Source organism: Streptomyces sp. AC627_RSS907 (genome assembly GCF_019049165.1).
On the sequence record NZ_JAGMUE010000008.1, the window covers coordinates 1 to 209,347 of the forward strand.

The 209,347-nt window shown below is 71.8% G+C and carries 174 protein-coding genes and 10 pseudogenes; 92 read left to right on the plus strand and 92 right to left on the minus strand.

Annotated features, from left to right (window positions below):
• On the minus strand, positions 1-653 hold a 653-nt coding region (locus KUM32_RS01910), incomplete at its 3' end, for a TetR/AcrR family transcriptional regulator (RefSeq protein ID WP_217139985.1).
• 110 nt (positions 654-763) lie between these two features.
• Here KUM32_RS01910 and KUM32_RS01915 point away from each other — a divergent pair.
• The 3 genes from KUM32_RS01915 to KUM32_RS01925 all read left to right on the plus strand — a co-directional run bounded on the left by KUM32_RS01915 (position 764) and on the right by KUM32_RS01925 (position 3,459).
• Entirely contained in the window at positions 764-1,393 is a 630-nt protein-coding gene (locus KUM32_RS01915) for an alpha-ketoglutarate-dependent dioxygenase AlkB (RefSeq protein WP_217139986.1), read from the plus strand.
• A gap of 77 nt (positions 1,394-1,470) precedes the next feature.
• Positions 1,471-2,217 carry an MBL fold metallo-hydrolase gene (locus KUM32_RS01920; protein WP_217139987.1) on the plus strand — a complete coding sequence of 249 codons (747 nt, stop codon included), beginning with the start codon at positions 1,471-1,473 and terminating at the stop codon, positions 2,215-2,217.
• A gap of 9 nt (positions 2,218-2,226) precedes the next feature.
• Positions 2,227-3,459 (plus strand): DUF4032 domain-containing protein, encoded by a 1,233-nt coding sequence (locus tag KUM32_RS01925; protein ID WP_217139988.1) that lies wholly within the window; start codon positions 2,227-2,229, stop codon positions 3,457-3,459.
• Between the two features lie 21 nt (positions 3,460-3,480).
• Here KUM32_RS01925 and KUM32_RS01930 read toward each other — a convergent pair whose 3' ends face one another.
• Positions 3,481-4,356, minus strand: coding sequence for a universal stress protein (locus tag KUM32_RS01930; protein WP_217139989.1), 876 nt, complete (start codon positions 4,354-4,356; stop codon positions 3,481-3,483).
• A 198-nt stretch (positions 4,357-4,554) separates the two neighbouring features.
• On the opposite strand from KUM32_RS01930, the gene KUM32_RS01935 reads away from it, so the two are divergent.
• The 3 genes from KUM32_RS01935 (at position 4,555) to KUM32_RS01945 (ending at position 7,095) form a co-directional block, all read left to right on the plus strand.
• Positions 4,555-5,514, plus strand: coding sequence for a threonine/serine dehydratase (locus KUM32_RS01935; protein ID WP_217139990.1), 960 nt, complete (start codon positions 4,555-4,557; stop codon positions 5,512-5,514).
• An 83-nt stretch (positions 5,515-5,597) separates the two neighbouring features.
• The gene (locus KUM32_RS01940) at positions 5,598-6,575 is read left to right on the plus strand and encodes an LLM class F420-dependent oxidoreductase (protein ID WP_217139991.1); all 978 of its coding nucleotides are present in this window, start codon (positions 5,598-5,600) and stop codon (positions 6,573-6,575) included.
• A 94-nt stretch (positions 6,576-6,669) separates the two neighbouring features.
• Complete coding sequence (locus tag KUM32_RS01945) at positions 6,670-7,095, plus strand: SsgA family sporulation/cell division regulator (protein ID WP_217139992.1); 426 nt, start codon at positions 6,670-6,672, stop codon at positions 7,093-7,095.
• 45 nt (positions 7,096-7,140) lie between these two features.
• Here the strand turns inward: KUM32_RS01945 and KUM32_RS01950 are convergent, their stop codons facing one another.
• The gene (locus KUM32_RS01950) at positions 7,141-7,638 is read right to left on the minus strand and encodes a DUF6328 family protein (protein ID WP_217139993.1); all 498 of its coding nucleotides are present in this window, start codon (positions 7,636-7,638) and stop codon (positions 7,141-7,143) included.
• A gap of 151 nt (positions 7,639-7,789) precedes the next feature.
• Here KUM32_RS01950 and KUM32_RS01955 point away from each other — a divergent pair, with 151 nt between their 5' ends.
• Positions 7,790-8,137 carry a hypothetical protein gene (locus tag KUM32_RS01955; protein WP_217139994.1) on the plus strand — a complete coding sequence of 116 codons (348 nt, stop codon included), beginning with the start codon at positions 7,790-7,792 and terminating at the stop codon, positions 8,135-8,137.
• Between the two features lie 16 nt (positions 8,138-8,153).
• On the opposite strand, the gene KUM32_RS01960 is transcribed toward KUM32_RS01955, so the two are convergent.
• The 4 genes from KUM32_RS01960 to KUM32_RS01975 form a co-directional block, all read right to left on the minus strand.
• Complete coding sequence (locus tag KUM32_RS01960; protein WP_217139995.1) at positions 8,154-9,137, minus strand: aldo/keto reductase; 984 nt, start codon at positions 9,135-9,137, stop codon at positions 8,154-8,156.
• A gap of 99 nt (positions 9,138-9,236) precedes the next feature.
• The gene (locus KUM32_RS01965; protein WP_217139996.1) at positions 9,237-9,938 is read right to left on the minus strand and encodes a ribonuclease H; all 702 of its coding nucleotides are present in this window, start codon (positions 9,936-9,938) and stop codon (positions 9,237-9,239) included.
• Positions 9,939-10,052: 114 nt separating this feature from the next.
• The gene (locus tag KUM32_RS01970; RefSeq protein ID WP_374227474.1) at positions 10,053-10,508 is read right to left on the minus strand and encodes a VOC family protein; all 456 of its coding nucleotides are present in this window, start codon (positions 10,506-10,508) and stop codon (positions 10,053-10,055) included.
• A 38-nt stretch (positions 10,509-10,546) separates the two neighbouring features.
• Positions 10,547-11,029 (minus strand): VOC family protein, encoded by a 483-nt coding sequence (locus tag KUM32_RS01975; RefSeq protein WP_217139997.1) that lies wholly within the window; start codon positions 11,027-11,029, stop codon positions 10,547-10,549.
• Between the two features lie 418 nt (positions 11,030-11,447).
• On the opposite strand from KUM32_RS01975, the gene KUM32_RS01980 reads away from it, so the two are divergent.
• Together KUM32_RS01980 and KUM32_RS01985 are read left to right on the plus strand one after the other, a co-directional pair.
• Positions 11,448-12,101 carry an ATP-dependent Clp protease proteolytic subunit gene (locus tag KUM32_RS01980; RefSeq protein WP_217139998.1) on the plus strand — a complete coding sequence of 218 codons (654 nt, stop codon included), beginning with the start codon at positions 11,448-11,450 and terminating at the stop codon, positions 12,099-12,101.
• A 1-nt stretch (position 12,102) separates the two neighbouring features.
• Entirely contained in the window at positions 12,103-12,705 is a 603-nt protein-coding gene (locus KUM32_RS01985) for a ClpP family protease (RefSeq protein WP_217139999.1), read from the plus strand.
• 45 nt (positions 12,706-12,750) lie between these two features.
• Here KUM32_RS01985 and KUM32_RS01990 read toward each other — a convergent pair whose 3' ends face one another.
• Positions 12,751-13,146, minus strand: coding sequence for a helix-turn-helix domain-containing protein (locus tag KUM32_RS01990; protein WP_217140000.1), 396 nt, complete (start codon positions 13,144-13,146; stop codon positions 12,751-12,753).
• Between the two features lie 265 nt (positions 13,147-13,411).
• Between KUM32_RS01990 and KUM32_RS01995 the strand changes: the two genes are divergently transcribed.
• Complete coding sequence (locus tag KUM32_RS01995) at positions 13,412-14,299, plus strand: RNA polymerase sigma factor SigF (protein ID WP_217140140.1); 888 nt, start codon at positions 13,412-13,414, stop codon at positions 14,297-14,299.
• A 57-nt stretch (positions 14,300-14,356) separates the two neighbouring features.
• Here the strand turns inward: KUM32_RS01995 and KUM32_RS02000 are convergent, their stop codons facing one another.
• Positions 14,357-14,812, minus strand: a complete 456-nt coding sequence (locus KUM32_RS02000; RefSeq protein ID WP_217140001.1) for an ATP-binding protein — start codon at positions 14,810-14,812, stop codon at positions 14,357-14,359.
• A 150-nt stretch (positions 14,813-14,962) separates the two neighbouring features.
• On the opposite strand from KUM32_RS02000, the gene KUM32_RS02005 reads away from it, so the two are divergent.
• From KUM32_RS02005 to KUM32_RS02015, 3 genes are all read left to right on the plus strand, one after another.
• A complete protein-coding gene (locus KUM32_RS02005) occupies positions 14,963-15,547 on the plus strand; it encodes a PRC-barrel domain-containing protein (RefSeq protein ID WP_217140002.1) in 585 nt (194 codons plus the stop codon).
• Complete coding sequence (locus tag KUM32_RS02010; RefSeq protein ID WP_217140003.1) at positions 15,544-15,960, plus strand: PRC-barrel domain-containing protein; 417 nt, start codon at positions 15,544-15,546, stop codon at positions 15,958-15,960. Before KUM32_RS02005 ends, KUM32_RS02010 begins: the two co-directional genes overlap by 4 nt.
• Before the next feature lie 102 nt (positions 15,961-16,062).
• Positions 16,063-17,370: a streptophobe family protein gene (locus tag KUM32_RS02015; RefSeq protein ID WP_217140004.1), complete on the plus strand. Its 1,308-nt coding sequence runs from the start codon at positions 16,063-16,065 to the stop codon at positions 17,368-17,370.
• 113 nt (positions 17,371-17,483) lie between these two features.
• On the opposite strand, the gene KUM32_RS02020 is transcribed toward KUM32_RS02015, so the two are convergent.
• Positions 17,484-17,894 (minus strand): hypothetical protein, encoded by a 411-nt coding sequence (locus tag KUM32_RS02020; protein ID WP_217140005.1) that lies wholly within the window; start codon positions 17,892-17,894, stop codon positions 17,484-17,486.
• 373 nt (positions 17,895-18,267) lie between these two features.
• Here KUM32_RS02020 and KUM32_RS02025 point away from each other — a divergent pair, with 373 nt between their 5' ends.
• On the plus strand, positions 18,268-18,648 hold the full coding sequence (locus KUM32_RS02025; protein ID WP_217140006.1) for a nuclear transport factor 2 family protein: 381 nt from the start codon (positions 18,268-18,270) through the stop codon (positions 18,646-18,648).
• Between the two features lie 67 nt (positions 18,649-18,715).
• Here the strand turns inward: KUM32_RS02025 and mgrA are convergent, their stop codons facing one another.
• Positions 18,716-19,708, minus strand: coding sequence for an L-glyceraldehyde 3-phosphate reductase (gene mgrA / locus KUM32_RS02030; RefSeq protein WP_217140007.1), 993 nt, complete (start codon positions 19,706-19,708; stop codon positions 18,716-18,718).
• Between the two features lie 107 nt (positions 19,709-19,815).
• Here mgrA and KUM32_RS02035 point away from each other — a divergent pair, with 107 nt between their 5' ends.
• The gene (locus KUM32_RS02035; protein WP_217140008.1) at positions 19,816-20,700 is read left to right on the plus strand and encodes a LysR substrate-binding domain-containing protein; all 885 of its coding nucleotides are present in this window, start codon (positions 19,816-19,818) and stop codon (positions 20,698-20,700) included.
• Between the two features lie 42 nt (positions 20,701-20,742).
• Positions 20,743-21,258 (plus strand): DUF664 domain-containing protein, encoded by a 516-nt coding sequence (locus KUM32_RS02040; protein WP_217140009.1) that lies wholly within the window; start codon positions 20,743-20,745, stop codon positions 21,256-21,258.
• Here the strand turns inward: KUM32_RS02040 and KUM32_RS02045 are convergent.
• The 6 genes from KUM32_RS02045 to KUM32_RS02070 all read right to left on the minus strand — a co-directional run bounded on the left by KUM32_RS02045 (position 21,240) and on the right by KUM32_RS02070 (position 26,199).
• Positions 21,240-22,319 carry an adenosine deaminase gene (locus KUM32_RS02045; RefSeq protein WP_217140010.1) on the minus strand — a complete coding sequence of 360 codons (1,080 nt, stop codon included), beginning with the start codon at positions 22,317-22,319 and terminating at the stop codon, positions 21,240-21,242. The two genes, KUM32_RS02040 and KUM32_RS02045, sit on opposite strands and share 19 nt — an antisense overlap.
• A 44-nt stretch (positions 22,320-22,363) precedes the next feature.
• Complete coding sequence (locus tag KUM32_RS02050) at positions 22,364-22,759, minus strand: VOC family protein (RefSeq protein ID WP_217140011.1); 396 nt, start codon at positions 22,757-22,759, stop codon at positions 22,364-22,366.
• A 94-nt stretch (positions 22,760-22,853) separates the two neighbouring features.
• Positions 22,854-23,753 carry an oxidoreductase gene (locus KUM32_RS02055; protein WP_217140012.1) on the minus strand — a complete coding sequence of 300 codons (900 nt, stop codon included), beginning with the start codon at positions 23,751-23,753 and terminating at the stop codon, positions 22,854-22,856.
• 31 nt (positions 23,754-23,784) lie between these two features.
• The gene (locus KUM32_RS02060) at positions 23,785-24,675 is read right to left on the minus strand and encodes a glycoside hydrolase family 19 protein (RefSeq protein WP_217140013.1); all 891 of its coding nucleotides are present in this window, start codon (positions 24,673-24,675) and stop codon (positions 23,785-23,787) included.
• A gap of 339 nt (positions 24,676-25,014) precedes the next feature.
• Entirely contained in the window at positions 25,015-25,581 is a 567-nt protein-coding gene (locus KUM32_RS02065) for an NAD(P)H-dependent oxidoreductase (RefSeq protein WP_217140014.1), read from the minus strand.
• A gap of 450 nt (positions 25,582-26,031) precedes the next feature.
• Complete coding sequence (locus KUM32_RS02070; protein WP_217140015.1) at positions 26,032-26,199, minus strand: hypothetical protein; 168 nt, start codon at positions 26,197-26,199, stop codon at positions 26,032-26,034.
• Positions 26,200-26,391: 192 nt separating this feature from the next.
• On the opposite strand from KUM32_RS02070, the gene KUM32_RS02075 reads away from it, so the two are divergent.
• Positions 26,392-26,832: an SPW repeat protein gene (locus tag KUM32_RS02075; protein WP_217140016.1), complete on the plus strand. Its 441-nt coding sequence runs from the start codon at positions 26,392-26,394 to the stop codon at positions 26,830-26,832.
• Between the two features lie 182 nt (positions 26,833-27,014).
• Positions 27,015-27,500, plus strand: a complete 486-nt coding sequence (locus KUM32_RS02080) for a nucleoside deaminase (RefSeq protein ID WP_217140017.1) — start codon at positions 27,015-27,017, stop codon at positions 27,498-27,500.
• Between the two features lie 156 nt (positions 27,501-27,656).
• Here the strand turns inward: KUM32_RS02080 and KUM32_RS02085 are convergent, their stop codons facing one another.
• Positions 27,657-28,352: a chaplin gene (locus tag KUM32_RS02085; protein WP_217140018.1), complete on the minus strand. Its 696-nt coding sequence runs from the start codon at positions 28,350-28,352 to the stop codon at positions 27,657-27,659.
• A gap of 259 nt (positions 28,353-28,611) precedes the next feature.
• Here KUM32_RS02085 and KUM32_RS02090 point away from each other — a divergent pair, with 259 nt between their 5' ends.
• The 4 genes from KUM32_RS02090 (at position 28,612) to KUM32_RS02105 (ending at position 34,127) form a co-directional block, all read left to right on the plus strand.
• Positions 28,612-30,225, plus strand: coding sequence for an alpha/beta hydrolase (locus tag KUM32_RS02090; protein WP_217140019.1), 1,614 nt, complete (start codon positions 28,612-28,614; stop codon positions 30,223-30,225).
• 52 nt (positions 30,226-30,277) lie between these two features.
• Positions 30,278-31,372 carry a chemotaxis protein gene (locus tag KUM32_RS02095; RefSeq protein ID WP_217140020.1) on the plus strand — a complete coding sequence of 365 codons (1,095 nt, stop codon included), beginning with the start codon at positions 30,278-30,280 and terminating at the stop codon, positions 31,370-31,372.
• A gap of 114 nt (positions 31,373-31,486) precedes the next feature.
• Complete coding sequence (locus KUM32_RS02100; RefSeq protein ID WP_217140021.1) at positions 31,487-32,506, plus strand: Gfo/Idh/MocA family protein; 1,020 nt, start codon at positions 31,487-31,489, stop codon at positions 32,504-32,506.
• Between the two features lie 271 nt (positions 32,507-32,777).
• Entirely contained in the window at positions 32,778-34,127 is a 1,350-nt protein-coding gene (locus tag KUM32_RS02105) for a PP2C family protein-serine/threonine phosphatase (RefSeq protein ID WP_217140022.1), read from the plus strand.
• 106 nt (positions 34,128-34,233) lie between these two features.
• Here KUM32_RS02105 and KUM32_RS02110 read toward each other — a convergent pair whose 3' ends face one another.
• Positions 34,234-35,736 carry a hypothetical protein gene (locus KUM32_RS02110; protein WP_217140023.1) on the minus strand — a complete coding sequence of 501 codons (1,503 nt, stop codon included), beginning with the start codon at positions 35,734-35,736 and terminating at the stop codon, positions 34,234-34,236.
• Positions 35,737-36,015: 279 nt separating this feature from the next.
• Between KUM32_RS02110 and KUM32_RS02115 the strand changes: the two genes are divergently transcribed.
• Both KUM32_RS02115 and KUM32_RS02120 read left to right on the plus strand, forming a co-directional pair.
• A complete protein-coding gene (locus KUM32_RS02115) occupies positions 36,016-37,158 on the plus strand; it encodes an aminoglycoside phosphotransferase family protein (RefSeq protein ID WP_217140024.1) in 1,143 nt (380 codons plus the stop codon).
• A 291-nt stretch (positions 37,159-37,449) separates the two neighbouring features.
• A complete protein-coding gene (locus KUM32_RS02120; RefSeq protein ID WP_308408567.1) occupies positions 37,450-39,369 on the plus strand; it encodes an N-acetylmuramoyl-L-alanine amidase in 1,920 nt (639 codons plus the stop codon).
• 4 nt (positions 39,370-39,373) lie between these two features.
• On the opposite strand, the gene KUM32_RS02125 is transcribed toward KUM32_RS02120, so the two are convergent.
• From KUM32_RS02125 to KUM32_RS02145, 5 genes are all read right to left on the minus strand, one after another.
• Entirely contained in the window at positions 39,374-39,871 is a 498-nt protein-coding gene (locus KUM32_RS02125; protein ID WP_217140026.1) for a hypothetical protein, read from the minus strand.
• A 58-nt stretch (positions 39,872-39,929) separates the two neighbouring features.
• Positions 39,930-40,532 (minus strand): ABATE domain-containing protein, encoded by a 603-nt coding sequence (locus KUM32_RS02130; RefSeq protein WP_217140027.1) that lies wholly within the window; start codon positions 40,530-40,532, stop codon positions 39,930-39,932.
• A gap of 504 nt (positions 40,533-41,036) precedes the next feature.
• Entirely contained in the window at positions 41,037-41,942 is a 906-nt protein-coding gene (locus KUM32_RS02135) for a universal stress protein (RefSeq protein WP_217140028.1), read from the minus strand.
• Between the two features lie 174 nt (positions 41,943-42,116).
• Positions 42,117-42,359: a DUF397 domain-containing protein gene (locus KUM32_RS02140; protein WP_217140029.1), complete on the minus strand. Its 243-nt coding sequence runs from the start codon at positions 42,357-42,359 to the stop codon at positions 42,117-42,119.
• Between the two features lie 135 nt (positions 42,360-42,494).
• Positions 42,495-43,994 carry an acyl-CoA synthetase gene (locus KUM32_RS02145; protein WP_217140030.1) on the minus strand — a complete coding sequence of 500 codons (1,500 nt, stop codon included), beginning with the start codon at positions 43,992-43,994 and terminating at the stop codon, positions 42,495-42,497.
• Positions 43,995-44,270: 276 nt separating this feature from the next.
• Between KUM32_RS02145 and KUM32_RS02150 the strand changes: the two genes are divergently transcribed.
• Positions 44,271-46,046 carry a serine hydrolase domain-containing protein gene (locus tag KUM32_RS02150; protein WP_217140031.1) on the plus strand — a complete coding sequence of 592 codons (1,776 nt, stop codon included), beginning with the start codon at positions 44,271-44,273 and terminating at the stop codon, positions 46,044-46,046.
• A gap of 23 nt (positions 46,047-46,069) precedes the next feature.
• On the opposite strand, the gene KUM32_RS02155 is transcribed toward KUM32_RS02150, so the two are convergent.
• The 4 genes from KUM32_RS02155 to KUM32_RS02170 form a co-directional block, all read right to left on the minus strand.
• Positions 46,070-46,261 (minus strand): DUF2795 domain-containing protein, encoded by a 192-nt coding sequence (locus KUM32_RS02155; protein WP_217140032.1) that lies wholly within the window; start codon positions 46,259-46,261, stop codon positions 46,070-46,072.
• A gap of 82 nt (positions 46,262-46,343) precedes the next feature.
• A complete protein-coding gene (locus tag KUM32_RS02160; RefSeq protein WP_217140033.1) occupies positions 46,344-47,918 on the minus strand; it encodes an NAD(P)/FAD-dependent oxidoreductase in 1,575 nt (524 codons plus the stop codon).
• Positions 47,919-48,044: 126 nt separating this feature from the next.
• Complete coding sequence (locus tag KUM32_RS02165; RefSeq protein ID WP_217140034.1) at positions 48,045-50,252, minus strand: serine/threonine-protein kinase; 2,208 nt, start codon at positions 50,250-50,252, stop codon at positions 48,045-48,047.
• A 415-nt stretch (positions 50,253-50,667) separates the two neighbouring features.
• On the minus strand, positions 50,668-51,042 hold the full coding sequence (locus KUM32_RS02170; RefSeq protein WP_217140035.1) for a four-helix bundle copper-binding protein: 375 nt from the start codon (positions 51,040-51,042) through the stop codon (positions 50,668-50,670).
• Positions 51,043-51,213: 171 nt separating this feature from the next.
• Between KUM32_RS02170 and KUM32_RS02175 the strand changes: the two genes are divergently transcribed.
• The 4 genes from KUM32_RS02175 to KUM32_RS02190 are packed head-to-tail and all read left to right on the plus strand — an operon-like array spanning position 51,214 to position 54,060.
• On the plus strand, positions 51,214-51,618 hold the full coding sequence (locus tag KUM32_RS02175) for a ChaB family protein (protein WP_217140036.1): 405 nt from the start codon (positions 51,214-51,216) through the stop codon (positions 51,616-51,618).
• 37 nt (positions 51,619-51,655) lie between these two features.
• On the plus strand, positions 51,656-52,012 hold the full coding sequence (locus KUM32_RS02180) for a DUF6479 family protein (protein ID WP_217140037.1): 357 nt from the start codon (positions 51,656-51,658) through the stop codon (positions 52,010-52,012).
• Positions 52,013-52,045: 33 nt separating this feature from the next.
• Positions 52,046-52,396 (plus strand): hypothetical protein, encoded by a 351-nt coding sequence (locus tag KUM32_RS02185; RefSeq protein WP_217140038.1) that lies wholly within the window; start codon positions 52,046-52,048, stop codon positions 52,394-52,396.
• A gap of 44 nt (positions 52,397-52,440) precedes the next feature.
• Complete coding sequence (locus KUM32_RS02190) at positions 52,441-54,060, plus strand: ubiquinol-cytochrome c reductase cytochrome b subunit (RefSeq protein WP_217140039.1); 1,620 nt, start codon at positions 52,441-52,443, stop codon at positions 54,058-54,060.
• Here KUM32_RS02190 and KUM32_RS02195 read toward each other — a convergent pair.
• The 6 genes from KUM32_RS02195 to KUM32_RS02220 form a co-directional block, all read right to left on the minus strand.
• A complete protein-coding gene (locus tag KUM32_RS02195; protein ID WP_217140040.1) occupies positions 53,982-54,446 on the minus strand; it encodes a cytochrome c oxidase subunit 4 in 465 nt (154 codons plus the stop codon). The two genes, KUM32_RS02190 and KUM32_RS02195, sit on opposite strands and share 79 nt — an antisense overlap.
• Positions 54,443-56,119 (minus strand): cytochrome c oxidase subunit I, encoded by a 1,677-nt coding sequence (gene ctaD, locus KUM32_RS02200; RefSeq protein WP_217140041.1) that lies wholly within the window; start codon positions 56,117-56,119, stop codon positions 54,443-54,445. The genes KUM32_RS02195 and ctaD overlap by 4 nt, the downstream gene beginning before the upstream one ends.
• 280 nt (positions 56,120-56,399) lie before the next feature.
• On the minus strand, positions 56,400-59,198 hold the full coding sequence (locus KUM32_RS02205; RefSeq protein WP_217140042.1) for a hypothetical protein: 2,799 nt from the start codon (positions 59,196-59,198) through the stop codon (positions 56,400-56,402).
• A gap of 99 nt (positions 59,199-59,297) precedes the next feature.
• Positions 59,298-59,966 (minus strand): hypothetical protein, encoded by a 669-nt coding sequence (locus KUM32_RS02210; RefSeq protein WP_254404903.1) that lies wholly within the window; start codon positions 59,964-59,966, stop codon positions 59,298-59,300.
• Positions 59,963-61,459 carry a HAMP domain-containing sensor histidine kinase gene (locus KUM32_RS02215; protein WP_217140043.1) on the minus strand — a complete coding sequence of 499 codons (1,497 nt, stop codon included), beginning with the start codon at positions 61,457-61,459 and terminating at the stop codon, positions 59,963-59,965. Before KUM32_RS02215 ends, KUM32_RS02210 begins: the two co-directional genes overlap by 4 nt.
• A gap of 11 nt (positions 61,460-61,470) precedes the next feature.
• On the minus strand, positions 61,471-62,160 hold the full coding sequence (locus tag KUM32_RS02220) for a response regulator transcription factor (protein ID WP_217140044.1): 690 nt from the start codon (positions 62,158-62,160) through the stop codon (positions 61,471-61,473).
• Positions 62,161-62,273: 113 nt separating this feature from the next.
• On the opposite strand from KUM32_RS02220, the gene KUM32_RS02225 reads away from it, so the two are divergent.
• Positions 62,274-63,215 (plus strand): DUF3152 domain-containing protein, encoded by a 942-nt coding sequence (locus KUM32_RS02225; protein ID WP_217140045.1) that lies wholly within the window; start codon positions 62,274-62,276, stop codon positions 63,213-63,215.
• Positions 63,216-63,219: 4 nt separating this feature from the next.
• Here KUM32_RS02225 and KUM32_RS02230 read toward each other — a convergent pair whose 3' ends face one another.
• Together KUM32_RS02230 and KUM32_RS02235 are read right to left on the minus strand one after the other, a co-directional pair.
• A complete protein-coding gene (locus KUM32_RS02230; RefSeq protein ID WP_217140046.1) occupies positions 63,220-64,086 on the minus strand; it encodes an AraC family transcriptional regulator in 867 nt (288 codons plus the stop codon).
• A gap of 107 nt (positions 64,087-64,193) precedes the next feature.
• Positions 64,194-65,354, minus strand: a complete 1,161-nt coding sequence (locus KUM32_RS02235) for an FAD-dependent monooxygenase (RefSeq protein WP_217140047.1) — start codon at positions 65,352-65,354, stop codon at positions 64,194-64,196.
• A 100-nt stretch (positions 65,355-65,454) separates the two neighbouring features.
• On the opposite strand from KUM32_RS02235, the gene KUM32_RS02240 reads away from it, so the two are divergent.
• On the plus strand, positions 65,455-66,012 hold the full coding sequence (locus KUM32_RS02240; RefSeq protein WP_217140048.1) for a TetR/AcrR family transcriptional regulator: 558 nt from the start codon (positions 65,455-65,457) through the stop codon (positions 66,010-66,012).
• A gap of 63 nt (positions 66,013-66,075) precedes the next feature.
• Here the strand turns inward: KUM32_RS02240 and KUM32_RS02245 are convergent, their stop codons facing one another.
• Together KUM32_RS02245 and KUM32_RS02250 are read right to left on the minus strand one after the other, a co-directional pair.
• Positions 66,076-67,122 carry an SPFH domain-containing protein gene (locus KUM32_RS02245; RefSeq protein ID WP_217140049.1) on the minus strand — a complete coding sequence of 349 codons (1,047 nt, stop codon included), beginning with the start codon at positions 67,120-67,122 and terminating at the stop codon, positions 66,076-66,078.
• Positions 67,123-67,124: 2 nt separating this feature from the next.
• Positions 67,125-67,556: an NfeD family protein gene (locus tag KUM32_RS02250; protein ID WP_217140050.1), complete on the minus strand. Its 432-nt coding sequence runs from the start codon at positions 67,554-67,556 to the stop codon at positions 67,125-67,127.
• A gap of 235 nt (positions 67,557-67,791) precedes the next feature.
• On the opposite strand from KUM32_RS02250, the gene KUM32_RS02255 reads away from it, so the two are divergent.
• The 5 genes and pseudogenes from KUM32_RS02255 (at position 67,792) to KUM32_RS02270 (ending at position 76,445) form a co-directional block, all read left to right on the plus strand.
• The gene (locus KUM32_RS02255; RefSeq protein WP_217140051.1) at positions 67,792-69,414 is read left to right on the plus strand and encodes an amidase; all 1,623 of its coding nucleotides are present in this window, start codon (positions 67,792-67,794) and stop codon (positions 69,412-69,414) included.
• A 490-nt stretch (positions 69,415-69,904) separates the two neighbouring features.
• Positions 69,905-70,957, plus strand: coding sequence for a hypothetical protein (locus KUM32_RS02260; protein WP_217140052.1), 1,053 nt, complete (start codon positions 69,905-69,907; stop codon positions 70,955-70,957).
• A 269-nt stretch (positions 70,958-71,226) separates the two neighbouring features.
• A pseudogene (locus tag KUM32_RS43155) lies at positions 71,227-71,472 on the plus strand (hypothetical protein); the annotation flags it as partial.
• A gap of 82 nt (positions 71,473-71,554) precedes the next feature.
• Positions 71,555-73,963: a protein kinase gene (locus tag KUM32_RS02265; RefSeq protein ID WP_308408568.1), complete on the plus strand. Its 2,409-nt coding sequence runs from the start codon at positions 71,555-71,557 to the stop codon at positions 73,961-73,963.
• A 97-nt stretch (positions 73,964-74,060) separates the two neighbouring features.
• The gene (locus KUM32_RS02270; protein WP_217140054.1) at positions 74,061-76,445 is read left to right on the plus strand and encodes a protein kinase; all 2,385 of its coding nucleotides are present in this window, start codon (positions 74,061-74,063) and stop codon (positions 76,443-76,445) included.
• Between the two features lie 181 nt (positions 76,446-76,626).
• On the opposite strand, the gene KUM32_RS44650 is transcribed toward KUM32_RS02270, so the two are convergent.
• Positions 76,627-76,752: an RICIN domain-containing protein gene (locus KUM32_RS44650; protein WP_217140055.1), complete on the minus strand. Its 126-nt coding sequence runs from the start codon at positions 76,750-76,752 to the stop codon at positions 76,627-76,629.
• A 145-nt stretch (positions 76,753-76,897) separates the two neighbouring features.
• Here KUM32_RS44650 and KUM32_RS02280 point away from each other — a divergent pair, with 145 nt between their 5' ends.
• Entirely contained in the window at positions 76,898-77,557 is a 660-nt protein-coding gene (locus KUM32_RS02280; protein ID WP_217140056.1) for an SMI1/KNR4 family protein, read from the plus strand.
• 72 nt (positions 77,558-77,629) lie between these two features.
• Here KUM32_RS02280 and KUM32_RS02285 read toward each other — a convergent pair whose 3' ends face one another.
• Positions 77,630-81,436, minus strand: a complete 3,807-nt coding sequence (locus KUM32_RS02285; RefSeq protein WP_374227475.1) for a DNRLRE domain-containing protein — start codon at positions 81,434-81,436, stop codon at positions 77,630-77,632.
• Positions 81,437-81,929: 493 nt separating this feature from the next.
• Between KUM32_RS02285 and KUM32_RS02290 the strand changes: the two genes are divergently transcribed.
• From KUM32_RS02290 to KUM32_RS43170, 5 genes and pseudogenes are all read left to right on the plus strand, one after another.
• On the plus strand, positions 81,930-82,202 hold the full coding sequence (locus tag KUM32_RS02290; protein WP_254404904.1) for a hypothetical protein: 273 nt from the start codon (positions 81,930-81,932) through the stop codon (positions 82,200-82,202).
• 58 nt (positions 82,203-82,260) lie between these two features.
• A pseudogene (locus tag KUM32_RS43160) lies at positions 82,261-82,439 on the plus strand (transposase); the annotation flags it as partial.
• 247 nt (positions 82,440-82,686) lie between these two features.
• Entirely contained in the window at positions 82,687-84,060 is a 1,374-nt protein-coding gene (locus KUM32_RS02295) for an IS1380 family transposase (protein ID WP_217140058.1), read from the plus strand.
• 1,130 nt (positions 84,061-85,190) lie between these two features.
• Positions 85,191-85,835, plus strand: coding sequence for a transposase (locus KUM32_RS43165; protein WP_308408569.1), 645 nt, complete (start codon positions 85,191-85,193; stop codon positions 85,833-85,835).
• A 387-nt stretch (positions 85,836-86,222) separates the two neighbouring features.
• On the plus strand, positions 86,223-86,699 hold the full coding sequence (locus KUM32_RS43170) for a transposase (RefSeq protein WP_308408570.1): 477 nt from the start codon (positions 86,223-86,225) through the stop codon (positions 86,697-86,699).
• Between the two features lie 368 nt (positions 86,700-87,067).
• Here KUM32_RS43170 and KUM32_RS02305 read toward each other — a convergent pair.
• A pseudogene (locus KUM32_RS02305) lies at positions 87,068-87,567 on the minus strand (IS5 family transposase); the annotation flags it as partial.
• Positions 87,568-88,253: 686 nt separating this feature from the next.
• Between KUM32_RS02305 and KUM32_RS43175 the strand changes: the two are divergent.
• Positions 88,254-89,047, plus strand: a pseudogene (locus KUM32_RS43175) (CoA transferase).
• A gap of 155 nt (positions 89,048-89,202) precedes the next feature.
• Here the strand turns inward: KUM32_RS43175 and KUM32_RS02315 are convergent.
• Positions 89,203-90,441 (minus strand): CdaR family transcriptional regulator, encoded by a 1,239-nt coding sequence (locus KUM32_RS02315; protein WP_217140059.1) that lies wholly within the window; start codon positions 90,439-90,441, stop codon positions 89,203-89,205.
• A 339-nt stretch (positions 90,442-90,780) separates the two neighbouring features.
• Here KUM32_RS02315 and KUM32_RS02320 point away from each other — a divergent pair, with 339 nt between their 5' ends.
• From KUM32_RS02320 to KUM32_RS02335, 4 genes are all read left to right on the plus strand, one after another.
• The gene (locus KUM32_RS02320; RefSeq protein ID WP_217140060.1) at positions 90,781-91,674 is read left to right on the plus strand and encodes an NAD(P)-binding domain-containing protein; all 894 of its coding nucleotides are present in this window, start codon (positions 90,781-90,783) and stop codon (positions 91,672-91,674) included.
• 220 nt (positions 91,675-91,894) lie between these two features.
• Complete coding sequence (locus KUM32_RS02325) at positions 91,895-93,346, plus strand: MFS transporter (RefSeq protein WP_217140061.1); 1,452 nt, start codon at positions 91,895-91,897, stop codon at positions 93,344-93,346.
• Positions 93,347-93,461: 115 nt separating this feature from the next.
• Complete coding sequence (gene surE / locus KUM32_RS02330; protein ID WP_217140062.1) at positions 93,462-94,397, plus strand: 5'/3'-nucleotidase SurE; 936 nt, start codon at positions 93,462-93,464, stop codon at positions 94,395-94,397.
• 324 nt (positions 94,398-94,721) lie between these two features.
• The gene (locus KUM32_RS02335; protein ID WP_308408571.1) at positions 94,722-95,798 is read left to right on the plus strand and encodes an alpha/beta hydrolase; all 1,077 of its coding nucleotides are present in this window, start codon (positions 94,722-94,724) and stop codon (positions 95,796-95,798) included.
• Positions 95,799-95,958: 160 nt separating this feature from the next.
• Here KUM32_RS02335 and KUM32_RS02340 read toward each other — a convergent pair whose 3' ends face one another.
• The 3 genes from KUM32_RS02340 to KUM32_RS02350 are packed head-to-tail and all read right to left on the minus strand — an operon-like array spanning position 95,959 to position 98,314.
• Positions 95,959-96,729 (minus strand): SDR family NAD(P)-dependent oxidoreductase, encoded by a 771-nt coding sequence (locus tag KUM32_RS02340; RefSeq protein WP_217140063.1) that lies wholly within the window; start codon positions 96,727-96,729, stop codon positions 95,959-95,961.
• Positions 96,726-97,124, minus strand: coding sequence for a hypothetical protein (locus KUM32_RS02345; RefSeq protein ID WP_217140064.1), 399 nt, complete (start codon positions 97,122-97,124; stop codon positions 96,726-96,728). The genes KUM32_RS02340 and KUM32_RS02345 overlap by 4 nt, the downstream gene beginning before the upstream one ends.
• Positions 97,121-98,314 carry an acyl-CoA dehydrogenase family protein gene (locus tag KUM32_RS02350; RefSeq protein ID WP_217140065.1) on the minus strand — a complete coding sequence of 398 codons (1,194 nt, stop codon included), beginning with the start codon at positions 98,312-98,314 and terminating at the stop codon, positions 97,121-97,123. The genes KUM32_RS02345 and KUM32_RS02350 overlap by 4 nt, the downstream gene beginning before the upstream one ends.
• Before the next feature lie 133 nt (positions 98,315-98,447).
• Between KUM32_RS02350 and KUM32_RS02355 the strand changes: the two genes are divergently transcribed.
• Complete coding sequence (locus KUM32_RS02355; protein WP_217140066.1) at positions 98,448-99,017, plus strand: TetR/AcrR family transcriptional regulator; 570 nt, start codon at positions 98,448-98,450, stop codon at positions 99,015-99,017.
• 86 nt (positions 99,018-99,103) lie between these two features.
• Here the strand turns inward: KUM32_RS02355 and KUM32_RS02360 are convergent, their stop codons facing one another.
• The 9 genes from KUM32_RS02360 to KUM32_RS02400 form a co-directional block, all read right to left on the minus strand.
• Entirely contained in the window at positions 99,104-100,378 is a 1,275-nt protein-coding gene (locus KUM32_RS02360; RefSeq protein ID WP_217140067.1) for an aspartate aminotransferase family protein, read from the minus strand.
• Positions 100,379-100,484: 106 nt separating this feature from the next.
• Entirely contained in the window at positions 100,485-101,513 is a 1,029-nt protein-coding gene (locus KUM32_RS02365) for a dihydrodipicolinate reductase (protein WP_217140068.1), read from the minus strand.
• A gap of 215 nt (positions 101,514-101,728) precedes the next feature.
• The gene (locus KUM32_RS02370; RefSeq protein WP_217140069.1) at positions 101,729-102,595 is read right to left on the minus strand and encodes a phytanoyl-CoA dioxygenase family protein; all 867 of its coding nucleotides are present in this window, start codon (positions 102,593-102,595) and stop codon (positions 101,729-101,731) included.
• 111 nt (positions 102,596-102,706) lie between these two features.
• On the minus strand, positions 102,707-104,134 hold the full coding sequence (locus KUM32_RS02375) for an aldehyde dehydrogenase family protein (RefSeq protein WP_217140143.1): 1,428 nt from the start codon (positions 104,132-104,134) through the stop codon (positions 102,707-102,709).
• Positions 104,135-104,211: 77 nt separating this feature from the next.
• A complete protein-coding gene (locus tag KUM32_RS02380) occupies positions 104,212-104,988 on the minus strand; it encodes a gamma-glutamyl-gamma-aminobutyrate hydrolase family protein (protein WP_217140070.1) in 777 nt (258 codons plus the stop codon).
• 2 nt (positions 104,989-104,990) lie between these two features.
• A complete protein-coding gene (locus tag KUM32_RS02385) occupies positions 104,991-106,097 on the minus strand; it encodes a Zn-dependent alcohol dehydrogenase (RefSeq protein WP_217140071.1) in 1,107 nt (368 codons plus the stop codon).
• A complete protein-coding gene (locus tag KUM32_RS02390; protein ID WP_308408573.1) occupies positions 106,094-107,461 on the minus strand; it encodes a glutamine synthetase in 1,368 nt (455 codons plus the stop codon). Before KUM32_RS02390 ends, KUM32_RS02385 begins: the two co-directional genes overlap by 4 nt.
• The gene (locus KUM32_RS02395) at positions 107,454-108,059 is read right to left on the minus strand and encodes a hypothetical protein (RefSeq protein ID WP_217140072.1); all 606 of its coding nucleotides are present in this window, start codon (positions 108,057-108,059) and stop codon (positions 107,454-107,456) included. The genes KUM32_RS02390 and KUM32_RS02395 overlap by 8 nt, the downstream gene beginning before the upstream one ends.
• Before the next feature lie 166 nt (positions 108,060-108,225).
• A complete protein-coding gene (locus KUM32_RS02400; RefSeq protein WP_217140073.1) occupies positions 108,226-109,680 on the minus strand; it encodes an NAD(P)/FAD-dependent oxidoreductase in 1,455 nt (484 codons plus the stop codon).
• Between the two features lie 287 nt (positions 109,681-109,967).
• On the opposite strand from KUM32_RS02400, the gene KUM32_RS02405 reads away from it, so the two are divergent.
• Positions 109,968-111,605, plus strand: a complete 1,638-nt coding sequence (locus KUM32_RS02405; protein WP_217140074.1) for a long-chain fatty acid--CoA ligase — start codon at positions 109,968-109,970, stop codon at positions 111,603-111,605.
• Positions 111,606-111,682: 77 nt separating this feature from the next.
• On the opposite strand, the gene KUM32_RS02410 is transcribed toward KUM32_RS02405, so the two are convergent.
• The gene (locus KUM32_RS02410) at positions 111,683-112,279 is read right to left on the minus strand and encodes a TetR/AcrR family transcriptional regulator (RefSeq protein ID WP_217140075.1); all 597 of its coding nucleotides are present in this window, start codon (positions 112,277-112,279) and stop codon (positions 111,683-111,685) included.
• Positions 112,280-112,568: 289 nt separating this feature from the next.
• Complete coding sequence (locus tag KUM32_RS02415) at positions 112,569-113,918, minus strand: diacylglycerol kinase family protein (RefSeq protein WP_217140076.1); 1,350 nt, start codon at positions 113,916-113,918, stop codon at positions 112,569-112,571.
• Between the two features lie 571 nt (positions 113,919-114,489).
• Between KUM32_RS02415 and KUM32_RS02420 the strand changes: the two genes are divergently transcribed.
• Positions 114,490-115,878, plus strand: coding sequence for an FAD-binding oxidoreductase (locus KUM32_RS02420; protein WP_217140077.1), 1,389 nt, complete (start codon positions 114,490-114,492; stop codon positions 115,876-115,878).
• 209 nt (positions 115,879-116,087) lie between these two features.
• Here the strand turns inward: KUM32_RS02420 and KUM32_RS45175 are convergent.
• Positions 116,088-116,297 (minus strand): annotated as a pseudogene (locus KUM32_RS45175) (hypothetical protein); the annotation flags it as partial.
• A 43-nt stretch (positions 116,298-116,340) separates the two neighbouring features.
• Here KUM32_RS45175 and KUM32_RS02430 point away from each other — a divergent pair.
• From KUM32_RS02430 to KUM32_RS02450, 6 genes are all read left to right on the plus strand, one after another.
• Positions 116,341-116,433: a hypothetical protein gene (locus tag KUM32_RS02430; RefSeq protein ID WP_374227476.1), complete on the plus strand. Its 93-nt coding sequence runs from the start codon at positions 116,341-116,343 to the stop codon at positions 116,431-116,433.
• Between the two features lie 29 nt (positions 116,434-116,462).
• Positions 116,463-116,888, plus strand: a complete 426-nt coding sequence (locus KUM32_RS02435; protein ID WP_254404906.1) for an acyl-CoA dehydrogenase family protein — start codon at positions 116,463-116,465, stop codon at positions 116,886-116,888.
• A gap of 48 nt (positions 116,889-116,936) precedes the next feature.
• Positions 116,937-117,950, plus strand: coding sequence for a hypothetical protein (locus KUM32_RS44870; protein WP_308408574.1), 1,014 nt, complete (start codon positions 116,937-116,939; stop codon positions 117,948-117,950).
• Entirely contained in the window at positions 117,947-118,480 is a 534-nt protein-coding gene (locus KUM32_RS44875) for a PP2C family protein-serine/threonine phosphatase (protein WP_308408575.1), read from the plus strand. Before KUM32_RS44870 ends, KUM32_RS44875 begins: the two co-directional genes overlap by 4 nt.
• Positions 118,369-118,791 (plus strand): SpoIIE family protein phosphatase, encoded by a 423-nt coding sequence (locus KUM32_RS44880; protein WP_308408576.1) that lies wholly within the window; start codon positions 118,369-118,371, stop codon positions 118,789-118,791. The genes KUM32_RS44875 and KUM32_RS44880 overlap by 112 nt, the downstream gene beginning before the upstream one ends.
• A gap of 312 nt (positions 118,792-119,103) precedes the next feature.
• Positions 119,104-119,730: a TetR/AcrR family transcriptional regulator gene (locus KUM32_RS02450; protein WP_217140078.1), complete on the plus strand. Its 627-nt coding sequence runs from the start codon at positions 119,104-119,106 to the stop codon at positions 119,728-119,730.
• Between the two features lie 70 nt (positions 119,731-119,800).
• Here KUM32_RS02450 and KUM32_RS02455 read toward each other — a convergent pair whose 3' ends face one another.
• Positions 119,801-123,022 carry a bifunctional cytochrome P450/NADPH--P450 reductase gene (locus KUM32_RS02455; RefSeq protein WP_217140079.1) on the minus strand — a complete coding sequence of 1,074 codons (3,222 nt, stop codon included), beginning with the start codon at positions 123,020-123,022 and terminating at the stop codon, positions 119,801-119,803.
• A gap of 250 nt (positions 123,023-123,272) precedes the next feature.
• On the opposite strand from KUM32_RS02455, the gene KUM32_RS02460 reads away from it, so the two are divergent.
• Positions 123,273-124,334 (plus strand): zinc-binding dehydrogenase, encoded by a 1,062-nt coding sequence (locus KUM32_RS02460; RefSeq protein ID WP_217140080.1) that lies wholly within the window; start codon positions 123,273-123,275, stop codon positions 124,332-124,334.
• 164 nt (positions 124,335-124,498) lie between these two features.
• Here KUM32_RS02460 and KUM32_RS02465 read toward each other — a convergent pair.
• A pseudogene (locus KUM32_RS02465) lies at positions 124,499-125,801 on the minus strand (IS256 family transposase).
• A 367-nt stretch (positions 125,802-126,168) separates the two neighbouring features.
• Here KUM32_RS02465 and KUM32_RS02470 point away from each other — a divergent pair.
• From KUM32_RS02470 to KUM32_RS02500, 8 genes and pseudogenes are all read left to right on the plus strand, one after another.
• Positions 126,169-127,017: an IS5 family transposase gene (locus KUM32_RS02470; protein ID WP_217140081.1), complete on the plus strand. Its 849-nt coding sequence runs from the start codon at positions 126,169-126,171 to the stop codon at positions 127,015-127,017.
• Positions 127,014-127,412, plus strand: a complete 399-nt coding sequence (locus KUM32_RS02475; RefSeq protein WP_217140082.1) for a hypothetical protein — start codon at positions 127,014-127,016, stop codon at positions 127,410-127,412. Before KUM32_RS02470 ends, KUM32_RS02475 begins: the two co-directional genes overlap by 4 nt.
• A gap of 926 nt (positions 127,413-128,338) precedes the next feature.
• Positions 128,339-128,620: pseudogene (locus KUM32_RS45180) on the plus strand (hypothetical protein); the annotation flags it as partial.
• 13 nt (positions 128,621-128,633) lie between these two features.
• Positions 128,634-129,335: pseudogene (locus tag KUM32_RS02480) on the plus strand (C-terminal helicase domain-containing protein); the annotation flags it as partial.
• Between the two features lie 55 nt (positions 129,336-129,390).
• Positions 129,391-130,854, plus strand: coding sequence for a hypothetical protein (locus KUM32_RS02485; RefSeq protein WP_308408578.1), 1,464 nt, complete (start codon positions 129,391-129,393; stop codon positions 130,852-130,854).
• A gap of 939 nt (positions 130,855-131,793) precedes the next feature.
• Positions 131,794-132,786, plus strand: a complete 993-nt coding sequence (dhaK, locus tag KUM32_RS02490) for a dihydroxyacetone kinase subunit DhaK (RefSeq protein WP_217140083.1) — start codon at positions 131,794-131,796, stop codon at positions 132,784-132,786.
• A 49-nt stretch (positions 132,787-132,835) separates the two neighbouring features.
• Positions 132,836-133,435 (plus strand): dihydroxyacetone kinase subunit DhaL, encoded by a 600-nt coding sequence (gene dhaL, locus KUM32_RS02495; RefSeq protein WP_217140084.1) that lies wholly within the window; start codon positions 132,836-132,838, stop codon positions 133,433-133,435.
• Positions 133,428-133,838 carry a PTS-dependent dihydroxyacetone kinase phosphotransferase subunit DhaM gene (locus tag KUM32_RS02500; protein ID WP_217140085.1) on the plus strand — a complete coding sequence of 137 codons (411 nt, stop codon included), beginning with the start codon at positions 133,428-133,430 and terminating at the stop codon, positions 133,836-133,838. Before dhaL ends, KUM32_RS02500 begins: the two co-directional genes overlap by 8 nt.
• A gap of 332 nt (positions 133,839-134,170) precedes the next feature.
• Here KUM32_RS02500 and KUM32_RS02505 read toward each other — a convergent pair whose 3' ends face one another.
• The gene (locus KUM32_RS02505; protein ID WP_217140086.1) at positions 134,171-135,013 is read right to left on the minus strand and encodes a glycoside hydrolase family 75 protein; all 843 of its coding nucleotides are present in this window, start codon (positions 135,011-135,013) and stop codon (positions 134,171-134,173) included.
• A gap of 404 nt (positions 135,014-135,417) precedes the next feature.
• On the opposite strand from KUM32_RS02505, the gene KUM32_RS02510 reads away from it, so the two are divergent.
• On the plus strand, positions 135,418-136,434 hold the full coding sequence (locus KUM32_RS02510; protein WP_217140087.1) for a fibronectin type III domain-containing protein: 1,017 nt from the start codon (positions 135,418-135,420) through the stop codon (positions 136,432-136,434).
• 300 nt (positions 136,435-136,734) lie between these two features.
• On the opposite strand, the gene KUM32_RS02515 is transcribed toward KUM32_RS02510, so the two are convergent.
• The 4 genes from KUM32_RS02515 to KUM32_RS02530 form a co-directional block, all read right to left on the minus strand.
• Positions 136,735-137,286, minus strand: coding sequence for a PadR family transcriptional regulator (locus KUM32_RS02515; protein WP_217140088.1), 552 nt, complete (start codon positions 137,284-137,286; stop codon positions 136,735-136,737).
• A 31-nt stretch (positions 137,287-137,317) separates the two neighbouring features.
• Positions 137,318-139,333: an NADPH-dependent 2,4-dienoyl-CoA reductase gene (locus KUM32_RS02520; RefSeq protein ID WP_217140089.1), complete on the minus strand. Its 2,016-nt coding sequence runs from the start codon at positions 139,331-139,333 to the stop codon at positions 137,318-137,320.
• Positions 139,334-139,443: 110 nt separating this feature from the next.
• Positions 139,444-139,812: a hypothetical protein gene (locus tag KUM32_RS02525; protein ID WP_217140090.1), complete on the minus strand. Its 369-nt coding sequence runs from the start codon at positions 139,810-139,812 to the stop codon at positions 139,444-139,446.
• Between the two features lie 134 nt (positions 139,813-139,946).
• Entirely contained in the window at positions 139,947-140,828 is an 882-nt protein-coding gene (locus tag KUM32_RS02530; protein ID WP_217140091.1) for a hypothetical protein, read from the minus strand.
• A 252-nt stretch (positions 140,829-141,080) separates the two neighbouring features.
• Here KUM32_RS02530 and KUM32_RS02535 point away from each other — a divergent pair, with 252 nt between their 5' ends.
• On the plus strand, positions 141,081-143,162 hold the full coding sequence (locus KUM32_RS02535; protein WP_217140092.1) for a SpoIIE family protein phosphatase: 2,082 nt from the start codon (positions 141,081-141,083) through the stop codon (positions 143,160-143,162).
• A 16-nt stretch (positions 143,163-143,178) separates the two neighbouring features.
• On the opposite strand, the gene KUM32_RS02540 is transcribed toward KUM32_RS02535, so the two are convergent.
• Together KUM32_RS02540 and KUM32_RS02545 are read right to left on the minus strand one after the other, a co-directional pair.
• On the minus strand, positions 143,179-143,997 hold the full coding sequence (locus tag KUM32_RS02540; RefSeq protein ID WP_217140093.1) for a putative protein N(5)-glutamine methyltransferase: 819 nt from the start codon (positions 143,995-143,997) through the stop codon (positions 143,179-143,181).
• A 171-nt stretch (positions 143,998-144,168) separates the two neighbouring features.
• The gene (locus tag KUM32_RS02545) at positions 144,169-145,230 is read right to left on the minus strand and encodes a hypothetical protein (protein ID WP_217140094.1); all 1,062 of its coding nucleotides are present in this window, start codon (positions 145,228-145,230) and stop codon (positions 144,169-144,171) included.
• Positions 145,231-145,353: 123 nt separating this feature from the next.
• Here KUM32_RS02545 and KUM32_RS02550 point away from each other — a divergent pair, with 123 nt between their 5' ends.
• From KUM32_RS02550 to KUM32_RS02570, 5 genes are all read left to right on the plus strand, one after another.
• On the plus strand, positions 145,354-145,761 hold the full coding sequence (locus KUM32_RS02550) for a MarR family winged helix-turn-helix transcriptional regulator (RefSeq protein ID WP_217140146.1): 408 nt from the start codon (positions 145,354-145,356) through the stop codon (positions 145,759-145,761).
• A gap of 94 nt (positions 145,762-145,855) precedes the next feature.
• Complete coding sequence (locus KUM32_RS02555; protein ID WP_217140095.1) at positions 145,856-146,461, plus strand: sulfite oxidase-like oxidoreductase; 606 nt, start codon at positions 145,856-145,858, stop codon at positions 146,459-146,461.
• Positions 146,462-146,468: 7 nt separating this feature from the next.
• Positions 146,469-147,230 carry a ferredoxin reductase gene (locus KUM32_RS02560; RefSeq protein WP_217140147.1) on the plus strand — a complete coding sequence of 254 codons (762 nt, stop codon included), beginning with the start codon at positions 146,469-146,471 and terminating at the stop codon, positions 147,228-147,230.
• Positions 147,231-147,823: 593 nt separating this feature from the next.
• Complete coding sequence (locus KUM32_RS02565; RefSeq protein ID WP_217140096.1) at positions 147,824-148,408, plus strand: DUF3592 domain-containing protein; 585 nt, start codon at positions 147,824-147,826, stop codon at positions 148,406-148,408.
• A gap of 216 nt (positions 148,409-148,624) precedes the next feature.
• Complete coding sequence (locus KUM32_RS02570; RefSeq protein ID WP_217140097.1) at positions 148,625-149,593, plus strand: acetylxylan esterase; 969 nt, start codon at positions 148,625-148,627, stop codon at positions 149,591-149,593.
• A 379-nt stretch (positions 149,594-149,972) separates the two neighbouring features.
• Here KUM32_RS02570 and KUM32_RS02575 read toward each other — a convergent pair whose 3' ends face one another.
• Together KUM32_RS02575 and KUM32_RS02580 are read right to left on the minus strand one after the other, a co-directional pair.
• On the minus strand, positions 149,973-150,698 hold the full coding sequence (locus KUM32_RS02575; protein ID WP_217140098.1) for a class I SAM-dependent methyltransferase: 726 nt from the start codon (positions 150,696-150,698) through the stop codon (positions 149,973-149,975).
• A gap of 4 nt (positions 150,699-150,702) precedes the next feature.
• A pseudogene (locus KUM32_RS02580) lies at positions 150,703-151,289 on the minus strand (PadR family transcriptional regulator).
• 77 nt (positions 151,290-151,366) lie between these two features.
• Between KUM32_RS02580 and KUM32_RS02585 the strand changes: the two are divergent.
• The 4 genes from KUM32_RS02585 to KUM32_RS02600 all read left to right on the plus strand — a co-directional run bounded on the left by KUM32_RS02585 (position 151,367) and on the right by KUM32_RS02600 (position 155,882).
• Complete coding sequence (locus tag KUM32_RS02585; RefSeq protein WP_217140099.1) at positions 151,367-151,768, plus strand: nuclear transport factor 2 family protein; 402 nt, start codon at positions 151,367-151,369, stop codon at positions 151,766-151,768.
• Positions 151,769-152,130: 362 nt separating this feature from the next.
• Positions 152,131-153,270, plus strand: coding sequence for a transcription termination factor Rho (gene rho / locus KUM32_RS02590; RefSeq protein WP_217140100.1), 1,140 nt, complete (start codon positions 152,131-152,133; stop codon positions 153,268-153,270).
• Positions 153,271-153,444: 174 nt separating this feature from the next.
• Positions 153,445-154,623 carry a D-alanyl-D-alanine carboxypeptidase family protein gene (locus KUM32_RS02595; RefSeq protein WP_217140101.1) on the plus strand — a complete coding sequence of 393 codons (1,179 nt, stop codon included), beginning with the start codon at positions 153,445-153,447 and terminating at the stop codon, positions 154,621-154,623.
• A gap of 200 nt (positions 154,624-154,823) precedes the next feature.
• The gene (locus tag KUM32_RS02600) at positions 154,824-155,882 is read left to right on the plus strand and encodes an acyl-CoA desaturase (RefSeq protein WP_217140102.1); all 1,059 of its coding nucleotides are present in this window, start codon (positions 154,824-154,826) and stop codon (positions 155,880-155,882) included.
• Positions 155,883-155,921: 39 nt separating this feature from the next.
• On the opposite strand, the pseudogene KUM32_RS02605 reads toward KUM32_RS02600, so the two are convergent.
• The 6 genes and pseudogenes from KUM32_RS02605 to KUM32_RS02630 form a co-directional block, all read right to left on the minus strand.
• Positions 155,922-156,404, minus strand: a pseudogene (locus tag KUM32_RS02605) (undecaprenyl-diphosphate phosphatase); the annotation flags it as partial.
• A 102-nt stretch (positions 156,405-156,506) separates the two neighbouring features.
• On the minus strand, positions 156,507-156,881 hold the full coding sequence (crcB, locus tag KUM32_RS02610) for a fluoride efflux transporter CrcB (protein WP_217140103.1): 375 nt from the start codon (positions 156,879-156,881) through the stop codon (positions 156,507-156,509).
• Entirely contained in the window at positions 156,878-157,267 is a 390-nt protein-coding gene (locus KUM32_RS02615) for a DUF190 domain-containing protein (RefSeq protein ID WP_217140104.1), read from the minus strand. Before KUM32_RS02615 ends, crcB (KUM32_RS02610) begins: the two co-directional genes overlap by 4 nt.
• Positions 157,264-157,728 (minus strand): fluoride efflux transporter CrcB, encoded by a 465-nt coding sequence (crcB, locus tag KUM32_RS02620; RefSeq protein WP_217140105.1) that lies wholly within the window; start codon positions 157,726-157,728, stop codon positions 157,264-157,266. The genes KUM32_RS02615 and crcB (KUM32_RS02620) overlap by 4 nt, the downstream gene beginning before the upstream one ends.
• Before the next feature lie 260 nt (positions 157,729-157,988).
• Positions 157,989-159,551 (minus strand): arabinogalactan endo-1,4-beta-galactosidase, encoded by a 1,563-nt coding sequence (locus KUM32_RS02625; protein ID WP_217140106.1) that lies wholly within the window; start codon positions 159,549-159,551, stop codon positions 157,989-157,991.
• Between the two features lie 56 nt (positions 159,552-159,607).
• On the minus strand, positions 159,608-161,629 hold the full coding sequence (locus KUM32_RS02630) for a beta-galactosidase (protein WP_217140107.1): 2,022 nt from the start codon (positions 161,627-161,629) through the stop codon (positions 159,608-159,610).
• Between the two features lie 184 nt (positions 161,630-161,813).
• Between KUM32_RS02630 and KUM32_RS02635 the strand changes: the two genes are divergently transcribed.
• From KUM32_RS02635 to KUM32_RS02655, 5 genes are all read left to right on the plus strand, one after another.
• Entirely contained in the window at positions 161,814-163,133 is a 1,320-nt protein-coding gene (locus KUM32_RS02635; protein WP_217140108.1) for an ABC transporter substrate-binding protein, read from the plus strand.
• Positions 163,130-164,059, plus strand: coding sequence for a carbohydrate ABC transporter permease (locus KUM32_RS02640; protein WP_217140109.1), 930 nt, complete (start codon positions 163,130-163,132; stop codon positions 164,057-164,059). The genes KUM32_RS02635 and KUM32_RS02640 overlap by 4 nt, the downstream gene beginning before the upstream one ends.
• A complete protein-coding gene (locus KUM32_RS02645; protein WP_217140110.1) occupies positions 164,056-164,961 on the plus strand; it encodes a carbohydrate ABC transporter permease in 906 nt (301 codons plus the stop codon). Before KUM32_RS02640 ends, KUM32_RS02645 begins: the two co-directional genes overlap by 4 nt.
• On the plus strand, positions 164,958-165,989 hold the full coding sequence (locus KUM32_RS02650; protein WP_217140111.1) for a LacI family DNA-binding transcriptional regulator: 1,032 nt from the start codon (positions 164,958-164,960) through the stop codon (positions 165,987-165,989). The genes KUM32_RS02645 and KUM32_RS02650 overlap by 4 nt, the downstream gene beginning before the upstream one ends.
• 101 nt (positions 165,990-166,090) lie before the next feature.
• Entirely contained in the window at positions 166,091-166,570 is a 480-nt protein-coding gene (locus tag KUM32_RS02655) for a MarR family winged helix-turn-helix transcriptional regulator (protein WP_217140112.1), read from the plus strand.
• Here KUM32_RS02655 and KUM32_RS02660 read toward each other — a convergent pair.
• Entirely contained in the window at positions 166,490-166,891 is a 402-nt protein-coding gene (locus KUM32_RS02660; RefSeq protein ID WP_217140113.1) for an SseB family protein, read from the minus strand. The genes KUM32_RS02655 and KUM32_RS02660 overlap by 81 nt on opposite strands.
• Positions 166,892-167,074: 183 nt before the next feature.
• Here KUM32_RS02660 and KUM32_RS02665 point away from each other — a divergent pair, with 183 nt between their 5' ends.
• The 4 genes from KUM32_RS02665 (at position 167,075) to KUM32_RS02680 (ending at position 172,440) form a co-directional block, all read left to right on the plus strand.
• A complete protein-coding gene (locus KUM32_RS02665) occupies positions 167,075-167,401 on the plus strand; it encodes a DUF2795 domain-containing protein (RefSeq protein WP_217140114.1) in 327 nt (108 codons plus the stop codon).
• Positions 167,402-167,572: 171 nt separating this feature from the next.
• The gene (locus KUM32_RS02670; protein ID WP_217140115.1) at positions 167,573-168,181 is read left to right on the plus strand and encodes a hypothetical protein; all 609 of its coding nucleotides are present in this window, start codon (positions 167,573-167,575) and stop codon (positions 168,179-168,181) included.
• Between the two features lie 347 nt (positions 168,182-168,528).
• Complete coding sequence (locus KUM32_RS02675) at positions 168,529-169,974, plus strand: glyceraldehyde-3-phosphate dehydrogenase (protein WP_217140116.1); 1,446 nt, start codon at positions 168,529-168,531, stop codon at positions 169,972-169,974.
• A 213-nt stretch (positions 169,975-170,187) separates the two neighbouring features.
• The gene (locus KUM32_RS02680; protein WP_254404907.1) at positions 170,188-172,440 is read left to right on the plus strand and encodes a PI-PLC domain-containing protein; all 2,253 of its coding nucleotides are present in this window, start codon (positions 170,188-170,190) and stop codon (positions 172,438-172,440) included.
• Positions 172,441-172,545: 105 nt separating this feature from the next.
• Here KUM32_RS02680 and KUM32_RS02685 read toward each other — a convergent pair whose 3' ends face one another.
• From KUM32_RS02685 to KUM32_RS02710, 6 genes are all read right to left on the minus strand, one after another.
• Positions 172,546-175,926 carry a CARDB domain-containing protein gene (locus KUM32_RS02685; protein ID WP_217140117.1) on the minus strand — a complete coding sequence of 1,127 codons (3,381 nt, stop codon included), beginning with the start codon at positions 175,924-175,926 and terminating at the stop codon, positions 172,546-172,548.
• A gap of 367 nt (positions 175,927-176,293) precedes the next feature.
• The gene (gene argG, locus KUM32_RS02690) at positions 176,294-177,739 is read right to left on the minus strand and encodes an argininosuccinate synthase (protein WP_217140118.1); all 1,446 of its coding nucleotides are present in this window, start codon (positions 177,737-177,739) and stop codon (positions 176,294-176,296) included.
• A 114-nt stretch (positions 177,740-177,853) separates the two neighbouring features.
• Entirely contained in the window at positions 177,854-180,253 is a 2,400-nt protein-coding gene (locus tag KUM32_RS02695; RefSeq protein WP_217140119.1) for a beta-glucosidase, read from the minus strand.
• A complete protein-coding gene (locus KUM32_RS02700) occupies positions 180,250-181,068 on the minus strand; it encodes a carbohydrate ABC transporter permease (protein WP_217140120.1) in 819 nt (272 codons plus the stop codon). Before KUM32_RS02700 ends, KUM32_RS02695 begins: the two co-directional genes overlap by 4 nt.
• Complete coding sequence (locus KUM32_RS02705) at positions 181,065-182,021, minus strand: carbohydrate ABC transporter permease (RefSeq protein ID WP_217140121.1); 957 nt, start codon at positions 182,019-182,021, stop codon at positions 181,065-181,067. Before KUM32_RS02705 ends, KUM32_RS02700 begins: the two co-directional genes overlap by 4 nt.
• A gap of 10 nt (positions 182,022-182,031) precedes the next feature.
• Positions 182,032-183,336, minus strand: a complete 1,305-nt coding sequence (locus KUM32_RS02710; protein WP_217140122.1) for an ABC transporter substrate-binding protein — start codon at positions 183,334-183,336, stop codon at positions 182,032-182,034.
• Positions 183,337-184,293: 957 nt separating this feature from the next.
• On the opposite strand from KUM32_RS02710, the gene KUM32_RS02715 reads away from it, so the two are divergent.
• Positions 184,294-187,209, plus strand: a complete 2,916-nt coding sequence (locus KUM32_RS02715; RefSeq protein ID WP_217140123.1) for a glycoside hydrolase family 2 TIM barrel-domain containing protein — start codon at positions 184,294-184,296, stop codon at positions 187,207-187,209.
• A 124-nt stretch (positions 187,210-187,333) separates the two neighbouring features.
• Here KUM32_RS02715 and KUM32_RS02720 read toward each other — a convergent pair whose 3' ends face one another.
• From KUM32_RS02720 to KUM32_RS02740, 5 genes are all read right to left on the minus strand, one after another.
• Positions 187,334-188,257, minus strand: coding sequence for a carbohydrate ABC transporter permease (locus KUM32_RS02720; protein WP_217140124.1), 924 nt, complete (start codon positions 188,255-188,257; stop codon positions 187,334-187,336).
• Complete coding sequence (locus tag KUM32_RS02725) at positions 188,257-189,141, minus strand: carbohydrate ABC transporter permease (RefSeq protein WP_217140125.1); 885 nt, start codon at positions 189,139-189,141, stop codon at positions 188,257-188,259. Before KUM32_RS02725 ends, KUM32_RS02720 begins: the two co-directional genes overlap by 1 nt.
• Positions 189,142-189,160: 19 nt before the next feature.
• Positions 189,161-190,501 (minus strand): ABC transporter substrate-binding protein, encoded by a 1,341-nt coding sequence (locus tag KUM32_RS02730; protein WP_217140126.1) that lies wholly within the window; start codon positions 190,499-190,501, stop codon positions 189,161-189,163.
• A gap of 454 nt (positions 190,502-190,955) precedes the next feature.
• The gene (locus tag KUM32_RS02735) at positions 190,956-192,044 is read right to left on the minus strand and encodes a LacI family DNA-binding transcriptional regulator (RefSeq protein ID WP_217140127.1); all 1,089 of its coding nucleotides are present in this window, start codon (positions 192,042-192,044) and stop codon (positions 190,956-190,958) included.
• Between the two features lie 119 nt (positions 192,045-192,163).
• Complete coding sequence (locus tag KUM32_RS02740) at positions 192,164-193,177, minus strand: hydroxyacid dehydrogenase (protein ID WP_217140128.1); 1,014 nt, start codon at positions 193,175-193,177, stop codon at positions 192,164-192,166.
• A 432-nt stretch (positions 193,178-193,609) separates the two neighbouring features.
• On the opposite strand from KUM32_RS02740, the gene KUM32_RS02745 reads away from it, so the two are divergent.
• From KUM32_RS02745 to KUM32_RS02770, 6 genes are read left to right on the plus strand one after another with little or no spacing between them, the layout of a single operon-like run.
• Entirely contained in the window at positions 193,610-194,956 is a 1,347-nt protein-coding gene (locus tag KUM32_RS02745) for an extracellular solute-binding protein (protein WP_217140129.1), read from the plus strand.
• Positions 194,953-195,957, plus strand: coding sequence for a carbohydrate ABC transporter permease (locus KUM32_RS02750; RefSeq protein ID WP_217140130.1), 1,005 nt, complete (start codon positions 194,953-194,955; stop codon positions 195,955-195,957). The genes KUM32_RS02745 and KUM32_RS02750 overlap by 4 nt, the downstream gene beginning before the upstream one ends.
• 29 nt (positions 195,958-195,986) lie before the next feature.
• Positions 195,987-196,853 carry a carbohydrate ABC transporter permease gene (locus KUM32_RS02755; RefSeq protein ID WP_217140148.1) on the plus strand — a complete coding sequence of 289 codons (867 nt, stop codon included), beginning with the start codon at positions 195,987-195,989 and terminating at the stop codon, positions 196,851-196,853.
• Between the two features lie 52 nt (positions 196,854-196,905).
• A complete protein-coding gene (locus KUM32_RS02760; RefSeq protein ID WP_217140131.1) occupies positions 196,906-198,435 on the plus strand; it encodes a glycosyl hydrolase family 28 protein in 1,530 nt (509 codons plus the stop codon).
• A complete protein-coding gene (locus KUM32_RS02765) occupies positions 198,432-201,773 on the plus strand; it encodes an alginate lyase family protein (protein ID WP_217140132.1) in 3,342 nt (1,113 codons plus the stop codon). Before KUM32_RS02760 ends, KUM32_RS02765 begins: the two co-directional genes overlap by 4 nt.
• A 21-nt stretch (positions 201,774-201,794) precedes the next feature.
• On the plus strand, positions 201,795-203,036 hold the full coding sequence (locus KUM32_RS02770; RefSeq protein WP_217140133.1) for an alginate lyase family protein: 1,242 nt from the start codon (positions 201,795-201,797) through the stop codon (positions 203,034-203,036).
• Between the two features lie 22 nt (positions 203,037-203,058).
• Here KUM32_RS02770 and KUM32_RS02775 read toward each other — a convergent pair whose 3' ends face one another.
• From KUM32_RS02775 to KUM32_RS02800, 6 genes are all read right to left on the minus strand, one after another.
• Positions 203,059-204,048: an aldo/keto reductase gene (locus KUM32_RS02775; RefSeq protein WP_217140134.1), complete on the minus strand. Its 990-nt coding sequence runs from the start codon at positions 204,046-204,048 to the stop codon at positions 203,059-203,061.
• 7 nt (positions 204,049-204,055) lie between these two features.
• Entirely contained in the window at positions 204,056-204,817 is a 762-nt protein-coding gene (locus KUM32_RS02780) for an SDR family NAD(P)-dependent oxidoreductase (RefSeq protein ID WP_217140135.1), read from the minus strand.
• Positions 204,814-206,130, minus strand: coding sequence for an enolase C-terminal domain-like protein (locus KUM32_RS02785; protein ID WP_217140136.1), 1,317 nt, complete (start codon positions 206,128-206,130; stop codon positions 204,814-204,816). The genes KUM32_RS02780 and KUM32_RS02785 overlap by 4 nt, the downstream gene beginning before the upstream one ends.
• 606 nt (positions 206,131-206,736) lie before the next feature.
• Positions 206,737-207,849 (minus strand): alpha-hydroxy acid oxidase, encoded by a 1,113-nt coding sequence (locus tag KUM32_RS02790; protein ID WP_217140137.1) that lies wholly within the window; start codon positions 207,847-207,849, stop codon positions 206,737-206,739.
• Positions 207,846-208,967 (minus strand): 4-hydroxyphenylpyruvate dioxygenase, encoded by a 1,122-nt coding sequence (gene hppD, locus KUM32_RS02795; protein ID WP_217140138.1) that lies wholly within the window; start codon positions 208,965-208,967, stop codon positions 207,846-207,848. Before hppD ends, KUM32_RS02790 begins: the two co-directional genes overlap by 4 nt.
• A 65-nt stretch (positions 208,968-209,032) precedes the next feature.
• A complete protein-coding gene (locus tag KUM32_RS02800; RefSeq protein WP_217140139.1) occupies positions 209,033-209,245 on the minus strand; it encodes an MbtH family protein in 213 nt (70 codons plus the stop codon).
• Positions 209,246-209,347 lie beyond the last annotated feature (102 nt).

Here is a 209,347-nt window from a genome sequence, read left to right on the forward strand (position 1 = left end):
GTCGTGGGGGTCTCGGGGGTCGTGGGATGCGAGGGGGTGCCGCTGCCCTCGGTGAGCAGCGCGGTGAGCAGCCGGCCCAGCCAGGCACGGGCGTGTTCCACGTCCCGGTCGAGCAGCAGTTGGGTGGTGACCCCGTCGTACGCGGCGACCACGGCGTGCGCGGCGCCGTCGGCGTCGCCCAGGACGGCGGGCAGGGTGGTGTGGCCCCTGGCCCGGGTGAGGCGGTCGGCGACGGCCCGCCGCAGTCGCGCCCGGTGCTCCAGCAGGGTCCGCGCCACGACCGGGTCCCGGGCGGCATGCACCAGGAAGTCCGTCTTCACCAGGAGCCAGTCCCGGTCCAGCAGCAGCACCTCGGTGACGCGGTCCACGGCGGCGGGCACGTCCAGGTCCGGTCCGTCCTGGGCGAGGGCGCCGGACACCTGCTCCGCGATCAGCGCGGCCCGTTCGCGGTAGAGGGCGAAGAACAACTCGTCGAGGCTGTCGAAGTTCGAGTAGAAGGCTCCCCGGCTGTAACCGGCCGCCTCGCAGACCTCCTCGATCGACACCCGGCCGAACCCCTTGGCGGCGAACACCGTGAACGCCGCGTCGAGCAGGTTCGCACGGGTCCGCACGCGCCGCCTGGTCACCCGCCCGGTCGTCGTCCTCACCGCCATCGCCGCACCCGCCCTCCGTCGGATACGGGAATGTATCGGATGCGTTCGTGTATCCGAAGACCCCGCGTCACACTTAGAACGCATTTTCGAATAAGGAGTACGCTGGTCCCATGACCACGCACCTCCAGGGCTCGCTCTTCGACCAGACCGACCAGGTCCGGCTCGGCCCGCTCGACGGGCTGCGCCGCACCCACCTCGGCTCCGGGGCCTGGATCGACCTGCTCCCCGGGTGGCTGAGCGGAGCCGACACGCTGTTCGAGCGGCTGGCCGCCGAGGTCCCCTGGCGCGCGGAGCGACGGGCCATGTACGACCAGGTGGTCGACGTCCCCCGGCTGCTCGCGTTCTACGGCGCGGGCGACCGGCTGCCTCACCCCCTGCTGGACGAGGCGCGCGACGCGCTGTCCGCGCACTACGCCGGGGAACTGGGCGAGCCGTTCACCACGGCCGGGCTGTGCCACTACCGCGACGGGCGGGACAGCGTCGCCTGGCACGGCGACCGGATCGGACGGGGCGCACGCCAGGACACGATGGTCGCCATCCTCTCGGTCGGCGCACCCCGCGACCTCCTGCTGCGCCCCGCGGGCGGTGGCGGCGCCACGGTGCGCCGCCCACTGGGCCACGGCGACCTGATCGTGATGGGCGGTTCCTGCCAGCGCACCTGGGAGCACTGCGTCCCCAAGAGCACCCGTGCCGCCGGCCCCCGCATCAGCATCCAGTTCCGCCCGCACGGCGTGCGCTGAAGGTCGTCGCGCCACCGCACGCCGGTTCTGGTTGGCTGTCCCCCACCGGACAGCGACCTGACATGCGGGGAGACCCAATGAGCGCGGACGTGCGGCAAGTCGCCGACGGCACCTACCTGGTCCACGGGAGCAACACCAACTGGGTCATCCTCACCGACGGCGACGCGGTGACCCTGGTGGACACCGGCTACCCCGGCGACCGGCGGCAGCTGCTGGAATCCCTGGCCGCCGTCGGAAGTCCGCCCGAGGCGGTGGCGGCCGTACTGATCACCCACGCGCACAACGACCACCTGGGCTCCGCCCAGTACCTGCGGGCCGCCCACGGCACCCCCGTCCTCCTCCACGAGGCCGAAGTGCCCCACGCCCGACGGGAGTTCCTCCAGCAGGTGTCCGTCGGCACCGTCCTGCGCAACGCCTGGCGGCCGGGCGTGCTGCCGTGGGCGGTGCACGTGCTCCGCTCCGGCGGCACCGAGCAGCACCCCGTGACCTCGCCGGCGCCCTTCCCTGCGGACGGCGCCCTCGACCTGCCCGGCCGGCCCGTGCCGGTGCACACCCCCGGCCACACCGACGGGCACTGCGCCTACCACCTGCCGCACGCGGGGGTGGTGATCTCCGGCGACGCACTGGTGAGCGGGCACGCCATCTCACGGACCGAGGGACCGCAGCTGCTGCCCGGCATGTTCCACCACGACCGGGCGCGCACCGTGGCCTCCCTCGACGTCCTCGCCGGGCTGGACGGCGACGTCCTGCTCCCGGGGCACGGTCCCGTCCACCGCGGCCCGGTGAGGGAAGCCGCGCGGCTGGCCCGGGAACGGGCGTTCTAGAGTCGGGGCATGGCCTTGCAGATCAGTGCCACCAATCCGGAGCACCCCGCCCTCCTCCTCGAACTGCCCTGGCAGCTGCCGTTGGAGCAGTGGCCCGAGAAGTACCTCGTGCCACTGCCGCGCGGCATCTCCCGGCACGTCGTCCGCTACGCCCGCGCCGGGGACGAGGTGGTCGCCGTCAAGGAGCTGGCCGAACGGCCCGCGCTGCGCGAGTACCAGCTGCTGCGCGACCTGGACCGGCTCGCCATCCCCGCGGTGGACGCGCTGGGCGTGGTCACCGGCCGCACCGACGCCGCCGGCGAGGCGCTGGAACCGGTACTGATCACCCGGCACCTCGGTGGCTCGATGCCGTACCGGTCGATGTTCGAGACGACGCTGCGCCCGGCGACCATGCACCGCCTGATGGACGCCCTGGCGGTGCTGCTGGTCCGGCTGCACCTGGCCGGGTTCGCCTGGGGCGACTGCTCGCTGTCCAACACGCTCTTCCGGCGCGACGCGGGCGCGTACGCCGCGTACCTGGTGGACGCCGAGACCGGGGAGCTGCACGCGCGGCTGAGCGACGGACAGCGCGACTACGACCTCGACCTCGCCCGCGTCAACATCAGCGGCGAGCTGCTCGACCTGGAGGCGTCCGGGGCACTGCACCCCTCCGTCGACCCCGTCGACTTCGGGGCCGAGATCTGCGCCCGCTACCGGAGCCTGTGGCAGGAGCTGACCCGCACCTCCGTCTACCCGGCGGGCAAGTACCACTACATCGAGCGCCGGATCCGGCGGCTCAACGACCTCGGCTTCGACGTGGCCGAGATGCAGATCGAGCACGCCTCCAACGGCGACACGGTCACCTTCGTGCCCAAGGTCGTCGACGCGGGCCACCACCAGCGCCAACTGCTGCGCCTGACAGGGCTGGACGCCGAGGAGAACCAGGCCAGGCGGCTGCTGAACGACCTGGAGAGCTGGATGGCCACCCAGGACGACTACGCCCCGGGCGACCCCCTCGGCGCCCGCCCGGAGGTCCTCGCCCACCGCTGGGTGCGCGAGGTGTTCCGCCCCACCGTGCGCGCGGTGCCGCTCGAACTGCGTGGCGCGATGGACCCGGCCGAGATCTACCACGAGCTGCTGGAGCACCGCTGGTACCTGTCCGAGCGGGCCCAGCACGACATCGGCCTGGACACGGCCGTCGCGGACTACATCGCCCACATCCTGCCCAGGGCCCGGGAGAGCCTGCAGCCCACCGCGGACTGAGTCACCCCACGCGCGTGGGCGTCAGGTGTGCGGAACCACCGCGACCGGGCAGCCGGCGTGGTGCAGCACACCGTGCGCCACCGAGCCGATCCGGGCACCGACGGCCGTACGGCGGGCACGGCGGCCGACGACCATCAGCTGGGCGCCACCGGCCACCGACAGCAGCACCTGGCCCGCACTGCCCATCTCCACGTGCTCGATCACCGGAACGTCGGGGAACCGCTCGCGCCACGGCGCGAGCGCCTCGCCGAGTGCCTTCCTCTCGTACGGCTCCAGGCCCCCGGCCTCGTCGGCGAGCCGCATCGAGCCCGGGCTGTAGGCGAACACCGGCGGCAGGGTCCAGGCGCGCACGGCCCGCACGGTGGCGCCCCGCGCGGCGGCCGCCCGGAAGGCGAAGCCGATCGCGTCGGCGCTGTCCTCCGGCTCTCCCTGCTGGCCCACGACGACCTCGCGGCCGGCGGCCTCGGCGGCGGCCTCGTCGCCGGCCCGCACGAGGACGACGGGCCGGGTCGCCTCGGCGATCACCTGCTGGCCGACAGAGCCGAGCAGGAAGCCGACGACCGCCCCGTGGCCGCGGGAGCCGAGCACCAGCGTCTCGGCGTCGGCCGCGGCGGCGAGCAGCTCGGCGACGGTGTCGTCGGCCTCACGGACCTCCGTGGACACCTCGAGGTCCGGGTGCCGCTCGGTGACGTCCCGGACCGACTCGGCGACCGAGTCCCGTACCCACCGCTCCTGCGCGTCCCGGCCCTCCGTGCCGGCCGCGTCCTGCGGCTGGAACCGCCAGGCGTGCACGACGTGCAGTGGCGCTCCCCGGCGGACCGCCTCCCTGGCGGCCCAGGCCAGTGCGGCCAGGCTCTCCTCCGAACCGTCCACCCCTGCCGTGATCGGGCGCGTCATACGGGCCCCTCCCTGTGTCACGTTCGCATCGTCCATGGGGCCCAGTCTTCCCTACGTGTCCGCGTGCCCCCGGACGTCCCCTGCGGCGCGGCCTCCGGGCTCCGGCCGGGCACCCCGGGAACCTGTTGACCTCGGGCGCCTCACGCGAAAGGGTGCGGACAGGCGCGGATCACCGCCCGCGCCGGAAGGACGACTGACTTGATCGGGATCACGGAGATCGAAGCCGCGGCCGAGCGGATCGCCGGACACGTCGTACGCACCCCGACCGTGCCGAGCCCCGGGCTGTCCGCACTGCTCGGTGTCCCGGTCACCGCGAAGCTGGAACTGCTCCAGCGCACCGGCTCGTTCAAGGCGCGCGGCGCGACGGCGAAACTGCTGTCGCTGACCGAGGCCGAGCGGGCCGCCGGCGTCGTCGCGGTCAGCGGCGGCAACCACGGGATCGCCGTGGCGGTCATGGCCGCCGCCCTCGACGTGAAGGCCACGGTGGTCATGCCGCGCACGGCTCCGGCCCGTTCCGTGGAGGTCGCCGAGGAGGCGGGCGCCCTGGTGCGGCTGACCGACGGCATGGACAGCGCCTTCGCCCTGGTGACGCGGCTCCGGCAGGAGGGGCTGACCCTGGTCCACCCCTTCGACGACCCCGTGGTCGTCGCGGGGCAGGGCACCGTCGGGCTGGAGTTCGCCGAGGACGCCGGGGAGCTCACCGACGTCCTCGTGAGCATCGGGGGCGGCGGGCTGGTCGCGGGCGTGGCGGCGGCGCTGCGGGCGCTGCGGCCGGGCGTGCGGATCTGGGGTGTGGAGACCGAGGGTGCCGAGGCCATGTCCCGGGCACTGGCGGCGGGCGGCCCGCTGCCGGTCACGCTGTCGTCGATCGTCACCACGCTCAGCGCCCCGTCCGTCTCGCAGTTGACGTACGACCATGTGTCGTCGCTGGTCACCGAGGTGTTCGTGGTGCCGGACCGGGAGGCGGTCGAGGGTTCGCTCGCGCTCGCCGAGCATGCGAAGGTGTGGACCGAGCCGGCCGCCGGCTGTCTGCTGCCCGCGGCCCGGCGCGTGGTGGAGCGGGTGGGTGACGCCGCCCGGATCGGGCTGGTGGTGTGTGGCGGCAACGCCACGACCGCCGACATGGCGGCCTGGGTGGAGGGCTTCGGGGCGCGCTGACGACGGTTGCGCACCGTCCCCACGGCGTCCGCGGACGTCCGCTCGCGGTGTTTTCGCTCCGCCGGGACGGGGACCCGCTCCATATGGTGCAAATCGGATACACGATGATGACCGAGCAGGCGGGCCCCCGTGAGCTCGTCGACCATGTGGTGCGGGCCGAGGAGGTGGGCTTCGACTTCTCGGTGACGTCGGACCACTACTTCCCGTGGCTGCGCTCGCAGGGCCACGCGCCGTACGCGTGGAGTGTGCTGGGCGCCGCGGCGCAGGCGACCTCCCGCATCCCGCTGATGACATACGTGACGTGTCCGACGTTCCGTTACCACCCGGCGGTGGTGGCGCAGAAGGCCGCGACGCTCCAGTTGCTGTCCGAGGGCCGGTTCCGGCTCGGGCTCGGTTCGGGAGAGAACCTCAACGAGCACGTGGTGGGCAGTGGCTGGCCGTCCGTCGACGTGCGGCACGAGATGTTCCAGGAGGCGGTGCAGATCATCCGGGCGCTCTTCGAGGGCGGCCACGTGAATCACCGCGGCACGCACTTCGACGTGGAGTCGGCGCGCCTGTGGGACCTGCCGGACAGCCCGCCGCCCATCGGCATCGCGGTCTCCGGGGAGCGTTCCTGCGCGCTGGCGGGCGAACACGCCGACCTGATGATCGCCACCGAGCCCAAGCCCGGTCTGGTGGAGTCCTTCGACCGGCACGGCGGCGAGGGCAAGCCGCGCGTCGGTCAGCTGCCGGTGTCCTACGACCCCGACCGGGACACGGCGATCAAACGCGCCCACGCGCAGTTCCGCTGGTTCGGCAGCGGCTGGAAGGTCAACTCCGAACTGCCGCACCCGGACTCCTTCGAGGCGGCCACCCAGTTCGTCACCCCCGACGACGTCGCCGAGTCGATCCCGTGCGGTGACGACCCGGACGCCTTCGTGGAGGCCGTACGCCCCTACGCCGAGGCCGGGTTCACCGAGATCGCCCTGGTGCAGATCGGCGGCGAGACGCAGCCCGCGTTCCTGGACTGGTCGGAGAAGACCCTGCTGCCCGCACTGCGCGAGGCGCTGGGCCGTTCCTAGCACCGGGCGGGCGGGCCGGTCGCCATTGCGTGAGCATCTCCGGGACGGGCGGGGTACTAGGGGGCTCTACGTCCGTTCTCCCCGGAGGCCTGTCGTGAACTTCCTCGTGCACAAGACCCTCGTCGTGCAGCTCCAGGCGGGCGGCGCCGACCGCTTTCCCGTCCTCGCCCACCTGAGCTACGACGCCGCGGACCCTTTCGCGGTGACCGTGGTGTTCAGCCATGACGGCCGCGTGCTCGCCCGCTGGACGCTGGACCGCGAGATGGTGGGCGAGGGGCTCGTCCGTCCGGTCGGCATGGGTGACGTGCGGCTGAGCCCCGAGTCGCGGGGCCGGTGGGGCGAATTGCGCATCGAGTTGCTCAGCGACGCCCGGCCCGACGGGAGCCGTCACCGGGCCGTGGTGCTGGTGTGGGCCGCGGCCGTCGAGGCCTTCCTGCGCGAGACCCACGCCGTGGTCCGGCCGGGGAACGAGAAGGTGCGCGTCGACGACTTCCTCGCGGAGATCATGGCCGGGGGCTGACGGTGGCCGGGCTGCGCCGGGGCTCTCGCGCGGGGAGCCCCGGCCTCAGCGCGACGTTCGGTGGTACCGGGTCCACAGCGGGATCCCGAACCAGCACAGCAGGTACCAGAACACCACGCCGGTGACGAGGTAGGGCACGAAGCCGTCATGGGTCGCGACGCGCATGATCAGCAGGAGCGAGGCGGCCATCGTGGCGAGCAGCAGCACGAGGCCGAGCAGCGTCAGCCGGGAGGCCCACCGCACCGCCTGCGGCTTCACGCGCCGCCCGGAGACGAGGCGGTGCAGGGACACCGGCCCGATCAGGGCGCCGGTCGTCACGGCGCCGAGGACCACCGTCACCAGATAGATCATCTGATCGGTGTCCGAGAGTTCCTCGTACTTCGGTGTGAACACGACGGTGAGCAGGAAGCCGAACAGGATCTGCACGCCCATCTGCGCGACGCGGACCTCCTGGATCAGCTCCGTCCACATCCGGTCCGCCCGCTCCTCCTCGGTCTCGTTGCGCCCTCTGCGCCGGCCCGAGCCTTCAGCCGTGTCCGCCACTGTTCCTCCCGGTCGTCGTGGCCTTCGTCGTCTTCCCTCTTCCCGGGTTCCCCGCGCTCAGGCGCCGGTCGGGGCCGTGTCGGCCCGTTTGAGCGCGCAGGGGACGGTTACACGGGGCGGGACCGACACCCGCCCAGGAGGAGAACGAGGAATGTCCGACACTCAGCTCACCGTGACGCTCAGCGGTGGCGGCATCGACGACGCGCGGACGATCGTCCGAGCGCTGGAAGGGGTCTTCGGGGCTCCCGACGCCCTCCCCACCGACGAGCGGGCGACGGTGCGCACGGCGACCTTCACCTCTCCGGTCGCTCCGGAAGCCGGCGCGGCCCCCGAGGAGGCGGGCGGCCGGCTGTCCGCTCCGGTGGAGGTCACCGTGCAGGGCACCCCGCAGGCCGTGGAGGCGGCGAGCGAGACGCTGTCCCACGCCTTCACCCTGCGGAACGAAGGGGCGGCCTCCGGCGACCAGGAACGGGAACGCCAGCTGCTCCTGGTGCCGTGAGGTCAGCGGCAGGCTCCTACCAGCGGCCCTCGACCTGGTCCTTGACCCGACGGTCGTAGAGGTCGCGGACGGCCGCGAGCGTGTCCTCGGACAGCTCGGGCAGCCGCGCGGCGTCCGTGTTGGCGCGTGCCTGTTCGGGCGAACGCGCACCGGGGATGACGGTGGTCACACCGGGCTGCTGGATGATCCAGCGCAGTGCCAGCTGGGCCGGGGTGTATCCCTCGGGGGCGAGCGCGGCGAACTCGGCGGCGGCCTCCACGCCGGTGGCGAAGTCGACACCGGAGAAGGTCTCTCCCTGGTCGAAGGCCTCCCCGTGCCGGTTGAAGGAGCGGTGGTCGTTCGCGGCGAAGACCGTGTCCCTGGTGTACTTGCCGGACAGCAGGCCCGAGGCCAGCGGCACCCTGGCGATGATGCCGACGCCGGCCTCCCTGGCCGCCGGGAGGACCTCCCGCAGGGGCTTCATCCGGAACGGGTTGAGGATGATCTGCACGCTCGCCACGTTCGGCCGGGCGATCGCGGTCAGCGCCTCCTCGCAGGTCTCCACGCTGACGCCGTACGCGGCGACGCGTTCCTCCTCGACCAGGGTGTCCAGGGCGTCGAACACCTCGTCGGTGGAGTAGACGGGGGTCGGCGGGCAGTGCAGCTGCACCAGGTCGACGACGTCGACGCCCAGGTTGCGCCGGGAGCGGTCGTTCCAGTCCCGGAAGTTGTCGAGGACGTAGTTCTGCGGGATCTGCTCGACCCGGCGGCCCATCTTGGTGGCGACCAGTACGTGCAGGTCGGGCCTGCTCCGCAGGAAGGTGGCGATGGTCTCCTCGCTGCGTCCGTCGCCGTAGACGTCCGCCGTGTCGAAGAAGGTCACCCCCGACTCGGCCGCCGCCTCCAGTACCGCGAGGGCTTCCTTGTCGTCGACGTCTCCCCAGTCGGCACCCAGTTGCCAGGTGCCGAGGCCGACCACCGACGCGTGCTGGTTCGACCTGTCGAATGTGCGCTCGTCCATGCCGCCAGTCTGTCACCCGGAGCACGCCGGGACGGACAGGGCCGGCACCCGGCCGGTGGTTCCCTGCGACACCGCCGGCGCGGGAGCGGGCCGGTACGGCTAGCCGGCCGCCGCCGTGCGGCAGTCCGGGTGGCCCCAGCCCTGGTCGTTCTTGGCGATGGGCTCCCCGGCCGCGTACGAACGGCCGCACAGGCAGCGTCCGGGGAACTTCGCCTTGATGGTGCGCGCGGAACCACCGCCGCCCTTGCGGGCCGTGCCCGCGCCGCGGCGCGGCGCCTTCCGGGCCGCCGGGACGTCCGGCGCGGGCGGCGGCTCCGGTGAGCCCAGGCCACTGCCCGCGGCCTCCTGGACGGTGGCCGCCTGGCTGGCGGCGCGGTCGGCGAAGTCGTTGAGCCGGTCGCCGTCGACCTGGTGGGCGGGCACGTAGCGGAACTCGACCGAGCGGCCGCCGAGCAGCTCGTCGATGCGCACGACCAGCTCCTGGTTGGCGACCGGTTTGCCGGCGGACGTCTTCCAGCCGTTGCGCTTCCAGCCGGGCAGCCAGGTGGTGACGGCCTTCATGGCGTACTGCGAGTCCATGCGGACCTCGAGCGGTACGTCCGGGTCGGTCGACGCCAGCAGACGCTCCAGCGCCGTGAGTTCGGCGACGTTGTTGGTGGCCCTGCCCAGCGGACCCGCCTCCCAGCGGGCCGGACTCTCCGACGCGTCGGCGACCACCCAGGCCCAGCCGGCCGGACCCGGGTTTCCCTTCGAAGCCCCGTCGCACGCGGCCACAACACGTTCACGCATGAGCCCGATCATGCCATGGCACGGCGGGTGACCGGGACGGGGCTCAGGGGACGTCCGTGCGCTTCGGCGTCTCCCCGTCGGTCTTCGTGAGGTCGATCACGGAGAAGCCCGCGCCCTGCGGACCGCTCAGCGTCGCGGACCGGCCGAAGCGCTTCGCGGACCGGCCGGAGAGCGTCGCGGACCGGCCGAAGAGCGTCGCGGACCGGCCGAAGGGGAGTCCGCCGGCCCGGACCGCGGCACGTCACCGAGCCCGGTGGCCCGCGTCACGGCGGCGTCGCGGTCGTGGACGGTGAACACCACGCCGCCCGGGTCCCGGGCCGGGCACATGGTGCCGAAGCCGCCGACCCGCTTCGGCTCCGTCACCGCCTCGCCGCCCGCCCCGCGGATCCGCGCCGCGGTCGCCCCGGCGTCCCGGGGCGCGAAGTACGGGCACCACTGCGCCTGGTCCTCCCGGCCCGGCACGGGCGGGACCACGGCGGCGACCGCCTGGCCGTCCGTGTAGCACCGGGTGTGATCGCCGTACTCCGTCGAGGACTCGCCGAAGGTCCGGCCGAGGACGTCACCGCAGGTCCGTTTCCGCACGTTGGTCACGCTTGCGGCCTCGCACGCCGGCGGGCGGCTCACTGCCCCGCGTACGCCCTCTCCAACGCGGCGATGTCGAGCTTGTGCATCGACATCATCGCCTCGTTGGCGCGTGCCGCCTTCGCGGGATCCGGGTCGCGGAACATCTCCTCGAGCCGGCTCGGGACGACCTGCCAGGACACTCCGAAGCGGTCCTTGAGCCAGCCGCAGGGGCCCTCCTCGCCACCGCCCTCGGTGAGGCTGGTCCAGTAGTGGTCGACCTCCTCCTGGTTCTCGCAGGTGATCTGGAAGGAGATCGCCTCGTTGAACCTGAACTCCGGGCCGCCGTTGAGGGCGACGAACTTCTGGCCGTTGGCCGTGAAGTCGACGGTGAGCACCGTGCCGGCGGGCCGGTGCCCTCCCTCGGGGTACCGGGTGACGGCGCCGATTCCGCTGTTGTCGAAGAGCGAGACGTAGAAGTGGGCGGCCTCCTCCGCCTGGCCGTCGAACCAGAGACACGTGGTGAATCCGTCGCTGCTCATGCGCACCTCCTGGGTGTGGGACACGGTCACCACTGTCGACCGGCGCGGGCCTCGGAACTCATCGGTCGCGGCGACCGGTCACACAAACGGCCGCACCGCACGCACCGCCCGGCGGCACGAGCACGGCCGACGGGCCGCGGAGGGTCCGGCTCCCCGCGTGCCCGCGGTGCGACCACCACGACCGGCGCGGCCCGGACGCTTCGCGGGCGATGTCCGGGTTCCCTTGCGGCAGTTGCGCGGGCGGACGGCCGGCTGGGCGCGCTCTGCCCTCGGCGAATCTGCCGCCGGCAGAGAAATCCCCGGCGGGCACGGCGGCGGACCGAGAGTGGAGGGACACGGCACGGTCAGCCGCGTACGACTCCCCCGACCGGCCGACACCCGACCACTCGACCACTCGACCACTCGACAAGGAGCGCCGATGTCTCCACTCATCACCGGCCCGGCCCCGGCCGCGCCGCCCCGGGCCCAGGAGGGCGACACCCCCGCGACCCGGTTCGACGACCACCTGGCCGCGCAGTTGCTCGCGCAGCGCATCGTCCTGCTGGGCACCCAGGTGGACGAGGTCTCCGCCAACCGGGTCTGCGCCCAGTTGCTGATCCTGTCCGCGGAGGACCCGCGCACCGACATCAGCCTGTACATCAACAGCCCCGGCGGTTCCGTGCACGCGGGGCTGGCCATCTACGACACGATGCGGCTGATCCCCAACGACGTCTCGACCCTCGCCATGGGGTTCGCCGCCAGCATGGGGCAGTTCCTGCTCAGCGTCGGCGCGGCGGGCAAGCGGTACGCCCTGCCGAACGCGCGGGTCATGATGCACCAGCCGTCGGCGGGCATCGGGGGCACCACCGCCGACATCGAGATCCAGGCGGACAACCTGGAGTTCACCAAGCGGACCATCGAGCGGATCACCGCCGAGCACACCGGTCAGAGCCCGGAGACCATCTCCCGGGACGGTGACCGCGACCGCTGGTTCACGGCCGAGGAGGCCAGGGAGTACGGCATGGTGGACCGGGTCGTCCAGTCCCTCGCGGACGTGCGGCCCGCCGCGACCAGGCGACGGATGGGGCTGTGACATGGGGACCTACACGATTCCGAACGTCGTCGAGCGGACCCCGCAGGGCGAGCGGTCCTACGACGTGTTCAGCCGGCTGCTGTCGGAGCGGATCATCTTCCTGGGCACCGAGATCGACGACGGCGTGGCCAACGTCGTCATCGCACAGCTCCTCCATCTGGAGTCCTCGGCCCCGGAGAGCGAGATCGCGATCTACATCAACTCCCCCGGCGGATCGTTCACATCGCTGATGGCGATCTACGACACGATGACGTTCGTGCAGGCGCCGATCTCGACCTTCTGCGTCGGGCAGGCGGCCTCCACGGCGGCCGTGCTGCTGGCGGGCGGGGATCCCGGACGGCGGTTCGTGCTGGAGCACGCGCGGGTCCTGCTCGGGCAGCCCGCCAGCGGCGGACGTCAGGGCACGGTCTCCGACCTGGCGCTCCAGGCCAAGGAGATGGTGCGGATCCGCTCCCAGGTGGAGGAGGTGCTGGCCCGGCACACGCACCACGACGTCGCGACGCTGCGCGCGGACATGGACCGCGACAAGGTGTTCACCGCCGAGGAGGCCGTGGCGTACGGACTGGCCGACGAGGTGCTGAGCCGGCGCCTGGCGCGGGTGTGAGAGTCCGGGCCGGCGCCCCGGCGGGGCACCGGCCCGGACGTGCGGTCAGGCGGCCAGGCACATCCCGTCGTAGCGTGCGCCGGACGCGCCCCGGCCCCGGCCGGCACCGGTGTGCTGCCGCGAGGTGAGGCGGACCAACTCGCCCTGGGCCCGCGCCAGCAGGTCACCCAGGCCCAGCCCGAGCGCGCCCGCGGCGGCGGCCAGTACTTCCGAGGACGCCTCCTTGCGTCCGCGCTCCACCTCCGACAGATACGGCATGGAGATCCGGGCGGCCTCCGCCACCTCCTTCAGCGTGCGTTCCTGGGCGAGGCGTTCACGCCGCAGGACATCGCCGACCAGATCACGCCACAGGGGCTCTCTGACGGCGGGGCGGTCCACCGGGCGCGCTGTCTGCGGGCGCAGGGGAATGACACGGGCTTCCTTCGACACGTGGCTGGTCACCTCCTCAGGTTAGGAGCCGGAGCGCCCGGCGGAAGGGTCCGGCGTTCCGCCCAGAGGGAAATCCGCGCGGGTGCCCCTCGCCGCGCACGGGACTACGCTGAGAGGTGTCACACCGCCGAGGGACGGCACAGCACCCCGCGACGACGCAGCGGCACCGGGTTCGCACCCCCCGTGAAGACGGGAGGCATGGTCCGCCGCGCCCCGGGTACCCGCATGCGGGAAGAACCTAGGGAGACGTCCGACCGTGACTTTCGTGGGAGAGGTAATGGAGACCGCCGTGATCCGGCCGGGAGCGCAGGTCGTCGAGGAGACCGCCGGGAGCAGGACGGGTACCGGATCACTGCCGGGTGTCGGGGACCCCCGCACCGTGGCGCCGCGTGACGCGCGGCAGCTGTCCCGCCAGTTCTTCCAGCGCCTCGCCGAACTCGAAGAGGGCACGCACGCATACCAGTACGCGCGCAACACGCTGATCGAAATGAACATGTCGCTCGTGCGGTTCGCCGCCGGCCGGTTCCGCGGCCGCGGGGACGACATGGAGGACATCGTCCAGACCGGCATGATCGGCCTGATCAAGGCCATCGACCGGTTCGAGCTGTCGCGCGAGGTCGAGTTCACCTCCTTCGCGCTGCCGTACATCGTCGGCGAGATCAAGCGCTTCTTCCGTGACACCACCTGGGCGGTGCACGTGCCGCGGCGGCTCCAGGAGCTGCGCGTGGAGCTGGCCAAGGCCCGCGAGGAGCTCTCCTCCCGCCTGGACCGCGAGCCCACCGTCACGGAACTCGCCACGTTGATGAACATCAGTGAGAAGGAGGTCGTCGAGGGCCAGATCGCGTCCAACGGCTACAACTCCTCGTCGCTGGACGCCGCGCTGACCGGGGACGGCCCCGAGAGCGGTGAGTCGGTGCTGGCCGACTTCATCGGTGTGGAGGAGGACGGACTGCGGCTCGTCGAGGACTTCCATTCGCTCGCCCCGCTGATGGCCGAGCTCAGTGAACGCGACCGGCAGATCATCCACCTGCGGTTCGTGGAGGAGGCCACTCAGGCCGAGATCGGCGAACGGCTCGGCTGCTCGCAGATGCACGTCTCCCGGCTGATCAAGCGGATCATCACCCGGCTGCGCGAGGGCATGCTGGGCGAACTCGGCTGCGCCTGACGGCGGTCGCCGTCCGTGTCGCCCCGCTCCGGTGGGGCGGCACCGCCGTGGCGGGCTTCACTCCTCGGTGAGACGCACCACCGCGCGCACCCGTTTGCCGACCGGCACCCGTTCGACGACGACCGACTCCGCCAGGGCGTGGACGATCTCCAGTCCGTGCCGCCCGACGCGTTCGGGGTCGCGCGGAAAGCGCCGGGGCAGCGCGCCGCTGCTGTCGTAGACGGTCACCGTCACGGTGGCGTCCGTGCCCTCCAGCTCCAGGATGTACGGACCGGCGCTGTGCCGGTCCGCGTTGGTGACGAGCTCGCTCACCACCAGCAGCACCGCGTCGTCGGCGCGGTGCCCGACGGTGGCGCACCACTCGGTCCTGAGCTGGTCGAGGAAGAGCGAGGCGAAGGACCGCGCCTGCGCGATGCATCCCGGCTCACCGGAGTAGTGTGCCGCCCGCCTCAGCGGGTCGACGGGTACGTCGAAGCCGGTCGGTATCACTGCCCCGTCCAGGTACTCGGTCATGCGTTTCTCTCTCGGAAGCCGGACTGGCCGGACACTGCTGCACCTGACCTCGTACCCCGCCCCCGGCCCGGCAGTCCCCGCTCCTCGTACCCCGGGCTGCGGGCATCGTCACAGTGGTGCGGGGAACCCGAGGTGAGGGAAGGGTGTGCGATGAACGAACTCATGGCCGCACGGAGCCTCACCACCCTGCCGGTGGTCACCCTCGGCGGCGACGCCGTCGCCCACGTCAAGGACACCGTGTGCGACGCCGTGGCGGGACGGATCACCGGTTTCACGCTGACCGGCCGGGGGCTGCTGTCCGGCCCGCTGAAGGAGGGCCTGCCGTGGGCGGCCGTGCACGCCCTGGGCCACGACGCGGTGATGATCCGCGACCGGCGCGGCCTGGTCGGCTCGGCCGCCGTGACGGAGCGCCGGCAGTCCCTGCGGGGCCGGGTCCTGGGCGCGAGGGTGCTCACCGAGTCGGGCGCCGAGATCGGGACGGTCCTCGACGTCGTGGTGGAGGGCGGCACCGGTGGCCGGGTCGTCGGCTTCCGGGTGGCGGCGAGCAAACGGTTCCTGCCCGGGCCCACCCGGCACCGGCGCAGGGTGTACATGGCGCGCGGGGCGACGCTCACGGTCGCCGGCCGGGCCCTCGTCCTGCCCGACGACGCGGCGCGGCATGTCGCCGACGACCTCTCCGGCCTCGCCGCCCTGGTCGGTGGCATGACCGGGCACCGGGGGCGCTCGCTGCCGTGATGCTGTTCAGCGAGGTACGGGGCCTGCGGGTGGTGGCGCCGGCCGGGGCGAGGCCGCTCGGCACGGTGACGTCCCTGACCGTCGACCCCGCGTCCGGGGCGGTGAGCCACCTCTGGCTCCGGGGCAGCCGCTGGGGCCGGGAGACCGTGCTGGCCTGGGACGCGGTGCACACGATCGGCCCGACCGCCGTCCGGGTCCTCACCGCCACCGCCCCCGACACGGTTCCGCCCCGTCACGACCTGCTGGGCCGCCGGGTCCTGACCGAGGCGGGCACCGGGCACGGCACGGTGCGGGACGTGGCGTTCGCTCCGGAGACCGGCCGGATTCTCGCGGTGCTCACCACGCGGGGCGAGGTGGCGGCCGACCGCGTACTGGGCCTCGGCGACTACGCGCTCGTCGTGCGGGCGGGCTGAGCCGCCTCCCTGGCCGCCGCGACGCCTCGGTGGTGGCCGCGAGCCGACGCGGACGGCCCTGGCCGGCGGGCGTGCCGCCCGGGTGCTGCCTAGCGTGGCAGCGTGAGCTCACGAACCCCGCCCGACCGGGCGGCCGGCCGCCCCGGCTGGGTGCAGGCCCTGGGTACGGTGCTGGCCGGTCTGGTCGCCATGGGAGTGGTGTCCGCGCTCGGGCTGTGGGCGGCCGGGGCCACGGACCTGCCCGGCAACGCCTTCCCCCGGGTCGTCACGGCGACCGTCGTCACCGCCGTGGGGGGCGCGCTGGAACTGTCCGGTGACGCCGGTGGACTCGCCGGCACGGACGCGGGACTGACCGTGCTCCCGCTCTCCGTCACGCTGGCCGGCGCACTCGTGATCGCCCGGGGCTTTCTACGGCCCCTGCGGCACCGTCCCGTCACCGGCGCCCCGGAGCTGCTCGGCTGGGCCGGGCGGATCGCCGTCCTGTGGCTCCTCGCCCTCCTCGGGCTGGCCTTCACCGCGCGCCAGACCTTCGAGATCCCGCTGGGGGAAGGCGTGCTGAACGACCTCGGTGACCTGTTCGGCATCTCGCCGAAGGCCGGCTTCACCACGGACGTACCGCTGACGGTCCTCTTCGGGGTGCTGTGGCTGGCGGGCGTGATGGTGGTGGCCCTGTCGGTGACGCGCCGGGTTCCGCTGCCGGGGCGGCTGCCGGGGCTGCGGGCGGCGGTGCGGCCGGCCGCGTGCGCGATGGTCGCGCTGCTCCTCGCGTACGTCGTCGTCGGCCTCGTCGTCGGCCTGTTCGTCGCCGGGACGCGGGGACACCCGGCGGACACCTTCGCCGTCCTGCTGCTCGGCCTGCCGAACCTGGCCTGGCCCGCGCTCACGATCGGCCTCGGCGCCACGTGGAACGGGCGCGTGGAGGGTCCCTTCGGTCTGCCGGTGCCGCAGGTGCTCGACGAGGTGCTGCGCACGCCGGACGTCTCGTCGGTGAACCTGGGCACGCTCACCGAGCGCGACGGGCGGATGTGGTGGCTCCTGGTCGTCGCGGCGGTGCTGCTCCTCGCGGCGGGGTTCGTGGCCGCGGTCCGCTCCCCGGCCCGGACGCCGGTCTGGCGGCTCGCCGTGCACATGGCCGTGGCGCTGGCGCTCACGGTGCTGACGATCGGCCTCGTCGGCCGGATCTCGGCGCACTACGGCCTGTCGGTGCTCGGCATCGGCGACCTGGGCGGCGGGCTGTCGGGACGGTTGTATCTGCGCCCGCGCCTGTGGGGGGCGCTCGGTCTCGCCCTGCTGTGGGGACTCGTCGCCGGGTTCCTGGGCGCACTGCTCGCACGAGGGGCGGGGCGGCGGGGCGGGGCGCCCCCGGGCCGGCTCGGTGGGACAGGGCGGCGCGGAGCCGGTGGCACCTGACCGGCTCGGGCGAGCGGGGTCCGGTGCGGGCGGCCGAAAGGCGTAGGAGACGGTACCCGTCGGCGCCGGACAGGTGCCAGGGGCATCGTCGGACGGCTCCCGCGCGCTCCGGGTCAGGCGACGGGGACGACGAGCGGCGGCGAGGCCCGCTGCATGCGCAGCGCGTCCACGGACTCGGCCAGCAGTTCGTACTCGGTGGTGTCGTCGCTGGTGGCGATGCGCACCAGCCGCCCCGCGGCCAACTCCTCGGCGACCAGCTCCTGTTGGAGGGCGTCGGCACACCAGGTGCGCAGTACGCGCGGCACGTCGGGTGCGTCGTCGGCGACCGGAGTCAGGGCGCCGCGCGGTAAGTGGGGGGAGTCGGGCTGCGGGTCGAGCCGCTCGGCGATCCAGGACGCGCGGTCGCGCAGCCACCACAGGGCCAGGGCGAGGGTGGGGGCCCGGTAGGTCCCCAGGGGGACGCCGATGCGCCGGCCGTCGCAGACACCGTAGGCGGTGACGTGGCACAGGAACTCGTCGTGCACTGCTCCCCTCCCCCGTCGCCCAGCCGCCTGCCGGTCCGGCATGGCGTCCGTGCGGCGCGTGTGCTGTGCGTGAGGGCGCTGTCGCGTGGTGTGAGAGGCCCTAGAGGTGAGTATGTTCACCGCTGAACCACTGTCACCATGAATTTCCGGCCAGTCTCCTGGCATATTCGCCGCGGTCGCCGGCCGAAACCCTCCGTCCGGTCGACGCCGCCTTGCGACCCGGGGTTCCCGGGGTTTCCGCGGACGGGCCGCGTCATGACCCGTGAGGTAATCGACGGTCCGCGAGGGCACGGGCATGGTTGCGGTACCGGGTCGCCGTGACGGGGATCCGGTTCCCCCCCAGTGCGTCCGACCTCGATGGAGGATGATCGACATGACCGCTCCCACCACCCGTTACGAGGATGCCGTCGCCCGCTACTTCGAGGCCTGGAACGCGGGGCCTCAGGCCCGCGCCAAGGCGGTCGCCGCGGCCTGGACCGACGACGGCGGCTACACCGACCCCCTCGCCGACGTGCGCGGCCACGCGCAGATCGAGGCCGTGATCGCGGCGGCGCACGAGCAGTTCCCGGGCTTCGCCTTCCGGCTGTCCGGCGCCGTGGACGGGCACCACGACACGGCACGCTTCTCCTGGGAGCTGGTGAACGTGGCCGACGGTTCGGCGCCCGTGGCCGGGTCCGACGTGGTCACGCTGGACGGCGAGGGGCGGATCCGGGCGGTGTTCGGCTTCCTGGACCGGGTGCCCGCGGGGGCCTGACCGTCCGCGGCGCCACCGACACGTGCGAAGGTCCCGGAGGCGGGCGCCTCCGGGACCTCGGCGCGTCCTACTGCGCGACGATCCGGTCGATCCGGGCCAGCTCGTCGGCGCCGAAGTCGAGGTTGCGGACGGCCGAAACGCTGTCCTCCAGCTGCCGCGGACTGCTCGCACCGACCAGGGCGGAGGTCACCCGGCCCTCACGCAGCACCCACGCCAGGGCCATCTGGGCCAGCGACTGGCCGCGGGAGGACGCGATCTCGTCCAAGGCGCGCAGCTTGCCGACGAGTTCGTCGGTGACCGCGTCGGAGTTCAGGAACGGGCTGTCGCTCGCGGCCCGCGAGTCCTCCGGGATGCCGTCGAGGTACCGGCCGGTGAGCAGGCCCTGCTCCAGCGGGGAGTAGGCGATGGAGCCGGCCTTCAGCTCGTCGAGGGCGTCCAGGAGGCCACTGCTCTCGGGGCGCCGGTCGAGCATGGAGTAGCGCGGCTGGTGGATGAGCAGCGGGGTTCCCAGGTCGGCGAGGATGCGGGCGGCCTCGCGGGTCTGCTCCGGGGAGTAGTTGGAGACGCCGACGTAGAGCGCCTTGCCCTGCTGGACCGCCGTGTGCAGGGCGCCCATCGTCTCCTCCAGCGGAGTCTCCGGGTCGGGGCGGTGCGAGTAGAAGATGTCGACGTACTCCAGGCCCATCCGCTTCAGGCTCTGGTCGAGGGAGGAGAGCAGGTACTTGCGCGAACCCCACTCGCCGTACGGGCCGGGCCACATCAGATAGCCGGCCTTCGTGGAGATGACCAGTTCGTCGCGGTACGGCGCGAAGTCGGCCCTGAGGGCCTCGCCGAGGGCGGACTCGGCGGCGCCGGGCGGCGGGCCGTAGTTGTTGGCGAGGTCGAAGTGCGTGACGCCGAGGTCGAAGGCACGGCGCAGGATGGCGCGCTGCGTCTCGACGGGGCGGTCCGGGCCGAAGTTGTGCCACAGGCCGAGCGAGAGCGCGGGGAGCTTCAGGCCGCTGCGTCCGGTGCGCCGGTAGGGCATGTCCGCGTAGCGGTCGGGGTGTGCGGTGTACAACGCGACTCCAGGGAGGTCGAACCAGGGTGGCCTCCACTCTGTCGCGACCTGCGGGCAGTGGTCCAACAGAAGAATCCGATGGGATTCAGCGGTTACGCTTCTCAATCATGGAACTGCGCCAGCTCCAGCACTTCGTGGCGGTCGCCGAGGACCGGCACTTCACCCGCGCGGCGGAACGGCTGCTGGTTTCCCAGTCGGGCCTCTCGGCGTCCATCCGGGCGCTGGAGCGGGAGTTGCAGTCGCCGCTGTTCGTGCGCACGACCCGCCGGGTGACGCTGACGGAGGCCGGGCGGGCGCTGCTGGGCGAGGCACGGCGGATCCTCGCACAGGTACGGTCGGCGCACGAGGCGGTCGCCGCCGTGCAGGGCGTGTTGCGCGGCACCCTGTCCCTGGGCACGGAGCAGTGCATCGCCGGGGTGCCGGTGGCGGGGCTGCTGGCCGCGTTCCGGCACCGGCATCCGGACGTGGAGATCCGGTTGCGTCAGGCGGGCTCGGGCGAGCTGGCCGAGGAGGTCGCGGCCGGGCGGCTGGATCTGGCCTTCGCCTATCGGACGCAGGCGGACACCGACCAGTTGCGCTCGGTCTCGCTGGCCGGCGAGCCGATGACGGTGCTGTGCCACCCCGACCACCGGCTCGCGGCGGACGGCGCCGTACTCACCCCGCACGACCTCGCCGACGAGGTCTTCGTCGACTTCCACCCCGACTGGGGTCCGCGCCGTGTCACCGACGCCGTCTTCGCCGCGGCCGGCGTGCGACGGACCGTCCCGCTGGAGGTGAACGACGTGCACGGCCTGCTCGACCTGATCGACGAGAACCTCGGCATCGCGGTCGTGCCCCGGCACTTCCGGCACAAGCGGGCCTCCCTGACCTCGCTGCCGCTGAAGGACTCAGGCGAGACGCAGTACGAGACCATCGCGCTACTGCCGCCCGCGGGGGCCACCAGTCCGGCGGCGCGGGCGTTGACGGGGCTGCTCGGACCGGGGAGCGCCTGAGGGCGTACTGCGCGACAGGGCGGACTGCGCGATGGTGGAGGTATGCACGCGAAGGACATCCTCATCGAGGGCTACGGCCGTATCCAGGAAGAAGTCCACGCCGTCGTCGAGGGTCTGGACCCCGACGACCTGAACGCCCGCCCCGCCGACGACGCCAACTCCATCAGCTGGCTCCTGTGGCACCTCACCCGGGTCCAGGACGACCACATCGCGGACGCCTTCGGGCTGGACCAGGTGTGGCTGGCCCAGGACTGGGAGAAGCGCTTCGGACTCGGCCTGGCGCGCCACGACACCGGCTACGGCCACGGCTCCGCGGAGGTCGCGAAGGTGCGGGTCGACTCGGCCGGCCTGCTGAGCGGCTACCACGACGCCGTGCACGAGCAGACGCTCGGGGCCCTGCGCTCCCTGGCCGCGAAGGACCTGGAACGGGTCGTGGACGACAACTGGGATCCGCCGGTCACGCTCGGCGTGCGACTGGTCAGCGTCCTGTCCGACGATCTCCAGCACGTCGGACAGGCCGCCTATGTGCGCGGGCTCCTTCAGAGCACCGCCGCGTAACCCGGCAGGACCACGTCCTCGATCAGGGCGTTGCGCTCGTCGAACGGGACGAAGGCGCTCTTGAGGGCGTTCACCGTGACCGTGCGCAGGTCCTCCACGGTCCAGCCCGCCTGCTCGACGAGGAGGGACATCTCCCGGGTCATCGTCGTGCCGGAGACCAGGCGGTTGTCGGTGTTGAGGGTGACGCGGAAGCCGAGGTCCTTGAGCGCGGTGATCGGGTGCTCGGCGATCGAGGTGGCGGCGCCGGTCTGGAGGTTGGAGGTCGGGCACATCTCCAGGGCGATGCGGCGGTCGCGGATCCAGCCGGCCAGGCGGCCGAGCTTGCCGGCCGCGAGGTCGGGGATGTCGTCGGTGATGCGCACGCCGTGGCCGATGCGCTGGGCGCCGCACACCTGGAGGGCCTGGTGGATGCTGGGCAGCCCGTGCGCCTCGCCCGCGTGGATGGTGAACGGCATGTTCTCGCGGCGCAGGTACGCGAAGGTGTCCAGGTGGTCGGCGGGCGGGAAACCGTCCTCGGCGCCCGCGATGTCGAAGCCGACGACACCGGCGTCGCGGAAGGCCACCGCGAGGTCGGCGGTGGCACGGGTGCGGTCGAACATCCGCATCCCGCACAGCAGGGTGCCGACGCGGACCGGAGTGCCCGCTGCCGCCACCCTGGCCATGCCGGCCGCCAGGCCCTCCTGGACGGTCTCGACGACTTCGGCGAGGGTCAGACCGCCGCCGGTCATCAGCTCAGGGGCGTAGCGGACCTCGCCGTAGACGACACCGTCCGCGGCCAGGTCGAGGACGTACTCCTCGGCGGCGCGCAGCAGACCCTCGCGGTTCTGCAGCACGGCGAGGGTGTGCTCGAAGGTGGCTATGTAGCGCACCAGGTCACCGGAGTTGGCGGCCTCGTAGTACCAGGCGGCCAGCTCGTCGGGATCGGTGGTGGGCAGGGCGTGGCCGACCGACTCGGCCAGCTCCACCACGGTCTCGGGGCGCAGGCCGCCGTCGAGGTGGTCGTGCAGTACCGCCTTGGGAAGGCGGCGGAGGGTATCGGCGTCTGTGCGCGTGGATGACATGTGCGGGCGTTCCTCGGCGGATGGGGTGCGGAGTCCGGGGCGGGTCAGGAGGAGGCGGGCTGGAGCAGGTCCCAGCGGTTGCCGTACAGGTCCTGGAAGACGGCGACCGAGCCGTAGGGCTCGTGCCGCGGCTCCTCCAGGAAGGTCACGCCCGCGGCCTCCATACGGGCGTGGTCACGGGCGAAGTCGTCGGTGTGGAGGAAGAACCCGACGCGCCCGCCCGTCTGGTCGCCGATCCGGGAGCGCTGCGCCTCGTCCTTGGCGCGGGCCAGCAGCAGGGCGGTGCCCTGCGCCGGGGCACCGGGCTCGACGACGACCCAGCGCGAGCCGTCGGGGCGGGGCGTGTCCTCGGCCAGGCGGAAACCTAGGGCCTCGGTGTAGAAGCGGATCGCCTCGTCGTAGTCGTCGACGACGAGGGCGACCAGGGCGATGCGTTTCATCGGGCCCTTTCAGGTCGGGCGGGGACGATTGACGGGAGAGGTTATACGTAAAACTCGTGGAGGCCAAGTTCCCCGCCCACCGGCGCCGCGCGGGTCAGCCCGTCCTGGCGCGGTCGAGCCGCGCCACTTCCCCGGCGGTGAGGCGCAGGGCGCCCGCGGCCACGTTCTCGACGAGGTGACCGGGGTCGCCGGTGCCCGGGATGGCGAGGACGTTCGGACCCTGGTGCAGGGTCCAGGCGATCCGGACCTGGGCGGGGCTCGCGCCGTGGGCCCGGGCGACGGCGCGGACCTCGTCGTCGTGGGCGGTGCCGGCGCCCCGGGGTCCGGCCTCGCCGGCGACGGCGTAGAACGGCACGAAGGCGATGCCGTGCTCACGGCACAGGGCGAGGAGCTCGTCGGTGGCGGGGTCGTGGAAGCCGAGGCCGTAGCGGTTCTGGACACAGACCACGGGCGCGATGGCCTGGGCCTCGGCGAGGTGGCGGGGCTCGACGTCGGAGAGGCCGAGGTGGCGGATCAGGCCGGCCTCGCGCAGTTCCGCGAGGGCGCCGAAGTGTTCGGCGATCGAGTCCTGCCGCATGCGGCGGAGGTTGACGACGTCGAGGTGGTCGCGGCCGAGCTGGCGCAGGTTCTCCTCGACGTGGGCGCGCAGGTCCTCGGGCCGGGCGGAGGTGCCCCACTCGCCCGACCAGTCGCGGTACGGGCCGACCTTGGTGACGATCACGAGGTCGTCGGGGTACGGCGCGAGCGCGCTGTTGATCAGCTCGTTGGCGGAGCGCAGGGACGAGAAGTAGAAGGCGGCGGTGTCGATGTGGTTGACGCCGAGTCCGACCGCCCGGCGCAGCACGGCGAGGGAACGCTCGCGATCGCTCGGCGTGCCGAGGTGGAAGGCGGCGCTGCCCGTCAGCCGCATCGCGCCGAAGCCGAGACGACGGACGGGCAGGTCGCCGAGGTGCCAGGTGCCCGAGGACTCCGCGGTGATCGTTCCCGAGGTCATCGGCGGAGTCTCGCACACCCCCGGCCGGAGGTCAGCAGTAGAGGTTGCCGCCCGGGGAGACACCGAGGATCTGGCTGAACTGCTGGTACTTGGTGACGCGGCTCTGGACCTGGGCGGGGTTCCTGCCGTCGCACTCCATGGAGCCGTTGATGGAGCGGATCGTCTGGCCGAAGCCGGCTCCGTCGACCATGGCCTTGTGCGGGGTCATGCTGCCCGGTCCCGACTGCGTGTTCCAGTACCACAGGGCGGTCTTCCAGGCGACGGCCGCGTCGTTCTGCACCAGCCAGGGGTTGTTCAGCAGGTCGATACCGAGCGCGTCGCCCGCCGCCTTGTAGTTGTAGTTCCAGCTGAGCTGGATCGGTCCGCGCCCGTAGTAGGCCGCCTGACCGGCCGGACAGCCGTAGGGCTTGCTCCAGTCGCAGTAGTGCGGGTAGTTGGCGGTGTCCTGCTCGACGACGTGCACCAGTCCGCCGGTCTCGTGGCCGACGTTGGCGAGGAAGGCCGCCGCCTCCTGCTTCCTGGTGGTGTCGCTGCCGGTGGTGGCGAAGCCGGGGTAGGCGCTGAGCGCGGCGGTCAGGCCGCCGTAGGTGTAGAAGGGGTTCCGGCCCGGGAACATCTGGTTGAACTGGGCCTCCGTCACCACGAAGTTGCCGACCGGTGTCTGCGGGCCGCCGTCGCAGGCGTACGGCTCCCAGTACCAGGTGCTGATGACCGGGTCGTAGCCCGGGTTCGCGTGCTCGGCGATGTAGGCCTTGCCGTCCGTGTAGCGGACGATGTCACCGGCGTTGTAGGACTTGCCCGCCGTCCAGCTCGGGTAGCTCGAACACGCGGCGGCGGACGCCTCGGCGGCGGGCAGGAACGCGGGCACGGCTCCCGCGAGGGCGAGTGCGGTCACCACGGCGGATATACGGCGCCTCGACACAGGTCTGCCTCCTTCGACGGAGCACGGCCGCTCCCGTCCAAGGGCAGGGCGGAGCGGAGCCTTGTGCGCACGTGCCGGTGCGACCGGCCACGGCGTGGGGGGCGGCCGTGGTGGGGGGTGTGAGCACACTCAACCGCGTTGGTATGTACCAGTCAAGGGTGTAGACCAGTTCAACTTCAGGCGGTTCCCCGCCGGTCGGGCCGGGGCGGTCGGCTGTCCCTGCTGGGACCGAGGGCCGTCGGATGAGGCCGAGGGCCACCGTAGGCGGCCGAGGGCACCCGGAGGAGGTGGCCGGAGAACCGGGAGGGGCGGGCCCCGACCAGGGACGGGCGTCGGCGCTCAGCCCGTCGTGGCCAGGACCGGACCGTGGGCGCGTGCGCCGCCCAGGGCCGTCGAGAACCGGTCGGCCACGTGGGCGGGGGCCGCCGCGGCGCCCGGGGCGACGGTGAGCGCGCCGTCCTCGTGTGCCGTGATGTCCCGGTCGGGGGTGAACCGGCCCTGCACGATGTACGCCGCGCCCATGGGGTCCAGCACCGGACGGAGCGCGTAGCCGATGGCCGAGACGTGCGCGGTGGAACCGCCGGTGGCGAGCGGCAGCCCGGTCTTGCCGGTGGGGGTGTACTGCGGGAGGAGGGCGAGGAGCGCCTTGCGGACACCGGAGCAGGACGCCTTGTGGACGGGGGTTCCGACGACGACGCCGTCGGCCCGGGCGAACAGCGCGACGGCCTCGACGATCGCGGGGTGTCCGACGCCCGCGCCGAGCAGGGCCTCGACAGGCAGGGTGCGCACACCGAGAGGGATCACCTCGTGCCCCTGTGCGGCCGGCCGGTCGTCGGGGCGGCGCAGCAGCCGGCTGGTGCGGGAGGCGGCGGAGGGGCTGCCGGAGACGGACAGGACGGTGGCCATGGGTCCACTTTTCGGGAAGGCGGGGCGCGGCGCCCGCCGGCCGGTCCGCCCGTGCCGCGCGGGCGTGCGCCCGGACCTCGGCGCCCCGGCGCCTCGACGGGACACCGGGAACGGCGGATCCAACGGGCTTGCGCGGTCGCCGGGTTCGGACGGGCGCGGCCCCTCGCGCGCACGGGCGTGCCGGAACCGTCGGGCGCGAGAGGGGCGCGGTGGTGGCGGCTCGGCGGAACCAGGCCACGGCGCGACACGAGGCGCCGGAGGCACGCGCGAGATCGACGTGGCGTCGCCGCGTGAGGCCCTGTCCCGTTGTCATGCCGTCGATCGCGGCAGCCGCGTTCGAACACGGTCAAGGAGAACCGGGGGCGGTCTCGAACGACAGGCCCCGAATGCACACGGGTGTGCCAAAGCCCGGGGGCGTGCGGCGCCCACGCGCCCGCGCCCGGGGCGCTGTCAGTCCTCGTCGCGGGCCGGGACGACCACCAGGAAGGCGTCCGTCTCCAGGTCCATGACGACGGTCGCGGGCTCGCCCTCGGCACGACGGCGAGCCGCGTACTCCTCCGCCGGCCACGACCCACGCGGCGACCCCGCGGGGAACCGCTCCAACACCTTCGCGCCCATGGCCGCGCCACCTCCGCCGTCCGCCGCTCCGATCCGTGATCCGTACCCCCGCGTCTGCCCGCGGTCCGCGTGCGCATGCACGGGCCGCCCACCACTACACATAAGGACCAAATAAGGGCAGAATGGGTATATGCGGCGCTACCGCACACCGCCTCGGAGGCGGTCGGCCCGGCAAGTCAAAGGAGACGACTCATGGCCAACGTCTCGCACACCAGAGGTGACATCACCAGCCACCCCGACGCTCCGGAAATGCAGGCGCGCTACGCCCGCATGCTCGGTGGCCGGGACGTGGCACTCGTGGACGGGCCGGTGTTCCTGCTCGGCCTCTACTGTGCCGTGTCCCCGTGGATACTCCACTTCACCACCAGCCAGCCCTCGCTCGTGGCCCACAACCTGATCGTGGGAATCGCCATCGGTCTGCTGGCCCTCGGATTCACCCGTGCCCCCGAACGCATGTACGGCCTCAGCTGGGCCATGTGCGCGATGGGCGTGTGGATGATCATCTCGCCGTGGATCGTCGGCACGAGCCCGGACGCCGGCGTCATCTGGAACAACATCGTCATCGGCGCCCTGGCCCTCGTCCTGGGCATGGTCTGCGCCGGTACGGCGGCGAGGAGCGCCCCCAGGCACTAGGCACACCCGAAGGGAGCACCACGGGCCGGTCCGCCTCCCCGGGCCGGCCCTCTCACGCGCCCGCGGGGCCGGCCTCGCGGCCGTGCCGACCGGATCCCGGCTCGCCGCCGAGTGGTCATGGCGGAACTCCCCGGAGCGTAGGCTGCCGGTGGGAACGAACTCGTCGAGGAGGGCCGTACGCCATGGTCGTGAAGGACGCCGAACTACAGCACCTGCGCCGCTGCGTGGAGCTGGCGGCCGAGGCGCTGGAGGCCGGCGACGAGCCGTTCGGGTCGGTCCTGGTGGGCGCTGACGGCACCGTGCTGGCCGAGGACCACAACCGGGTGGCCTCCGGCGACCGCACGCGGCACCCCGAGTTCGAGCTCGCGCGCTGGTCCGCCGCCCACCTCACCCCGGAGGAGCGGGCCGCCGCCACCGTGTACACGTCCGGCGAGCACTGCCCGATGTGCGCCGCCGCCCACGCCTGGGTGGGCCTCGGGCGCATCGTGTACGTCGCGTCGTCCGAGCAACTCGGCGGCTGGCTGGCCGAGTTGGGCGTACCCGCACCGCCCGTGCGCACGCTGCCGATCGGCGAGATCGCGCCCGGCGTGGCGGTGGAGGGCCCGGTGCCCGAGCTGACGGAGGAGATCCGGGCGCTGCACCACCGCTTCCACACGGCGCGCGCCTGACACGGTCACCGGCGACGGCTGGGCGGCTCGGTTCCGGCCTCGGCACACGGCCCCGGCCCGGCTCCCGGCTCCCGGCTCCCGGCTCCCGGCTCCCGGTGGGGCGTACGGACACGCCGTCCCCGCCGGCCACTCACCGGCGGGGCCCGGGCGCCGGGATCAGGCTTCCGCGCGCGGACGGAAGCGCCGGTAGAGCACGGCACCGCCCAGGACGAGCGCGGCGCCGCCCGCGAGGGTCGGCAGGGCCGCCTCGGCACCCGTGTGCGCGAGCGAACCGACGGTCCGCGGTGGGGCCGTGGACACGGACGGACCCGGCTGCGCGCGCTCCTCGACGGGCGGGGCGGGCGTCGGCGCCGGTTCTTCGGGACGCCGCGGCTCGTCGACGTCGTCGCCGGAGGTGTTCGCCGAGGCGTTGCCGGTGGCCGCGTTGCCGACGCCGACCACGTTCACGCTGTTGCCGCTCACGTTCACCGGGACGTGGACCGGCACCTGTACGCCGTTGCCGGAGAGCACGCCCGGCGCGTCCTTCTGCCCGCCCTCGGCGACGGCGCCGCCGGACGTGCCGGTGGCGGCACCCGCCCGCCGGCCCGCCGCGGCGGAGCCCTCGGTGTTGGCGCAGTTGTTGCCCGCTGCCGGGTTGAGGGCTCCGACCACGTTCGCCGTGTTCCCGCACACGTTCACCGGAACGTCCACCGGGAGCTGGACGGTGTTGCCCGAGAGCACCCCGGGCGAGCCGGCCGCAGCGCCGTCCGCGGTGGCCCCGCCGGACGCGAACGCCGCGTACGCCGGCATGGTCACGGCCAGCGCGCCGGAGGCGGCGACAGCGAACACACCGTTTCGGGTAACCCTTCTCATGAGGTTCCCTGCCTTCCAGACATGGTCACGGGCGCTCGCCCGCACCGGTTAAAACGCGGGCCCACCATCCGAGTTATGGCTTATCGGTCTTTCACTCCATCGAGTGGCCGGTGTGTCGAACGAGCGGCAAGGCGTCCGGACGGACGCCGAGCCCCCCGCGAGGCCGGGAACCGTGCCCGGAGGCGGCGCGTCCGAGGCCCGCTTATGGTGAGCGAGGGCGCCGAACACCGGTCCGCGACGGGGCGTCCTGGAGGCATCGATGCTGGCCAAGCTGTCGACTCGGTCCTCGGTCCGGCGCTGCGCGGTGACCGGGGCGCTGGGACTGGCCCTGCTGGGCGCGGGGCTGCCCGCCGCGACGGCGGACGACGCCGACCCCGGCCTTTCCCGGTTCTACGACCAGAAGATCACATGGTCGACGTGCGAGGGCGTGGACGTACCGAAGGACCTTCAGTGCGGAAAGCTCACCGTGCCCCTCGACTACGACCGGCCCGAGGCCGGAACACTCGACCTGGCCCTCGCCCGGTACCGGGCGACCGGTGACTCGCGGGGCTCCGTGCTGCTGAACTTCGGCGGGCCGGGCGCCTCCGGTGTCGGAGAGCTCTCCGCCGGCGGCAAGGAATTCATGCATCTGACCAACGGCTACGACGTGGTGTCCTTCGATCCCCGCGGCGTCGGCCGGTCCTCGCCGGTCACCTGCGGCCCGGCCACCCTGGACATCGTGGAGGCGACGGACGGGGACGAGGAGCTCACCGACCCGCGGGACGTGCTCCGGCACCTGCGGGACGCGGCCGCCGAGTGCGAGAGGCACTCCGGCCCCGTGCTGGACCACATCGGCACGGTCGACGCGGCGCGGGACCTGGACGTGATGCGCCAGGCGCTCGGCGACGACCGGCTCAACTACCTGGGCTTCTCCTACGGAACCCGGCTGGGCTCGGTCTACGCGGCCCAGTTCCCCGACAAGGTCGGCCGGATGGTCCTGGACGGCGTGGACACGCTGACGGAACCGCTGACCGAGCAGGGGCTGGCCGGCGCGCGGGGGCAGCAGACGGCGCTGGACAACTTCCTCGACTGGTGCGTGCGGGACGTCACCTGCCCGTTCGGGCAGGACGCCCGCAGCGCCCGTCGCCAGGTCGTGCGGCTCGTCGGCTCGCTCGACGCCCACCCGGTGCCGACGGGCTACGGCGAGCCCTTCTCCGGAGAGGACATGGTGGGCGCCATCGGTCAGGCGCTGTACAGCCGTGAGCTGTGGCCCGCGCTGGAGCGGGCGCTCGCGCAGCTGATGGAGGACGGGGAAACCAGCGGCCTGGAGGGCTTCGTGTCCGGCGGTGTCGCCTTCCCGGTGCGTGCGACCGGGAAGGCGGACGACCGCGAGGGCGCCGGCGGCCTCACCGACCCCCAGGACGTTCCCATGGACAACCTGCCGGCCGCCCTGATGGCGATCAACTGCGCGGACGACCCCGACCGCCCCACCGCCGACCAGGTCGCACAGTCCCTGGGGCGGCTGCGCGCGCGGTACGAGGAGGCCTCCGCGGTCTTCGGCCGGTACCGGCTCACCCAGGTGCTGATGTGCTACGGCCGCCCCAAGGGCACCGACTACATCCGCGACGACGTGAAGGATCTCGACACCGCGAAGATGCTGCTGGTCGGCACCCGGGGCGACCCCGCCACGCCGTACCGCTGGACCGTGGAGACCGCCGGGCGGCTCGGCCCCTCGGCCGTGGTCCTCGACAACAAGGGCGACGGACACACCGGCTACGCGTCCTCCGAGTGCGTGCACCGCAAGGTCGACGACTTCCTGCTCTACGGCTCCCTGCCACCCGACGGCAGTTCCTGCGGGCCCGGGAACGACGGCGGGGGAACCGGCGGCCACTGAGCGCCGGGCCGCTCCGAATGCCCGATATGCCCATCGCGCCTATCGTGCTGACATGGAGCACGAACTGAGTCCCGCCACCCTCGCCGAACTGCGGCGCCCCCGGCCGTATCCGGCCGTGTCCGTGCTGACGCCGACGCACCGCCGGGAACCGGACAACGCCCAGGATTCGGTCCGGCTGCGCAATGTGGTCGCCGAGGCCAAGAAACAGCTGGAGGACGACCCGGCGGTCACCCGGGAACGACGCGTGGAGGTGGCCCGGGAACTCGACCGCGCCCTCGCCGAGGTCGATCTGACGTACGCCGAGGACGGCCTGGCGATCTTCGCGGCCCCGGGTGAGCACCAGGTGTGGACCCTCCCCCGTTCCGTCCCCGAGCGCGTGGTCCTCTCGGACACCTTCCTGACCCGCAACCTCGTCGCCGCGCATGCCGCCGAGCGGCCGTTCTGGGTGCTGTCGGTCGCCGCCGACCGCGTCGCGCTGTGGAGCGGCGGGGCGGGCCGGGTCGTCGAGGAACGCGTCGCGGGCTTTCCGCTCGACCGGCCCTCGGAGGACTTCGACCCCGAACGCCAGGAACGGATCGGTGACGCGCCCAGCACCTTCCGGGACGAGGGCACTCGCAGGTTCCTGCGTGACGCCGACGCCGCGATGGGCAGGGTCCTGCGCACGCATCCCCGGCCGCTGTACATCACCGGCCCCGAACCCGCGCTGTCCCTGTTCGACGAAGTCGGCGCACTCGCCGCGAAAGCGGTACTGGTCCCGCACGGTGGCCTCGCGCACGGCACCGCCGAGGCCGTGTGGCAGGCGGTGCGACCGGTGCTCGCCGACGAGGCCCGTGGCTCCGTGGAGGCACTGGCCAAGGAGCTGGACGCGGCCCGCGGGCGCAAGGACTTCGCGGCCGGTGTCGACGAGTTGTGGGAGAGCGCCCACACCGGCCGGGTACGGCTGCTCGCCGTCGAGGAGGGCTTCCGGGTGACCATGCGCGACGACGGTGACCATCTGGTCCCGGCGGAGAGCGGCGACCTCGACGCCCGCGACGACATCGTGGACGAGATCGTCGAGCAGTGCCTGGAGACCGGCGCCGACGTCCGCTTCGTGCCGGACGGCGCGCTCGGGGACGCGAACGGCATCGCGGGAGTGCTGCGGTACTGACGTACGGCGCCGCCCGCCGGGACACCGTCCCGTCTTGACGCCCGTGAAACCCTGTCCGGGGTACACGCACCCGCCCTCGCGGGTGCGCGGCGGACGGGAAGGAACCGGCGGAGCGTGAGCGAACTTCTGGGTGTGGCGGTCCTGGGCGCGGGACACATGGGCGCCGACCACGTACGGCGCCTCGACCGGGTGGTGAGCGGTGCCAGGGTCGCCGCCGTGGCCGACCCCGACGCCGAGCGGGCGAAGGAGGCCGTGGCCGGTGTCGACGGGGCGGCGGTGCACACGGACGTCGAGGCCGCGCTCGACGCGCCGGGCGTCGGGGCCGTCCTGATCGCCTCGCCCGGTGAGGCGCACGAGGAGGCGCTGCTGGCCGCTTTCACGCGCGGGCTGCCGGTGCTGTGCGAGAAGCCGATGGTGCCGGACTCCGCGGGCGCGCTCCGCGTGGCGGAGGCGGAGGCACGGCTCGGCCGGCGGCTGGCGCAGATCGGTTTCATGCGGCGGTACGACGCCGAGTACCGGCGGCTGAAGTCCCTGCTGGACGGCGGGCGGCTGGGCCGGCCGCTGATGCTGCACTGCGTCCACCGCAACGTGTCCTCCCCCGCGCACTTCACGTCCGCGATGCTGGTCAACAGCTCCGTCTCGCACGAGATCGACGCGGCCCGCTGGCTGCTGGGCCAGGAACTGACCGCGGTGACCGTGCTCCGGCCGCGACCGTCCGCGGGCGCGCCCGAAGGGCTGTCCGATCCGCAGTTCGTGCTCTTCGAGACCGAGGGCGGCGCCGTCGTCGACGTCGAGGTGTTCGTCAACTGCGGCTTCGGTTACGAGGTCCGCTGCGAGGCCGTCTGCGAGGCGGGCAGCGCCCGGATCGGCCAGGCGCACTCCATGGTGGTGACCGCGGCGGGCGGTGCCCGGGAGGAGGTGCCGCAGGACTACCTCGTACGGTTCGCGGACGCCTATGACCGCGAGGTGCAGTCCTGGGTCGACGCCACCCGGCGGGGCCGGGTCACCGGGCCCGGCACCTGGGACGGGTACGCCGCCTCCGCGGTCGCCGAGGCCGGCGTCCGGGCCCTGGAGACGGGCGTCCGCACCCCCGTCGACCTGGCGCCCCGGCCGGTCCTCCACAACCCGTCGTAGAACAGACGTCCCACGAACGTCGGTGCGACGACCCCGCCGGGTCTCAGAAGTCGTCAAGTGGCGTAGCCGCGCTACGACTTGGCCACCGGAACGCGTATGCGCCACGCGCACCGGCGTCACTCCGGGAAGACGGTGGCATATGCCAGGAGCACCACCGTAACGTGTGTAGCCGAATCCCTTACAGCGCGTCGCGGGCTGTGCAACAGTCGTAACGGTCCTTCCGCCAGCCTCGTCCCGCCTTGGTCGTACCGTCTGCACATCGGAGTGCGTCATGTCGTCCCCTCTCTCCGCGGACCACCCCGCCGCCCAGCCGTCAGGACGCGGCGCGGTCGAGGCCCTGATATCGCAGGCGCGGCGACTGCGGGGCGATGTGGACGCGGTGCGGCGGGACAGCCAGGACCACGGCGCCCGCGGACGCTGGCAGCGCGCGCTCTACGACCTGGCGCTGCACCAGCTCAGCGACCTGGACGAGCACCTGGCGCAACTGCGGGACGGCCCGGCCCCCGCCCCGCGGCCCGGTTCGCTGCTCAGCCGGGTCGGCAGCGCGGAGTGGAACCTGCTGACGGACGAGGCCGAGTGGTCCGGGGAACTCTTCCGGATCCTCGGCCGCGATCCCGCCTCCGCCCCGCTCAGCCTGGACGAACTCCCGTCCCTGGTGCTCGCCGAGGACCGGCCCACGCTCACCGCCATGGTCACGGGCTGCCTCGTCGACGCCCGGCCGATCGACGGGGAGTTCCGCGTCGTGCTCCCCGACGGCGCCCTACGGACCGTACACATGATGGGCGAGCCCGTGCTCGACGCCGACGGCAGTACCGCCTCGATGTGGGCGGTCCTGCGGGACGTCAGCGAACTGCGGCGCAGCCAGCGGGTGGTGAGCGAGACCCGTGACTCGCTCCGACGCCATCCACCGGCCGCGCGCAGTGGGCAACGGGCCGCGGTCGAACCGCGGGAAGCCGTGCTGCCCCCCTGGCACGGCCTCCTGCGGTTCCCGTCCCGGGGGCGGCCGGGCCTGGACCTGGCCGCCGGCTACCTGCCGTCGACGGCCGGCGCGGCCCGGTGCTCCTGCTGGTACGACGCCTGCCCGCTCGCCGACGACGAGACCCTGCTCGGCGTCGGCGGTCTCACCGGACCCGACGCGGACACGGCGCAGGGCGCGGCGATGCTGATCGGTGCGCTGCGCGGGCTGGCCGTGGCAGGGACCCGGCCGGCACAACTGCCGGTGAAGCTCTCCCACTTGATGGAGGAAGGAGCCCTGCCGTCCCTGCGCGGCGCCGTGTGCTGCGGCTATCGGCCCGGCGCCCGCACCTTGGTCTGGGCGTACACCTCGCACCCCGCCCCGCTGCTGTTCCGCAACGGGACGGGGCGCGGGCTGGACGGGCAGGCCGAGGCGACCCTCGACGTCGGTGACCTGCTGCTCCTGTACTCCGGCGGGCTCGTGCCGGGCCGATCCGGGCACGGCACGGACGCCTTGGTGGACCGCCTCCTCTCCCTGGCCCCCCGCCTGGCCGGGGTGGGCTCGGCACAGGACGGTGTACGGATCGTGACGGAGGGACTCGGTGCGCCCGGCACGTCCGGTGACCGGGACGACGCCTGCGTGCTGATGGCCCGGGTGACGTCGTAGCGCGGGGTGACGCCGTGGCCGGCCGGTGCCGTTGTGGCGGACGGCCGTGTCGTGGGGAAAGTGCCCGTCGTCGGGGAGGGCCCTGACATCGAGCGAGGCGACGCGCCTACGCCGGGGCGCCGCCCCTTCCCCTGCCCCGGGGCGACTTGTCCCCGGGCAGCGCCAGTTCGATCTCTTCCCGCAGCTCCTGGATCTTCGGGTAGCCGGCGTACTGGGCGGTGAGCCGGTACATCTGACGCAGCCGGTCCCAGGTGCGCTGGGAGGAGTTGGACCCCATGGACACCAGGGCCAGCCGCGCGTACCGGTCCGCCTGCTCGGGGTCGTCGGCGATGAAGCAGGCGGAGGCCATCGACAGGTAGTCGAAGATCTTCGACCGCTGACGGCCGTCGATCCGCAGGGCGAGTGCCTTCTCCGCGTAGTGCTGCGCGTGCGCGGCGGCCCCCGGCTCGAACTCGGCGAGTGTCCGGTAGGCCAGGGCCTGCATGCCGTACAGGTCCTCCTCCTTGAAGGTCTGCATCCAGTCCGGCGGCGGCACGTCCGCCTTGTCGGAGACGAACAGGTCCTCGGCGCGGCCCAGGGTGCGGCGCATCGCCTGGCCCTTGCCCATGGAGGCCTGCGCCCAGGCCTCGATGGTGCAGAGCATGGCCCTTGTCCGCGGCAGCACCTCGTCACCGGACCCGGACGTGGCGAGCTTCATCAGGTCCAGGGCCTCGTCGGGACGGCCGAGGTGGACCATCTGGCGGGCCGCCCGGGAGAGCGCCTCGCCCGCCCGGGGCCGGTCGCCGCCCTCGCGCGCGGCATGGGCGGCGATGACGAAGTACTTCTGGGCCGTGGGTTCCAGGCCGACGTCGTGCGACATCCAACCCGCGAGGACGGCGAGGTTGGCGGCGACGCCCCACAGGCGCCGCTGGAGATGGGGTGGGTGGTGGTAGGCGAGCATGCCGCCCACCTCGTTGAGCTGGCCCACCACGGCCTTGCGCTGGAGACCGCCGCCACGGGCGGCGTCCCACGCGCGGAACACCTCGACCGAGCGCTCCAGTTCGTCCACTTCCTCCGACCCGATGGGGGCGGCCTCGTAGCGGTCGAACCCGGCGGGGTCGGCGTGCAGGGGTTGGCGGAGGTCGGGAGCGTCGGCAGCCAGGGCCGGGTCGGTATGCAACCAGTCGTACATGGCGCTGCTGAGTGCGGAGCCCGCGGCGAGCGCGGCGCCCGCGCCCACCAAGCCGCGTCGGTTGAGCATGAGGTCCATTCCCGTGAATTCGGTGAGGACCGCCGCGGTCCGCTCGGGCGCCCACGGCACTCCGTCGGGATGTTCCTCGCTCCCGCCGCGTGGCCGTTTCCCCGCACGCCCGTGCCTGACCAGACCGAGGTCCTCGATGGTCACGACACGGCCGAGACGCTCGGTGAACAGAACCGCCAGCACCCTCGGCACCGGATCGCGCGGGATCTCTCCCATGTCGATCCACCGCCGTACCCGCGAGGTGTCGGTCGCCAGCTGGGGGTGGCCCAGGGCCGCCGCCTGCCGGTTGACCAGCCTCGCGAGCTCGCCCTTGGACCAGCCGGCCAGGCCGAACAGGTCCGCGAGGCGAGTGTTGGGTTCTCTGCTCACGTCAAGCCCCCAGGTTCTCGGCTGAGTTGACAGTAGCCCCGTGCGGGTTGCCGGGCGACTATTCGCCACCGTTCGCCAGGGTGCGCCAGATGGTGTGCCACGGGCGGACGGGTGTCAGGTAGGAAAGCGCCATCCCGACCTGGTTGCCGCGGGGTCACTCCCCAGGGTGGCCCGGGCGACCGGGCGGGTGGCGCGACGGCTTTCGGAAGGCGTGCCCCGTTGGACGGGCACCGCTCTTCAGGCAGGCACAGCAGGCACACGAAGGGATCTGTCTCGCCCATGTACGCAGCATCGTCCCCCGTGTCCGCTCCGCAGCGTTCGCTTCACCCCCGCCCGGCGACGGGCGGCGGCCCCTACCTCGCCCCCGCGCGCCCGGCGGCCCCGGTGCTCGGGGCGGGCAGGGCGCGGCGCGGCGCGGGACCCGGCACCCAACCCCTCAGCGGACGGATCGACCTGTCCGGCCCTCAGGGCGCGCAACTGCGCACGGCGATCACCTCCGTGCACCGGATCTGCCCGGAGTTCGCTCCGGTGCAGGTGCTGCGCCGCAACGGGCGGTCCGTGCTCCTGGTCGGTACGACCGGGCGCAGCACGGCGGTCGCCAAGTGCTTACTGGACCACTCCCCCGCGTGGGCGGAGCGGATCCGGCACGAGATAGGGGCATACCGCTCGTTCGTCCGGCACCGCCCGCCAGTGCGGGTGCCGAGGCTGATCGCAGCGGATCCGGACAACTGCACGCTGGTGATCGAGCGGATGCCGGGACGGGTGGCGGCGCTGCAGCGGCACCCGCTGGAGGCTCCGCCCCGGGCGGACATCAGGGCCGCGCTCGGCGCGATCTGCCGGCTCAACGCCTGGCGCCCACCGGCCGGCACCTTCGACGCCCCGCTGAACTACGCCGCCCGGATCTCCCGGTACCACGAGCTGGGACTGCTCACCGACCGTGACCTGGGCGACCTGCAGAAGCTGCTGCACGGCCTCGCCCAGACGGCCGGGCGCCACGGCATGGGCCAGTTCTGCCACGGTGACGCGCTGCTGTCCAACATCCTGATGTCACCGGCCGGTCCGGTCCTGGTGGACTGGGAGCACGCGGGCTGGTATCTGCCCGGATACGACCTGGCGACCCTGTGGGCGGTTCTCGGTGAGGCCCCGGTGGCGCGCCGCCAGATCAGCCAGCTCGCCCAGTCGGAGGGACCGGCCGCGCGCGACGCGTTCCTGGTGAACCTGATGCTCGTGCTGACCCGGGAGATCCATATGTACGAGACGGCCGTGCAGCGTTCGATGCATGAATCGGTCCCGGCCGCGCCGACGGCGGCCCACCCGGGTGCCGCGCCGTCCGGCGAGGAGCAGCGGCTGCTGCTGCGGCGGTTGCACGACGACTGCCAGATGGCCCGGCGGGCCGTGCGCGCGGCGGTCGGCACGCGCTGACGGACACGGACGGACAGGACGACGGTCCGCGGTGCACCCTCCAGGGGCACCGCGGACTTTCGTGTGTCCGGGAGGGGGTGGGGGGCCATTGGTGTACACCACCGACGCCGCGCCGGTCCGTGAGCCGCCGCCACGAAACTCGCCCGACCCCTCACTGACGAGGTGAATCGCAGGAGTGACGGCATGATTGACGGATCGTCGGACCGCCGGGTACCACTGACGCACGCTCGGCCCCGCACGTCCCGCCACGCCCGACCGTCACAGGAGGCCGCTTTGCGAGGATCCCCCACCGTGCCCGCGCTGGCCACGGCGGCACTGCTGCTGCCGCTGCTCGGTGCGGCGCCGTCCGCCGCCGGACCGTCCGCCGCACCGCCCGCCCCGGACCGCCTCCAGCGGGCGTTCGCCGCCGCGGCGGCCGAGTACCACGTGCCGCAGAGCGTCCTGCTCGGCGTCTCTTACCTCCAGTCACGCTGGGACGCGCACGGCGGTGCGCCGAGCGTGACCGGCGGTTACGGCCCGATGCACCTCACCGACGCCCGCACGGCGCTGGCCGGGGCGTCCCACCACGGCGCGGGCGCCGAGGATCCGCGCGGCGACGACGCCCGCGCCCCGCTGCGCCCGGCGGCCGCGACCGTGCGGCCCACCGACCTGCCGGCCCGGCTGACCACGCTGCCGAAGGCGGCGGAGCTGACGGGGCTGAGCCCCGCGGTGCTGCGCACCGATCCGGCCGCGAACGTGGCCGGCGGCGCCGCGCTGCTCGCCGCCGCCCAGCGGGCCGCGGGCGAGCCGCTCAGCGCGGACCCGGCGGACTGGTACGGGGCGGTGGCCCGCTTCTCGGGCGCGGAGGACTCCGCGACGGCGGCGGCGTACGCGAACGACGTGTACGCGGTGATCCGCACCGGCCAGCGGCGGACCACGGACGCCGGACAGCGGGTCGCGCTGACCGCCCGCCCCGACGTGGCGCCCGACACCGCGCAGCTGGGCCGCACCGGGCTGCGCGCCGCCAGGGCGGACGGTACCGAGTGCCCGGCGTCGGTGTCGTGCGAGTGGGTCCCGGCGCCGTACAAGGAGTTCGGGGACGGCGACTACGGCAACCACGACCTGGGGAACCGGCCCGCATCGCAGCGCATCCGGTACATCGTCGTGCACGACACGGAGGGCACCTGGAACGGGGTCCTCAAGATGGTGCAGGACCCGGCCTACGTCTCCTGGAACTACACCCTCCGCTCCACCGACGGCCACATCGCCCAGCACGTGAAGGCGAAGGACGTGGCCTGGCACGCGGGCAACTGGTACGTCAACTCGACGTCCATCGGTCTGGAGCACGAGGGTTTCCTGGCGGAGCCGGACGCCTGGTACACGGAGGCGATGTACCGTTCGTCGGCGCGGCTGGTGAAGTACCTGGCCGAGAAGTACGACGTCCCGCTGGACCGGCAGCACATCCTCGGCCACGACAACGTCCCCGGCACGAGCACCGCCACGATCCCGGGCATGCACACCGATCCCGGCCCCTACTGGGACTGGCGGCACTACTTCCAGCTGCTCGGCCGCCCCTTCGAGCCGACCGCCGGCAAGGAGTCCGGCCTGGTGACGATCCGCCCCGACTACGCCGCCAACCGCCCGGAGTACACCGGCTGCGAGACGGCGGGCGAGCCCTGCGCGGCGCACGGCTCCAGCGAGGTGCGGCTGTACTCCGACCACGATGTGAAGGCGCCGCTGATCAGGGACATCGGCCTGGGCACCGCCCCGACGACCGGGGTGAACGACCTGTCGTCCCGGGCCTCCACGGGCCAGCAGTACGCGGTGGCCGACCGGTGGGGCGACTGGACGGCCATCTGGTACCTGGGGCAGAAGGCCTGGTTCCACAACCCGGACAAGCACCCGGCGGCGGTGCCCGCCTCGGGCCGGGTGGTCACACCGCGGAAGGGTCTGGAGAGCGTCCCGGTGTACGGGCGCGCGTACCCGGAGAAGGCCGCCTATCCGGCGGGCGTGCCCGCCCAGGCCGTGTCACCGCTGCCGTACACCCTGCGCGAGGGGCAGAAGTACGTCGTCGGTGAGAAGGTGCCGGGCGAGTACTACTACGCGGTCACCTTCGACGAGGCCTCCCACCGGGTGGTGGTCGGTGAGGACCTGTACTACGAGATCCAGTACGGCCACCGGGTGGCGTATGTGCGCGCCGCCGACGTCACACTCACGACCACGGCGGGGTAGCCGGTCAGCCCTGCTGGAAGAGCTCCGCCGGGAGCGGCTTCAGCAGGGCGTACAGGTCGTCGGTGATGGGACGGTCCCAGGCGGCGATGGTCACCAGGACGCCGTCGCTGCGGTCGAACTGCACGCAGGAGATCCGGCTCTCCGAGAGCTTGAGGCGGCGCACGATCAGCAGGTTGTCGCCCTGCATCACCGGCACGTCCTCGGCGCCGACGACCGTGACCTCCTCGTCGTTCTCCAGGGCGAGCAGCAGCTGGCCCACCTCGAACGGGATCTCTCCCTCGGGGACCTCGCGGGCCGGGGAGCCCGTCGGCAGGTTGCCGATGATCATCGCGGGGCCGCGGCCGCCGAACAGGTCGTAACGCAGGAAGACGCCCTGACAGCTGCCGTCGGGCGCGGGCAGCAGCCCGGCGCCCAGGTTCCCGGGCCAGTCGCCCGGGTCCATGGCCAGTACGTCGAAGTCGGGCCCGGCGGGCGTTGCGCTGCGGCGGCGGAGGAACGACATGCCGCCATGGTACGTGGCCGGACCGCCCGAACGGCGTGCGGGCGGCTGCCCGGCCGGGCTACGCGGTCCGCTTGTGCCGTTCGTGGTGGCGGGCCACCCGGGCCCGGTTGCCGCAGGACGGCTTGCACCACTCCTGGCGGGGGTGTTCCTTGAGGAAGTACCGCACGCAGCGCGGTGCGTGGCAGGCGCGCAGCCGCTGACGGTCGGGGCCGGTCAGGAAGGCGATCACGGCCTGTGCCAGGAGCGCCGCGAGGTCGGACCGGCCGCCCTGCGCGGGCTCGGTGCGTGCGACGGGTCCGCCGGTGCCGGCCCAGTACAGGACGGGGACGGTGGGGGTGCGCGCGGCTGCCGCGTTCAGGCGCCGCAGGGCTTCGGGGACGGGCAGCAGACGGGCGGCGTCGGCGGGACTCGGTTCGCCGGGGCGTACGGCCCGCGCGAAGAGGGCGCGGGCGGCGGCCCGCACCTCGCGGACGGCGGTCAGGACCGGTTCGTCGGCGGTGAAACGCGCGGCGTCCGGCACGGTGTCGGGCCGGGCCCGGACCCAGGCGTCGAGCCGCGGGAGATCGATCAGGTCGTCGACGACCTCGCCGTGCCCGTCGTGCCGGACGGTCAGCACGAGGTCGAGGGCGATCCGGGTGTCCCTGCTGGGCGAGTCCTGCATGGGCCCGATGATAGGCACGCCGGATTCCGTCGGAGGCCCGGTGCGCCACGCCTCGGCCGCCCGCCCGCGGGACCGCCGGCGGACACGACGAACGCGGGCCTGGGCGGCTCCGGGCCCGCCCGTCGCCGGAGCCCCGCCGTGCGCCACCCGCCCGGGGACGCCCCTCGGCGGCACCTACGAACGGGGCCGGCGTACGGGACCGAGCCCGTCGTCCGGGCGGGCCGGCGGACGGCGGCGGCGTCCCGCCGGCCGGTGCCCGCCTCCGGGAGCGACGCGCGGGCCGTCCCGCCGACGCGACCGGGCCGGCGATACCACCACGACCGGAGCCGCCGCGTGCGTCAGGACGGCGTGACGGAGCCCGTCGTCCCGGCGAGGGCCGGCGGACGGCGGCAGTGTCCCGTGGTGGCCGACGCGGGGGCAACGCGCGGGCCGTCCCGCCGACGCGGGGGTGTGCGGCCGCCGCCCCGGGTGTCCCCCGGCGGAACCGCCCCGCACGCGACCGCCTCACTCCTCCGGCGGTGCCGGCGGGACCACCGCGACCGGGGCCGCCGCGTGCATCAGGACGGCGTGCGTGACGGAGCCCATCATGCGGGCGGGGGCCAGGAGGCGGCGGCGGTGGCGGCCGACGACGACCAGTTCGGCGTCCCGCGAGGCCGCGACCAGGTGTCCGGCGGCGTCGCCGGGCACGACGTACGGCTCGGCCCGGACTCCGGGGTGGCGGCCCCGGTGGGGGGCGAGGAAACCGTCGGCGAGGACCCGGGTCTCGCTCTCCACGGAGACCTCGTCGATCACCAGGGGCATCATCTGGCCCGCGGCGGCCCAGGTCTGCACCGGCCACGGGTAGGCGGCGACCACCTGCAGGCGGGCGCCGCGCAGCTCGGCCTCGGTGAAGGCGAAGTCCAGCGTGGCGTCGTCGGGGCTGTCCACGTGCAGGCCGACCACCACCCGGGGTCCGGGTCCGGCCTGCTCCGCGCCGTGGACCTCACGCCCGGGGCGCGGCACCACGACGACGGGGCACTCGGCGTCGCGGGCGGCGGCGAGGCCGTTGGAGCCGAGCAGCAGGCTGGCGAAGCCGCCGCGGCCCCGGGAGCCGAGCACCAGCGCCTGGGCGTCGGCGCCCAGTTGCGGCAGCACGGCGCCCGGCACGCCCTCCATGGCGACGAACTCCGTCGCCACCGCGAAGGACCGCCCCTGGAGGTGGGCGCGGGCCTGTTCGAGCACCGGGTCCTCACCCGTGTCCGGCGGGCCCGCCACCAGGACGTCGGCCTGCGCCCAGGGGGCGTACTGGCGCACGTGCACCACCCGCAGCGGAGCCTCGCGCCGGTGGGCGGCGTCGAGGGCCCAGTCCAGGGCGCGCAGGCTGTCGTCCGAACCGTCGACCGCCGCGACGACCGGCAGGCTGGTGCTCATGGGTTCCTCACTCCGGTGTACGACCTTTCCCGTCCTGGCGTCAGCGTCGCTCAGGCGTCGGCCCCTCGGGGGCGCTCATGGTCGCGTGTCCGGAAAAACGGGCGGAACACCCCCGGTTCGGCCGGACGGACCGGCCGAGCACGCCCCGGTCCGGTCATCTCCCCGGCCGGTGGTTCACGTGAGGTCGAACTCCCCTTCCCGCGCTCCCGACACGAACGCGCCCCACTCCGCGGGGGTGAAGATCAGGGAGGGGCTGTGCGGGCTGCCGCTGTTCCGCATCGCGATGAACCCCTCGACAAAGGCGATCTGGACATCCCCCAGGCCCCGGCTGCTGGACTGCCACTGCGCGTTGCTGAGATCCAGCTCCGGCTTGTCCCAGCCCCTGAGTGTGCGCTGGTGGGTGGTGCTCTCGGCCACGTCCGTGCTCCTCCCGATTCGTCGTCCGCGGGCCAGCCTAGCGATCCGGCCCGACCGCCGACAGGCCACGTGGTGAAGGTCGGCATGGCTGTGATCCTGACCGCCCGCCGCGGTGTCCGCACCGCAGGTGCGGGGTCACGGGGCGGTGAACCGGTCCCGCAGCTCCCGCTTGAGGATCTTCCCGCTGGCGTTGCGGGGCAGCGTGTCCACGAACAGGACCCGTTTCGGTGCCTTGAACGCGGTGAGCTTCTCGCGGACGTGGGCGATCAGTTCGTCCTCGGTGACCCCCGTCCGCGGGACGACGACCGCCGTGACGGACTCGATCCACCGCTCGTCGGGCAGGCCGACGACGGCGGCCTCGGCGACGGCCTCGTGGGTGTAGAGGGCGTCCTCCACCTGGCGGGAGGCGACCAGTACGCCACCGGAGTTGATGACGTCCTTGACCCGGTCGACGATCGTGAAGTAGCCGCCCGCGTCCCGCACGGCGAGGTCGCCGGAGTGGAACCAGCCGTCGCGGAAGGCCGCTTCCGTCTCCTCGGGCTTGTCCCAGTAGCCCTCGCACAGCTGCGGTGAGCGGTAGACGACCTCGCCGGGGGTGCCGTCGGGCGCGTCCTCGCCGTTCTCGTCGACCACCCGGGCCTCGACGAAGAGGACGGGCCGGCCGCAGGAGTCCATCCGGCCCTCGTGCTCGTCCGGGCCCAGGACGGTGGCGAGGGGGCCGATCTCGCTCTGTCCGAAGCAGTTGTAGAAGGCCAGGTGCAGGAGGCGTGCGCGCAGCCGATCCAGGACGGGCACCGGCATGACCGACGCGCCGTAGTAGGCCTTGCGCAGGCCTCCGAGGTCGCGGGTGGCGAAGTCGGCGCGGTTCGCGAGGGCGATCCACACCGTGGGCGGGGCGAACAGGCTGTCCACCCGGCCGGCTTCGATCAGGTCGAGGAGCCGGTCGCCGTCGGGTGCGTCGAGGACGGTGTTCGTCGCGCCGATCGCGAGGTAGGGCAGCAGGAAGACGTGCATCTGCGCCGAGTGGTAGAGCGGGAGCGCGTGCACGGGGCGGTCGCCCGCGCCGAGGTCCAGGGCGGTGATGGCGCTCAGGTACTCGTGCACCAGCGCCCGGTGGGTCATCATCGCGCCCTTGGGCTGTGCGGTGGTGCCCGAGGTGTAGAGCAGCTGCACCAGGTTCTCGCCGCCCGGCTCGGGGCCGTCGTACGCGGGCGCCGTGGCCAGCAGGGCGAGGAGCGAGTCGCCGGTGTCGCGCAGGGCCAGCGCGCGGACGTCGCCGGGGAGCCGTGCGGCGAGGCCGGGGTCGGTGAGGACCAGCCTGCTGCCGGACTGGCCGACGACGTAGGCCAGGTCGTCGCCGGTCAGGTTCTGGTTGACCGGGACGTGCACCAGGCCCGCGCGGGCGCAGGCCAGGAAGGCGATCAGGTAGGCGTCGGAGTTGTGCCCGTAGGCGCCGACCCGGTCTCCCGGGGTCAGTCCCCGCTCCAGCAGGACGCTCGCGGCGCGGGAGACGGCGGTGTCGAGCTCCCCGTACGTCCAGGAGCGGTCGCGGTACTCCACCGCGACGCGCGTCGGCGTACGTCGGGCGCTGCGCCGCAGCATCCCGTCGACCGTGCTGCCGTGTCCGGGCGTCATGACCTGATCCTCGGCCGGTCGGCGGGGTGGGTCAAGGCACGTGCGCGCGGGTCGTGGCGGGCGGAGCCGGGACCGCGCGCCGTGGGGCCGCGCGAGTCGGCCGTCGGCGGCGGGCGGCGGGAGCGGCCACCGCCCCCGTGCGGCCGTCACGGCGCGACCGCGCGCACGACGGCCACCGCGCGACCCATTGACACGCCCCGTCGCTGACAGGAAAGTTTCACTCCGCACGGCGATCCGGGAAAGATACTTTCAGCTTCGGTGGCGGGAGACCCTTCGATGGCCGGACAGGTGACGAGCGGATTCACTCGGCGGCGACTCGGCGCCGGCGCCCTGGCCCTGGGCGGCGCCCTGGCCATCGCCCCGTTCGCGGCCGGCCCCGCCGAGGCCGTCGCGGACGGGGGCCGCCGCCCGACTCTGCGGCGTGGATCCGCCGAGCGCGCCGGACTGCTCCCCGGACACCTGCGGCAACTCGTCACCGACGCCGAGGCGTTCCTCGGCCCCTCCCCCAGGCACCCGTGGTACGCCGGTGCCGTGCTGCTCGCCGGCCGGGGCGGCACGGTGGCGCTGCACGAACCGATCGGCATGGCGGTGCGCTACCGGGCCTACGACGAGGAGACCGACACCGGCGTCGAGTTCCCTGCCGCGGAGCAGATACCCATGGCCGAGGACACCGTCTTCGACCTCGCGTCGATCTCCAAGCTGTTCACCTCGATCCTCGCCGTGCAGCAGCTGGAGCGGGGCGCGCTGGAGCTGGCGGCGCCGGTCGCCGCGTACCTGCCCGGCTTCGGCCGTGCGGGCAAGCAGGGCATGACCGTCCGTCACCTGCTGACGCACACCTCGGGGTTCCGGGCGTGGGTCCCGCTGTACAGCGCGCCGACCCACGAGGAGAAGGTGCGGCTCCTCTTCGACGAGGCGCCGGTCAGCCCGCCCGGCACCGCGTACCTCTACTCGGACCTCAACATGATCTCGCTCCAGCTGGTGCTGGAGAAGGTCACCGGTCGCACCCTGGACGTCCTGCTGCGCGACGAGATCACCGCCCCGCTCGGTCTCGACCGCACCCGCTACAACCCGCCCGCCTCCTGGAGGCCACGGATCGCCGCCACGGAGGACGCGCGCAAGCCCTGGTCCGGCCTCGACCGCGGCCTGGTGTGGGGCGAGGTGCACGACGAGAACGCCTTCAGCCTCGGCGGTGTCGCGGGCCACGCGGGGGTGTTCTCCTGCGCCTGGGACCTGGCGGTGCTCGGCCGTACGCTGCTCAACGGCGGTTCCTACGGCCGGGCGCGCATCCTGCGGCCGGAGTCGGTGGAGCTGATGTTCACCGACTTCAACACCGACTTCCCCGGCGACGAGCACGGCCTCGGCTTCGAGCTGTACCAGCACTGGTACATGGGCGCCATGGCCACCCCGCGCACGGCCGGGCACACCGGCTTCACGGGTACCTCGCTGGTGCTCGACCCGACGACCGACTCGTTCCTCGTCGTCCTGGGCAACTCCGTCCACCCGGTGCGCGCCTGGCGCTCCGGTTCGGCGCCCCGGGTGGCGGCCGGGACCAGCATGGCGCGGGCCGTCGCGGTCCGCCCCGCGCACGGGCGTACCGCGTGGTTCTCCGGAACGGCGGGGTCGGCGACGGCGACGCTCACCCTTCCCGCGCTGGACACGTCCGCCGGCGGGGCGCGGCTGGGCTGCGCGCTGTGGTGGGACACCGAGCCCGGGGCGGACGCGGTCGTCCTGGAGGCCACGACCGACGGCGGCGCCACCTGGCGGCCCGTCCCGTTCACGACCACGCGCCACGGCGAGGCACCGCGGGACCACCCGGCGGGTTCGGCCACCGGCTGGTCGGGCCGGGTCTGGCACCGGCTGACGGCGGACCTCCCGGCCGCCCACGGGCTCACGCTGCGCTGGCGGTACACCACCGACCGGCTGTACGTGGGCCGCGGGGTCTACGTGGACGGGGTGCGCGCCGAGTCGGCCGACGGCGTCCTGTTCCACGACGCCCGGCCAGCGGACGCGGCACGGATCGAGGCGGTGGGGTGGACGGCGTCGGCCGACTAGAGGGGTGGGCGCCTGGTGCGCCGCTAGCCCTTGAAGACGGCCTTCTGCACTTCGTTGGGCCCGTCGAAGCTGTTCTCCTTGAGACCGTCGAGACGGCTCACGACCTTGTCGTCGGCCTTGTTCTTGCGGGCGCACTCGACGAGCGACTTCTTGTCCGCCGGGTAGTCCATGCCGCTGAGCGCCTTCTGCAGGTCGATGGGGCTGAGTTCCGCCATGACAGGCTCCTTGCCGTACTGGTCGCGTATACGGAATATCCGTTATGTCGCGGTACCCAGCCCCGTACGACGCATGCGTCCGTCAGCGCTCCGTCTGTTCCAGTACCGCCATCGCCGCGTTGTGCCCCGGGATTCCGCTCACCCCTCCGCCACGCACCGCGCCCGCCCCGCACAGCAGTACGTTCGCCCGTCCGGTCTCCACGCCCCAGCGGCCGGTGCCTTCCTGGGCGTGGGGCCAGGACAGTGCCCGGTGGAAGATGTTGCCGCCGGGCAGGCGCAGATCGCGTTCCAGGTCGAGCGGTGACCTGGCCTCGACGCAGGGCCGTCCTTCGGCGTCGGTCGCCAGGCAGTCCGCGAGGGGCTCGGCCAGGTGGGCGTCGAGCTGGGCGAGGGTGGACCTGAGCAGTTCCTCACGGACCGCGTCGTTGTCCCCGGCGAAGAGGCGGGCGGGCGTGTGCAGGCCGAACAGGGTGAGCGTGTGCGTTCCCCGGTGTGCGAGGTCCGGGCCGAGGATCGTGGGGTCGGCCAGCGAGTGGCAGTAGATCTCGCAGGGCGGGGCGGCGGGCGGTTCGCCGGCCGCCGCCCGGGCGTACGCGGTGGCGAGCTGCTCGTAGCCCTCCGCGATGTGGAAGGTTCCGGCGAAGGCCTCCCGCGGGTCGGCGGCGGGGTCGCGCAGCGCCGGCAACCGCGTCAGCAGCATGTTGACCTTGAGCTGGGCGCCCTCGGCGGGCGGGGGCGGTGGAGCACCGGTCAGCGCCGCCAGTTCCTGCGGGGAGGCGTTCACCAGGACGTGTCGCGCGGCGGCGACGCCCTCGCCGTCGGCCGAACGGTAGGTGACCTCGGCCGCTCGCCCGTCCGTCTCGATCCGTACCGCCTCGTGCCCGGTGGCGAGCACGGCTCCCGCCGCGCGTGCCGCGCCGGCCAGGGCGTCGGTGAGGGCGCCCATGCCGCCGACCGGCACGTCCCACGCGCCGGTGCCACCGCCGATCACGTGGTACAGGAAGCAGCGGTTCTGGGTCAGGGAGGGGTCGTGGGCGTCGGCGAAGGTGCCGATCAGCGCGTCGGTGAGGACCACACCCCGTACCAGGTCGTCCGCGAAGTGCTCCTCGATCGTGCCACCGATCGGCTCCTCGAACAGGGCCCGCCAGGCCGCCTCGTCGTCGATCCGGCGGCGCAGCTCCTCCCGGGTGGGCAACGGTTCGGTGAGGGTCGGGAAGACCCGCCGGGCGACATGGCCGGTCATGCCGTAGAACCGCTGCCAGGCCGCGTACTCCCGCTGCGAGCCGGTGAGCCGGGCGAACGACTCCCGGGTACGCCGCTCGCCCCCGCCGACGAGAAGACCGGTGGGCCGGCCGTCCCGTTCGACGGGCGTGTACGAGGAGACGGTGCGCCCGCGCACCCGGAAGTCCAGGTCCAGGTCCCGCACGATCTTCTTCGGCAAGAGACTGACCAGGTACGAGTACCGCGACAGCCGCGCGTCGACGCCGGTGAACGGTCGGGTGGACACGGCCGCGCCCCCGGTGTGGTCCAGCCGTTCCAGCACCAGCACCGAGCGGCCGGCGCGGGCCAGGTAGGCGGCGGCGACCAGGCCGTTGTGGCCGCCGCCGACCACGACGGCGTCGTACCTGCGGGGTGCGGGCGCGGTGGGCGGGGTCATGGCTCTTGGTAGCACGACGTGATCCGGGGCGGCCAGCCCACTGCGACACCCGGTTCGCGAGGCCGACGCCTTCCCGGCGCGGCGCGGACCGCACCGCGTCCCCGACCGGCCCGGCCCGGGCCGGGCTCAGCGTGCTGCCGCTCCGCGGAGGGCCGCCATCCTGCGGTAGAGCTCCACGGCTTCGGCGCCGCGGCCGAGTTGTTCCAGGCAGTGGGCCTCGTCGTCGCGGCCGGCGAGGGTGTCGGGATGCTCCGGGCCCAGGACGCGTTCGCGGGCGGCGGCGACCGCGCGGTACTCGGCGAGGGCGGCGGACCAGCGGCCCAGCCAGCCGAGGCCGACGGCGACCTCACGGCGGCTGACCAGGGTGTCCGGGTGGTCGGGACCGAGGACCCGTGCCCGGATCGCGCACACCTCGCGGGCCTCGGCGAGCGCCTCCGCCCAGCGGCCGAGCCGCCCGAGGTTGACGCCCAGGCCGTGCCGGGCGCGCAGCGTCTCGGGGTGCTCGGCGCCCTGGACGCGGGTGCGATCGCCGATCAGCTCGTCGTACAGCGTCAGCGCTTCGGCGCTGCGCCCGAGGCGGCCCAGGCTGATGCCGATCTCGTAGCGCGCGGCGAGGGTGTCGGGGTGGTCCGGGCCGAGCGCCCTCTCCCGGGCCTCGGCGACCTCGCGGTAGGTGGCGAGGGCCTCCTGCCAGCGGCCCATCCGGCCGAGCTCGTAGGCCACCTCGTAGCGGGTGACCAGGGTGTCGGGGTGGTCGGGGCCGAGTACGCGGGCGCGGACGGCGGCCACCTCGCGGGCCATGCGGTGGGCGTCCTCGGGGCGGCCGAGCCTGCCGAGGTTGAAGGCGAGGTTGTGGCGGCAGCGCAGGGTGTCGGGGTGGTCGGCGCCCATGGTGCGCTCGCGGGCGGCGAGGACCGAGGCGTAGACCTGGTGGGCGTCGGCGTGCCGGCCCAGCCGGCCCAGGACGTACGCCATCTCCTGGCGGACGGCGAGCGTGTCGGCGTGGTCGGGGCCCAGCACCCGGATCCTGGCCCCGGCGACGCGCTTGTACGCGCGCAGCGCCTCGGCGGCGTGCCCGGTGCGGCTGAGGGTGAAGGCGACCTCGTACCGGCTGGCGAGCGTGTCCGGGTGCTCGGGACCGAGCAGGCGCTCGCGTTCGGCGGCCACCGCGCGGTGCACCTCCCCGGCCTCCTCCCAGCGGCCGAGCCGTCCCAGGCTCAGCCCCGCGTTGTGCCGCCCGGTCAGCAAGGCGACCGCCTCCGGCTCCGGGTCGGTCCGCTCGTCGGCGACGGGTGCGGCGGCCTCGTCGCCGGTGGGCCGCGGGCTCCACACGCCGGACAGGCCCGCCCCGGGCGCCGGGGGCGTGGAGCGAGGACCGGGGCCGGTCGCCTTGGGGCCGGTGGTCATGCCGCGGGTCCAGGAGGGCGGCGCGACCCGGCCCCCGACCGACCCGGGCGCCGCCGCGGTCGGCGCGTGCCCCGGTGCCGTGCGACCGGCCGTGATGCGGCGGACCAGTTCGCGGGCGTCGTCCGGGCGCTGCTCGGGCCGCTTGGCCAGCAGGTCCAGGATGATCCTGTCCAGGTAGCCGGGCAGCTCGGCGCGGTGGGCGCGCGGCGGCGCGGGCGCGGTGTCGCGGTGGCCGACGAGGATCGCCCAGGCGTCGTCGAGGTCGAACGGCGGGACCCCGGTGGCGATCTCGTAGAGCACGCAGCCGAGCGAGTACAGGTCGCTGCGCAGGTCGACCTCGTCGCCGCCGATCTGCTCCGGCGACATGTAGTGCGGGGTGCCCATGGCGATGCCCGTGCCGGTCAGGCGGGCGGTGAACCCGACGTCGTGGCCGAGCCGGGCGATGCCGAAGTCGCAGATCTTCACGGTGCCGTCGGCGAGCCGCACGATGTTCGCGGGCTTCAGGTCGCGGTGCACGATGCCCTGGTCGTGGGTGTAGGCGAGCGCGGCGGCGACCTGTTCGGCGATGTCGAGGACGTCGGGAACCGGCAGCGGATGGTGCTTGTTGTCCTCCAGCAGCCTGCTCAGGTCTCGGCCCTCCAGCAGCTCCATGACCAGGAAGAGCACACCGTCCCACTCACCGAAGTCGTGGACGACGGTCACCCCGCGGTGCTGGAGCGCGGCGGCCACCCGCGCCTCGCGCCGGAACCGCTCCCGCAGGACGCGGGTGAACGACTGGTCCTCCTGCGCGCCCAGCGGCTTCAGGCACTTGACGGCGACGCGCCGGCCCAGCGACTCGTCCCGGGCCCGCCACACCTCGCCCATGCCACCGCGCCCGATGCGCTCGAGCAGCCGGTACCGGCCCTGGATCAGCGTGCTGTCCCCCATGACTGCGCCCGCCCCCGTGGTTCCGCTCGCCCTGCCCTCCCCCTGCCCGGTCAGTATGGCGGCTCGTCGTCCGGGTGTGTACGGTGCCGGGCGCGCGCCCGGACCGAGCCGTGCCACGGCGCGCAGGATGTGTTGGGGCGGCAGTTGCAGGCGAGGACGTGCGGGAACCGCGCGCAGGAGGGCGCCGGTGGACCGCAGCCGCCGGGTGACGGTCGCGGGTGCGGGGGCCGGTCCGCCGTAGAGCTCGTGCGCGTACGGCGGTAGGGAGGCGTACGCCAGATGTGCCACCCGCCGCCACAGCGGTACACGTGCCGGGACCAGGAGGGGGTGGACCGGGGGACGAATCCGGAGCGGCGCAGGACGTGCGGCCGTCATACCGGCAGGCCAACACTCCGCGCCCGGCGGACACAGGGCCTCAGCGCAGGGTGGCGAGGAACTCTCCACAGGCCCGGGCGCAGGCACGGCAGGCCTCCGCGCTCTCCTCGGCGCCCGGCTGCGCGTCGAAGACGTGCGCGCTCTCGAGGCACACCTGCCGGCACCAGTCCAGCTGGACGCGGATCGCGGCCTCGTCCGCCTGGTTCTGTTCGGACAGCACCCGGCAGGTCGCGTCGCAGACCTCCGCGCACATGATGCCCGTGCGGCGTACGAGCTCCTGGTTCTCGGTCCCGTCCGGGTCCACGAGGCTCGCCCGCAGCGCGCACGCCCGCGCGCACTCGGTGCACGCCTGCGCGCAGGCGAAGCGGTCCTCCAGGAAGCGGAACAGTTCCTGCTGGGAAGTCGTCGATGTCACACCGCGCGGGTTGCCGCTGCGGGCGGCGCCAAACCCGCCGCACCCTGTGTTCCCAAGGGTTCCGGCCCGTTTTCCGGGTGGGCCGGAGGGCACCCGTGCACTCTCCCTACGCCGACGCCGACGCCGACGCCGACGCCGGCGGCACCGCGACGACGCACGGAGGTGTACGACATGCCGGGACGACAGGAACTGCCGTCGACCCTGGAGCGCTCCCCGAGGGAGGCCCAGCGCACGTGGATCAAGGCCCACGACTCGGCGGTGGAGGAGTACGGCGAGGGCGAGCGGGCCCACCGGGTGGCGTACGGGGCGCTGAAGCACACGTACGAGAAGGTCGGCGACCACTGGGAGCGCAAGGAGGGCGGCCGCAAGGGTCCCTCCGACCCGCGGTCGGCGCGGCCGCGGGGGCAGGGCGGGCGCAGCGGCGAGGGCGTCGATGAGAAGGCCTCGAAGGAGCACCTGTACGGCCTCGCCCGGCAGCTCGGCGTCCAGGGACGGTCACGGATGTCGAAGGCGGAGCTGCTGACGGCGATCAGGAAGGCCAACCGTTCGCAGACGCGAGCGGCCCGCTCGGGCTGAGCGGGTTCGTGGCGTGGTCCCGGGGTACCCGCGGCTCATGACGAACGCATGGATGGACCTGGCCGCGGGCTCGGGCGCGCTCGGTATCGGTCTGATCGTCGCGGCTGTCGTGGTCGCGGCCCTGCTGATCGGCGCGTTCGCGTTCGGCAGCAGGCAGAAGCGCCGGGAGTCACCGCCGCCGAGTCCGCAGGAGCAGCCGCGTATGCCCGACGGGGGACCCGTCCGCGAGGTGAGGGAGCGGCGGGAGCCCGACGAGATGCCCAGGAGCGACGAGCGGACGCTGCCGCACGACATGGGGCATCAGGGCAGCCGTACCGCCTCCGGGCAGGAGCGGCCCCGCTGGGACGAGGGCAGCAGCGGATCGTTCGGCAGCGGCGGGCCGGGCGGACGCTGACCCGAGGACGACGTACACAGGGAAGTGAGAACCATGGCCGATCCCGCTCGCGACAACCTGCCGTTGCCCGACTACGACCATCTGCCGATCGGTGGGCTGGAGAGCCGGATCCGGTCGCTGGGCGCGGACGACGTGGAGGAACTGCTGGCGTACGAGCGGTCGCACGCCGACCGCCGCCCGGCCACGGAGGTACTGGCGAGCCGCCTGGAACAGTTGCGGTCCGGTGCCGAGCCGTCCTCGGGGGACCCCGGCGCGGTACGCCCCGAGCAGAGCCGGGGCCGCACCGGTTCCCCCGTGACGCCCGCGACGTCCCCGCAGCCGTTCTCCCCGCCACCGCACGGCACACCGGACCAGCGGGGCAAGCCGAAGGGTGACCGCACATGAACACGGAGTAGTTTCCGGCACGGGTGCGGGGGAACCCATGCGCCGTGCTGCTGAAGAGGACGAGGGCCCGCGCGGGCGCGCGGGCCCGCCACGCGGGCGAACACACCGTCACCTGGGCCGACGGGCGGCTCCCCGTCTCCGAGGGCGGACGGCTGCTGCGCAAGGCCTTCCCGGAGCACTGGTCCTTCCTCCTGGGCGAGATCGCCCTCTACAGCTTCGTCGTGCTGCTGCTGACCGGTGTCTGGCTGACCCTGTTCTTCAAGCCCTCGATGACGCAGGTCGTCTACGACGGCTCCTACGAGCCCCTGCTCGGGGTGACCATGTCGGAGGCGTACCGCTCGACGGTGGACATCAGTTTCGACGTGCGCGGCGGGCTGCTGATCCGGCAGGTGCACCACTGGGCGGCCCTGGTGTTCCTGTCGGCCATCGGGGTGCATCTGCTGCGGATTTTCTTCACCGGAGCGTTCCGCCGACCGCGTGAGGTCAACTGGCTGATCGGCCTGACCCTGTTCGTGCTGGCGCTCGCCGAGGGCTTCGCGGGCTACTCGCTCCCCGACGACCTGCTGTCCGGGACGGGGCTGCGCATCGCGCAGGGGATCATGCTCTCCCTCCCGGTGGTGGGGACGTACGTCAGCATGTTCGCGTTCGGCGGCGAGTATCCCGGCCACGACCTGATCCCGCGGCTGTACTCGCTGCACATCCTGCTGCTCCCCGGACTCCTGCTGGCCCTGCTCACGCTCCATCTGTTCCTGGTCGTCTACCTGAAGCACACCCAGTGGGCGGGACGCGGCCGCACCCGGCGCAACGCGGTGGGCAAGCCGATGTTCCCCCAGTTCATGACGAACTCCACCGGCCTGTTCTTCATGGTCTTCGGCGTCCTGACGGTGCTCGCGGCGGTGGCGCAGGTCAACCCGATCTGGGCGTACGGCCCCTATCGTCCCGACACCGTCTCCACGGGCTCGCAGCCGGACTGGTACGTCGGCTTCCTGGAGGGGGCGCTGCGGCTGATGCCGCCGTTCGAGACGGCGGTGGCGGGCCACACCGTCATGTGGAACGTGCTGGTGCCCGCGGTCGTGCTGCCGGGGGCCCTGTTCGCGGTGCTGTACGCCTACCCGTTCTTCGAGGGCTGGGTGACGGGGGACCACGACGAGCACCATCTGTGCGACCGGCCTCGGGACAAGCCCGTGCGGACCGGGCTGGGCGTCGCCGCGATCTACTTCTACGCGGTCCTCCTGCTCGCGGGCGCCAACGACATCCTCGCCTTCACCTTCGACGTCTCGCTGAACCTGTTGACCTGGGTCTTCCGGATCTCCCTGGTCCTGCTGCCCCTGGTCGCCTTCCTGGTGACCAAGCGCGTCTGCCTCGCGCTGCGGGAACGGGACCGGGGCCGGCTGGCCGAGGGCGAGGAGACGGGCGAGCTGCGGCAGACGCTGGCGGGCGGCTACGTCGAGAGCCACGAACCGCTCGACGCCGAGGAGCGGTACGTGCTGGGCTCGGCGAAGGAGCCCGAGCCGCTCGCGCCGACGGCGTCCGACGCCCCCGCACCGCACGTGGGACGGCTGCGGGCGACGCTCAGCGAGTGGTACTACGGCGACCGGGTCGACGGTGAGGAGGGGGAGGCGGGGCCCGGGCCGGGGTCCTCCTCGCGCGAGGTGGAGCGCTGAGCGCCCCGGCCGGCGTATTGGAAGACCAGGCCGCAGACGGCGAGGGCGAGCACGCCGAAGCCGATCAGTACGAGCCACAGGCCGTAGACGACGCCGACCGCGAGGACGACGGCGCCCAGTGCGGCCGTGACGGGCCAGGGGCTGTGCGGCGGGAAGAAGTCCAGTGGGCCCGCGGCGTCCACGACCTCGGCGTCCGGGAGGTCCTGCGCCCGCGGGCCGCGCCTGCGGTGTTGCACGTGCAGGAAGAACGCGACGAGGGAGGCCATCAGGAAGGAGACGGCCAGGGCCACGGTGCCGGCGGGCTCGGCGGAGAACCAGCCGTAGCCGGCCGCGGTGACGGCGAAGAAGGCCGCCACGCCGGTGAACAGACGCGCTTCGGTCCTCACTGCACGTGCCTCTGGTCGTGCCGGCTGATGTCGGGGTGGTGCAGGTCGAACGCCGGGGACTCGGAGCGGATCCGGGGCAGCGACGTGAAGTTGTGCCGCGGCGGCGGGCAGGAGGTGGCCCATTCGAGGGAGCGTCCGTAGCCCCAGGGGTCGTCGTGCTCGACGCGCGCGCCGTACTGGCGGGTGCGCCACACGTTGTAGAGGAACGGCAGCGTGGACAGGCCGAGCAGGAAGGAGCCGATGGAGCTGACGGTGTTCAGGACGGTGAAGCCGTCCGCGGCCAGGTAGTCGGCGTAGCGGCGGGGCATGCCCTCCTCACCGAGCCAGTGCTGGACGAGGAACGTGGTCTGGAAGCCGACGAAGAGCGTCCAGAAGTGGACCTTCCCGAGGCGTTCGTCGAGGAGTCTCCCGGTGAACTTCGGCCACCAGAAGTAGAAGCCGGCGAACATCGCGAAGACGACCGTGCCGAACAGCACGTAGTGCAGGTGGGCGACGATGAAGTACGAGTCCGTCAGATGGAAGTCCAGCGGCGGTGAGGCGATGAGGACGCCGCTCATGCCGCCGAGCAGGAAGGTCACCAGGAAGCCGGCCGACCACAGCATGGGTGTCTCGAAGGACAGCGAGCCGCGCATCATGGTGCCGATCCAGTTGAAGAACTTCACCCCGGTCGGCACGGCGATGAGGAACGACATGAGGGAGAAGAAGGGCAGCAGCACGGCCCCGGTGGCGAACATGTGGTGGGCCCACACCACGGCGGACAGCATCGTGATGGCGATCGTGGCGCCGATCAGGCTGAGGTAGCCGAAGATCGGCTTGCGGCTGAAGACCGGGATGATCTCGGAGACGATGCCGAAGAACGGCAGTGCCACGATGTACACCTCGGGATGGCCGAAGAACCAGAACAGGTGCTGCCACAGCAGCGCCCCGCCGTGCGGGGCGTCGAAGATGCGCGCGCCGAACTTCCGGTCCGCCTCCAGCGCGAGCAGCGCGGCGGTGAGCACGGGGAAGGCGGGCAGTACCAGGATGGACGTGAAGAGCACGTTCCAGGTGAAGATCGGCATCCGGAACATGGTCAGGCCGGGGGCGCGCAGGCACAGGATGGTGGTGATGAAGTTGACCGCGCCGAGTGTGGTGGACACGCCGGTGACCACGAGCCCCATGGTCCACAGGTCGCCGCCCGGGCCGGGGCTGAACACCGCGCTGTTCAGCGGCGCGTAGGCGAACCAGCCGAAGGCGGCCGCTCCCTGGGGGGTCAGGAACCCGGCCACCACCATCAGGCCGCCGAAGAGGTACAGCCAGTACGAGAGCGCGTTGAGCCGGGGGAACGCCACGTCCGGGGCGCCGATCTGCAACGGCATGATGGCGTTGGTGAACCCGGCGAACAGCGGGGTCGCGAACAGCAGCATCATGATCGTGCCGTGCACGGTGAAGAGCTGGTTGTACTGCTGGGCACTGAACAGCTGGAGTCCCGGGCGGGCCAGTTCGCTGCGCATCAGCAGGGCGAGGACGCCACCGAAGAGGAAGAACCCGAAGGACGTCGTCATGTAGAGATTGCCGATCACTTTGTGATCGGTCGTCGTCGCCCAGCGCGCCAGGGCCCGTCCGAGCGTGCGGTTCGTCCGCGACCGCGCCGGTGCCCGGCGCGGCGGTTCGGTCCTCCTGTCCACCGCCATGCGCCGGAGGGTACCCAGGCGTCGCGGGCCCGGCCGCACGGCCACGCCGGGAGCGGCGCCGGGCGTCCGGCCCCTCCGCCGCCCGGAAGCCGTCCGGCGCGTGTCCGCCCAGCTCAGACGGTGTGGGCCCGGGAGAACACCGCAGTGCCCTCGCGTCACGTCGGATGGGCCACCTGGCGGGTACCGCCGGCGTCCGCCACGGGCACGCGGGTCCGGACCGGACGGCGTCGGGTCCGGACCCGGGTGCGGGTTCGGGTCCGGACCCGGGTGCGGGTTCGGGCTACGAGGCGTCGCGCACGGTGCCGGTCAGCAGCGGGCCCTGCGGCTCGCCCTCGTCGTCGATGCTCTGGAAACCGATGTGCTCCGCGGGCTCGGTGACCTCGTCGCGGATCGTGGGCACCGCCACCTCGGTGCTGGTCTCGCCGGGCGGGACCGAGGCCCACAGCGCGAAGTACTCCAGCCGGGAGAGCGGAACCTCCCCGTCGGGGATCTCCCCCATCATCTCCCGCAGCCAGTCCTGGTCGACGTCCTTGGTGGACAGCTCGGCACGGGTGTCGTCCGGCACCGGCACCAGCAACGTGTTCAGGTCCACGTCGGCGGGCTCCGACAGCGAGACCCGCCAGTGCAGCAGCTGTCCCTCGGTGACCGTGTCGGCGACCGGCGTCACGCTGATCCCGGGCATCGGGTCGTCGTTCTCGGCCGTGACGCCGCCGACGTAGGAACCGACGACCGAGCCTCGTACCGCCTTCACCAGCACGTCGTGGGAGGCGTCCCTGCTGTAGCGCTTGTTGCCCGTCACCTTCACGGCGACGTCGATGCCGGGGCCGCCGGGACGGACGGTCACCAGGCGGTCCCGCGCGGTTCCGGTGGCCGGGTCCGTGACGTACATGCGGACCGTGCCGCCGTTCTTGCCCGACACGCGCACCGGCACGTGGTACGTACGCACGCCCGAGTCGCCCTCCTTGACCCTGATCCGGCCGATGTCGACACGGGCCAGCGGGGCCGGCCGCACCTGGGGGGTGCCCGCCTGCCACGCGTAGGCGTCCATCAGCCATGCCTTGCCCGCGCGGTTACGGGGCGTCAGTTCCAGCGAGGTGACGCGCCCCAGGTCGACTCCGGCGCGCTCGGCGGCGGTGAGCGGTACGCGCAGTTCCTGCGCCCAGTAGGACGCAATGCGTTCACTGCCCGGAAGTCCCTCGGCGCCGACACGGCCGAGGGTGGCTCGCCTGCCCGTGGCGTCGGTGACGGAGACGTCGAGCCGGGTGCCGGTGCTGTTCGGCGGCACGATGACGCGCAGGGCCAGGCTCTTCGCGCCCTTCAGGGAGACGGGGGCGCCGGGACGGATCCGGGTCGCGGTGCCCGGTGCGGACCAGTCCAGGGCGATCGCGCTGCGGCCGGTCTCGCGTTCCGGCTGCCAGTACGCGAAGTGCGGTGAGTAACCACTCGCGTTCTCGTCGAGGCAGGCGGCGCTCGGGTCGGGGTCGACGGCCGAGCACAGACGGCCGCCGGTCACCTTCACCCCGGCGTCCGGCAGGAATCCGGCGCCGCGGCCGGCCCCCACCGCGTGCGTCAGCACCCGTGCGGGGTCGGCCGAGGGGGCGCGGCGGCCCGTGCCGTCGATCAGCTCGCGCACCCGGTCGTCACCGGCGACGAACAGCCGTGCGGCGGCGGCGATGTAGGTCGCGCCTGCCCGGTGCTGCTGGTCGGCGGTGAGCCGGGTGGGGCTGCCCACGGAGCAGACCGGGTCGCGGTTCTCCTCGTCCTCCCAGAAGTCGTCGTTGGCGGGCGCCTGCGCCTGACCGGGCGTCCACTCGCTGTTGAAGTAGTTGTGGTTCGCGCCCGTGATGTGGACGGCGCTGTGCAGCGCCCGGCCCCGGCTCACCCCGCGGGTGCCGTCGACGTACAGCTGTCCCTGGAGGTCGGCGACGTCGCCGTCGCAGCCCGGCAGGATCGTCAGCGACGGCACGTCGGGTACCGGGTTCTGACCGAAGGCGGTGGGGCCGATGAGCACGGTGCCGCGGATGTTCCAGCGGGTGCGCCCCGGCCGGCCGCCCTGGCTCGCGGGCGGGGCGTAGAGGCTGTCCATGGCGGCGCGGTCGACGCCCTCGCCGCCGCGCGAGTGGCCGACGAGCAGCACCCGGGACAGGTCGGCCTTCGGGCCTTGGCGTACGGCCGGCGGCGCGGTGGAGGGCCGGGCGGCCCAGTCCGCCCAGCGGGCCAGGTGCGTGCGGACCAGCGTCGAGCGGGCCTGGGCGCCGGCGTCCTCGATCTCGGCGTCCTGGCCGTTGATGCCGTTGGCGGAGATCGAGACGGTCACATAGCCCTGGGAGGCCAGCAGTTTCTGGTCCTGGAGGTAGCCGCGGTGGCTGGGGATGGGCTGGGCGTCGCCGGCGCAGGGCCAGTCGATCGTGACGGCGTCCTCGCCCTGGCCGGGGACGTAGCAGGTGGCGTGGCGGCCGTGCAGGAAGAGCGCGAGCGGGCGCTTGCCGGTCGCTCCCTCGGGGGCGACGACCACGCCGCGCATCTCGACCGGGGCGGGGAGGCCGGGCAGCCGGACCGAGTCGAGCGTGTACTCGCCGGTGGTCGTGGCGAACCGTCCCGGGGTGCCGGGGTCGACGGCGCCGGCGGGGAGCTGGGGCGGGAGTTTCGCCGGGGGCGAGCCGGCGGGGCGGCGCTCCTGGCCGGCGGCGCCGGGCTCCTCGTCCAGCCGGCGTCCGCCGGACACGACCTGTAAGTCCGTCGGCCGGTTCAGCGCGGCCGGTGCGGTGTCGTCCAGGGGAAGGCGGAAGGTCCGTCCGTCGTCGTCGGGCTCCGGTATGCCGAGCAGCCGGCCGTCGGTGCGGAACTCCACCCGTGCGTCGCCGGGCGGAACGGTGCGCGGGGAGCGCCACTCCAGCGCCTTCGCGTCGCCGGTGCCGGTGATCCGCCAGCCCGGTGGCAGGCCGGCGGTGCCGGCGGGTGCCGCCTGGCCGGACGTGGCGCCGGGCGGCTGCGGCTGGGCCTGTGCCGCGGCGGGTGCCACTCCCACCACCGTCAGCACCGCTATCGCGGCGGCCCATGTCTTTCGGGCACGTATCAAGAATCCGCTCCTCAATACTCCGGGTCGGGGTTCCGCCCGTGCGGACGCCCCTCGTGGGAGGAGGAGGGAAAGAAGAACCTTCGGGTTGCCTGTGAGCCGTCAGTCTCCGCCGGTGCCACCGGCACCGCTCGTCGCGCCGGTCCTGCGGGCCGCGTCGGTCGGGCAGTCGTCACTGGACCGGCCCGCCAGCCGGCCGCCGGGCTGCTCCACGGTCACCTGAGCGCTCCCCAGCTCCGGGTCCTGGCGCAGCCGGGCGACGGCGACCGTGCAGGCCAACTGGTCGACGGCCGTGTCGCTGAGGCTCTCCGTGCGCTCGGGCAGGTGGACGGTGACCGCCGTTCCGTCGGTCCGGACGGTGGGCGCCACGGCGGCCGGTGGCAGTTCGGTCGTCAGGCCCTGCCCCCGCTCCTGGCCGTCCGGTCCCTCGAACAGCATGAGTACGGTGCCGGCGAGGCCGGTCGCGCCGGGCACCGGGCGGGGGACCGGCACCAGTGCGCCGTCGGCGACGAAGTAGAGCAGGGCCGTGGCAACGGGTACCGCCGCGGGTGCGGACTCGGAGGGGGCGAGGGTGCTGCCCGGTCCCCGGACGCCGGTCGCGGGTTCGCCCGCCTCGACCACACCGGTCGCGGGGATGCCGCAGGCGCTGAGCGGGAGGAGCGTCGCGAGCAGGAGGGGGAGCGTGCGCCGGGCGCTGCCGCCGGCGCGCCCGCCGGCCGGACCGGTCCTCGGGGTCGTCGTGGCCGCCCGGGGCGGCGTCGGCGGGTTCATGGCCGGTCCTCCTTCGCCGACTGCGTCGTCCGGTCCTCCGCGCCGTCGGGTCGCAGCGGGAGGACGACCGTGAAGACGGCGCCGCCGTGCGGTTGGTTGGCCGCCCGGACGGTGCCGCCGTGCAGGCGTACGTTCTCCGCGGTGATGGCCAGCCCGAGGCCGCTGCCCTCGCTCCGGGTGCGGGCGCTGTCCGATTTGTAGAAGCGGTCGAAGACATGGGGCAGGACGCTGTCGGGGATGCCGTCCCCGCCGTCGCTGACGGCGACGACCGCCCGCCGTCCCGCTCGGGGGTCGTCCTCCCCGTAGAGGCGCAGACGGACGGGGGGAGCGCCGTGGCGCAGGGCGTTGGCGACGAGGTTGGCGACGATGACGTCGAGGCGGCGCGGGTCGACCCGGCCGCGCAGCGCGCCCGGTTCCGGCAGGCTCGTCTCCACCGTGTCCAGCCAGCCCCGGGAGGCGAGCGTGCGTCGTACGGACTCGGCGAGATCGATCTCGTCCAGGTGCAGGGCGGCCGCACCCGCGTCGAACCGGGACATCTCCATCAGGTCGTCCACCAGAGCGGCCAGTTTCGTCGTCTCCTCACTGATGAGGCGGACGGCCATGGCGGTGTCGTCGTCCAGGCCGGCCGCGTCCTCGTCCAGCACGTCGGTCACCGCCGACATCGCCGCCAGTGGCGTGCGCAGTTCGTGCGAGACGTCCGCGGCGAAGCGACGGGCGCCGGCCTCCATGCGCCGCAGCTCGGCGACCGACCCCTCCAGCGCCGCGGCCGTCTCGTTGAAGGTGCGGGACAGATCGGCCAGTTCGTCGGAACCCTGCACCGTGAGCCTGGTGTCCAGGCGGCCCTCGGCGATGCTGCGGGTCGCCCGGCGCAGTGCCCGCACGGGCCGCAGCACCCCGCGCGCGGCCAGGAGGGCGATCAGGACGGCCAGGACCAGGGCGGGCACGGTGGCCCGTTCGATGGCGGAGACCAGGGCGTCGACGTAGCCCTGTTCCTCCCGCTGCGGCACGGTGAGGTAGATCTCCAGCCCGGAGGCCCGCCGCTCGGTGCTGTACGTGCCGTCGAAGGTGACCGGCATGCCGACGACGAGGGCGGGGCGGCCGTGGTGCGAGACCCGCTGGAACACCGTGGCCCGGCGGGAGCGCACGGACTCGCGCATCGCCGGGGACAGCTCGCCGAACTCGTCTCCGGGGGCGGACGTCGCGCTCTTCCCCCGGTAGGCGGCCAGCACACGCCACTGCCCGGACCGTCCGCCGCGCGCCACGTCGGCGGCGAGTGCCCGCAGGTCGGACTCCTCCGGCGGGAACCGGTACTGGGCGACCAGGGTGTTGACCCGGTCCCGGAAGTCCTCGATCACCGTGTCCTGGCTCTGCTGCAGGACCCCGGTACGTGCCTCACGGAAGGTCAGCGCGCCGGCGGTCACCGTGGCCACTACGGCGACGAGGGTGAAGGCCACCACCAGCCGCACGCGCAGCCCGCCCAGCGCGCGCGGCATCCGCGGAACCCTCACCGGGCGCCGAACCGGTAGCCGAAGCCGCGCACGGTGTGGACGTGACGCGGTTGCCCCGCGGGCTCGCCGATCTTGGCCCTCAGGCGCTTGACGCAGGCGTCCACGAGCCGGGCGTCCCCGTGGTAGTCGTGCTCCCACACCGCTTCCAGGAGCTGCTGGCGGCTGAACACCTGCCCGGCCGAGGCGGACAGCGTGAGCAGCAGTCGCAGTTCGGAGGGGCCGAGGGCGACGGGCCGTCCCTGGTGGGTGACGGTCAGCCCGGCCCGGTCGATGACCAGGTCACCGTGGTGTTCGACGCGGGGCGTGGCGTGGCCGTCCGACGCGCCGCCCACGCGGCGCAGCACCGCGCGGATGCGTGCGTCCAGGACGCGGGCGCGGACCGGCTTGACCACGTAGTCGTCCGCTCCGGCCTCCAGGCCGACCACGATGTCCGCGTCGTCACCGCGGGCGGTGGCCATGATGATCGGCACCTGGTGGTGGGCGCGTATGCGGCGGCACACCTCGAGGCCGGACATGCCCGGCAGCATCAGGTCGAGGACCACGGCGTCGGGCCTGAAGGAACGCAGCTGCTCCAGTCCGTCCTCGCCGGTGACGGCGGCGGCGACGTCGTGTCCCTGGCGGCGCAGGGCGAGGCGGACGCCCTCCCGGACGGCGCGGTCGTCTTCGATGATCAGGACCCGTGGCATGGAGCTCAGTATGCGCATCGGCGGGCGGCCACCCCCGCGCGGGTGGCGGCTGTTACACAGCGGTCCAGAAGCCGTCCACGTCCGATCACACTGCCGGGGCACGCTGCGTGATCATGAACGAGCACCGATCGGCGCCCTCGCCGTCCTCCGGCGCGCCCCGTCGCCACCGCCGTCGGAAGAGCACCCGCCGCAGACGGGGCGGGAAGCCGCCGCTCCTGTGGGCGGGACTGGCGGCCGGCACCGCTCTGCTCTTCGTCGGCGGTCTGGCCCTCCAGGAGCGGTCGGCGGCCTCCGACGACGCCGCCGGTGCCTCTTCGGCGGGGCGCGAGGAGCACTCCCCCGGTTCGTCCCCGGCGTCCGAACGGCAGGTGTCGCGCGAGGCCGTCGAGGACGGGAGGAAGAAGGGGGACGAAAAGGAAGAAGGCGAGGAGAAGGGGGACGGGACGGAGAGGGACGAGAAGGAGAAGGGCCCCGACCCCGCCTCCATCCCGGCCTCGGGCCCCGGGACGTTCGCCACCGCCGGCGGCGACGGTGACCGGGTCGGAGGGAGCGGACGGACACTGACCTACGTGGTCCAGGTCGAGGACGGCATCGGCATCTCGCCGCGGGACGTCGCGACCGAGGTCGAGCGTGTCCTCGCCGACGAACGGGGCTGGACGGCCGACGGGAAGGTGGGGTTCCGGCGGGTGTCCGGCGGCGCGTCCGACTTCCGGGTACGCCTCGCCACGGCGGCGACGGTGGACGACATATGCGGCCAGTACGGTCTGGACACCGGCGGCGAGGTCAACTGCAACGTGGGGCAGGACGTCATGGTCAACCTCAAGCGGTGGCTGCTGGCGACCGAGTACTACGCGGACGACGTGACGTCCTACCGTGCCCTGATCATCAACCACGAGGTCGGGCACTTCCTCGGCCACGGCCACGTGGGGTGCCCCGGCCCCGGGCGTCCCGCGCCGGTGATGATGCAGCAGATCAAGGGCCTGCACGGCTGCCGGACCAACGTCTGGCCCTACGACGCCGACGGCCGGCTCGTCAGCGGGCCGGCCGTCGGTTGAGCACTCAGGCGGTGGTCCGCTCCACGGGGACCCACAGCTCCGCGTCCGCCCGCTTCCCGTCCTCGGACAGGCGCACCCGCAGGATCTCGGGCCCGGGCCTGCTCCGGTACGGGTTCGACGGGAACCACTGCGTGAACACGTCCCGCCACAGGTACTGCAGTGCGTGCGGGAACGGACCGGTGTTCTCGAACACGGCCCACGTGCCGGCCGGCACCCGGAGGACGTCCAGGCCGGCGGGTGCCTCGGCGCGGGTCACCACGCCGTGGTAGTAGTCGAGTTCGGTGCCCTCCGCCCGGCTGGGGTCGATCCGGTCGGACACTCCGACGACACCCTCCGGTTGCTGGTCGGACAGTGCCGTGACGCGCTCCAGCGTCTCGGGACCGATGCCCCGGACGAAGTCGGCGATCGCCGGGTTGACCCCCTCGTGGACCAGGGGGACCCGGGCCTTCCTGCCGACGACGCGGAACTCGTCCTTGTCCTGGATCCTGTAGCGCATGCTGCTGCCCCCTTCGACGACGAGCCGGAAGGACATCCGGGGCTGGGAGTGCAGCACCGCACCGGTGCGCCGGGCCTCGCCCGGGCCCACGCCGTGCATGGCACGGAACGCCCGCGCGAAGGCCTCCCCCGACCCGTAGCCGTAGCGGATCGCGACGTCCAGCAGTGTGCGGTCCGCGGCGAGCACCTCCGCGCCCGCGACCGTCAGCCGCCGCCGGCGGATGTAGTCCGACAGCGGCATGCCGGACAGCGCGGAGAACATGCGCCGGAAGTGGTACTCCGACGTCAGCGCGACGCGCGCGAGTTCGGCCACGTCGATCTGCTGGTCGAGATGCGACTCGATGTGTTCCATGGCCTGGTTCAGCCGTTCCAGCACCCCCGGCCCCCTTCTCTTTCGCTCAGTCACGACAGGGGCCCGTCCCCCTCCGGACCCGGCATCCTGTGCCCACCGCGGTCGGGTTGCCGCCGCGGTGCCGCGGCGGGTCAGCCCAGGCGCGGCGGTGTCCAGTCGGCGTGCCGCAGGATGGTGCGGACGGTCGCGCGGGAGGGGGCCAGCCGGAGCGCGGTGTTGCGCAGGGCGACGGCCGGTGGGCTGGACAGCTGCTGCCCCATCCGGCCGGCCTGGCGGGCGGCGCGGGCGACGGACTGGCTGCGCGGGCGGCGCTCGGCGTCGTATCGGGTGAGCGCGGAGTCGACGCCCGGCTCGGTGGCGAGCGCGGCGGCCAGCGTCGCCGCGTCCTCCAGTGCCTGGCAGGCGCCCTGGCCGAGGTTCGGGGTCATGGCGTGCGCCGCGTCTCCGAGCAGGACGACCCGGCCGGCGGTGAAGGACGGCAGCGCGGTCACCAGTTCGTGGATGTCGTGGTGCAGCACGGCGTCGGGGCGGGTCGCGTCCAGCAGTGCGGGGATCGGGTCGTGCCAGCCGCCGAAGCGGCGCCGCATCGCGGCGAGGGCGTCCGGATACCGCAGGCCGGGCGGGGAGTTGAGGACCGCGTGCCACTCGGCCCGGCCGTCGGTGAACGCGATGTGGCCGAACTCGGCGCCCCTGCCCCAGGTCAGTTCGAAGTCGGTGTCCAGCGCGACGGGGTGCTCCGTGATGGCGCGCAGTACCGTCGACCCGCTGTAGGCCGGGCCGGGATGGTCCGGGAACAGCTGGGCGCGGAGCCCGCTGCGCACGCCGTCGGCGGCCACGACCAGGTCTGTCTCCAGCACCTCGTCCCCCACGGGAACCCGCACCCGGCCGGCACCGGTGCGGTCGACGGACCTGACCTCGGCCCCGACGACGAGGCACGCGGACGGCAGCGCCGACCGCAGCAGCCGGTGCAGCTCGGCGCGGGGAATGCCGACGATCGGCGTGCCCAGCTCCCGTTCGAGCGCGGCCCCGTCCATCCGGGCCAGCCATCCGCCGCCGGGGACGCGAGTGCCTCCGGTGTACTGGGGCCGCGCCGCCGCGCGTACGGCCGTGCCGACGCCGAGGGCGTCCAGGGCGCGGATGCCGTTGGCATGCAGGGAGATGCCCGCGCCCACGTCGGCGAGGACGGGAGCGCGTTCGACGACCGTCACCTCCCAGCCGATCCGGCGCAGTCCGAGCGCGGCGGCCAGTCCGCCGATCCCCCCGCCGACCACCACCGCGTTGCCGCCGCCCATCCCCGGACCTCCTCAGTCAGCCTGCCGTAGCTGTTTCTACAGATGTAGAAACCCATGCGCGGAAGCGTACTCCCCGCTTCTACAGGTGTAGAAAGGGGGGATGCGCACCGACCGACGCACCCATCTCGCCGACGCGGCCATCGGCGTGCTCGCCGAGTCCGGGCTGCGCGGACTGACCCATCGCGCGGTGGACCGGGCGGCGGGCCTGCCGCCCGGCTCCACGTCCGCGTACTACCGCACCCGCCAGGCACTGCTCACGGCACTGGTCCGGCGCCTGGTCGCCCTCGACCAGGCGGAACTGCACGAGATGGGGCAGGAGACCCCGGTGCCGCGGGACGCCGGCCAGGTGGTGGCCGGGATCAGCGCGCTCGTCGAACGGCGCCTCACCGGGGACGGGCGACGGCGTTCCCTCGCTCGCTACGCCTGCGCCATCGAGAGCGTGCACCACCCCGAACTGCGGGAGATCCTCCGCCCGCGCGAGAACGCCGCCCGGAACGCCGTACGCGACTTCCTCGCGGCCCAAGGGCTCGCGGACGCCGAGGAGCGCACCGTGACCTTGCTGACCTGTGTGGACGGACTGGTCTTCGACCGTCTCGTGCACGGCGGAAGCGTGTCGGACGCGGAGATCGGCAGGCTGGTGGCGGCTTCCCTGCGCTGAACGGCACCGCGCGGGGGCGAGCCGCGGGCCGGTCGGGCCGGCCGCCCTGTGGTCCCCTGGCTCTCACCGTTCCTCGGCCCGGGGGCGGGGGTTCAGCGCCTCGGCCGTCACACCGTTGGCCTGGGCCGCGTCGGCGAGGGCCTGGGCAGCGGCCTCCGCGGCCTGGGCCGTGTCGCTGGCGGCCTGGGCGACGCCGTCGTCGGAGGGCTTCGCACGGGTGGCGGGCGACTGCGGCAGCGCTTCGGTGAAGGCGCGGGAAACCCCCTGGAGTGCGGAGGTCACCTCGCTCGGGATGACCCAGAAGGTACTGCCCGACCCCTGGGCCAGCTGGGGCAGTACCTGGAGGTACTGGTAGGCGAGGAGCTTCGGGTCGGGGTCGTTGCGGTGCACGGCCTGGAAGACCTCGTCGATGGCCCGGGACTGCCCCTCGGCCTTCAGGATCTCGGCGGTTCGGTTGCCCTCCGCCCGCAGGACGGCGGCCTGCTTGTCGCCCTCGGCGGTGAGGATCTGCGACTGCCGCTGCCCCTCCGCGCCGAGAATCGCGGCCCGCTTGTCCCGTTCGGCCCGCATCTGCTTCTGCATCGCGTCCTTGATGGACTGCGGGGGGTCGATCGCCTTGATCTCCACCCGGTTCACGCGCAGCCCCCATTTACCGGTGGCCTCGTCGAGCACGCCCCTGAGTTGGCTGTTGATGGTGTCGCGTGACGTGAGTGTCTTCTCCAGATCCATGGAACCCACCACATTGCGCAACGTGGTGACGGTGAGCTGCTCGACCGCCTGGAGGAAGTTCGCGATCTCGTAGAAGGCCGCGCGTGGATCGGTGACCTGGAAATACAGCACGGTGTCGATCTCGACGACCAGATTGTCCTCGGTGATGACCGGCTGCGGCTTGAAGGAGACGACCTGTTCCCGTAGATCGATCACCGGATAGACGCGGTCGATGTACGGAATGACGAGATTCAGGCCGGGTTTCAGGGTGCGGTGGTAGCGGCCGAGCCGTTCGACATTGCGGGCACGGGCCTGGGGCACGATGCGTACCGCCCGCACCACGGTGAAAACCGCGAGAAGCGCGACGATCACACCGGCGACGAGGAACGCCGAGGCTTCCATGGTCACTCCCGGGGGTAGACGAGTGCGGTGGACCCGCTGATCTCCATGACGTCGACGGTCGTTCCCCGAGGAATCACCAGTGTCTCGTCGTAGGAACGGGCGGTCCATTCCTCACCGCCGATACGGACCCTGCCCTCCCTGCCCGTGACCTCGGAAACCACGTAGGCGGCCTGGCCGACCAGTGCGTCCACGCCGAATCGCTCGGTCTGGGGCTTGAGGACATGGCGCAGCGCGATGGGACGCACGAAGAGGACGGTGACGGTGGCGACGACGGTGAACACCAGGAACTGGAAAGGCGGAGCAATTCCGGCCGCGGCGGTTCCGGCCGTGATCAGCGCCGCCGCGCCCAGCATTCCGAGCGCGGCGGTGAGGGTGAAGATCTCCGCCATGAAGAGGATCGCCGCGATGATCAACCAGATCAGCCATGGATCCATGACGACCCCTTCCCGGAGGGTGCGGGTGCGCGAATGGCTGGGCCTCTGCCTCTGTTTCCAGCTGCCTCTTTTTCTGCCTTCTTCTGTTTCTGCCTGCTTCCAGGAAAACAGAAGCCGTTCGGTGCTGTCACCGGTCCGGCGGCGTGCAACCGGGTCCCGGGACGGCACGTCTCCCTCGGTGACTCCCTGCGACGGCCTCTTGCGCCGCGTGGTGCCGTGCAGTGGGCTGTCCCCCATGGAGAAGAGAAGCCTCGCGGCACTGGCCGCCGCCCTGCTGGTCGCCCCTGTCCTGGCGGCGGGCGCACCGGGGCCGCGCGCGCAGGCCGCCGAACCGGACGCCGTCGGATCGGCGCCGCCCGCCGGGGCGCCGCTCGTCCACGGAGTGGACCTCGACACGGTGACGATCCCCGAGTTGCAGGCACGCATGAAGCGCGGGTCACTGACCTCGTCGGCACTGACGCGGGCGTACCTGCGGCGGATCGAAGCCGTCGACCCCAAGATCAACGCGGTGCTGCACACCAGCCCGACGGCCCTGCGCCAGGCCGCGGCCAGCGACGTCAGGCACCGGACCGGAAAGGTCCTGAGCCCGCTCGACGGCATCCCCGTACTGCTCAAGGACAACGTGAACACCCGCGACATGCCGACGACGGCCGGGTCGCTGGCGCTGACCGGCAGCCCCCCGGCGACGGACGCGGCCCTGGTCGGCAGGTTGCGGGCGGCGGGCGCGGTGATCCTCGGCAAGGCCAACCTGTCCGAGTGGGCCAACTTCCGCGCGGCGAGACCGACATCGGGGTGGTCCGCGGTGGGCGGGCAGACGAACAACCCGTACGTGCTGGACCGCAACCCCTGCGGATCCTCCTCGGGTTCGGCCGCCGCGCTCGCCGCGTCACTGGCGCAGGTGGCGATCGGCACCGAGACGGACGGCTCCATCGTCTGCCCGGCCGGGATGAACGGGGTGGTCGGTCACAAGCCCAGTCTCGGACTGGTCAGCCGGTCGGGCGTCGTCCCGATCTCCGCCGAGCAGGACACGGCCGGGCCCATGGCGCGCAACGTGGTCGATACGGCGCTCACCCTCGCGGTCCTCAGTGGCCGGGACACCGTGCGCGCCGGCAGCGCTCTCGGCCTCACGGACGCGGGCACGCGCCCCGGCGGCCTGCGCGGCAAGCGGATCGGCCTGTGGCGGCTCCCCTCGCTCGGCACGGAGGTGGACGCCCTGATGACCCGCACAGCGGCACGGCTGCGCGCCGCGGGGGCCCAGGTCGTCGAGGTCACCCCGCCGTACCAGGGGCGTCTCGCCGAGCTCGAGTTCCCGGCGCTCCTGAGCGAGTTCCACCGGGACATCGACGCCTACCTCTCCACCCGGGGCGGACCGCAGAGCCTCGCCGAGCTGATCGAGTTCAACCGCGCGCACCCGGCCGAGCAGACCTGTTTCGCCGGTCAGGAACTGTTCGAGCAGGCGCTGCGGGCGCCGTCGACCACCGACCCCCGGTACCGGGCCATGCGCGCCGAGCTGAAGGACCTCTCCCGGCGGTCCATCGACGAGACCATGGCCGCGCACGACCTGGACGCCATCGCCGCCCCGACGAATCCCCCCGCGTGGACGACCGACTGCGCGCGGGGCGACAACGACGTCATCCCGTCCTCCACTCCGGCCGCCGTCGCCGGATATCCGTCGTTGTCCGTGCCGGCCGGGTCCGTGGGCGAACTGCCGGTCGGCCTGCTCCTGATGGCCGGTGACCGCCAGGACGCCGAACTGCTGTCGCTGGGAGCAGCGGTGGAGCGCAGGCTGAACGCGTGGCGAGCACCCAGGTACCTGCCCACGTCGCCGTCCGGCACGTCCCGCCCGAGCGGCCGCTGACGGTGGCGGCCGGGTCGGCGCGCGTCCCGCCGGGCGTGCGCCGACCCGGCAGCCGCCGCCCGGCCGCGCGGGCCGGGGGCGGGGACGGGGAGAGCCGAACGGGGGCGGCGCGCGGCGGGTCGAGGTCCCGCACGTCCGCGACGACATCACCGAACGGATCGGACGAGCCATGACCGAGCGAGGACATCGGCATGGCAGCTCCTGAGCGGCGCGGGATCCCTCCGACGGGAACGCGGCCAGGCCCCCGCAACTCGGGCCCCGGCCCCTTGCCGTGTGCCCGGTGACGCCGGCCACGCCTTTCGCGGCGGCATCGCTCCCGGTGACCGCGCCAGAGGGTGACTCGTCCACCACCTCACTCAGCCGCCACGCGAGGCGGACGGGCGGGACAACCTTGTGAGCGGGTCGTGAGTCTTCTGATCGATCACACCGTGATCGGACCCACAAGGAGACCATCATCAGCGCCATACGCAAGACCCTGACCGCTACCGCCGTGGCCGGTGCCGTCCTCGCGGGCTCCGCCGCCTGCGGTACGGCGGAGCAGCTCTCCGCCGGCAGCAAGCTCGACCGGGCCTTCGAGGAGCTCGGCAAGGAGAAGACGCTCTCCTTCGAGCTCGGCCTGGACACCGACGCCGCGACGTTGAAGGCGCTGGACGCCAAGTCCGAGCCCGCGCCCGGTGACGAGATCCCGGACGAGGTCGCCGAGCTGATCAGCGACGCGACGGTCACGTTCACCGTGCAGTCGAAGAAGCCGATCGAGGAGTCCGGCGAGAAGGACTTCGTCGGCATGGCCATGAAGGTCAGCAGCCCGGACGGGGACCTCGCCGAGTACCGCATGATCGGCGACCACGCCTACGTCCGCGCCGACATCGGCGCCATCGGCCGGATGACGGGCAGCCCTGTTCCGGACGCCGGGGACCTGCCCCCGGAGGCCGGGGCGTTCAAGAGCGTCCTCGAGGGCAAGTGGGTGAAGTTCGACACCAAGGAGATGGAGGAGGCCGCCGCCGAGGGCCAGGAGACCGGGGACGCTCCCGCGCCCGACCGGACCCTCGACGCCAAGACGCAGAAGAAGCTCGTGGAGGCCCTCCGCACGGTCGTCGCGCGTGAGGTGGACTTCAAGACGGCCGACGGCGAGGACGGCGCCGAGCGCATCACCGCCACGGCTCCCTTCCGCACGCTGCTGACCAAGCTGCTCGGTGAGATCCGCCCGCTGGCGAAGGACCTGCCGCCGGGCATGGACCTGCCGACGGACAAGGACCTGAAGGAGGCCCCCGACACCAAGGTGACGGCGGACTTCACGCTCAAGGACGGCGAGCTGACCGAGGTGGACGTGGATCTCGCCCCACTGGCCGAGAACGCCGAGGTCAAGAAGCTGGGCCTGACCCTGCGGGTGAGCGACGGCGCCATGCCCACCGCGCCGGCCGGTGCCACCGAGCTGGACCCGAAGGAGCTCTTGGGGGGCCTCTTCGGCGGTCCGATGCTGGACGACGCCGACCTGGCCGAAAGCGACCTCGCCGACCTGGGCCTCCCGGAGGACGAGCTCTGATCGCACCGGGCCCGTACGCAAGGGCCACCGCACTCGCCCGGTGACGGCACCGCACTCGCCCGGTGACGGCACCGCACTCGTCCGGTGAGCAGCCGCACGAGTGCGGTCGGCTCGCCCGACGGCTCCCCCGGGCCGCGCTCGCCGGGAGCCTCGCCCGCTGCACCGTCGCGCAGACGGTCACGGCCGCCGGCACCGGGAGGGGCGGGCGGCCCCGGTGATCAGGATCCGGGGGTGGCGGCATCCTCTACCAGCTCGGGAACGAGGCGTGCCTGAAGGGCAGGGGCAACTGCGCGACCCATCCGAAGTCGGCGCGGCCGCCGAGCGGCCGTCCGGTCGCGTCGTTCGATAGGTCCACCGTCGTACCGGCGACGGGCAGCGCCGACCGACAGACCCTCCCCGTCCACACGAGCGACGATCACGGAACGACGCGGCAGCCGCTGTCGGCGGTGAAGGCCCCGGCGCACCTCGCCCGATGTCCGTCCGCGCGGCGGTACCCCGGCGGTGCGCAACCGTACGATGCCTCACAGGCGTCGCACAGAGCGGCGGGGCGTCCTGCCGTCCCGAGTCCCCAGCGGTGGGCCGCCGGAAGGAGCGTCCGTGGAGGTCGGTGGGTACCGGATCGTCTCGCTGCTCGGTGAGGGCGGCATGGGCCGCGTTCATCTGGCGCGGTCCGCGTCCGGGCGGCCGGTCGCCGTCAAGACGGTCCACCGGCACCTCGCCGCCGACCCGGAGTTCCGCGAGCGGTTCCGCCGCGAGGCGGCCGCCGCCCGGGCGGTGACCGGTCCGTACACCGCCGCCGTGCTCGACGCCGACCCGGACGCCGAACACCCCTGGCTGGCCGTGGAGTTCTGTGCGGGCCCCGGCCTGCCCGAGGCGGTGGCCGCGCACGGGCCGCTCGGTGCCACCGAGCTCGCCGCACTGGGCGCCGCGCTCGCCGAGGCGCTGGCGGCGGTGCACGCGGCGGGGCTCGTGCACCGTGACGTGAAGCCGTCCAATGTCGTCATCTCGCGTGACGGGCCCAAGGTCATCGACTTCGGCATCGCCAAGAGCGCGGCCGACGAGAGCCTCACCGCCGACGGCGAGGCCATCGGCTCGCCCGGCTTCATCGCCCCCGAGCAACTGGCGCGGGACGCCGCCCGTGCGGGGCCCGCCGCGGATGTGTTCGCGCTCGGCGCGGTGCTCGCGGTGGCGGCGACCAGGCGCGGTCCCTACGGTTCCGGCGGAGCTCCCGGGGTCCTCTACCGCACGCTGCACGAGGAGCCGGATCTGGTGGGCGTGCCGGGCCCCGTCTGGGAGGACTTCCTCGGCCGCTGCCTGGCCCGGAACCCCGCGGACCGGCCCACGGTCGCGCAGGTGCTCTCCTGGTGCGCCGAGCGGGCGTCGGACGAGCCGTGGTGGGAGCAGGAGCCGGTCGCCGGGCTGATCCGTCGCCACGAGAACGAGGTGGCGGAGCTGTTGGGGAAGGCGGCGGAAGAGGACGCGCGGCGCCGCCCCGGGGACGGCGTCCCGGCTGCCGCCCGCGGCGACGAGCCACGTCTCCCCGCTCCCCCCTGTGACAGGAAGCCCCGGGCCCCTGCCCCCGCCGACGACGACAGGTCGCGACTCCCTCACCCCGCCGACGACACCAGGCCCCGACCCCCTCACCCAGCCGACGCGCCACCGCCCGCCTCTCGCGACGCCCTCCTGGTCCCTCGCCCCGACGCCCCCGTGCCCGCGCGCCGCACGTCCCGGCGTCTCCTTCTCGCCTGGGGCGGGGCGGCGCTCGCGGCCGTGGGCACCACGACGGCGGCCGTTCTGCTGGGCGGCGAGGACAGCGACGGCGGCACGCCCGGCACAAGGCGCCGTCACGAGCCCACCCCGCCGGCCGGTGAGGTGGTCTGGAGCCGTGACATCGGCGAAGTCGAGTACGGCGGCGCCCTGTTGCGCCACGGCAGAGACCTCTACGTGCTCGACGACAAGGGGGTCGTCCGTCTGGACGCGGAGACCAACACCGTTCGCTGGACCTACCCGGAGGAGGACCTGCGGAGCATCCAGGCACGCGGCGATCTGGTCTACGTTCTGCGGGACAGCCTCTTCGAGCCGGAGCTGATCGCCCTGCGCGTGGTCGGCGGGCGAGAGGCGTGGACCTCGGGTGTGCTGTCCCGCAACCCGCACCGGCCGCCCCGCCCCCTCGACCCCCCGGCGAGCGAACTGGAGGGCGGTCAGGGCGTGTTCACCGTCTCTGACGACGTCGTCTGCCTGCTCACCTACGCGCCGTACGGCACCCGGTGGGAGCGGCGCACCACATCGGCCCCGCCCTGGCGCGCGTACGGCTTCGACTCCCGCACGGGGAACGAGCTCTGGTTCCGTGAAGGGCACGTGGCAGAGGTGACCGGCGTGGACGCGGCGGGCGGCCGCATAGCGGTGGCCGCCTCGTCCCGGGACTCCGGTGTCCCCGGCACCGACCGGCCCGCGCAGGACGCCCCGCTGGTCGTTCTCAAAGCTTCCGACGGAGCGGTGGAGCGGGAGATCGCGCACGGCGCCCGTCGCCCGCAGGCCCACCCCGGGGCCGAAGGTGTCGGCTACTTCGCCTCGCAGGACCGGATCGAGGCCGTCGACCTGGCGACCCGCCGCACCCTGTGGGCTCGGCCCGCGGGTGCGGTCACGGATATCGCACCACGGGCCACGGGCGGCCTGGTCCTCGCCTCCTCGTCGGACGGCATCGAGGCGCTGGACGCCGGCACAGGCCGGAAGCGCTGGTCGCGGCCCGGGTTCCGGGCGATCGGGGACGGCGCGCCCCTGGTGTCCGACGGCCTGGCCCTGGCCTCGGGGCCGGAGCCGGGCGGCTCGGGCGAGGCGGCGTGGGGCGTGTACGCGCTGGACGTACGGACGGGCGACGCGGCCTGGGCGGTTCCCGTCGAGCCCGCGACCGACATGACCCTGGCGACCGCGCACGACGGCCTGGTCCACATCTGCGCGGGCCGCACCCTGCACACGGTCCGGGGCCCGGAGGGGACCCGGACATGACCGCTCGCCCCGCTCCCCGCGGTACGACCTGGCACACCCCTCCCCCACCCGCGCCCCGGACGACCACGGGCGACGCCCTACCCCGAGGCAGGTGCGCATGACAGGAGCCCCCTTCCCGGGTTCCCCCCTGCTCCCTGGCGACCCGCGCCGCCTCGGCGGTCACCGCATCGTGCGGCGACTCGGGTCCGGCGGCATGGGGCAGGTCTATCTGGGACGCAGCCCCGGCGGACGGCTCGTCGCCGTCAAGACCGTGCACGAACACCTCGCTGCGGACCCGCGCTACCGGGAGCGCTTCCGGCGCGAGGCCACCGCGGCGCGCGCCGTCACGGGCGCGCACACCGCCGCCGTGCTCGACGCGGATCCCGATTCCGCCGTGCCCTGGCTGGCCACGGCGTTCCTGCCGGGGATCACCCTGCGGCACGCGGTCGTGGTGGGCGGGCCGTTGGACGCCCGGGTCGTGCGGTCGCTGGGGGCGTGCCTTGCCGAGGCCCTGGCGAGCATCCACGCGGCGGACATCGTGCACCGCGACCTCAAGCCGTCCAACGTGCTGCTGACCACCGACGGTCCGCGCGTCATCGACTTCGGCATCGCCCGGGCCGCCGGGGACCTCGGTCTCACCGAGGCCGGGGCGATGATCGGCACACCCGGATTCATGGCCCCCGAACAGGTCGCCGGCAGTGATGTCGGGCCCGCCGCCGACGTGTTCGCGCTGGGCGCGGTCCTCGCCTTCGCCGCGACGGGTGAACAGCCCTTCGGTTCGGGCCCTGTCGCCGTCCTTCTCTACCGTGCCACGCACGAGGAGCCGCACCTGGACGACGTACCGGAGACGGCGGGTCTGCGCGCACTCGTCTCCGGCTGTCTGCGCAAGGAGCCAGAGCGGCGGCCCTCCGTCGCACGAGTACTGGCCCTGACCGCCTCCCCGGACGCGCCCGTGTGGTGGCGCGACGAACCACTGCGGTCACTGATCGCGGGCGAGGAGGGGTCAGGCGCCGAGGAGCCGTCCGACTCCGGCGGGACGGACCGACCGCGGCACCCGGAACCGAAAACGGAACCGGAACCGGAACCGGAACCTGCCCCGGCCGACCCGTCCCACCGCGCCGATCGCCTGCGCACCCTGACTCGCCGCACCCTCCTCACCGCCGGCGGCGCCGGGCTCACCAGCCTGGCTGCCTGGGCCGCGGCCCGGGCCCCGAGAACACCGGGCACGGGCGCCGAGCAGGACGGGCCCGTACTGGAGAAGGGGTCGAAGCGACCCGGCCTGGTGCGCTGGACACTGACCGGCCAGGACGACGGATCGGGCGGCGTCACGTCCGCGCTGCTCGCCAAGGACACCGTGCTGGTGCACGGGCGAAGGCCAGGACTGGCCACCACTCAGGGCCTGGTGCGCGCCGTCGCCGCCACGGACGGGGAGCGCCGCTGGCAGGAGGACAAGGTTCCGGCGAGCGCCGCCCACGAGCCGCTCTGGGGTGTCACGGGCGGCCTGCTGATCGCCCCGGAACTCCTGGACAGGGTCTACGAGACGCGGACCGGGGACCCACGGCCGCCGGAGCGGCCCTGGCGCGGGACCGTGAAGTGGTTCGCCGTCGCGGGCGGGCGGCTCGTCACGCTGGGCGACGACGGTGGATCGGCGGAGGACCGGGTGCTGCGCTCGCACGCGTTCCCCTCGGGCGGCTCGCGCGCCCCCGTGGGCCCCCGCACACACGAGAGGGAGAAGACGCGCGACTGGCGGGCGCCCGCGGTCTCCGCCGGCAGGCTGCTCCTCGTACCGGACACCGGGGCACTGGACCCGCGGGTGTTCTGCCTCGACGCGGCCACGGGCCTGGAGCCCTGGACCTACACCGGGCTCGGCAGGACCGGGCAGCCGCAGCTCGCGCCGGTCACCCTGCCCGCGCCGGGCGGCCGCGGCGGCGAGCGATTCGCCCTGCTCAGCGATGCCGACGAACTGCACCTCGTCGACGTGCGTACCGGCGACCGGCTGCACCACGAACCACTGGGCCTCATCGCCGGGAACGGCGCCGCGGCTCTCGGACACGCCTCGGGCACCGGTCTGTTGCTCATCGCCGGGGAGGACCTGATCGGTTTCAGCCCCGAAAGCGGAAAGCGGCTGTGGAGCCACCCCACCGCCGGGCTGGACACCAGCTGGCCGCCGCTGCCGGGCGGTGGCAGGCGGGGCCCCGTCGCCCGGGACGGGGTCCTGCTGAACTGGCTGGACGCGAGGACCCTGCAGGCCCTCGATCTCGCGGACGGCGGGCGACAGCTGTGGCGGACGTCGTTCGACGCCATCGCACGCTGCCCGCCCGCCATCGGCGGTGACACGGCCTACGTCACGGCGGGGCAGGTGTGCCGGGCGCTGGGTCTGCGTACGGGGAGGAAGCTCGCGGAGTGGCCGGTGGACGAGGCGGTCACATGGCTCGCCGCCGACGACAAGGGGTGGTACGCCAGGGTCGGCGCGTCGTCTCTGCGAGCGGTCAACGCGCCGTGACACCCCCCGATCGGCAGACAGCGCTTCGGGGACCACGTCTCGGCCTGGCTCACCGGACAGCGCCCCTGCACACCGGTCCGCATCCGCGCGGTCAACCAGCTCCTCAGCGGCCAGATCCTCCCCGGCGAGCGCCGCCCCGACGGAGTCCGGGCGGCGCCCTCACGCAGAAGCCGACCGGATGTCAGGCGACGCGCCACTGTCGGGCGTTGTTGCCGTTGCAGGTCCACTGCCGCACTTCCGCGCCGGGGACGGTGCCGAAGTTGTAGTCGTCCAGGCACAGTCCGCTGTGCCGGTTGTGGATCGCCACCGGCGCCGGCGGACCGCCGGTCTCGCCCGAGGGGCCCGGCAGAACGGTCGAGGTGGAGACGGGGACGCCGAGACATTCTTGTCAGGGCGGGCTTGTGCAAGCGGCCTTGCTCCAGGCGGTGAATTCTTTCGTAGGGTGGCTGCTCATGAGCACAGAAGAGACGACGCTGGCCTGGGAACGGTTCGAGGCGGAACTCGCGCGTGCTGCTCCGCTGTCCCTCAGCATGCTCCGCCGGCCCGCATCCGCGAACGAGCTGGCGTCCGCCGAGCGCGAGTTGGGGCGGCCGCTTCCGCCGACCTTGCGTGCGTTGTACCTCCGCCACGACGGAGTCCACGAGCCTGAGCACTTCGTCGACTATCCGCATGACGTGCCACCGGATCCAGCCGATCCTTTCTGGCGCTACCAGAACGCTGTGTGTTTCCTGCCCGGCAACCTTGCCTGGCTTCCCCTGGAGCGTGTTGTCGAGCTGGGCGAGCACGTGGACATGTACGCGGAGCCCGACGATCCGCGTGCCCGCTTCCCTCTTCTGTCGCATGTGAACGACTCCGACATGTCCGGCGTGTGGGTCGACGCGGAGGGGAACATGGGGTCCTGGTCGGATGCGGGCACTCTGGACGCGTTGGGATTTCGGGTTTGCGAGTATCTCGCCGATGCCGCCCGAGCCCTGGCGACCGGCACGGTGTGCCAGACCATGAAGGGCGAAGCGCCATTCATCTCTCCCTCCGGCGATGGTCTGGGCTGGGTGGACACTGATGCGCCGGATGTGGTCGAGGCCCACCGGCTGGACGGGTGGACCGCTGTCTGATCAAGGCTGGCAGGTGTGGGCCCCGACGAGCCGTGAGCCCACACCTGCGCATCACTCCCTACGGTTCACGCGTCAGGGTCGCTGAGTGCACTTGATCACGTCAGCGGAGCTGTCACAGTCCTGGAAGCCGTCGATGTCCACCCAGTAGCCGTCCAAGTCCAACAGCCGGTAGGTGGAGGCGAACCCGCCGAAGCCGGCCATGGACTGGGAGTTCTGGTTGAGTGACATCGACGACCGGCCGCAGGTCTCGTCCCAGGTGGGCGCGGCGAATCGGAGATCGTCGTAGAGCTTCCAGGTGCCATCTGCAAGCTTCGGCGCGTAGGTCTGAACGCACTCTCGTCCTTGCAGCGCCGAAGAGACAGGCTTGGGGTTCTTGCCGTCCGGTGCCGGCATGCCCGCCGACTCGTAGGTGGAGTTGAAGGGGTACTCGTCGCACGACCTGCGATCGGTCAGCTTGCTGGCCAGCTCCGGGGACAAGCCAGTGTCCCTGTGGTAAATCATCTTGTTGGCCTGGGCGCCGTAGCAGATCTGGTACCGGTTGGCCGTCTCGCTGCGGTTTGCGCTGTTACGCGTCTTCGGCGGCATGTAATGGAGCGGGGTCACCGGGGTCTGGCCGAAGAACTCCGGCTGGAGCCGATTCTGGATCAGCCAGGCATGCGCCGCGGCAGCCGGGAACTTCTTGGAGTTCATGGCGTAGCCAGGCTTGTACTCGGGGATGGTGCAGCCCCCGGTGCCGTACACCTTGTCGCACCGTGTCTTGAGGACCGGCGACTGTGCCCAGTCCTTGATCGGCAGGGTCATGTCCGGGGTGTCGGTGGTCATCTTGGTGTAGATGGCCATGTTCATGTTCTTCGACAGGTCCGCGTCCTTCCCGCCGGCGGCGTTGGAGACACTGCCGTTCCAGGTGGTTTCGGCGTTGCCCTGTGCGATGTGATCGTCGAGACCTCCGCTCCAGGACGGCGAACGGTCGGTTTCCCAGTCGAAGCCCTTCTGGCTGTCGCTGCACCCCGTGTCGCACAGGGCGAGGATGGCGAAGCTGTTGGCCTTCGGTGTGCCGGGCCAGGGCAGGCCGGGCTTCTCGGAGCCGAACACCGGACTCATCTGAAGCCAGTGCTTGATGGTCTTGCCGGCCGGGTCCAACTTCAGCTGCCACATCAATTCATAGGACCGCTTGTATGTCCCTGCCTTGGACGTGCCTTCGACGTCCCAGGTGAACAGCAGGCACGCCTCGCTGCGGCGAACGAACGACTTCTGGTCACTCAGCGTCGTGCTGCACCACGAGTCATCGAGAATCGGCCCCGTGTAGGCGAGGGTCGACGGCCTGGCTCCGTACTTCTCATTGGACCGTTTGATGGAGTCGGCCGCGGCCTTCGTCCGCTGCTTGATCGGAGTCACGCTGATGGTGACGTCGCCGCGGTCAAAGGTGCGCTTCTTGGGTGAGACAAGCGCCGGAACATCCTGCTCGGTCTTCAGCGCACGCGAGCTGGTCTCCCAGCCGTTCCAGCCGAATGCCGGGTAGGGGTTGTTGAAGTGTGCCGGATCCACGGCGGACTTGTCTGGGGCATTGAGCGTGATGTCCACCTTGTGTGCGCGCGTTGTGGGCGCAGCACCAGCGATGAAGCCATAGTCGCCGGTTTCGCCGACGTTGTCGGCCCGGTCCACGGCGCGAGTCTCCACGCTGTGCGCCCCGTCGGTGCCGGGGGTGACGGCGAACGACCCGGAAGTGCTTGTGCCGGAGGTCGTGGTGCTCGTGGTCGCCCATGTACCCCGGCCGGCTGCACCTGCTTCCGCATCCGCGTCCTCGCCGTCCACACGGAACTGCAGGCGATTCGCATCGTTCGCAGTGACAGCCGTCCACGATCCAGTGATGCCGGCGCCGCCGCCGAAGTCACCCTCCGGATACTCCTGGGACTTCACCGGAGTCGGTTCGCCAGGGGCGGTGGTGTCGACGACGAACTGGGTCCAGGGGGACCAGCTGAGGTTGTAGTGGGTACCGTCGTACGCGTTGGTCCGGAACTTGTACGTCCTGCCGTCCTGGAGCTGACCGGCCGGCACGGTGACGGATGCAGGCTTGCCCGAGTCGACGAAGTCGGACACGATCAGGCCCTCGCCGGCCGGGGTGGTGATCGGGGTGTTCGTTGCGGCGTCGTACACTTGGAAGGTGCCGCTCACGCGGTCGCCGTCCGGATCGGTGAAGGTGTCCCGCAACGTCGGGGTGGTGGTGTTCACCGCCCATACGCCGGCGTATGACTTGAACGGGGCACCGGCCTGCCGCGCAGTGCCGTCGGAGGGGCGGTAGTTGTAGGTGACGCTCAGCTTGGGCTGGTTGGCAGAGTTGTTGGCCGAGTTGACACGCTTCCACGCCTTCACGTCATCGGTCGCCGCGCGCAGGCCCATGTGACCCCGGGTGGCCTTGGCCGATGCCCAGGTCTGCACGAGTGCGTCGACGTCAGCGTTGATCCAGCCGTCGGGCTGAGTCGTGGAGCAGTCCGGGTTGCCCTTGGTCTGCGTGGAGGAGTGGTACTCCTGATTCCAGGCGGGCTGGGACGTCCAGCGCGAGGAAGTGGTCGGGGCACCTGTGTCCCACACGGTCCACTTCTGGGCGGTGCAGTCGGTGTTGCCGGAGTGGAAGTTCCACAGCGCCAGGTTGGTGTCGACGATCAGCGCGTCCTGGATCGGTGTGGTGTTCCACGTGATGAAGGAGCGTGCGGTGCGCGGTGTGCCGTCAGCGTTCTTGGTCCCCGGGTTACCGAAGTCGAGTTCGACATCGGTGGACCAGTCAACGGTCTCGCCCTGCTGCACGTACGTGTCGAAGGTATTCGACAACGCGGAGGTGGAGGGGTCGACTGTGACGGGGTACTTGGTGTCCGGGTCGGCGAGGAACCTCGCGTCCGGGGTTACGACCAGGTCGATCTCGGCGGCGCCCTTCTTGACGACCCGCATATCGACACGCGCTCGGTGAGTGTGCTCGCCGGACGCTCTGTCCACGGCCGCATCCCACATGACTGGAGCAGGCATGGTGGCCCGCTCGGCCCCGGTCTTCGCGTCCCGGAAGGTGACGGACCCGTCCTTGTTGGCCTTGGCCGTCAGGCCCTTGGCCTTGATCGGCAGGGTGTAGGAGTAGGTGCCGGTGGGCTTTGCGGCGATCTCAACAAACTGCTCGAAGCCGGTGCGGGTGGCCTCGACGATCACATCGGCCCCGGGTACGGCATTCTTGTAACGCGCACGCGTACCGTCGAGTTCGGGCTGCGGCAGGCCGCCCTTCCATTGCAGCGTGACCTTGCTGTCACCGGTGCCGAGGGTGACCAGATCCCGGGCGGTGGCGTTCTGCGCCGCCGCGAGCGACTTTGGCGTCACGCCGCCCTTGCCGCCCAAGCGAAGCCCGTTCGGATGGGCCTTCGGGGCCACTGAGCCGTCTGCGCCCTCAGCGAGCGTCGCGTCGACCTTCTGCCAACTGCCGTTCTTCCAGACCCGTTCGGGCCCGGCCGTCAGTTCGGACGTGAAGGTTCCATCGGGATTGGCCACGGTGTGGGCGGTCGGTGTGGTCTCGTCGGTGACGACGACCTTCCTGCCCGTCTTCTTCGCCTGCACGGTGGCCCATGCCTTCGAGCCCTTGGCGTGCTGGGCCGCCCATGCCAGATCGGACTCCCGGATCTGATCCTTGGATGGCGACTTGGCAGCTGTCGTGGTCGCCGGCGCGAACGATCCGTCCGGCGCTGCCACGGCTGTCTGCCCGGATATGAAGGCGGCCTCGACCGCCAGCACCAGAGCGGACGCCAGGGCGATGCGCCCTCGATGGCGTCTCAGGCGCGAGCGAGCGACTGTGTATCTGGACACGGAGGTGTCATCCCTTCCGATCTCGCCGGTCGGCAAGATCACCAAAGGACGGTAGAGCTGACCTGTGCGGATGCTGTGCGTGGGAAACAACATTCCGCGTGATGATCACCACGGTTGCCCACGTGGGTATCACGTTTTTGTGAAGCTCTCTCGGAAGATTTGCTGACCGTGTGTGGGAACCGCTGTAGATGGTGCGCAACCCCAGGATCTGGGTAACGAGAATCTGCTCGGTATCGGCTGAGGTGGACCCCTCAACTCACGACCAGGCAGGGCGAGAACGTCAGAACCTTGGCGGCCGGACCGGGGCACCGCCAGCCACTGTTCGTCCGGGTCGGTCTGACCGAGGTAGCCGGGGCAGTACGCACCGCCGACCGCTACATCTGGAATGAGACCCGCGCGATAGAGCACTGTGCCGGCGGCGCGCTCCTTGACCGATCTTTCCAACTTCTTGCGCGACGGCAGGCCAAGCCGGTCGGTGATCTGCGGAGATCACCACTGTGACGCCGTTCGTGTCTCGGGACGAGAGCCTGAACGGTTGAGCGTCGCCGTAGGACACGCTGCAGACGCCGGCCTCGAGGTCCGGTTCGCCCCCTTTCCCGTGGACCTTCCCCGCGACCAGTTGCTCCCGTCCTTCGCCGACTGCGCAGCCCGGGCCGAAGCCGTACGGGAGGCCGGTGCCGATGTGGTGTTCGTCGCCGGCTGCGAGATCAGCGCGTTTCGCGGCGGATTCCTCCCGGGCGGCACCTACGGCGACCGACTGCGGGCCATGGCCGGCGCCGACATGGGGGCGGTGGTCCTCCTGAGGTGACCCCTGGGGTGTGGACACTCTGACAATGGATCCTGAGGGTCCGAGGAAGGGTGTCCTGGTGGGACGTAGGTCTCCGTATCCGGAGGAGTTCAGGAACGACGCGGTGGCGCTGTATCGCGCGGCCGCGGGTCGGCACACGTATGCGGCGGTGGGGCGGATGTCGGGGTGACCGGCGAGACGCTGCGGTCCTGGGTGCGCCAGGCCGACGAGCAGGCGGGCCGGGCCCGCGGCACCGACGGCCCGGTGGAGGGCAAGGACGAAGGACTGACCCGGTCAATCCCAGATGCCCGAGTTCAATGGAGCGTAGTCAGCACCAAGTCTGCACGGGACAGGTGAGGACGGGTGATGACGTGGGTTTTTAGCCTCGCGTTTTCACGAGGTGGCCTGTCCAGTGGTTGATCAGAAATGCAGAAAGTGCTCTTGACCTGCAACGATAGGACTTGCTGAGGGTCCTGTTGGCTGCGAGGAAAAGAGCACTTTCCAGGTGAGAGAGCCTACCGCGTCATACCCGCGTGTCCGTGTTCAGGGGGACGGCCGCCAGGTGGTCGCGCAGGCGGGCTCGGTCCTGCTGATGGAAACAGTCCGCAGGACCGGCCTCGACCAGGAGATATCCGCAGTGCTGGCGCCCTGGCGGAAGCCGCGGGCCGTCCACGACCCCGGCAAGATCCTGCTGGATATGGCCCTGGCGGTCGCGCTGGGCGGGGACTGCCTCGCGGATGTCGCCGTGCTGCGGGCCGAGCAGGCCGTGTTCGGTCCGGTGGCCTCAGACCCGACGGTCTCCCGTCTCATCGACACCCTTGCCGCCTCCGGGGAGAGGGCCCTGACCGTGATCCGTGCCGCGCGGGCGGAAGCACGCAGGAGAGCCTGGCACTTGGCCGGCAGGGAAGCGCCGGACGCGGGCGGACACGTGACCGTCGATCTGGACGGGGTGCTGGTGATCGCGCACTCGGACAAGGAGGACGCGGCACCGACCTGGAAGCGGACCTGGGGCCATCACCCGCTGATGGGGTTCGTCGACCACGGGCCGGGCGGCACCGGGGAGCCGGTGGCGGCCCTGCTCAGGCCCGGGAACGCAGGCTCGAACACGGCGGCCGACCACATCACCGCAGCCCAACTTGCCCTGGCCCAGCTGCCGAAGAAGTACCGGCGCGGGCGCCGGACCCTGATCCGTACCGACTCCGCGGGCGGCACACACTACTTCGTGTCCTGGCTCGCCCGGCGGGGGCGATGGCTGTCCTACTCGGTCGGCATGGTGATCACCGAGCAGGTCCACCAGCATGTGCTGAAGGTCCCCGCCTCAGCCTGGACGCCCGCAGTCGAGGCCTGCGGCGAAATCCGTGACGGGGCCTGGGTCGCCGAACTCACCGGTGACGTCCTGGAGGGCTGGCCGAAGGGCATGCGCCTGATCGTGAGGAAGGAACGCCCGCACCCTGGAGCCCAGTTGAGACTGACCGACGCGGACGGCATGCGGCTTACCTGCTTCGCGACGAACACCGCCGACCGGCCCATCGCGGAGCTCGAGCTCCGTCACCGCCTGCGGGCCCGTGCGGAGGACCGGATCAGGGCCGCCCGGTCCACCGGTCTGCGGAACCTGCCCCTGAAGCGCACCGCCCAGAACCGGATCTGGCTGGAGATCGTGCAGATCGCCCTGGACCTGCTGGCCTGGATGCCGCTCGCCCTGACGGGTGAGGCTCGTCTCTGGGAACCCCGCCGACTGCGGTTCCGGCTGTTCACCACGGCGGGGCAGCTCGTGACCACCGGCCGCCGCCGGATCCTCCGCCTGGCCCGGCACTGGCCCTGGACCAGCCACATCACCACAGGCCTCGAACGGCTCGCACTCCTGCCGAACCCCAGCTGACCAGCGGTTCCCTCGTCCCTACGACAGCCCCACAACCCCCGGAGCAGTGGAACCCGGCGCCACCCCGAGACGACACTCGGGCCCTCGGCCTGCACACTCCCAGCCCCCGCACCGAAACGGGCCACCGACTCCGTTGGCGGCCCGTCACGAAACTTCGAGGTTAGTCAGCACCAAACCAGCACGGGAGTCAGCACCGCACCGTCACATCACCCTGAACTGCGCGTCCCGGACGGCACTCGTTTCGACCACCACCGATCCCCTGAGACGCCTTTCCATGAGCCGGCATGGTGGCTGCACGCATAGCCAACCCCCGAACTATGTTGCCCCGCCACATGTGCGCCTCACCTGCGGATTCCTACGGTATGGCGACGCCCAACCGTCCCCTCAGATCTCCAGGAAGTGGTGCCGATGTCGTCGCCCGCAGCCGCTCCACCAGCCCCGAACAACCTCAAGCGCATCGTCACCGCGTCCCTCATCGGCACGACCATCGAGTGGTACGACAACTCATTCGATCAGGGCTAGGACCTGCGGTTTTCTATGATTCCGGCCTTCGAAGTCAGCACGGAACCAGCACAGGGTCCGCGGCGTGCTGACTCGGTGCTGGCCGACCTGCGTCAAAGGACACTCCATTGCCCCGACGGCATCCGCATATGGTTACTCATTGTCACCGACAGCCCGAGCCGACGGGGGTAGGCCAACCACCCTATGAGGGACAATGCCGTGCGAATCGCTGAAGCAGGCGAGGAACACCTCACGAGGGTCCCCTCGAAGCGGCGACGCCGGAAACCTACGTGGCCGTCAGCCGCTACGACCTGCCTCCCGCACTCGCCTAACTTGACTCTGTCGGAGATCTTGGAGTTCCTCGGTGCGACAGCATGATCAACGGGCATGCTCGGGGAGTTCCGCCGACCGATGCAGCTGTCGAGGTGCCCGTTGTCGCTCCGCCCCCGTTCCGGTGAGCAAGTCCCTTCTCTGACTGCGCAGATCGCGCGGGCGAGCAACCCGGCGGTACGACAGCGATATGGGTACGCGACCGCCTCGATGGGCTGTGGTGCGACGAGGACATCGCGGACTGGTACCCGCAGGACGGGCGACCGGGGCTTTCGCCTGCTCAACTGGCCACCGTATGTGTGCTGCAGTTCCTGCTCGGCCTGTCGGACCGGCAGGCCACCGAGGCGGTCCGCTGCCGCATCGACTTCAAGTACGCCATGGCGATAGAGCTGGACGATTCCGGTTTCCACCACAGCGTGCTGGCCGACTTCCGCGACCGTCTCGCCGAAGGCGACCGCGCCGACCGCCTCCTCGGTCTCGCGCTGGCCCGCCTCAAGGAGGCCGGCCAGGTGCGCGAGCGCACCACGCAGCACACCGACTCCACCCACGTCCTGGCCGCGGTGCGCGACCTGACCCGCCTGGATCTGGTCAGCGAGGCGGTCCGTGCCGCGCTCGAAGAAGTCGCCGACGCCTTCCCGTATCTGCTCGAAGGGCTGGTCGACGAGGACTGGGGACTCCGCTACGGCCGACCGGTCCGCCTGGGCAAGAACCCCACCAAGCCCAAGACCAGGATCCTCACCACCGGGAACGACGCGGCCCGGCTCCTGGAGCACCTCCACCGGCACGGAGCAGGCCACGCGTCCGGTCCCCGTGTCCAGGCCCTGCGGCAGATCATGGTGCAGAACTACCACCATGACGCCGCAGGGCACCTGCGCTGGCGCACCGCCGAGAAGGAAGGTGGGGCCGGGCTGCCGCCCTCGTCCCGGGCGATCGTCTCGCCCTAGACACTTCGGCCCGCTACGCACGGCACGGGCACATCATCAGAGGGAAGGGGTTCTCCGCTCATCTCACCGAAACCTGTGCGCCCGACGCTCCCAATGTGATCACGGACGTGGTCACCACCGCGGCCACCACCCACGACAGCCAGGTCCTGCCCGGCATCCACATCCGCCTGGCGCGTCGCGAGCTGCTGCCCGCCGAGCATCTGGTCGATGCCGGCTACACCTCCCTGCCCCACCTGGAACAAGCCGCCCGTGAGCACCAGGTCACCGTCTCCGGACCGCTCCGGGGCAATCCCACCCACCAGCACCGCCGAAACGAGGGCTTCGCCCGGGACGACTTCCACATCGACTACGACCGCCGAGAGGTCACCTGCCCGAAGGGGCAGGTCAGTGCGGGTGTGGCACGGCCCCTACCCGACCTCCTCGCCCACCTCGGCCCCGTTGATCGTGGCTCGGTTCACCAAGAGTCAGTGCCGCCCCTGCCCGGCCCGCGCCCAGTGCACCAGCACCGCCGACAGCGCCCGCACCGTGGGCTTTCCCCCACGAGAACTCCACGACCTGCAACTTCACGTCCGCGCCGAACAACAGACGCCCGAGTGGAAGACCCACTATGCGGTCCGCTCCGGAGTGGAGGGCACGGTCAACGAGTTCGCCCACGGACACGGCATGCGGCGCTGCCGCTACCGGGGACAGGGAAAGGCGCACATCCAGCACGTCCTGACGGCCATCGCCGTCAACATCGAGCGCCTCAGCGGACTGTCACCGGCCGAGGAACCTTCCACCCCCCGCCGACCCACGGCCTTCCAGAACTACCTCGATCAGTACGAGAACCCCTGGCTGAAGTCCTGGCGAACCCTGGGCACCTGACCTCGGCAGACCCAAGACCCCCGACAGAGTCAAGCTAGTTGCTGCGCTCCCCCGCCCGCGAACGGCGACGGGCGAAGCCGTGGCGGATCGGCAGTGGATGGGCGGCGCGGCTGGGGATCCGTCCCTGCGGCCGCCTCTGCCCGGCGAGCCGATGTGTGGCCGCGGCGGGGAGCTCGTTGAGTTGTAGGGAATGCTGGCTTGGAAGGCGACTGGTCGTGGTATGCGGGACCGGTGAGCTGGGGAAGACGACGCAGACCACCCAGGACACCGAGGCGGTGGGGCGGGCAGTCTTCTGGGTGCGGTGGCATGACGATCCCAGCCGTCTCGCCCAAGACCTCACTGCTGTCACATAATCCTTAGACCGTGTCCTACGTGGTGAGGCGGACGAGTCGCTTGTAGCAGCACAGGGCCGCGGCGAGACCGAGAAAGGCCAGGTAGTTGCGGGGATCGCGCTCGTAGCGAGGGCTCAGACGTCGGTAGCCCGACAGCCAGGACATCGTCCGCTCGATGACCCAGCGACGGCGGCCCAATCGTTCGCTGTACTCGATGCCTTTGCGCGCGATCCCTACTCCGATGCGTTTGCCGCGTAACCATTTCCGCAGGTCGGCGCGGTCGTAGGCTTTGTCTGCGTGGAGGCGCTGGGGCTTGAAGTACCGGCCGCGGTGGGGGTCGTGTCTCGTTTGGTGACCCTCGACCATGGGCTTCAGCCCTTCGCTGTCGTGGGTGTTGCCGGCCGAGACGCCGACGAGGAGGGACAGTCCGTTCGCGTCCGACAGTACGTGCATCTTGGAACCCGGCTTGCCTCGGTCCACGGGGCTCGGACCTGTGTGTTCGCCCCCTTTTTAGCGCGGACGTGGGCGGTGTCGAGCCAGGCCAGTGCGCACGTCTTCTAGCGAGTCACCCACGATCACGGTGTTGTCGCGGTTGAACCGGCCGCCTGCGCCCCGAGGACAGCGGCGGAGACATCACCTTCATCGGCCGCGACCCGATCGTCATGCGCCTGGGCGCCGTCCCCGCCCTCGGCATGACCGCCAAGTCCGTCGCCTGGCCGCACTCTGGCGGCTGCGCGGCGGTGAGGGCCAGGACATCACGATGGACCTGCGCAAGGCCCCGCACCGGCTGTGCCCCTTCTACGACAGGAAGTGGGAGCTGCTCAACGGCTACCCGGGCGGCACCCCCTCGGACCCGGCCAACCCGTTCGGCTTCGACTTCTACCGGGCGCGCGACGGCCGTTGGGTCATGCCGCTCAACCCGTACCCGAAGATCAAGAACGCGGTCTACAAGCTGCTGCGCACCTGGCCCGAGAGGGAGGCCGTCGCCGACGCCATCGCCATCGCCATCGCCAAGGGGAACGCCGCCGACCTGGAGAAGGCGGGCGAGGAGGCCGGCGTGGTGATGCCGATGCTGCGCACCACCGAGGAGTTCCTCCGGGAACCCGCGTACGAGTACATCGCCCAGGAACCCCTGATCAAGATCGAGAGGATCGGCGACAGCGAGCCCGAGCCCCTCTCCAGCTCCGCCGACCAGCCGCTCTCGGGCGTGCGCGCCCTGGGCATGGGCCACATCATCGCCTGCGCCGGAGTCGGCCGGGACCTCGCCCAGCACGGCGCCGACGTGCTGAACATCTGGCGCCCCGACGAGCTGGAACACGACGCCACGTACAACAGCGCCAACGTCGGCGTCCGCTCCGCCACCATCAACCCCTACGGCTCCGAGGGGCAGGCGAGAATCCGTGGGCTGCTGCGCGACGCCGACATCTTCTACGCCAACCGCCGCCCCGGTTACCTGGAGAAGATCGGCCTGAGCGCCGAGCAGGCCGCGGCCTCCGGCCCGGCATCATCCACCTCAGCCTCTCACTCGCCGGTGAGACCGGCCCATGGGCACGCAGCGTCGGCCTCGACCAGACCGCGGGCGCGCTCAGCGGCATCATGCTGCTGGAGGGCGAGGACGGTGTCGCGGCCGGGCCGACCAGCACGTCGGCCCTGCCGTACATCAGCGTCGTCAACGACTACGTCCTCTCCTGGCTGGCCACCACCGGCGCCGTCACGGCCCTGATGCGCCGCGCCACCGACGGCGGCAGCTACCGCGTCACCCTCAACCTCACCCGCGTCGCCGCGTGGATCCTCAGCCTGGGCGTCTTCGACCGCGACTACGCCCACGAGACCGCCCTCGCCCCCGGCTCTCCGCGCGCCTACTTGGACCCGGACACCTTCGCCGCCGAGACGCCCTGCGGCCACTACCAGGGCGTCACCGATCAGGTGATCATGTCCAGGACCTCCGGCCGCTTCCGCGACGTCCTGGTGCCCCGTGGCAGCAGCGCCCCCGTCTGGCTCCCCCGCCACAGCTGAGCGTCACCGGCAAGGGCCGGCCCGCTGGACGAGCGTGCGCCGACAGACCGCACCGAACGCCTTCGGCATCCCAGGCCCCCGGCCCGCTTCCGCGCCGGGGGGGACTTCGGCGTCACGGCAGCAGGCGCCGCTCCTTGGCCGCCACCGGCGATCGGTCAACAGCCGGGTCCCTGGTCCTGTTGGAGTTCCACCAGCATGAGAGCGGCCGAAACGCTCGTCGGGTCGTGGTCGAGGGGGCGCGGCAGCATGGTGCGGGCCTTGGCGAGGCGCCGGTCGATGGTGTTGCGGTGGGCGAACAACCGGTCGGCGGTTCTGGAGACGCTGTACCCCTCGGCGACATACGTGCGCACCGTGCCCCGCAGGATCGGGTCCGCGGCCGCCAGATCACCGAGCGTGCGGGCCACGAACTCCTCGGCCTGGCTCAGGTCGGCCGTGAGCAGGTCGACGAGGTGCACGTCCTCGTAGCGGACGACCTGCCGCGGTGATCCGACCCGGGCGAGAAGGCGCTGTGCCGCGGCGGCGTCCAGGTGGCTCTGCCGGAAACCCGGGAGGCCCGATCCGGGGCGGCCGAGCGTCGCGCGTACGCCGGGGGTCTTCTCCAGGACGTGCAGGACATCGGCCGTCGGCGGCACCTCGTCCACGGGCAGCCAGAGCCAGAGCGCGGACGTGCTCGGCGGCAGGGTCAGGCGTCGGGTCGCACCGCACGTCCACATGACGCTCTCGGCGGCTCGCTCCAGCTCATGTGCATCGGCCGGCGAATCGACCCACAGGATCGCCGCGACATGATGCCCCGCCAGCGGATAACCGAGCTGCTCCTCCGCACGGGCGCGGTTGATGCGTGCGCCCTGGAGCAGCAACCGGACCGTCGTGTGCCGCTGTGCCTGGGCGCCGAAGTCCGTTTCCGCGCGGATTTCGTCGGCGTAGGTTCCGACCGCGGCGATGGAGTCGTCGATGTAGGTCGTCAGCGAGTTGGCGGACACCTTTATCAGCTCGCGCAGTTCCTCGCGGTCGTCGGTCGCGGCGAAGCACTGGTCGACCCAGAGCCCCCACCCGACCCGCTGGGCGGCACGCCAGGAGCCGAGTTCGTTCAAGTCCATGCCGCGCAGTACCAGGTCCCTGGCGATGATCAGCATCTCGCGGTCCCTGGCCGGGGCCACCCGGCGACCGGGTTCCTGCATGTTGGACACGAGCCAATGCGTCATGTTGGCCTTGCAGAGGCGCCGGTCCGCCTCCGACAGCACAGGATCGTCGACGTACGCGCGCTGCCGCGCCTCGCGCTGCGATGCCCGCCACACCTGGTCGACGATCTCGTCCGGCACCGGAAGCCGGCTCTCGGCGACTTGTCGGATCAGCTCGCACACCCGCTCGGACGGGTTGGGCCACAGCATCTTCATGCACCGCGATCGTAGGCGTGGAAGGGAATGGGGCACAGTGCCCGGACCCAACCGGGTGCCGCAAGGTGCGAAATACACCACGTCCCCCTCGAACCCGCGCTGACGTGCCCTGGCCGGACGACGGTCCCAGCCATCAAGGTCAAAGCAGAAGGAGACGTCCCGACCGGTCGGTCTGTGTTCCCCCGGTGGCGCCGTGACCCGTCGCCGTCGGTATGCGCGTCGCATCGCACCGGGTGGCCGCGCCGGCGTGCAGGACGCCGGCGACGTGGGCCCGAGATGCGCGCGCCCCACCGACCGGAAGTGACGAGCGACTTGGCAGCCATCGAGAGGAACGGGTTCATGAGCAGCACGAAGAAGTACGACGTTCTGGTCATCGGCTGCGGGCTGATGGGCTCCGCACTCGCGCGCACCCTCGCCGGACGGGGCTATTCCGTAGCCGCGTGGAACCGCTCGCCGGAACGGGCGCTCGCGCTCGCCGAGTCCGGCGTCTCGCCCGTGGATTCACCCGTCGAAGCGGTGCCCGCGGCGAGAATCTGCATCGCCTGCACCAACACCTACGAGAGCACGCGCTCGGCGCTCCAGCCGGTCACCGACTGGACCACCACCACGTTGGTCAACCTCGGCAGCGGGTCGGCCGACGAGGCCGAGGACATGGCGCGCTGGGCGGGCGAGCGGGGCGCCGCCTACCTCGACGGGTTCATCGGCTCCTACCCCAAGGACATCGGCTCCCCCCACGGAATGGTCGCCGTGTCCGGCCCGGTTGCGCTCTGGGAGGAGCACCAGGACGTCTTCATGACCCTCGGGGGCGCCTCGCAGCACATCTCCGACGAGGTGCGCGGCGCCGGAGTGCTGGAGGGGAGCATGGTCGGCACGTTCTACATCGCGGCCCTGAGCGCCTACGTCGAGGCGGCGACCTACGCGATCGACCAGGGTCTGACCCCGAGGGCATTGGCCTCGACGACGGCGCAGGTGATCTCCCTGCTGGAGGCGATGGCGCCGGAGACGGCGGAGGCGATCGCGCACGACTCCCACGAGACCGACCAGGCGACGCTGAAGACCTTCGCCGAGGGCGCCCGGGCCACGCTGACCGCCATGCGTGCCGCGGGCTACAGCGCCCGGGTGATCGGGGCGGTCGTCGAGAACCTCGAACTCGCCGAGCGGGCCGGGTTCGCCGGACTCGGGTTCTCCGCGCAGAGCAAGATCCTCACCGACACCCGGCAGGAGGCCAAGTGATGGCATGCCGAAGGCAGTTCCTTCCCAGGCGGTCGGTGACGCGCTTACGCGCAGCGGCGGCGCCGCGGTGCACGGTGCACCACAGCCGTCCGCACCGGGAGCGGCCCTGCCGTGGCCGCGACGGAGCCCTGCCGCGCACCTCGGGACCCGCCCTCACACGCCGCCACCACCGGGCTCTGCCCGAGGCGATGGCCTTCATCTCGCACGGGAGTGAATCACGATGGCAAGAGCGAACGAGGCCGTGCTCAGCGCCGGAACGGGTGTCACAGCTCCGTCCTCGGGCAAGCGGGTCGCACTGATCGGCGTCTCCGCGCTGCTGTGCACGGTGACCATCGCCGTCAACTTCATGCTGGGGCCTCTTCTGCCCCTGATGCAGAGGCAGTACTCCATCGACGTCTCGGCCGTGACCTGGGTCCTCACCGCGATGCTCCTGGGCAGCGGTGCCGGCTTCGTGCTCATCCCGCGCCTGCAGGACATCGTCGACGACCGCACGATGCTCCTTCGGTCCGGCGCCGTTCTCACCGCGGGCGCGTTGATCCCCGCCGTCGTCGACACGTACCCGGCACTGCTCGTCGGTTCGGCCATGCTCGGCTTCGGCAGCGCGGCGCAGATGCTCCCGGTCGGCTTCCTCCGCCGCCACCTCTCCGGCGCCTCGGTGGCCACCGCGGTCAGCGTCCTGATCATGGCCACCGGAACCGGGGTCGTCGTCGGCATGGTGGGCGGCGGACTGACGGTGAAGTACCTGTCGTTGTCGACGTTCTTCTACCTCCTGGCAGCGGCGTTCGCGGCAACCACGGCGGCGCTTGTGGCGGTGGTTCCACGCTCGCACCCCGCCTCCTCCGCGCGGATCGGCGTGTGGGGCACGGCGTGGATGATCGCCTGGGTGACGCTGGTGCTGCTCGCGATGGCACAGATCAGCGACTGGGGCAACGTGTGCTATCTGCTGCTCACCGTCGGAGCCTTCGCCGGTGTCGCCTGGGTCCTGGCGCAGCGCCGGTCGGCCGCCCCGGTCTTCGACCTCGCGCTGCTGAAGCGGCCGTACGCCACGACGGCTTGCGTGGCGTCCTTCCTGTTCGGCGCCGTTGACGCGGCCTTCGTCCTGCTGGTCAGCTACTACACGCAGACCCCGTCCGAGGTCGGCTACGGCTTCGGCACCGACGCGCTCGGGACGAGCCTGCTCATGCTGCCGTTCGCGCTGACCATGTTCATCAGCGGCAAGGCGGCGGAACACGTGGTACAGCAGGGACGCCCCGGCGCCGTACTGGCCGCGGGCGCGGCACTGTGCGGCCTCGGACTCGTGTGGCTCGCGTTCGCCCACGACCACACGTGGCAGTACCTCGTCGGCTCGGCCCTCGTCGGTCTCGGCAGCCGCGCCGGCTACAGCGGCTCGTTCGCGGTTCCGCAGCTGGTGGTGGACGAGGACCAGGCCGGGATGGCCGCCGGTATCCCGGCCACGACGATGATGATCGGCTCGGCTTTCGGCGCCGCCGTCACCACGACCGTCTTGTCCATCGCGTACCTCCCCGAGGTCCCCGGCGTGCCGCAGTCCCACCTCTACACCGTGGGATACCTGATCGCAGCCGCCTTCCCGGCCGGCATTCTCGCCGCGACGGCGCTGTCTTCCACCCGCCACCCCGGCGCGTTCAAAGCCCTGATGAAGCAGGGCGCGTAGGTCCTCCCGACCACCGCACCGGCTCTGGCCGACCCCGGCCTCACCTGCTGAACGTCCAGGCGGGCAACCCGCCCCGGGGAGGGGCGCTTTCATCCCGAGGATCGGAGAACACAAGATGAATCGACGAGGCAGGACGGCGGGCTTCGTTCTCGGTCTGGCGGCACTCGGCGTGGCCGGGCCCTCCGTCGCCGCCGCGACGGACGGAGAGAGCCGTGCGGCCACCGCAACCGAGGCGCGCCCGGCCTGCACAGGCCCCCTCGACGTGCTCCTGACCAACGACGACGGCTGGTCGGCACCAGGCATCCAGGCGGTCTACAGAGCACTCAAGGCCGACGGCCACCGAGTGACGATGGTCGCCCCGCTGAAGAACCAGTCCGGCATGGGCGCCCGGATCGCGTACGACGGGGTGCTGGAGGTGTCCCGGCCGGTGGCACGGGACGACCGCATCCTCGCCGTCGACGGCACCCCTGCCGACGCGGTGGCGTTCGCACTCCACACGCTCCCCGCCGACCGGTACCCGGATGTCGTGGTGTCCGGCGCCAACTACGGGCAGAACACTTCCCGCGTGACCAACCACTCGGGAACGGTCGGCGCGGCCACCACCGCCATGGACCGCGGTGTCCCCTCGATCGCCGTCAGCTCCGAGTCTCCTTGGGACTACGCCGAGGACGCCACGCACTCGCCGGACTTCGAGGGCACATCGGCCTTCGTGGTCAAGCTCCTGCGCACCCTGCAGGAGTCGTCCGAGGACTGCCGGCGGCTCCTGCCCGAGGGCCTGGGTCTCAACGTCAACTACCCCTTCGACGGCCTCAAGGAGGCCAGGGCGGCGAAGTTCGACACCATCGACCCCTTCCCGACCACGTACACGCTCCGAAAGGACGGGGACTACGACATCTCCGCCGTCAACGCCGACTCGGACCGGAGCGACGTCGACCACCGCCTCCTGGGGGACGGCTACGCGACCATCACCCCGCTCGACGGCGACCTCTCGGCCGCACGCACCGGTCGGAGCCTCTCCTTCGTCTCGAAGTTGGTGAAGGACATGAACTGACCCGGCAGGCCTGTTCTCCCGCCCGGCCACGGCGCCGGCGCTCGCCCCCGGAAGTCTTCGGGGGCGAGCGCCCGCGGTCGTCCTGCTCCGCTCTGCCCGACCGCCCTCGGGTCCGGGCAACGCTCCGCTGACCCGGCGCCGGCTCCGCGCCTGTCGCCACGTCGTGGCAGTGCGGAGCGCGGTACCCGCCCCGGCCGTCCGGCCGCAGAGCCCGCAGGTAAACCCCGGGGCAGACCCCTGCCAAAAGTCGCACAGATGACTTAGTCTCACGACCACGCCTTATGGGCAAGGTCATGCCACGGTCCCCGCACAAGGAGCGCTCCTGTGACTACTCCTCCCGGCAAGCTCTCGGCATCGTCTCCCGTCGCGGGCGGCAGCCCGGCCGGGCGAGGGCCCGTGAAGACCGGAACGGACTCCCCACCCGGTTGGCGCGGGCTCCTCGACGCCGAATCGCTCCGGGCAGCCGACTTTCTGGCCGAGGTGCTTCCCCGGCCGTTGCACACCCTCGGGGTCGAGGGGGTGCGGAGGTTCACGGCCCCCCAGCCGCCGCCCCGGCTCACCCGGGTCGCATCCGTGGTCGACGAGCACGCGACCTGGACCGACCCGGCCGGGGTGAACCACTCGGTGCCGGTCCGGACGTATCGGCCGCACACGTCCCGCACGGAAAACGCCGGGCTGCCCTGCCTGCTCTACGTCCACGGCGGAGGCTTCACGGTCGGCAGCCTGGACGGAGTCGACGAGGTGTGCCGCCTCTTCAGCCTGCACGCCGAGTGCGTCGTGGTCTCCGTCGACTACCGACTGGCCCCCGAGCACCCGTTCCCCGCCGCCGTCGACGACACCAGGGCAGCTCATGCCTGGCTCGTCGAGAACGCGGCGGCGCTCGGCATCGACGGGCACCGCATCGCGGTCGGCGGCGATTCGGCCGGCGGCGGTCTGGCGGCGGCGCTCTGCCTGGACCTGCGCAGTCGCGGACTGCCCCAGCCGGTACTCCAGATCCTCGCCTATCCGGCGGTGGACGACTCCTACGAACGCCCCTCGTGGACCGAGTTCGCGGACGCCCCCTTGCTGGGGACCGCCGACGCGCAATGGTTCCGGCGTCAGTACGTGGGCGACGGGGACGTTGTCCCCGACCCGCTCCTGACACCCCTCCGGGCAGCGACCCTGGCCGGTCTCGCCCCCGCCCTCGTCGTCACCGCGGAAGTGGACCCGTTGCGCGACGACGCGGAGGCGTACGCACGGCGACTGGAGGAAGAAGGCGTCCCCGTACTGTGCCGCCGCTACCCAGGGGTGTTCCACGGGTTCTTCACCGAGGTCGGCACCTTCACCAAGGCCACCGACGCGGTCGTGGACGCGGCTGCCGGCCTCCGCGGCGCCTTCACGGGAGGAGTTCTCCCGAAGTGAGCGATCCCTCCCCGGGCTCGCACCGGTCCTCCGCCGCTGCGGACGCTTCCGCTCACACCTTCCCGGTCACCCGACTCGGCTGCGTCGGGGCCGACTTGGGTGATCGCGCCGTCCCGGCCGGAGACGTCGGGACCCGGCAGGGCCGAACCGAAGCGGGGCTTCAGTGGCCGGACATGCCGCCGTCGACGGCGAGCGTGCTTCCGGTGATGTACGACGAGGCCGGTGACGCCAGGAAGAGGACCGCCGCGTCCAATTCGTGCTGCCGGCCCAGCCTGCCCAGAGGGCTGCGTTCCGTGATGAAGCCCTTCAGCAGGTCCTCGGGCACGGCGGCTGTCATCTCGCTGGCGAAGTAGCCGGGCGCCACGGCGTTGACCCGGATGCCCAGACGGCCCGCCCACTGCGCGGACAGGTCCCGGGTCAGGCCCATCAGTCCGGCTTTGCTGGCCGAGTACGCGGCTTGCGGGGCATAGGACGTGATGAATCCCAGGGTGCTGGCGACGTTGACGATGCTGGAGCCGGGCTTCATGACCCTCGCACAGGCCTGGGCCGACCAGTAGGCGCCGTTGAGATTGAGGTCGATGACCTTGCGGAAGTCCTCCGGACGCTCGCGCAACGCGGGGACGGCCGTGCCGACGCCCGCGTTGTTGACCAGTACGTCGATCCTGCCGAACTCATCGAGGCCGGCCCCGACCATCACCTCGCACTGCTCGGGGTCGGTGACGTCGGTGGCGACGGTGACCGCACGCCTTCCTGTCGCCCGTACCTGTTCGGCGACGGCCTCCAGCTTGTCGGTGCGGCGCGCGGCGAGCACCAGGTCGGCGCCCGCCTGGGCCAGCGCGACGGCGAAGCCCGCGCCGAGTCCGGAGCTGGCGCCGGTGATGACGGCCGCTCTGCCGTCCAGGCGGAACAGGTCGAGGACGGGGGTGGTCACGGGTTCCTCCTGAGTACGTGCTGTCCGGCCGCGGCCAGGGGCGCGGGCGCGTCGCCCACGGTCTCGGGCCTGGAGCCGGGGGACAGGTCTTGGCGGTGGCGGGCGTGGATGCCTTCGGCGATCACCGCGATCCTGAAGCAGCCGAGGACGCTGGAGCGGCCGAGGCCGCCCAGGCCGCGACCGTTCGCGGCGGCGTAGCCCTCGGCCGGGTCGGCGGGGACGGGCGGGCGTGGGCCGGTCGAGGCGGCCCGGCCCGCGAGCACCGGCGCGAAGGCCGGGTCGGCGTGGACCGGGCGCGGGCCGAGGCCGGCGAGCGGATCGCCGCGGAAGCCGGGGACGTACACGGCGAAGAACCGTGGGAGCGCCCCCAGGGCCAGTCCGCCGAGGGTGCTCACCGGCCGGCCGTCCGCTCGTGGCGCCGTACCGTACGGCGGGCGATGGCCCAGCGGTGCGTCTCCGACGGCCCGTCATAGATCCGGAACGGGCGGACCTCACGCAGGAACCGCCCGAGCAGCACGTCTCCGGAGACTCCGAGCGAACCGCAGATCTGCAGCGAGCGGTCCACCACGCGGTGAATGGCCTCGGCGCAGAAGGTCTTGGCGATCGCCGTGGACTGCGCCGCCGAGCGGCCCTCGTCGAGCTCCCAGCACGCCTGGGTGATCAGCCCTCGCGAGGCGGCGATGTCGATCTCGTTGTCCGCGATCATCTGCTGGACCATGCCGAGATCGGCCAGCCGCGACCCGAACAGCCGCCGGTCCGCAGCGCGCGCCACAGCGATGTCCTGCGCGCGGCGAGCGATGCCGAGCCAGCGCATGCAATGCGTCATACGGGCCGGACCGAGCCGTACCTGGGCGTAGGTGAACCCCTCGTCCACGGCGCCGAGCACCGCGTCGTCGGGCACGAAGCAGTCGTCGAAGACCAGCTCGATGTGGCCGCCGAACAGGCTCTCGTCGAGGGTCTCGATGTGCCGGACGGTTTTCATGCCCGGGTTGTCGGCGTCGACCAGGAACATCGTCGCGCCGCCCCGGTCTCCCGCCTCGCCGCTGGTGCGTGCCATGACGATGGCGAACCCGGCGCCGTCGGCCCCGGTGATGAACCACTTGTGGCCGTGGATCCGCCAGCCGCCCGGGACCCGCTCGGCTCGGGTCGACAGCGCGCTGGGGTCGGAACCCGCACCGGGCGCCGGCTCGGTCATGGCGAAGCACGAGCGGACCGCTCCGGTGGCGAGCGGGCGCAGATAACGCTCCTTCTGCTCCGGGGTCGCGATGGCCTCCAGCATGTGCATGTTGCCTTCGTCCGGCGCCGCGATGTTCAACGCCAACGGTCCGAGCAGCGAGTAGCCGGCCTCCTCGAAGACCGGCGCGCGCCCACGCATGTCAAGGCCGTGGCCGCCGGATTCCGGGGCCACGTGAGGGGCGAAGACGCCTGCCTCCTTGGCCGCGGTCTGCAGCTGTGTCCGCACCGCATCCGAGCGGACGACACCGCGGTGCTCCTCCTCGACAGGAATCACCACCTCGCTGACGAACCGCGCCGTGCGGTGCGCCAGGTCCGCCACGCCGGGCTCGGGGGCAAGGTCGATGGCCATGCATCCTCCAGTTGGCTAATGCTTGTTAGCCAACTCTAGGTGCAGCACGGCCCCTCAACAAGGGTCATCTGCTACTCTTCGTTAGCCATCTTTGGCGAGGGTCGAAACAGTCGAGACAACAGAAGGCGGGCCCGTGTCCCGGACCGACGACATCCGTGCCGCCGCGCTGGAGCTGTTCACCGGCCGCGGATACGAATCGACGACCATGGCCGACATCGGCGCGGCCGTCGGCATCCGCGGCCCCAGCCTGTACAAGCACGTGGCGTCCAAGCAGGACGTGCTCGCACAGATCATGACCGGCACCATGCAGGCCCTGATCGACCTGCACCACGAGGCCGTCGCCACGACCACCGACCCCACCGAGCGCCTGCGCAGAGCCACCGAGGCCCATGTGCGCTACCACGCCCGTCACCGTCTCGAGGCCTTCGTCGGCAACCGCGAGATCCGCAGCCTCGAAGAGCCGCACCTCAGCGAAGTCCTGGCCATGCGCGCCCGGTACGAGGCAGGCTTCCGCGCCCTGATCGACTCCGGTGTGGCCGCCGGCCGCTTCCGGGTGACCTCGGCCCGCCTGGCCTCGTACGCGGTCCTCGACCTCGGCATGGGCGTCGCCGTCTGGTTCCGCGAGGACGGCGAGATCACGGAGGATGCCGTGGTGTGGGAGTACGGCGAGTTCGCCCTGCGCCTCGTCGGCGCCAAGGACTGAGGCGGACCGGGACCTCCTCGCGTACGGCAGCGTCTCGAGGCCGTCACCCGCCGAGCGCGAAGCAGGCCCCGGGGCCGTACGGCCGTTCAGCCGCGTGCGCCCTCTCCCAGTCGGCCCAGGACCTTCTCGAGGGCGTCGGCGGTGGCGTCGATGTCCCTCTGACCATGGGCGGTGCTGAGGAAGATCTTGCCGGAGGGCATTAACATCACGCCGCTCGCGAGCATCCCGTCGAGAATCCGCGGCCAGAGACCGCCGGCGCCGTGCAGGCTGGTGGCATCGCTGTCCTGGTCGAACTGGAGCAGGGAACCGACTCGCTTGAGGCGGGCGGCCCGGGGGGCGGAAGCCAGCAGGTCCCCGATCACGAGCTCGAACCGGGCGGAGACGCTCTCCAGCGTCCGGTAGACGGCGGGATCCGCGAGCACGCCCATGGTCGCCTGGACGGCGGCCAGCGCGATGGGGTTTCCGTTGAACGTGCCGGCGTGCACCACGCCGTCCGTGACCTGGTCGATCAGGTCCGCTCGACCGACGACGGCGCTCTGGGTGAAGCCGCCGGCCATGGCCTTGCCGAAGACGGACAGGTCGGGCCGCACCCCGAAGAACTCGGCCGCGCCGCCGCGGGCGATCCGGAAGCCGGCGATCACCTCGTCGTAGATGAGCACCACGCCCTGCTGGTCACAGCGGGAACGCAAGGTCTGCAGGAAGTCCGGCGCGGGCGATTCGACTCCGGCGTTGCTCATGATCGGGTCGACGAGCACCGCGGCGATGTCCCGCTCGACGGCCTCCGCGAGGATGCGGTCGATCATCTCCACGTCGTTGAACCGCGCCACCACCAGGTCGTCGAGCACGCTCGGACTCTGCCCCCTGCCGGCCGGCGCGGCGATCCCGCCCACGTCGGTGTCGCTCAGGCCCGCGTACACCGTGTCGTGCCAGCCGTGGTAGCTCTTGGCGAACTTCACGATCCGCCGGCGCCCCGTGGCCGCCCGCGCCAGCCGCAACGCGACCTGGACCGCCTCGGTCCCGGTGTTGCTCCAGAGCAGGCGCTCGCCGTGCGGCACTGCCTCCAGCACGGCCTCGGCCGCCGTGTACTCGAGGACGTGGCTGGTGCCGACGACCTGCATGCGCGTGGCCACGTCGCGTACGGCGTCCACCACGCGGGGATCACCGTGTCCCAGGACGAGGGGGCCCCACGCCATGACGTAGTCGATGTAGCGATCGCCGTCCAGGTCCCAGACATGGGCTCCCAGCGATTTGCTCACGAAGAGAGGATGTGGTCGCATCGCCGCGCGCAGGCCGGAGCCCACCCCTCCCCCTACACTGCGCCGGGCTCGCTCGAAAGCGATACGCGATGACTCCAGGCCCATCCGACGTTCCTCCCTTCTCGGTCACCGGAACCGGCCGCCCAGGAAGGGCACCGCTGTTCCGGTGGTGATTCGGCGCCCAGTGCCACCGGGCGCCGCATGACGGGTCTCAGGCCGCGGCGCGCGCGCCTTTGCTGGCCAGGGCGCCCACCGGCAGGTCCTCGACGGTGCGGAAACCGGGCATCGCATCGACGACCGCGGTCACGGCGTTCGAAGCCATGGCAACGGTGGACAGGAAGCTCTCGAACCCGCCGGGCACTGCGACTTCGATCGTCTGCTCACGGCCGACGACGAGGAGTCCGTCGCCGCGTTCGACGGGGTCGTCCGGGGCGAAGATGCCGAAGCGGGTGGCCAGTTCGATGACGGGCTCGCCCCGCACCAGTCCTCGTGCCCGGTGCAGGACGCTCGCCACGGTTCCCGCGGCGATGACGGTGTGCCGCCCCTTGCGTTCCGTCTTCGCGATCAGGTCTCGCTCGACGGAGTCCACCTCGATCGCGTCGAGCTCCCACTCCAGTCCTCGGGCCAGGGCGCCGATGCTCTGCGCGAAGCCGACGTGCCCCATGACACGGTCCGCTGCGCGCTCGGTGTCGAACTCGGCCGGGGTGAGGCCGAGACCGAAGTTCTTCAGGATTGCGCCGTATCGGCTCATGTCCGCCGTGCGCCGCACGGACACCCGTTCCACGCCGAGGGTGAGGCCGCTGAGGACCAGCGGCAGTGTGTCCATCAACATCCCCGGGTTGCAGCCGGTGCCGAGCACGGAGACACCGTGTTCGCGCGCCAGCCGGTCCAGGCGGGCCACCGTCTGAGCGTGGCTCCGGGTCGGATCGCGTAACTCCTCGCAGATCGACACGACGTTCGTCCCACGCGTGATCAGGGCGGCGAGGGTCGGTTCGATCGCGTCGATCCAGGACGATGTGGCCACGACAGCCACGTCCGCGGGCGGCAGCTGCGCGACGGAGGAGACCACGGGGACGCGCGGCGCGCCGGCGACGAGGTCGGCGAGGGGCACCCCGGCCTTGTCCACCCCGATGTCCAGTGCGCCCAGCAGTTCGCAGTCGCGTCGGCTCACCAGGGACTCGGCGATGGCGATGCCTGTGGCGCCGAGTCCGACGACGACCACACTGGTTGCCTCGGTCATGTTCGAGTGCCTCCTTCGGCACACAGGGGACAACGGGCGCCGTCTCCGGTGCCTCGTCGATCAACGAGCAGGGACAAGGGGCAGACCTCGTGGGCGTCCCGCGGAAGGCCCGTACAAGGCATTCCGCGGGACGTCTCGACCTCAGGCGTCAGCGGCCGGGCCCCGCGACGTCGGCATGATCCGAACGCCAGGCCGCGGGAGCGACCGGCCGGTTCTCAGAGCTTGAGGTAGTCGCCCAGGTCGGCGTAGTCGACCTGCCACAGACCGGGCGAGCCCGTGGGGTACTGGGAACGGAAGCCGAGCACACGCTGGACGCGCGGCGACAGCTGCCTGGCGATCTCCATGTCGACCAGGAACGGGTATGCCTCCTCGCCGGTGAGATAGCCCGCGTTGAACGTGAAGGCCACAGCCCGCCGGTACTGGTCGTCGGTCTGGTTCGCCCCGCCGCCGTGCGCGGTCTTGCCGCTGATGAACAGGGCGTCTCCGGCGTTCATGACGGCGGGGATGGTCTGTTCCGGAGTGCCCCGGTCCTCGAAGTCGCTCCAGTGGTTGCTTCCGAGGATGACGCGGGTGGCGCCGTTCTCCTCGGTGAAGTCGGTCAGGGCGACCAGGAAGTTGATGGTGACCTCCGGGCCCTTGGGTCCCATGCCGATGAACGGGAACCAGTTCTCCAGGTCACGGTGGAGCATCTGCGCCTTGTTGCCGGGGCCGATCTCGATGACCTGTGCGGTGGTCATCCAGTACGTGCCCGACTCCTCGAGGAAGACCCGGTCGCTGATCTCGTGGACCAGGGGGTGGTCGACGATCTCGTTGCGGAACGTGGGGCTGTGCGTGACCAGGTTCGTGAGCCGCTTGGTGTTGCTGCCGTGGAACTCGGCCACGAGCTCGTTCTCGTGGGTCGAGCCCGGGCGGAGCGCCTGCATGGGCGGGTTGATCTCGGCGTTGAAGCGGACGATCTGCTCCTGCGTCAGGAGGCCCTTGATGATGACGCCGCCGTCGCGGGCCACGATCTTCAGGATCTCCTCGGCCGACGTGTCGGCCGCCACCGACGTCAGGGCCTGGGCCTTCTTCTGTGCTGTCATGTGATTCCTCTCCCTCAACTCGAACCCCGGTTGTCCGACCACTCGGTCCACCGCGGGCGTTCCGGCTTTCCTCGCCGGCTGGACATCGGCGCGCACCGACTGCGCGCCGGGTCAGGCCAGTTCGATCCAGGTCGTCTTCAAGGTCGTGAACTTCTCCAGGCCGTGGAGGCTCCGGTCCGCCCCGTGGCCGGAGAGTTTCCGGCCGCCGAACGGCACCGAGCTGTCGCCCTCCTCGTAGCAGTTGACCCAGACCAGGCCGGCCTGGATCTCCCGTGACAGCCGGTGGGCCCGGGCGAGGTCACCGGTCCAGATCGCGGATCCGAGCCCGAAGTCGGAGTTGTTGGCGATCGCGACGGCCTCCGCGTCGTCGCGGAACGTCGTGACCGCCAGGACGGGGCCGAAGATCTCGTGCTGGGCGAGGCGGCTGTCCTGATCCACGTCCACGAAGACCACCGGGTCCACGTACAGGCCGTCGGTCCTCTTCCGGTCCGACCCGAGGACGGGCCGGGCCCCCTCGGCGATGCCCTTGCGCACCTCGTCCAGGACGTCGTCACGGTGCCGCTCGTACGCCAGCGGCCCCATCGTGGTCTGCGGGTCCAGCGGGTCGCCGATCCTGTGCCGGCCGAGATGGTCCACGACCCTGGCGACCAGGTCGTCGTGGATGTCCTCGTGGACGAGCAGCCGCGAACCGGCCGTGCACATCTGCCCGCTGTTGAAGGAGACCGCCCAGGCGGCCATCCGCGCCGCCTCGTCGAGGTCCGGTGCGTCGGGGAACACGAGGTTGGGGGACTTGCCTCCCAGTTCCAGCCAGACCGGTTTCGCGTTGGACTGCCCGGCGTAGGTCAGCAGTTGCTTTCCGACCTCGGTGGAGCCGGTGAAGGTGACCGTGGCGACGTCGTCGTGCAGTGCCAGCGCCGAGCCGACCGTCGCGCCGCTGCCGGTGAGCACCTGGAGCACGCCGGCGGGCAGGCCCGCCTCGGCAGAGAGCTCCGCCGCGCGCAGGAGGGAGAGGGGCGTCTGTGTGGCGGGCTTGACGACGACGCTGTTCCCCGAGACCAGGGCGGCGGGGATCTTGAACATCGACAGCGTCATCGGGAAGTTCCACGGCGTGATCGCGCCGACCACTCCCAGCGGCTCCCGTGTCACCAGGGCGACGGAGTTGTTGCGGCCCCTCGGGGACTCGTCCATCAGCTTGTCCGCGAGTTCTCCGTACCAGCGGACCGTGTTGATGGCGGTGCGCAGTTCGACGGACCAGGCCACCGTGACCGGCTTGCCCATCTCCAGGGCGACCAGCAGGGCCAGTTCGTCGCGGTGCTGGTCGAGCAGGTCGGCCCAGCGGATCAGCACGGCTCCGCGTTCGCGCGGCTCGAGGCCCGCCCAGACCCGGGACGAGAACGCCTCCTTGGCACCTTGGACGGCCCGGTCCACGTCGTCGCTGTCCGCGCTGGGGACCTCCGCGAAGGACAGTCCGTCGCGTGGACTGATGACCTCGGCCGTCCGGCCCGTCCGCGATGCGGTCCATTCGCCGTCGACCCACATGCCGCGGGGCAGGCTCAGCCGGCTCTTGAGCGCGAGCCAGTCGTCCAGCGACCGCGCGGTGCCCGTCCGTTCCGTGTTCACCACGTCGCGCCTCCCTTCAGTGCGGGGCTGGGGGCGCTCGTCGCCGATACGGCGACGAGCCAGTCGAAGAGGGGGTCCGGCGAGGCCATCCACTCGGGGTGCCACTGCACCCCCACCACCGGGCTGTCGTCGAGCTTGATGGCCTCGACGACGCCGTCCGCGGTGGTGCCCATGACGCTGAGTCCTCGGCCCAGGCGGTCGACGGCCTGGTGGTGCCAGGAGTTGACGACGCGCTGGGGCCCGTAGAGCGTGTGGGCGAGGGTTCCCGGCGTGAAGCTGACGGTGTGCTCGGCCTCGCCGTCGTCCGGTGCGTGGTTCTGGGAAGCGTGGACGATCCGGCCCTCTTCCAGGTGTTCGACGAGGGTGCCGCCGAGCACGACGTTGAGCAGCTGGTGGCCTCGGCAGACGCCGAGGATCGGCACGTTCGCCCGGAGCGCGGCCGTGATCAGGGCCGCCTCGTACTCGTCTCGTGCGAGGTCCGGCACATCGTGGTCCCACCGCGGGTCGGCCGTGGGGTCGACCCGGGCGCTGCCTCCCCATCGGGAGGGGTGGACGTCCTGCCCGCCGGTGACGACGAGTCCGTCGAGGCGTTCGACGACGGCTTCGGCCTCGGCCCGGAAGGGCAGGTTGACCGGGATCCCTCCCGCGGCGGCCACGTTGTCGCCGAACGCGCTGAAGTGCGAGTCGATGAACTGGTGCTGGAAGCGACGGGACGTCCGTTTCACCATGCCCAGGCTCAGCCGGCGGCCCGTTATTCCGATCAGCGGCTTCATGGTCACATCCCTCCGACCCGGGCGACGACGCGAATCTCCTGTCCGGACGCCAAGGCCTTGAATCCGTCGTTGATGGTGGCCAGGTCGCACCGGGCGGTGACGAGGTCGTCGAGCTGGAGCAGACCCACGCGGTTGAAGTGCGCGTACAGCGGGATGTCGACCTTGAAGTGGTTGGAGCCCATGAACGAGCCCTGGATGCGCTTCTCCTCCAGGAACAGCTCCGCCCCTCGGATCTGTACCGGCTGCGAGTCGGGGATCATGCCCATCACGGTGGCGGTGCCGCCCGGCCGGAGCATGGCGAACGCCTGCCCGGCCGTGGCGCCCGAGCCGACCGCCTCGAACGCGTGGTGCACGCCGGTGCCGGTGAGCTCCCGTACCGCCGCGACCGGGTCGCCTTCCCTCGCGTCGACGACGTGGGTCGCGCCGAACCGGACGGCCCGGTCCAGCTTGCCGGGAACGACGTCGATCCCGATGATCTGCGCCGCGCCGGCCAGTCGCGCGGCTTGGACGGCGGCGAAGCCGATCCCGCCGAGGCCGATCACGGCGACGGTCTGCCCGGTGTGCACCGAGGCGCTGTGCAGGACGGCGCCCATGCCCGTGGTGACGGCGCAGCCGAGCACGCTCGCCGTCTCCGGGCGGATGTCGTCCGGGACGGCGACCAGGGCGTTCTTGTGGACGAGGGCCATCTCCGCGAAGGCTCCGATGCCGGCGGTCGGCCGCACCGGCCGGCCGCCGGGCTTGGTCAACCGCGGCCGGTGCCGCTCCTGTTGGAGCCGTGCGCGGTTCACGCACAGGGTCTGTCGCCCGGTCACGCAGTACGCGCAGGTGCCGCAGTGCACGGACAGACACGTCACCACCGTGTCCCCCGGAGCGAACTCCGAGACGCCCGGTCCGACGGCCACGACCCGGCCGACCGCCTCGTGGCCGAGGACGATCGGCGGCTGCGACTCGAAGGTCCCGTCGATCTCGTGCAGGTCCGAGTGGCACAGACCGGCGTACGCCACCTTCACCAGGACCTCGTCCGGTCCGGGATCGTCGATCACGAGCTCTTCGATCTCGAGGGAGCCCGGCGCCGTGTTCAGGACGGCGGCTGCGATCCGGGTGCTCATGCCAGCTCGAAGTATCGGTTGCGCTCCCAGGGCGTGATCCCGCAGTCCGGGTCGCCCCCGCCCATGGTGTGGAAGGACATCCACTCCCAACGGCGCGTGCCGAGCCAGTAGTCGATGAACTCCTGGCCGAGCGCCTCGGGGAGGATCTTGTCGGCCTCCAGTGCGGCGGTGGCCTGGCTGATGCTCGCCGGAATCGTCTCCCCGTCGGGGAGGAACCAGGCCATGCCGGTGAAGGGGGCGGGCGGTTCGAGTTCGTTGCGGACCCCGAAGAGGCCGGCGCCGAGGACGGCCGCGCTGACCAGGTACATGTTGGCGTCCGAACCGGGCACGCGGTACTCGACCCGGGACTGCTTCGGGTGGCCCACGACGGCGCGCACCGCGGTCGTCTTGTTGCCGACTCCCCACGTGACGGTCGTGGGCGGCCCCTCGGCGGGGACGAGCCGGCGATAGGAGGTGATGAAGGGAAGGGCGATCGACGTCGTGCCCGCCATCGCCGGCATCAGGCCGCCGATGAACCGGCGCATGACCGCGGAGGCGCCGTCGGGACTGTAGAAGGCGTTGCCGTCCTGTGTCCCCAGGGAGATGTTCAGGTGCGACGCCTGGCCCCAGGCGTCCGACCACTTGGCCATGAACGTCACGGTCCGCCCGAGCTCGTGGGCCACCTCGCGCATCACCTGGCGGCACCGGGCCCACCGGTCCGCGACCGCGACGACGTCGCCCAGCGCGACGTTGACCTCGACCTGGCCCGCGGCGGCCTCGTCGTTCCAGGCCTCCCAGCCGATGCCGATGTCCCGCAGCCGCTCCTCCACCCGCTCCAGGTACGCGCGCCATTCCGCGTCCTTGGCGAGCACATAGGCGCTGCCGCTGGTGCCGCCGAGCGGGGTGAGGTTCTCGTAGCCCTTGGCGCGGGCTTCGCGTATCGGCTCCTCGAAGACGGTCGCCTCGATCTCGACGGCGGTGTCGACCGTGAAACCGAGTTCCCGGGCGTCGGCCGCGACGCGGCGCAGCAGGTTGCGTGGACAGCAGGAGACCGGGGTGCCGTCCTGGGTCCAGAAGTCGCCGATGACGGCCGCCTTGCCCGGCTTCCACACGCAGATCGTGCCGAGATCGGGGCGAAGGAAGATATCCTCCATTTCGCCGCGCCAGGAAGGAAAGGCCATTCCGACCGCCGGGACACTGTCCAGATCGTTGCCGAACACGACGTCCGCAAAGGCGAATCCCTGCTCGACGCCGTTCAGGAATTTCTCCCGCGACAGGGTCTTTCCGACGAATACGCCGTCGAGGTTGGTCGCCTGGATCTCGACCGAAGTGATGCCGTGTTCACTCAGCCAGCGGTCGAGCTCGTCCCTGGTTGTTTCAGCCACCGAATCTCACCTTCCAGTGCGCGCCGCACATCGCCGACAGTTGCCCCACCCCGCCGACGACCGTGACGCCGAGCGCGAGGCCGAACGCAAAGGAATCACCGCGACCGCTGAACACCGTCGACAGCGCCTCTGCTGGACCGTGCACCTCGTACGCCCCCGAGTCCTTGCCGAAGCGGACCTCCTGCCCCTCTGTCTGGCAGACCACCCGCAGCCCCTCGGGGAACCCCTCCGAGCCCTGGTTCGCCGCCCAGAAGGACGACGCGGCGTCACGCCACGCGGGGAGCGGCGGGTTCAGAAGCTGCTCGACCGCCGAGGCGAGCGGGCCGGGGGTGGCAGCGAGCGCGTACTCGGAGAAGGGCACGAGGGGGATCGCTTCGAGTCCCTCGTCCACGCCGTGGCGCACGTGCACGCCACCGTCCGCGAAGGCCAGGGTCGCGGCCTGGGAGTCGAGCCCCGATCGCAGGGCCACGGTGCCGGTCAGGCCCGAAAGCAGATCACGGAGTTCGGGAATGTCCGCACTCTCGCGCAGGACCCTCGCCAGCGAGAGGACGAGCGGAGTCGGATCCGCCTCGGTCTCTATTCTCACAGCGCCACTCATGGGCACTCACCTCAATCATTCACGGCTGGACACGGGGGCCGGCGACGTTCACGAAATTACGCCCACATGACTGGCTCAGATGACTTAGTCATCTGAGCTGAAGGTAGTGCTGGTAAAGCGTGGGTGTCAACCACATGGCCGCATGGAAAAGGCGCATTCAGCGGCGCTATGCGAAGCGCAGAACACCGTCTTCGAAAGGGGCGCTCAGCAGATTCTTCAATCGCTCGTGGACCTGGGGATTGACCCACGGCTCCCGGTCGCCCTGGGCCGGCATCTCGTCCATGTGGCGCACGAGATAGCCCGAGGAGACGTCCTCGAGCCAGGGCCTTCTCTCCATGCCCCGGTCCTCGTCGCGCAGCACGGGCGTCACGACCGTGGCCCCCAGCTCGTCCATCCTGCTGAGCAACGAGCTCCAGAACCGATTGACCAGCTCGAGGCGGAGCGTCCAGGAGGAGTTGAGGTAGCCGAAGGCCATCAGGAGGTTCGGGACCCCGCTGAACGCGACCCCCTTGTAGGTGAAGGTCTTCGAGAAGTCGACCGGCTCGCCGTCGATGCTGAACCGGATCTTCCCCAGGGTGACGAGTTGCAGGCCGGTCGCGGTCACGATCACGTCGGCCGGCACCTCCTCGCCGGAGGTCATGCGAAGGCCGTCCTCGGTGAAGGTCTCGATGTGCCCCGTCACCACCTCGGCCCTGCCGTCCCGGATGGCGTGGAAGAGGTCCCCGTTGGGCACCAGGCACAGGCGCTGGTCCCAGGGCTCATAGGCCGGGGTGAAGTGCTTCTCCCGGCAGTCGCGGCCGACGATCTGCTCGATGTCGTCGAAGAGGGGCTTCTTGAAGGCCTCGGGGTCCATGCGGGCGAACTGGTACCTCGCCTGCTGGTCCTGGAGGTTGCGCAGCCGGATCCGCTGGAACGCCTCCTGGCTCCCCACGTCCGCGCGCAGCCGGTTGGCCTGCTCGTCGACATCGGAGTCGATGGCCACGTAGGAAGGCGACCGCTGCACCATCGTGACCTTCGACGCGGTCTGCGCGAGGGCCGGAACGAGGGTGATCGCGGTGGCGCCGGAACCGATGACACTGACGCGCTTTCCGGTGCAGTCCAATTCGGCCGGCCACTCCTGCGGATGGACGATCAGTCCGCGGAACGTCTCCTGACCCGGGAACTGCGGCACATGGCCACGGTCGTGGTCGTAGTAGCCCGCGGCCATGTAGAGGAAGGAGCAGGAAACGGACGTACGACCGGTGGGGCCCGCGACCTCCAGGGTCCAGGAGCGGTCGTCATGCGACCAGTCGGCGCCGATGACCCGGTGTTCGAGGCGGATGTGCCGTCTCAGGCCGTATTCGTCGGCGGCCTCGTTCAGGTAGTCGAGGATGGCCTCGCCGGAGGCGATCGACTTCTCGGCGGTCCACGGCTTGAAGCCGTACCCCAACGTGAACATGTCGCTGTCGGACCGGATCCCGGGGTACCGGAACAGGCCCCACGTGCCCCCGATGTCGGCGCGCGCCTCAAGCATCACGAATGACCGTCCGGGATGCTTCGCCTTCAGCTCGACCGCCGCCGCGATACCTGAGAGACCGGCTCCGACGATCACTACGTCGACGTGCTCGATGGTGCGGTCCATAAGTCACTTCCAACCTTGATCACACGATGCGTTTCAGCACGTCGGGCCAGCTCCGCAGCACATGGCCGGGCACCCCGGCCGCCCTTCGACAGGGCATTGCGACGGCCTCGCAAAGTTGAGTAGAGTCACATGACTGGATCTGTTGTCCAAATCATTCGCTCACATTTGGGCCAGCGTCAACCCCAGCCGCGTCGATCTCTTCCTCCTCTTCCTCCGTGGCCGGGAAGGTCCAGCTGCTGCGCACCTCTCGTCGCCGACACGGTGACCTCCCAGCCAAGGAGCAAGGAATGCTGAGCACGATGCAGGACGGGCCGCTGTCACTCGCCAAACTGCTGCGCCACGCGGCCTCCGTGCACGCCGACGCGACCGTCACGACCTGGACGGGTTCGGCGGCGCGCCACCGTACGTTCGGTGAACTCGGCGCACGCGCGGCGCGGTTGGCGAACGCTCTGCGCGGCCTCGGGGTCGGCGGGGCCGACCGGGTGGCCACGTTCATGTGGAACAACACCGAGCACATGGAGGCCTACGCGACGGTCCCCGCCATGGGTGCGGTCCTTCACGCCCTGAACATCCGTCTCTCCCCGGAACAGCTCGTGTTCGTCGCCAACCACGCCGAGGACCGTGTGGTGTTCGTGGACGGGTCGCTCACGTCCGCTTTCGAGGACCTGCTTCCCCGGCTCCGCACCGTGCGCCACGTGATCGTCGTGAACGGTGACGCGGCCGGCCTCCGTGCGCCCCGCGGGGTCGAGGTGCACGGCTACGAGGCGCTCCTCGCGGCTCAGCCCGACGTGTATGACTTCCCGGTGCTCGACGAGCGCTCAGCCGCGGCGATGTGCTACACCTCGGGCACGACCGGGGATCCCAAGGGCGTTGTGTACTCCCACCGTTCGCTCTTCCTGCACGCGATGCACCTGACCACTCCGGCCGCGATGGGGCTGTCGACACGCGACAGGTGCCTGGCGATCGTGCCGATGTTCCATGTCAACGCGTGGAGTCTGCCGTTCACGTCCATGCTCTCCGGGGCGTCGCTCCTCATGCCCGACCGCTTTCTGCAACCCGAGCCGCTGCTCGCCATGATGAAGGCGGAGCGGCCGACCCACGCCGCCGCCGTGCCGGCCATCTGGACGGGGCTCGCCGCCCGGCTCGCCGCCCACCCGCAGGACATCACCCACCTTCGCGAGGTCTTCGTGGGCGGCTCGGCCATGCCGCCCACGCTGATGAAGACCTTCGAGGAGGAGCACCGGGTCAAGGTCGTCCACGCCTGGGGGATGACCGAGACGTCGTCCGTGGGCACGGTCGCCCACCCGCCCGCCGACGCGACGGGGGAAGACCTGTGGCGCTACAGGATGAGCCAGGGCAGGTTCGCGCCGCTGGTGGAGTTCCGCCTCAAGGGCGACGACGGCGCTCCCGTGCCCCACGACGGCGAGTCGCTCGGAGAGCTGGAGGTGAGGGGCCCCTGGATCACGGGGTCCTACTACAGCCCGAGCGATGAACCGGTCGAAGCCGGAGCGTTCGACGACGGATGGCTGCGCACCGGTGACGTCGGCCGGATCAGCCCCGACGGGTTCCTCACCCTCGTCGACCGCGCGAAGGACGTGATCAAGTCCGGCGGCGAATGGATCTCCTCCATCGACATGGAGAACGACATCATGGCGCACCCCTCCGTCGCCGAGGCGGCCGTGTTCGGCGTCCCCGACGAGCGCTGGGACGAACGCCCCTGTGCCGCCGTCGTGTGGAGACCGGGCGAGTCGGCCGATGTCGCGGCCCTGAGAGAACATCTGGCCGGGAACTGGGCCAAGTGGCAGCTCCCGGAACGCTGGGCCGTCGTCGCGGAGATCCCCAGGACCAGCGTGGGGAAGATCGACAAGAAGGTCCTCCGCCGGCAGTACGCCGACGGCCAGCTCTCCTTCGTACCGCTGGACTAGGGCGGCGATCGCCCGGCGGTCGCGCTCTTGACGGTGCTGTTTCCGCGGCCGCTCCCGTGTCCGGAAACGCCGCGCCGTCAGACGGTGTTGCGCTCGCTTTCGTCCAGGAAGGCCTTGAGCATCGCGCAGGCGGTCGCCGTGTCCCGCAGCGCGCGTTCCTTGTCCCCGTTCGTGAGCATCTGCAGCGAGAGGCCGTCGACGACGGCCATCCCGACCCTCATCACGGAGTGCAGCTCGTCGTCCGGGAGTGAGGTGTCGGCCCTGCGCAGGTCGGACTCGGACGACTTGAAGAAGCCCTCGTAGAAGCTGACGGAAAGCTCGGGGTCGTAGCGCTCGGCCCACAGGGTGACCTCGATCATGGCCCGCGCGCGGAGGGGGTTCTCCACGGTCCACTGCATGGCCGACGTCATGCGCCGCTCCATGATCCGCCCCAGGCTCGCGTCCTCGTCCTCGGGCGGATCGGCCTCGATGGGCATCTCTCCGGAGAGCTGGGTGAAGACGGCGAGCAGGAGGTTTTCCTTGTTCTGGAAACAGTAGTGGAGGGAGGCGAGGGGCGCCTTCGCCTCTTCGGCGATCTTCCGGGTGGTGGCCCTGTCGGCGCCCTCGCGAGCGATCACGCGTACAGCCGCCTCGATCAGCTGTTCCCGCCGCGTATCAGCTGACACGTACGCCATCCAGCCCTCCCGGAATTGACTCAGTCATCTGTACTACTTGAACGCTATCACGGCCCTCCTGCCACCGGTTGGGGCGAAAGTGCGCGGTCAGAGCCCCCGGCGGTGATCACGTCCGACGCAGGGGCACGCGCTCGGGAAACGGGTACGCGAGCATCGCGAGGACGCACACGTCCGTGACCGTCGTCGCGTCAGAAAAGGAGTGTGGTGGTGCCCACGGCGATGACCGCGCTCGCCGCCGGCCGGCGTCCCGAGCGCCACCTGTCCTGACATCGCGGGGCAGTTGCCCGGCTCACTGCGGCGCGGCCCGTTCCGTGCGGCCGAACGCCAGCTCCATGACGCGCTGCCAGGTGACGGGCGGCGGGATGTCCGCCACCCCCGGGCGGTCACGCGGCACGAGGACGCGCAGCGCGCCCGGCCGCAGGGTGCAGATCACCGGGGTGGGCATGCGCAGTGCCTCCCCGTCCACCGCGACGGGGATCTCTTCGGCGTCGGCGGCGGTCACCTCGACCCGCGTGGCGCTCAGCACGGTGAGGGCGGGTGACTGCGAGCCCCGGACGGCGAGGCCGGCGGCCTCCGCCGCGTCCTCCACGCGGATCCCGAGCACTCCCAGCCGGTTCTCGTCGAGCCGGGGCCGGCGACCGGCGCCGCTGAGTCCGTCGGGTGAGGTGTACGGGTTGTTGCTGACGAGCAGGGCCTGCTGCGACGAGAGCGGCGTGCCGTCGATGCGCGCGGCGAGCCGTCGCACGCCGTCTCCGAGCAGCAGGTCCGGCATGGCGTCGAACGCGGTGCCCGTCTTGTCGTCCCGGTATTCGGGCCGCTGTACGACGTCGGCGTAGACCCCGAAGGACACGGTGTTGACGAAGGGGCGGCCGGACACGTCCCCGAGGTCGATCCGCAGCTCCTCGCCGTCGGTCAGCGCGTCGAGACAGCGTGAGGGGTCGGCTCGGTCGAGCCCGAGGTCCATGGCGAAGTGGTTGCGGGTGCCCGCGCAGACCACGAGGAAGGGCAGACCGTGCTCGGCGGCGACCCCGGCGGCCAGAGCCTGGGTGCCGTCGCCGCCCGCGACGCCCAGCAGGTCCGCGCCGTCGGCCACGGCCTGCCGGGCGAGTGCCGCCACGTCGGCCGGGGCCGACGGGTCGAGCAGGATCACCTGCGCGCCCAGTTCCCGGGCGCGCTCGACCAGGCCGAAGCGACCGACCTTGCCTCCGCCCGACTTCGGGTTCATGATCAGAACAGGCCGCCGGGGCCGTACCGCGGGCACCGCCGGCATCGCACGCTCCGGGCTCGACCTCCGCAACGCCGCCCGCGCGCACGCCAGCGTCACGGCCCAGCACAGGATCAGGACCAGCGCGGTCAGCCACAGTCCGTCGTACGCGAAGAGCACCAGGACAGCTGCGGGCGCCCCGGCGGCCAGGAGCGCGCCGGCCAGTCGCACGACTCCACGGTGCGCGACGAACCACCACAGGCCCACGGCACAGACGGCAACCCCCAGGAACCCGGCCGCAAGCACCACCAGACCGGCTTCCCCGACGGCCAGGACGAGCACGACCAGCGATCCGATCGCCGCGAGCACGGCCAGACGCGCGCACAGCCGCGCGGCCCCGCCACCGTCGGAGCCCGTCCCACGCGTCCCGCCCATGGCTTCCTCTCCCTGCCCGCCCGACCACGATCCAGGCCCCGGCCAGTCCGTACAGCCTGCCCACCCACGCGTGGGAGGGCATCCGGGCAGTGCCACGAGGCTGAGACGACCGGGGGCGACGGCCCACAAGGATAGCGGCCCTGCCTGCGGCGGCCTTTCCTCCGGACCCGGCCGCCTGCCACCGGCGTGTGCACCGTGCACTGTCCGCCGGGAAAGCAGGTGCCGGGTGTCCTTCTCATCGCGGCCGTGGCTGGCGACAGTGAGGTACGAGGTAACCGCCACAGGCAAAGTCCAGTCGCACTGAGCACGGTGTCGTGGACGTGTCGTCCCAGCGGCCTCGGTCCGGCCGTACGAGGTCGGGGCCACGACCTCTCAGGGCGGAGAGGGAGACACAGAAGACGGAATCCTCTGCTCGCCCTCTTCACACGTCCGGCCGAGGGGACGCCTGTCCCGGTTGATCCGCTGAACGGAAACGGGAACCGGAACGAGGACGTGGGGTGTGCTGCCGAGCACGCCTCGAGGCGAAGCATGAGGCAGGACAGAAACCCCCTCGAAAGGAGATCAGGACAGTATGAGGACCGACGGTACGAAATACACCAACTTCACCGGCTGGATCGACCGGCCGGACGACGTGCGGCCCGCACTGGACGGCGACCTCACCTGTGACATCGCCGTCATCGGCGGCGGCATGGGTGGCATGGCGGCTGCGTTGCGCCTCGCGGAGCGCGACCAGGACGTGGTCCTGCTGGAGGCCGAGTTCTGCGGCTACGGCTCAGCCTCGCGCAACGGCGGTCAGATCGCCGGGGCGCCGGGGGGCGACCTGCGGATGCTCAGCCTCCAGTCCCCGAAGAAGATGCCGATCATGACCAAACTGGCGGAGCACGCGGGCCGCTACGTGGAAGGCCTCATGAAGACGCACGACATCGACTGCGACTACGTGGCGAACGGCCTGGTGTGGGGTGCGGTCTCCCCCGTCATGATGCTCAGGGTGCGCACTCAGGCCGCGATCCTGCGCGCCTTCGGTGGGAACGGGACTGTGGGCAGCCGAGAGGAACTCGGCCTGCCCGTCGGCTTCGTGGGCGGTATGCGGGAGTCCATCGGCGGGATGCTGAACCCGGGCAAGCTCGCTCGCGGTGTGCGTCGCGCGCTGCTCGCCTCCTCGGCCAAGGTCTTCGAGCAGACACGGGTGAGCGATGTCCGGCGGACAGGCGGCACCGTCGAGCTCACGACACCGCACGGCACCGTGCGGGCCAACAAGGTGGTGCTCGCCACCAGCGTCTACGGCGGCGAGTGGGACATCACGCCCAAGAACCTCGCGACGCCGCTGTACGTCATCGAGATCGAGTCGGAACCCATCGCGCCGGAGCGGCTCGCCGAGCTGGACTGGACCAGTCGGTCCGGCATCATCACCCAGCACCAGTTGATGACCCACTACCGGCTCACCGAGCGCAACACCATCGTCTGCGGGGTCCGCCAGCCGCAGCGAGGCCAGACCTACCCGCTCCCGGACCGGGTGCCGGACCCCCGTGTCGTGCAGGACATGGGGAAGGACCTGGCCAACCGCTTCCCGTCCCTGTCCGACGTGGCCATCGAGCGCGCCTGGGGCGGTTGGATCGGCATCAGCCCGGACTGGCTGTCGATCGCCGGTCAGGTGGGCGACAACGTCTTCTACTCGATGGCCTGCAACGGCCACGGCCTCTGCCAGGTGCCGTACGTGGCCCATCAACTCGCCGACTACATCGTCGACGGTGAGATGTCGGAGGACCTCGCCGGGATCTGGTCGGACGCCTCGAAGTACCCGCCGTCGATGTCGCTGCTGATGCAGCCGTTCGTCCTCCGAGCCGTCTGGGGGCTGGACCGGTTCAACGACATGTTCAACGGCAGCAAGACGCTGGCGCGACGGACGCTCCGTGGTCGCAGGCGGCGGGGACTCCTGAAGGCCGGTTCGGGTGGCGCCTGATCCGTGACGGCACGGCGCCCGCAACGACAGGACCCCGCCGAGTCCCACGAAGCAGCCGTCGCCCTCGCACCCCTCCCGATGTGGTCGTCACATGCGACGACGGGACCTGAGGCGCCGTCCGGGCGCGGACGCGGTCCTGTTCCCCTCCCCCGTGCGCTTCCGGTCTCTTCCCCGGGTCAGAAGCCCGGCCACGGTCGCATGGTGTGAGCTCAGCTCGGAGTGCTCGTCACGATGTCGGGCGCGATGTCCAGCACCAGGAGCGCCGCCGCCACATGGGTCGGATTGTCCTCCACCTTGACGGACGAGAGCGGCACGCCCAGACGTCGCAGGGGGTAGCCGTCGGCCACCTCGGCTTCCCTGCCCTCGTACAGGGCCTCGGCGAACCGCGTCTTCACCACGGCGTTGACACGGATCTCCGGGCCGCGGCCAGACCTTTTATCCGAGTCCGACATCGCCTCCGCCGTGGCGTTCCTGGCCTCGGAGGAATCCTCCTGGGTCACCGGCCGCGTGCTCACCGTCGACGGCGGCCTCACGGTCGCCGGCGGCACCGCGTAACAACCTCGCCCACCTCACGAAGGACAGCAATGACTTACCCTCACCTTCCGCCGGAGATCGCGGAGCTGCGTGAGCGCACGCGCCGGTTCATCCGCGAGGTCGTCGTCGACGAGGAGCCCGTACCGAGCGGACGTCTCGACCCGGCCACTCGCGACCGGCTGCAGGCCGCGGCTAAGGATGCAGGCGTCTTCGCTCCGCTCGTGCCGAAGGAGTACGGCGGGCAGGGCCTGCCCATCGAGCACTGGTCGCCGATCCTCCAGGAGGCCGGCTACTCGCCGATCGGTTCCGCCGCACTCAACTGCGTGGCCCCCGACGAGCTCGTCGACAGGGAGCTCGCCAAGACGCTCTCGCCGCGTGTCCAGCGCATGCTCGGCTTCCACTCCCAGTACCCCACGGGCTCTCCCGGCCTGTGGCAGGTCGACTACGCCGACCTGGGCGACTGCCTCGGTCTCTGAGAGCCGGGTCGATCAGAAGCTGCCGCAGCTGCCCGAGGAGCACACGTCATGGCTTTCCCGTACATTCCCACTGTGGGAACCGACGTCGATGCGTTCCTTGGTGAGCTGGCACGCCACCTGAGGCCAGAGGTGAAGAAGCTGGCCGGCCTGCTGCTCCAGCGCCTGAACGGCGAACTCCCCGAGCTGTGGGAGGACGCGGAGATCGCGGCCCTGCCCCTGGAGGAGACCGCCCAGCACGTCACCGCCCCTCTGGACCTCCTGGAGGCCCACCCCGGTGCGAGCGCGCCGGAGGCTCCTCCGGCCGCCTTGGACATAGGTCGCCTCTACGCCCGGCGGGGGCACATGATCCACCTGGCCGCGATGAGGCTGGTCGCGATCGGTTTCGACTACGTGGACCGTTCCTCGGAAGACGTCGTCGCCGCCTACCAGGAAGAACGCGACCAACTGCTGCAGCGTCGGCTCGCCCTCACCGACAGGGCGAGCAAGCGGATCGGGACCACGCTCGACGTCACCCGCACCGCGGAGGAGCTGACGGAGGTCTGCACCGAGGACTTCGCCGGCCTCGTCACCGTCGACCTCTTCGACTCCGCCCTCGACGAAACGGGCACGGGCTCACCGGAGGCTCTGACGCAGCGCCGAGTCGCCCAGCGCTCCGTCCTCGACGGCTGCCCGGAGTGCCTGCTCCGCGTCGGTGAGGCCCACGCCTACCCCGACGACTCGGAACCGGTTCGCGCGCTGACCACCGGACGATCCGTCCTGCACCACATCACGGGGATCGAGATGCCCGCGTGGGTGGCGCCGTCGGAGTCCCACGGCCGAGTACTGCGCGACCTCGGCCTCCACTCCGTTCTCCTGTGCCCTTGCACGCCCGCGGGGACACCCTTGGCCTGGTGCAGTTCGTACGCCATCGCACCTCGGTCCCTTTCGACGACGGCGATCTCCTGCTGGCGCAGGAGATCGTCTCCAGGGCGGCGGTGTCCATCGACAACGCCCGCCGATACACCCATGAGCGTTCCACCGCGCTCACCCTCCAGCGGACCCTGCTGCCGCGGCACACGGTGAAAGAGCCGGCCGTCGAAACGGCTTCGCGTTACCTGCCCGCCGGGTCCCGCGCCGACGTGGGCGGTGACTGGTACGACGTCATCCCCTTGTCCGGGGGCCGCGTCGCGCTGGTCGTCGGCGACGTGGTCGGTCACGGCCTGCGCGCCGCCGCCACCATGGGCCGGCTCCGTACAGCCGTCCGCGCCTTCGCCGACATCGACCTCATGCCCGATGAACTCCTCACCCATCTGGACGACGTGGTCATCCGCATGCAGCGCGAGGAGTCGCCGGCCGAGGGCGAGACCAGCGCCACCTGCCTGTACGCGATCTACGACCCCGTCTCCCGCCGGTGCTCCCTCGCCAGTGCCGGCCATGTCCCACCGACCGTGGCGACCCCCTCGACGGTCGGCGAGGCCACGGGACCTCCAGGGTGGTCGGGTTGCCGGAGGTACCGATCGGACCGCCCCTCGGCCTGGGCGGGCTCCCTTTCGAGACGACCGAGTTCGAGCTGCCGGAGAACAGCCTGCTGGTCCTGCACACCGATGGGCTGATCGCCGGCCGCACGCGTGACATGGACCTCGGACTCGCCGCGCTGCACGATGTCCTCACCTCGGCGCCGGACTCGCTGGAGGAGATCTGCGACTGGCTGCTGGCCGCACTGCTGCCCGGCCGCCCCGCCGATGACGTCGCCTGCTCGTCGCCCGGACCCACACCCTCGACCCGGACCACGTCGCCACGATGGACCTCCCGTCCGATCCGGCAGCCGTGTCCGGGGCCCGCCGCTTCGCCTCCGACGTCCTGGCGTCCTGGGAGCTGGAAGATCTTTCCTTCACCACGGAGCTGGTCGTCAGCGAACTGGTGACGAACGTGATCCGCTACGGCAAGAGCCCCATCCAGCTACGACTGATCCTTCAGTCGACCGCTCACCTGCGAGGTCTCCGACGCCAGCAGCACCGCCCCGCATCTGCGCCGCGCCCGGACCTTCGACGAAGGCGGCCGCGGCCTGCTCCTCGTGGCCCAGTGCACCGAACGCTGGGGCACGCGACACGGTCGCGAGGGAAAGGTCATCTGGGCCGAGCAGGTCCTCCCCACGGACAGCGCGACGGCCATCGAAGGAGCATAACGCCCGGTACGTGCCGACTTGATCGATCGACTAAGTCGATATAGTGGACGCATGGCTCATGTTTCCGCCGCTGAGCGCCGCCCCCAGCTGATCAAGGCGGCCATCGACCTCATGACCCGGGAGGGCGTCGCCGCGGGGAGCACCCGCGCCATCGCCGCGGAACTGGGTGTCGCACAGGCCACCGTCCACTACACCTTCGGGACGAAGGAGGACCTGTACCGCGCGGTCATGGACCAGATCACCGACGAGTTGGTCGCGCAGGTGCAGCGGGCGGCGCCGGAGGAAGCGGGCTTCGAAGAGACCTTCAGCGCCCTGGCGGGCGCCCTGTGGGGCACCGTGCGCGAGCCGTCGTCACACCATCAGCTGCTCAGCGAGCTGACCATGTTCGCCCTGCGCGTGCCCGGTCTCAACGAGGCCCGGCAGAGCCACTACCGGCGGGTCGTAGAGGTGACCTCGCAGGTGATCACGGAGACGGCGGAGAGGACGGGGCAGGAACTGGCCGAGTCCCCGGAGACGGTGGCACGGTTCTTCCTCTCCGGCTTCGACGGACTCACCATGCAGGTCCTCCTGTGCCTGCCGGACGAGGCCACCGAGCGGACGGGCCTCAGGGCGCTCGTGGCCGCGACCGTGGCCCTGGCCAGGGGGGACCTCGGCCTCCCGGACGTATCGATGGCCTGACACGATGCGAAAACGCTCGTGGGCGCACCTTTCCGGGTGCGCCCACGAGCATGTCGCCTGCTCGCGAGAATCAGCCGGCCCAGACATCCTCGACGTAGCGTCCGGTCCCGACGAGCGCGGCGAGCCATGCCACGGCCCGCTCATCACTCGCACCGGTCCGCTCGCGGTAGATCGCCATGAACGCTTCCCGTACGGCGGGCGCCATGCGACGGCCGTCGCCACAGATGTAGACGCGCCCACCGGCCTCCAGGACCGCCCACACCTCCTCGCTCTCGCGGGCGATGCGCTCCTGGACGAAGCGGGCGCCGTTCTCGGGCGCATGCATGAACGTGGGGCGCATGCTGACGGCGCCGGCCGCCTCCGCCGCCGCGAACTCCTCCCGGTGCAGGAAGTCCACGTCGGGGTGGTCGCAGCCGAAGTAGCAGAGCAGGGTGCCGGTCGAACCGGTGTGGTGGCGATCGAGGACCGCGCCACGGAAGGGCGCGAGGCCGGTGCCCGCGCTGACCAGGATCACCGGCACGGAGGTGTCCTCGGGGAGGCGGAAGGACTCGCTGCACGGCAGGACCCGGGCCTGGATCACGTCACCCGCGTTCACGGTCTGCAGGAAGTGCGAGGCGATGCCCCGGAAAGTGCCCTCCCCCGACCTGTGGGGCGCGGCGAGCAGCGACACCATCAGGTCGACCTCGCCGGGCTGGGCCGCAGCGGACGACGAGATGGAGTAGTGCCGGGGACGCAGGACCGGCAGCAGCTCCAGGAAGCGCTCGAAGGGCAGCTCGCACGCGCGGTAGCGCTCCAGGAGGTCCAGGACGCTGAGCCCAACGACGGTCACCTGCTCCCTGAAGGTCTCGGGATCGGCGGTGGCGAAGGCGGTGAGCGGCTGCTTCTCGGGCGGGCAGGAGGTGTGCTCGGCGAGCACGGCGACCTGCTCCTGGGTGGCCGCGTCCTGGAGCTCGACGAAGTCGGTGAGCAGGCGGCGCAGGGTCAGCGGCCGGTCGACGGGCAGGGCGCCCCGGCTCCGGCGGCGGGCGCGCAGCCGGACGGTGCGGTCCAGGTCGAGGCCGAAGCGGTCGGCGACGCGCTGGACGAGAGCCTCGGGATTGCTGGGCAGGACGGCCAGGTGGTCGGCGGTGCGGTAGGTGACGCCTTCGGGCAGCCGGAGCCGCAGGAACCGCTTGGAGCGGCCCAGTTCGTGGTCGGTGTCGACGAGTTCGTACGCTTCGAGGACCTCCATCGGCTGGACACCGTGGCGCTCGGCGAGACCGCCGAGGACCGACTCCGAGGTGTCCTCCAGCTCGTACAGCCCTTCCCCTTCCGCTTCCCCCTCGGGTGCGGGGCCGGCCGCTTCACCGGCGACCGCCTCGCCGTACTCCTCCAGGAGTGCCTTCCACAGGTCCTCCGTCCACTGGTCGACCGCTCCGCCGAAGTCACCGGAGGCGTCGGCGCTGCCGCGCTCCAGCAGGGGGACGGCACCGGCGGCGGCCAGGCGCTCGTCGATCAGGGTGGGGATCCGCTGGTAGGTGGCCGCCCAGTTGCGGTCGCCGACACCGAGGACGGCGTACCTCAGCCCGGTGAGCGAGCCGGGGGCGAGGTTCTCCAGCGAGGCGACGAACTCGGCGGCGTCGTCGGTGGGGCGGCCGTTGTAGGAAGCGGCGACGATGACGACGGGGCCCTCGTTCCCGGCCAGCCTCTCCGTGTACGCGTCGAGGGAGGCGACGGACGGGGTGAAGCCGTGCTCCTCGCCGTCCGCGCCGAGGTCGCGGGCGATGCCGGCGCAGGTGCCGAGGTTGGAGCCGTGCAGCAGGGTCAGCGCGGTGCCGCTCGCCCGGCGCGTCACGGCCGCGGTCCGGCCCGCGGCCGGGCCCGCCGCCGTCGCGGCGGGCAGGCGCCGTTCGTCGCTGGTGCGGCGGGCGAGCCGCAGGCTGAACCCGTCGGGCTTGATGGTCAGCGTCGACTTGATCTTCAGCTGGTAGTCGGTGTGGTCGATCAGGCGGTAGCGGTGCACCAGCAGGCCGAGCAGCAGGGTGGCCTCGTGCAGCGCGAACTGGCGGCCGATGCAGGCCCGTTCGCCGTTGCCGAACGGCTTGAAGGCATGGACCGAGCGGGCCGCCTCCCGCTCGGGAGTGAAGCGCTCGGGATCGAACAGCTCGACGTTCTCCCCCCAGGCGGCGTCGCGGTGAAGAGCCGAAGTGATCACCATCAGCGACTCCCCCTTGCGTACGGGGTACTTGCCGCCGATGACAGTGTCCTCGATCGGCTCGACGGCGTACGCGGGCGCCGTCGGCCACAGCCGCAGGCTCTCGTTGAGCACCTGGCGGATGTAGGTGAGCTTGCCGATGTCACCGTACTGGGGGTCCGGGGATTCGGTGTCACCCCACAGAGAGTCCGCCTCGGCCTGGGCCCGTGCGAGCACCTCCGGATGCTTGGTCAGGTAGTACAGGGCGAAGGAGAGCGCGCCGCTGGTGGTCTCGTGGCCGGCGATCAGAAACGTGATCACCTGGTGCCGTATGTTGACGTCGTCCAGGGGCTCGCCCGTGACGGGGTCCTTCGTGTTCAGCATCAGCCCCATCAGGTCGTCCGTGCTGGTGTCGCCGGAGGCGCGGCGCTCCCTGATCACGTCGTCGACGAGGTCCGTCATCAGGTCGATGTCCGCGCGGAACTGCTCGACCTTCTTCCTCTTGAACAGCTCGGAGCCCGGGATCGACTCGCCCTTCTCCTGGGCGAAGACGAGGGCCCGGGCCATCGCCTCGACGAAGGGGTGCAGGTCGTCGCGGCGGAAGGACTGGAAGTCGTAGCCGAAGCCGCACAGGCCGATCGTGTCGAAGGTCAGCCGGGTCATCTCGTCGGGCACGTCCACCGACTGCACGTCGGCCAGCCGGTCCCACTTGTCGATCAGCGAGCGGGCGACCTTGAGCATGGGGTCGTGGTAGCTGCGCATCGCGCCGAGGGAGAACGCGGGCATCAGGATGTCGTGGGCCTTGCGCCAGTTCGGTTCGTGGTTGTAGGCGGTGAACAGACCGTCCCCGGCCAGTGCCCGGACCTCGACCAGGTCGGCATGGACGTGCTTGCGGAAGCGGGTCTCGTCCGACAGTTCGGTCACGAGGTCCAGACCGCCGACCATGACGGTCTCCCTCCCGAAGAGCCGCAGCCGGTACACGGGCCCGAATTCCCTGAACTCCTTCAGCAGGTAGGCCAGGAAGTCCGCGCCCGCCGGAACGTTGAACGCGTGGCCTACGAGGGGCAGCGGGGGGCGCTCGGGGATCGCCCGCGCCGCACCTACGGACACCTGAGTCATGAGCGTGCCTTTCGTTGCATTCCAGCAGTCACCCACCAACTTACATGCGACTTTGTCGGGTGAACATGTCGAGCGACTGTATTGATCGACACAGTCATGCGGAGGAACTCGACACCTTCCCCGAACGTCCAGCGGAAGCGGCTTGACAGGCGACCTCGTCACTAGACACGGTTGAGCGATATGGTCACTCGACCATGTCGAGCGCATGAGCTGCGTGCGCGCTTCTCACCGAGCACATCGAGGTTTCCGCATGAACACCATGCTGGCCGGACGGCTGCGCCTGGACACCCTCACCTTCGCCGTCGAAGAGGTTCCGATCCCGGTTCCCGGCCCGGGCGAGGTCCTCGTCGAGGTGCGGGCGGCCGGCGTCTGCCTGTCCGACATCCATCTGATCGACGGCAGCCTGAGCCCCTTCTACCCCGTCGACGCCGTCAAGGACTCCGGCGCCATCACCCCCGGCCACGAGGTGGCCGGCGTCGTCCACACCGTCGGCCCCGACGTGAAGGGCGACTGGACCCCCGGCCGGCGGGTCGTGCTCCAGGCCGGACAGGCGTGCGGCGACTGCGCCGACTGCCTGCGCCACATGCTCTGCCGCCGGCCCCTGACCCGAGGAGTGGACTACGACGGGGGTTGGGCGCAGTACGCCCTCGCCCGAGAGGACACCCTGCTCCCCATCCCGGACCACCTGCCGTTCGACCAGGCCGCGATCATCCCAGACGCCGTCTCCACCCCGTACGCCGCGATCGTGGACACCGGCGCGGTCCGCCCCGCGCAGGCCGTCGGTATCTGGGGAGCCGGGGGCCTCGGCGCCCACGGCATCCGGCTCGCCCGCCTGGTCGGCGCCGCCCCCGTCATCGCCGTCGACCCGCTGCCCTCCGCCCGTGAGCGCGCCCTCCTCTTCGGAGCCGATCACGCGCTCGATCCCATGGCCGGAGACTTCGCCGAGGCGGTGCGCGAGGCCACGGCAGGTCGCGGCATCGACGTCGCCTTCGACTTCGCCGGCGTCGGAGCGGCCCGCGCCCAGGCCACCACAGTGCTCGGCCCGAACGGCGTCCTGGTACTCGCCGGCCTCACCCCGGAGCCGGTCACCGTCGCCGACAGCATCGACTTCTGCTTCAACGCCCGGCAGATCCGCGGACACTACGGCTCCGAGCCGGAGCACGTGGAACAGCTCGTCGGACTGGCCGCCGCCGGACGGATCGACCTCGGCCCCTCCGTCAGCGCCCACGTTCCCCTGGCCGAAGCCGCGGACGCCGTCGCCCGGCTGGAGAAGAAGATCGGAGACCCGATCCGCCTCGTGCTCACCCCCTGAGCGGTGAGGGTGGTGGCCGGCTCACCCCGCACGGCGCGGACGATCCGGCCCCCGCCCCCACCGTCCGAGGATCAAGAGCACCTCGTCAGGCGCCCTGCCCGCCGGTCGAGGTCACGTCCGCTGGAGTGGTGTATCGACGGTCACTCGGTGATCTCGTGTTGAGGCTATGCGGTGAGTTCGGTGGGCAGGGTGGTGTCGTCGGGTTCTGACTCGATCGGGTGGAGGCGGGCCTTGGCGAGGAGTTCGCGGCCCATGTAGCGGCGGGCCTCGGTCCACTCGTCGTTCTGCTCGGCCAGGACCGCGCCGACGAGCCGGATGACGGCGGTGCGGTCGGGGAAGACGCCGACCACGTCGGTGCGGCTGGGGGCACCTCCCGCGGCGCAGCCGTGGGGGAGGATCTCCTTGTTCAACCGTTCCTGTGGGTTGTTCGACCAGATCTGCCGCCAGATCTCCCGCGGGAAGGCGGTGAAGGCCAGCAGGTCGTGCTGGGCGGCGTCCAGGTGGGCTGCTGCCTTGGGGAACTTGGCCTCCAGGGCGTCCAGGACGTGCCGCATCTGGGCCTTCACGGCGTCGGTGTCGGGCTGTTCGAAGACGGTCCGTAGAAGCGTTGCCACCCAGGGCTGGGCCGACTTCGGCACCTGGCTCAGCAAGTTCCTCGCGATGGGGGCACCGCCCGCGCCCGTTCAGGGCGTGGGGGAGGGTGCGACAGCGCTGCCAGGAGGCGCCGGGCAGCACCGCGCCGATCGCGTCCACCAGGCCGGCACGGGCGTCGGAGACGACCAGCCGGACGCCTGACAGACCGCGGGCGATCGGGGAACGCAGGAAGGCCAGCCAGCCGGCGCCGTCCTCGGCGGTGGCCACGTCCAGGCCGAGGATCTCGCGGTGTCCGGCGGTGTTGACGCCGACCGCGATCAGCGCATGCACGTTGACGATGCGACCACCCTCGCGGACTTTCTGCGTCAGTGCGTCGATCCAGACAAACGAGTACGGTCCGGCGTCCAGGGGCCGGTTGCGGAAGGCGGTGACCTGCTCGTCCAGGTGCTTGGCCATCGCACTGACCTGGGTCTTCGACAGCTGTGTCACCCCGAGGGACTCGGCGAGCTTCTCCACTCTGCGGGTGGAGACGCCGAGGAGGCAGGCGGTGGCGACCACCGAGATCAATGCCTGTTCGGCCCGGCGGCGTTGCTCGAGGAGCCAGTGCGGGAAGTAGCTGCCCTGCCTCAGCTTGGGAACGGCGAGCTCGACGGTCCCGGCCCTCGTGTCCCACTCGCGCGGGCGATAGCCGTTGCGGTGGTTGCCCCTCTCGTCGCTGACCTGCCCGTATTCGGCGTTGCAGAGGGCGTCGGCCTCGGCGGACATGAGGGCGTCAGCGAACGTTTTGATCATCGCGCGCAGCAGATCGGGACTCGCCGCGGCGAGATTCTCCTCGGCGAGGGCGTGCAGGGGCAAACTGTCGGGTGCGGTCATCGTGCTGATCTCCTTCGAGCGTCGACACCTCGAAGATCAGCCGGTGGCCGTTCTCATATCCGAGCCCTCACTCCGACGCCAGGCCAAACGCCCGGATCAGGTGGGAACCCGTACACCACTTCCAAGGACGCAACCGACGTCTCTGGACGGTCTCTGCAACCTGCGTCATGTGGTACCGCACATGCGGCGACTCCTATCAGGCGCCGCCCTTCCAGCAAGATCCGGACCATACGCGGACCAACCGAGCCAAAAGGCCACCTCTTAGTGGGCGGTTCGTGAGTCTTTGAGTGGATCTGCTGTCGCCTGATGGTGTGGCGGCGGGGCGGAATCTGCCGGTCCGCGGTTGGTGGTCTGGTGATGTGACCGGGTGAGTGAACGCAAGCCGTACCCGAGTGACTTATCGGACGAGCAGTGGTCGTTGATCGAGCCGGTGATCACCGCATGGAAGGACCGGCACCGCTCGGTCAGCGGCCATCAGGGCGCCTACGACATGCGGGAGATCGTGAACGCGATCCTCTACCAGGGGCGGACCGGCTGCCAGTGGGCCTATCTCCCGCACGACCTGCCGCCCAAGAGCGCGACGTACTACTACTTCGCCGCCTGGCGGGACGACGGGACCGACCAGGTCATCCATGAACTCCTGCGCTGCCAGGTCCGCGAACGCGCCCGCCGATTAGAGGACCCGACCCTGGTGGTGCTGGACACCCAGAGTGTCCATGTGGCCGCCGGGGTCCCCGCCGCCACGAGCGGCCACGATCCGGCCAAGCGGGTGCCCGGCCGCAAGCGGGGACTGGCCGTGGACGTGCTCGGCCTGGTCATCGCGGTCGTCGTCCTCGCCGCGAACACCCACGACAACGCCGCGGGCATCGTCCTGCTGGACCAGGTTGCCGAGCACGCCGGCGGAAGCGTCCGCAAAGCCCTGGCCGACCAGGGCTTCAAGAACCAGGTCGTCGCGCACGGCGCCGGCCTGGGGATCGATGTCGAGATCGTCGAACGCAACCCGCAGGTCAAGGGGTTCGTGCCGCAGCCGAAGCGGTGGAGGGTCGAGCAGACCTACGGGATCCTGATACTGCACCGGCGCCTGGTCCGCGACTACGAGCACCGCCCCTCCTCCTCCGCCTCCCGCGTCTACTGGGCAATGACCCACGTCATGACCCGACGCCTCACCGGCGCGAACACCCCCACCTGGCGCGACACGCAGGTGGTGGCAGCGTGAGCATCCAGCCCCTGCTCGACGCCCTGGACCTCCAGGAAGACGCAGCCCGGGCCCTGGCCGACGACCTCCGCGCACAGATCGACGACCTGCAGACCCGGCTGCGGGAGGCCGAGACGCACCTGGAGCACCTCGCGATCACCCGCAAGACCGTCACCGGCCTCGCCGACCGGCTCCCGGCCGTCGCACCGGACCTGCCCGAGCATCCGGACTACCCCCGCATCCTCGCCGCCTTCAACCACGCGACCGGGCCGCTACGGGCCAAGGACGTCTGCGAAGCCCTCGGCCACGAACTGCTGCCGAAGAACGTCGAAGGCACCCGCGCCAAGCTGAAACGCCTGGTCAAACTCAGGATCCTCACCGAGGCCGACACCGGCAACTTCGCCAGGAAGGAATAGTCACCGCCACGACCAGCGCCCCTGACACAACCCTCACCCAGAAACAGACATCACCTCACGAACCGCCCACTTACGTCATCACCGCAGCTCAAGGGCTCGCAAGCGCTGCACCACCAGCAGACGAAGAACCCTCCTGGGACCAGGATGTACCGCGCCCAGACACAGCGCCTTGCCCACGCCGACGGCGGCTGAGAGGCAAAGCCGGACTCGGTCTCTCAGTCTGGTCACCTGCCACGCAACAACTCTGAGTCGATCAATCCCAGATGCCCGATTTCAACGGAGCGCAGTCAGCACCAAGTCAGCACGGGACAGGTGAGGACGGGTGATGACGTGGGCTTTTAGTCAGCACCGAACCAGCACGGGAGTCAGCACCGCACCGTCGAATCACCCTGAAATACGCGTCCCGGACGGCTCTCGTTTCGGCCACCACCGAACCCCTGAACTGCCTCTCCACAAGCCGGCATGGTGGCCGCACGCATAGCCGGCACCCGAACTATATTGCCCCACCACATGTGCGCTTGACCTGCGGGTTCCTACGGTGTGGCGACACGCAAACGTCCCCGTCACACCTCAGGAAGTGGTGCCAATGTCGTCACCCGCAGCCGCTCTGCCGGCGCCGAACAGCCTCAAGCGCATCGTTACCGCCAGCCTCATCGGCACCACCATCGAGTGGTACGACTTCTTCCTCTGCACCAAGCTGCTGCCATCGGCAGTATCCGTTGCAAGCGGCCAGGCGCACCGACCTCTACAACTGAACAAAGTTTCGGCTTCGGAGTGTGTTTCGCGTCAACCACCAGCGGATTTCAGAAAGCGCGACCCCCAGACCGGAGTTGATCAGCTAGTTTCCCTGGGCACCTACGTCGACGGCTGGCGGATCAGGGAGACGCGTGGAGAACCACAACAAGCATCAGGGCCAGGCGCGTCAGGTGATCTCGGTCATCGACGGTGATCCTTTGAGGGCTCGCAGCGAGGCCCGCGGACTCCTGACCCAAGTGTCCGAGGCCGATCCGACGGCCTCTCTGGTCACGCCGGCGAGCGGCCCGCCCAGAGGCTCCGACAAGGGGGGTGACGTTGTCGGCGTCATCGGGTTGGTCCTGAGTGCTGGTTCCTTGGCGGCAGCTTGCATTCAGGTCTGGCTGGCCAAGGTCCCTCAGCGCACCATCGTCGTGACCCGCCCGGACGGAGCCACCCTGCGCATCACAGGTCGCGAAGCTCGTGAGGACCGTGGGAGTGGTGACCCCCTTCCGCGCGCAGAAGGACGCGCTGGAGCGCATGGTCGGCAGCGACCGGGTGCGGGTGGGCACGGTTCATGCCTTCCAGGGCGGCCAGCGCGACGTCATGGTCCTCAGCCCTGTGGCGACCGCCAACACACCTCCGAGGACGGCCCACTGGGTGGCGAGCCAGGTCAACCTCTGGAACGTCGCGATCACTCGCGCGAAATCCCAGTTGATCACCGTGGGCAACCACGGCTACTGGCAGCGGCAGACCGGTCTCCCGCACCTGCTGTCGTCCCGCTCAGTCCTGTGGAGCCGAGCACGGGCTGTCGACGCACACCAAGCTCCAGTACACAAGCCCAGCCCTCAGCAGGACCCGGGCCGCAGGGACCTTGCCGATACCGTGCAGCAGTTCCTCGCCTCACGAGGCGTCGTAGAGCTGGAACGCGACGCCAACGTCGGCGGACAGCGGATCGACCTGCTGTTCACCGCGCCCGAAGGCAACACCGCGGTACTGGTGGACACCGGACCACTGCCCGGCCGTGACCCGGCACGGCACCTGCGCTTGTTGCATCAGCGAGCGGGCCTGCTCATCGGGCTGCCGTCCGGCGGCAGAGGTGCAAAAGCCGGCAGCGTCGAACGAGTTCTCCGCATCCCCGCGTGGCGCATTCTCGCGGGCCCGACCGTACTGGCGCCGCTGTTCGACTGAGTGACCGGTCGGCCGTGCACGGCTGGCCGGACATCCGACCTGGGGAGGGACAGTCGTGACGAGCACCATGAAGACCGAAGAGGTCCTGCACAGCCTCCAGCGGCAGGTGACCATACCGGTCCACTCCACGCGAGAACTGGTGGGCAAGGTCGAGGAAGCCGCCGCCGACAAGGAGCGTGAGCGCCATGAGACGTTCCAAAAGCGGCAAGAGGAGGGCAAGACCAAGCCCGGCGACACATTCGAGCCGCTGCGCCGCAAGCCGGGACTGCGCCCACTCCCCAGCCAGGAACTCGGCCTGACGGTACGGCTGACGTTCTGGGACGTACTCCACCACCTCGGCCGCGGCCTCGCCCTGTCCCAGCGCGGCGCATCGCGCGGGCTGGCCGAACACTGGGGCAGCCTCAAGTATTGCCAAGCGCTCGTGGGAGACGCCGAAACCTACCTCAGGCTGTCCGAAGAGGGCGAACGAATCGCCATGTACTACAAGGCGCTGCAATCCGAGGAACTGGGACAAGCCTTTGCCCTGGCCGTCAGCGAGCAGATCCTCGCCCGCCGCTATCCCGACCACAGCATCTCCATCGTCCGCGCCGACACCGCGCTGCGCGCCGGCTGGACACTCACCAGCCGGGACAAAGCAAAAGCCAAAACCGTCGGCTACCACTACCGCCCGCAGTTCCTCGCCGAAGTCTGGAAACCAGGCGAATCCTCACGCGTCTTCCCGATCGCCTGCAAGGGCAACCACAGCGACCGACAGAAGGCATACGAGCAACTCGCCTCCGCAGCGGTCCACGCCGACGGTGTGCACATCGGAGCCTGGAACGAAACTCCAGCCCTGATGTTCAGCACGGAAATCTCCACGACCGACCCGCTCACCGTCCACGCCCTGCACGCCGACGGCCCCGGCGGCTGGCTGCACATCCCGGAAGGTACGCCCGCCGCAAACATCGGCCTTCCGTTGGAGGACAAGAACCCGAACATCGGCATCGTGAAACCAGGCAAGGGCAAGGACCCTGACACCTCCGAGCCCGGATGCCAAGTCGGTCCCGATCTCGAGTACTACGAGTGGTTCCAGCGTGCCCTTTCTCGGGTCGGGGCGGCCGGGCTCACAGCCTTCGCCGGCGATGGCGAATCCACCGCCGCACTGCTCAACACCCGTCAGGGCAGCGACTTCTTCCAAGGCTTCGCCCACGCTTCGGCCGGCAGTGTCCAAGACGCGCACTACACCCTACTGGGCGAAAAATACGAGGGCACAGACCATGTCTTCCGACTCAACGGCGAAAGGGTCCAGGCGTTCTCCGGCGCAGCGGAGGACATACTCACTGCCCTCGTAACCAGGAAGGAGCGGCCCGGACAGCCCGAGCGACACGCCGACGTCGCCGCCTACCGACAACGAGTACACGAGTGGAAGGCCAAGCGCCACGGTACGTTCTGGGACCACAAGTGGGGCGGCGTGGTCTCGATCAGCCGAGACGGCACGGTACTGGGGATGCGGCAGATCCCACCGTTCGACGACGAGTGATCCGAACGGCCCGGAACGCAGAGACGGATTCGAAGCGAAGGAACATGGCGCGGGATCGCCGGTTAGCCAAACCGGCGATCCCGAGCATCATCGTTGGTCCATCACGGGGAGCGATTTCGTGCTGAGCGGCCTGCACCTCGGCATTGACCTCGGCGCGATGACGCTCGACCACCTTGAAAGGAACTGAAGAACCCGCGATGCAGAGCCAGAGCAACGAGCTGCAAATGCGCCGAGTGCAGCCCTGCGTGCATCCGCGCCACCTGGGACGGAACGGGAACTGGGAGCGTGGCGGACGCCTCCAGGGCGCTGGGGTTCTCGTGGGCGAAGGGCTACAAGCTCGTGCGCCGCGGGGGGCCGGGAGTTCTGGCCCTGGCCCGGCAGAGGGCAGCGCCGCCAAGACACCGGCAGGTGAGCGGGCGCGGTGCAGAGCCGGTGTGGTGTCGTCCGCGCGCGAAGGTGGAGGACGGGCGCGGCAGGGACCAGGGCATCGGCATCAATGTCACGCATGCGACCCGGGTGCGGTCTTCCAGTTGAAGTACTGCCTGGACGGTTTCCCGACCACGACGCACACTCATTTCGAGCATGCCCGGACAGTCGACAAGGTGACCTGCTCAACCGGCTGCCTGCAGTCAAAGCCCGCAAGACGCCGACATTCGGCATAGCCCGTTTCGGGACTTGGGCGCGCCCAAGTCGTTCGCGCGCGTGACCTTCGCTGCCGCAAGGCTGATACTGCCGACAGCAGGGATCCTGACCAAGCGCACCCGACCGTCCGACCAACTTGACGACTCGTCACCAAAGTCAGCATTGAGTCAGCATCAGTACCGCCAGAACCCGCTCATAGCCGCCACGGACCGCCAAGATCACAAACTGCCCGGCCCTACTCTGACCAGCAAAAACACAGGCCATAGGCCCATCTGCTAACCTGCCTAGGAGATACCCTTGAGGATGTTGATCAACGTCCCGGAGACCGTGGTCTCAGACGCCCTGCGCGGTATGGCGGCCGCCCATCCCGAGTTGACCGTGGATGTCGAGAACCGGGTGATCGTGCGGCGGGACGCTCCCGTGGCCGGGAAGGTCGCCCTGGTGTCGGGGGGCGGTTCCGGGCACGAGCCGTTGCACGGCGGGTTCGTGGGTCCCGGGATGCTGTCGGCGGCCTGTCCGGGTGAGGTGTTCACCTCGCCGGTGCCCGACCAGATGGTGCGGGCGGCGGCCGCCGTGGACAGCGGGGCGGGGGTGCTGTTCGTCGTCAAGAACTACACCGGTGACGTGCTCAACTTCGACATGGCCGCCGAACTGGCCGAGGACGAGGGCATCCGGGTCGCGAAGGTGCTGGTCGACGACGACGTGGCGGTGACGGACAGTCTCTACACGGCCGGACGGCGCGGCACCGGGGCCACGCTGTTCGTGGAGAAGATCGCGGGGGCCGCGGCGGACGAGGGCCGGCCGCTGGAGCGGGTGGAGGCGATCGCCCGCCGGGTGAACGACAGCTCCCGCAGTTTCGGTGTGGCGCTCAGCGCCTGCACGACGCCCGCCAAGGGCAGCCCCACCTTCGACCTCCCGGCCGGTGAACTGGAGCTCGGCATCGGCATCCACGGGGAGCCGGGCCGGGAGCGGCGCCCGATGATGACCTCGGGCGAGATCGCCGAGGCCGCCCTCGACGCGGTGCTGACGGACCTCGACCCGCGCAATCCGGTCCTGGTCCTGGTCAACGGCATGGGCGCGACTCCGCTGCTGGAGCTGTACGGCTTCAACGCCGAGGTGCAGCGCGTACTCGGTGAGCGCGGTGTCGCCGTCGCCCGCACCCTCGTCGGCAACTACGTCACCTCGCTGGACATGGCGGGGGCCTCGGTCACCCTGTGCGAGATCGACGAGGAACTGCTCGGACTGTGGGACGCGCCGGTGAAGACACCGGGCCTGAGGTGGGGCATGTGACGGTGGACGGGGAAGGGATCGCAACGTACCTACCAGGCAAGGAGATCCAGTGCTCGACGCCGACTTCTTCCGCCGTTGGATGACGGCGACCGCCGCGTTGGTCGACCGTGAGGCGGAACGGCTCACCGCCCTCGACTCGCCCATCGGCGACGCCGACCACGGCAGCAATCTCCAGCGCGGTTTCAAGGCCGTGACGGCCACGCTGGAGAAAGAAGCGCCCGACACGCCCGGGGCGGTTCTCGTCCTCTCCGGGCGGCAGCTCATCTCGTCGGTCGGCGGCGCCTCGGGCCCGCTGTACGGGACACTGCTGCGCCGTACCGGAAAGGCGCTCGGGGACGCCACCGAGGTGAGCGCGGAGCAGCTGACCGAGGCGCTGCGGACGGGGGTGGACGCCGTCCGCACGCTGGGGGGTGCCGCGCCGGGCGACGCCACCATGATCGACGCCCTCGTGCCGGCCGTGGACGCCCTCGGCGTCTCGTTCGCCGCGGCCCGCGCCGCGGCCGAGGAGGGGGCCGAGGCGACCACGCCGTTGCAGGCGCGCAAGGGCAGGGCGAGCTATCTCGGCGAGCGCAGCATCGGGCACCAGGACCCCGGAGCCACCTCGGCGGCGCTGCTCGTGGCGGCACTGGAGGAGGCGGCCGGTGAGTGACGCGAACCTGGTCGGGATCGTGCTGGTGTCGCACAGCGCCGAGGTGGCCGCGTCCGTGGCCGAGCTGGCGAAGGCCCTGGCGGGCGGTGACGTGGCGGTGCCCGTCGCACCGGCGGGCGGGACCGCGTCCGGTGGGTTCGGTACGAGCGCCGAGCTGGTCTCGGCCGCCGCCGCGTCCGTGGACCGGGGGGCGGGGGTCGCCGTGCTCACCGACCTCGGCAGCGCCGTGCTCACCGTCAAGGCGCTGCTCGCCGAGGGTGACGAGCTTCCGGAGAACACCCGTCTGGTGGACGCCCCCTTCGTCGAGGGCGCGGTGGCCGCGGTCGTCACGGCCACGACGGGTGCCGACCTCGCGGCGGTGGAGGCGGCGGCCGCGGAGGCGTACGCGTACCGGAAGGTCTAAATGCAAGGGCCTGTGCGGGTGGCGGGGCCACGCTCCGCCCCCCGGCGCCCCTGCCCCGCCGTGCCCCGCCCACGTGCGGGGCACGGCACGGCCGGCCGGCCCGTGCCGTCGCGGCGCCGGCGCGGGCGTCCGTGCGGGCCGGGCACGGTGGGGCCCGTCGCGCGTTCCCCGGGCGCGGGACACGGCCGCCCGTCGCCGGGGCGCGGGCCGTCCGTGGGCGGTCCGGCCCGCTTGGCGCGGGCCGGTCCTCGTACGCCGCCCGCCGTCGCAGACGGGGTGGTCGTCGGGGACGGTTGGTCCGCCGTTCCGGCGAGGGCCGGCGCGTCGACCGTTCAGTCGTCGCCGGCGAACTCACGCGCCAGCCGCTCCCCCGCCTTCTCGGCGGCGGCCCTGTCCTCGATGGGCTCCACCTCGCTGTCCTTGAAGACGATGTACGTCACGCCGGAGGCGGCTCCGCCCCCGTGCGGGTCGGCCGGGATACCGAGCGACCGCGCGGCGGCGTAGGAGGCCTCGCCGATGATGGTGCGGGGTCCGATGTCGCCGACGACCGCGTACCGCACCCGGTCCCCGTGGACGACTGCCGCCACCGATCCTCCGTGGACGCCGTGCTCGCGGTGGTCCCAGATGCCGCTCGGTTGGGGCACGACGACGTAGGGCAGGCTCTCGGCGTCCAGGGGGCGGCCGTCCGACTGGGTGTAGGCGGTGGCGGGGTTGTAGTACGGGTCGGTGCGGCTGTTGCACCGGTCGCCGGGCCGGCCGTCGCAGTCGACGTCCAGGTCGGCCTTCCAGTACACGGCGTCCCGCGTTCCGCAGACCGGGATGTCCGCCGGTGTTCCGGCGTCGCTGCGGTAGCGCCCGCGCGAGACGGGGTGGCAGTCCCGCGTCCTGGCCAGCAGGTCGGCGGCGCGGACGGGACGCTCGCGCCGGACCTCCTTCGGTTTGGCGCCGTTCCCGGCCCGGGTCCGGGCCCGGTACGGCGCCACGGGCCCGGCCTGGGGCAGCGGACCGGTCCGGGGGCCGGACCGGTCGGCGCGAGCCGGTCCGGTCTGGGGCTGGTGGCCGTACCGGAGGTGGGCCTGGGGGCCGGGGAGGGGCGGGGCCGGAGCGCCGGGAAACGTCGTGGGGGCGAGCAGGGCGGCGCTGGCCGCGACCAGTGACAGCGACTGGACACGCACGATGTGGCCTCTCCTGGGGGGCATGGGCGGTCACTCGGGCACATGTGTCCCCGGATCGCTCGCGCAGCCACCTCTACTGGGCCAGACGGTGCAAGCCCGCGCGCCCGGTGCGGTGCGGTGCGGGCGCTGTGCTCCGGCATGCGACTGGGGGCGGGCAGGCCGAGCCCGTACGGCTCCGACCCGCCCGGCCTCCCGCGCCGGCGCGGCATCAGCGACGACAGCGGTCCGCGCCATCGGCTCGAACTCCTCGCCCGGCGGCGGGACTTCGGCCGTGCTGGGGTTCAGCATACGTAACCCTTCCGGGTGATCGTCACCGACACCCATCTTGATGTGAACGCATCACGGGCGTCATATTGGTCCGGACCATTGCCGTCGAGTCGACGCCGTCCCCGGGAGGCAGAGCCGTGCGAGACGTTCCCCTGCCCGTAGCCGCTCCCGTTCCCGCTGTCCCCGCCTCCGGCGCCGCCCCGCGCCGCTGCGCCCTGCTCTGCGGCGTCCTCGTCCTGGTCACCTCCTGCGGCTGGGGCACGGGGGACGAGGGCGACGGCGGACTGCCCGGTGCGCCGACGGGCGTCACCGCCGCGGCGGGCAGTGCGACGACCGTGCACGTCATGTGGAACACGGTCGACGGGGTCGAGACGTACGCGGTGTACCGCGGCGGCGCGGTGGTGAAGGAGGTGCCGGCGTCCGACCGCATGGTGGACATCACCCGGCTGCGCCCCTCGACGGCCTACGCCTTCACGGTGCGGGCCCGCGACGCCGACGGCCGGCTCGGGCCGCACAGCCGCGAGGCACGGGCGACCACCCCCGACGCCTCAACCGACGACTCCGCCCCGACGCGCCCGACGGACGTCCGGGCCCGGGCGGCGGGCAGCCGGGCGGTCCAGCTCACCTGGGCCGCCGCGAGAGACGACCGCGGGGTGGTGTCGTACGACATCCACCAGGGCGGGACGAAGGTGCACAGCGTCGGTGGCGGTCAGACGGCGGCCGTCGTCACGGGGCTGCGCGCGGGCACCCGCTACTCCTTCACGGTCCGGGCGCGGGACGCCGCCGACAACCTCTCTCCCGCCAGTGCCGTCGTACGGCTCACCACCCCGGGCTCCGACGACGGCCGGGCCACCGCGCCCACCGCCCTGCACGCGGCGTCCCGCCGCACCGACGGGGCGTACCACATCGACCTCACCTGGGTCCCGCCGCGCACGGACGGCGCGGTCACCGAGTACCAGGTCCACCTGGACGGCCGGCCGGCGACGTCACTCGTCTACGGCGGCGACGCGCCGCGCGACCGGGCCGAGTACAGCTTCTACGCGGGGCGGGAGGCCGGCGTCACGCACCGGGTGCGGATCAGGGCCCGGCTGGCCGACGGCACCTGGGGCGGCTTCTCGGCGGAACGGGAGGTGACCACGGGCCCGCCCGGATGACCTCCGGCCCGCCGCGTGCCGGGGACGGTCACCCGGGCGGTACCGCTCCGCGTTCCGGGCACGGCCGCGCCCCGCCGACTGCCCCTGAGGCCGCGGGGGCGTTCCCGCTCTCGGCGGCGCACGGGGTGTACCCGCCTGCCGTCGTCGTCACGGAGCACGACGCGGGCGCCCTCGTGACGGGCGGCGCGCGCTCGTCGGCACCGCCGCCGTCGCCGCGGCCCGGTTCCGTGCCGCCCTGCGGGGCCGTGCCGCCCTGCGGGGCCGTGCCGTCTCCGCGCGGCCGGGGCCACCGCGACGCCGTCAGGCCTGCCCGTCGGCGGGCAGCTCGGCGAACACCGCCAGCGCGTGCCTGAGCCACTGGGTCCAGAAGGTCTCCAGGTCGATGCCGGCGCGCAGCACCAGGTGCCGCAGCCGGTCCTCGGCACTGTCGCTCCCGGGCGGGAAGTCCCGCTTCTCGATCTCCTCGTACTCGGCCAGCTGCCGCTCGTGCAGCTCCAGGTGACGCCTCAGGTCCGCCTCGATGCCGGTGGTGCCGACCACCGCCGCGGCCCGCAGCCGCAGCAGCATCGTGTCCCGCAGTGGCCTGGGGTCCTGCGCGGCGGCGGCCCAGCGGGCGAGTTCGTCGCGGCCCGCCGGCAGGACCTCGTAGGACTTCTTCTGCCCGCGGGCCGGCTGCTGGTCGGGAAGCGCCCGGATCAGGCCGTCCGCCTCCAGTCTCCCCAGCTCGCGATAGATCTGCTGGTGCGTCGCCGACCAGAAGTAACCGATCGACTTGTCGAACCGGCGGGTCAGCTCCAGCCCCGACGACGGCTTTTCGACCAGGGCGGTGAGGATCGCGTGCGGGAGTGACATGCGCTCATCCTAGGGACGGCCCACCCGCCCGCTACAGCGCCGCCGCCAGCTCGGTGCCCTGCTGGATGGCGCGCTTGGCGTCCAGCTCGGCGGCCACGTCGGCGCCGCCGATGAGGTGCGCGCTGCGCCCGGCGGCGACCAGGTCGTCGTACAGGCCGCGGCTCGGCTCCTGGCCGGTGCACAGGACCACCGTGTCGACCTCGATCACCGTGGACTCGTCGCCGATCGTGACGTGCAGTCCGGCGTCGTCGATCCGGTCGTAGCGCACGCCCGCGATCATGGTGACGCCACGGTGCCTGAGCTCGGCGCGGTGGATCCAGCCGGTGGTCTTGCCGAGGCCCGCCCCGACCTTGGAGGTCTTGCGCTGGAGCAGGTGCACGGTGCGCGGCGGCGCCGGGCGCTCAGGGGCGGCGAGGCCGCCGGCCTCGCGGTAGTCCATGTCGACGCCCCAGAGGCGGAAGTACGTCTCGGGGTCCTCGTGGGCCTTGTCGCCGCCGTCGGTGAGGTACTCGGCGACGTCGAAGCCGATGCCGCCGGCGCCGAGGATCGCGACCCGGTCGCCGACGGGGGCGCCGTCGCGCAGGACGTCGAGGTAGCCGAGGACGCTGGGGTGGTCGACGCCCGGGATGTCCGGGGTGCGCGGGGTGACGCCGGTGGCGACGACGACCTCGTCGTGGCCGGCCAGGTCGTCGGCGCCGACCCGGGTGTTCAGCCGTATGTCGACGCCGTGTGTCCCCAGCTGGGTGCGGAAGTAGCGCAGGGTCTCGTCGAACTCCTGCTTGCCGGGGACCTTGCGGGCCACGTTGAGCTGGCCGCCGATCTCACTCGCGGCGTCGTACAGGGTGACCTCGTGGCCGCGTTCGGCCGCGCTCACCGCGCAGGCCAGCCCGGCCGGTCCGGCGCCGACGACCGCGACGCGCTTGCGCCGCCGGGTCGGGGCGAGGACCAGCTCGGTCTCGTGGCAGGCGCGCGGGTTGACCAGGCAGGAGGTGATCTTCCCGCTGAAGGTGTGGTCCAGGCAGGCCTGGTTGCAGCCGATGCAGGTGTTGATGGCCTCGGGGCGGCCCGCCGCCGCCTTGGCGACGAAGTCGGGGTCGGCGAGCATCGGGCGGGCCATCGACACCATGTCGGCCGTGCCGTCGGCGAGCAACCGCTCGGCGAGTTCGGGGGTGTTGATGCGGTTGGTGGTGACGAGCGGCACCTTCACCTCGCCCATCAGCCGCCGGGTCACCCAGGTGTAGGCGCCGCGCGGGACGGAGGTGGCGATGGTGGGGATGCGGGCCTCGTGCCAGCCGATGCCGGTGTTGATGATGGTGGCTCCGGCGGCCTCGACGGCCCGGGCGAGGGTGATCACCTCGTCGAGGGTGGAGCCGCCGGGGACCAGGTCGAGCATGGAGAGCCGGTAGACGAGGATGAAGTCCTCGCCGACCGCCTCGCGCACCCGGCGGACGATCTCGACGGGGAAGCGCATCCGGTTCTCGTACGAGCCGCCCCAGCGGTCGGTGCGGTGGTTGGTGCACGCCGCGATGAACTCGTTGATCAGGTAGCCCTCGGAGCCCATGATCTCGACGCCGTCGTACCCGGCCTCGCGGGCGAGGCGGGCGGTGCGGACGTAGTCGTCGATGGTGCGCTCGACGTCGGCGTCGGTCATCTCGCGGGGCACGTGGGGGCTGATCGGCGCCTGGAGCGGGCTCGGGGCGACCAGGTCGGCGTGGTAGGCGTAGCGGCCGAAGTGGAGGATCTGCAGGGCGATCCGGCCGCCCTCGCGGTGCACGGCGTCGGTGACGACCCGGTGCTGCCCGGCCTCCGCCTCCGTGGTGAGCCGGGCGCCGCCCGGGTAGGGACGGCCCTCGTCGTTGGGGGCGATGCCGCCGGTGACGATCAGGCCCACTCCCCCTCGCGCCCGGGCGGCGTAGAAGGCGGCCATGCGCTCGAAGCCGCGCTCGGCCTCTTCCAGGCCGACGTGCATGGAGCCCATCAGGACCCGGTTGGGCAGCGTGGTGAAGCCCAGGTCGAGTGGGCTCAGCAGGTGGGGGTAGCGGCTCATCGGGCCCTCCGTGCGCGGTGTCGTGCCTCTGTTGTAGAGGACGGCCACCACCTTTTGCAACTAGTTGCATAAGGTGGCGTCGCACACAGCGGGCCCGTGATGGGTTCCGGTCAGTGGCTCTCCAGCCGTACGTGCAGTTCCCGTTCCTGGTCCCCGGAGGCCGTGCTCAGGTCGTGCACGGTGAACAGGGAGTCCAGCGTCGTGCGGAAGCGCTCGATCGCCCAGTAACCGCCCTGCACGTCGGCCTCCACGGACGCCGCGAGGCGGGCGGGGTCGCACCGGCCGCGGGACTCGGCCACGTCGAAGGTGCCGAGCCACACGGTGGGACGCACGTCGTCGTAGAGCCGGGGCACCTCGTCCGAGCGCCGGTCGGACGAGAAGCACGTGCACAGGGCCTCGAACACGGTTCGCGCGTCCTCCTTGCTGCACCCGCTCAGCTCCACCGAGACGGACTCCGGATGCAGTCGCTCACCGTCCATCGTGATCGCTCCTCTCGTGGCCGCGGTGCGGCACCGCCGCGAGCGCTCCGACGCCCCCTGGAGACCGCACCCATAACCCCAGAAAAGCACCACCGCGGGCGGAGCACTACCGGCGCGGTCCGCGCTTCGCCGCCTCAGCCCTGGGTGAAGCGGTAGGTCTTGCTGTCCGTCAGGACGCAGAAGCCCGGCGACACGACGATGACGCGCAGGGTGCCGGTACGGCGGTCGTAGTCGATGCCCTCGGCCTCGAAGCCGCCGGAGCAGGCGCTGCGCAGGGGAAGCTGCCGCAGGGCGGTGACGTGGCCGGTGACGTCCGCCGTGCCGTTCGGCGGGGCGGACAGGTCGATCCTGAGCAGCGGTTTGGTGATGCCGAAGAGGGTGCCCGCCGGGTCGTCGGAGGAGCACAGCAGCGTGGTCGCGTCGAGGAAGTCGCAGCCCTGGACGTCCCGCACGGCGTGGTCCAGGTGGACGGTGGCCGCCTGCGGGAGGTTCGACGCGGGCGAGGTGGCCGGGTTGACACCGGGGGTGGGGAAGACGAGCAGCCGGTTCATGGTGCCCCACTCGCCCGCGAGCATCCACTGGCCGTCCGGGGAGACGGCGGACCAGGAGTTGTTCCGCGCCTCCCCCGCGCTCAGCGTGTGCACGTACTCCGACCAGCGGCCGTCGGGCGCCTGCACGCGGAACATCTTGGTGTTCCCGTCGTCCCGCTGGTACGGCTCGATGTAGTGGCCGTCGTAGGAGGCGTCGGGGTCACCGACGTGGTTCCAGCCGCGGCTGCTGAGGCCCAGCGGGATGGTGCCGATGCCGGTGTAGCGGTTGGGGCTGCCGGCCGGGACCTCGACGGAGGCCAGGCCCTGGCTCTCGGTCAGCGGGTCGGCGCGGTCGGAGCCCACCTCGGTCCAGGTCCCGGCGGTGGGGGCGGCCGCCGCGGCCGGGCCCGCCAGACAGAGGGCGAGGGCGGCGAGTCCGGTCAGGACGGTGTGACAACAATGCCGGGTGCGGGCGCGCAGGGGCATGGCAGCTCCTCGGTGGGGGCGAGCGGGCGGGACGCGGTCGGCGCACAGTCTGGCGCGACCGGGAAGTCATGTACAGAGCAAAATGGGCAGGGCGGGCCGTGCTCCGTGGGGCGGCCGCCGCCGTGCCGGGGGATGCTGGAAGCAGACGGCCGAGGCCTCGGGGGAACAGCCCTGTACGCGGGGGACGCGGTAGGACGAAGGAGCCGGCATCACAAGGGCGTGCCGCGCACAACGGCGAAGGCGGGGCATGGGATGAGCGCAGCCGGATCTGCCGGGTTCGAGGGCGACGCGCCGTCGGGGCCGGCACCGCTGCGGCCCAGCGGGCTGCTGGACGTGCTGAACGTGGCCTCGGTCGTGCTCGACGGCGAGGGCCGGATCGTGCTGTGGAGCCCGCAGGCCGAGGAGCTGTTCGGGTACTCCGCCCAGGAGGCGCTGGGGCAGTACGCCGCCCGCATCATGGTCCACGAGCGGCATCTCGACCTGGTCGTGAAGCTGTTCGCCGAGGTCATGAAGACCGGCCGGAGCTGGGCCGGGGCGTTCCCCGTCCGGCACAAGGACGGCGGCACCCGGCTCGTCGAGTTCCGCAACATGCGCCTGCTGGACGACCGGGGGGACGTCTACGCGCTGGGGCTGGCGGCCGACCAGTCGACCGTGCGCCGGCTGGAGCGCGACGTGGCGCTGTCCACGCGGGTGATCCGGCAGTCCCCGATCGGGCTGGCCGTCCTGGACACGGATCTGCGGTACGTCTCGGTCAACCCGTCCCTGGAGAGGATGAACGGCATCCCCGCCGAGGAGCACCTGGGCCGCACGGTCCGCGAGGTGGTGCCGCGGATGGACGCCGACGCCGTGGAGGCGGCGGCACGCCGGGTACTGGAAACGGGGCGGCCGGCCCTCGACCGGACCGTCACCGGACGGACCCGCGCCGACCCGGACGAGGACCGCACCTGGTCGGTCTCGCTGTACCGGCTGGAGGACGCCGCCGGCACCGTGCTGGGCGTGGCCGCCTCGGTCGCGGACGTCACCGAGCAGTACCGGGCGGGCGTCGAGGCCGAGGCCGCCCGGCGCCGGCTGGCCGCCGTGGCGGACGCGTCCGCGCGGATCGGCACCACGCTGGAGCTGGACCGCACCGCGCGCGAACTGGCCGACGTCGCCGTGCCGGATCTCGCCGACATCGCGGCCGTGGACCTGCTGGAGGCCGTGGTGCAGGGCCGGCCCAGCACCCTGGGTCCGGCCGAGCCCGCGGTGATCCGCGCGCTCGCCGTGCAGGCGGGCGACACCCCGCAGGCCCTGCTCGCGGCCGATCCGCCCGGGGAGGTCGCCCGGTACGCCCCGGACCGCCTGGTCACCGAGTGCGTGCGCACCGGCCGGCCGGTACTGGTGGCGCGGGTGACGCAGGAGGACCTGCCCCGTATCGCCCGCTCCGCGGAGGCGGCCGAGGTGCTGCGCCGGGCGGGGGTGCGGTCGTACCTGGCCGTGCCGCTGATCGCCCGGGGCGAGGTGCTCGGCGCCCTGGACCTCAAGCGGACCGGCAATCCCCTCCCGTTCGACGACGACGACCTCCTGCTGGCCCGGGAGCTGGCCGCCCGCGCGGCGCTGCAGATCGACAACGCCCGCTGGTACCAGAACGCCCGCACCTCCGCCCTCACCCTCCAGCGCAGCCTGCTGCCCAGCCATCCGTCGGTGACGGGCGGGCTGGAGGTCGCCTCCCGCTACCAGCCCGCCGAGGCCACCAGTGAGATCGGCGGCGACTGGTTCGACGTGATCCCCCTGGAGGGCTGCAAGACGGCGCTCGTGGTGGGCGACGTGATGGGCAGCGGCATCGTGGCGGCCGCCTCCATGGGCCGGCTGCGGACCGCGACGACCACCCTGGCCGCCCTCGATCTCGACCCCGCGCTCCTGCTGGAGCACCTCGACCGGACCACGGCAGGCCTGGACCAGGCCATCGCCACCTGCGTCTACGCCGTCCACGACCCGCATCTGCGGCAGTGCCGGATCGCCAACGCCGGGCACCTGCCGCCGGTCCGCCTGCGCGCCGGCCGTCCACCGGAGCTGCTGGACCTGCCCACCGGGGTGCCGCTGGGGGTGGGCGGCGTCGCCTTCTCCACCACCAGCGTCGACCTGGAGCCGGGCGACCGGCTGGTGCTCTACACCGACGGTCTCGTGGAGACACGCCGGCATCGGCTCGACGAACGCCTGGACACCCTCCTGGCCGTGCTGGAGGGGCCCGACCGCCCTCTGGAGGAGGTCTGCGACCTGCTCCTGCGCACCCTGCACGAGCCGGAGAACTCCGACGACGTGGCCCTGCTCATCGCCCGGGCCACGCCGCCGTCGTGACCGACCGGGTGCCGTGTCAGTCCCTGACGCCGATCACCACATGCGCGTACGACTCCTCGCAGACCGCGAGGCGGGTCGTCAGGCCGCCGCGGGTGAAGGCGTCCACGGCGGCCGGCGCCTGGCGTTGGCTCGTCTCGACCAGCAGGCAGCCGCCGGGCGCGAGCCAGCGCGGCGCCTCGGCGGCGACCCTGCGCAGCACGTCGAGGCCGTCGGTGCCGCCGTCGAGGGCGACCAGCGGCTCGTGGTCGCGGGCCTCGGCGGGCAGCAGGGCGACCTCGCCGGTGGGGACGTACGGCACGTTGGCCGCGAGGATGTCCACCCGGCCGCGCAGCGCGCCGGGCAGTGCGTCGAACAGGTCCCCGGCGTACACCCGGCCGCCGGCGTCCGCGAGGTTGCCGCGGGCGCAGCGCACGGCGGCCGGGTCGATGTCGGCGGCGTGCACCTCGGGCCGGTCGAGCGCGGCGGCCAGGGCGGCACCGACGGCTCCGGAGCCGCAGCACAGGTCCACGACGACGGCCGCGTCCGGCGCGTGGGCGAGGGCCTCGGACACCAGGAACTCGGTACGGCGGCGGGGGACGAAGACACCGGGGGCCACGGCGATGCGCAGGCCCCGGAACTCGGCCCAGCCCAGGACGAGTTCGAGGGGCAGGCCGGTGACGCGCCGGTCCACCAGGGAGGCCAGTTCCTCGGCGGTGCGGGCGGCGGCGACGAGGAGGGCCGCCTCGTCCTCGGCGAAGACACAGCCCGCGGCGCGCAGCGCGGCCACGACGGAGTCACGGGACGGGAAAGCGGACAGAGGGGAGCGCGAGGAGGGCCCGGGAAACGGTATGGGCATGGAGCGGAGAGCCTTTCGGGAACCGAAGGGCGCTCTCACGGTCACCCGTTGGCGGTGACCGCACTGCCGTGAGGTGAGAGCGCCCTGGCCGACACAGCGGTAATGGGTCTCACCTCCCAGGCGTCCGTCGACCGGGACTGTCCGCGGCCGACGGCCACCCTACACCGGTGATCAGACGCCGACGGTCTCCTCGGCCTCTTCGTCCGCTTCCTCCCTGGCTGCCGGGACGGCCGTCTGCTCCTGCGGCCGCGCGTGCTTCGCAGGGGACGGCGCCGGGGCCACGGCCCGCTCCCGGAGGGCGGCCGCCGCCGTCACCACGAGGCCGAGCAGGAGCCAGGCGACCAGCGTCCAGACGTTGCGGCCGAGGCCGTCGCCGTCGAAGTACAGCAGGCTGCGCGCGCCCTCGACGAACCCGGCGCCGTTCCAGAAGGCGTGCAGGGTGCCGAAGAAGCCGTTCTGCAGTTCGGGCCGGAACAGACCGCCGGAGCTGGTGAAGTTGAGCATCACGAACAGCACCATCATGGTGAGTGTGGTCCACCGCTTCAGGAAGGTGTGCAGGCCGACGCCGATGAACAGGATGCCCGCGGCGTAGAGCCAGGCCATGCCCCACAGGCCGGCGAGGCCGTGGTGGGCGAGGTGGAACACCGGTCCGGCGAGCAGGGCGCCGACACCGCTGACGACGACGGAGACACCGAGGGTCAGCAGGGCCCGCGCGCGCATCGGCAGGGCGGCACCGGCGGCGCCGAGCGCGGCCACGGAGGCGTAGGAGCCGATGCTGACCGCGACCAGCAGGAAGAACAGGCCCTGGCCCGTGGGGTCGTCGTCGACCGGGGCGGCCACGTCCGTCACCTTCAGCGGGACGCCCTGCCGCTCGGCGAGCGGGCTGAACACCTTCTCCACGGCCATGGCGCCCATGTCGGACGCGGCGGTGGCCACCACGACCTCGGGCGCCCTGTCGCCGGGCACGTAGGCGCCGGTGATGTCACGCGCCTCGAGCAGGTCGACGGCGTCGGCGCGGGTCGCGACGGTCCGTACGTCGAGGTCGTCACCGGCCTGGTCCTTGACCGACTGGGCCAGCACCTTCACCTCGGGCCCGGAGCCGACGACGGCGACCGGCAGATGGTTCGGCTCGGGGGTGACGAAGGCTCCCATGTACGCGAGTCCCATCCCGACGCACATCAGCAAGGGGGTGATCAGGTGCGTGAGCACATGGCGCAGGGCGGGCGACCTCATCGCGCACATCCTCCAGATGGTTGGCTTATACAACTCTCACTTCAAGTTGTACTATACAACCACCACTGTGGAGGAGGACGCGTGACGACAGCCGGGACGGCCGTGGAGACCATCCAGCGGGAGATGACGGCCTTCGCCCGCCGTGCCCGCGCCTCGGCGGGGCGCATGCATCCGGAGCTGTCCCTGGTCTCGTACACGCTGCTCGGTCATCTGGAGGAGCGCGGCGGCTGCCGGGCCACCGACCTGGCCGCCCACTACGCCCTGGACAAGTCCACCGTCAGCCGTCAGGTCGCGGCCCTGGAGCGCACCGGGCTCGTCGAGCGGCGCGTCGACCCGGAGGACCACCGCGTCCAGGTGCTGCACCTCACGGAGGCCGGACGGCGCATCCTGGCCCAGGTCACCGAGAGCCGCCGGACCGCCTTCCGGGAGCGGCTCACCGACTGGCCCGAGGAGGACCTGGTCCGCTTCGCCGCGTATCTGGAGCGGTACAACGCGTGGCAGGACACCGCGTCCGACGGGGACCGGGGCTGAGGACCGTCCCGGGAACACGTACCGTGGAGCGGGTACGCACTGATCACGCCGCCGGGGGCCATCCCCTCCACGGCGGCCCGAAAGGCCCCCTCGCATGAACACCACACGAGGCTTCACCGGGCGCCCGCGCGCCGCCCGGCCGGGGCTGCCGCCCGGCCAGTACGACGCCGGCGAGGACTGGCCCGTGCTGTCCGCCGAGGTCACGCCCGACCTGTCGCCCGCCGACTGGACCTTCCGCGTGGGCGGGCTGGTGACCGAGCCCCGCACCTGGGACTGGGCCGGGGCCCACCGGCTGCCGGCGTCGGCGTACGCGGGCGACATCCACTGCGTGACCGGCTGGTCGAAGTTCGGGGTGCGGTTCACGGGCGTGTCCCTGGACACCTTCCTGGACGAGGTGCGCCCGCTGCCGTCCGCCACGCACGCCGTCGCCTACGCGCACACCGGCTACACCGCCAACCTGCCGCTCGCGGACCTGACCGGCGGGCGCGCCTGGATCGTCCGGGAGTACGACGGGCGGCCGCTCGCCCCCGAGCACGGCGGTCCGGCGCGGCTGGTGGTGCCGCACCTGTACTTCTGGAAGAGCGTCAAGTGGATCGCGGGCCTGGAGCTCCTCGACCACGACGAGCCGGGCTTCTGGGAACGCAACGGCTACCACGCGCGCGGCAACCCCTGGGAGGAGCAGCGGTACTCCGGTGACTGAGACGGCAATGCGCACGGCAGCGGCCTTCACTCCCCCGACGCGGTTCGCCGTACCCGGGCGCATCGAGGTGGACGGGCAGGTGGCCGGAGCGTGGCAGACGGCCACGCTCACCGAGATCCGCCGGGAGACGTCCCGCGCCTCCACCTTCCGGTTCGCGGTGCCCGACTGGGCGGGTCACCTGCCCGGCCAGCACCTGATGCTGCGGCTGACCGCCGGGGACGGGTACGTGGCCCAGCGCCACTACTCGCTGGCGTCCGCGCCGGACGACTCCGGGCACATCGAGCTGACCCTCGACCATGTCACGGACGGTGAGGTGTCCGGCTGGTTCCACACGGTCGCGCGGCCCGGTGACCGGATCGAGGTGCGCGGCCCGCTGAGCGGCTTCTTCGCCTGGCCCGGCGACCGGCCCGCCCTGCTGCTGGGCGCGGGTTCCGGGGTCGTCCCGCTGATGTCGATGGTGCGGCACCACCGGGCGCGGGAGCTGTCGGTGCCGCTGCGGCTGCTGGTGTCCGCGCGCAGTCCCGAGGAGCTGATCTACGCCCGCGAGTTCGGTGCGGAGACGACGCCGGTGTTCACCCGGAGCGCGCCGGACGGGACGCCCGTGGGTCGGATGACGGCCGCGCACCTGGCACCGCTGCTGTCCGAACCGCCCGCCGACGGCTGGGAGGCCTATGTGTGCGGTTCCAACGCCTTCGCGGAGCACGCCTCACGGCTGCTGGTGGCGGCCGGTCAGCCGGTGCACCGCATTCGGATCGAACGCTTCGGCTGACCCACCGGCGACCGCACCGCGAACGCACGCCCGGTGTGGTCCCCCGGGGGGCTGACCATCGGGTCGACGGGAAGCCGGCCCCCGGCGGGGGTGGGCTGTGGGGGTCCCTCACACACAGCCCACCCCCGCCGGCTCGGGCCGCCCCGGCAGCCGGGCCCCGGACCCGCGGCCCAGCCCCACCCGCTCCCGCCATCAGCCGGCTCCCCACCGGGCTCGCGGAGTGCCGCCGCCGCGGGGCCGGGGGCCACGCGACCGGCCACGGCCCCGGCGCGCTCCGCCCTGCCGGTCCCCGGCCGTCCGTCACCGCGTCCGCCCGATGCCGGAGTGGCGGCGCCGCTCGTCCGTCTCCGCGCGTGGCCGGCTTCCTGGCCCCGGGCGCTGACCGGGCTCTCCGGATGCCCCGCCGGGCCTGGCCCGCGGCGGGCAGTGGCCGTCCGGTATTCCGGGGGCACGACGTGGGCGAGGCCCGTCGGGCTGGGTACCAGACCTGTGCGGGCACTCGCACGCGTGACGCGATGCGGAGACACGGCGGCCCCGCCCCCGTACGGCCGTCCGTCCGGCCTTCCGGTCGCGGTGATCGCGAGGAGGTCGACATGCGAACCCGGGTGCGCGGCTGGCGCTGGCGGCGCAATCCGCTGCGACGCCGGTCGGACGTCGTGGAGGCGTGGACCGTACTGGCGGTCGCCGTCCTGCTCTTCCTGGGCGCACCGCTGCTGGGCGCCGCCACGGCCTGGTGGAGCCACGACCGGGCACAGGCCGTCGTGGCCGAGCAGAGGGCCGAGCGGCACCACGTCCGCGCCGCCGTGGTCGGCAGAACCTCCGAGACGCTGCCGTCGGTCGAGGGCGGTGCGCAGCACTCCTACCGCGCGACCGTCCGATGGAGCACGCCGGACGGTACGGAGCAGAGCACCACCGCCCGTGTCCCGGCCGGCACCCGGTCCGGGGACACGGTCGACGTGTGGCTGGACCCCCGTGGCCGGAGCGTGCCGCCGCCCGCGGCCGACTCCACGGTCTGGCAGCACAGCGTCACCATCGGCGTCTTCACCGCGCTCGGTGCGGCGCTGCCGGTCCTCCTCGCACACTGCGCCGTACGCAGGGTCGCCCTGCGGCGCCGGATGGCCGAGTGGGAGCGCGACTGGGCCCTCACCGAGCCTCAGTGGACGCACCGCCGGGCCTGACGACGGCGCCGGTGACCCGACCACCTGGCCCGGCCGTCGACGGCCCTTCGTCGCCCGCTTCCGCGTACGAGGAGCAGGCCACCACCCTGACCTGCCGGTACGACGGATCGAACGCCGTCGAGAACCCCGCTGGGACCTGGCGAGACCTCCGACCACTCACGTACGGTGTGATCATCCGCATCGTCCGGCACAGTCCCTCCGCAAAGGCGGTTCTCGATGGCCCTGTTCGACCTTCCGCTCGACGAGCTCCGCGCGTACCGCAGCGCGTCGGCCGAGCCCGAGGACTTCGACGCGTTCTGGAACAAGACGCTCGAGGAGGCCCGCGCGCACGAGCTGAACGCCCGCTTCGAACCGGTCGACACCGGACTGTCCACGGTGCGCGTGTACGACGTGACGTTCTCCGGGTTCGGCGGGCACCCGGTGAAGGGCTGGCTGCGGCTGCCCGCCGCGGCCGACGAGCCGTTGCCGCTGCTCGTGGAGTTCGTCGGCTACGGCGGCGGGCGCGGGCTGCCGCACGAGCACCTGCTGTGGGCGTCCACGGGCCGGGCGCACTTCGTGATGGACACCCGTGGCCAGGGCAGCGCCTGGGGCGGCGGTGGCGGGACCGCCGACCCCGTCGGCGGCACGCCCGCCTACCCCGGCTTCATGACCCGCGGCCTGGACGCACCCGAGAACTACTACTACCGCCGCGTCTTCACCGACGCCGTGCGGGCGGTGGAGGCGGCCCGTTCGCACCCGCTGACCGACGCCGCGCGCACGGTCGCCCTCGGCGGGAGCCAGGGCGGTGGCATCACGATCGCCGTCGGCGGTCTGGTCCCGGACCTGACGGCCGTCGCTCCGGACGTCCCGTTCCTCTGCGACTTCCCGCGTGCGACCACGCTCACCGACCGGCACCCCTACCGGGAGATCGGCCTCTACCTGAAGACGCACCGCGGCCGCACCGAGGAGGCCCTGCGCACGCTCTCGTACTTCGACGGGGTGCACTTCGCGGCACGCGGCCGGGCGCCCGCCCTGTTCTCGGCGGCCCTGGAGGACCAGACCTGCCCGCCCTCGACGGTCTTCGCGGCGTTCAACGCCTGGGCGCACGATGACAAGGCGATCGAGGTGTACGACTTCAACGACCACGAGGGCGGTGGGCCCTTCCAGGAGGCGGCCAAGCTGCGCTGGCTGCGCTCGTACGTCTGAGGCGCCGGGCCGGCCGTCCCGGACCCGGGTCCGGGCCCGGACCCGGACCCGCCGACGGCACCGCTCCGTCGCAGCTCCGGCGGCCCGAGTCCGGACGCGCGGGGCGGGCCTGACGCGGCATCACCCAGTCGCCGTCACCCCGCTCACGGGCACCCCGTCGGTCCGGGTCGTCCGGCGCGTGCGCGACCAGTGCACACGGCCGCTGGAGATCAGGGCCCCCTTGTCGGCGCCCGGCAGGGCGTGCCGGTCCACGAGTCGACGCGACCGGCGGCGCACTGAGTCCGCGTGCGCGCGGGGCCCCGTCGTCGCGCTCCCCCTCCTGCACGCGGAGAGCGGGCCCGTCGGCGGCCGCACGCGGGCGGGGATGTGACGGCAGGGCCTACGGCAGGCGCCCGGCCACGACCAGCCGGACGCGCGGGCTGCCGTCGGGCCGCCGCCCGAACCCGGGCAGGGCGTGCAGCTCCGTACGGAAACCGGCGCGTGCCAGCTCGCGCCCCACGTCGCCCAGCCGGAACGTGCGGTAGTACATGACGAACGGCGGCCGCCACAGCGCGTTGCGCACCCGCATCGCGGCGTCGAAGCCCAGCAGCGTCCAGTACCCCGGGGAGCCGGGGCGGGGCGGCGCGACGACGGGGAAGGCGAAGCGGCCGCCCGGCCGCAGCACGGAACGCACCTGGGTGAACAGGCCCGGCAGCTCACGGGGCAGGAAGTGCCCGAACGCCCCGAAGCTCACCACCAGGTCGAACACGGGACCGAAGGGCAGGGCACGGGCGTCCGCGCGCACCCAGGAGACCGCCGGACCCACGGGCTCGACGCGCTCGCGCGCGACAGCGAGCATGCCCGCGCTGAAGTCGACACCCGTCACGCGCTCCCGGCACACCCGGGACAGCACGCCCACGCCCGCTCCGGTGCCGCAGCACAGGTCGAGTCCGGCGTCGAACGGTCCCCTCGACGCCAGCGCCGAGGTCACGGCGTCGAGCACCCGGTCCGGTGTCCGGTACGGGGTGTGGTCGAACTTCGGGGCGAGCAGGTCGTAGCCACGCTCGACCGACGACAGCGCCTGCACGGCCAGTTCCCGCAGGGTGGGGCCTTCGGGGCGGAACACGCGGTCAGCCCCGGGCCTGGCCGGTGGGCCGCGCCGGAGCGCGCCGCTGCTCCAGCACCGCGAGTGCGCGCTCACACCAGCGGGCGTTCTCCCGCTCGAACGAGATCCCGGCGAGCAGGGTGAGGTAGGGGCCGACGCGGTCGGCCTCGCGCAGGTGCTCCTCCTCCGTGCGGCCGTCCAGCAGACGCTCACGGACGCGCTCTAGCGGGCGAGCTTGCCGAGGGCCCAGGCCCTGCGCTCCTCGACCAGCGCGCGGACCTGCTGCGGGCCGACGCCGTCCATGGCCTGGATCTTGATCAGGAACTCGTCGCGGACGGCGGTGGGGCGCCTGGTCGGCTCGGCGGCGAAGGCGTCGAGTTGCTCCCGCCCGGCCCTGGTGAGCGAGAACACCCGCTTGGTGGGCCGGCGCTCCTGCGGCACCGTCCGGGCCTCGATGAGTCCGTCTCCCGCGAGGCGCTCCAGCTCACGGTAGAGCTGCTGCGGTGTCGCCGGCCAGAAGTTGGCGAGCGAGACGTCGAACACCTTGGACAGCTCGTATCCCGAGGCCTCGCCCTCCAGCAGGGCGGCCAGGACGGCGTACTTGAGAGACATGTCGACACGCTAGCAAGCAAGCACTACGCTACCCACCCCATTCCGCACCTATTAAAATTGTTTAATAAGGAGCTGTGATGCAGGCATTCCGCGCAGCGGTCGAGGCGCACGACCTCGACACCGTCGAAGCTCTGCTGGCCGAGCACGTGGTCTTCACCAGCCCGGTCGTGTTCAAGCCGTACCGCGGCGGGGCGGTCACGGCGGCGATCCTGCGCGCGGTCGCCCGCGTCTTCGAGGACTTCCGCTACGAGCGCGTCATCGGCGATGCGGACGGCCGCGATCACGCGCTGCTCTTCAGGGCGCGGGTCGGCGACCGCGAGATCAGCGGCTGCGACTTCCTCCACCTCGACGAGTCGGGCCGGATCGACGAACTCACCGTGATGGTGCGGCCGCTGTCGGGAGCGCAGGCCCTGCAGGCGGCCATGGCCGCGCAGTTCGAGCGGATCGCGGAGGAGGCCCAGGCACGCTCGGGCGGCTGAACCCGCCCAGGCGTGCGGACGGCGGAACAAACGCGGCACGGGCCGTGTCGGAGGGGGTGGGACGCGCGGACCGTCCCACCCACCGCCACGTCACTCCTTCTGGTGGTACAGTACGGGTAGCACTTGTGTACGCCCATTCCTGGGCGCCGGTGCATCTTTCCCCTTCGGCTCGCCGACCCGCCCGTCCCAATGCGACCGGCGCGTCCGATCCTCTCAGCACAACCTCGTGAGCAGGGTTCTCCCCGCCGTACCCGAGGTGCTGTTCCCACCGCCCGCAGGCGTGTCGTCCGACCCCTCGCGCGGCTTCTCTCCCCCTCCCCTCCGCATGCCTCACGCCCACGTCCGTGAAAGGACCGAACCCCATGACCACCACACTCGAAAACCGCCCTGCGCAGCAGTCCCCGGCCGAGGTCGCGAACGGTGTCCTCGACGTCGACGCGGGCGGGAAGGGACACCTGCGCGGCGCGGGTCTCCTGCCCGGGCCGGCCGACCTCTCCGTCTCCCCCGCGCTGATCCGCCGTCACGGCCTGCGCAAGGGCGACCTGGTCGAAGGCGTGGGCGGTGACCGGCGCGCCCTGACCGACGTGGTCCGGGTCAACGGCCGCACGCCCGACCGGCAGGGGGGCCGACGGCACTTCCACGACCTGACGCCCCTGCACCCGCACGAGCGGCTGCGTCTCGAACACCCGGCGGCCGGCCTGACCGGGCGGGTCACCGACCTGATCGCCCCGGTCGGCAAGGGCCAGCGCGGCCTGATCGTGGCCCCGCCGAAGACCGGCAAGACCGTCCTTCTGCAGCAGATCGCCGCCGCCGTCGCCGGCAACCACCCGCGGGCCCGGCTCATGGTGGTGCTGCTCGACGAACGCCCCGAGGAGGTCACCGACATGCGGCGTTCGGTGCGGGGCGAGGTGTACGCCTCGACGTTCGACCAGAGCGCCAAGCAGCACATCGCGCTCGCCGAGCTCGTCATCGAACGGGCCAAGCGGCTCGTCGAGACCGGTGAGGACGTCGTCATCCTCCTCGACTCCCTCACCCGGCTCTGCCGGGCGCACAACAACGCCGCCTCCTCCGGCGGCCGCACCCTCAGCGGCGGCGTCGACGCCGGCGCGCTGCTCGGGCCCAAGCGGTTCTTCGGTGCCGCCCGGCAGGCCGAGGAAGGCGGCTCCCTCACCATCCTCGCCACCGCCCTGGTGGAGACCGGCTCGCGTGCCGACGACTTCTACTTCGAGGAGCTCAAGAGCACCGGCAACATGGAGCTGCGGCTGAGCCGGGAACTCGCCTCCCGCCGGGTCTTCCCGGCCGTGGACATGACCGGCTCGGGCACCCGTCGCGAGGAACTCCTGCTGTCCGCCGCGGAGTCGACCGCCGTGCGCGGGCTGCGGCGGGCCCTGCAGACCCGGGACGGACAGTCCGGCCTGGAGACGCTGCTGGAGCGGATGCGCGCCACACCGGACAACGCCACGTTCCTGCGGCGCGTCCAGCCGACCCTGCCGGCCGGCTGACTCCGCCCGCGGACCGGATCCGCCCGTGGGCCGCGCATCCCTTACGACGGATCCCTACGACCGATCCCTACGACCGATCCCTTACGACGGACCCCTTACGGCATCCGGGTGCTTGCGCGTGCGGCTCGGCCCGGGCAGCGTGGCGTTGCGGGGGCGTCTTCCTACGTTTGCGGTATGACTATCGGATTTTCATCCCGATCGGCTCGATCCACCTGTGTGCTCTGTGTGGCGGGGCTGCTGACGCTCATGCCCGCCGCAGCCGCCCGGGCGGGCCGGCCGGACCCCGGCCCGCCCGGTGGGACACGGGCGGTGGCGCCGCAGCCGTCGCTGCTGTACCGCTCCGGTACACAGGTCCGCCCGCACCGCGAGGCGCCGGAGGTCCCCGAAGTCTCGGCCCTGTCCTGGGTCGTCGCCGACGCGGACACGGGAGAGGTGCTGGCCGCCCACGACGCCCACCGCAAGCTGCCGCCCGCCAGCACGCTCAAGACCCTGTTCGCCCTCACGGTGCTCCCGGTCCTGCCGGGCGGCATCCGCCACGAGGTCAGCGCGGACGAACTGTCCGGGGTCGGTCCGGGCAGCAGCCTGGTCGGTGTCGTCGAGGGCCGCACCTACCGCGTCTCCGACCTGTGGAACGGCGTCTTCCTCAACTCCGGCAACGACGCCGTCCACGTCCTGGCCTCGCTCGCCGGCGGATGGACCGCGACGGCCGCCCGGATGCAGGCCGAGGCCCGCGCCCTCGGCGCCCGCGACACGTACGTGCGCTCGCCCGACGGCTACGACGCGCCGGGCCAGGTGTCGTCGGCGTACGACCTGACGGTCTTCGGCCGGGCGGGGCTGCGCAACCCGGACTTCGCGCGCTACTGCGCCAAGGTCGACGCGATGTTCCCCGGCCTGGACGGGGACTCGTACGGGATCATGAACACCAACCGGCTGCTCACCGGAGCGGACGGCGTGGAGCCGTACCCGGGGCTGATCGGCATCAAGAACGGCTACACCAGCAACGCCGGCAACACCCTGGTGGCCGCCGCCCAGCGTGCCGGGCGGACCCTGGTGGTGACCGTGATGAACCCCCAGGAGGGCGGCGGGTTCGCCGTGTACGAGGAGAGCCGCGCCCTGCTCGACTGGGGGTTCGAGGCGGCCGGGCGGGTCGATCCGGTGGGCTCGCTGGAGCCCGCGGCCCCGCGACCGCGGCAGGGCCCGCAGGCAGTGCCCACGGCGGCCCCGGCGGTGAAGCCCGCGCAGGACGCCCCGGGCTGGCCGGAGACCGCCGCGATCGTCTGCGCCGCCGGGCTCGGCGCCGGCCTCACCGCGCTGACCCTGCGGCTCAGACTCGTCCGGGACGAAGCGAGTTGACGGCGTCGCGGCGCCCCTTTGGAGGGCCGGCCGCCCCCCGTCGGCGTCGCCGGGCCGCAGCGGTCCGCCGCGCTGACGCGTCGAGCCGGGGACGGGCGCGGCGGGCGGGGGACCCCCGGGTCCGGGGTGGTGCTACCTCCACCCTTCTTCGGGGGCAGACGTCATTCTGCGCCCGGGGAAGCGTCCACATACTGGAGTACATGGCCAATCCAACGGTGCTCGTCGAAACATCTCCCGCACGCGAACGGGAAAAGGGACGCGAAAAGGGAAGCGACTTTTCCGAACTGTCACGGCGCATAGCCGACGCGGGGCTGCTCCGACGCCGCCCCCTCTATTACACGGTGCGTTTCGGTGCCGTCGCCCTCGCACTCGCCGGAGGCGTCGCGGCCTTTCTCGTCCTCGGGGACAGCTGGAGCCAGCTGCTGGTCGCCGTGGCCCTGGCGGTCGTCTTCGGCCAGCTCGGGCTGGCGGCCCACGACCTCGCCCACCGGCAGGTGTTCACCCGTCGGCGGCCCAGCGAGGCGGGCGGACTGCTGGTGGCCAACCTGCTGCTGGGCATGAGCTACGGCTGGTGGATGAACAAGCACACCCGCCACCACGCGAACCCCAATCACGAGGAGAAGGACCCGGACGTCTCCCCCGACATCCTGGTGTGGTCACGGCGCCAGGCGAGCAAGGCACAAGGCCTCCCCCGTTTCATCGGAAAGCACCAGGCCGCCTTGTTCTTTCCCCTGCTGACGCTGGAAGGCCTCAATCTGAGCTTCAACAGCTTCAAGGCGCTGCGCAGCCCTTCCATGAAACGTCCCGTACTGGAGGGGGCGCTGCTCGTCGCCCATTTCGTGCTGTATTTCGGTGGCCTGTTCACCCTCCTCTCCCCCGGCAAGGCGCTCGCCTTCATCGCCGTCCACCAGGCCCTGTTCGGCATCTATCTGGGGTCGGTCTTCGCCCCCAACCACAAGGGCATGCCGATGATCGAGGAGGGCACCCGGCTCGACTTCCTGCGCCGCCAGGTCCTCACCTCCCGCAACGTGCGGGGCGGCTGGTTCGTCGACGCCTTCATGGGCGGCCTCAACTACCAGATCGAGCACCACCTGTTCCCCAGCATGCCGACGCCGGCCCTCGGCAGGGCCCAGGCCATCACCGAACGGTACTGCGCCGAGCTGGGCGTCCCGTACCACCAGACGGGGCTGCTCGCCTCGCACCGCGAGGCGCTGCGTCACATGCGCAGTGTCGGGGAGCCGCTGCGCGCGGCCCGCTGAGACGCGCGCCCGGTCCTGAGCCCCTCGGGCGCGCGGCGGTCAGCTGTGCAGCACGCCCGTGCCCAGCAGCCCGAACAGCAGGACACCGACCGCGACCCGGTAGACCACGAAGGCGTCGAAGGAGTGCCTGGCGACGAACCTCAGCAGCCAGGCGATGGAGGCGTAGGCCACCAGGAAGGACACGAGCGTGCCGACGGCCAGTGGGACGGCGCCCGCCCCCGTCCCCAAGGCGTCCTTCAGCTCGTACAGGCCGGCACCGGTCAGGGCCGGGATGCCGAGGAAGAAGGAGAGCCGCGTGGCGGCCAGCCGGTCGAGGCCGAGCATCAGCGCCGCGGACATGGTGGCGCCGGAGCGTGAGAAGCCCGGGAAGAGCAGGGCCAGGATCTGGGCGCCGCCGACCAGCATGGCGTCCTTGAACGAGGTGTCGTCCTCGCCCCGCTTGTGCCGTCCCGTCCGGTCCGCCACCCACATCACGCCGCTGCCGACGACGAGCGAGCCGGCGACCACCCACAGGGAGGCGATGCTGATGACGCTCATGGGTTCCCGTTCTGCCCGGGACGGGCGGGCGCGAGGGCGACAGTAGTGGCGGGGCCAGTCCTCCTGCACGCGGATCGGTACCCGGTGTCACGCCCAGAGCGCGTCGGCCAGTGTCACCCCCGCGAACGCCGCCCCCAGGCCGGCCGCCACACTCGCCGCCACGTTGACGGCGGCCTGGAGGCGGGCACCCGTCTCGGCCAGCCGGAGCGTCTCGTAGGAGAAGGTCGAGTACGTCGTGAGGGCGCCGCACAGTCCGGTCCCGAGCAGCAGCCGCAGGTCGGAGCCCGCCGCCCCGGCCAGTGCCGCACCCGTCAGCAGGCCCAGGGCGAGGCAGCCGACGACGTTCACCGTGAAGGTGCCCCAGGGGAAGACCGAGTCGTGCCGGGACTGCACCGCACGGTCGGTGAGGTAGCGCAGCGGGGCACCGGCCATGCCGCCCACGACGACCAGCAGCCAGTTCACAGCGGCCTCCCGCCCTTCCTGTCCGTTTCGCCGGTTCCGGCGGGGGTGTCCTGACGGCCGGCGTACCTGATGACCTCGCAGTCGTCGAGGACCACCAGGCCCTCGGCGACGAGTTCGTCCAGCAGCGGCAGGAAGGCCCGTACGCGCTCCTGCGTGTCGACGATGACGACGGCGACCGGCAGGTCCTCGCTGAGGGACAGCAGCCGGGTGGTGTGGATCAGGGAGGACGCGCCGAAGCCCTCCACGCCGCGGAAGACACTGGCACCCGCGAGGCCCGCCGCGTGGGCCCGGTGGACGATCTCCGAGTACAGGGGGCGATGGTGCCAGGTGTCGTTCTCGCCGACGAGGACGGTGACGCGCAGGGCCCTGCCGGTCAGTCTTGTCATGACTGCCTCCGCTTCAGGAGGCCGCGGGTCGCCCACGCGGCGAGCCACACCGCCGTGCACGCCACGAGCGGGGTCGCGGCGAGGTGGACCAGGCCGGTGCGGACCTGGCCGGCGGCGAGCAGCTGCCGGGTGTCGACGGCGTAGGTCGAGAAGGTGGTGAAGCCGCCGAGCACGCCGGTGCCGATGAAGGGCCTGACCAGGCGGTGGGCGGCCCACACCTCGGTGATGACCACCATGAACACGCCGATCACGGCGCAGCCGACGGCATTGACCCAGAAGGTCGTCCAGGGGAAACCGCCGGTCGGCGTCGGCCACCACAGGGAGGCCGCGTAGCGGGCCGCGGCGCCGGTGCCCCCGCCGAGGGCCACGACCGCGACGACCGGGGCCTGGGCTCGCCGGCGCGGCCGCCCGGGGGCGACGGGACGGACATCGCCGAAACGCTCGGTCTCCGGGGCTGTCATGGTCGTACGTCTCCTACTCGCCTGGCAGGGGGCTGCCCCCCGTCGCGCAAGTAGGGACCGTTGGCGGCGTCCGTGCCGCGGTTCGGGTACGGCGAGCCCCACCGCCGCGCCGCGCGCACCGGCCGCGGCTGACGCCCAGCCTAACGCCGGGACGGCACCCGGGTCACTTCGGGAGGGCGACCGCGCCCCACCCGTACCGTGCCCCCTGCACCCTCCGCGGCCGGGGTCCCGCCGTCCGGGACGCCGGCCGCGGCTACGGGTCAGCGGTGGCGGAACCACGCCGTCGCCGGCATCGCCCGGTCGTCGTAGCCGAACAGGGCCTGGTTCTCCCAGCCGTTGCCGGAGGACGGGTCGGTGGGGTCCCAGCCGTTGCCGTCGACGGCGGTCCAGGTCGCCTCCCAGTAGAAGACGCCGAGGCCTCGGCCGTTCGGGACGGCCTCCACGATGTCCGCCACCGTGTTCATCCAGGCCGCCTGCCCGGCCGGGGTCGCCGGATAGCCGGGAACGAGCTCACCGCTGACGTCGATGATGTTCTCGTGCGCGTCCTCGCTGTCCAGCCGGAACGGGTAGGCCGTCTCGGCGACGAAGACGGGCCTGCCGTAGCGGGCGGCCGCGTCGTCCAGGGTGGTCTGGAAGTCGGACAGCGGACCGTGCCAGTAGCCGTAGTACGACAGGCCGATGGCGTCGAAGCGGACGCCGTGCGCGACGGCGTTGTCGAACCACCAGCGGGTGCCCGCCAGGTCGCCGCCCTTGGCGAGGTGCAGCGCGACGGGGGTGGCCGCGTCGACCTTCTTGACCGCGTCGTAGCCGCTGTTGATCAGCCCGGCGAGCTGCGGCCAGTTGTCCGTGGAGCCCTCGTTCCACAGCATGCCGCCGTTGATCTCGTTGCCGACCTGGACCATGTCGGCGCCGGTGCCCTGTGCCTTGAGCGCGCTCAGCACGTCGTGGGTGTGGCGGTACACGTCCGTCTTGAGCCGACCGTACGAGTGCCCCGCCCAGGCGGCGGGCTTGGTCTGGGCGCCCGGGTCGGCCCAGGTGTCCGAGTAGTGGAAGTCGACCAGCAGCTTCATGCCCCGCGCCTTGACGCGCTTGGCGGTCTCCAGAACGCGTGCCTTGTCGTTGTAGCCGTCGGCCGGGTTCACCCAGACCTTCAGGCGGGCGTAGTTCATGCCGGCGGACTTCAGGATGCCCAGCGCGTCTCCCGCCGCTCCGGCTCCCGTCCGGTAGGCGCCGCCCTTGGCCTCGCTCTTGGCGAGGGAGGAGACGTCGGCCCCCTTGACCGGCAGTCCGTGGGACGTGCCCGGCGTGAAGGTCAGGTCGTCGACATTGATCCAGTTGCCGGCGTTCGCGTCACTGTTGATGCTGACGGTGCACTGGTGGGCGGTCACGTGGACCGGCACGACGATCCGGATCCATCCACTGGCGGACACCGGCAGGTCGGTGCGCTGCTCGGCCGGGCCGCAGTTCTTCAGGGCTATCCAGGCAGCGTTCTGGCCGCCGCCGGAGCGGACCCAGGCGGTCAGCCGGTAGCTGCCGTTGGTGAGTCCGGACAGGTACTGGTACGTCTCGACCTTGTACGCGGACGACGACCAGTGGCTCAGCCGGCTGGCGCCGCCGTGGCCGCCCGCCTCGGTGTACGAGGCGCCGGTCGAGCCGTACTCCGACCAGCCGGCGGGTACGGCCGTTCCTCCGCCGTCGGCCTCGAAGCCGCCGTTGGTGAGAGTGCTCGCCGCGTGGGCGCTCTGGGCCGGCAGAGCGGTGAGGGCGAGGCCGGCCACGAGAGGCGGCAGCAGCGCCTTGAGGGTGCGTCTGGGATGGAACATCGTCGTCCGTCGTCCCTTCGACTTGGGGAGGGGGCTGGAAACAGCGGGAACGGCGGCTATCCGTCGAGCCGTACGACCCGGACGGCGCCGGCCGGGACCATGAGGCGGCCCGCGGCGCGTTCGCCGGTCAGCACGTCGGTGCCGTGCGCGTCCAGTGGCACCTTGGCGTCCGTGGCGGTGTGGTTGATCGCGAACAGATAGGTGCCCGACTCGCCGGTGCGGCGCACCACTTCGACGTCGCGGGGCAGGTCCGCGCGCGGGGTGATACCCGCGTCCCGCGCCGCCCGGCCGAGGACGGCGTCCAGTCCCTCGGTGCCGAGGCGGGTGGAGACGTACCAGGCGGTGCCCTCGCCGAGGCGGTGCCGGGTGACGGCCGGGTGGCCCGCGGCCGGACCGTCGGCGTACGTCCACACCGGCTCGGCGCCGCGGGGCACGACGAACTCCGTCCACACGTCGCCGCTCGGCTCGCTGCCGTCCGGGCCGGTGAGCCGCACCCGTTCGCCCGCCAGCAGCGGCGAGAACTCCTCGACGGTCAGCCCGAGCACGTCCCTGAGCGCGCCCGGGTAGGCGCCCTCGTGGACGGCGTCGTGCTCGTCGACGATGCCGGAGAAGTACGAGACGACGAGGGTGCCGCCGCGCTCCACGTACTCCCGGAGGTTGCGGCCGGCCGCGTCCGTCGTCAGGTACAGCGCGGGGACGACGACGAGGGGATATGCCGACAGGTCGGCTTCCGGGTGGACGAAGTCGACCGTGAGGTGGCGGTCGTAGAGGGTCTCGTAGAAGGCGTCGGCGCGTTCGCGGGGGTCGTGGTCCTCGCTGGGGCGCCACTGGAGGGTCTGGGCCCACCAGGAGTGCCAGTCCCAGACCATCGCGACGTCGGCCTCGGTGCGGGTGCCGCGGACCGGGGTCAGCGAGTCGACCGACGCGCCGAGTTCGACCACCTCGCGCCACACGCGGGTGTCCGTGCCGCCGTGCGGCAGCATCGCCGAGTGGAACTTCTCGGCGCCGCGCCGGGACTGGCGCCACTGGAAGAACATGGCGCCCTCGGAGCCGCGGGCCACGTGGGCGAGGGAGTTGCGGGCCATCTGGCCGGGGGCCTTGGCGGGGTTGCGGGGCTGCCAGTTGACGCCGGAGGTGGAGTGTTCGAGCAGCAGCCAGGGGGCGCCGCCCGCGACGGAGCGGCTGAGGTCCGCGGCCATGGCGAGGTTGACGTGGGTGCGGCGGCCGTCGGTGATCAGGTAGTGGTCGTTGGTGACGAGGTCGACCTCGCGGCCCCAGGCCCAGTAGTCGACGGAGTCGCACTGGCTGAGAGCGGTCATGAAGTTGGTGGTGACCGGGACGCCGGGTGAGAGGCGGTGCAGGATGTCCCGCTCCGCCGTGAAGTTCTCGCGCATGGTGGCGTCGGCGAAGCGCTTGTAGTCCAGCGCCTGGGCCGGGTTGCCGACCGTCGGTGTCACGCGCGGCGGGTTGATCTGGTCGAGGTCCGCGTAACGCTGGCCCCAGAAGGCGGTGCCCCAGGCCTCGTTGACGGCGTCGACCGTGCCGTACGTCGTCGCCAGCCAGCGTCGGAAGTGCGCGGCACAGGACTCGCAGTAGCAGGCCGAGACGGGGACGCCGTACTCGTTGTGGACGTGCCACAGCGCCAGTGCCGGGTGGCTGCCGTAGCGCTCGGCGATCTTCGTGGTGATCTTCGCCGCGGCGGCACGGTAGTCGGCGTTGCTGTGGCAGATGGCGGCGCGGGAGCCGAACTCGAAGCGCACGCCCTCGGCGGTGACCGGGAGGGCCTCGGGGTGGGCCCGGTAGAACCAGGCGGGCGGGGCGACGGTGGGCGTGCCGAGGTCGACGCGGATGCCGTTCTCATGCAGCAGGTCGAGGAGCCGGTCCAGCCAGCCGAAGTCGTACGTGCCCGGGGACGGCTCCAGCAGGGCCCAGGAGAAGATCCCGACGCTCACCATCGTGACGCCGGCCTCGCGCATCAGCCGGACGTCCTCCTGCCAGACGCTCTCCGGCCACTGCTCGGGGTTGTAGTCCCCGCCGAAGGCGAGCCCGGCGAGGCCCCTGGGGGTGGTCTCCGGCATGGATGGTCTCCCGATGTGATCGATCAAATGGGAACGTGCACACACGTGGTCGGCGGTGCGAGCCCAACATAACCGCACAGCAACAACCATTGACAAGTGTCCGGGATGTTTCTCTACTGTGAACGCTCACAGAAGCATGGCAGGTCTCCGCAGCAGGCGGAGACCCCAGGTCAGGGGAGATTCCATGCCGTACACGAAGCGCCGCCGCCTGGTGACGTCCGCCGTCGCCGTCGCACTCGGCGCCACCGCCCTCGCCGCCTGCGGCTCGTCCGACGACGACAGCGACGCCCGGTCGGGCCCGGTCTCGCTGACGTACTGGACCTGGACGCCCGGCATGGACAAGGTCGTCGACCTGTGGAACAAGGGCCCGGGCAAGAAGGAGCAGATCACCGTCACGGTGAAGAAGCAGGCGTCCGGCGACACCCTGGTCACCAAGATCCTCACCGCGCACAAGGCCGGCAAGGCGCCCGACCTGGTCCAGGCCGAGTACCAGGCGTTGCCGACCCTGGTCAGCAACGACGCGCTCGCCGACATATCGGGCGAGGTCGGCGACGAGAAAGGCCGGTTCGCCGAGGGCGTGTGGCAGCAGACCACGCTGGGCACGGACGCCGTCTACGCCGTCCCCCAGGACATCGGGCCGATGATGTTCTACTACCGCGAGGACCTGTTCAAGAAGTACGAGCTGAAGGTCCCGGCCACCTGGGAGGAGTTCGCCGAGACGGCGCGCAAGCTGAAGAAGGCGGCCCCGGACAAGGACCTCACCACCTTCTCCGCCAACGACTCCGGCCTCTTCGCGGGCCTCGCCCAGCAGGCCGGCGCGCGGTGGTGGACGACCGAGGGCCAGAAGTGGAAGGTCGGCATCGACGACGCGGCGACGAAGAAGGTCGCCGAGTTCTGGGGCGGCCTCGTCAAGGAGGGCGCCGTCGACAACCAGCCCATGTACACCCCGGCCTGGAACAAGGCGCTCAACACCGGCAAGCAGATCGCCTGGGTCAGCGCCGTGTGGGCGCCCGGCACCCTGACCACGGCCGCGCCCGACACCAAGGGCAAGTGGGCCATGGCCCCGCTCCCCCAGTGGTCCGACAGCGAGAACCGCACCGGCAGCTGGGGCGGCTCCTCCACCGGTGTGACCACCGACTCGAAGCACAAGGACGCCGCCGCGAAGTTCGCCGCCTGGCTGAACACCGACCGCGACGCCCTGAACGCCCTGGCCAAGGAGGGAGGCATCTACCCGGCCTCCACCTCCGCCCAGCTCAGCGGCGCCTTCACCAACCCGCCGGCGTACTTCTCCAACCAGCCGGACTTCTACACCAAGGCCGCCGAGATCGCGAAGACGACGGCGCCCTCCGCCTGGGGGCCGAACGTCAACGCCGCCTACACGACCTTCAAGGACGCGTTCGCCGCCGCCGCCAAGAACAAGTCGGACTTCACCGACGCCCTCGCCACCATGCAGGAGGAGACGGTGGCCGACCTGAAGAAGCAGGGCTTCGAGGTCGCTCAGTGACCAGCACGACGGCACGCCGGAGGTCGCACGGGGTCAAGGGCGCCCCCTATGCCTTCCTGGTCCCCGCGAGCGCCCTGTTCCTGCTCTTCTTCGCGCTGCCCATCGGGTACGCGGTCTATCTCAGCTTCCGCAAGGTGGAGGTGTCCGGACTCGGCCTCGGCGCCGGAGCGCGCGACGAGGTCTGGGCCGGCTTCCAGAACTACACCGACGCCCTGGGCGACAGCGAGCTGCTGGACGGCGCGCTGCGCGTCCTCGGCTACGGCTGCCTCGTCGTGCCGGTGATGCTGGGCCTCGCCCTGCTGTTCGCGCTGATGCTCGACTCCGACAAGGTGCGCTTCACCCCGTTCACCCGGCTCGCGATCTTCCTGCCGTACGCCATCCCCGGGGTGGTGGCGGCGCTGCTGTGGGGCTTCCTGTACCTGCCGGACGTCAGCCCGTTCTACTTCGTGCTCGACCGGCTCGGCCTGCCGCAGCCCGACCTGCTGGACGGCGGTCCGCTCTACCTCGCCCTGTCGAACATCGCGGTCTGGGGCGGCACCGGCTTCAACATGATCGTCATCTACACCTCGCTGCAGGCCATTCCCGCCGAGGTGTACGAGGCGGCGAAGCTGGACGGCGCCTCCCCGCTGCAGATCGCGCTGCGGATCAAGATCCCGATGGTGGCGCCGTCGCTGGTGCTGACCTTCTTCTTCTCGATCATCGCCACGCTCCAGGTGTTCAACGAGCCGACCACCCTCAAACCGCTCACCAACTCCGTTTCCACGACGTGGAGTCCGCTGATGAAGGTGCACCAGGACGCCTTCGGCAAGGGCGACATCTACGCCGCCGCGGCCCAGGCGGCCATCATCGCCCTCGTCACCCTGGTGCTGTCCTTCGGGTTCCTGCGGGCGGCGAACCGGCGCAACAAGCAGGAGGCAGCCCGATGAGTTCCCTCGCCGTCCGCAAGGCACAGCCGGCGGCGGGCACCACGCCCGGCACCGCGCAGGGGCCGCCACTGCGCCGCCGCATCGCGCTGGTCCCGACGCTCACACTGCTGCTCGGTGCCGTCTACTGCCTGCTGCCGGTGGCGTGGGTGGTGATCGCTGCCACCAAGTCGGGCAGCGAACTGTTCTCCACCTTCACCTTCCTGCCGGGCACCGGCTTCGCCGACAACGTGAGCGACCTGAACGCCTACCGCGACGGCGTCTACTGGCAGTGGATGGCCAACTCGGCGCTCTACGCCGGTCTCGGCGCCCTGCTGTCCACGGTCGTGTCGGCGTTCAGCGGCTACGCGCTGGCGGTCTACCGCTTCCGCGGCCGGGAGACGCTGTTCAACGTGCTCCTGGCGGGAGTGCTGATGCCGCCGGTGATCCTCGCGGTCCCGCAGTACCTGCTGCTGGCGAAGGCGGACCTCACGGACTCCTACCTGGCCGTGCTGCTCCCGCAGATCCTCTCCCCCTACGGTGTCTACCTGGCGCGGATCTACGCGTCGGCGGCCGTGCCCGCCGACGTGGTGGAGGCCGGGCGGATGGACGGGGCGGGCGAGTGGCGCATCTTCACCCGGGTCGCGCTGCCGATGATGGTGCCGGGGCTGGTGACGGTGTTCCTCTTCCAGTTCGTGGCCGTGTGGAACAACTTCCTGCTGCCGTACATCATGCTGAGCGACGACGAGAAGTTCCCCATCACGCTCGGTCTGTACACGCTGCTGGAGCAGGGCGCCAACACGCCGGCGCTCTACACCCTGGTGATCACCGGTGCCTTCCTCGCGGTGATTCCGCTGGTCGCCCTCTTCCTGGTGGTCCAGCGGTTCTGGAGCCTCGATCTGCTCTCCGGAGCCGTAAAGTCATGACCATGAGCAACACGGGGGGCCGGCGCCGACCGCCGACGATCCACGACGTGGCCCGCGAGGCAGGCGTCTCGCGGGGCACGGTCTCACGGGTGCTCAACGGAGGGCACTACGTCAGCCCGGCCGCGCAGGAGGCCGTCAACGCGGCCATCCGCAAGACGGGTTACGTCGTCAACCGGCACGCGCGGTCGCTGATCACCGGCCGTTCGGACTCGGTGGGCTTCCTGCTCACGGAGCCGCAGGAGCGGTTCTTCGAAGACCCCAACTTCAACGTCCTGCTGCGTGGTTGCACCCAGGCCTTGGCCGCGCACGACGTGCCGCTGCTGCTGATGCTCGCCGGGACGAAGGACGAACGGCGGCGCATAGCGCGCTACATCACGGCGGGGCACGTCGACGGCGTGCTGCTGGTCTCCAGCCGCTCCGGGGACCCGGTCGCCGAGGAACTGCGTGCGGCCGGCGTGCCGCTGGTCGCGTGCGGCAAGCCGATCGGGCTGGGCTCGAAGGTGAGTTACGTGGCGGCCGACGACCGGGACGGCGCCCGCGACATGGTCCGGCACCTGTTGTCGCTGGGGCGGCGGCGGGTGGGGGTGGTCACCGGTCCGCTGGACACGCCGGGCGGTGTGGAGCGTCTCGCCGGCTACAAGGAGGTGCTCGCCGAGGCGGGCGTCGCCTTCGACGAGCGGCTCGTGGTCTCCGGCGACTACAGCCGGGCCAGCGGCGAGGCGGGCGCCGAGCGGCTGCTGGCCCGGGCCCCCGACGCGGACGCCGTGTTCGTGGCTTCCGACCTGATGGCCCAAGGCGTACTGGCGGCGTTGCAGCGGGCCGGGCGGCGGGTGCCGGAGGACGTGGCCGTGGGCGGTTTCGACGACTCGCCCGCCGCCGTCGCCGCCAGCCCCGAGCTGACCACCATCCGCCAGCCGTGGGACCGGATCAGCGCGGAGATGGTCCGGGTGCTGCTGGCCCAGATCGGCGGGGAGGACCCGGCGACGGTGATCCTGCCGACGGAGCTGGTGAAGCGGGAGTCGGCATAGCGGTCGAAGCGGCCGGGCGCGGGCGGCGGGCGGACGGCGTTCGTTGCACGCGCACTAGTTGCACGATCAATGAACGCGCCCCTCGGTGTTACCGTGCACGTATGGCAGTCATGACGGCCGGCGCGCGGCTCGAGGAACGCTGGCGGAGCATCCTCTCGGTGCACGCGCGCACGATGTGCGAGATCGACCGTGCGCTGCACCTGCACGGTCTGGGCGCGAGCGACTTCGAGGTGCTCGACATCCTCGCGGCCGAGGGGCCCGAGGAGGGCGCCCAGTGCCGGGTGCAGAACCTGGTCGGCAGGGTCCACCTGAGTCAGAGCGCCCTGTCCCGGCTCATCGCCCGCCTGGAGAAGGACGGGCTGGTGGAGCGCTCCATGTGCGCGGAGGACCGGCGCGGCGTGTGGGTCGCCCTGACCCGCAGGGGCCGCGACCTGCACGCCGAGGTGCTGCCCCTGCAGCGGGCCGTGCTGGCCCGCATGCTGGGCGACGACCAGCCGTGGTCAGGGGCGGGCCAGGAGGGTGCGCACGCCGTCGGAGGTGAGGGTGAGCCGGTGCTCCGAGCCGGCGTCGATGGACAGTGACAGGTCGTCGGCCGGCCACTGCGCGGCGAGTGCGCCCAGCGGCACCATGCGGTAGCGGGAGACGTACGGCAGCAGGCCGGCCATCTCCAGCTCCGAGGTGAACACGGGCACCACCTGCCGGCCCCCCTGCTGCTCCAGTACCGGCAGGGCCAGCACGCCGGGGTCGGCGGCGTCCTGCTCGTTCGCGTCGTCGGGCACCGGGACGAGTACGTCGCTGCTCGCGAGCGTGTCGAGCGCCGCCGTGTCCTCGGTGTTCTCGGCGAGCGCGTCCAGCGCGCGCTGGGCGGGCGAGACGGTGTTGTCGTTCGCGGGTGTTTCCATGGCAGATCCCTGGTAGCGGCGGTGGTGGGCCCGCCCCGCCGATCGGCACGGGGCGGCCTCGGGGAGGTCCAGCCCCGCGTACCCGATCGTCCGGGGCGCAATCCTGTCCGGGGTGTGAGGGGTGGGGCTCCCGGGGTTACCCGGGAGGCCCGGAAGCCGAGCCGCGGACCGGGAGAAGTGCTCATGTCCCACACCACCAGCGCCCGAGCAGTGGTCGACGCCGTCAAGGACGTCGACTTCCCCGCGGGCAAGGACGAACTGATCCAGGCGGCGCGCAGGGCGGGTGCTTCGCCCGACGCCGTCGCCGCGCTGCGCGGCATACCGCGCGAGAGCTACGCCAACCGTGACGAGGTGGCCCGGTCGGTCCGCGTGGACCCCGCCTCCGACCTCGGCACCTCCTCCGCGCGACGCGCCGAGCAGGTGCGCGCCGGCGGCAGGCCGGGCCAGTCGCAGCATCTGCGCGAGGTACCCGAGCCGCCCGTGGAGGAGGAGCTGGACCGGGACCGCTGACGACGCGGGAGCGCCCCCTTTTCGCGCCCCGGCGGCCTTTCCGCGCCCCGGCGGCCTCTCCGCGCTCCGGCGCCTTCCCCGCGCCTCGGCGCCCCGTCTCCACCCCGCAACCTTTCGGTCGATCCGCTCGTCCCACCCGACAAGGCAACATGCACACCCCCAGGGGACACGATGCGACGAAGCAGAGCGGCATGGGTGGCGGTCGTCCTCGCGGGCACCGCCTTGGGCACGACCACGGTCGCGGCCGACGCGGCCCCGGTCACCGACGCACGAAGCACCGTGGGGCACGCCGCGGCGAGCGGCACGGCGTGCCCCACCGGCTGGGGCAGCCTCGGCAAGACCCGTGACGCGGGGACGACGACGCCGGTGAAGGACGTCAGAACCGGCCGCCACGCGTGCTTCGACCGGCTGGTCGTCGACGTGCCCGGCGCGCGCGCCGGCCGTCTCGGCTACTTCGTCCGGTACGTCGACCTGCTGCACCAGGACGGCTCCGGCCGGCCGATCGCGGTCGGTGGCGGGGCCGTCCTGGAGGTCCGGGTCGCCGCGCCCGGGTACCAGCCCGAGACCGGCGACTCCACCTATCCCGGCCGGACCGGCCGGCCTCTGCCGGGTGTGGACCTCACCGGGTACCGCACCTTCCGGGACACACGGTTCGCCGGCAGCTTCGAGGGGGAGACGCAGCTCGGGCTCGGGGTGCGCGCCCGGTTGCCCTTCCGGGTGCTGGCGCAGGACGGCCGCGTCGTGGTGGACGTCGCCCACTCCTGGAGCGGCACGCGCTGAGACGCGGGGCGCAGGCGCTGACGCCGCGCAGGCGCTGACGTCGCGCCGGCGGGGCCCCGCCGGCGCGGCCCGCTGCATCGGGGCCACCATCGGCGTCGGGCACCCGAGGGGGCGGGGAGCCTTCACGCGGCACGACGACGTCCGCGACCACAGCGCGGCGGCCATCCCTCCGTGCCGCGGCCCACGCTCGGCACCGGGGCGCGTGCGCCGGCCGTGGTCGCGCTCGCTCGGCTCGCCGTCCGGCCCTGGGTGTGAACCGATCATCTGATCAGGCGGGGGCCCACTTGATCGTTCAAACGGGCGGTGGGGTTAGCATATGAGCGCCGCCTAGCTCGAAAGATAGAGACGTGACTGTCAACGACGACTCGTTCACCAACTGGAAGAACCGCGAAGAGATCGCGGAATCGATGATCCCGATGATCGGGAAGCTGCACCGGGAGCAGGACGTCACGATCCTGCTGCACAGCCGTTCCCTGGTGAACAAGTCGGTGGTCAGCATCCTCAAGACCCACCGCTTCGCCCGCCAGATCGCCGGCGCGGAGCTGTCGGTCACCGAGACGATGCCCTTCCTGCGGGCCCTCACCACGCTGGACCTCGGCCCCTCCCAGATCGACATCGGCATGCTCGCCGCGACCTACAAGGACGACGACCGCGGGCTCACGGTGGAGGAGTTCACCGCCGAGGCCGTCGCCGGGGCCACGGGCGCCAACAAGATCGACCGCCGCGAGCCCCGCGACGTCGTCCTCTACGGCTTCGGCCGCATCGGCCGGCTCGTCGCCCGCCTGCTCATCGAGAAGGCCGGCTCGGGCAACGGGCTGCGGCTGCGCGCCATCGTCGTCCGCGGTGGCGGCGAGCAGGATCTCGTCAAGCGCGCCTCGCTGCTGCGCCGCGACTCCGTGCACGGCCAGTTCCAGGGCACGATCACCGTGGACGAGGACACCAGCACGATCCTCGCCAACGGCAACGCGATCAAGGTGATCCACGCCGACGACCCGGCACAGGTCGACTACACGGCGTACGGCATCAAGAACGCCATCCTCATCGACAACACCGGCAAGTGGCGCGACCGCGAGGGGCTGTCGAAGCACCTGCGGCCCGGCATCGACAAGGTCGTCCTGACCGCGCCGGGCAAGGGCGACGTCCCGAACATCGTGCACGGCGTCAACCACGACACCGTCAAGCCGGACGAGCGGATCCTGTCCTGTGCCTCCTGCACCACCAACGCGATCGTCCCGCCACTGAAGGCCATGGCGGACGAGTACGGGGTGCTGCGCGGCCACGTGGAGACCGTCCACTCGTTCACCAACGACCAGAACCTGCTGGACAATTACCACAAGTCGGACCGTCGTGGCCGGTCGGCGCCGCTGAACATGGTCATCACCGAGACCGGTGCCGCCTCGGCCGTCGCCAAGGCGCTCCCCGACCTCAAGGCGAGGATCACCGGCAGCTCGATCCGCGTCCCGGTGCCGGACGTGTCGATCGCGATCCTCAATCTGCAGCTCGCCCGCGAGACCACCCGCGAGGACGTGCTCGAACACCTCCGTGAGGTGTCGCTGACCTCGCCGCTCAAGCGCCAGATCGACTTCATCAGCGCCCCCGACGCGGTCTCCAGCGACTTCATCGGCTCGCGCCACGCCTCGATCGTCGACGCCGGCGCGCTCAAGGTCGAGGGTGACAACGCGATCCTCTACCTCTGGTACGACAACGAGTTCGGCTACTCCTGCCAGGTCGTCCGCGTCGTCCAGCACGTCTCCGGGGTGGAGTACCCGACGTACCCGGCCCCGGCGGTCTGATCCGGAGCACCGCGTACGCGCGGGGGACGACGGGGCGCCGCTCCCCCGTCGCCCCGCGCGTGTGCCGGGTCGGCGCAGCGCGTGGGAGGCGGCGCCCACCACGACGCCCTCGCGAGCGCCCCGGCGCCCGGGCCCGGTGTCGCGGGGCGGCGCGGCCATCGTCGGGGATGCGTCACCGCGACGCGTTCGGCGACGAGCCGCAGAATGGAGCCCATGAACGGACTGGTTCGGCGCTCGCCCTGGGGCGAGGTGCTGATCTGGTGCGTGGCGGTGCTGAGCCTGACCGTCCTGGCCGCGGCCGCCGTCGTGCGCAGCACCGTGCTCGATCCGAAGTTCTACGGGCAGGTGCTGGAGGACGACCGGGCCTACCAGCGGTTCTACGACGAGGTGCTGGTCGACCCGGACATCACGCCGCTGGCCCGCGACCTGCTGGCCCGGCTTCCCGTTCCGCAGTCGACCGTCACCTCGAACCTCAAGGTGGTGATCCCGCCGGAGGCGCTGCGGGCCATGGGGGACCGGCAGATCGCCGAGGTGGTCCGCTACCTGGAAGGTGACCGCGACCGGCTGCGGATCACGGTCGACCTCAAACCCGTCGTCGCCAACGTCGCGCGGCTCAGCCAGGCCTACTTCGGCGACGCCGTCGCCGCGCTGCAGCAGCGGTCCGAACCCGACTTCCGGGCCTTCGTGCAGCGCCTGTCCGAACTGGCGGCGCGGGTGGTGGCCGGCGAGGCTCCCCTCGAAGGCCTGCCGTCGCTGCCGCTCTCCCCCAGCCAGGCGGTCGCGGCCACGGACGCGCTGCTGCGTCTGGTGCCCGCGGACGCGCGGGCCGACCTGAGGCCCACCGTGCAGACCGCGCTGGACCGGGGTGACGTGGCCGCGGCGCTGGCCGCGGTCGCGCCGGTCGCCCTGACGGACCAGGTCCGGGCCGTCGCCGGGGAACTGCTGCGGGAGGCGGACGCAGGAACGTGGGTCTTCACCGTCGAGCTGGACCCCTCGCACGAGGCGTTGGCTCCGGTGGACCGCGCGCGTTCCGTCACCCGCCTCTTCCAGGAGGTGGTGGAACCGGCGGCCGCGGTGCTCTGCACGGCCGCGCTGCTCCTGCTGTGGTTCTCCACGCCCTCCCCCGCCAAGCGCCGGCTGATTCCCCTGGGCTGGGTGCCGGCCGCGGCCGCCTCGCTGCTGGCGCTGACCGTGCTCCTCCTGCGTCTCACGATGGGCGACGACCTCTTCCGTCCGCCGGCGTCATGGCCCCCGTCGGCGGCCGGTCTCCTCGGCGACCTCCAGGCCACCGCTGTCGACCGGCTCCTGACCACCGCGACCGTCGTCGCGGTGATCCTCCTCGCGGCCGGCGCCCTGCTGATCACCGTCGGGTGGGTCTGGCAGACCAGGCCCGGTGTGCCGGTTCTCACCGATCCCCGGCACGGCCCGGCCCTGACGCTCGCCGTCACGGCGTGCGCGCTCGTCGGCACCGTGGTGGCACCGGTGGCGATCACCGGCTCCGCGCCGCGCATCTGCCAGGGCAGCGCCGAGCTGTGCGACGCCCGCTACGACGAGATCGCCCAGCTCGCGGCGCACAACGCGATGGCCACGACGGCGGACCGGTTCATCGGCCCGCTGCAGGACCCCGACATCGTCGGCCAGCTCGACGCCGGGGTGCGGGTGCTGCTCCTGGACACGCACCGGTGGGAACGGCCCGAGGAGGTCGCGGACCGGCTGAGCACCTCGGACTTCTCCCCGGAACTGCGCCGGCGGCTCACCCGGATCCTGGAGCGGGTGAACCCTCCCCACCCGGGCCTGTGGCTGTGCCACTCGGTGTGCGGTGCCGGGGCCCTCGGACTGGATCCCACGCTGCGGCAGATCGGTGACTGGCTGCGCGCGAACCCCACGGAGGTGGTCACCCTGATCGTGCAGGACGGCGTCGGCCCGGCGGTGACCCGGAACGCCTTCGAGCGGGCCGGGCTCGGCGACCTGCTGTACGAGCCGGACCCGGACCCGGGCCGCCCGTGGCCGAAGCTCAAGGACATGATCGACAGCGGTCGGCGCCTGGTCGTCTTCGCGGAGAAGGCGGACGGACCGGCCCCCTGGTACCGCAACCTCTACCGGTACGGCATGGAGACGCCCTTCGCCTTCCGCAGCCCGGACGAGATGACCTGCCTGCCGAACCGGGGCGGCACGGACAAGCGGCTGTTCCTGATGAACCACTTCGTGACGGCCGGCGGCGGGGTGCGTCTGGACGCCGGTGTCGTCAACTCCCGTCGGCGGGTGCTGGAGCGGGCCCACGCCTGCGAGCGGCAGCGCGGCAGACCCGTCAACTTCGTCGCGGTGGACTACGCGACGATCGGCGACGCGCTCGGCGCCGTCCAGGCGCTCAACGCCGAACGCCTCCAGGACGAATCCCGCACCGCGCGGGGACGATCGCCGGACGGGCCGTCCGGTGCGCGGGGCGCGCACCGGTCCCCCGGGTGACCGTGGCCCGGCGCGCGACGGGCCCGCCCCGCGACACGGAGCTGGTCCGGGTCGCGGGGCGGGCGGGGGCGCTGCCGGCGGTCCGGGCCGGGCCGCCGGCCGACGTCACCGGTCGATCGTGAACCGGGAGCCCGGTTCGATCAGTACGTCGCCCTGGGCCGAGCCGGTGATCGTGACGTTCGTCAGGGTGGCGCTGCCGCGGGCGCCGCTCATCGCCAGGATGCCGGAGCCGTTGTTGGACTTGTCGATGCGGACGCCGGTGATCCTGACGCCCGGCATCGCTCCCCCTCCCGTCTTGAACTGGATGCCGTCGTAGGTCGAGTCGAGGATCTCGGTGTCCCGGATGGTCACGCCCGGGATGTCCTGCCCCTGCGCGAAGAGGGTGATGGCGCCGAACTCCTGCGCCTCGCCCCAGAACGCGCCGCCCGTCCGGTACAGGGCGTTGCCGGCGATGAGGGTCTGTCCGGAGAAGGGCAGCGGGTCGTGGTCGGTGGCGAGCATGATGCCCGGGTAGTTCATCGTGTCGGACACGACGTTGTTCTCGACGGTGTTGCCGTGGCCGCCGTAGACCGCGATGCCGTTGGCCCGCCAGGGCAGCTGGATCGTGTTGTTGCGGAAGTGGTTGTCGTGGCCGACGTCCACGGAGGTGTCCTTCACGTACTTGCTGGCCCACACCGCGAGCGAGTCGTCGCCGGTGTTGCGGAAGGAGGAGTTGTGGACGGTGGAGTTGCGGGTGCCGTTGGCGAAGTTGATGCCGTCGGCGTAGGTGTTGCGTACGCGCATGCCGCTGAACTCCAGGCCGTCACCGGGGCCCCACAGCTCGGGGATGTTCGCGTAGTCGCGGCCGGCCCAGACGCCGACGTTGGCGTGCTCGATCCACACGTTCGTGATCTTGGTGTTCTTGCCGAAGCGGCCGTTGAGCCCGACGCCGCCCTCGTGGTTTCCGTCTCCGCCGCGGATGGTGCCCGAGCCGAAGACGGCGATGTCGGAGATCTTGGTGTTGTCGTCGATGTCGAAGCCGAAGTTGCCCTCGTGCGGGTGGTTGATCCCGCCGGCCTCGTGCGGCGGGGTGAGGGTGTGGAGCTGGGAGTGCCACATGCCGGCGCCGCGGATGGTGACGTCGCGGATGCCGACCTGGTTGAACTGCCCGCGGTTGTGCGGGTCGTCGGTGAGGATCTTCTGCTCCTGGCGCCACTGTCCGGCCGGGATCCACACGCAGTCGATCCGGCCGTTCTGGTCGTCGGTGACGGCGCGCTGGAGGGCGTCGGTGTCGTCCAGTCCGTCGCCGGGGACGGCCCCGTACTCGGTGATCGAGGTGCAGTTCGCCGGCTTGGCCGCGGGGGGCGCGACCTGCTCCAGGTCGATCAGGTCGATGACGTAGAAGGCGGCCGAGTCGCCCGCGTCGCGCTGGAGTCGGAACGTGGTGCCCCGCGGGTAGGTCTTCGACAGCAGCGCGTGGGACTCGTCGAAGAGCCGCCGCGCGTCGCCGCCGGGCCGGTTGGTGAGCCCCTCGGGGTCGTCGGTGTTTCCGTACAGCCAGCTGTGCTTGGACGACAAGGTCAGCTTCTGCACGAAGTGGCCGTCGGCGTAGAGGCTGATCGTGGCCTGCGCTCCCCCGCCTCCGGGTGCGTCCGGGATCGAGTTGCGCACCACGACGGAGTTGGTGGGCGTGGTGGAGGTGAACTCGACGTACTGGCCGGTGGAGTCGAGCCGGACCGACTCGCGGCCGGAGGACTCGGTGGCGAAGTTGGTGTGGCCGAAGGTGCGCTTGGCGTCGCTGGTGAGCAGAGTGCCCTCGTAACGGCCGTCCTCCGCTTCGTACTCGGTGTACGGCACGGCGGCGCCGCGTCCGACGACGAGGGACTTGGCGAGCACGTTGTTGTTCTCGTCGGTCTCGGTGACGACGCCGGTGGCGTCCGCGGTGGCGGTGAGCGTGACACCGCCGCCGGTCGCCGTCCAGGTGCCGCTGACCGGGACGTTCACCGTGGCGCCGGGCGCCACCTGGCCGGTCGCGCCGTCCAGCGTGGTGGTGCCGGCCTGGATCCGGGTCACCGAGCCCGCCGCGGCGGCGCTGGTGCCGCGGTTGTGCACGGCGACGGTGAAGGAGACGGGCGCGCCGACGGCCGGGGTGGCCGGGGTGGTGGTGATGGAGCGCACCTCCAGGTCGGGGCCCGGGGTCCGCTCGACGACCAGTCGGTCCGTGGCGGTGCGGCTGTTGTTGGAGTCGTCCAGTTCGGCGACCGTGTCCCGCGGGTCGACCACGGCGGAGACCGCGTAGCTGCCGGCGGCGCGGGTGCCGGTGGAGACGGCGACCTCGGCGGACCGGCCGGGGTCGAGCGCGGGCACCGCCGCGCTGCCTGCGGCCGTCCCCTCCACGGTGACCTCGGTGGTCGTCGCGGCCGAGGGTGCGGTGCCGGCGTTGCGGATCGTGGCGTTCACGGTGACCGGGTCCCGCTCGGAGGGGGCGGCGGGTGTCCAGTCCAGGCCGGTGACCGTCAGGTCGGGTGCGGGCGCGGGGGTGCCCGTGACCTGGAACTCGGCGACCTGGCCGCCCGGGGCGCCGGTGTTGGAGAAGAACCTGAGGCGCACGTCGGCCACCCGGCCGGTGACGGGGATGGTCACCGAGTTGTCCGTGCCCGGGCTGAAGGCATAGGGGGCGCGGTCGCGCAGCGAGGTGAAGGTGCTCCCGCCCTGCTCGCGGCCGAGCACCTGGATGCTCTGGGTCCGCGCGGCCCAGACGGGGTCGGGGTTGAGCTTGACCACCACGGCGCTCACGTCCGCGTCGGCGCCGAGGTCGACGGTGAGGTCGGCGGGGTGGCCGGCCGCTTCCCAGTAGGTCGAGGTGGAGTCGTCGGTGGCGTTGGCCGCGACGTAGGAGTGCACCGACGAGGTGGCGACGGCCGGCTTGTTGCGGGCCAGGTTGGTGCCGGTGGGCGGTGGCCCGGTGTCCACGTCCTCGCCGTAGACCTCGAGTTCGGAGAGTTGCGCGGCGTTCCAGCCGGTGTTGCCGGTGACCTGGACGCGGACGTACCGCGCGTCGGAGGGGGTGGCCAGGTCGACGGCGACGGTGTTGGCCCGCGCCGGGTCGAACGCCCGTCCGGCCGAGGCGGCGAGCGTGCGGAAGGTGGAGCCGTCGGTGCTGCCCTGGAGGGAGAGGGTCTGGCTGCGGCTCTCCCAGCCGGCGGGCAGTTTGAGGACCACCCGCTCGACGTCGCGGGCCGCGCCGAGGTCGACCTGCACCCACTGGGGGAACGAGCCGGCCGGGCCCTCCCAGTAGGACGCCTGGGCGCCGTCGGTGGTGTTGGCGGCCGGGTACGCGCCGTGCGAGCCGCCTGCCGTGGCCGGGCGGCCGAGCGCGAGGTTGACGTCGGCGGCGGTCGCGGCCCGCGCGGTGGCGGCGAAGGGCAGCGGCAGTAGCCCGGCCGTCATCAGCCCGGCCACGACGGCGCCCGTCAGCGACCGTCGGCCGAGAGATCTCCATCTCATGGGGTCCTCTGTTCCGTGGGGGAGACGGGGAGCGCGACAGGCCGACGAGAAGGGGAGCATCGACCATGCGCGACAATTGAGCAGTACAGTCGATTCTTTGCGGAAAGTGCGTCATCAGGTTTCTAGCGCGTCACCGGTTTGTCAACGGTTCGCGTTTGGGCAGCAGTTACTACGCAAACGGCTTGCGTAGCTTGCGAGTTGCTTGCGTCCGCCCCGGCCTGGTGCGTTCCTTTCATCGAGGCGCTTCCTCACTTCACGAACCTCGTCATGCGCGCAAGTCGTGCACCGACTCGAGAAACAGAAGGGCCGGCCCGACGCCAAGTGGCGTCGGGCCGGCCCTTGCCGGTGCGGTCCCCTCGGGGCCCGGTCAGTCCGTGCCGGACTCCATCGCGGCGCGGTCCAGCAGCTCGTCGTCGCCGGAGACCTCGCCACGGGAGGCGATTGCCTGTGCGCCGCCCTCCGGCATGGCGCCGATCAGCCCGGTCGCGGCGGCCTGCGCGGCGCCGATGGCGGGGTTGGCGGTGCCGATCAGGCCGATCCCGGCGTACTGCTCCAGCTTGGCGCGGGAGTCGGCGATGTCGAGGTTGCGCATGGTGAGCTGGCCGATCCGGTCCACCGGGCCGAACGCGGAGTCCTCGGTGCGCTCCATCGACAGCTTGTCCGGGTGGTAGCTGAACGCCGGGCCCGTGGTGTCGAGGATCGAGTAGTCCTCACCGCGCCGCAGCCGCAGCGTGACCTCGCCGGTGACGGCCGAGCCGACCCAGCGCTGGAGCGACTCCCGGATCATCAGCGACTGCGGGTCCAGCCAGCGGCCCTCGTACATCAGCCGGCCCAGGCGCCGGCCCTCGGTGTGGTACTGGGCGAGGGTGTCCTCGTTGTGGATCGCGTTGACGAGGCGCTCGTAGGCCGCGTGCAGCAGGGCCATGCCGGGCGCCTCGTAGATGCCGCGGCTCTTGGCCTCGATGATCCGGTTCTCGATCTGGTCGGACATGCCGAGGCCGTGCCGGCCGCCGATGGCGTTGGCCTCCATCACCAGGTCGACGGCGGAGGCGAACTCCTTGCCGTTGATCGTCACCGGGCGGCCCTGGTCGAAGCCGATGGTCACGTCCTCGGGCGCGATCTCGACCGACGGGTCCCAGAACCGCACACCCATGATGGGCTCCACGGTCTCCACGCCGGTGTCGAGGTGCTCCAGCGTCTTGGCCTCGTGGGTGGCGCCCCAGATGTTGGCGTCGGTGGAGTAGGCCTTCTCCGTGGAGTCCCGGTAGGGCAGGTCATGGGCGACCAGCCACTCCGACATCTCCTTGCGGCCACCGAGCTCGCTCACGAAGTCCGCGTCCAGCCACGGCTTGTAGATCCGCAGCTGCGGGTTGGCGAGCAGGCCGTAGCGGTAGAACCGCTCGATGTCGTTGCCCTTGAACGTGGAGCCGTCGCCCCAGATCTGGACGTCGTCCTCGAGCATCGCCCGCACGAGCAGAGTGCCCGTGACGGCGCGGCCGAGCGGCGTGGTGTTGAAGTAGGCACGCCCGCCCGAGCGGATGTGGAACGCGCCGCAGGTGAGCGCGGCCAGCCCCTCCTCGACCAGCGCCGCGCGGCAGTCGACCAGGCGCGCGATCTCGGCGCCGTAGGTCTTCGCGCGGTCGGGCACCGAGGCGATGTCGGGCTCGTCGTACTGGCCGATGTCGGCGGTGTACGTGCAGGGGACGGCACCCTTGTCACGCATCCACGCGACCGCGACCGAGGTGTCGAGGCCGCCCGAGAAGGCGATACCGACGCGCTCGCCGGCGGGGAGGGAGGTGAGGACCTTGGACATAGGAAGAGTATGCATGATTACGCATGACCATGCAAAGCCTGTGTGGTCACCGGCCCGGCGAGCGGTGCCCCCGAGGAGTCACCGGGTGGCACCGCCCGCGGTACTGCCGACGGATCAGGCGACGGCGGTGTCCCCCTGGCCGGCGGCGGCCTCCAGGCCGAAGACGGCGTGCAGGCGCCGCGCGTGGTCGACCCGGCGTTCCGGGCCGGTCAGGGTGACCGTCGCCGTCAGGAGCGGGGCGGTGCTGGACGCGGCGAGCCGCAGCTCCAGGTCGCCCGCCTCGACGACGCGGCGGCCGTCACGGCCGGTGAACGAGGCGAGGTCGGCCGGGACCGTGACGCGCACCCGGCGTGCCTCGCCCGGGGCCAGCGGCACCCGCGTGTAGCCGATGAGGCGCTGCACCGGCTGGACGACGGAGGCGACCGGGTCGTGCAGGTACAGCTGGACGACCTCCGTGCCGTGCCGGCCGCCGGTGTTGCGGACGGTGAACGCCAGCGCGAACTCGCCGTCGGTGGGCGCCTCCCGGGCGTCCACCACGAGGTCGCTCCAGGCGAAGGTCGTGTACGTGAGGCCGTGCCCGAAGCCGAAGGCGGGCGTCGGGTCGATGCTGGACACCTCGCTGGCCTGGGCGAGCCGCGCGCCCAGATAGGTCGTCGGCTGGGAGCCCGGTCCGCGCGGCACGCTGACCGGCAGCCGGCCCGAGGGAGCGGTCCGGCCGCTGATCACCCCGGCGACGGCGGCGGTGCCCTCCACGCCGGGGAAGAAGGACTGCACGATCGCGGCGGACTCCGCCACGGCCCGGCCGAGGGCGTAGGGCCGGCCCGCGAGCAGCACCGTCACGACCGGCGTGCGGGTGTCCAGCAGCGCGTCGAGGAGTTGCTGCTGGGCGCCGGGCAGCGCCAGCGACTCGACGTCGCAGCCCTCGCCGCTGGTACCGCGGCCGAACAGCCCGGCGCGATCGCCCAGGACGGCGACGACGACGTCGGCGTCCCGGGCCGCCCGGACGGCCTCGGGGATGCCGAAGACGTCGCCGTCGTCGACGCCCGTGCCGTGCACCACCGTGAACTCGGCGTCGGGGAACTCCGCGGCCAGGGTGTCGCGCAGGGTGGGCAGGCGGATGCCGACCGGTGTCCCGGGGTGGTGGACGCCGATGTGCTGGGGGAAGGAGTAGCAGCCCAGTACGGCCGTGGGCTCGTCGGCGTTGGGGCCGACCAGGGCGATGCGGCGGGGCCGGTCCAGCGGCAGGGTGCCGTCGTTGCTCAGCAGTACGACCGCTTCCTCGGCGACCGCGCGGGCCAGCTCGCGGTTCTCCGGCGGGTCCAGGTCGATCCTGCCGCGCAGGGCGTCCGGGTCGTCCAGGTCCACGCCGTCGAGGACGGGCGGCACGGGGCTCCAGTCCGGGTCGAGCAGCCCCAGCATCGCCTTCTGGGTGAGGACCCGGCGCAGGGCCCGGTCGATCACCGCCTCCGGTACGCGGCCGGCGGCGACGGCCTCCACCAGGGGCGCGCCGAACGTCTTGACGGTGGGCAGTTCCACGTCGACGCCCGCCCGCAGCGCGGCACCGGCGGCGTCCGCCCAGTCGGCGGCGACGCCGTGCAGCGTCTTCAGGAAGGCGATGCCGAAGTAGTCGGCGACGACGGTGCCGTCGAAGCCCCACGTGTCGCGCAGCAGCCCGGTCAGCAGGTCCTCGTCGGCCGCGGCGGGCACACCGTCGGTGTCGGTGTAGGCGTGCATCACCGACCGGGCACCGCCCTCGCGGACGGCCATCTCGAAGGGGGGCAGCAGGACGTCGGCGCGCTCGCGCGGGCCCACCGAGGAGGGGGCGAGGTTGCGTCCGGCGCGGGAGGCCGAGTAGCCGACGAAGTGCTTGAGGGTGGCGACGACCCCGGCGTCCTCCAGCCCGCGCACGTACGCCGTGCCGATGGTGCCGACGAGGTACGGGTCCTCGCCGATGGTCTCCTCGACACGGCCCCAGCGGGCGTCGCGCACCACGTCCAGGACGGGCGCGAGACCCTGGTGGATTCCGACGGACCGCATGTCGCGGCCGATGGCGGCGGCCATGCGGTGCACCAGGTCGGGGTCGAAGGTGGCGCCCCAGGACAGCGGGACGGGGTAGGCGGTGGCGCCCCAGGTGGCGAAGCCGGCCAGGCACTCCTCGTGCGCGAGGGCGGGGATGCCGAAGCGGTTCGCCGAGGCGATGCGCGCCTGGGTGCGCAGCAGCGAGAGCGCGCCGAGCGCCGGGTCCACGGGGGCGGTGCCGAAGGGACGGGTCAGTTGGCCCAGTCCGGTGGGCAGGAGCGCGTCGAGGTCGACGGCCTCCTCCATGTCGTGCTGGTGGGGGGCGACTTCGCCTCCCTCGTCGGACGCGCCGACCCACACGCCGTACAGCTGGGCGATCTTCTCCTCCAGGGTCATGGCGTCGATCAACGCGGACACCCTGGTCGTGACGGAGTGGGCGGGGTCGTTCCAGAGGGGGACTTCGGGGGTGGTCTCAACGGCCACGTCGGCGATCACTTTCCTCCGACGCCCATCAGGCCCTGGACCAGGGCACGACGGGCGAACAGGTAGACGAGCAGGATGGGCACCATGGACAGCACTACGGCTCCCAGCAGACCGGGGATGTCGATCCCGTGCGCGGTCTGGAAGTTGTACAGGCCCAGGGTGACCACCTTGGTGGATTCGGACTGGGTCAGGACGAGCGGGAACAGGAAGCCGTTCCACGCCTGGAGCGCGGAGAACACCACGATCGTGGACAGTCCGCCGCGGGACAGCGGGATGACGAGCTGGAAGAACATCCGCCGCGGTCCGGCGCCGTCCATCGCCATGGCCTCGTACAGCTCCGGGGAGATGTCGCGCATCGCGCCGCTCAGGATCAGCGCGGACATCGGCAGGCAGAACGCGGCCGTGGGCAGGATGACGCCGAGGAGGTTGTCGTACAGCCCGGCCTCGCTGATCAGGTAGAACATCGGCACGATCACGGCCTGGGCCGGGATGGCCAGGCCGAGCAGGAACAGCCGGAAGATCGCCGACGTGGCCCTGCCGCGGCTGCGGACGATCGCGTAGGCGAGGGGCGGCACCAGCAGCAGCACGATGCCGATCACGCAGGCGGTGACGACCAGGGTGTTGAAGAAGTACTGGCCGAAGCCCGAGTCGAAGGCGCCGGTGTAATTGTCCAGCGTGAAGCTGTCCGGGATCGAGACCGGGCCGTTCTCGGCGTAGTCCTGGCGGGTGCGCAGGGTCGCGGCGAGCATCACGTACAGCGGCAGTCCGACCAGGAAGAGCCAGAAGAGCGAGCCGACGCCGGCCACGTAGTTGGGTCGGCGCCTCATGACACACCCTCCGCGGAGCCGCGCATCTTGTCGTAGCCGGAGACCCGGACGACGATCAGCGAAATGATCGTGGCCGCGACGACCAGGGCCAGGGCGATCGCCGAGCCGGTGCCGTAGTCGAAGCTCTTGAAGGCCTTGTCGTACATGTAGTAGGCGCTGATGGTGGTGTCGGTGCCGGGGCCGCCCTGGGTCAGGATGAGGACCGTCTCGAACGTGGTCAGGCCGCCGACGATCATCAGGATCATCGAGGTGATCATGGAGGTGCGCAGCTGCGGCAGTGTGATGTGGAAGAACTGCCGGTAGCGGCCCGCCCCGTCGATCTCCGCCGCCTGGTACAGCACCGGCGGGATCGCGCGGGCGGCGCCCTGGTAGATCAGCGTGTGGAACGGGGTGAACTGCCACGTGCTGACGAAGGCCAGCACTCCGACGGCGGTGCTCTGTTCACCGAACAGGTTGCCGTCGCCGAACAGCCAGGCGGCTTCGGCCGGGATGCCGAAGTTGGGATCGAGCAGCGCCCGCCACAGCACGGACACGGCCGTCGCGGAGAGCAGCAGGGGGATGAAGTAGATGACCGACAGGACGGCGCGGTTGCGCTGGTGACCGGCGGCCCAGACGCCGAGCAGGATGCTCAGCGGCGTCTGGAGGACCACGCCGAGCGCGGTCAGCAGCAGGGTCAGCCAGATGCTCTTGAGCATGACCGGGTCGTCGATGAGGCGCGACCAGTTGTCCGTGCCGACGAACTCGGGCGAGCTGATCCCGTCCCAGCTCATGAAGGACAGCACCGCCACCATGATCAGCGGGACGATCGCGAAGAGGGCGAAGAACACTGCGGCGGGCAGCGCCCAGGCGAAGCCGGGGCGGCCTGCCTTCGATGCGGACGAGGCGGGCGGCGGCCGCCGGGACCCCTTGCGGGGTCCGGCGGCGGGCCGGGCGCTCGTGATCTGTGTGGTCATGAGCCGTTCGTCACTCGGTGGGGAGGGCCTGCATGGCCTTGATGAAGCCGTCCGTGTCGAGCTGTCCGTTGAAGAACTGCTGGACGGCCTTGTGCATGTCCGAACTCGCCTTCTGCGGGTACGCCTGGTCCCAGGACAGCTGGAACGACGGGGCGTCGGCGACGAGGTCGTACTGGAAGCGCGAGTACTCGGGGTTACCCGAGCTGTCGATGAACTTGTCGGTGTTGGTCGTGGTCGGCAGGTTGCCGATCTCCAGGTGCGCCTTGACGAACTCGTCGGAGTACATGAGCTTCAGGAACTCGGCGACGGCCTCGGGGTGCTTGGTCTTCTTCATCACCGAGTAGTAGTTGTTGGTGTTGCCGGCGACGTTGGCCGGGTCGCCCTTGCCGCCCTCGACGGTCGGGAAGGCGGTGTAGCCGAGGTCCTTCTCGGCGAACTCCTTGTGGTCCGTCAGCTGCTGGGAGTAGTACCAGGAGCCCATGAGCTCGAAGCCGGCCTTGCCCGAGGCGACCAGCTGGACCGAACCGCCGTTGGTGTACTTGACGGAGTCGTAGTTCTTGCCGAAGGCGCCGGCGTCGACCAGCTCCTTGATCATGCTCAGGGCCTTCTTGCTGTCCGGGCTCTCCCAGGCGCTCTTGTCGCCTCCGACGGCCTTCGCGAACAGCTCCGGACCGGCGATGCGGTCGTAGAGGTACTGGAACCACATCTGGGTGGGCCACACATCGCCGCCACCGAGCGCGATCGGCGTGACACCCTTGTCCTTGAGCTTGCCCACCGCGTCGAGCAGTTCGTCCCAGGTCTTCGGCGTCTCGACGCCGGCCTCTTCGAGGACCTTCTTGTTGTGGAAGAGCAGGACCGGCTGGGTGCCGCGCATCGGGACGCCGTACGGCTTGCCGTCGACGACGGCGCTCTCGAAGACGGACGGCAGGAACTTCTGCTTCAGGTCCGGGTCCTTCTTGATGAAGTCGTCGAGCGGCAGCAGCAGGTCCGCCTTGACGAACGGCTTGATGCTGCCGCCACCCCAGTTGTAGAAGATGTCCGGGGCCTGCGGGGTGCTGATGATCGTCTGGAGCTTCTGCTGGTAGTCGGCACCGGGGATGGTGTCGAGGACGGCCTTGACCTTCGACGTCTTGTTGAAGGTGTCGACTATCTGCTGTTCGACCTTGTTGCTGGCGTCGCCGTAGACCAGGACATGGATCTTGCCGTCGTCCGACGACCCCCCGCCGTTCCCGTCACCGCAGGCCGACAGGCTCAGGGCCAGGGCGAGCGTCGCGCCAGTGGCGACCAGTCTGGGCAAGCGCGCACGTGTCTTCATCGTTCGCCTCTCGAATGTTTCGGCTCCATCACCGAAAGTCCATGCTGACGGACAGTAAAGTCAGTCGGGATTTTTGGTCAATGGCCCTGCACGTGCGGACTCAAAACGTTATGGACGGGTCGACGGACCGTGCGACTCCGAGCGGCCCGCCCGGCCCGCCCTGCCCTTTCCTGGGGCTGTGCACGACCGAGTCGACGCGGGTGTCGGAGTGAGCCCGGCCGACGGCCGAGGCGGCGAACGAGGCGCGCGCCTCCCCTTCGACAGTTTCGAAGGCGCTGACCGGTCGTTCGGATGTCCCGAACGACACCCGGGTCAGGGGCGAGCGACTCCTGGAGCTCCACGACCACCGCCGCCGCGGCCCGGGCACGCACGCCCGGCGCCCGACCGGATCGAGGGCGCGCTGCGGCGTGGGCCACCAGGGGCCGCCGAGGAGGCGCCCCGCACACCCTTCCGTCCCGACGCCCCCCGGTACGGCCGCCCGGCGGGACGCGGTCACGAACCCGCCGGGCCACGCGGGTCGCGGCCTCCGATCAGCGGGGCCGGACAGGTCCGGCCCGCCGGGCCTCCCTTCCTGCCACCAGCCCGCCGCCCCCACCTTCGTCCGGTATTTCGAACCGCTTTCGATCCCTTGACACCTGATGAGGCGGCAACTTAGCGTTCACCAAGTCGTGATCAACCGGTTTCCCTGGACCCATTCCCCTCCGATCCCGTGGTGCGGTCGCGCGCGTCGCGCGCGCGGAGCGGCCCGGACAGACGCGGGGCGACGCCGTGCGGTTCAGTCCGCGACCGGGCACTCCCGCACCCGTTCCGGGCGGCACGCCCCGCCCCGGCTCGAACCCTCACGGCCCTCCTCACCGCACCCATGCCTGCCCGTCGCCTCCCCCGGCGACAACCGGCGCGGCCCGCACCGACCGACCCCGAGGGCTGCCCCCGCGCCCTCACGGACCCAGGAGACGGATGACTTCCAGCGAGTTCCCCCACCTCTCGGCCGCGCCTGAGCAGGCCACCGCCCCCGCGTCCCCCGTCGGCTACGTCGAGGACGTCGCACCGGGGCGCGGCACCCTGCCACCGCGTGCCTGGTACGCGGCGTCCGACGCGGCATCACTGTCCCTGAACGGCAGTTGGCGCTTCCGGCTGTCACCGACCGCCGACGCCGAGGACGACGCGTTCGCCGCGCCCGGGTACGACGCCGAGGACTGGTCCCGGGTGACCGTCCCCGGCCACTGGGTGCTCCAGGGCCATGGTGCACCGATCTACACCAACCACCTCTACCCCTTCCCTGTCGACCCGCCACGGGTGCCGACCGAGAACCCGACCGGGGACCACCTGCGCGTCTTCGATCTGCCTGCCGACTGGCCGGACCCGGCCGCGGGCGGTGGCGCGGTCCTGCGCTTCGACGGAGTGGAGTCCTGTGCCCGGGTGTGGCTGAACGGCACGGACCTCGGTGAGTTCAAGGGAGCACGGCTGCCCCACGAGTTCACCGTCGGACATCTGCTGAAGCCGTCCGGCAACGTGCTGGCGGTCCGGGTGCACCAATGGTCGGCCGGCTCGTACCTGGAGGACCAGGACCAGTGGTGGCTGCCGGGCGTCTTCCGTGACGTCACGCTGCTGCACCGCCCGGCCGGCGCCGTACGCGACTTCTTCGTGCACGCCTCCTACGACCACACCACCGGCGAGGGCACCCTGCGCGTCGACTCCGATGTCGAGGGCCGGGTGACCGTCGCCGAGCTCGGCGTCGATGTCGCCACCGGTGAGCCGGTGACGGTCCCCGTCCGGCCGTGGACCGCCGAGACTCCGGTCCTCTACGACGGCGTGCTGGCCACCGAGGGCGAACGTGTGCCCTTGCGCGTCGGCTTCCGGACCGTGGAGCTCGCGGACGGTCTCATCAAGGTCAACGGCGAGGCGGTCCTCTTCAAGGGCGTCAACCGGCACGAGTGGCACCCGCGGAAGGGCCGCGCCCTGGACCCGGAGACCATGCGGGAGGACGTGCTGCTGATGAAGCGGCACAACATCAACGCCGTCCGCACATCGCACTACCCGCCGCACCCGGCCTTCCTCGACCTGTGCGACGAGTACGGGCTGTGGGTGATCGACGAGTGCGACCTGGAGACGCACGGCTTCGTCGAGCAGGACTGGCGCGACAACCCCGTCGACGACGACCGCTGGACCCCTGCTCTGCTCGACCGGGCCGCCCGGATGGTCGAGCGGGACAAGAACCATCCCAGCGTCGTCGTGTGGTCGCTGGGCAACGAGGCCGGCACCGGCCGCGGCCTGACCGCCATGGCGGAGTGGATCCGCGATCGGGACCCTTCCCGTCTCGTGCACTACGAGGGCGACATCGACAGCCGCGACACGGACATGTACTCGCGGATGTACGCCTCGCACGCGGAGGTCGAGTCCATCGGCCGGGGCCTGGACGGCGGCACCCGCAAGCGGCGCCGGCTCCCCTTCGTCCTCTGCGAGTACGGCCACGCCATGGGCAACGGGCCCGGGGGCCTCGCCGACTACCAGCGGATCTTCGAGGCGCACGACCGGCTCCAGGGTGGCTTCGTCTGGGAGTGGATCGACCACGGCATCCAGGACGAGCGCCACGGTTACGCCTACGGTGGGGACTTCGGCGAGGAACTGCACGACGGCAACTTCGTCTGCGACGGCCTGGTCTTCCCGGACCGGGCGCCGTCTCCCGGCCTGGTCGAGTACAAGAAGGTGATCGAGCCCGTCCGCATCGAGGGCTCCGGCGCCGACGGCACCGTACGGATCACCAACGCCCACGACTTCGCCGACCTGTCGGCGCTCGCCTTCGGGTGGTCGTACCAGCTGGACGGCGAGACGGTCGGCGCGGGCACCCTCCCGGTGCCGCCGCTGGCAGCCGGTGAGTCGGCGGAGGTGAAGCTGCCGCAGCCGCCCGCGGACCCCCGGGGTGCGGAAGGGTGCTGGACGGTCCGGGCGGTGCTGGCGGCCGACACCGCCTGGGCACCGAAGGGCCACGAGGTGGCGTGGGCGCAGCTGCCGGTCACCGAGCGCACCGTGCCGCGCGTGGCCGCCACTGCCGGACCCGTGCACCGCGACGACGTGATCACGCTCGGCCCCGGGGTCTTCGATGCCCGTACGGGGGCACTGCGGACCGTCGGCGGGGTGGAGGTCACCGGGCTCGGACTGGACGTGTGGCGTGCCCCGACCGACAACGACGAGGGCGCGTCCTGGCAGGACGGCCTGCGCTACGGCCCGGCGTGGCGTACCCACGGCCTGCACCGCATGCGCCACCGGCTGGACGCGGTGGAGGCCGGTGACAACACGCTGACGGTACGGACCCGGGTGGCGCCCGCCGCCCGTGAGACGGGCCTCGTCACCGTCTACCGCTGGACCTCCGACGGTACCCGGCTGAAGCTGACCGTGTCCGTGGTTCCCGAGGGCGACTGGAGCCTGCCGCTGCCCCGGCTGGGCGTGCGGTTCGGCCTGGCCGGGTCGGCGGATCGTGTGCGGTGGTTCGGCGGGGGCCCCGGGGAGGCCTACCCGGACAGCAGGACCGCCGCCGTGCTGGGCCGTTGGGAGTCCACGGTGGACGCGCTGCAGACGCCGTACGTCCGGCCCCAGGAGAACGGCGCGCGGGCGGATGTGCGGTGGGCCGAGATCGGCGGGCTGCGCATCGAGGGTGATCCGGAGTTCTGGTTCACCGCCCGCCGCTGGACCAGCGAGCAGCTGGACGCGGCCACGCACCGCACCGACCTGGTCCCCGGGCACACCGTGTGGGTCAATCTCGACCACGGCCAGCACGGCATCGGTTCGCAGTCCTGCGGTCCGGGCCCGCTGCCGCAGTACGTCCTGCGGGCCCGACCCGCCCAATTCTCCTTCGTCTTCACGAAGACGGGCTGACCGGCACGACCCACGGGTCTGCGCGGCGGCCGGCCCGCTCTTGGGGCCGGCCGCCGCGTCCAGTGCTGGAACCCGCGTTCACCAGGTCACCAGGTCACCAGGGAAGGCCCGTCACTCGCCCCGGTCACTTGAGGGCCCCCAGCGTGACGCCGGAGCGCCAGTAGCGGCGCATCGCGACCATCATCACCGCCATGGGGACGATGGACAGCAGCGCGCCGGTCAGCACGAGGCCCGTCAGGTCGACGCCCGACTCCAGGCGCTTGCCCGACCAGTTGTACAGGCCCAGGTTGAGCGTCCAGTTCTCCTCGCCGCGCAGCACGGTCAGGGGCAGGAAGAAGGCGTTCCAGGTGTTGACGAAGGCCAGCAGGAACACCGTCGCGCCGCCCGTCGTCATCATCCGCAGCACGATGCTGAAGAAGATGCGCAGCTCCCCTGCTCCGTCGATGCGGGCCGCCTCCAGCAGCTCGAAGGGGACGGTCGCCTCCGTGTACACCTTGGCCAGATACACGCTGAACGGATTGATCAGACAGGGGATCAGCATCGCCCAGGGGGTGTCGACCATGCCGATCGCCGAGAACAGCAGGTAGAGGGGGAGCGTGAGCAGGGCGATCGGGATCAGGAACGAGCCCACCACACAAGCGAAGACGGCGTTGCGGCCCGGGAAGTCGAACCGGGCCAGGCCGTATCCGGTGGCCAGTGCGATCAGTGTGCCGCCGAGGGAGCCGACGCCCGCGTACAGGAACGAGTTGGCCGTCCAGCGCAGGAAGATGCCGTCCTCGTAGGTGAGGAGCTGGCGCAGGTTGTCCCACAGGTGCCAGCCGGAGAACCACAGGCCGTTGCTCTGGTACAGCCCCGTGCGGTCCTTGGTCGCGGCGACGATCAGCCACCACACCGGGAACAGGCTGTAGACGCTGGCCAGGACCAGCCCGACGAGGAGGAAGCGCTGACCGCCTCGCCCACGGGAGGCCGGGTCCGGTCTCGTCAGGCGTCGGACGCCGCGGGCGGGGGGCCGTTCGGTGGTGTGCGCGCGCTCGTCGGTCAGCGTCATCAGTCGGCCTCCTTCGAGGTGAACCGGTAGAAGAGGAAGGAGGCCAGGCCGAGGATCAGGGCGAGCAGCACCGACAGGGCCGCGGCGTAGTGGTAGTTGCCGGCGTTGAACGCCTGGTTGTAGATGATCATGATCGGTGTGAAGCTGTCGCTGACCGTCTGCGGGGTGACGTTCCGGAAGAGCGCGGGCTCGTTGAAGATCTGCAGCATCTGGATGACCGACAGCAGTCCGGTCAGGACCAGCGCCCCGCGCACATACGGGATCTTGACGCTGCGGGCGATGCGGATCTCGGAGGCGCCGTCCAGGCGGGCGGCCTCGAACAGCTCGCGGGGCACGCCCTGGAGGGCCGCGTAGATGATGACCATGTTGTAGCCGATGCCGTGCCAGGTCAGCAGGTTGCCGATGGACGGCCACACCATGGACGGCTCGAAGAAGTTCCAGTCGAACCCGAGGAGTTCGCCGATCGGGGTCAGCGGTCCGACCTCCGGGCTGTAGAGGTTGATCCACACGATCGCGGCGACCACGCCGGGGATCATGTACGGGACCAGCAGCAGGATCCGGAACCGGCCCGCCACGCGGGAGGTGACCGCGTCCAGGAGCAGCGCCAGCACCAGGCTGACGAAGAGCATCACCGGGATCTGGACGCAGGCGAACAGCACCACCCGCAGGATGGAGGTCGTGAACGCGGAGTCGGTCAGGCCCCGCGTGTAGTTGTCGAGGCCGGCGAACTCGGTCGTCGAGCCGCCGAGACCGAGGCCGGAGCGCTGCTCCACGAACAGCGACTGGTGGACGGCGTAGCCGATCGGCAGCAGGTACAGGAAGGCGAAACCGAGCTGGAAGGGGACCGTGAAGGCGGCGCCCTTCCAGCGCAGGGAGCGAGTCATCGGCGGGTTCCCTCGGCCTCTAGCCCTTGACGCTGATGCCGCGGGACTTCAGGTCGTCGACCGTCCACTTCTGCATGTGCGCCAGCAGGTCGGTGACCTTCTGCTCCTTGTTGACCACCTTGGCCCAGCCGGCCTGGAGCTCGGTGAACATCGCGGTCCAGTTCGGTCCGAAGGTCCAGTCGGTGGTGACGGTGGACAGACTGTCCGAGACGACCTTCTTCGCGGACTCGTGGTTCGGGCCCAGCAGCTTCTGGGAGATCGAATCGCCCACGTACGCGTCGCCGTCGGCCAGTGCCGGCATGACGCCGTTGCCGGTCTCCGGACTCGCCATCGTCCTGACCGCCTCGGCGTCGGTCGACATCCACAGGGCGGCCTCGGCCGCCTGTTCCTGGTGGGCGCAGTCCTTGGTCACCAGGGTGACCCCGCCGGTGAGGTTGGTGCCCGCCGGTGTCTTGGGTGCCTCGCCCCGATAGGCCGGCCAGGGGGCCAGGGCCCAGTCGCCGAAGGACTTGGTGAAGTTCTGGACCATGCCGGCCATCTGCCAGGTGGAGATCTGCCGGGTCACGGTGCCGCCGTTGTCGTAGGTGCGCTGTACGGCCGCGTAGTCGGCGAAGGAGAGCTTGCTGTTCAGGTCGTTGTCGATGATCTCCTGGATCACCCCGGCGGCCTTCAGGCTTCCCTCGTCCTGGAAGTCGACCTTCCAGGACTCGCCGTCGATGGCGTACCAGTGCGCACCGGCCTGCATGGCGAGCACCTCCAGGGTGCTCGGGTCCTCACCGGCGAAGTTGGTGATCTCGATGCCGTGCTTCTTCAGTTCCTTGCCCGCCGCGATGAAGTCGTCCCAGGTCGCCGGGGGCTTGATGCCGTACTCGGCGAAGACGTCGGTGCGATAGGCCGTGAACTGGGGCGCCGAGCTGGTGGGCACGCCGTAGAGCCTGCCCTGCACCTGCGCGCCCGCCCACGAGCCGGGGTTGAACTCGCCCTTGTGCGCCTCGACGTACTTCGTGATGTCGGCCAGCGCTCCCTGCGAGACCCAGCTGGTCACGTATTCGGCGGTGTTCTGCACCAGGCAGGGCGCGTTGTCGGCCTTGACCGCGTTGGTCAGCTGCTTCTGCATGGTCAACTGGTCGGTGACCTTCGTGTACTCCAGCCGGACGTCCTTGTGCGAGGCGTTGAAGGCCTTCACGACGGCCTCCTGGCCGTTCGCCCAGCCCCAGAACGGAAGGGTGACCGGGCCGGACGCGCCGGAGGCCCCGTCGTCTCCCGAGTCCGAGCCGCCGCAGGCCGAGAGCAGACCTGTCAGCGCGACACCCGCGACGGCGGCGGAGGCGAACCTTCTCCGGGAGGTAGTGAAGTTCATCGACCGTGGTCCTTTGGAATAGGCACTCTCAGAACGAGAGGACGGCGGCTCGGGAGGCGCTGGCCAGGAACGGCGGCGGGAAGGGCGTCGGCTCGCGGCCGTGTCGATGGCCGAGCGCAAGCTGTAGTAAGCGCTTGTCGTGAGACGGTAGGCGGTACCGGAACAACGGGCAAGAGGTCGGGGAGAATTCGTTGCGCCGACGCATCGGCGGGGCAGGCGGCGGATGCCGTGGACCACGACCGCCCGCGGCCATGTCTGCCCAGGTCAGCGGCGCTTCGACCGAGCGCGGGGCAGGTTCCGGACAGTGTCCGGCCTGACGGGGAGACGGTCCGCAAGAGGGCAGAAACCGATTACGAAACTGCCCGCACCGGCCGTGCGACCTCCCGCCCGCCGGCGGGCCCCGTCCTCCCCGGCCGGCGGGCCAGGCCCCCCGTCAAAGGTCGCTCGCCCGGGCTCAGTCCCGCCGCTCCGGCGGCCGCACCGACTGCCGCACGACGACGTGGGTGCCCAGGACCAGATGGGCCCCGTCACCACCGCGGCGGCCGGCGCCGCCGCTCTCGCGCCGGTCGGCCACGGCACGCAGGGCGACGCGGCCCATCTCTTCGTACGGCACGTGCACGGTGGTCAGTTTCGGGGTCAGCTGGGAGGCCAGTGGTATGTCGTCGTAGCCGACGACCGACACGTCCTCGGGAACCCGCAACCCGGCCGAGCGCAGTGCCTGCATGGCGCCGGCGGCGACCACGTCGGTGCCCGCGAGGATCGCCGTGAAGGGCGCCTTCTCCCCCAGGCTCGACTCGACCGCCCTCAGGCCGTGCTCGAAGTCGTAGGGCCCGTGGTGCACCATGTCCGGCCGGAACGGCACGCCGTAGGCCTCGAACGCCCGCCGCGCCCCGTTCAAACGCCCCTGGGCCGTGGTGAGTTCGGCCGGCCCGGGCAGTACCAGGACACGCCGGTGCCCCGCCGACAGCAGATGGCTGGCCATGGCGTAGGCGCCGCCCTCGTTGTCGTAGTCCACCGTCGTCGCCGGGACGTCGCCCTCCAGGGGAGGCCGGCCGACGAGGACGAGGTGCGAGCCGGCCGCGTCCAGGGAGCGGGCGAACCGGGCCATGCGCAACTGGTACTCGTCGAAGTCGTAGGCCCCGCCGAGCAGTACGACCGCCGTGACGCCCTGCTGGCGCATGAGGTTGACCAGCGCCAGTTCCCGTTCGGGATCGTCGCCGGTGGTGCCGACCAGGGTCAGCCAGCCGCGCAGCGAGGCGGCGCCCTCGACCCCCTTGGCCACGTGGGCGAAGGCGGCGCCGGTGATGTGGTTGATGAGGATGGCCACCGTCGGGGTGCCGCCGCCGGCGAGGGAGCGGGCGTGCGCGTTGGTGACGTAGTCCAGGTCCCGGACGACCTTCATGACCCGGCGGCGCAGGTCGTCGGAGACCGGGTAGTTCCCGGACAGCACGCGCGAGACGCTGGCGACCGAGACCCCGGCCCGCTCCGCGACGTCCCTGATGGTGGCCGGACCGGCGTCCGCCGACGCCTTGCGCTGACTCACCTTGCGGCTCCTTCACCGTAGCGGTTCCCTCACCGGGCGGACCGGGCTGCGGGGCCCGCCGGTGCTGGAACCGTATCCCATTGTTTCTTCGCGACACCCCTGGCCGATCGGCGCGGGGTTCAGGCCACCCTGGCCAGGTCCCCGCGGCGCACCTCGCAGGCCGGCGGGGCGCCCGCGACGAGCCGTTCGAGCTCCTCCACGGCCGTGCGGCCCAGGCGCTCCAGCTCGTTGCCGAGCGAGCCCGCGACATGCGGCGTCAGGAACACGTTGGGCAGTGTGTACAGCGGGGAGCCGGCGGGCAGCGGCTCGGGGTCGGTGACGTCCAGGACCGCGCGGATCCGGCCGGAGACCAGCTCGTCGGTGAGCGCGTCGTGGTCGACCAGGGCCCCGCGGGAGGTGTTGATCAGCACGCCGCCGTCCGGGATGAGGGCCAGCCCCGCGCGGTCGAGCATGTGGTGGGTCTCGGGGATGTCGGGTGCGTGCAGAGTGACGATGTCGCTGTCGCGCAGGAGATCCTCCAGCGTCTTCGGGCGGGCGCCCAGCGCGCGGGCCTCGGCGGAGTCCACGTACGGGTCGTACAGCGAGACCGCGAACTCGAACGGCCGCAGCAGTTCCAGCAGCCGCCGGCCCACACGCGAGGCGCCGATGACGCCCACCCGGCGCCCGGCGTTGCCGATGCCGGTGGTCTCGGCGGGAGAGGGCCGCCGGTGGGTGGCGCGGAAGCGGTCGCGGTGGCCGAGGACGTCCTTGCCGGCGAGCAGGATCATGGCCAGCGTGTACTCCGCCACCGGCAGTGCGTTGGCGGCCACCGCGCTGGAGACGGTGATGCCACGCTGCCACAGCGCGTCGCCGACCAGTGAGCGCACGGAACCGGCGGCGTGCAGCACGGCGCGCAGCCGGGGGGCGGCGGTCAGAACGGCCTCGTCGAGGCGCGGGCAGCCCCAGCCGGTGATCAGCACCTCCGCCTCCGCCAGGGCCGGGGCCGTGGCGGGATCGGCGAAGTCCCGTACGACGAGCGACGCGTCGATCCGCGCGGACTGCCGCAGTCGCTCCATCAGCCGGGGTGGGAACAGCAGGGGGAGGTGCACGGGATCCATGGCGAAGACGGCCCTGGGCTGCTGGGCTGAGGGCATGACGCTCCTGTCGGAAGACAGCGGGGGGAGTAACGTTTTCTGAAAGCGCCTTCTACGATAGGTCCCGCTGGAACGGCGGGTCAATCGACGGCTTGGGCTTCGCTCTCCCCACCGCTCCTGTCCCCGGACCTGCTCCCCCGGGTCGGCCGACCGGGCTCCGTTCCCGTCCCCCGAGCACGGGACGCGTCGGCCTGCTCCTGCCAACCAGTCGGTGACCTGTGTATTTGGGTATCCAGGGCGCACTCGGCGCGTCCCGGGCGCCGCTGCCACCGGCCACCGGCCGGTTTCTCGAAAATTGGTCAGAAGCCTTGACGCCACGCATGAGCCGCTGGAAGCTCTGGCCGTCGCTCACAGAAATCGGTTGCTACCCAAACAGCTCGATGGACGAACCCTCCCGCCACGAGCCGCTCCCCGAACGAAGGTGAGACATCCATGCGTGCCCACGCCGGTATCCCTCCCAGCCGTCGCAGGTTCCTCGCCCTGGCGGCCGGTGGTGCCGTCGGGGCGTCGTCCCTGAGCGGTTGCGCGTTGCGGGTGTCCACCGGCGTCAGCGGCCCAGGGGAGACCGTCACGCTGATGGTCAAGCCCGACGACCTCTCCGCGGACCTGCTCGCACAGGCCCAGAAGGACATCGGCATCAAGATCGCCACGGTGCCCTACGACATCACCAAGCTGATCGCGATGATGACCAACGGCAACCCGCCCGACCTGGTCCGCGGCGTCGGTGCCACGGACACGCCCTACTTCGCGGCGCGCGACGTGATGGAGGAACTGGACCCGTACTTCGCCCGGAGCGGCGTCCTCGACGTAGCCGACCTGGACCCGGTGAACGACCTGTGGCGCTACGACGGACGGATCCAGGGCAGGGGCCCCCGCTACGGCATGGCGAAGGACTACTCGCAGGACTCCATGTTCTGGTACAACACCGCGCTGTTCGACGAGGCGGGGGTCGGCCATCCGCCGGAACTGGAACCGGTCACCTACGAGGAGTGGCTGGAGAACGCCAAGCGGCTCACCCGGCGCAGGAACGGGCAGACCACCGTCTTCGGCGGCAGCTACAACGGCGTGAGCGCCCCCACCCTGCTGGCGAGTCTGGCCGTCGCCGCCGGAGGCGGCATCTTCAACGACGACTTCACCCGCGTCGACTTCACCACGCCTCCCGCCCGCAAGGCGCTGAACTGGTACGTCGAGTACGGCAGGACCGGGGTCGGGCCCAGCATCCTCCAGCCCGACCCCAACGGCTGGGACGGCCCCACGTACCAGGCGGGCCGGATGGCCATGTCGAACTGCGGTTACTGGCTGGGAGGGGTCATCAACGCCGACGCCGAGCTCGCGCCGCACTCCCGCCTCGCTCCCGCTCCCGTCTTCCAGGGCGGCCGGCGGGTCAGCCCCTGCCAGGCGGGCACCGGCCTGTGGATGCCGCGCAAGGCGCGCAACAAGGACGCCGCGTGGCGGGTGTTCGAGTGGTTCTTCGGCGAGGCACCGGCCAAGGCCCGCGCCGCCGGCGGCTGGGGCATCCCCACGCTGAGGTCCCTGCGACCGCTGATGCCGGCCCAGGAGCCCCACCAGAGGCGCGTACTGAAGGTCCAGGAGGCCGAGCTGGAGCACTTCTCGGTGATCGCTTTCACTCCCTACGCCACGGTGGACTCGCTCGCCGCCGTCTTCAACCGGTTCGCCCCGGCCGCGATGAAGGGCGAGATGTCCGTCGACACCCTCGCACGCCGTCTGAACTCGGTCATGAACGAGCAGCTCGAACGGGGTAAGGAGCAGGTGGGATGACGGTCCGGCACATCACTGCCGCAGCCGGCCGGACGGGCGAAGCCTCGCCCTCCGGCCCCCCGGCACCACCCGCGAACCGTGCCAACCGGTCCTCGTCGACCAGGCGCGGGCACCGGGCCTTCTACATGTTCGTCTCTCCCTGGCTCATCGGGTTCGTCCTGCTGACGGTCGTCCCGATGGTCTATGCGCTGTGGCTGAGCTTCACCACGTTCGACGGCATCTCACCCCGTTGGCACTACGTCGGACTCGGCAACTACCGCGAGTTGTTCTCCGACTCCCAGACCTGGAGCGCCCTGGGTCGCACAGGTCTGTTCGCGGTGACCTCGGTGCCGTTGTCGATCACCGCCGGGCTGGGACTCGCTGTCCTGGTCAACCGGCCGCTCAGGGCACGCGGCCTGTTCCGCACCCTGCTCTACGTGCCGGCCGTGATACCACCCGTGGGCGCGGGCATCGCCTTCAAGCAGCTCTTCGACCAGAACTCCGGCGCCGCGAACGGCGTTCTGAACGTCTTCGGCATGGACGCCCTGGGCTGGCTCACGGACCCCTACGCGCGCTACGTCCTGCTGATGACCGTGCTGTGGGGCGCCGGCAACATAATGATCATCTCGCTGGCCGGGCTCCAGGACGTGCCCCGCGAACTGCACGAGGCGGCCCGTATCGACGGCGCCGGCGCCTGGCGGACCTTCCGCAGCATCACCGTGCCGCTGCTCTCCCCCGTCCTGCTCTTCCAGACCGTGACGGGTGTCATCGCCTCGGTGCAGACCATCATGCCGCTGCTGCTGGCACCGGACGCCACCACGGCCGGCGTCACCGCGATCCCGCAGTCCAACCACCTGTACATGATGCACGTGTTCGCGCAGTACTTCGCCTTCGGCCGCTACGGCTACGCCTCAGCGCTGCTGTGGGTGCTCTTCGTCCTGATCCTCATCGCCACCGGACTCATCTTCAGGTTCACGTCCGGCGTGGTGTTCTACAACGTCGACCCGGAGGCGAAGAAGTGACCGCCACCCTCCCGACCACCCGTTCCCAGGTGCCCCGGGACTCTCCGGCCGCCCCCGCCTCGACGGCCCGGGTCCGGGTGCGGGTGAACCGCCTCGTCCTCTACACGGTCCTCGTCGCGGTCACCGGACTCTTCCTCGGCCCCTTCGGATGGCTGGTCCTCTCCGGTCTGAAGACCCCGGCCGAGCTGGCGGCCTCACCCGTGCACTGGCTGCCCGCCGTCTTCCAGTGGGACAACTTCGCCGACGCCTACCACCTGATCGACTTCCTCGGCTACGCCCGCAACTCCCTGATCATCGCCACGATCTACGCCACGCTCATCACCCTCAGCTCGGCCTGGGTCGGTTACGGCTTCGCCCGGCTGACCGCACCCGGCAAGAAGACCCTGTTCGGCATCCTCGTCGGCTCGATGATGCTGCCCCAGATGATCACCCTGCTGCCGACCTACCTGATCTTCGCCAGGCTCGGCATGGTCGACACCTACTGGCCGTGGGTGCTGTGGGGCCTGTCCGCGGCGCCCTATCTGGTCTTCCTCTTCCGGCAGTTCTTCGCCGGCCTGCCCCGCGAACTGGAGGAGGCGGCGATCGTCGACGGCTGCGGCTATGCCGCGATCTTCTGGCGGATCTTCCTGCCGCAGTCCTGGCCGGTCCTCTCCGCGAGCTTCATCATCGCCTTCACCTGGAGCTGGGGTGACTACATCGCCCCGCAGCTGCTGCTGTCGTCCGACCGCTCCACGCTCGCCGTCGCCGTCATGAGCAGCTACGTCACCTCGGCCGGCACACCGGTCACCAACCTCCAGGCCGCCGCCTCGGTGATGTACGTCGTACCCGTCCTGCTGATCTTCCTGGTCGCCCAGCGCGGGTTCGTCGCCGGCATGTCGACCACGGGTCTCAAGTAGCGCCGCCGTCCCACCCGACACCTGTCGCCCCTTCACTGGATCGGAGTTCCCCATGAACACGCCCCTGTCCCGTCGTACGGCCCTTCGGGGGGCCGGCGCCACCGCGCTCGCCGCCGGTTTCACCCACTCCACGGCCGCGGCGGCCCGCGCGGAGGAGACCTCGGGCGGGCGGCCCCGGCTGGTGACGTACCCGGTGCCGGCCGGTGCCCCGGTCAAGACCGACAGCTTCACCGTCAAGGTCCGCTCGCGCGGCGGCCGTTGGCAGACCCTCGGGGTGTACCGGCCCACCCTCGCGGAGATCGACCCCGCCACGGGCAGAAAGAAGCAGTTCGACTCGTCCCTCGCCTACTTCGACTTCTCCGGCGAGGTCGAGGTCGAGGTGACGTACATCAAGGGCGGTGTGGAGCGGGTGCGGGTGCGGCCGGACTCGTACGGCATCACACCGGAGGTGCGCGCCGACACGCTGCGGTTCAGGCTGGACCGGCCGCGGAAGGTCGTCGTGCAGATCAACGACGACCTCTTCGACTGCCTCCACCTGTTCGCCCGTGCGGTCGAGCCGCGGCGGCCCAGGGAGAACGACCCCGACGTCCTCTACTTCGGTCCCGGCGTCCACACCACCCCCGACGGATACCTCGACGTGCCCTCCGGCAAGACCGTGTACGTCCACGGCGGCGCCGTCCTCAAGGCGACCGTCCGTTTCAAGGACGTACACGGCGCCCGGCTCGCCGGCCGGGGCGTGCTCGCCGGCACCGCGGCGGGCGGCGTGCTCGTCGAGGGCTCGACGGACATCTCCGTCGGCGGCCTGACCATGCTCAACCCGAACGGCTACGCGGTCCAGATCGGCCAGTCCGCCGACGTCTTGCTCAGGGACATGGCGGCGTTCAGTTCCAAGGGCTGGGGTGACGGCATCGACGTCTTCTCCAGCACCGACGTCACCATCGACGGCGTGTTCATGCGCAACTCCGACGACTGCATCGCGATCTACACGCACCGCTGGGAGTACTACGGCGACACCCGGAACATCACCGTCCGCAACTCCACGCTCTGGGCGGACGTCGCCCACCCGGTCAACGTGGGCACGCACGGCAACACCGCCGCCCCCGAGGTCCTGGAGAACCTCGTCTTCGAGAACCTCGACATCTGCGACCACCGCGAACCCCAGATGGGCTACCAGGGGTGCATCGCCCTCAACGCCGGCGACAGCAACCTGATCAGGAACGTGCGGGTCGACGGGGTCCGCGTGGAGGACTTCCGCTGGGGCCAGCTCATCCACATGCGGGTCATGTTCAACACGAAGTACAACACCTCGGTCGGCCGCGGTATCGAGAACGTCCACGTCAAGGACCTCTCCTACACCGGCAAGCCGCTCGCGACCTGCATGCTGCTCGGCTACGACGCCGACCACCCGGTCAAGAACGTCACCTTCGAGAACCTCGTGGTCAACGGCACGGTCGTCGCGGACTCGATGAAGAAGCCGACCTGGTACCTCACCACCGACTTCGTCCCGATGCACGTCAACGAGCACGTGACGAACCTGAGGTTCCTCACCACCGCCGAGGCCGAGGCGGGCACCGCGTCATGAGCGTCCCGGCGACCACCCGCCGCGGCTTCCTCGGCGGCACCGCCGCCCTGCTGCTGGCGTCGGGCGCGAGCGGAGCGCTCGTGCCCGGCCCCGCCCTGGCCGTCGGCGGCCCGGCCCGTTCCCGTCCCTTCACCCACCCCGGACTGCTGCACACCGCCGACGACCTCGCCCACATGAAGGCGGCGGTCGCCGCCGAGCAGTCACCCGTCCACGACGGCTACCTGGTCCTCGCGGCCCACCACCGCTCGAAGGCGACGTACACCGTCCGCAACACCGGACACATCACCTCCTGGGGGCGCGGCCCCGGCGACCATGTGAACGAGGCCGTCAACGACTCGGCCGCGGCCTACCAGAACGCCCTCATGTGGTGCGTCACCGGGCAGCGGGCACACGCCGACAAGGCCCGCGACATCCTCAACGCCTGGTCCGCGTCGCTGACCACGATCACCGGCGCCGACGGACCGCTCGGCGCCGGACTCCAGGCCTTCAAGTTCGTCAACGCGGCCGAACTGCTGCGCCACAGCGGCTACGACGGCTGGACCGCGGCGGACATCGCCCGGTGCGAGCGGTCCTTCCTGGACGTCTGGTATCCGGCGGTGTCGGGCTACACGCTCTACGCCAACGGCAACTGGGAGCTCACCTCGATCCAGACGATCCTGGCCATCGGCGTCTTCTGCGAGGAGCGCACCCTCTTCGAGGACGCCCTGCGCTTCGCCGCCGCCGGCGCGGGCAACGGCAGCGTCCGCCACCGCGTCGTCTCCGTCACCGGCCAGGGCCAGGAGGCCGGCCGCGACCAGGGCCACGAGCAGCTCGCCGTCGGCCTGACGGGCGACGCCGCACAGGTCGCCTGGAACCAGGGCGTCGACCTGTGGGGCTTCGACGACAACCGCATCCTCGCGGGCGCCGAGTACGCCGCCCGCTACAACCTCGGCGGCGACGTCCCCTTCACCCCCGACCTCGACCGCACCGGCAAGTACCTCAAGACGGCCGTGTCGTCGAAGGGCCGCGGCACCCTGCCCCCGGTCTACGAGATGTACTACGCCCACTACGCCGGTGTCCGCGGCCTCGACGCCCCGCACACCCGGGCCGCCGTCTTCCGCGGCGCCGACGGCGCCCGCGTCGTCGAGGCGGGCAACGACGACCTGCCCGGCTTCGGCACCTTCGCCTACGCCGGCACCAGGGCCCCGGCACCGAGGGTGCCCACGGCCCCCGCGGGGGTGACGGCGGTGGGCGGCGACCGCGAGGTCACCGTGGCCTGGCTGCCGTCCGCGGAGGCGACGGCGTACACCGTCCACCGGGCCGAACGCCCCCAGGGGCCCTACGAGGAGATCGCCTCCGGGCTCGACGAGCCGGCGTACACGGACACCCGCCCCCCACGTCCCGGCCGGACCTGCTACTACACCGTGACCGCCGCCAACTCCCTCGGGCGGGGCCCCGTTTCGAGCCCGGTCGCCGCGACCGCCGGCCTCCCCGGCCCCTGGGCCTGCCGTGACGTCGGCGAGGTGCGGATCCCGGGCTCCGCCGCCTTCGACGGCGAGCGCTTCGTCCTGGAGGCGAGCGGCACGGGCGACGGCCACCACCTGGTGTACCTGCCGGTGCGCGGCGACGTCACCGTCACCGCGCGGATCGTGTTCCCGCTCAGCTCCCAGTACGCCAGGATCGGCGTCGCCCTCCGCGGCTCGCTCGCCCCGGACGCCGCGCACGCCTCGATGCTGATCCAGGGGCTGCCGCTGCACACCTGGAGCGGCGTGTGGACCGTACGCCCGAGAGCCGGTGCGCCCGTCTCCGCGACCGGCAGCACTCCCGTACCGCCGTCCCAGCGGCGGGCGATCACGGTGGACGCGTCCTTCCCGATCTCCGATCTGGGCACGCTGCCCGACTCCGCGACCCCCATCGAGGCCCCGTACGTCGAGGGCGCGGGCGACGGCTACCGCCTGCGGGCGCCGTACTGGGTCCGGGTGACCCGCAGGGGCCGCCGCTGCACCGGGGCCGTCTCCCCGGACGGCGTCCACTGGACCGGGGTCGGCACGACCGAGGCCGACCTCGGTCGCACGGTGTACGCGGGCCTCGCCCTCAGCTCCTGCCTGGGCGTCGACGAGGAGTACGCCGAGACCGGCACCGGCGCCTTCGACAACGTCACCGTGGAGTCCGCGACCGGCGCGGTCTGGTCGGTGCCCCGTCCCGCCCGCACCGTGAGCGGCCTGCGCGCCGCCTCCGGCTCCGACGCCGTGGAGCTGGCCTGGACCGACCCGGACCCCGGCGCCCGGTTCACCGTGCTGCGCGCCACGGCCGCCGACGGGCCCTTCCGGACGCTCGCGACCGACGTCGGTCCCGTCGGCTTCGGCACCCGGGTGCGGTACGCCGACGCGACCGGCAGACCCGGGACGACGTACCACTACGCCGTCGCGAAGACGAACCGCTCCGGTCGCGGCCCGCGCTCCGCGCCCGTGTCCGCCCGCATGCCTCACCCGGCCGTCCCCGCGCTCGCCCCCGCCACGACGGCGTTCGCGAACAAGGGCGTCGCCTTCCGCCACCTCCTGCGCGCCACGCACGAGCCCGTACGGTTCACCGCCCACGGCCTGCCCGACGGCCTGCGCCTCGACAGGCGCACCGGACTGGTCTCCGGCACGCCCACGCGCACCGGCAGGTTCGCCGTCGAGACCACGGCGGGCAACGCGGCCGGCACCGGCGCCGGCACCCTCGTCCTCACGGTCGGCACACCGCCGCCCGCCCCCTGGACGTACGGCGACCTGGGCGACGTGGTCCTGGACGAACGCGCCTTCGCCACCCTGGGCGTGGTCGCGGTCCGCACGCCCGGCAGTACGGCGTACGAGGACGGCACCTTCGTGGTACGGGGTGCCGGGACCGACCTCGGCGTCAACAACCAGGGCATGACGGGCCAGTTCGTACGGCGCCCCGTCACCGGCGACTGCGAGGTCACCGCCCGGCTGGTCTCCCGGACCGGTGCGCCCGACGACCGGGTCGGGCTGCTGATGACCACGTCCCTCAACCCCTTCGACCGGGCGGCCGGGGCCATCGTCACCGGCGGCACCACCGCCCAGCTGATGCTGCGCCCGACGGTGGCCGGGAAGTCGGCCTTCACCGGCGACGCCGCGGTCACCACTCCCTGTCTGCTGAGGCTCAGGCGCACCGGGAACGCCTTCGCCGCCCACGCCTCCACCGATGACGGCGCCACCTGGACCGTGCTGGCCTCCGGCGAGATCCCCGGGTTCGGTGACGCCCCCCACTACGTGGGCCTCGTGGTCTGCTCCCGCGGTCCCCTGGTCCACAGCACCACCACGTTCGAGAGGGTGAGCATCGCCCAAAACCGACACTGACAGGACGGGAGACGCACAGCGATGAGCCGCACTTCCCCCCACAGGAACCACGACAGCGCACTGAGCCGCCGCCGCCTGCTGACGGCCGCCGGCGCGCTCGCCGCCGCAGCCGGAACAGGCGCCGCGTTCACCGGCGCCGCGGGCGCGGCACCCACGGCCTTCACCCACCCCGGCATGCTGCACAACGCCGGCGACATCAACCGCGCCAGGCTCCGCGTCGCCGCCGGCACGGAACCCTGGCTGTCCGGCTGGCGCAGGCTGACCGCCAACCCCCACGCCCAGTCCACCTGGACGCCCCGCCCGACAGCGACGGTCATCCGCGGCGGGACCGGACAGAACTACGCCCTTCTCTACAACGACATCGCCGCCGCCTACCAGAACGCCCTCCGCTGGCGAGTCGGCGGCACCGAGGCGAACGCCCGGTGCGCCGCCGGGATCCTCAACGCCTGGTCGTCGACGCTCACGACCGTCACCGGCAACGCGGACCGGTTCCTCGCCGCCGGCATCTACGGCTGGCAGTTCGCCAACGCCGCCGAACTCATGCGGGACCACCCCGCGTTCGACCTCGCGGCGTTCCAGCAGATGATGGCGAACGTCTTCTACCCGCTCAACAACCAGTTCCTCATCCAGCACAACGACGCCTGCATCACCAACTACTGGGCCAACTGGGACCTGTGCAACACGGCCTCGGTCATGGCCATCGGCATCCTCACCGAGGACCGCGCCAAGTACGACCAGGCCGTCGCCTACTTCACGTCCGGCGCCGGCAACGGATCCCTCGCCCACGCCGTCCCGTACCTGCACACCGACACCGACGGCCACGCCCTGGGGCAGTGGCAGGAGTCGGGCCGCGACCAGGGCCACAGCGTGATGGGCATGGGCCAGATGGGCGCCCTCTGCGAGATGGCCTGGAACCAGGGCGACGACCTGTACGGCTACGACGGCAACCGGTTCATGAAGGCCGCCCAGTACGTCGCCAAGTACAACCTGGGCCAGGACGTCCCGTTCACCCGGTACACGTGGGGCACCGGCCAGAACTGCGCCCAGCAGTCCCACACCGTCGTCTCGCCGGCGAGCCGCGGCCAGGCGCGCCCCGTGTGGGCGATGCTCCACTACCACTACAACCGGCGTAGGTACCTCGACGACACGTACGTCTCCCTGATGTGCTTCTCCGTCGCCCCCGAGGGCGGAGGCGGCGACTACGGCTCGGCCAGCGGCGGCTACGACCAGCTCGGCTTCGGCACCCTGATGTACGCCAAGTAGGCCCCGCGACGAGGTGGGCCTCCTACGGTGTCGGAGCCCACGCGGGGAGCAGCCCTTCGCCCTTCAGATCGTCCCAGACGGCCGCGGGGACGGGGCGGCGCATGACAGCGACGGCGTCCTCGACTTCTTCGGGGCTGCGGGCGCCGATCAGGACGCCGGCCACGGCCGGGTGGGCCGGCGGATAGTGCAGGGCGGCCGCGCGCAGCGGAACGCCGTGCCGCTCGACGACGGCTCGCAGCCTCATGGCCCGGGACAGGACGTGGGGCGGAGCCGGCGCGTAGTCGTAGCGCGCGCCGGGTCCGGGGTCGGCGAGCAGACCGGAGTTGAAGACCCCGCCGGCCAGGACCGAGACGCCGCGCTCGTGGGCGGCGGGGAGGAGGCCGGTCAGGCCGCTGTGGTCGAGCAGGGTGTGCCGTCCGGCCAGCAGGACGACGTCGACGTCCGTGTCGGTGACGAAGCGGGTGAGCATGTCCGTCTGGTTCATGCCGGCCCCGATCGCCCCCACGACCCCCTCGGCGCGCAGCCGCTCCAGCGCCGGGTACGCCTGGTGGAAGGCGGCCTCCGCGTGGTCGTCGGGGTCGTGGAGGAGAGCGACGTCGAGGCGGTCCAGGCCGAGTCGGATGAGGCTGTGCTCGATGGACCGTCGGACGCCGTCGGCGGTGAAGTCCCAGACGCGTGTGTGGCCGGCGGGGACGGCGAAGCCGTGGGCCAGGTCGTCCTCACCCGGCCGGTCGTGGGGCACGAGGATGCGGCCGACCTTGCTGGAGAGGGTGTAGTCGGTGCGGGGCCTGCCGGCCAGGGCGCGGCCGAGGCGGCGCTCGGACAGGCCCAGGCCGTAGTGGGGTGCGGTGTCGAAGCTGCGGATTCCCGCCGTCCAGGCGGCCTCCACGGTCGCTGCGGCCTGGTCGTCGGTGATGGCCGTGAACAGGTTGCCGAGGGCCGCCGTGCCGAGGGTGAGGGCGGTGACGGGGACGGTGCTGCGGCCCAGGGTGCGGGTGTGCGGTGCGGTCACGGCGCCCTCACCTCCGCTCCGGGCGCGGGCGCAGTCCCTGCATGCCGCCGTCGACGGCGAGTGCGGTGCCGGTCACGGAGGCGGCCGCGGGGCCGGCCAGGTACGCGATGGCCGCGGCGACTTCGTCGGCGGTGACCAGCCGGCCCATGGGCTGGCGTGCCTGGAGCGCGGCGCGTTCGGCGGCGGGGTCCTCGGCGGCGTTCAGGAGGCGGTCGATCCAGGGGGTGTCGGCGGTGCCGGGGTTGACGCAGTTGACCCGGACGCCGTCACGCAGGTGGTCGGCGGCCATGGCGAGCGTCAGGGAGAGCACGGCGCCCTTGCTCGCCGAGTACAGGGCGCGCTGGGGCAGTCCGGCCGTCGCGGCGATGGAGCAGGTGTTGACGATCGCGGCGTGAGCGGATCGCCGCAGGTGCGGCAGGGCGGCCCGGGAGCTGCGTACGAGGCCGAGTACGTTGACGTCGAACACCTGGTGCCACTCGTCGTCGTCGTTGTCCTCGACGGTCCCCCGGGCTCCGATGCCCGCGTTGTTGACCAGGATGTCCAGCCCGCCGAAGTGTTCCACGGTGTCGGCGACGGCGGCGCGCACGGAGGCGTCGTCGGTGAGGTCCGCGCGCACGCCGCGCAGCGGGGCCGGCAGGCCGGTGGTGTCCAGGTCCAGGACGGCGACCCGGGCCCCCCGCGCGGCGAGGAGACGGGCGGTCGCCGCTCCGATGCCGGAGGCTCCGCCGGTGACGAGGGCTCTGAGTCCCTGGAGTTCGAGTGTGCTCACTTCGCTCCGTCCTCGGGGTCGGTGGCCCAGACGGGGCCGTCGGGGTAGGTGTGGTCGGCGGCCGAGCGGGCGTGGAGGCGGGCGCCGATCCCGGGCGCGGTGGGAGCGAGGTAGTGGCCGTCACGGATGCGCACGGGGTCGGTGAAGTGCTCGTGCAGGTGGTCGACGTACTCGATCACCCGGTTCTCGGTGGTCGCGGAGACGGCGACGTAGTCGAACATCGACAGGTGCTGGACCATCTCGCACAGGCCGACACCGCCGGCGTGGGGGCAGACGGGGACACCGAACTTGGCGGCCAGCAGCAGGACGGCGACGTTCTCGGTGACGCCCGCGACGCGGCTGGCGTCCAGTTGCAGGATGTCGACGGCGCCGGCCTGGAGGAGCTGCTTGAACATGACCTGGTTGTGGCAGTGCTCACCGGTGGCGACCTTGACCGGTGCGACGCCCCGGCGGACGGCCGCGTGCCCCAGGATGTCGTCGGGTGAGGTGGGTTCCTCGATCCAGTACGGATCGTGGACGGCCAGGGCGGCCACCCGCTCGACGGCCTCCGCCACGCCCCACGCCTGGTTGGCGTCGAGCGCGATCCGTACCCCGGGCCCCACCGCTTCACGGGCCAGGCGCAGGCGGCGCTCGTCGTCGGCCGCGTCGGCGCCGACCTTGAGCTTGATCTGGGTGAAGCCGTCGGCGACCGCTTCCTCGGACAGGCGCACCAGTTTGGCGTCGGTGTACCCGAGCCAGCCGGGGGTGGTGGTGTAGGCGGGATAGCCGTGCTCCAGCAGGAGCCTGGTGCGCTCGGCGCGACCGGGTTCGGCGGCGCGCAGGATCTCCAGGGCCTCGGCCGGCGTGAGGGCGTCCCGCAGGTACCGGAAGTCGACCAGCGCGACGAGCTGTTCGGGGGTCATCTCCGACAGCAGTCGCCATACGGGCTTCTGCTCACGGCGCCCGTACAGGTCCCAGGCGGCGTTGACGATCGCGGCCGCGGCCATGTGGACGACTCCCTTGGCCGGTCCGAGCCAGCGCAGTTGGCTGTCGCCGGTCAGGCGTCGGGAGAAGGCACCGAGGTCGCTCAGGAGCTCTTCGACGTCCAGACCCACCACCAGGGAGGAGAGGGCCTCGATGGCGGCGACCTCCACCTCGTTGCCCCGGCCGATGGTGAAGGCCAGGCCGTGGCCCTCGCCGCCCTCGCTGGTGCGGAGGGTGACGTAGGCGGCGGAGTAGTCCGGTTCGGGGTTCATGGCGTCCGAGCCGTCGAGCGCGCGCGAGGTGGGAAACCGGATGTCGGCGGCCTCGACGGCGGTGATCACTTCAGGCACGGCGGTCACCGTGGACGGCCGTGGTCCGGAACGGGGCGTGCGTCATCGTCGGTTCTCCTCGGTCGTGGGGCCGAACTGCGGGACGGCAGCATTCATCCACGCACAGAGATCGGATGTATTCAAGAGGGTCACCCTCTCCCGTGTGGCGTACGCCCTCGACACGTCGGCAACATGACACTTTTGTCCCGCCGTTCGCAGAAGGCTCACTCGCTGACTCACACCAGCCACCTTGGGCCCCGTGGAGACATTGGATGTCACGGGCCCGGTCCTTGGCCTGCCGGGCCGGCCCCCGAGCATGGTCCGGCCGCCCGACCCGGCCTCACGCGGAACCCGGGCCCGGGGCGCCCCGTATCCTGAACCGTGTGCTGCCGAGCGTGGATATCGCGGGTGAGGCACTGAGCAGACATGCCCCGGCCTCGCGACCGGGCCCGGCACCGACGGGTGCCGCGACTGCCCGCCGGCCGCCACACTCCCCGTCGGCGCCCCGCCGGGCATCGTCCCCCTACGCCGGCTTCCCCTGGTCCAGCCGGACCGGCCACCCGCGTCTCCTGGTGCGTACGCACCACGTCCGGGGGCCGGGCCAGTCCGTGGCCGTGCTCGCCGTGGTCATCGCGGTTGCCCTCCCGGGCCGGGGACGGTGCGCAGCCGTGCCGCCGCGGCGAGGTCCGGGCAGCCGGCCAGCGCGAGGGCCGACTCCAGTTCCTCGCCGAGCAGGTGGAGCACCCTGAGCACGCCCTGGTGCCCGCCGGCCGCCAGGCCCCACAGCACGGGGCGGCCCAGCAGCACGCCGTCGGCGCCGAGGGCGAGGGCCTTCAGGACGTCCGTACCGCTGCGGACGCCGCTGTCGAAGAACACCTCGCACCGCCCCGCGACCGCCTCGGCCACGGCGGGCAGGGCGTCGAGTGCGGGCAGGGCGCCGTCGAGCTGGCGGCCGCCGTGGTTGGAGACCACCAGCGCGTCCGCACCGCAGGCCGCGGCGCGTTCGGCGTCGGCCGGGTCCAGGACGCCCTTGAGTACCAGCGGCAGCCGCGTGTGTTCGCGCAGCCAGTCCAGGTCTGCCCAGCCGAGGGACGGGTCGACGACGTTGGCGGTCTGCGCGGCGACCGCGCTCACGCCGCTGCCGGCGGCGCGCGGCACACCGTCGGGGCGGGGACCGAAGTGCACGGGCGACACCCCCTCGGGCAGGGTGAAGGCGCCGCGCATGTCGGCCGCCCGGCGTCCCATCCTCGGCGTGTCGACGGTCAGCATCAGCGCGCGGCAGCCGGCCGCCTCCGCGCGCTTCAGCAGCTCCTCGGTGTGGCCGCGGTCGCGCAGCCAGTACAGCTGGAACCAGGTGGCGGCGCCGGTGGCGGCGATGTCCTCCACGGCGGTGCTGCTGAAGGTGCACGCGGTGAACGGGACACCGGCGTCCCGGGCGGCGCGGGCCGTGGCCAGTTCTCCGTCCGGGTGCACGGCCCTCTGGTACGCCATCGGGGCCACGGCCACCGGGAGGGTGCTCTCCGTGCCGAGCAGGGTGCGGGTGGTGCCGACGGACGAGACGTCCGCGAGCACCCGGGGAACGAGGTGGAGCCGGTCGAACGCGGCGCGGTTGGCGCGGAGCGTGAGTTCCGCGCCCGCCGCCCCGCCGACGAAGCGCTCCACGGCGGTGGGCAGGACCGCCGCCGCCAGAGCCTCCGCGTCGGCGGGGGTGAGCAGGCCGGCGAGTGCCGGGTCGGTCACGCGGTCTCCCCGTCGGTGGTGGCGGCGGCCTCGTGCTCGGCCTTCTCCGCCTGTACGGCGTCGTACAGCGCGCGGACGTTGCCGCCGCCGAAGCTGTCCGCTCCGGCGCGCTCGATGATCTCGTAGAAGACCGTGCGCCGGGGATGGACGGTCCGCGTGAAGATCTGGAAGAGCTGGCCGCCGTGGTCCTCGTCGGCGAGGATGCGGCCCTTGCGCAGTTCGGCGATCGAGTGGCGGTTCAGCTGGAGGCGCTGCTCCAGCCGGTCGTAGTACGTGTCGGGGGTGCCGAGGAAGACGATGCCGCGCTCGAGCATGCGGTCGACGGTGGTGATGATGTCGGTGGTGGCGAAGGCCAGGTGGTGCACGCCGCCGCTGCCGTGCCGCTCCAGGAAGTCACCGATGTGACCGGCGTCGTGCTCCGGGCTCGGCGCGAGGACGGTGAAGGTGAGGTCCCCGGCGGGGCTGCGCACGGCCTTGGAGTCCATGGCCTCGGTGCCCTGGACCATCAGCTCCTCGTACACGGACTCGTAGCCGAAGACCCGCTCGTAGTAGCCGGTGCTCTCGGCCAGCCGGCCCATGGGGACGCTGACCGCCACGTGGTCGAGGACCGTCAGGCCCACCGGAGCCGGCTCCCCGGAGGCGGCGGACCGGGCCACCGGCTCGAAGCCGGGCAGCGGCACGGCCGTGTCCGTGTGGCCGGCGGGCCGCTGGACGAGGGTGTGGCGTACGTCGTCGAAGCCGGCGGCGATGGCGGCGGTGACCCAGCCGTCCCGCTCGGCGGGCTCGGCGAGGGGCGTGGCGGAGCGGGACACGGCGTCGGCGAAGGCCTCGCGGGCGTCGCGGGCGGTGAGCGCGATGTCGGCTATGCCGTCGCCGTGCCGTGCCACGTAGGCGGCGGCCGGGTGGCTGTCGTCGAGCGCCTGGGTCACCACGAGGACGATGTCGCCCTGGCGCAGGGCGAGGGAGCGGGAAGCCCCCTCGGGGCCGCCGCGTTCGGCGGTGGCGCAGACCTGGAAGCCGTAGCCGTCGGTGAAGGCCGCCGCGGCGGCCTCGGCGTCGGTGACGTACAGCTCGACGTGGCCGACGCGCAGGGAGGCGGCGGGTGTGGTGTCTGTCATGTCGTTCTCCTCACGAGGTGTTCCGGGTGTTCCGGGTGTTCCGGGGCAGGAGGGGCTCGGGGTGGTCACTGCTCGGCCATGGCGTCGGCCAGGCTCTTGGGCCGCATGTCCGTCCAGTTCTTCTCGACGTGGTCGAGGCACTCCTGACGGCTCGAGGCCGGGAGGGCGACGGTCCAGCCGGCGGGGACGTCGGCGAAGACCGGCCAGAGGGAGTACTGCAGTTCGTCGTTGACGAGGACCAGGTACTGGGCGTCGTCGTTCTCGAAGGGGTTGGTCATGGGGGTGCTCCGTACTGGGGTGGGTGGGGTCGGCCGGACAGGGGTTCAGGGGGTGTGGGGGCGGTCGGTGCCCGCCAGTCGTTCCGCGACGGCACGGCCGAT

Bases quoted from the DNA above. Each gene is read 5' to 3' on its own strand.
- KUM32_RS01915 (WP_217139986.1), top strand. From the start codon at position 764: ATGACCACGCACCTCCAGGGCTCGCTCTTCGACCAGACCGACCAGGTC.
- KUM32_RS01920 (WP_217139987.1), top strand. From the start codon at position 1,471: ATGAGCGCGGACGTGCGGCAAGTCGCCGACGGCACCTACCTGGTCCAC.
- KUM32_RS01925 (WP_217139988.1), top strand. From the start codon at position 2,227: ATGGCCTTGCAGATCAGTGCCACCAATCCGGAGCACCCCGCCCTCCTC.
- KUM32_RS01930 (WP_217139989.1), bottom strand. From the start codon at position 4,356: ATGACGCGCCCGATCACGGCAGGGGTGGACGGTTCGGAGGAGAGCCTG.
- KUM32_RS01940 (WP_217139991.1), top strand. From the start codon at position 5,598: ATGGTGCAAATCGGATACACGATGATGACCGAGCAGGCGGGCCCCCGT.
- KUM32_RS01955 (WP_217139994.1), top strand. From the start codon at position 7,790: ATGTCCGACACTCAGCTCACCGTGACGCTCAGCGGTGGCGGCATCGAC.
- KUM32_RS01960 (WP_217139995.1), bottom strand. From the start codon at position 9,137: ATGGACGAGCGCACATTCGACAGGTCGAACCAGCACGCGTCGGTGGTC.
- KUM32_RS01965 (WP_217139996.1), bottom strand. From the start codon at position 9,938: ATGATCGGGCTCATGCGTGAACGTGTTGTGGCCGCGTGCGACGGGGCT.
- KUM32_RS01975 (WP_217139997.1), bottom strand. From the start codon at position 11,029: ATGAGCAGCGACGGATTCACCACGTGTCTCTGGTTCGACGGCCAGGCG.
- KUM32_RS01980 (WP_217139998.1), top strand. From the start codon at position 11,448: ATGTCTCCACTCATCACCGGCCCGGCCCCGGCCGCGCCGCCCCGGGCC.
- KUM32_RS01985 (WP_217139999.1), top strand. From the start codon at position 12,103: ATGGGGACCTACACGATTCCGAACGTCGTCGAGCGGACCCCGCAGGGC.
- KUM32_RS01995 (WP_217140140.1), top strand. From the start codon at position 13,412: ATGGAGACCGCCGTGATCCGGCCGGGAGCGCAGGTCGTCGAGGAGACC.
- KUM32_RS02000 (WP_217140001.1), bottom strand. From the start codon at position 14,812: ATGACCGAGTACCTGGACGGGGCAGTGATACCGACCGGCTTCGACGTA.
- KUM32_RS02005 (WP_217140002.1), top strand. From the start codon at position 14,963: ATGAACGAACTCATGGCCGCACGGAGCCTCACCACCCTGCCGGTGGTC.
- KUM32_RS02025 (WP_217140006.1), top strand. From the start codon at position 18,268: ATGACCGCTCCCACCACCCGTTACGAGGATGCCGTCGCCCGCTACTTC.
- KUM32_RS02035 (WP_217140008.1), top strand. From the start codon at position 19,816: ATGGAACTGCGCCAGCTCCAGCACTTCGTGGCGGTCGCCGAGGACCGG.
- KUM32_RS02040 (WP_217140009.1), top strand. From the start codon at position 20,743: ATGCACGCGAAGGACATCCTCATCGAGGGCTACGGCCGTATCCAGGAA.
- KUM32_RS02045 (WP_217140010.1), bottom strand. From the start codon at position 22,319: ATGTCATCCACGCGCACAGACGCCGATACCCTCCGCCGCCTTCCCAAG.
- KUM32_RS02050 (WP_217140011.1), bottom strand. From the start codon at position 22,759: ATGAAACGCATCGCCCTGGTCGCCCTCGTCGTCGACGACTACGACGAG.
- KUM32_RS02055 (WP_217140012.1), bottom strand. From the start codon at position 23,753: ATGACCTCGGGAACGATCACCGCGGAGTCCTCGGGCACCTGGCACCTC.
- KUM32_RS02065 (WP_217140014.1), bottom strand. From the start codon at position 25,581: ATGGCCACCGTCCTGTCCGTCTCCGGCAGCCCCTCCGCCGCCTCCCGC.
- KUM32_RS02070 (WP_217140015.1), bottom strand. From the start codon at position 26,199: ATGGGCGCGAAGGTGTTGGAGCGGTTCCCCGCGGGGTCGCCGCGTGGG.
- KUM32_RS02075 (WP_217140016.1), top strand. From the start codon at position 26,392: ATGGCCAACGTCTCGCACACCAGAGGTGACATCACCAGCCACCCCGAC.
- KUM32_RS02080 (WP_217140017.1), top strand. From the start codon at position 27,015: ATGGTCGTGAAGGACGCCGAACTACAGCACCTGCGCCGCTGCGTGGAG.
- KUM32_RS02085 (WP_217140018.1), bottom strand. From the start codon at position 28,352: ATGAGAAGGGTTACCCGAAACGGTGTGTTCGCTGTCGCCGCCTCCGGC.
- KUM32_RS02090 (WP_217140019.1), top strand. From the start codon at position 28,612: ATGCTGGCCAAGCTGTCGACTCGGTCCTCGGTCCGGCGCTGCGCGGTG.
- KUM32_RS02095 (WP_217140020.1), top strand. From the start codon at position 30,278: ATGGAGCACGAACTGAGTCCCGCCACCCTCGCCGAACTGCGGCGCCCC.
- KUM32_RS02105 (WP_217140022.1), top strand. From the start codon at position 32,778: ATGTCGTCCCCTCTCTCCGCGGACCACCCCGCCGCCCAGCCGTCAGGA.
- KUM32_RS02115 (WP_217140024.1), top strand. From the start codon at position 36,016: ATGTACGCAGCATCGTCCCCCGTGTCCGCTCCGCAGCGTTCGCTTCAC.
- KUM32_RS02125 (WP_217140026.1), bottom strand. From the start codon at position 39,871: ATGTCGTTCCTCCGCCGCCGCAGCGCAACGCCCGCCGGGCCCGACTTC.
- KUM32_RS02130 (WP_217140027.1), bottom strand. From the start codon at position 40,532: ATGCAGGACTCGCCCAGCAGGGACACCCGGATCGCCCTCGACCTCGTG.
- KUM32_RS02135 (WP_217140028.1), bottom strand. From the start codon at position 41,942: ATGAGCACCAGCCTGCCGGTCGTCGCGGCGGTCGACGGTTCGGACGAC.
- KUM32_RS02145 (WP_217140030.1), bottom strand. From the start codon at position 43,994: ATGACGCCCGGACACGGCAGCACGGTCGACGGGATGCTGCGGCGCAGC.
- KUM32_RS02150 (WP_217140031.1), top strand. From the start codon at position 44,271: ATGGCCGGACAGGTGACGAGCGGATTCACTCGGCGGCGACTCGGCGCC.
- KUM32_RS02155 (WP_217140032.1), bottom strand. From the start codon at position 46,261: ATGGCGGAACTCAGCCCCATCGACCTGCAGAAGGCGCTCAGCGGCATG.
- KUM32_RS02160 (WP_217140033.1), bottom strand. From the start codon at position 47,918: ATGACCCCGCCCACCGCGCCCGCACCCCGCAGGTACGACGCCGTCGTG.
- KUM32_RS02165 (WP_217140034.1), bottom strand. From the start codon at position 50,252: ATGGGGGACAGCACGCTGATCCAGGGCCGGTACCGGCTGCTCGAGCGC.
- KUM32_RS02175 (WP_217140036.1), top strand. From the start codon at position 51,214: ATGCCGGGACGACAGGAACTGCCGTCGACCCTGGAGCGCTCCCCGAGG.
- KUM32_RS02180 (WP_217140037.1), top strand. From the start codon at position 51,656: ATGACGAACGCATGGATGGACCTGGCCGCGGGCTCGGGCGCGCTCGGT.
- KUM32_RS02185 (WP_217140038.1), top strand. From the start codon at position 52,046: ATGGCCGATCCCGCTCGCGACAACCTGCCGTTGCCCGACTACGACCAT.
- ctaD (WP_217140041.1), bottom strand. From the start codon at position 56,119: ATGGCGGTGGACAGGAGGACCGAACCGCCGCGCCGGGCACCGGCGCGG.
- KUM32_RS02210 (WP_254404903.1), bottom strand. From the start codon at position 59,966: ATGAACCCGCCGACGCCGCCCCGGGCGGCCACGACGACCCCGAGGACC.
- KUM32_RS02215 (WP_217140043.1), bottom strand. From the start codon at position 61,459: ATGCCGCGCGCGCTGGGCGGGCTGCGCGTGCGGCTGGTGGTGGCCTTC.
- KUM32_RS02220 (WP_217140044.1), bottom strand. From the start codon at position 62,160: ATGCCACGGGTCCTGATCATCGAAGACGACCGCGCCGTCCGGGAGGGC.
- KUM32_RS02225 (WP_217140045.1), top strand. From the start codon at position 62,274: ATGAACGAGCACCGATCGGCGCCCTCGCCGTCCTCCGGCGCGCCCCGT.
- KUM32_RS02235 (WP_217140047.1), bottom strand. From the start codon at position 65,354: ATGGGCGGCGGCAACGCGGTGGTGGTCGGCGGGGGGATCGGCGGACTG.
- KUM32_RS02240 (WP_217140048.1), top strand. From the start codon at position 65,455: ATGCGCACCGACCGACGCACCCATCTCGCCGACGCGGCCATCGGCGTG.
- KUM32_RS02245 (WP_217140049.1), bottom strand. From the start codon at position 67,122: ATGGAAGCCTCGGCGTTCCTCGTCGCCGGTGTGATCGTCGCGCTTCTC.
- KUM32_RS02250 (WP_217140050.1), bottom strand. From the start codon at position 67,556: ATGGATCCATGGCTGATCTGGTTGATCATCGCGGCGATCCTCTTCATG.
- KUM32_RS02255 (WP_217140051.1), top strand. From the start codon at position 67,792: ATGGAGAAGAGAAGCCTCGCGGCACTGGCCGCCGCCCTGCTGGTCGCC.
- KUM32_RS02270 (WP_217140054.1), top strand. From the start codon at position 74,061: ATGACAGGAGCCCCCTTCCCGGGTTCCCCCCTGCTCCCTGGCGACCCG.
- KUM32_RS02280 (WP_217140056.1), top strand. From the start codon at position 76,898: ATGAGCACAGAAGAGACGACGCTGGCCTGGGAACGGTTCGAGGCGGAA.
- KUM32_RS02315 (WP_217140059.1), bottom strand. From the start codon at position 90,441: ATGAAGATGCTGTGGCCCAACCCGTCCGAGCGGGTGTGCGAGCTGATC.
- KUM32_RS02320 (WP_217140060.1), top strand. From the start codon at position 90,781: ATGAGCAGCACGAAGAAGTACGACGTTCTGGTCATCGGCTGCGGGCTG.
- KUM32_RS02325 (WP_217140061.1), top strand. From the start codon at position 91,895: ATGGCAAGAGCGAACGAGGCCGTGCTCAGCGCCGGAACGGGTGTCACA.
- surE (WP_217140062.1), top strand. From the start codon at position 93,462: ATGAATCGACGAGGCAGGACGGCGGGCTTCGTTCTCGGTCTGGCGGCA.
- KUM32_RS02350 (WP_217140065.1), bottom strand. From the start codon at position 98,314: ATGGCCATCGACCTTGCCCCCGAGCCCGGCGTGGCGGACCTGGCGCAC.
- KUM32_RS02360 (WP_217140067.1), bottom strand. From the start codon at position 100,378: ATGGGCCTGGAGTCATCGCGTATCGCTTTCGAGCGAGCCCGGCGCAGT.
- KUM32_RS02365 (WP_217140068.1), bottom strand. From the start codon at position 101,513: ATGACCGAGGCAACCAGTGTGGTCGTCGTCGGACTCGGCGCCACAGGC.
- KUM32_RS02370 (WP_217140069.1), bottom strand. From the start codon at position 102,595: ATGACAGCACAGAAGAAGGCCCAGGCCCTGACGTCGGTGGCGGCCGAC.
- KUM32_RS02375 (WP_217140143.1), bottom strand. From the start codon at position 104,134: ATGTGGGTCGACGGCGAATGGACCGCATCGCGGACGGGCCGGACGGCC.
- KUM32_RS02380 (WP_217140070.1), bottom strand. From the start codon at position 104,988: ATGAAGCCGCTGATCGGAATAACGGGCCGCCGGCTGAGCCTGGGCATG.
- KUM32_RS02385 (WP_217140071.1), bottom strand. From the start codon at position 106,097: ATGAGCACCCGGATCGCAGCCGCCGTCCTGAACACGGCGCCGGGCTCC.
- KUM32_RS02395 (WP_217140072.1), bottom strand. From the start codon at position 108,059: ATGAGTGGCGCTGTGAGAATAGAGACCGAGGCGGATCCGACTCCGCTC.
- KUM32_RS02400 (WP_217140073.1), bottom strand. From the start codon at position 109,680: ATGGACCGCACCATCGAGCACGTCGACGTAGTGATCGTCGGAGCCGGT.
- KUM32_RS02405 (WP_217140074.1), top strand. From the start codon at position 109,968: ATGCTGAGCACGATGCAGGACGGGCCGCTGTCACTCGCCAAACTGCTG.
- KUM32_RS02410 (WP_217140075.1), bottom strand. From the start codon at position 112,279: ATGGCGTACGTGTCAGCTGATACGCGGCGGGAACAGCTGATCGAGGCG.
- KUM32_RS02415 (WP_217140076.1), bottom strand. From the start codon at position 113,918: ATGGGCGGGACGCGTGGGACGGGCTCCGACGGTGGCGGGGCCGCGCGG.
- KUM32_RS02420 (WP_217140077.1), top strand. From the start codon at position 114,490: ATGAGGACCGACGGTACGAAATACACCAACTTCACCGGCTGGATCGAC.
- KUM32_RS02435 (WP_254404906.1), top strand. From the start codon at position 116,463: ATGACTTACCCTCACCTTCCGCCGGAGATCGCGGAGCTGCGTGAGCGC.
- KUM32_RS44870 (WP_308408574.1), top strand. From the start codon at position 116,937: ATGGCTTTCCCGTACATTCCCACTGTGGGAACCGACGTCGATGCGTTC.
- KUM32_RS02450 (WP_217140078.1), top strand. From the start codon at position 119,104: ATGGCTCATGTTTCCGCCGCTGAGCGCCGCCCCCAGCTGATCAAGGCG.
- KUM32_RS02455 (WP_217140079.1), bottom strand. From the start codon at position 123,022: ATGACTCAGGTGTCCGTAGGTGCGGCGCGGGCGATCCCCGAGCGCCCC.
- KUM32_RS02460 (WP_217140080.1), top strand. From the start codon at position 123,273: ATGAACACCATGCTGGCCGGACGGCTGCGCCTGGACACCCTCACCTTC.
- KUM32_RS02515 (WP_217140088.1), bottom strand. From the start codon at position 137,286: ATGTCACTCCCGCACGCGATCCTCACCGCCCTGGTCGAAAAGCCGTCG.
- KUM32_RS02520 (WP_217140089.1), bottom strand. From the start codon at position 139,333: ATGAGCCGCTACCCCCACCTGCTGAGCCCACTCGACCTGGGCTTCACC.
- KUM32_RS02525 (WP_217140090.1), bottom strand. From the start codon at position 139,812: ATGGACGGTGAGCGACTGCATCCGGAGTCCGTCTCGGTGGAGCTGAGC.
- KUM32_RS02530 (WP_217140091.1), bottom strand. From the start codon at position 140,828: ATGCCCCTGCGCGCCCGCACCCGGCATTGTTGTCACACCGTCCTGACC.
- KUM32_RS02535 (WP_217140092.1), top strand. From the start codon at position 141,081: ATGAGCGCAGCCGGATCTGCCGGGTTCGAGGGCGACGCGCCGTCGGGG.
- KUM32_RS02540 (WP_217140093.1), bottom strand. From the start codon at position 143,997: ATGCCCATACCGTTTCCCGGGCCCTCCTCGCGCTCCCCTCTGTCCGCT.
- KUM32_RS02545 (WP_217140094.1), bottom strand. From the start codon at position 145,230: ATGAGGTCGCCCGCCCTGCGCCATGTGCTCACGCACCTGATCACCCCC.
- KUM32_RS02550 (WP_217140146.1), top strand. From the start codon at position 145,354: ATGACGGCCTTCGCCCGCCGTGCCCGCGCCTCGGCGGGGCGCATGCAT.
- KUM32_RS02555 (WP_217140095.1), top strand. From the start codon at position 145,856: ATGAACACCACACGAGGCTTCACCGGGCGCCCGCGCGCCGCCCGGCCG.
- KUM32_RS02560 (WP_217140147.1), top strand. From the start codon at position 146,469: ATGCGCACGGCAGCGGCCTTCACTCCCCCGACGCGGTTCGCCGTACCC.
- KUM32_RS02565 (WP_217140096.1), top strand. From the start codon at position 147,824: ATGCGAACCCGGGTGCGCGGCTGGCGCTGGCGGCGCAATCCGCTGCGA.
- KUM32_RS02570 (WP_217140097.1), top strand. From the start codon at position 148,625: ATGGCCCTGTTCGACCTTCCGCTCGACGAGCTCCGCGCGTACCGCAGC.
- KUM32_RS02585 (WP_217140099.1), top strand. From the start codon at position 151,367: ATGCAGGCATTCCGCGCAGCGGTCGAGGCGCACGACCTCGACACCGTC.
- rho (WP_217140100.1), top strand. From the start codon at position 152,131: ATGACCACCACACTCGAAAACCGCCCTGCGCAGCAGTCCCCGGCCGAG.
- KUM32_RS02595 (WP_217140101.1), top strand. From the start codon at position 153,445: ATGACTATCGGATTTTCATCCCGATCGGCTCGATCCACCTGTGTGCTC.
- KUM32_RS02600 (WP_217140102.1), top strand. From the start codon at position 154,824: ATGGCCAATCCAACGGTGCTCGTCGAAACATCTCCCGCACGCGAACGG.
- KUM32_RS02615 (WP_217140104.1), bottom strand. From the start codon at position 157,267: ATGACAAGACTGACCGGCAGGGCCCTGCGCGTCACCGTCCTCGTCGGC.
- crcB (WP_217140105.1), bottom strand. From the start codon at position 157,728: ATGACAGCCCCGGAGACCGAGCGTTTCGGCGATGTCCGTCCCGTCGCC.
- KUM32_RS02625 (WP_217140106.1), bottom strand. From the start codon at position 159,551: ATGTTCCATCCCAGACGCACCCTCAAGGCGCTGCTGCCGCCTCTCGTG.
- KUM32_RS02630 (WP_217140107.1), bottom strand. From the start codon at position 161,629: ATGCCGGAGACCACCCCCAGGGGCCTCGCCGGGCTCGCCTTCGGCGGG.
- KUM32_RS02635 (WP_217140108.1), top strand. From the start codon at position 161,814: ATGCCGTACACGAAGCGCCGCCGCCTGGTGACGTCCGCCGTCGCCGTC.
- KUM32_RS02645 (WP_217140110.1), top strand. From the start codon at position 164,056: ATGAGTTCCCTCGCCGTCCGCAAGGCACAGCCGGCGGCGGGCACCACG.
- KUM32_RS02650 (WP_217140111.1), top strand. From the start codon at position 164,958: ATGACCATGAGCAACACGGGGGGCCGGCGCCGACCGCCGACGATCCAC.
- KUM32_RS02655 (WP_217140112.1), top strand. From the start codon at position 166,091: ATGGCAGTCATGACGGCCGGCGCGCGGCTCGAGGAACGCTGGCGGAGC.
- KUM32_RS02660 (WP_217140113.1), bottom strand. From the start codon at position 166,891: ATGGAAACACCCGCGAACGACAACACCGTCTCGCCCGCCCAGCGCGCG.
- KUM32_RS02665 (WP_217140114.1), top strand. From the start codon at position 167,075: ATGTCCCACACCACCAGCGCCCGAGCAGTGGTCGACGCCGTCAAGGAC.
- KUM32_RS02670 (WP_217140115.1), top strand. From the start codon at position 167,573: ATGCGACGAAGCAGAGCGGCATGGGTGGCGGTCGTCCTCGCGGGCACC.
- KUM32_RS02680 (WP_254404907.1), top strand. From the start codon at position 170,188: ATGAACGGACTGGTTCGGCGCTCGCCCTGGGGCGAGGTGCTGATCTGG.
- KUM32_RS02685 (WP_217140117.1), bottom strand. From the start codon at position 175,926: ATGAGATGGAGATCTCTCGGCCGACGGTCGCTGACGGGCGCCGTCGTG.
- argG (WP_217140118.1), bottom strand. From the start codon at position 177,739: ATGTCCAAGGTCCTCACCTCCCTCCCCGCCGGCGAGCGCGTCGGTATC.
- KUM32_RS02700 (WP_217140120.1), bottom strand. From the start codon at position 181,068: ATGAGGCGCCGACCCAACTACGTGGCCGGCGTCGGCTCGCTCTTCTGG.
- KUM32_RS02705 (WP_217140121.1), bottom strand. From the start codon at position 182,021: ATGACCACACAGATCACGAGCGCCCGGCCCGCCGCCGGACCCCGCAAG.
- KUM32_RS02710 (WP_217140122.1), bottom strand. From the start codon at position 183,336: ATGAAGACACGTGCGCGCTTGCCCAGACTGGTCGCCACTGGCGCGACG.
- KUM32_RS02715 (WP_217140123.1), top strand. From the start codon at position 184,294: ATGACTTCCAGCGAGTTCCCCCACCTCTCGGCCGCGCCTGAGCAGGCC.
- KUM32_RS02720 (WP_217140124.1), bottom strand. From the start codon at position 188,257: ATGACGCTGACCGACGAGCGCGCGCACACCACCGAACGGCCCCCCGCC.
- KUM32_RS02725 (WP_217140125.1), bottom strand. From the start codon at position 189,141: ATGACTCGCTCCCTGCGCTGGAAGGGCGCCGCCTTCACGGTCCCCTTC.
- KUM32_RS02730 (WP_217140126.1), bottom strand. From the start codon at position 190,501: ATGAACTTCACTACCTCCCGGAGAAGGTTCGCCTCCGCCGCCGTCGCG.
- KUM32_RS02740 (WP_217140128.1), bottom strand. From the start codon at position 193,177: ATGCCCTCAGCCCAGCAGCCCAGGGCCGTCTTCGCCATGGATCCCGTG.
- KUM32_RS02745 (WP_217140129.1), top strand. From the start codon at position 193,610: ATGCGTGCCCACGCCGGTATCCCTCCCAGCCGTCGCAGGTTCCTCGCC.
- KUM32_RS02750 (WP_217140130.1), top strand. From the start codon at position 194,953: ATGACGGTCCGGCACATCACTGCCGCAGCCGGCCGGACGGGCGAAGCC.
- KUM32_RS02760 (WP_217140131.1), top strand. From the start codon at position 196,906: ATGAACACGCCCCTGTCCCGTCGTACGGCCCTTCGGGGGGCCGGCGCC.
- KUM32_RS02765 (WP_217140132.1), top strand. From the start codon at position 198,432: ATGAGCGTCCCGGCGACCACCCGCCGCGGCTTCCTCGGCGGCACCGCC.
- KUM32_RS02770 (WP_217140133.1), top strand. From the start codon at position 201,795: ATGAGCCGCACTTCCCCCCACAGGAACCACGACAGCGCACTGAGCCGC.
- hppD (WP_217140138.1), bottom strand. From the start codon at position 208,967: ATGACAGACACCACACCCGCCGCCTCCCTGCGCGTCGGCCACGTCGAG.
- KUM32_RS02800 (WP_217140139.1), bottom strand. From the start codon at position 209,245: ATGACCAACCCCTTCGAGAACGACGACGCCCAGTACCTGGTCCTCGTC.